The sequence below is a fragment of the Stenotrophomonas sp. Marseille-Q5258 genome, assembly GCF_946900935.1.
GTDB classification, from domain to species: domain Bacteria; phylum Pseudomonadota; class Gammaproteobacteria; order Xanthomonadales; family Xanthomonadaceae; genus Stenotrophomonas; species Stenotrophomonas nematodicola.
Map to the genome: position 1 here is coordinate 1 of NZ_CAMPPN010000001.1, position 224362 is coordinate 224362.

Here is a 224362-nt window from a genome sequence, read left to right on the forward strand (position 1 = left end):
GTACGCACGCCACCCGGACGCTCCTCGCATGGTACCGTTGCAGCCTCCAATTTATGTAACATGATTCGTAACATAAAAACGGATCGATGGCCGAACAACCCGATGAAAGTAGCTCTGTTATCAGTAAGATAGACGTGCACGTCCTTGCGAAGCTCCGTGTTTACGTCTATATATTCGTAACATAATCAGTCCGGATGTCCGCCAGCATGGCCCGTCCCACCCGCCACACCGTGCAGGATCTGCTCGACCGCCTTCCGGCCGGTGAGGTGGTAGCGGCCGCCGCGCTCGCCGAGCGTCTGGGCGCCACCCGGATGACGTTGAGCCGACTGGTGGCCGACGCCGGCGACCGCGTGGCCCGCCTGGGCCGGGGCCGCGCTACTGCCTACGCCGCCCGCCGAGCCACTGCCGCAGGCAGCGAATGGCCGCTGTTCCGCCTCCGCCCCGATGCCAGCCTGGAAGAGCTGGGCACGCTCATCGCCCTCAGCGGTGATGCCTTCCACCTGGACGTCGGCACCGCCCGGCCCAACCTCAACCGCGCCCCGGACGGTGCCATCGACGGCTGGTTCCCCGATATCCCGTGGTTCCTGGATGACCTGCGCCCGCAGGGGTTTCTCGGCCGCACCTTCGCCCATCGCCGCGCACGCGATCTCCGCGTGCCGGACGATCTCAACCGCTGGCAGCAGGGCGACATTCTGCAGGCGCTGGTGCGCGCCGGGGGTACCGGCATCGGCGACCTGCTGCTGGGGGGCGACGCCGTCGCCGCAGCCCTGGCCGAACTGGATGCGCCGCCGGACGGTGTCCAGGCCGACCAGCGTGTCCGCGACTATCCTGCGCGCGCTGCGGCCGTCCTGGAGGGCGAGGATGTCGGTTCATCACCCGGCGGGGAGCAGCCCAAGTTCACCGCCACCGTGACGCACAACGGTCATCGCCAGGCAGTGCTGGTGAAGTTCGCGCAGCCCACCGCCGGTGAGGCTGCCGAGCGCTGGGCCGACCTGCTCGTGTGCGAGCACCTCGCGCTGCAGTGCCTGCGCGATGCAGGCGTGGATGCGGCCGTTTCCGAGCTGCTCCAGACCAGCACGCATGCCTTCCTCGAGGTGCAGCGCTTCGACCGCACGCCGGACGTGCTTGGCCGCCGCGGCTTCGTGTCACTGATGTCGCTGACTGCGGCGTTCGTGGGAGACGTCACGCTGGACTGGGCGCGCGCGGGCGAGCAGCTGCACGCGCAGGGCTGGCTGACGGCCGCCACCGCCACGCACATGGCCCGGCTGCATGCCTTCGGCCGCCTCATCGGCAACAGCGACATGCACCACGGCAATCTCGGCTTCCATCTGGTCGATCACGGTCCGTTGCCGCTGGCGCCGGTCTACGACATGCTGCCGATGTCGCTGGCCCCCTCGCGAACCGGGGTGCTGCGCGCGGCAGCGCCGCTCGGGCCGGTTGCGCCAGAGCGCAGCGGCCAGCTCGCCCACCTGCAATGGGCCGCGCCGGTGGCGCTCGACTACTGGCAGCGGGTGGCGGGCTCGTCCCTGCTGCGCTCGCCCGCCTTGCGCGCGTTGGCGGCGGACAATGCACGGCAGGTCGATGCGATGCGCCACCGGTTCGGATGAGGGGTGCGTGGCATGCCCGCAGGCAGTGGCAGGGCCGGGCGCGGCTCTACTACACTGTGCGGCCGCAAGGGCCTATAGCTCAACGGTTAGAGCAGAGGACTCATAATCCTTTGGTTCCAGGTTCGAATCCTGGTGGGCCCACCATTTGATGATCCGATGTAGTCCAGCAAAGGCTGAATTCTCCACAAAAATAGGGGTTTTGGCCTTGAGGCGGCGGCTTGGAGGCCGATGACAGTCCGACCAGGATGACCGGGCATGGGCTACTTCCAGACACCGCGGTCTTTCGCTTCCTTCACGATGTCCAGCATGATTTCTGGCTCTCCAAGCTGGGCCAGGAGCATGAGGTGTTCGACGGCCTTGACCTTCTTCAAATGATCGAGGCGACACGGCCCGCCCGCCCTCAAAGCCGGAGTGAAGGCATACATCTCATCGGGAGCCAAGTGCCCGAGCTGGTTCACTGCTCTTTCAAACAGAGGCTGTCCAGCTTCGTCTTCCTCATCTAGATCGACCTTATCAAGGCGCTCCACCCAGCTGGACGCTAAAGCGTCGCCTTTGCCTTGGCTCATCCACTTCGAATTGTCTTTTGGGAAGATCATTGACGTCATCGACAGGATGGTCATGCACGGGCCCGTTCGGGTTCCCCACACCATCAGTCGCCCGAATGCCGTCCGACCGATAACGTGGAAATCGTCGGTCCCGTACAGCGGCGTGCCGTAGATCCAGGCATTGAGGACTTCAGAATACTCACTTGGATCAGTCATCCAAAACAAGCCGCCTCCGTAGCCGGAAAAGCCATAGGCCTTCCAGTACTCAAGCAGCTTTTCAGGTAGCTTCCCGCGATAGAGCGTCAGCGTAGATTCCCCTGCGGGTCGGGTATCCACTGCAGGTCCAAATCCCGAGTTTCGATGGAAGTACTTAAAATCTTCATCAATCATGCGGGTCATTTGCAACGCTCCAGTCCGCCCTTCATTTTTGTCTTGCTTCTTTCGCTCAAAGGAACGTTGGCTGCGGCCTCGTCCAACTCATCGATACGCGATGTTCGCCCTTTCTTTGCACGCTTCCACTGCCGCCACTGGTCGAGGTGACCTGGCCATCGCCGACGTCGGTAATCTTGTCGTTGCCCCCAGCCACGAAGTCTGGATTGTGAAGCGCGTGCATGACCTTCATTGTTTCATCTGCGTGCTCGGCTCCCATTCTCCTGCGCGTCTCTCTATCGATCCCAAGATCTTTTCGCTCGTTCTCCTTCTGTTCCAAAAAAAGAGCTTGTACTGCCTTCCAGCCGCTTCGGCGACCGTTCTATCCCGATTCTTCGGATCAAATGCCTTCCGCGCCTCAAGGTACTCATCAACACTCATATCATTGAGCGCCTGCTCCTGCCGCTTCAACTGCCGGTCCCCACCAAGAAAATCACGCACCTGGAGTATCCCCGAAGTACCTGATAAGAGCTTGCGGAACACTGGCCGGAACAATCAGCGCCCTCGCGGAGGTTTCACGGCGGGCAGATCGGGATGGCAATGCCCGGTCGTCGCCGGCGATTGATGGCCGGCGGCGTCCTGCTTGTCGCCCCCGTTCCCGACGGCAGCTGTGACGCCGCGATGCTTCAATCCGTGCAGGGGGAAACGATCCTGCTGCTCGAGCACGCCCAGGCGGTTATCCGCCTGCGGCGAACGTGACGCGCAGGTGGCAGGGGCGGTCACGCCCCGGAGCGGCAGCCGGCAAACAGATCAAGATCGCGCTGGTAGACACTGCTCCTGACATCGAACAGGCCCAGGACGGCGTGGTAGATGTTGTCATGGCTGTACGGGGTTCCCTCGGCATGGTAACGAAGGCAGGCCAGGTTGAGGTTGGCGTGAAGTGCGAATGCCGGCGAGAACCACATCAACATGGGCACGCGCGTCTGCTCCGGCGGCGCAATGACGTACGGCGTGCCGTGCAGATACATGCCGCGCTCGCCGAGCGACTCGCCATGATCGGAAACGTAGATCATGGCCACGTCCCGCTGGTCCGAATAGCTTTCGAGCATCTCGATGGTCCTGCCCAGCATGCGGTCGGTGTAGCGCAGCGTATTGTCGTACGTGTTGATCAGCGCCTCGTTGGTGCACTTCTGGATCTGATTGCTGTTGCAGGTCGGGGTGAAGACGGCCGCGTCCGGCGGGTAGCGTTCAAAGTAGGTGGGGCCGTGGCTGCCCAGCTGGTGAAGCACGATCAGGGCATCGCCCTGCATGGCATCGATGCGCGCATTGAGCTGATGCAGCAGCACCTCGTCGTAGCAGGTGCCGTCCCTGTTGACACAGTGTTCGGCCACCTTGAGCGTGGGCATGTCATCGGTGGGCACGCGTGTGCACACCCCTTTGCAGCCACCGTTGTTGTTGTTGCGCCAGAGGATGTTCACGCCGGTGCGCTGCAGGATATCCAGCAGATTCTCCTCGGTTGCGGCGCGCACGTCGTCGTACTGGCTGCGTGCCATCCGGGAAAACATGCAGGGCACGGAAATGGCGGTGGCGGTGCCGCAGGATGAGACGTTCCTGAAGGCGATGATATCCCCTCGCTCCGACAGCACCGGATTGGTTTCGCGCGGGTAGCCAGTGAGCTGGACGTTCTGTGCGCGCGCGGTCTCGCCCACGACGGCAATCACCAGTCTCGGCCGCCTGCCGGCGACCATCGCCGGCCGGGTGGCGTCCTCGGCAACGGCCTGCAGCGGTCGTGACACCGTGAGATATCTGCGTTTGAGGTAACCATTGGCATTGCGTACGACGTTGACCGGCAACACCTGGTCCCTGAGCTCACGATTGTTGCGCAGCAGGGAGGCGTAGTCCTTGTAGAACAACATGGACACTACGGTCAGGATCACCAGTGTTGCCACTGCATTGATCAGCATCCAGCCGGCTGTCTTTCCCGCCGATGCGCTGCCGATGCGCAGCGACACCATTGCCGCAGCCGGAAGGACACCGAGCACCACGATGGTGAGCAGCAGGGGAACGGAGAAGTAGGACCCGAGCTCGGCCTGGTTGGTCTCGAAGACGTTCTGCACCATGCTGCGGTCGATCAGCACGTTGTAGTGCAGCATGAAGTACGTGCAGGCGGCGCTGATGATCACCAGCAGCGCCAGCAGGGGCTTGCGCAGATACGGAAGCGCGAGCACCGGCATGAGCAGCAGGTTGAACAGGCAGAAGAAGAACACCGGCAGGCTCAGGGCGAACAGCACGCCGCGCAGGCCATCCAGCTCCAGGTGGGTCCATAGCGTCTGCCACAGTGCGATGTTGCCGAGGGTGGTGAAGAACAGTGCGGCTACCCATGTCAGTTGTACCGGGTTGAGCCGCACAGAGGTCAGGCGTTGAAGCACGCGCATTCGTCCAATGAATGAAGAGTGCGCGCAGTATCAAAATGCTCGTATCAGGAAGTTGTCAGGAATGACGCGGTGCGTCCCGGTGGTCCGTGTGGATCAAAGCGCCGTGGCGTCCTGTCCCAGCAGGATGGCCATCCACACGGCACCCACCATCATCAGTGCGACGGTTTGTGCTGCACTGCCCATGTCCTTGGCATTCTTGGACAAGGGATGGCGCTCAAGCGAGATGCGGTCAACGACGGCTTCGATGGCCGAGTTGAGAAGCTCCACGATCAGGCTGATGAAGCTGGCGGCCAGCATCAGCGCACGCTCCACCGGGGTGACATCAAGCAGCAGCGTGCCTGCCATCAGTGCGCCATGCAGAGCCAGGAGCTGCCGAAAGGCGGCCTCGCCGCGCACGGTTGCCAGGAAGCCATCCCGCGAATGAATCAACGTGTGGAGTATCCGGTTGAATCCGGTTCTGCCGTGGCGATACTTGCCGGTTCCGACGGGGTCTGGCGCTTGCATCTGCTTCTCATCAAGGACGTGATCGAGGCAGATCATTGAGAAGGCGGCGTCAGGAAGCTGTCAGGACCGGCGCGGCATGGCGCGCTTTCCTGGCCGCGCGTGGACGCGCGGCTATCGGCTCTGCGCTGCTCCGTGCCCGGTGCCGGACATGTCCACGGTAAATCGACAGCCGGTCTGCGAGCTTTCGACCGCCATGTGCCATCCCAGGTGGTCCACGATCCGCTGCACGATCGACAGGCCAAGCCCTTCGCCACTCTCGCGCAGGCTGGGCGCGAAACGCTGGAACTGCTGCGGGTCGATGCTGGGTGGCAGGCCCGGGCCGGTGTCGGCAATGGCCAGTGTGGCACCCTCGACGGCGATGCGTATTTCGCCCTGATCGGTGTACTGGCATGCATTGCGCAGCAGGTTCCAGACCACGCTGCGCGCCAGTTCGGCATTGGTATGGATGGACGGCGCCTGTGGCGCATCCAGCCGCACGGTCACCGGCTTTCCCGCCAGCCAGGGGTGGCAGCGCGTCATGCATTCTTCGATCAGCGGGCGTAGTGGCACGTCTTCCTTGGCAAGGCGCTGCGGGTCGCGCGAGAGCAGCAGCAGGCAGGTGAGCTGGCGCTGCATCTCCTGCGTGGTGCGCACGATGCGCTCGCCACTCGCTTTCAGGTGGCTGTCGTCGGGCAGCTGGTGAACGATGGTCTCCGCTGCCCCGGAGATGACGGCCAGTGGGGTGCGCAGTTCATGGCTCGCATCGCCCACGAAGCAGCGTTCGCGCTGCAGAAACTGCTCCGCCTCGTCGCTGTGCTGGGCAAAGGCGCGTGCCAGCACCCCGATCTCATCGCGCGCATCCTGGAACGGGAAGGGGGTCTGCTTGCGTTGCACCGCATCGGCCAGAAGGGTGATCGGGGCGATGACCCGCGCCGCGGTCAGCCGTCCGATCCAGAACGCGCACAGGATGCACAGCAGAATGACCACCAGCGCATAGCCGTCAATCACGTGCTCCAGGTACTGGTAGCGCTCTGCATCCTGGCGGAGGTAGTAGCGCTGGCCATCGCCGTCGAACACCAGCAGGTGCCAGACGTCGGGCGGGTCGGCGCTGTAGTAGCCCGGTGCAAACCTGCGCAGGTCATCGGGTACGCTGCGGCTGTCATAGAGCTGGCTGCCGGGGGAGAGGGTTGGCGTCGTGCCGTTGGCGAGCTCCGACTGCAGCCGATGCATCTCGTCGTGCAGGCTTCTGGAGATGACGTATGCGCGCAGCTCGTCATAGTCCAGCTGCTCGGCGGCGACCACAAACCCCATGACGGCGACCATCAGCAGCACGAACGACACGATGATGCGCACTCTGAGCGTCATCTGGCGGTAGATCGCTTTCATGGTGGCAACGGGCCTCCCTGCATGGTCATTCCGGGGCGGGCGTCCGGGGCGCGTTCAGACGCCAGCCGATGCCATGCACCGTTTCGATGAGCGGATTCGCAAACTGCTTGTCGGTGTGCTGGCGGAGCTCGTGGATGTGCGTCCGCAACGCACCGCTTTCCGGCGGATGGTCGCCCCAGAGCAGGTATTCCATCTCCTGCTTTCTCACCACGTCAGGCGCGGCACGCATCAGGCACAGCAACAGCTTGTGGGTGCTCGGAGTCAGCGTGATGGTCTGGCCCTGCCGCCACGCCTGAGGCGCCCGGGTGTCCACGCGCAGGTCCTGCCAGGTGAGCGTGCCTTGGACGTTGCGGCCCTGGGCACGGCGGACGAGCGCCTGGATGCGCGCATCGAGCTCCTTCAATGAGAAGGGCTTGACCAGGTAGTCGTCCGCACCCTGCGCCAGGCCCTGCACCCGGTCGTCCACCGGGTCGCGGGCGGTCAGCATGATCACCGGCACGGGATTCTGGAATTCCTCGCGAAGCTTCTGGCACAGCGTCATGCCGTCCAGTCGTGGCAGCATCAGGTCCAGCAGGATGGCATCGTAGTCATTCTGCGTGGCCAGGCGCAGGCCGGTGGCGCCATCCCGTGCATCGTCCAGCACATAGCCCAGTGGCTCCAGGAAGCCGTACAGGTTGGCCACCAGCTCGGGGTTGTCCTCGATGATGAGCAGGCGTGTCATGGGGCATCGGCATCCTGGGGCAGAGGGGAACTGTGCGGGATCGGCGCAGGGTTGCCAAGCGTCGCCGGACTCTGCCGCTGGGGGGACGTCGAACGCGTACCTGTCGACAGGGCGCGCACCGCCGTGGACGTCGTTCGGATCAGCGCAGGTAGCCGGATCGTTCGATCACTGCGTCCACTGCCTGCACATCGTCATAGCGCAGCTCCAGCAACGTCGCGATCGCTGTGGCCTTGTCCGGCTGCGCGGCGTAGTACGCGCTCGCGATGCGGTATCCCACGTAGTACCCCAGGTCGCTCACCCCGAACCGGTTGTTGCTGCTGTTGTACAGCCAGTCGCGGTAGTCGTTCCCGCGCCGGTCGGCCTGGAACCGTGCCTTCAACTCGGCCTCGTGTGCCGGCCCGTACACGTACAGCGGCAGATCGGGCTTCTTCCCGGTGACCAGCTCGGCCACCAGCTCCGCGACGCCTTCGCGCAGTGCGTACTGGGCGAGGGTATCGCCGGCCTCGGCCTGCTGGGTGTGGATGTACTCGTGGATGTTGTTCTGCCCGTTGTTGTGGAACGGCTGAGATGCATAGAAGGTGCGCAGCCGGGTCTGCAGAGGCTCGGGAAGCTCCGAGACATCGACGCTGTCGTCGCCCAGGGCGAGTTCGGCGCCAATCAGCACCTTGTCGTCAAGCGTAGTGCCGCCGGTGCGCAGCACGCCGATGGCGTAGGTGATGCCCGCTGGGCGCAGGGCGGGGTACAGGCGGCTGAGTGTGGCCAGATCGGCCTCGAGTGGGGCGGTGGCGGCGAAGGCGCGACCGGTCAGCGGGCGTACCGACGCCCAGTAACGCGGCCAGGCATCAATCGCCGCGACGTACTGGTCGTCGGTGTAGCCGCGCGCCCGCATCAGGGCATGCAGGCCGGGCGTGCCCTTGCCGATGTAGAGCGTGTTGATCAGCGCCTTCCTGCGCACCGGATCGGTTTCGGCACGGATGGCGTCGTACGCGATCCAGAAATTCGCGATGTCGCGTGTCTCCACCTGCGGCGCGGCGGCCGTGGCTGCCGGCACCGTGCCTGCAGCCAAAAGAGCCACGAGCATCCACATCCATGCCTTCATATCGGTCGCCTTGTGGTGATATCCAAGGTTGGATGCAGAAGGCGGTGAGAAGGTTTACACGTCGGCCCCGGTAACGCCGACCCGCAGCGGGCATTCCCGTGAATGCCCGCCCGGCCGTGCGGTTACTTGGGCATCAGCACGCTGTCCACGACGTGGATGACGCCGTTGGACTGGGTAACGTCGGCGATGCTGATCGCCGCCTTGCCGCCCTTGGCATCCACCACCCAGAGCTTGCCATCATGCAGCTTGATGGTCAGCGGCTCGCCTTGAACGGTCTTGAGCGTTGCCGTGCCGCCGTGCTTTCTGGCGTCGGCGGTGAGCTGCATGGAGGTGTAGGTGCCGGTGACGACGTGATAGGTGAGGATCCTGGTCAGGTCGGCCTTGTGCTCGGGTTTGACCAGGGTATCGACGGTGCCCGCCGGCAGTTTGTCGAAGGCAGCGTTGGTGGGCGCAAAGACGGTGAAGGGGCCTTTACCGTTGAGGGTGTCGACCAGACCGGCGGCCTTCACGGCGGCGACCAGGGTGGTGTGATCCTTGGAGTTGATGGCGTTCTCAACGATGGTCTTCGTCGGGTACATCGCCGCGCCGCCGACCATGACGGTGTCGGCGGCAATGCTGAGCAGAGGGGTGGTGCCGAGTACGGCGAAGCTGGCGGCGACGGCGATGCGTTGAAGAAGAGCGTGCATGGTGCTTCTCCTGATCTGGTGTGCCCTCGGGATGAGGGGTACTGAAGGTACGCAGCGGGCAGGCAAGCGGATGCACGTGGGAGCGACTGTTTCCAGCGGACCGGTGCCATGTACCCGTTATGCGTATTCAGATTCCTTGGTCGTGGCGACGCTCTAGAATGGACGAACCGCCCGGTGGCGGGATCAGCCGCATAGGGAGCGTGCGATGCGTGTGGGCAGACGTTCATTGACGCAGTTGCGTGCAGACCGCGATGCGCTTCAGTACGCGATCGATGTGGAGGCGGCGCGGTTGGCGGCGCAGCAGGCACCGGCCGACCGTTGCGCGGAGGCCTTGATGCCGCTCACGTCGCGACTGGTCGAGATCCGCCATCAGATTCTGCTGAAGACGCCCGCGCGCGAATTGATGGCCCGCTGCCGCGAACTGGAGCGGCTCACGTCGGCGCCCGGAAGGCGCTCGGCGACCGGACACTACGCGCTGGAATCGGAGCTGCGCGACCTGCACCTGCATTTCAGCCATCCCCGGCGCCGGCCGCTGACGCTGAAGGTACTGATGATCTTCGTGGCCGTTGTCGCCGCGATGGTCCTTCTGCCGCGCCTGATCGTGGACTGGCTGGTGGGTTAGTCCCCGGCGACGGCGCGCGCGTCGGCGGGCCGCTCCCGCAGCGCCCGGCGCAGCACGTCGAAGATGCGCGGGTCCTGCGCCTGGGCGGCATTGAAGCGCAGCAGCCCACCCGCGCTCAGCGATGGACTGAACGCATTGCCCGGCGCAAGCACCACGCCGTCGGCCAGGCAGGTGCGCGCCAGGGTGGCCGCATCACGGCCGTCGGGCAGGTGGCACCACAGCAGCATCCCCGCCTGCGGCACCAGCCAAGGGCGGATGCCCAGCGCGGCCAGCCGCGCCAGGGTGTGCTCGCGTGCTACGGCCAGGCGGGTACGGATGGACTCCACATGGCGGCGGTAGCCGCTGTCGGTCAGCGCGGTGTGCAGGATGTCGGCGGCCAGGCGCCCGCCGCCGAAGCTGGTGGCGATCTTCAGGTCGGCCAGCCGCTCGATCCAGTCGCCGCGTGCGGCGATGAAGCCGCAGCGCACCGCCGCCGACAGCGTCTTGGAGAAGCTGCCCACCTGGATCACCCGTGACAGCCCATCAAATGCGGCCAGGCGCGGTGCGGGCGTGTGCTCGAAGTCCGCGAACAGATCGTCCTCGACGATCACCAGGTCGCTGTGCTCGGCCAACGACAGCAGGCGGTGCGCGGTGGCCGGCGACAACACCGCACCGGTCGGGTTGTGGATGCCCGAATTGGTGATGTACAGCCGTGGCGAATGTGCTTCCAGTGCGGCGGCGAAGGCAGCCACGTCCGGCCCGTTGGCGGTATAGGGCACGCCCACCACCTGCACCCGGTGCGCCTTGAGCAGTGCCAGGAAGTTGAAATAGCACGGGTCATCGATGAGCACGGTGTCGCCGGGTTCCAGCAGGAAACGGCAGATCAGGTCGATCGCGTGCGATCCCGATTCGGTCAGCATGATCTGCTCGGGTGCGGCATCGATGCCGTGGCCGGCAAGGCGCCGCGCCAGCAGCTGCCGCAACGGCGGCAGCCCAAGCGGGGTGGCGTAACCGGCCAGTGCCGATGCGCTGCTGCGCGCGGCATGGCGCAGGCCACGGCGGATCCCGTCCACGTACATCCAGTCGTCGGGCAGCCAGCCGCAGCCCGGTTTGAGCACGCTGGCGTCCTGCTCCAGCGACTGCCGCGCCAACCACAGCGGGTCCACTTGGCGATCGCGCGGCGGCCCCATCTCGGCCAGCGCCAGCGGTGCCACCGGCCCGATGACGTAGAAGCCCGAGCCGGGCCGGGCCACGATGAGCCCTTCGGCCGCCAACCGCTCGTAGGCCTCCACGATGGTGGACACCGACAACTGCAGTGCCCGGGCCTGGGCACGCACCGAGGGCAGGCGCATGCCGGGCAGATAGGTGCGCGCGGTGATCTTCGCGCGCACGGCGGTCATCACCGCATCGATGCGGGTGGCGGGCGGCGTCATCGGTGTGTGCATTCCGTAGGGGAGGTCAGGGCATAACAGTTACGTCGAAGTGTACTGGACTGTCTCTGGGGGAAGGCCGGGTCGGCGTGATCCACTGGCCGTCCCCTACAAGGATTGGACGATGGACAACGCGACACGCGGCTGGATGAACGGGTTGATTGGCGTGGTGATCTTTGCCGGCTCGCTGCCGGCCACCCGTGTGGCAGTGGCGGATCTGGACCCGCTGTTCCTGACCGCCGCGCGCGCCAGCGTCGCCGCCGTGCTCGGGTGGGCGCTGCTGCACGCGCTGGGCCAGCGGCGACCGGCCGCAGCGGTGTTGCCTGCACTGGCGGTCGTAGCGCTGGGGGTGGTGGTCGGGTTTCCGCTGCTCACCGCCTTGGCGCTGCAGCATGTCTCGTCGGCGCACTCGATCGTGTTCCTCGGGCTGCTGCCCCTGAGCACGGCGGTATTCGGCGTGCTGCGCGGCGGCGAGCGGCTGCGCCCCGCGTTCTGGGGGTTCTCGCTGCTCGGCAGCGTGGTGGTGGTTGGCTACGCGCTCGGCAACGGTATCGAGGCTTCGCTGCAGGGCGATCTGCTGATGCTGGCAGCGGTGGTGGTATGCGGGCTGGGGTACGCCGAAGGGGCGCGGTTGGCGCGCACGCTGGGTGGCTGGCAGGTGATCAGCTGGGCGCTGGTGGTGTCGCTGCCGGTGATGCTGCCGCTGATGCTGCTGCGCTGGCCGGCATCGTGGGCACAGGTGGGCGCGCCCGCCTGGTGGGGGCTGGGCTACGTGTCGGTGTTCAGCATGTTGATCGGTTTCATGTTCTGGTACCGCGGCCTGGCCCAGGGCGGGATCGCCGCCGTCGGCCAGCTGCAGTTGCTGCAGCCGTTCTTCGGCCTTGCCCTGGCCGCGCTGCTGCTGCACGAAACCGTGAGCCCGATGATGCTGGTGGTCACGCTGTGTGCGGTGGCCTGCGTGGCGGGCGCCCGGCGGTTCGCACGCTGAGGCGTCAGCCGCTGACCAGGCCGTGCCCGCCCACCGGGGCGGTCTCGAAGCGCTCGCCGAAGCCGGTGATCATCGGGCGCGCCTGGGCGATGGCCGCCTGTACGGCCGGCAGGGCGAGGGAGGCGCGGTGCAGGTCGGCGCTCTCCCATGCCTCGGTGATCCAGATCGCGTCCGGATCGGCCGGGTCGGTGGCAACCACGTAGCTCAGGCAGCCGGGCATGGCGCCGGTACCGTCGAGAAGAATCGCGATCACCCGATCGCGCTCGCCGGCCGCAGTCTTCATCTTGCCGATCAATCCGTACATGGTGCACTCCTGAACAGGTCCGGCGCCCATGCTGGGCATGCGGGCGGCACAGGTCAACGCCCGCCGCATTGAGGGGCTGGCGGCGCTGCGGTATCCTGCGCGCCGCTTTCGCCTCCGGGCCGGACCTGCTGTGATGACGCCACCCTGACAACGCGCTGACGACGCGCCCGTGCCAGTGCCGGGTCCAGGGAGTGCCTTGTTTCCATCACACAACGCGCCGCGCGCCGCGCCGGTGCGTGGAGTTTTTTCATGTCCGTTTCCTATCCGCTGCGCCAGCAATGGCTCGGCAATATCCGTGGCGACCTGCTGTCCGGCGCCGTCGTGGCACTGGCGCTGATCCCCGAAGCGATCGCCTTCTCGATCATCGCCGGCGTCGACCCCAAGGTCGGTTTGTACGCGTCGTTCTGCATCGCGGTGGTCACCGCCATCGCCGGCGGCCGCCCCGGCATGATTTCGGCGGCCACCGGCGCGATGGCCCTGGTGATGGTCGACCTCGTCCGCGACCACGGCCTGCAGTACCTGCTGGCTGCGACGATCCTGGCCGGCCTGCTGCAGGTGGTGGCCGGCGCATTGAAGCTGGGGGCCCTCATGCGCTTCGTGTCGCGTTCGGTGATCACCGGTTTCGTCAACGCCCTGGCCATCCTGATCTTCCTGGCGCAGATGCCCGAGCTGATCGGACGGTCCTGGCAGGTATGGGCGGTGTGCGCGGCCGGGCTGGCGATCATCTACCTGCTGCCGCGGCTGACCCGTGCGGTGCCGTCGCCGCTGGTGGCGATCGTGGTGCTGACCGCGCTGTCGATCGGATTTGGCTGGGAGGTGCGCACGGTCGGCGACATGGGCGCACTGCCGGACAGCCTGCCGACGTTCCTGTTCCCGGATGTCCCGTTGACCTGGGACACGCTGCGCCTGCTGCTGCCGGTGTCGGCGACGCTGGCGGTCGTGGGTCTGCTGGAGTCGATGATGACCGCGCAGATCGTCGAGGACATGACCGACACCCCCAGCCAGCGCAACCGCGAATGCGCCGGACAGGGCCTGGCCAACATCACCGCCGGGCTGTTCGGCGGCATGGGCGGCTGCGCGATGATCGGGCAGTCGGTGATCAACGTGTCCTCGGGCGGGCGCGGGCGGCTGTCGTGCCTGGTCGCCGGTGTGCTGTTGCTGCTGCTGGTGGTCTATGGCGCCCACTGGGTGCGGCAGATTCCGATGGCCGCGCTGGTGGCGGTGATGATCATGGTCAGCATCGGCACCTTCCATTGGCGCTCGTTCCAGGAACTGCGGCTGCACCCGAAGAGCTCGTCGCTGGTGATGGTGGCCACCGTGGTGGTCACCGTGATCACCCACGACCTGGCCAAGGGCGTGTTGACCGGGGTGCTGCTGTCGGCGCTGTTCTTCGCCCGCAAGGTGGGGCGCATGCTCGATGTCCACGCCGTCGCGCAGGCCGATGGCAGCTGCACCTACACCGTCGCCGGGCAGGTGTTCTTCGCGTCGGCCGGGCAGTTCGCTGCCAGCTTTGATCTGCAGCATGTTCCCGCGCGCGTGGTGATCGACCTGTCGAACGCGCACTTCTGGGACCTCAGCGCGGTGGCTGCGCTGGAACGGGTGGTGGCCAGGCTGCGTGCGCATGGCGCGCAGGTCGAGGTCCGCGGGCTCAATGCGGCCAGCCAGACCCTGGTCGAGCGCCTGGCGCGGACACCGGGCGTGGATGGGCTGCCACCGGGCGGACACTGAACCCGGTCAGGAAACGCGGCTAAACATCGGCGCGGCAAGGCCGTTATCCAGCTCAATGCCCGGTGCGTGAGTGTCACCGTCCCGGGCTGGACCGCAATGGACTGCGCGATGCCGTAGTGGCGCTCGATGGCGTCCGCTGACCCTGTACCCTATTTCCGGAACCGCCCCCATGCCTGCGTCCCGCTCGACCGCTTCCAAGCGCCCCGGCAGCATCGCCAACCGGCTGATGCTCGGTACCGCACTGATTGCCATGCTCTGCTTCGGCGTCACCGCGGCCATCAGCTACCGCGAAGCCAGCCAGGCGCTGGTGGAGTCCTCGCGGCGGACCATGCAGAGCCAGGCCGAGGCCGAGGCGCGCCGGGTCAATACCGACCTGTCCGCTGCGTTCGCCACCAGCCAGGCACTGGCCGACAGCCTGGTGGTGCAGCATGCCGCCGGCACGCTGTCGCGCGGCACCGCCGCACAGATCCTGCAGCAGCAGCTGCGCTCGCACCCGGAGTGGGTGGGCCTGGGCACGCTGTGGGAACCGCAGGCGTTCGACGGCAAGGATGCCGATTTCGTCGATGCCGAGGCCCACGATGCCACCGGCCGCTTCATGAGCTACTGGGCCTGGCAGGACGGCAACCCGGTGCAGGACGTGCTCAAGGGCTACGACGTGCCTGGCGACGGCGACTGGTACCTGCGCCCGCGCGAGCTCAAGCGCCCCACCGTGGCCGAGCCGTACCGCTATGAGATCGGCGGCAAGCCGGTGCTGATGACCACGCTGTCCACGCCGGTGCTGGACAACGGCACCTTCCTCGGTGCGGTGACCGTGGACTTCGGCCTGGCCGCACTGCAGGAGCGCCTGGCCGCGCTGCGTCCGATGGGCGAGGGCCATGTGGAGCTGATTTCGCCGGCCGGCATCGTGCTGGCCGCCGCCGACGCCAAGGAGATCGGCACGCGCCGCGAGGACGCGGCGACCCGCCGCCTGCTGGCGCAGATCGCGGCGGACAAGCCGTACGAGGATTTCCACCAAGACGCCGCCGGCAACGTCAAGGCGTACGTGCCGCTGCGCATCGGCGGCAGCCAGGAGCGCTTCGCGCTCGGCGTGATCGTGCCGCACGACCTGATCACCGCGCAGGCCCGCGCGCTGCTCTGGATCATCCTGGCCGTGGGCCTGGGCGCGGCGCTGGTGCTCAGCGGCAGCGTCTATGTGCTGCTGCGCCGCCAGGCGATCCGTCCGCTGGCCGATGCGGTGCGGCTGTCGGCCGAGGTCGCCGACGGTCGCCTGGATACGCCGTTGCCGGCGGTGCGCGATGACGAAGTGGGCCGCCTGCTGCAGTCGATGCAGCGCATGCGCGACCAGCTGCAGGCGGTGATGACCGCCCAGGCCGAGATGGCACGGCGCCACGAAGCCGGCGAGCTGAGCTACCGCATGGATGCCGAGGGGTTCCCCGGCGCGTACGGCCGCATGGTGCACGACACCAACCACCTGGTGGGTGCCAACATCGGCGTGACCCGGCGCCTGGTCGAGGTGATGCAGCGCTATGCGGTCGGCGACCTCACCCCGGACATGGACCGCCTGCCCGGTGAGCAGGCCGCGTTCACCGCGGCGATGGATACCACCAAGGGCAACCTGCGCGCGATCAACACCCAGATCCAGGATCTGGCCGGCGCGGCGGCCATCGGCGACTTCAGCCAGCGCGGCGACGTGGTGCGGTTCGACCACGACTTCCGCCTGATGGTGGAGAACCTCAACACCATGATGCAGGTGAGCGACGACAACCTGCAGCAGATTTCCGACCTGCTGCAGGCGATCGCGGCGGGCGACCTGACCGCGCGCATGCACGGTGAGTTCCACGGCGTGTTCGCCCGCATGCGCGACGATGCCGATACCACCGTGAGCCAGCTCACCGACATCGTCGGCCGTATCCAGCAGGCCACCGACAGCATCAACCTGGCCGCCGGCGAGATCGCCTCGGGCAACAGCGATCTGTCGCGCCGCACCGAGCAGCAGGCCGCCAGTCTGGAGGAAACCGCGGCATCGATGGAAGAGCTGACCTCCACCGTGCGTCAGAATGCCGACCATGCGGTGCAGGCCAACCAGCTGGCCGCCGGCGCTGCCGAGGTAGCGTCGCAGGGTGGCCTGGTGGTGGGCCAGGTGGTGACGACGATGGCCGGTATCGAAGCGTCGTCCAAGCGCATCGCCGAGATCATCACGGTCATCGACGGGATCGCGTTCCAGACCAACATCCTGGCCCTGAACGCAGCGGTGGAAGCGGCGCGCGCGGGTGAGCAGGGCCGTGGTTTCGCGGTGGTCGCCTCTGAAGTGCGCGCCTTGGCGCAGCGCTCGGCCGGCGCGGCCAAGGAGATCAAGACGCTGATCGACGATTCGGTCGAGCAGGTCAGCCAGGGCTCGGCGCTGGTGCAGACCGCCGGCCGAACGATGGAGGACATCGTCAGCGGCGTGCGCCGGGTCAACGACATCATGGCCGAGATCTCGGCGGCCTCGAAGGAACAGTCGGCCGGCATCGAGCAGGTCAACCAGACCATCACCCAGATGGACGAAACCACGCAGCAGAACGCAGCGCTGGTCGAAGAAGCGACGGCAGCGGCACGTGCGATGGAAGAGCAGGCACAGCAGCTGGGCACCGCAGTGTCGATCTTCCGCCTGCAGGCGCCGGCCGCACCGGTGCAGCGTGCGGGCGGACGCGCACCGGCAACGGTGTGAGCCAGGCGTCCGGCATGCGCGTCGATGCATGCCGGCACCGGCGCGCTTCACCCTGGAATCATCGGGCGGTCCTAGACTTGCGGGCGTTCCCCTGACCGCGCAGGCACCGTCATGACAGCGTCCTCCGACCGCCTCGGTCTTTCCGCACTGACCGCATTGGTGGTCGGCTCGATGATCGGGGCCGGCATCTTCTCGCTGCCGCAGAACATCGCGCGCAGCGCCGGCCCCGGGGCCGCGTTGATCGGCTGGGCGATCAGCGGGCTGGGCATGCTGATGCTGGCGTTCGTGTTCCAGAACCTGGCCAACCGCAAGCCCGGGTTGGACACCGGCATCTACGCCTACGCCAAGGCTGGATTCGGCGACTACATCGGGTTCTCATCGGCCTGGGGCTACTGGGTCTGCTCGCTGCTGGGCAATGTCAGCTACTTCGTGCTGATCTTCAGCGGCCTGGGCTACTTTGTGCCTGCCTTCGGCGAAGGCAACACCTGGCAGGCGGTGGCATGTGCATCGGTGCTGCTGTGGTCGATGCACGCGATGATCCTGCGCGGCATCCGCGAGGCGGCGCTGGTCAACGCGGTGGTGACGGTGGCCAAGATCGTGCCGATCGTGGTGTTTCTGATCATCGCCGCGATCGGTTTCAGGGCCGACATCTTCACTGGCGATTTCTGGGGTACCGCCACGCTGGGCAGCCTGGGCGAGCAGCTGCGCGGGATGATGCTGATCACCGTCTGGGTGTTCATCGGCATCGAGGGCGCCAGTATCTACTCGCGGCGTGCAGGAAAGCGCGCCGACGTGGGGCGCGCCACCGTGATCGGCTTCCTGTGCGTGCTGGCGTTGCTGATGCTGGTGAATCTGCTGTCGATGGGCGTGCTCGGCCACGAGAAGCTGGCGCACCTGCACAACCCCTCGATGGCGTTCGTGCTGGAGGCCATTGTTGGCCCGTGGGGAGCCACCCTGATCATCATCGGCATGATCGTGTCGGTGCTGGGCGCGCTGCTGGCCTGGGTGCTGCTGTGTGCCGAAGTGCTGTACGCCGCGGCCGGGGACGGCACGATGCCCGCTTTCCTGGCCCGCCAGAACGCCAACGACGTGCCCGCCAACGCGCTGTGGCTCACCAACGGATTGATCCAGCTGTTCCTGGTGATCACCCTGTTCAATGCCGGCACTTACACCAGTCTGGTGTTGCTGGGCGCCTCGATGGCGCTGGTGCCGTACCTGTTCTCGGCCGGTTACGGGCTGCTGATCGCGTGGCGTGGCGAAGGCTACACCGACCCCGCCGCGCCGCGCCGGCGCGACCTGTTCGTGGCGTTGCTGGCCACCGTGTATGCGGTGTGGCTGGTGTATGCCGGCGGCGTGGCGCAGGTGATGCTGTCGGCGCTGCTGTACGCACCGGGCATGCTCATGTTCGCTTTGGCCAAGCGGCAGCACGGGCAGCCGGTGTTCACTCCGGTGGAGTGGGGGATCGCCGGGGGCGTGCTGGGCGTGGCGCTGTGCGGGGTATGGGGGCTGTGGCACGGCAGCCTGACGCTGGCCTGAGCTGCGGCAGCGGTTGCCGGCCCGGTCCGGTCGTCCCGTTCATGCCGCGCTGTCGACGCGGCTGCCGGCAGGGGCGAATCCACGGCGCCCCAGCCACAGCGCCAGGTGGACCAGCAGGATCAGCACCGGTACCTCCACCAGCGGCCCGATCACCGCCGCGAACGCCACCGGCGAGGCCAGGCCGAACGAGGCGATGGCCACCGCGATCGCCAGTTCGAAGTTGTTGCCGGTGGCGGTGAAGGCGATGGCCGTGGTGCGTGGGTAGTCCTTGGCGATCCACCGGCCCATGAAGAAGCTGATCAGGAACTGCAGCAGGAAGTAGAGCGTCAGGGGGAGCGCGATGCGGATCGCATCCAGGGGCAGGCGCAGCACATCACTGCCTTTGAGGCTGAACATCAGCACGATGGTGAACAACAGCGCGGCCAGCGTCAGCGGGCTGATTGCGGGCAGGAAGCGCGTTTCGTACCAGTCCGCACCGCGCATGCGGGTCAGCAGCACCCGCCCCAGCCATGCGGCTGCAAACGGAATGCCCAGATACACCAGCACGGCGCTGGCGATGGTCCAGGGACTGACGTCGATCACGCTGCGCTCCAGGCCGAACAGCGGTGGCAGCACCGACAGGAACAGCCAGGCGTACAGGCTGAAGAACGCGATCTGGAACAGCGAATTGAACGCGACCAGGCCGGCGACATACCGGTTGTCGCCACGCGCGAGCTGATTCCAGACCAGCACCATTGCGATACAGCGCGCCAGCCCGATCAGGATCAGGCCGGTCATGTAATCGGGATGGTCGCGCAGCAGCAGGGCGGCCAGCGCGAACATCAGCACCGGCCCGACCACCCAGTTCTGCACCAGCGACAGCAGCAGCACGCGCTTGTCGGCAAACACGGTGGGCAGGGTATCCATGCGCACTTTCGCCAGCGGGGGATACATCATCAGGATCAGGCCGATCGCGATGGGGATGTTGGTGCTGCCGATACTGAGGGCATCCAGGGCGGCGGGCAGGCCCTCGAACCAGGCGCCCAAGGCAATGCCGAGCGCCATCGCCGCGAAGATCCACAGCGTCAGCCAACGGTCCAGGAAGGACAGGCGGGGGGCGGCGGGAGACGTCATGGCGTCGGCATGCAGCGGGCATCCGGTCCGCAGGCGGCGTCGCCGGCGCAGCAGTTCTCGGTCAGGTAGCCGATCAGTCCGTTCATCGCGTCGAACTCGGCGCGGTAGCAGATGCTGCGGCCCCGCGCTTCGGCCGTCACCAGCCCGGCAGCCGCCAGTTCCTTGAGGTGGAAGGAGAGGGTGGCCCCGGGCAACGACAGTTCAGCGGCGATCTCGCCGGCGAGGCGGCCGCTGTGGCCCGCCTGGACCAGCAGGCGGAATACGCTCAGGCGGGTGGCGTGGCCCAGCGCGGCGAGGGCGGTGGTTGCGGTTTTGTGTTCCATGTTTCTAGAATAGTGGAACAATAGCGCCGGAGCAACGCCCTCATGTCCCGCCTTCCCCACCTGACCCCGGCGGCGGCCCCGTCGCCCGATCTGGACGCATTGCGCCAGGAGGGCGGCGACCACCCGCCGCGGATCCTGATTCTGTACGGATCGCTGCGCCCACAGTCCTACAGCCGGCTGCTCGCACGCGAAGTAGAGCACCTGCTGCAGCACTTCGGCGCCGAGGTACGGGTCTTCGATCCGCACGCGCTGCCGATGTGCGATGCCGTCGGGGCCGACCATCCGCAGGTGCAGCAGCTGCGTGCCTGGTCACAGTGGTCCGAAGGGCAGGTCTGGATCAGCCCGGAGCGCCACGGCAGCATGAGCGCGGTGTTCAAGAACCAGATCGACTGGCTGCCGCTGTCCGAGGGCAGCGTGCGCCCGACGCAGGGTCGCACGCTGGCGGTCATGCAGGTCTGTGGCGGCTCGCAGTCGTTCAATGTGGTCAACGCGCTGCGCGTGCTGGGCCGCTGGATGCGCATGGTCACCATCCCGAACCAGTCGTCGGTGCCCAAGGTCTGGCAGGAATTCGACGACGCGGGCCGGATGCGTGCCTCGCCGTACTACGACCGCGTGGTCGATGTGGTGGAGGAGCTGGTCAAGTTCACACTGCTCGTGCGGGGGCGCACCGACTACCTCACCAGCCGTTACAGCGAACGCAAGGACGTCGCGGCGATGCACGCGCTGGCGGTGGCCGCCGGTGCCGTTGCAGCACCATCGCCGACGGCCGGGAGCGCGCCATGAAGGCAACAATTCTCCACAACCCTGCGTGCGCCACCTCGCGCAACGTTCTTGCCTTGATCCGCCATGTCGGCATCGAGCCGGAGGTGATCGAGTACCTGGTGACGCCGCCGACGCGCGAGCGGCTGGTCTCGCTGATCCGGCGCGCGGGCCTGGAGGTGCGCCAGGCGCTGCGGCAGAACGTGCCGCCCTACGCCGCGCTGGGTCTGGATGACCTGCGGCTGGATGACGACCACCTGCTCGATGCGATGCTGGCGCACCCGATCCTGATCAACCGTCCCTTCGTCGAGACGGAGCGTGGTGTCTGCCTGGCGCGGCCATCCGAAGCGGTCCTGGCGCTGTTGCCGCCGCTGCGCACCGATTTCACCAAGGAAGACGGCCAGGTGGTGCCGGCCGTGTCCGTGGCCGATTCGGCCGACGGCGATGTCACCCGACCGCCGCGCTGATCGCCTGCAGACCCGGCGTGCCGGAAAGCCGCATCCTGTTCGGCGCGCGTCGGGCCGCGATGCGGGAGGTGAACCGCAAAAAAAAGCCCGATCGATGACCGGGCCCGAAGGGCAGTGCAGGGCGCCGATTACCAGCGCAGACCTTCAAAGGGGTTCCAGCTGGTGTTGCCCTTCACGCGATCCAGGTAATACGCGTAGTTGGTCGTGATCGCGACCAGCAGCGACCACACCACCAGCAACGTACGGCCGATGAAGCCCGGCAGGATCATCGCCACCACATACAGCGCCACGGTCACGGCGAGGACCACGATCGCCTTGCGCCACAGGCCGAGGATGAACAGGTAGATCCAGGTGAAGAACAGGGCGAAGAAGTTGAAGTTGACCTTCACTTTTTCGCCGAACGGCAGCTTCTGCAGGGCTTCCTTGAAGCCCGGGGCGTTGGGCGCGCCATGCTTCTCGAAGAAGTTGAAACGGAACTGCCACTTGGGGCTGTACTGCGAGGTGTTGAAGGAGTCCATATCCATTTTCTAGGTTGTAAACGATTTCATCATAGCTTTCGTATATGCCAGTACGCCAGTGTATCGACGCGGACGTGTCGAAAAACCGGCGCGACCGGGCCGTCACACATTGCGGTGAATTTTCGGATAGGGTGCGCACTCCCCACGGCGGATGCCGTTGGGAACGACCGCAGGACACAGGACACGGAGACCATGTCGAGTACTTCCTCGCGCCACGGCGCGGGCCCCGCCAATCGCCCGATCGCACCGTGCCCGGTCGCGACCCAGGCCCAGCAGTTGCTGGCCCAGCAGCAGTTGACCCAGGCCGCCTCGCGCGCGCTGGCGATCGCCGCTGCCGCGCTGGTCACGCCCGAGCCCGAGCTGCGCTGATACCCCCCGCTGCCCACGCGCTGCCCGATCGGGACAGCGCACGTCGGGCGTGGCCGTCAGGAAGCGCTTGGACATGCCACGGCGCCCGGTCCCGCGCTTGGCCGGGGCAGACGAGGCGCGCGCGGGCTGCGCACGGAACGACCCGGCCCCGGTGGATGGCGCTGCGATGGTCATCGACCGTTCGGGTGATGCGAATGACGCCCGTTTACAAGATGAATGGGGAAAACCCCGTGGCACAAGGGCTGCGACCTCATGTCGCGATCAGCCACCCCGGTGTCGGGGCCGGTTGGCTGAATGGGGAGAAATCACGGGGATTGGCCTTCGCACCCGGCTTACATTTGGCCCCATAGACTGAGCCGCATTTTTCGCCTCAAGCCTGTTGGAGAGTTCGTGGGTTCCGGTAGTGACAGACATCAGCTGCGTACCGGTTGCCGGTCCACGCAGGCAGGACGCAATCGTGCCGCTGGGCGCGCCGGGATCGGGATGATCCACCTGGTACCGGGTTCGCCCGGCTTGGCACGCCCCACCACGGGACGCCGCGCATGACCACGCAGACCCTCAACGCCGTTGTGGACGCCGGGCGGGCAGTGCTGCCGGTCGAAACGCCGATGGCCATGCCCGAACAGTCGTTCCGCGAAGGGCGCCTGCAGGTGCCGCGCCAGCGTACCGCGCCGCGGTTGATGGCGCTGCGCCGCTTCTACATCCTCGGCGGCACCGCAGCGATGACCATCGCCGCCACCACCATGATGTGGAAGGTGCTCGCGGTGAACGGCGTCAGCGTGCTGGAGGCCTGCCTGCTGTGCCTGTTCGTGGCCCTGTTCGCCTGGATCGCGCTGTCCTTTGCCGGGGCCGTCGCCGGCTTTCTGACCGCCGTGTTCGATCGCGGCTACAAGCTGGGCATCGATCCGGATGAGCCGCTGCCGCAGGTGCATACCCGCACCGCGCTGCTGATGCCCACCTACAACGAAGATCCGCGCCGCCTGCTGGCTGGCCTGCAGGCGATCTACGAGTCGGTTGCCGCGACCGGGCAACTGGCGCAGTTCGATTTCTACGTGCTCAGCGACACCCGCCGCGACGACATCGGTGCGGCCGAAGAACAGGCGTTTGAAGCACTGCGCGATGCCGTGCAGGGGCACGACCGGCTGTTCTACCGTCGCCGCGGCGACAACAGCGGACGCAAGGCCGGCAACATCGCCGACTGGGTGCGCCGCTTCGGTGGCGGCTACCCGCAGATGCTGATCCTGGATGCCGACAGCCTGATGACCGGCGACACCATCGTGCGCCTGGTGGCCGGCATGGAACACAATCCGGACGTCGGCCTGATCCAGACACTGCCGGCGGTGATCGGCGGGCGCACCCTGTTCGCACGCATGCAGCAGTTCGGCGGGCGCGTGTACGGGCCGGTGATCGGGCGCGGCGTGGCCTGGTGGCATGGTGCGGAAAGCAACTACTGGGGCCACAACGCGATCATCCGCACCGAGGCCTTTGCCGAGAACGCCGGCCTGCCGCCGCTGCCGGGACGCCAGCCGTTCGGCGGGCACGTGCTCAGCCACGATTTCGTCGAGGCCGCGCTGATGCGCCGTGGCGGCTGGGCCACCCACATGGTGCCCTACCTCAAGGGCAGCTACGAGGAAGGCCCGCCCACGCTGACCGACATGCTCGTGCGCGACCGTCGCTGGTGCCAGGGCAACCTGCAGCACGCCAAGGTGGTCGGCTCCAAGGGCCTGCACTGGGTCAGCCGCATGCACATGATGATCGGCATCGGCCACTATTTCACCGCGCCGATGTGGGCGATGCTGATGCTGATCGGCATCGCGATCCCGCTGTTCCAGGGCGGCATCGATTTCAATGCGCTGCTGCATCTGTCGCCCGGCCAGTACTGGCGGCACCAGGACGAAGAAAAAGTGGTGCGCATGTTCGCCCTCACGATGGTCGTGCTGCTGTCGCCCAAGGTGCTGGGGTACTTGGCCATGCTGCTGGACCCGGTGGAGCGGCGCGGATGCGGCGGTGCCTTCCGTGCGCTGATCTCGATGCTGCTGGAAACCGTGCTGGCCGCGCTGATGGCACCGGTGGTGATGTACGTGCAGTCGCGTGGCGTGGCCGAAGTGCTGGCCGGCAAGGACTCGGGCTGGGATGCACAGCAGCGTGACGACGGTGGGATCTCCTGGCCGGCGCTGATCCGCGGCTACGGTGGCCTGAGCGTCTTCGGGCTGTTCATGGGCGCGCTCGCCTACGCGGTGTCGCCGTCACTGGCGGCATGGATGGCGCCGGTAGTGGTCGGCATGGTGCTGGCCGTGCCGGTAGTGGCCCTGACCTCCGGGCGCCGCGCCGGCGACCTGCTGCACCGCTGGGGCCTGATGGACATTCCCGAGGAACTGGCCCCGCCGCCGGTGCTGGTGCGCGCCGCGCAACTGCGTCGGGCCGCGCTGGAGAACGCTGCGCCGCAGTGAGTTGTGCGCATAATGCGGCGCCCCTGTTCTGGAGTCACCGCATGCAGCACCGCTTGGAAACCGTCATCAACGAAACCGGCACCGACCCGCAGTGGGCGGTGCTGTGGCTGCATGGACTGGGCGCTGACGGCCATGATTTCGCTCCGATCGTCCCCGAACTGCTGCGTCCGCACTGGCCGGCGATCCGCTTCGTGTTTCCGCATGCACCGGTGCAGCCGATCACGATCAACAACGGCGTGCCGATGCGCGCCTGGTACGACATCGTCAGCATGGACTTCCGCTCGCGTGCCGACGCCGCCGGCGTGGACGCCTCGGTGCTGGCCCTGGACGGCCTGATCGAGGACGAAATCGCCCGCGGCATTCCGGCCGAACGGATCCTGTTGGCCGGCTTCTCGCAGGGCGGCGCCATCATCCTCAGCGCCGCCTTGCGCCGGACCCGCCCGCTGGCCGGCCTGATCGCGCTGTCGACCTACCTGCCGGATCCGGAGACGGCCGCCGCGCAGCGTGCGCCGGACGGCATCCGGCCCCCGGTGTTCATGGCGCACGGCGCGCAGGACCCGGTCATTCCGCAGCCCATCGCCGCGCATACCGCACAGACGCTCACCGCGCTGGGCTTCCCGCTGGAATGGCATTCCTATCCGATGGCCCACCAGGTCTGTGGCGACGAGCTGCAGGCGCTGGGCGATTGGCTGGACGCGCGGTTCCAGGCCGCCTGAGCCGATGAGCGACCCGCGCCAGCTGCCGTGGCTGCCCGACCTGTGCCGCCTGCCGCGGCTGGCGGCGATGCTGGGGCTGGCCGAGCTGGTGGTGCTGGTGGTGGCCCTGGCGCCGGATGGCAGCCGGCAATGGTTGGTGTCGGACTTTCTCAGCGCCAGTGGCTTTGCCCTGTGGCTGGCGTTGGCTACCACGGTCTGCCTGTGCAGCGCCCGGCAGCAGTTGTCGCGGCTTCCCGAGTTACCCGGCACGCTGCTGGCGGTGGCGATGACTGCGGTGATCGCCAGTGCCTGCGCCGGCATCGTGCATGGGCTTTACAGCGCGCTGGGCGGAAGCAGTTTTGCCAGCGGCGTAGGCTTCTGGCGCTTCACCCTGGGCAGCGCGGCGATCACCGCGCTGATGGTGGCGCTGGCCCTGCGCTATTTCTATGTCAGCGACCGCTGGAGCGCGCAGGTGATGGCCAACGCACGCGCGCAGGCCGATGCGTTGCAGGCGCGGATCCGTCCGCACTTTCTCTTCAACAGCATGAACCTCATCGCCGGCCTGCTGCGCCGCGATCCGGCGGTGGCCGAACGCGCGGTGCTGGATCTGTCCGATCTGTTCCGGGCCGCGCTTGGGGCGGGCGAGGGCGATGCCACCCTGCGCGAGGAATGCGAGCTGGCCGAGCGCTATCTCTCGATTGAATCGCTGCGCCTTGGCGAGCGCCTGCAGGTGCAATGGCAGCGCGAGGAACCGCTGCCGTGGGACCTGCCGATGCCGCGCCTGGTGCTGCAGCCTCTGGTGGAGAACGCGGTGCTGCACGGCATCTCGCGGCTGCCGGCGGGGGGCACGATCGTCATCGGGCTGGGCGTAAAGGACCAGCAGCTGCACATCCGCGTGCACAACCCGGCTCCCGATCCCAGCGCGCGCAGCCTGCCGCTGGCGCACGGTGCCGGCCACGCCCAGCGCAGCATCGCGCACCGCCTGGCCTGGCGTTTCGGGCCGGGCGCGCGGATGACGGGAGGATGGAGCGACGGCTACTATGCTTGCGACATCACGGTCCCGATTCCATGAGGATGCTGTCTTGAAAGTGGTCATCGCCGACGACGAACCGCTGGCCCGCGATCGGCTGCGGTCACTGCTGGCCGACCAGGCCGGGGTCGAGGTCGTGGCCGAGGCGGAGAACGGCGAACAGGCGCTGCACGCCTGCGCCGATCTGCAACCGGACCTGGTGCTGCTGGACATCGCCATGCCGGGCCTGGACGGGCTGGAGGCCGCCCGTCACCTGGCCACCTTCGATCCGCGTCCGGCGGTAGTCTTTTGCACCGCCTACGACGCGCACGCGTTGTCCGCGTTCGAGGCGGCCGCCATTGATTACCTGATGAAGCCGGTGCGTCCCGAGCGGCTGGCCGCCGCGCTGGAGCGCGCGCGGACCTTCCTGGCGGGCCGCGGTGGCCAACCCGTTGCCGCCAGCCAGCAGGCACGCACCCTGCTGTGCGCGCGCCTGCGCGGCAGCCTGCGGCTGATCCCGATCGACGACATCCACTACCTGCAGGCCGAGGAAAAGTACGTGGTGGTCCACCACGCACGCGGCGAGGACCTGATCGAGGAGTCGCTGAAGTCGCTGGAGGAGGAGTTCACCGCGCGGTTCGTGCGCATCCACCGCAACTGCCTGGTTGCCCGGCACGAACTGATGGAGCTGCGGCGCAACAGCGCCGGCCAGGTGCAGGCCGTGCTTCGCCACGGCAAGCAGCCGCTGGAGGTGAGCCGGCGCTGCGTGGCCAGCATCAAGCAGGACCTCAAGCACCTGTGAGGGAGCAGCGGCGTACCGGCCGTGGGTCGGTACGCGTGGCCGGCTTTGACATAATGGCGGCATGAAGACCCTGCGCATCGCCACCCGAAAGAGCCCGCTTGCCCTGTGGCAGAGCGAACATGTCGCCGATCGCCTGCGCCAGGCGCATCCTGGCCTGGACGTGGTGCTGGTGCCGATGAGCACGCGTGGCGACGAGGTGCTCGACCGCTCGCTGGCCGCCATCGGCGGCAAGGGCCTGTTCCTCAAGGAGCTGGAACTGGCGATGCTGCGCGGTGAGGCCGACTGCGCGGTGCATTCGCTCAAGGACGTACCGATGGAGCTGGACGCACCGTTCGCGCTGCCGGCGATGCTGACCCGCCACGATCCGGCCGACGGCTTCATTTCCAATCTGTACGCCTCGCTCGATGCGCTGCCGATCGGTGCGCGCGTGGGGACCTCCTCGCTGCGCCGCCAGGCGCAGCTGCGCGCGCTGCGTCCGGACCTGGAGCTGCTGGACCTGCGCGGCAACGTCAATACCCGGCTGGCCAAGCTCGACAACGGCGGTTACGACGCGATCGTGCTGGCCGTGGCCGGGCTGGAGCGGTTGGGCCTGGGCGAGCGGATCGTGTCCCGGCTGGCCGCGCCGGCATGGCTGCCGGCCCCGGCGCAGGGCGCGGTCACGGTGGAATGCAATGGCGAGGATGCGCAGGTGATGGCGCTGTTCGCCGCACTGGATGATGCCCGCACCCGCGCCTGCGTGGAGGCCGAGCGCGCGATGAACCGTGCGCTGCACGGCAGCTGCCATGTGCCGGTGGCCGGCTTCGCGCAGTGGGAGGGAGAAGACCTGTTCCTGCAGGGGCTGGTCGGTGGCGTGGCCGACGGCCGCCTGATCCGCGCCGAGGCGCGGGGGTCCGGAGCGGACCCGGATGCCTTGGGAAAAGCAGTGGCGCAGGGGCTGCTCGACGGGGGCGCCGGCGAATTGCTCGCCGTCTGAGGTGCAGGCCGACCACTCCTCCGGTGTGGAGCCCCCTGACTCAGGGGGCGGCCGCGAAGCCGTGGGGGTCCGGGGGGGAAGGGGCCCACGATTCGCGCAGCGAACCGTGGAGCGTCAGCGCGAATGCGACGGCGCGTACCCTTACTTGAACTTGTAGACCACGTTCATGGTGGTCAACGTGTCGGTCTTGCGCTTGTCTTCGGCGACGTCGCTGTTGTAACGGGCCTGCCAGCCGGCTTTCAACGCCAGGTGCTCGTTCATGCTGACCGACACGCCGAAATCGTTCTGGCCGAAGGTGTTGTACGAGCCCGATTCGACCAGCAGCGTGTTGACCAGGTCGGTATTGGGGGTCAGCGTGTACTTGACGTCGAACAGGCCGCGGCCGATCAGGCCGGTGCGGGTCTCATCGTCCTCGGTATTGTGCGTGCGGCGCACACCGGGGCCGATCTGCGCGTCGATGTAGAAGCGGTCGCTGTCCACCACCCGGGTACCGTAACCGAGACCGAACGAGCTCTGGCGGTCGTAGGTGGCGAAATCGTCGCGCTCGTAACGCACGGTGGCGGTGAGCTGGCGGTGTTCGCCCAGCTGCAGCGCGCTGCCGGCGCTGCCGGTATAGCGGTTCGCGGTGGTGTTGCGGCGGCGCACGGTGCTGCCGTCATCGTTGGTTTCGGTGTACTCCGAGCGCGAGCGCAGGCCGAACAGGTCCATGCTGTGCACCCAGTCGTCATCGGTGTAACGCAGGCGCAGGCGACCGTTGGCGCTCTCGGTGTTGCTGTTGCCGCGGGCCGAGGCAAAGCCCAGTTCGCCGCCGCTGCCGCTCCAGGGCGAGGTCATCGCGGCCAGCTCGGAAACGTCTTCCGCCCAGGCCACCGGGGCGCAGAGCAGCAGGGGAACAAGCAACGAGACGCGCAGGGACATCAACGGTTCTCCGGATCGGACAGGGGGGAGGGACAGGCCGGTGATGATACTTGAAGCGTTCAGCGCGACATCCGCGCCTGTGCCCCGGCTTTAGCAGACGTTCGGCCTTTCCGCCTGTTCAGGGTAGATCGACGCGCAGCGTCGGATCGTCGAAGCGCGCGTACGACACCGTGATGTCGAAGGCCTGTCCCTGGGTCTGTCCCTGCCGACGGATGCGCACGGGCAGCCCCTGCGCGTTGATCCAGTACAGCATGCCGTCCGGCGCCGCGGTGGCATGGCGGACGCGGAACCTGCGCGCGACCTGACCGTCGATGCGGTCGCTGCCCAGCGCTTCCACCTGCAGTTGCGCCGGTGCCAGATCGGGCGGCAGCGGATTGCGCCACTGTGCCAGCAGCCCCGGCGGCACCGGAACCTGGCGGACCTCGCCATCGCGCTGCAGGAAGAAGGTGTCGCCAATGATGGTCTGCGCGCCCTCCCCGGTGGTCAGCCGGTAACGGTCCGGTGCGACGAAGTCCATCCGCGCCTCGAGCGGACGCGGCCCCTGCATCTGCATGTGGGCCTGGAAGCTGCGCAGCTGGCCGAACCGGCGGCTGGCGGCAAGCACCTCACCGGCCGGATCGGCGGCCGGCACCGGCGCGGCCAGTGATGGGCCCGGGGTGGCCGGCTCGGCGCTGCGCTCGCATGCCCCCAGCAGCATGACGAGCAGGGCGGCGGGGAACAGGCGCACGAGGGGCGAGGACATGGCGGGGACGGCCGGGCAGGGGGCACCACGATAGCCGAAGATGCCGCCGATGCCGCCACAACGACGGCGACTCGGACATAATCGGCTCATGGACCGATATGAACGCATCAATGCCCTGCATCGCCTGCTCAAGTCCGCCCGCTACCCGGTGACGGTGGCGACGCTGCAGGAGAAACTGGCGTGTTCCCGCGCCACGGTGTATCGCGACCTGGCCTTCCTGCGCGACGCGCTGATGGCCCCGGTGGAGGGCGACGGCGAGGCCGGCTTCCGCTACCAGGCCGATGAAAGCGACCGCTTCGAGCTGCCGGGGCTGTGGCTCAGCTCGGAGGAGCTGCACGCGCTGCTGGCCTCCCAGCACTTGTTGGCGCGTACTGGCGGTGGCGTGTTGTCCTCCGTGCTTGCGCCGCTGCAGCAACGCATCGAAGGCCTGCTGGCTGCCCAGGCCGGGGTCTCGACCTGGCCGGTGGACCGGGTGCGGGTGATTCCGCACCGCGGCCGTAAATTCGACGAGGCCAGCTTCCGTGCGGTGGCGTCGGCGGTGCTGGAGCGCAAGCAGCTGGCGTTCGAGTACCGTGCCCGCTCCACTGACGAGGCCACCAAGCGCACCGTCTCCCCGCAGCGCATGACCCACTATCGCGACAACTGGTACCTGGATGCCTGGGACCACGGGCGCGAGGGACTGCGCAGTTTTGCGGTGGACCGCATCTACAAGGCGCGGGTGGTCGACACCGTGGCCCGCGACGTGGACGACAGCGAGCTGGACGAACAGCTCGGCGCGAGCTACGGCATCTTTTCCGGCGCGCCCAAGGGCTGGGCCACCATCGTGTTCAGCGCCAAGGCGGCGCGCTGGGTGGCCGACGAACACTGGCATTCCAGGCAGCAGGGCCGGTTCCTGCCGGACGGCCGCTATGAACTGAAGGTGCCGTACAGCGTTTCCCGCGAGCTGCTGATGGACGTGCTCCACTACGGGTCGGATGCCGAGATCATTGAGCCGACCGTGCTGCGCGAACAGGCCAAGGCGCTGCTGGCGCTGGCGCTGAGCAACTACGAGTAGCAACGCCTGCGGTCGCCGCACCCGCCTGCTGCGGCCGCCGCTCATGCCCCACCGTCATGTGGCCCCGGTACCCGGGGGGGCGGTGCCTGCGGTATCGTTGAAGGCTGTCGCAGCCCCCCCGGATTGTCCCCCCATGAAAAAGTACCTGTTGCTCCCGCTGCTGGCCGCGTCGCTGGCCCTGGTCGCCTGCGGTAAGTCCGGCAACGACACGAAGAAGCTGGTGGTCGCCGCCACGGCCGTTCCGCATGCCGAGATCCTGGCCCAGGTCAAGCCGATCCTGGCCAAGGAAGGGCTGGAACTGGACGTGCGCGTGTTCAACGATTACGTGCAGCCCAACGACCAGCTCGTGCAGAAGCAGGTGGACGTCAACTACTTCCAGACCGAGCCGTATCTGGATGCCTACAACCGCGACCGCAAGACCGATCTGGTCAAAGTGATCGGCGTGCACATCGAGCCGTTCGGCGCCTACTCGCGCCGCTTCAAGACGCTCGATGAGGTGCCCACCGGTGCGGACGTGGTGATTCCCAATGACCCGAGCAACAACAGCCGCGCGCTGATCCTGCTGCACAAGGCCGGCCTGATCACCCTCAAGGACCCGACCAATGCGCTGGCCACCCAGCGTGACATCATCGCCAACCCCAAGCAGCTCAAGTTCCGCGAGCTGGATTCGGCGATGCTGCCGCGCGTGCTCGACCAGGTCGATCTGGCCCTGATCAACACCAATTACGCGCTGGATGCCGGGCTCAATCCGACCGAGGACGCGCTGGCCATCGAGAGCCGGGATTCGCCGTACGTGAACTTCCTGGTCGCGCGCCCGGACAACAAGGACGATGCCCGCGTGCAGCAGTTGGCCAAGGCGCTGACCAGCCCCGAAGTGAAGGCCTTCATCGCCGAGAAATACAAGGGCGCGGTGCTGCCGGCGTTCTGATGGCGATGGGGACGCAATGCCGGCCGGCGGCCGGCATTACGCCGGTGATGTGACCCGGAAGCCCATCGTCGCTTCCACGGCCTGCTGCCAGCCGGCATACAGCGCCTCGCGGCGCGCCGCCGCCATCTGCGGTTGGAAACGGCGGTCCACGGCCCATTGTTCGGCGATCTGCGCGCGGCTGGTCCAGAAGCCGGTCGCCAGCCCGGCCAGATAGGCCGCGCCCAGCGCGGTGGTTTCGGCCACCTGCGGGCGAAGCACCGGCACGCCAAGCAGGTCGCTCTGGAACTGCGCCATGAAGTCGTTGGCGATCGCACCGCCGTCGGCGCGCAGCTCCTTCAGCTCGATGCCGGCATCGGCCTGCATCGCGGCCAGCACGTCGCGGGTCTGGTAGGCCATCGACTCCACCGCCGCGCGGATGAAATGTTCCTTGGTGGTGCCACGGGTCAGCCCGAACATCGCCCCGCGCACATCGCTGCGCCAGTACGGCGCGCCCAGCCCGACAAAGGCCGGCACCAGGTACACGCCGCCGTTGTCCTCGGCGCGCTCTGCATACGCCTGGCAGTCGCTGGACTTGCCGAACATGCGCAATCCGTCGCGCAGCCACTGCACCACCGACCCGGCGACGAAGATCGAGCCTTCCAGGGCGTACTCCACCCGGCCGTCGATGCCCCAGGCCAACGTGGTCAGCAGGCCATTGTGCGATTCCACGGCCTTGTCGCCGGTGTTCATCAGCATGAAACAGCCGGTGCCATAGGTGTTCTTGGCCATGCCCGGCTCGAAGCATGCCTGGCCGAACAGCGCGGCCTGCTGGTCGCCGGCGATGCCGGCAATGGGAATGTGCTGATCGAAGAAGAACTGCGACCGCGTGGTCGCGTAGACCTCGCTGGAGCTGCGGACCTCGGGCAGCATCGCGCGTGGAATGTTGAACAGCGCCAGCAGTGCATCATCCCAGCGCCGCGCGTGGATATCGAACAGCAGGGTGCGTGCGGCATTGCTCGGATCAGTGACATGCGCCTGACCGCCGCTGAGGTTCCAGACCAGCCAGGTGTCGATGGTGCCGAACAGCAGTTCGCCGCGCTCGGCCCGCGCCTGCGCACCGGGAACATGGTCGAGGATCCAGCGGATCTTGGTGGCCGAGAAATACGCGTCGATCACCAGACCGGTGCGCTGCCGGATCAACGGCTCATGGCCGTCGGCTTTGAGTCGTTCGCACAGCGGGTGGCTCTGCCGCGACTGCCACACGACCGCATTGTGGATCGGTTGCCCGGTGGCCTTGTCCCACACCACGGTGGTTTCGCGCTGGTTGGTGATGCCGATGGCGGCGATGTGGCGCGGCTCGACCTGCTGGCGGTTCAACAGCTCGGTGATCGTGGTGTAGACGCTGGTGAGTATCTCGCGCGGATCGTGCTCCACCCAGCCCGGTTCGGGGAACAGCTGGGTGAACTCGCGTTGGGCGCTCCCGGCCATGCGGCCGTCGCGGTCGAACAGGATCGCGCGCGAACTGGTGGTGCCCTGGTCGATCGCGAGCACGTACTGCTTGTCCATCACTGACTCCCTGGCAACCCTGCGCATGTCGCAGCGACCCGCCCAGCCTACGCCATCGCCGCGCGGGCCTGCAGGTGCGCGGCCAATGCCTCGCACTGGGCTGGCTGCATGCGGAGCCCGAGGTGCGTGCGTCGCCACAACACATCATCGGCGGTCCGCGCCCACTCGTGCGCGACCAGATAGTCCAGCTCGCGCTGATACAGCCCGCCGCCGTGGTCGTGGCCCAGCGCATCCAGCGACTGCGCACCGCCCAGCAGGCGTGTGGCGCGGGTGCCATAACTGCTGGCCAGACGCTGCAGCAGGGCCGCCGGCAGCTGCGGATGGGACTGCTGCAGGCATGCGGCGACCGCCGCGCCATCACCGCCATCGCCGCCGGGCAAGACCGCGCCGTGTGCGGTCCACGCCGGCCCGGCGTGGGGCAGGTGGGGGCCGAGCCGGTCCAGCGCTTCCTCGGCCAGGGCGCGATAGGTGGTGAGCTTGCCGCCCAGGACGCTGAGCAGCGGCGCCCCGCCGGTATCCAGGTCCAGCCGATAGTCGCGGGTCACCTTGGACGCATCGCGGTGATGGTCCGCCAGCAGCGGGCGCACCCCGCTGAAGCGCCACACGATGTCCGCGTCCCGCACCGGGGCGCGCAGGTAACGGTTGACCGCCGCCAGCAGATAGGCCTGTTCGTCATCGCGTGGACGCACTTGGGCGGGGTCGTCGTCGTAGTCGGTGTCGGTGGTGCCGATCAGCGTGAAGTCGTCCTCGTACGGGATGGCGAACACGATGCGCTGATCCGGTTGCTGGAACACATAGGCGCTGTCGTGCGCGAACAGGCGTGGCACGACCAGGTGGCTGCCCTGCACCAGGCGCAGGCCGATCGGTGCATCCAGGCCGGCACGCTCCAGCAGCTGGCCTGCCCACGGCCCGGCGGCATTGACCACGCACTGCGTGCGCACGCGCTGCACATCGCCGTTGGCGTCGCGCAGCACTGCCCACCAGTGGTCGCGGTGGCGGATCAGCTGCTCGCAACGCGTGCGTACCCGGATCCGGGCGCCGCGTTCGTGCGCATCCACCGCATTGAGGACCACCAATCGCGCATCGTCCACGCGCGCATCGGCGTAGCTGAAACCGGTACGGTACTGCGGCTGCAGCGCTGCGCCGGCCGGATCGGTGGCCAGCCGCAGGCGTCGCGACGTCGGGAAATGGGCGTTGGCCTGGCCAAGGTGGTCGTAGAGCCACAAGCCGGCGCGCAGCACCCAGGCCGGTCGCAGCAGCGAGGCATGCGGCAGCACGAACGTGGTGGGGCGGACCAGATGCGGCGCCAGCCGGCGGACGGTTTCGCGTTCGTTGAGCGCCTTGCGCACCAGGGCGAACTCGCCGTTGCGCAGGTAGCGCAGGCCGCCGTGGACGAGCTTGGTACTGGCGCTGGAGGTATGCGCGGCGAGATCGTCCTGCTCGCACAGGCAGACCGACAGCCCGCGCCCGGCGGCATCGCGGGCGATACCGGCGCCGTTGATGCCGCCGCCCACCACCAGTACGTCGAAGGTATCGCTCATCGCTTCCCCGGGGTGGACCCGGATGGGTCCGTGCCGGCAGTGTCGATCACGCGCGGACAAGACCCGATGAAAGTGCACGGTCCGGAAACGACAACGGGCCCCGTTGAGGGGCCCGTCGCGAACGTACCTGGATGCGGGGTGGCGCTTAGAAGCGGGCGCCGATGCCGAAGCCCACGGTCCACGGGTCCAGCTTGGCCTTGTCGCCGGTGCCGTTGCCGTTGACGGTCAGTTCCGGACGCGAATGCATGTAGCGGGCATCGGCGCGGGCAAACCAGGTGCTGTTGATGTTCATGTCCACGCCGACGGTGCCGATGGCGCCCTTGGCGGTTTCCAGGCCGATGTGGCCGACATCGCTGGCCAGCTTCTCATTGCTGAAATTGGACTCGTAGTAGCCCACGCCCACGAACGGACGGAACACGTTGTCGGCCTGGCCGAAGTGATACTGGCCGCTCAGCGCGATCGGCTGCTGCTCGACGGTGCCCAGACGCGCGCCATCGGTACCGCGCACGCGGTGGTCGAACTTGTCGGCGGCGCCCCACAGTTCCACGGCCCAGTTGTCGTTGATGTAGTAGCTGAAGCTCAGCGTGGGGGCCGGGCCGCCATCCACCTTGCGCACGCCGTCGAGCGGGTCGTTCTTCGGCTGCAGCAGCGAGACGCCGCCGACCACGGCAAAATGCTTGCCCGAAGCGGTGTCAGTGGTGGTGGTGGTGTCCTGCGCGAATGCGGCCGGTGCGAAGGCCAGCGCGGTCAGGGTTGCCAGGGTCAGGGTGCGGATGGAGCGCATGGGGGAATCTCCTCGGTGTTTTTTTGTTCTGGACCCCTTGTTCCGGGGTGGGCCAAACGTAGTCCCCGAAACATGAATCGCATCCGACGCGCGTTAAAAATTGGTTTGTTCCGTTCAGCGAACAGCGCGGAACCGCTGCGCAGACGGGTGATCATGCGACGCTGGACATTCATGCAGTTGGACGTGGAGTGATGAACACCATGCAGTGCCAAGGGCTTCCTGCGCAGGTCGATGCGCATGCGCGCGTGCTGGTGCTCGGTTCCATGCCCGGCATCGCCTCGTTGCAGGCGGCGCAGTACTACGCTCATCCGCGCAACCGGTTCTGGCCGCTGATGGCGGCGTTGTGCGATGTCGATGCGATGCTGCCCTACGCCGCGCGCATGGAGGCGCTGCTGGCCGCAGGCGTGGGCGTGTGGGACGTGATCGGCCGCTGCGAGCGCGCCGGCAGCCTGGATGCGTCGATCGTGCGCGGCAGTGAAGTGGCCAATGCACTGCCGGCCCTGATTGACACGCTGCCGGCCCTGCGCGCGATCTGCTGCAACGGTGGCACGGCGCACCGTGCGTTCCTGCGGCATATCGCCCCGTCGCTGTCGGCGCGGGCGCAGGCATTGCCGGTGTGGTCGCTGCCGTCGACCAGCCCGGCCAACGCGGCCTGGCCGCTGCCGCGCCTGCAGGTGGCGTGGGCGCCGTTGGCCGCGGCGTTGACCGGTTGAGGGCGGCCTCTGCCGGCAGGGACGCGGGGGACAAGGCGGACAATACGGCACCGACTGGTCACGCGGCCACGGGCGGCGGCCGTGCATGTAACGCGCGCTGAAACAGCCTGTCCCGGGACAGGGGCATTGAAATTGGCACAAGCAGGTTGGCGCTAGCGCCTCCTGCCCCCACAATAGAGGATTCCCTACACCAGATTGCCGGAGTTATCCCCATGGCCGAAATCAAGGAAGCACTTGTCCCCGATATCGGTGACTACAGCGATATCCCGGTAATCGAGGTGCTTGTCGCCGTTGGTGATACCGTCAAGAAGGACCAGGGTCTGGTGACGCTGGAGTCGGACAAGGCCACGATGGAAGTGCCGTCCTCGGTGGCTGGCGTGGTCAAGGAAATCAAGGTCAAGGTCGGCGACAACCTCTCCGAGGGCAAGGTCGTGGCCCTGATCGAAGTGGCCGAAGGCGAGGCCGAGGCCAAGCCGGCCGCTGCTGCTGCCGCACCGGCCGCTGCCGAGACCGCGACCAAGGTCGAGCCGGTCGCCGCCCCGGCGCAGCCGGACAAGCTGGCCGCGCGCGAGATCGAGCAGGCCGCGTCCAAGCCGACCCAGCCCGCCCCGGCCGCCGCCGCGCCGTCGGCCGGCGCCCCGAGCAGCCCGCCGGTGCAGTTCAGCGCCGACAGCGTGCTGCCGCAGAAGGTCCCGTACGCCTCCCCGGCAGTGCGCGTGTTCGCCCGTGAGCTGGGCGTCGATCTGAACCAGCTGACCGGTACCGAGAAGGGTGGCCGCATCACCAAGGGCGACGTGCAGAAGTTCGTCAAGTCCGCGCTGACCGGCGGCGTGCCGGCGGCCGGCGGCACCGTTGCCGCCGGCGGCGGGCTGAACCTGCTGCCCTGGCCGAAGGTCGACTTTGCCAAGTTTGGTGAGGTCGAGGTCCAGCCGCTGTCGCGCATCAAGAAGATTTCCGGCGCCAACCTGGCGCGCAACTGGGCGATGATTCCGCACGTCACCCAGTTCGAGCAGGCCGACATCACCGAGCTGGAAGCCCTGCGCGTGGCGCTGAACAAGGAAAACGAGAAGGCCGGCATCAAGCTGACCATGCTCGCCTTCCTGGTCAAGGCCAGCGCCGCGGCACTGAAGAAGTTCCCCGAGTTCAACGCCTCGCTGGATGCCAGCGGCGAGAATCTGACCCTGAAGAAGTACTTCAACATCGGTTTCGCCGCCGACACCCCGAGCGGGTTGGTGGTGCCGGTGATCCGCGATGTGGACAAGAAGGGTGTGGTGCAGATCGCGCAGGAATCCGGCGAACTGGCCAAGAAGGCTCGCGACGGCAAGCTGGGCCCGGCCGACATGAGCGGTGGCTGCTTCTCGATCAGCTCGCTGGGCGGTATCGGCGGCACGGCGTTCACCCCGATCGTCAATGCGCCGGAAGTGGCCATCCTGGGCGTGTCCAAGTCGTCGATCCAGCCGGTCTGGAACGGCAAGGAATTCGCGCCGAAGCTGATGCTGCCGCTGTCGCTGAGCTATGACCACCGCGTCATCGACGGTGCGCTGGCGGCACGCTTCACCACCTACCTGTCGCAGGTGCTGGCCGACATGCGGCGCGTGCTGCTGTGAGGCAAGGCCTGGCATCGCAGCCGGGCAGAGTCCGGCTCCATGCGATGGCGCTGCTGGCGCTCCTGCCGGCGGCACAGGCAGGCGCTGCCGGCTGCAGCATCGACCTCGGTCGTGGCTGGCCGCCGGCCGTAGGCAACTACGGCCAGGCGGTGGAAACCCTGTTCGATGGCAAGGCGCAGCCCGCGCTGTCGCTGGTGACCCTGCCCAAGAGCGGTGTCGAGACTGGCGTGGCGCTGCTGCCCGGCACCGATGAGCAGGAATGGACCCTGCGCTTCAGCCGCGCCGACAAGCGCGTGTACAACTGGAACAACAGTGCGCGCCAGGGGGGCCTGGAGCTGCGCGTGGACCAGGAGCCGGACCAGTACCAGGTGCGGATCCCGGCGGCGCTGGCGCAGCGCCTGATGCGCAGCTGGAAGGCCGCGCTCGACGCCGGCGTCCCCGCCGACCGCAAGGCGCCCGTGCTGGATGGCGAAGTGCTGTCCTTCATGGTCGATGGCGAACGTTACAGCGGCACGCGGCCGGAGTGCGGCGCCGGCAAAGTGATCATGAAACAGGTGGCGCTGCTGATCGAAGCCAGCGACACCAAGGAAAAGAAGCTCGACCGTCGCTGGCAGGATCTGGACGAGTCGCTCGACGAACTGCAGCAACTGCTCGGCGGCAACGCCGGCTGAGCACCAGGAGAACACGAATGGCCGCTATTGAAATCAAGGTTCCCGACATCGGCGATTACAGCGATGTGCCGGTAATCGAACTGCTGGTCGCGGTGGGCGACACAGTGAAGAAGGACCAGGGCCTGGTCACGCTGGAATCGGACAAGGCCACGCTGGAAGTGCCGTCCTCGGCCGCTGGCGTGGTCAAGGAAATCAAGGTCAAGCTGGGTGACTCGCTGTCCGAAGGCGACGTGGTGGTCGTGCTGGAGGCCGAAGGCGCGGCTGCCCCGGCTGCCGCTGCGGCACCCGCCCCGGCTGCACCGGCCAGCAAGCCGCCGGTGACCCCCTCGCACCGCGCCCCGGCCGAACCGGCCGCGCCGCAGCCGGCGCTGTCCTCGGGCAAGCCGGCCGACATCGAGTGCAGGATGGTGGTGCTGGGCGCAGGCCCGGGCGGTTACACCGCAGCCTTCCGTTCGGCCGACCTAGGTGTGGACACCGTGCTGGTCGAGCGTTACGCCAGCCTCGGTGGCGTCTGCCTCAACGTGGGCTGCATTCCCTCCAAGGCGCTGCTGCATGCCGCCGCAGTGATCGATGAAGTCGCCCATGCCGGTGATTTCGGCGTTGAATTCGGCAAGCCGACCATCACCCTGGACAAGCTGCGCGGCTACAAGGAAAAAGTGGTCACGCAGCTGACCAAGGGCCTGGCCGGCATGGCCAAGCAGCGCAAGGTGCGCACGGTGCAGGGCCTGGCGAAGTTCGTGTCGGCCAATGAGCTGGAGATCGTCGGCGACGACGGCAAGACCCAGCTGCTGCGCTTCGAGCAGTGCATCATCGCCGCCGGCTCGCAGGCAGTGAAGCTGCCGAACTTCCCGTGGGACGACAAGCGCGTCATGGACTCCACCGATGCGCTGGAACTGGCCGAGGTGCCGGGCAAGCTGCTGGTGGTCGGTGGCGGCATCATCGGCCTGGAAATGGCCACCGTATACGGTGCGCTGGGCAGCGAAGTGACCGTGGTCGAGTTCATGGACCAGCTGATGCCGGGCGCCGACAAGGACCTGGTCAAGCCGCTGGCCGACCGCCTGAAGAAGCAGGGCATCATGGTGCACCTGAAGACCAAGGCGACCGACGTCAAGGCGGACAAGGCCGGCATCACCGTGTCCTTCGAGGCCGCCGTGGAAGGCGAAAAGCCGGGCCTGGAGGCCACCACCTTCGACCGCGTGCTGGTGGCGGTGGGCCGCTCCCCGAACGGAAAGAAGATCGATGCCGAGAAGGCCGGCGTGCAGGTGACCGAGCGCGGTTTCATTCCCGCCGACCGTCAGATGCGCACCAACGTGCCGCACATCTTCGCCATCGGCGACATCGTGGGCAACCCGATGCTGGCCCACAAGGCCACGCACGAAGGCAAACTGGCGGCGGAAGTGGCCGCAGGCGAGAAGAAGGAGTGGGTGGCGCGGGTGATTCCGTCGGTGGCCTACACCAATCCGGAAATCGCGTGGGTCGGCGTGACCGAGACCGAGGCGAAGGCCAAGGGGTTGAAGGTCGGCGTGGCCAAGTTCCCGTGGGCCGCCAGCGGCCGCGCGATCGGCATCGGCCGTACCGAAGGCTTCACCAAGCTGATCTTCGACGAAGAGACCCACCGCATCATCGGCGGCGCGATCGTCGGTGTGCACGCCGGTGACCTGCTGGCCGAAATCGGTCTGGCGATCGAGATGGGTGCGGAGGCCGAAGACATCGGCCACACCATCCACGCGCATCCGACGCTGAGCGAATCGGTGGCGATGGCCGCGGAAATCTACGACGGCACGATCACCGATCTGTACATGCCCAAGAAGAAGTAAGCGCCCGCCATCTGTTGGTGGTGATGCGTGTTCAATGGAAAAACCCGGCGAAAGCCGGGTTTTTCTGTTCAACAGCAACGTCAACTTCAACTGCGTGGCGCCTCCGTTGTCACGTGGACGCGCGCCGGGCGGCCCATGCCAGGACCGTTGGCGGCATGGATGCCGCCATCGAGCCCCCACGGACGGGTTTACGGCGTGTCCTGGCATGGGCTGCCCTCCCCCGGTACGCCGTGGGCGCCGTGCCTTTGACGTCGCGCGCTTTTGCCGCGCCCAAACGAAAACGCGACAACAGGTCACCCTGTTGCCGCGTTTGGAGAGCCGTTGTTGCAGGTCAGAAGGTGACGCTGATACCGGCCACCGGGCCCTTGAATTCCTGCTTCAGCCCGATGGTGCCGTCGCTGCCCTTCTTGTCGGCGTCGAGCTTGAACCAGTCGTAGCCGGCGAAGAGGCCGAAGTTCTGGGTGAGGCGGTAATCGACGATGGCATTGGCGCGGCTCAGGTCGCCCTTGTAGTCGTCGAAGTTGCCCCAGTCGGTGTTCAGGTACTGGCCCTGGAAGGTGATCATCCACTTTTCCGACGGGGTGAAGCTCAGGCGTGCGCCGACCACCGGGGCCACGCCGTCGGTCTTCTCATCCAGGAAGCGGCCCTGGTACAGATCGCCCACGTCGGCGTAGGCCTTGGTGCTGACCTTGGCGTATTCGGCACCGATCTGCAGGCCCAGGTCGAACGTGTCGGTGTCCACGACCGAATAGTCGTACACCAGGCTGGCCACCTGATACTTCAGCTCGCCCTTGACGAAGCTGCCTGCCGGGACATTGACGCCGCCGAAGCTGATGCCGTCATCCAGCGTTTCGCGGCGATCCTTGTCGTACTTGAAGTAGTTGAACAGCAGGCGCTGGCGGTCGCTGATGCGGAACATCCCGTCCACGCGCGGTTCCCATTCCTTGCCGCCAAGCTTGAAGTCCTCATCGAAGCCCACGTCCTGGCCCGCCACCGTGGTACTGCCGCGGAGCGTGTTGTCCGAATCGATGTTCATCGCGCCCAGGCGCAGCGCGAAGCGGTCGTCGCCCTCGGCGGCACTGGCGGTCTCGGCATGGGTGATCGCAGCCACGGCCAGTGGCAGGGCGAGGAGGGAAAGCATCAGGCGCATCGGTGTGTGTCCTTGCAGTGATTCATTGATGTGACATCACTCTGCCCAGACCGGCGTCCACCATTCGTGAACGTATGGTGGACGCTGTGTGTACCGTTCATGCGCGCGGAATGACCCCCGGTCCGGCGCGGTGGCCGGTACCGTGGTCCAATGGCGTTATGGCGCGGGTCAGGGCAGGACAAGAGGCGGGCGCCGGCGCCACCGCCGCAAAAAAAAGGGTGACCCCGAGAGGGCTTCGGGGTCACCCGGTACTGGCCTGCTCGCGGGACGCCGACGAGGATTCAGGAGCAGGCTGATCGATCAGACCGTGAGGTGCGACCAAAGTTCAATATGCTGCATCGCGTCATCGTCCACCCCTGTCCTGACGGGATTGGACCGTCGGTGGAACAGGCCTCTGGGCGCGTCCAACGGGTTGCTCACATCCGGGATGAACAGGGACCGGTTGTCTCTCAAATTGTCCCATTGCTATAATTTGGCGGCTCGACGAGGCGGTTGCTTGCGGCCTCGGCCTTTCCTACTCACAACCATGCAGGACATTCACGTGCTGAACTCCGTTGACGCGGGTCGGCGACTGATGCTGCGCGCAGCGGTTTACCCGCTCGCTGCAGTGGCTGTCCTGGCTCTGGCCCTGCTTCTGTGGGGTGGCCCGAAGGCAGCCCTGGGGGCGCTGGTCTCCGGCGTGGCGGTCTCGGCGGCCGGTTGGGTGGCGGCGCGGATGGCGCTGGGTGGCGGCGTGCAGGCGGCAGGCTCGGCGATGACCCGCCTGATCCTGGCAGTCGTGGCAAAGTGGGTGCTCGTATTCGGCGTCCTGATGGTGGGGTTCCTGGTCTTCAAGCTGCCTGCATTGGCGCTGTTGGCCGGTATCGCCGTCGGGTTGATGTTCCAGGTCCTGGCTCTGGCCAGGCGCTGATCCAATTTATTTAACTCAAGGTTCCGGACACATGGCAGGCGAGGCGCTAACTCCCACCTCCTACATCCAACATCACCTGCAGAATCTTGTGGTGATGCGTGACAGCCCGTGGGCGTTGCATCTGGATACTCTCGCCACCTCGCTCCTGATGGGCCTGGTCATGGTGTTCGGCTTCTGGCTGGCCACGCGCAAGGCGACCGCCGGCGTTCCGGGCAAGTGGCAGGCGTTCGTCGAGATCTGCCTGGAGTTCGTTGACCGCCAGGCCAAGGACACCTACCACGGCACCAGCAAGCTGGTGACCCCGATCGCGATCACGATCTTCTTCTGGATCCTCCTGATGAACCTCATCAAGATGATCCCGGCCGACTTCATCGGTTTCCCGATGAACGCCTTCACCGAGTGGGCGGCAGGCCAGATGGGCGCTGCCCATCCGCATGATTACGCCTTCTGGAAGCCGGTCCCGACCGCCGACGTCAATGCCACCCTCGGCATGTCGATCAGCGTGTTCTTCCTGATGCTGTTCTTCGGCCTGCGCTCCAAGGGTCTGGGCGGCTTCACCAAGGAATTCCTGACCGCGCCGTTCGGCAAGTGGATGCTGCCGTTCAACCTGATCCTCAACATCGTCGAGTGGCTGAGCAAGCCGATTTCGCTGGCGATGCGACTGTTCGGCAACATGTTCGGCGGCGAGATCGTCTTCCTGCTGATCTGGGTGCTGGGCGGTGCCGGTATCGCCGGTGCCATCGCGGGCGGTGCATTCGGCCTGGGCTGGATGCTGTTCCACCTGCTGGTGATTCCGCTGCAGGCGTTCATCTTCATGATGTTGTCCATCGTGTACCTGAGCCTGTCGGAAGACGCTCACTGAGTTCCGCTTCACCCTTCATCCGTTTGTTTCTAAACCCTTAGCTATTCAAAGTTCCAGGAGAAAACCATGTACTTCGCCGTCCTGACCAACCTCGCCCAAGTCCAGAGCTCCACCGTCCTCGCCGTCGGCATCATGATCGGCCTGGCCGCGCTGGGTGCCGGTCTCGGTCTGGCCATCATGGCCGGTAAGTTCCTGGAATCGGCTGCCCGTCAGCCGGAACTGATTCCGGTTCTGCAGGTCCGCATGTTCATCACCGCCGGCCTGATCGACGCCGCGTTCATCATCTCGGTCGCCGTCGGCCTGCTGCTGGCCTTCGCCAACCCGATGATCGGCGAGTTCGTTGCACGCCTGCCGCAGGTTGCTGGTTAATCCAGCAACAGCGAAACGATCAGGCGCCTTGTGCGCCTGATCGCGGATGAAGGATCGGATGCGCCGCCCAGGCGGCCCATCCACCCCGTCACCCCCGATTGAGCGAACCCCATGGATATCGGTTTTACCCTCGTTGCCCAGGGACTGGCGTTTGCCGGTCTGATCTGGATCATCGCGACCAAGATCTGGCCGCCGTTGATGAACGCCATCGAAGAGCGTCAGCAGAAGATCGCTGAAGGCCTCGCCGCTGCCGACCGCAGCCAGAAAGATCTGGCCCAGGCGCAGGAAAAGGTCAACGATGCCCTGAAGGATGCGCGCACCAAGGCCAACGAGATCATCGATCAGGCCCATGCCCGCGCCAACCAGATCGTTGATGCTGCCAAGAACGAAGCCATCGTCGAAGCCAACCGCCAGAAAGAACTGGCCCACGCCGAGATCGAAGCTGCCGCCAACCGTGCCCGTGAAGATCTGCGCAAGCAGGTGTCCGCGCTGGCCGTGAGCGGTGCCGAAAAGCTGCTCAAGCGCGAAATCGACGCCAACGCCCACAAGGCGCTGCTCGACGAGCTGGCATCGGAGATCTGATCGATGAGCCAGGCCCTCACGCTTGCACGCCCGTATGCCCGCGCCGCGTTCGCGACCGCGCGCGACGAAGGCACGTTCGCGCCGTGGTCGGACGCGCTTGCGTTCTCCGCCCACGTAGCTGCCGACCCGCGCGTGGCGGCCCTGCTGTCGAACCCGGAGCTGGAGCGCGACGACGCCGTCGCGTTGCTGGCGCCGGAATCGGCCGGCGAGACCTTCGGTCGCTTCCTCGCCATCCTGGCCGAGGCGCATCGCCTGCCGCTGCTGCCGGAAATCGCCGGCATGTACGACCAGCTGCGCGCCGAAGCGGAACACGTGGTCAAGGCCACGGTGACGTCCGCCACTGAACTGTCCGCATCGGAACTGGACGCCATCAAGGCCGCGCTGCGCAAGCGCTTCGGCCGCGAAGTGGAGGTGTCGACCGCCGTCGATGCGTCGCTGATCGGTGGTGCCGTGATCGATGCCGGCGACGTGGTGATCGATGGCTCGCTCAAGGGCAAGCTGTCGCGCCTGCAGACCGCGCTCGCTAACTGAATTCATTTAACGTCCGGCGTGACCGCCGGCACTAGGACTTGACGATGGCAACCACGCTCAACCCCTCCGAAATCAGCGAACTGATCAAGAACCGCATCGAGAAGGTCAAGCTGGCCGCGGAATCGCGCAACGAAGGCACCGTGACCAGCGTGTCCGACGGCATCGTGCGCATCTTCGGTCTGGCCGACGTGATGCAGGGCGAAATGATCGAACTGCCGAACAACACCTTCGCCCTGGCCCTGAACCTGGAGCGCGACTCGGTCGGCGCCGTGGTGCTGGGCGGCTACGAGCATCTGCGCGAAGGCGATGTCGCCAAGACCACCGGCCGCATCCTGGAAGTGCCGGTCGGTCCGGAACTGCTGGGCCGCGTCGTGAACGCGCTCGGTGAGCCGATCGACGGCAAGGGTCCGATCGCCGCGCAGGCCACCGCACCGGTGGAACGCGTCGCCCCGGGCGTGATCTGGCGCAAGTCGGTCGACCAGCCGGTGCAGACCGGTTACAAGTCCGTCGACTCGATGATCCCGATCGGCCGCGGCCAGCGCGAGCTGGTCATCGGTGACCGCCAGACCGGCAAGACCGCCCTGGCCATCGATGCGGTGATCAACCAGAAGGACACCGGCATCAAGTGCGTGTACGTCGCGATCGGCCAGAAGGCCTCGACCGTGGCCAACATCGTGCGCAAGCTGGAAGAGAACGGCGCCCTGGCCCACACCGTGGTCGTGGCCGCCACCGCGTCCGAATCGGCTGCCATGCAGTACATCAGCGCCTACTCGGGCTGCACCATGGGTGAGTACTTCATGGACCGCGGCGAAGATGCGCTGATCGTGTACGACGATCTGTCCAAGCAGGCCGTGGCCTACCGCCAGATCTCGCTGCTGCTGAAGCGTCCGCCGGGCCGTGAAGCCTACCCGGGCGACGTGTTCTACCTGCACTCCCGCCTGCTCGAGCGCGCCGCCCGCGTCTCCGAAGAGTACGTGGAGAAGTTCACCAACGGTGCCGTCAAGGGCAAGACCGGCTCGCTGACCGCGCTGCCGATCATTGAAACCCAGGCGGGTGACGTGTCGGCGTTCGTGCCGACCAACGTGATCTCGATCACCGACGGCCAGATCTTCCTGGAAACCGATCTGTTCAACTCCGGCATCCGCCCGGCCGTGAACGCCGGTATCTCGGTGTCGCGCGTCGGTGGTGCGGCCCAGACCAAGATCATCAAGAAGCTGTCCGGCGGCATCCGTATCTCGCTGGCCCAGTACCGTGAGCTCGCAGCCTTCGCGCAGTTCGCCTCGGACCTGGACGAAGCCACCCGCAAGCAGCTGGAGCGCGGTCAGCGCGTCACCGAGCTGATGAAGCAGAAGCAGTACGCCCCGATGTCGATCGCCAACCAGGCGCTGTCGATCTACGCCGTCAACGAGGGTTACCTCGACGACGTGCCGGTCAACAAGCTGCTGGCGTTCGAAGAAGGCCTGCATGCGCACTTCGCCAACACCCAGGGCGAGCTGGTCGGCAAGGTCAACGCCACCGGCGGTTGGGACAATGACATCGAAGCGGCCTTCAAGAAGGGCATCGCCGAGTTCAAGACCACCGGCAGCTGGTAAGACGCACGTGCGGCGGGGCTCTGCCCCGCCTCACCGTTGAATGCAGCGGGGCTGAGCCCCGCTCTACGGGAATCAAAGATGGCAAGCGGACGCGAAATCAAAACCAAGATCAAGAGCGTGCAGAACACCCGCAAGGTGACGCGCGCGCTCGAAATGGTCTCGGCTTCCAAAATCCGCAAGGCGCAGGAGCGGATGAAGACGTCGCGTCCGTACGCGCAGGCGATGAAGCAGGTGATCGGCCACCTGGCGCAGGCCAGCACCGACTACCAGCATCCGTTCCTGGTCCAGCGCGATGACGTGAAGCGCGTTGGCTACATCGTGGTCTCTTCCGACCGCGGCCTGGCCGGCGGCCTGAACAACAACCTGTTCCGCAAAATGCTCGGCGAAGTCCGCGAGTGGCAGGACAAGGGCGCCGAGATCGACGTGGTGACCATCGGCCAGAAGGCATCCACCTTCTTCCGCCGGGTCAAGGTCAACATGGTGGGTACCGTCACCCACATGGGCGACGTGCCGCACCTGGAACAGCTGATCGGCGTGATCAAGGTGATGCTTGATGCATTCACCGAGGGCAAGGTCGACCGCGTGTACCTGGTCTACAACCGCTTCATCAACACGATGACCCAGAAGGCCAGCTTCGACCAGCTGCTGCCGTTGCCGGCCGCTGAAAAGCAGGTCGCGCACCACGACTGGGACTACCTGTACGAACCCGACGCCGCGACCGTGCTGGAGCACGTGATGACGCGTTACGTCGAATCGCTGGTGTACCAGGCTGTACTGGAAAACGTGGCCTCCGAGCATGCGGCACGCATGGTCGCGATGAAGTCGGCCAGCGACAACGCGAACAAGCTGATCGGAACCCTGCAGCTCGTCTACAACAAGGCGCGCCAGGCAGCGATCACCCAGGAAATTTCGGAAATCGTCGGCGGCGCGGCAGCAGTCTGACGCGCGCAGTCAAAGCATTTAATTTAGAGGATGCAGCAATGAGTCAGGGCAAGATCGTTCAGATCATCGGCGCCGTCGTCGACGTGGAATTCCCCCGCGAGTCGGTGCCGAAGGTGTACCACGCGCTGAAGGTGGACAACACCGAAATCACGCTGGAAGTGCAGCAGCAGCTGGGTGACGGCGTGGTCCGCTGCATCGCGCTGGGCTCCACCGACGGCCTGAAGCGCAACCTGGTGGCCACCAACACCGAACGCGCCATCTCGGTGCCGGTCGGTGCAGGCACCCTGGGCCGCATCATGGACGTGCTGGGCCGTCCGATCGACGAAGCCGGCCCGGTGGCCGCCAGCGACAGCTGGGAAATCCACCGCGAGGCCCCGTCGTACGAAGACCAGTCCCCGGCCACCGAGCTGCTGGAAACCGGCATCAAGGTCATCGACCTGATGTGCCCGTTCGCCAAGGGCGGCAAGGTCGGCCTGTTCGGCGGCGCCGGCGTCGGCAAGACCGTCAACATGATGGAACTGATCAACAACATCGCCAAGGCGCACAGCGGTCTGTCCGTGTTTGCCGGCGTGGGCGAGCGTACCCGTGAGGGCAACGACTTCTACCACGAGATGAAGGACTCCAACGTCCTGGACAAGGTCGCGATGGTGTACGGCCAGATGAACGAGCCGCCGGGCAACCGTCTGCGCGTTGCGCTGACCGGCCTGACGATGGCCGAGTACTTCCGCGACGAGAAGGACGAAAACGGCAAGGGCAAGGACGTGCTGCTGTTCGTCGACAACATCTACCGCTACACCCTGGCCGGTACCGAAGTGTCGGCACTGCTGGGTCGTATGCCGTCGGCCGTGGGCTACCAGCCGACCCTGGCCGAGGAAATGGGCGTCCTGCAGGAGCGCATCACCTCGACCAAGAACGGTTCGATCACCTCGATCCAGGCCGTGTACGTGCCCGCGGATGACTTGACCGACCCGTCGCCGGCGACCACCTTCGCCCACCTGGACTCGACCGTGACCCTGTCGCGTTCGATCGCCTCGCTGGGTATCTACCCGGCCGTCGATCCGCTGGACTCCACCAGCCGCCAGATGGACCCGCTGGTCATCGGCCACGAGCACTACGACACCGCCCAGCGCGTCCAGCAGACCCTGCAGAAGTACAAGGAACTGAAGGACATCATCGCGATCCTGGGCATGGACGAACTGTCCGAAGAAGACAAGCAGGCCGTGTCGCGCGCCCGCAAGATCGAGCGCTTCTTCAGCCAGCCGTTCCACGTGGCCGAAGTGTTCACCGGTTCGCCGGGCAAGTACGTGTCGCTGAAGGACACCATCCGTGGCTTCAAGGCCATCGTCGATGGCGAATACGACCACCTGCCGGAACAGGCGTTCTACATGGTCGGCAGCATCGAAGAAGCGGTCGAGAAGGCCAAGAAGATGGCCGAGAAGGCCTGATGCGGCAGGAACGGGCATGGCCCGTTCCGACCGTGACACGGGGTGGGCCCAGGCCCACCGCTGCGGAAAACCTGCGGTGGGTTCAACCCGCCCCCTAGCGAAGAGAGTTTCATGAGCACCATCCGTTGCGACATCGTCAGCGCCGAGCAGGAAATCTTCCGTGGCGAGGCTACCCTGGTCGTGGCCACCGGTGAGCTGGGCGAACTGGGCATCGCGCCCAAGCACGCCCCGCTGATCACGCGCCTCAAGCCGGGCAAGGTGGTGGTGACCACGCCGAGCGGCGAGCAGCTGGATTTCGCCATCTCCGGCGGCATCCTCGAAGTGCAGCCGCAGGTGGTGACCGTGCTGGCCGACACCGCGATCCGCGCACAGGACATCGACGAAGCCTCGGTCCGCAAGGCCAAGGAAGAAGCCGAGCGCATCCTTGCCAACCGTGGCGAAGCGATGGAAGTGGCCGAAGCCCAGCAGCGTCTGGCCGAAGTCACCGCCCAGCTGCAGGCCCTCGAGCGCCTGCGCAAGAATCTGAAGCACTAAGCGGTAGGGCGCGACGGCGCCCGCTGCGAAGGGAGAACGCCGGCTTGCCGGCGTTTTTTTTTGTCAGCGGTAGACCACGTGCCGCAGCAGCACGAAGGACACCGCCGCCAGTGCCGCTTCGACCAGCGGCTTGGCCAGCCACGCGTTGCGCAGGCCCAGGTGGGTGGCCACCAGCGCCACCAGCACCGTACTGATCGCCGTCAGCAGCAGCCAGACGGCCAGGAAGCGCGCGAAGCGGCGCCAGCCGAGCCGCTGGCGACCCTGCTCGGCAAAGGTGTAGCGGCCATTGAGCCAGAAGCCGAGCAGCATCCCGCCGACGCGGCCGATCAGATTGCCCGGTACCGCGGGCACGCCCAGCGCGGTGGCGCCCACGAACAGCGCCCAGTCCAGTGCCAGCTGGAGCAGGCCGATGGCGAGATAGCTGCTGCCCTGGCGGATCAGGCTCACGGAGTGTTCCGCGCGGAAGGAGTCCACATGTTAACGAGCGTGGCACTAGAATTCGCTTCTACGATTCCCTGGAACGCGATCGACCATGACCCAGCCCCTGCACGTGATCATCCTGGCCGCCGGTGCCGGCAAGCGCATGAAGTCGGCGCTGCCCAAAGTGCTGCAGCCGATTGCCGGGCAACCGATGCTCGCCCACGTGATCGAGGCGGCGCGTGACCTGCAGCCGGCCGCCATCCATGTCGTCTACGGGCACGGCGGTGAGGCCGTGCAGCGTGCATTCGCCGACCAGCCCGACCTGCGCTGGGCCGAGCAGTCCCGACAACTCGGTACCGGACATGCGGTGTTGCAGGCGATGCCCGACGTGCCTGACGCCGCCACGGTGCTGGTGCTGTACGGCGACGTGCCGCTGATCCGCGCCGACACCCTGCGCCATCTGCTGTCCCAGCCTGGACGGCTGGCGGTGCTGGTGGCTGAAGTCGCCAATCCCACCGGGTATGGCCGCATCGTGCGCAACGCCGAAGGCAAGGTCGCCGCGATCGTCGAACAGAAGGACGCCAACGACGAGCAGCGCGCCATCCGCACCATCAATACCGGCATCATCACCGCCGAGTCGACCGCGCTGCGTCGGTGGCTGTCCCAGCTCTCCAACGCCAACGCGCAGGGCGAGTACTACCTCACCGACGTGTTCGCAGCGGCCGCCGGCGACTACACCCCGGCGGAGATGGCGTTCGTGCACGACGCGCAGGAGGCCGAAGGCGCCAACGACCCGTGGCAGCTGTCCCAGCTCGAACGTGCCTGGCAGCTGCGCGCGGTGCGTGCGCTGTGCGCGCAGGGCGCACGCGTGCTGGACCCGGCGCGCCTGGACATCCGTGGCACGGTGCGCGTGGGCAGCGATGTGCAGATCGACGTCAACGTGATCCTGGAAGGCGACGTGGTGCTGGGTGACGGCGTCAGCATCGGCGCGTTCACCCGGCTCAAGGACGTCACGCTCGCAGCCGGCACCGTGGTCAAACCGCATTGCGACCTGGACGGGGTGGTCAGCGAGGGCGCGGCCGACATCGGCCCGTTCGCGCGCCTGCGTCCCGGCACGGTGCTCGCCGAAGGCACGCACGTGGGCAATTTCGTGGAGACCAAGAAGGTGGTGCTGGGCGCGGGCAGCAAGGCCAACCACCTCACCTATCTGGGCGATGCGGTGATCGGCAGCAAGGTCAACATCGGTGCCGGCACCATCACCTGCAACTACGATGGGGTGAACAAGTCGCAGACCACCATCGGCGACCACGCCTTCATCGGCTCCAACAGTTCGCTGGTGGCGCCGGTGGAGATCGGACAGGGCGCGACCATCGCGGCCGGTTCGGTGATCACCCGGACCGCGCCCGAGGGCAAGCTGACCGTGGCGCGTGCGCGCCAGGAGACCATTGATGGGTGGAAGCGGCCGGTGAAGCGGTAAGGCGCGACGCCCAACGCGCGTCTCCGCCTGCCGGCGATTACACCGGCAGGAAAACCGCCACGCACAGACCGCCTTCGCGCCGGTTCTGCAGCGAGATGCGGCCGCCGTGTGCCTCGACGATCTCGCGCGTGAGCGCCAGGCCCAGGCCGGTGCCGTTGCGCTTGGTCGAGTAGAACGGCATCAGCGCGTTCTGCAGCACCGCCTCGTTCATGCCCTTGCCGCGGTCCAGGACTTCCAGCCGCACCCACTGCGGCAGGCGGGTCAGCCGCAGCTCGACATCATCGTTGGGCGGTTCGGCTTCGCTGCAGGCTTCGTGCGCGTTCTTGAGCAGGTTGAGCAGCGCCTGGCCCAACTGGGCGATGTCCACCCGGCTGTGCAGATCGTCGGCAATGGCCTCCATGCGGAACGGAATCTGGTGTTGTAGGCTGGTCAGGAACTGCAGCCACTGCACGTTCTGCAACTGCGGTTGCGGCAGCTTGGCGAAGCGTGCGTAGCCCCGGATGAACCCCTCCAGATGCCGGGCGCGCTCTTCGATGGTGGCGAACACTTCTTCCAGCCGTTCGGTCTTGCCACGCCGGACCAGTTCGCCGCCGGAGTGCGCCAACGAGGCGATCGGTGCCAGCGAGTTGTTGAGCTCGTGGCTGATGACGCGGATCACCTTCTTCCAGGTCTGCACTTCCTGCCGGCGCAGCTCGGCGGTGAGCAGGCGGATCAGCAGAAGATCGTGCGGACGGCCGTTGAGATGGAAGTTGCGCCGCGACAGGTGATAGACCTGCTCGTCGTCCTCGTCGCCTTCCTCTTCGCGGACCGCAAACAGGCTGTCGCCGCCACGCTGGATGGCGTCGCGCAGTTCCACCGGCATGGTCTCCAGCACGTCCTGCATGCGCTGGCCTTCCAGTTTCCAGCCGTGGTGCAGCAGCTTGCGTGCGGCCAGGTTGGAGAACACCACGCGCTGCACGCCGTCGCCGCCATTGGCCAGCAGCAGCATCGATACGGGGGTGTTCTGCACCATCGTGTCCAGCAGCAGCTCGCGCTGGACCAGGCCCTGGCGCTGCTCACGCAGCACGTCGCCCAGGTCGCGGTGCGCCTGCACCAGGTCCCCCAGCTCGTCGTTGCCGGGCCAGTACACGCTGAAGTTGTACTCGCCGTCGCGGTAGCTGCTGGTGGTGCCGGACAGCGCGCGCAGCAGCGAACGCACCGGTGCGGTCGCGCGGCGCAGGCTCCACCACATCAGCGACAACAGCACCACGATGGAAATCGCGGTGACCGCCCAGCCGTGGTCCAGCCAGAACGCCAGGTACCACGGGAATGCGGCAGCCAGGGCAAGCACCGGCAGCAGGCGCAGGAACAGCCGTAAGGTGAATGAGCGCCGCTTCATTCGCGCGGGATGCCGTAACGGTCCATGCGCCGGTACAGCGCCTGGCGGCTGAGCCCGAGTTCGGCAGCGGTCTGGGCGATGATGCCGTGGTTGTGGGCCAATGCCGCTTCGATCCGGCTGCGATCCGGATCCACCGTTGGACTGGCGGCGCGGGGCGCTGCGGCGCGTGGCAGATTGAGATCACCCACCTCGATACGTGGGCCCATTGCCAGCAGGCCGGCGCGTTGCAGCACGTTGCGCAGCTCACGCACGTTGCCCGGCCAGCCGTGCCGCTGCAGCGCGGTGGCTGCCGCCGTGGACAACGGCTTGCCACTGTCCAGGAAACGCTCGGCCAGGGGCAGGATGTCGCCGGGCCGCTCGGCCAACGGCGGCAGCGCCAGCTCGACGGTATTGAGGCGGTAGTACAGATCCTCGCGGAACTGGCCGTCGCGGATCATGGCCGGCAGGTCGGCGTTGGTGGCGCTGATCACACGCACCTTGACCTGGCGTTCGCGGTTGGAGCCCAGTCGCTCGAAGCGCCCGGTCTCAAGCACGCGCAGCAGCTTCATCTGCCCGCCCAGTGACAGGTTGCCGATCTCGTCCAGGAACAACGTGCCGCCGTCGGCGGCCTCGAACTTGCCTTCACGCGCTTTGTTGGCGCCGGTGTAGGCACCCGCTTCGGCACCGAACAGTTCGGCCTCGATCAGCTCGGACGGAATCGCGCCGCAGTTGAGCGCGACGAACGGGCCCTTGGCGACCAGCGAATTGGCCTGGATGATCTCGGCAATCTTCTCTTTGCCGGCGCCGTTCGGGCCGGTGATCAGCACCGGCAGTGCCGAGCGGGCCACCTGGCAGGCCAGATTGACCACGCGCTCGCTGGCCGGGTCGGCTACCACCGCTCCGCGCAGGTCATAACGGGCTTCCAGCGCCGAGCGGTCGCGCAGTTCACGCTCGCGGCGGCGGTCCAGCTCGCGCCGGGTCTCGGACAGCTCCAGCAGATTGTTGACCGTGGTCAGCAGCTTGCGGTCGTCCCACGGCTTGGCCAGGTAGTCGGCCGCGCCGGCCTTGACCAGGTCCACCGCACTGCTGAGGTGCGTCCAGGCAGTGAGCAGGATCACCGGCAGATCCGGATGGCGGGCGCGTATCTGCTCGAACAGCGCTTCGCCTTCCTCACCGGAGGTGGTGTCCTCGGTGAAGTTCATGTCCTGGATCACCAGGTCGACCGGCTGCTGTTCCAGCAGGGCCAACCCGGCCTCGGGCGACAGCGCATGCAGCGCATCGATGTCGTGCAGGGAGAACAGCACCTCCAGCGCGGTGCCGACGCTGGCGTTGTCGTCAATGATCAGAATCGAAGGCATGCGTCATCGGGGGCCGGTAAGTGGGATCAAGAGTACCGGAGCGCCGGGCCAACGTGCAGACGGCCCGGCGCGGGCCACCTCAGCCGCGCGGGCTGGGCGGCGGAGGCGGTGCCGGCGGTGCCGGCGCATCGACAGGCACCACGTTGCGCCACGCGGCGGTATTGACCTCCACGGTGGCCTCGCTGCCGCGGCGCAGCACCGTCACCGGCAACCGGGTGCGGCTGCTGCGGGCCAGCACCTCGCTCACATCGTCGATCCGCCGCACCGGCCTGCCGTCCACACGCAGAATCCGGTCGCCGCTGCGGACGCCGAAGTAGCCATCCGGTTCGGTGGTGGTGACGCGCACGATGCCGTTGCTGGCATCCACCACCAGATGGTGGTCGGTATCGCGCCACTCCAGGCGCGCGGTCTCGGTCTGGGCGGCGGCCACCGCCGGGGCGCTGGCCAGCAGAAGGCTCAGCAGCAGGGGCGCGATTCGGGTCTGGCGCATCTCAGGCACTCCGGGTGGCAACGGCAGGGGGAACGGCGGCGGCGCGGCGTGCCGGGCCGAAGACGGCGATCTGGCCCAGCAGCCACAGCAGCACCGCGCCGATCGGCAGGTAGCTGAGGGGCATGCGCGGCAGCTCGTAGTTGTTCATCAGGTACAGATTGATCGTGTAGGCCATCAGCATGCCGAGCACGATGCCCACCGTGGCCAGCAGGAAGTTCTCCGTCTGGAAGTAGCGCAGGATCTGGCTGCGGGTCGCGCCCAGGGCACGACGGATGCCGATCTGCTTGGTGCGCTGCTGCACCCAGAAGCTGGCCAGACCGACGATGCCCAGGGCGGTCACCACCAGCAGCGCGACGCACACGGTGATGAGCAGGCCCACCATCGCACGGTCGTTGGCGAAATACTTTTCGCGCTGCTCCTGATAGGTGACCTTGGCCCGCACCAGTCGGCTCGAATCGACCCGTTCCAGTGCGGCGACGGCAGCCTTGATCACTTCGTCGCGTCGTGCCGGGTCGGTGACGCGGATCAGGTAGAAGCCCATGTCGTAGGACATGCGCACCGGCAGCAGCATCGAGTCATGCGTATCGCCGTTGACCCGGGTCGGGCGGCCCAGCTCCTTGACCACGCCGGTAACGCGCAGCGGGGAGCGGCCGCTGTAGATCGTCTTGCCGAGCGCATCGCCATCCGGATACAGCTTGTCGGCGGCAGACTTGGTCAGAATCACCGAGCTGCCCGTGGTTTCTGTGGTCGGATCGCTGACCACGTCCTGGTACTCGCGATACTCGCCGGGCTGGAAATCGGTGCCGGCGATCAGTTCCAGGCCGAGCGTGTCGACCGTCCCTTCCCGGGCAAAGTACTGCGACGCGTTGAGCGTGGGGCGCTCCTGGTCGGGAACGCGCGACAGGCTGGTGTTCCAGGAGTTGTTCCGGAACGGCAGCTGGTTGATGGCCACTACGCTCTTGACGCCCGGCACGCTCTGCAGCGCGGCCAGGTCTTCGCGGGTACGCGCCTCGACGTTGACCTGCTTGCCGATGCCGCCGAGGCGCACTTCCACCAGTTCATCCTCGGCGATGCCGCTGGGTTGGTTGATGGTCTCGATGCGTTGCCCGATCAGGAACAGCGCGTTGCAGACAATCGCGCAGGTCAGCGCGATCTCCAGCACGATCAGGGCGGCGGCGGTCTTGTGCCGGCGCAGTGTGGTGAGAATGGGGCGGATATCCATCATGTGCTCCGGATCCTTACTGCGTTTTGAGTTGGATGGCGGGGGCGACCTGCATGGCGCGCAGCGCAGGCAGGAAGCCGGCCAGCAGGCTGGCCACCAGGGTCAGCGCGAAGGTCAGCAGCAGCATCTGTCCATCCAGCGTGGCCAGCTTGGCGTACTCCACCGGCTGCTGGCGTACCGCATACAGGCCGAGCGCGGCCAGCCCGAGGCCGAGCACACCGCCGGCCAGGCCAACCGTGCCGGCTTCGACCAGCGACTGCAGGAAGATCTGCGCGCGGCTGGCACCCAGAGCACGGCGCACGCCGATCTCGCCGCTGCGACGCAGGAACTTGGCCAGCAGCAGGCCGACGGTATTGATCAGGCAGACCAGCAGGAAGCCCATCGCAAGCCAAAGCTGCAGCCGCACATCGCTGGGGACCACCTGATTGTAGTCCAGCCATTCCATGACGTTGCGCAGGCGGACGTTCGGCGGGCGCTGGAAGCGACCGGCGGCCTTCTGCTGCGCGGAATAGTTGTTCAGGTAGGCCCGGTAGTCATCGGCATCACCGGCCGAGGGCAGCTCGACCCAGTACTGCAGCCACGTGCACGGCGCATTGATCCCGGTCTCATCGCCATTGGAGTTGCCCCAGCAGTTCATGTTGCCGTTGCGACCGAGCTTGAGATCCATCGCCGTGGAGAACGGCAGATAGACGTCTTCGCTGCCGCCATACCGGCCGGTCTCCAGATCGTAGAAATGCGGGTTCGGATTCCATTCGTCGAGCACGCCGACCACGGTGAAGGCCGTGGCATCCATGCGGATGGTCCTGCCGATGCTGTCGGCCCCGTCGAACAGCTTCTGGTTGAGCGTGCGGGAAATCACCGCCACGCGGCCACGGCCCTCATCCTCATTGGCCGACCATGCGCGGCCATACAGGAAGGGCGTGTCAAACATCGCAAAGAAGTCGTTGGAGGTGTAGCGCGCATCGGTATCGAAGGGACGCAGCGCGGCCTTGTCCGGTTCGATCGTGACCCCGCCGCCGGTCATCACCGCCTGGTGCTTGGCCTGGCGTTCGCGCAGCAGTGCTTCGGCATCGAAGCGCGTCATCTGGTCTTCGGGCTCTTCGCCGGGCTGGTAGCCCAGCATCGTCCGCGGATCGACCTGCACCGAGAACAGGCGGTCGCTCTTGTGCGGAATCGGGTCGCCGGACAGGACATGGAACACCGTCAACGTGGTCATCGAGGCGCCGATGCCGAGCGCGATGGCGAGCACCATGAGCGCGGTCAGCACGCGGTTGCGCCGGAAGCTGCGCAGTGCCAGTCGGAAGTAGTAGGCGAGCATGGTGGCCTCAGTCGTTGGCGGTAGCGACGGCGACGCGCGGGGTGGCCAGCACCGGATCGCGCAGCAGATCGGTGGCCTGGCCGTCCACGATGTGCACGTTGCGCTGCGCGCGCGCGGCCAGCTCGGGGTCGTGGGTCACCATGACGATGGTGGTGCCGGCTGCATTGATCTCTTCCAGCAGCTCCATCACGCCGCGTGCCATCTGGCTGTCGAGGTTGCCGGTCGGTTCGTCGGCCAGCAGCAGGCGGGGGCTGCCGGCCAGCGCGCGCGCGATGGCCGCACGCTGCTGCTGGCCGCCGGACAGTTCGGCCGGGTAGTGCTTCATGCGCGAGCCCAGACCCACCTGCGTCAGGGCATGCTCGATGCGCTGCCTGCGCTCGGCGGCCGGCATGCCGCGGTAGCGCAGCGGCACGTCCACGTTGTCGAACAGGTTGAGGTCGGAGATCAGGTTGAAGCCCTGGAAGATGAAGCCGATCTTCTGGTTGCGCAGGCGGCTGCGCGCGTCATCGCCCAGCGTGCTCACGTCCTGGCCGTCGAGCAGGTAGGTGCCGCTGGTGAAGGTCTCCAGCAGGCCGGCGATGTTGAGGAACGTGGTCTTGCCCGACCCAGAGGGCCCGGTCACGGCGACAAACTCGCCTTCGCGGACGTGCAGGTCCAGCGACCGCAGGGCATGGGTTTCCACCTGTTCGGTGCGGAACACTTTGGCGACCGAGCGCATCTCGAGCATGACTGTTTTCCTTTGCGGTTCGTTGAGGGTGGCGTGTGTTGGGGAATCAGTTGATGGAGACCTTTTCGGCATCGCCGAACAGATCGCTGCCGGACACCACGACGCGATCGCCGGGCTGCAGGCCAGAGAGGACTTCCACTTCACCCAGGCTGCTCACACCGAGCTTGACCGGGCGGCGGACGGCGGTGCTGCCGTCCATGACGTAGGCATTGCCGTTGCCCTGTTCGACGAACGGGCCGCGTTCCACCTTGACCACGTTGCGGCGGGTATCGAGCATCACCCGCGCCTGCATCCGCTGGCTCTGGCGCAGGCCCTGCGGCTGCTTGTCGGAGAAACGGATGCGGGCGTTGACTTCGCCGGCCACCACCTCCGGCGACACCGCGCTGATCTCGCCCGGGAACGGCTGGCCGTTGCCGCTGGTCAGCTGCGCCGGGATGCCGATCGCCAGGTCGCGGGCGAAGCTCTCCGGCACCTTGATCTCGATCTCGAAGCGCGACAGGTCGACCACGCCCAGGATCGGGGCATTGGCAATCACATTGGTGTGCTGGGTCGCCTGGACCTGGCCGACCTGGCCATCGAACGGTGCGCGCAGGGTCAGGGCATCGACCTGCCGCTGGACTTCGGCCACCACCGCCTTCTGGCGTTCGGCCAGCAGGTGCTTGTTGCGGGCGTCGAGGTCGGCGCCCTGGCTCTGCAGGCGCGCATCGGTCTGCGCGTTGGCCAGCTGGATGTCGGCCTTCTTGAGGCTGTCGTTGGCCTTGGCCAGGTCGATCTGCGGCACCGCGCCGCCGTCAAAACCGCGCTGGTAGCGCTGCAGGTCGCGGTCGGCGGCCTGGCGCTCGATGGCGGCCTGGTCGGTTTCCTTGCGCGCCTTGGCGCGGGCCAGGGTGGCGTCGAGCGTGGCGCGGCTGGCTTCGGCTTCCAGGCCGGCCAGCGTGGCCTGTTCCTGGGCCAGTTTGCTGCGCAGTTCGGGGCTGTCGATCACGGCCAGTTCCTGGCCCTTCCTGACCACGTCGCCGGCGACCACCTTCAGATTCACCGTACCGGCCGAGATCGCGTACAGCACCGGGCTGTTGGCGGCGATCACACGGCCGTCGGCGGCGATGTCACGGACCAGGTCGCCGCGCTTGACCTCGGCGATGCGCACCCGCGCGCTGTCGAAGGAGCGGCTGGCACCCAGCCAGGCCCGTGCGGCAAAGCCGATGGCCAGCAGCACCACCAGTGCGGCCAGCCCCGGCCACAGCCAGCGCTTCCAGGGGGCAGGGGTGCCGGCAACGGAGAGAGTCTGGTCCTGGGCGGAAGTGTCGCGGATCATCGGGCTCGTTCGCGGTTGGGTTGCCCAAGAGAGAGCAGACTCCGTGCCAACTTTTAACCCAATAAAAACAATGGCTTGAAATTCTGGTCGGGCTGTCCGCCTGTCCGCGGACACCGGCGCGGACACTTTCGTTAAGCGGACAGCGGCGTGGCGGACACGGACGCCACGCTAGAATGCGAAGCTCAACGGCAGGGATCAGAATCATATGTGCGGCATTGTGGGAGCGATCGCCAATCGCGACGTGGTACCGGTACTCATCGAGGGACTGAAGCGGCTGGAGTACCGCGGCTACGATTCCTCCGGCATTGCCGTCATCGACGGTCGTGGCGCCCAGCCGGACGTACGCCGCGTGCGCCGCACCGGGCGCGTGGCGGAGATGGAGAAGGCCGCAGCCAGCGAGGGCTTCGATGCCATGCTGGGCATCGGCCACACCCGGTGGGCCACGCACGGCGGGGTGACCGAAGCCAACGCGCATCCGCACATCAGCCACGGGGTGGCGCTGGTCCACAACGGCATCATCGAAAATCATGAAGCACAGCGCGAGAAACTGATCGCGCTGGGCTACACCTTCGAGTCGCAGACCGATACCGAAGTCATCGCGCACCTGATGCACCATCACCTCAAGGACGGCGACACCCTGCTGTCGGCGTTGCAGCGCACGGTCAAGGAACTGACCGGTGCCTACGCGCTGGCGGTGATGAGCCGCGCCGAGCCGGAGCACTTCGTATGTGCACGCATGGGCTGCCCGCTGCTGGTTGGCCTGGGGGAGGACGAGAACTTCGTCGCCTCCGACGTGTCGGCGGTCATCTCGGCCACGCGCCGGGTGATCTTCCTGGAAGAAGGTGACACCGCCGATATCCGCCGCGATGGCGTGCAGGTGTACGACGACCGCGACCAGCCGGTCGTGCGCGAGGTGCACCTGTCGGATGTGTCGCTGGCCTCGCTGGAGCTCGGCCCGTACCGTCACTTCATGCAGAAGGAAATCCACGAGCAGCCGCGTGCATTGGGCGACACCATCGAGGCGGCGATCGACGCCGGTGGTTTCCCGGCCGAGCTGTTCGGCAAGAACGCCGAGGCCGTGCTGTCGGGCATCGAAGGCGTGCAGATCATCGCCTGCGGCACCAGCTACTACGCCGGCCTGACGGCGCGCTACTGGATCGAGGCCATCTCCGGCCTGCCGTGCAGCGTGGAGATCGCCAGTGAGTACCGTTACCGCGCCGCGTACGCCAATCCCAAGCACCTGATCGTCACCATTTCCCAGTCCGGCGAAACGCTGGACACGATGGAGGCGCTCAAGTACGCCAAGTCGCTGGGGCACCTGCATACGCTGTCGATCTGCAACGTGCCGGAAAGCGCGATTCCGCGTGCCAGCGAACTGGTCTGCTATACCCGCGCCGGCGCCGAGATCGGCGTGGCCTCGACCAAGGCCTTCACCACCCAGTTGGCGGCGCTGTTCCAGCTGACCGTGGTGCTGGGCAAGCTGCACGGTCGCGTGGATGCCGCGCAGGAAGCGGACTACCTCGAACAGCTGCGTTTCCTGCCGGGCAGCGTGCAGCATGCGTTGAACCTGGAGCCGCAGATCGCGGCCTGGGCCGAGCGCTTCGCGCGCAAGCCCAATGCGCTGTTCCTGGGCCGTGGCCTGCACTATCCGATCGCGCTCGAAGGCGCGCTCAAGCTCAAGGAAATCTCCTACATCCACGCCGAGGCCTATCCGGCGGGCGAGCTCAAGCACGGGCCGCTGGCGCTGGTGGACGAAGACATGCCGGTGGTGGTGATCGCGCCGAACGACAGCCTGCTGGAGAAGGTCAAATCCAACATGCAGGAAGTGCGCGCCCGCGGTGGCGAGTTGTTCGTGTTCGCCGACCAGGACAGCAACTTCGTCGAGTCCGAAGGCGTGCACGTGATCCGCACGCCGCGCCATGCCGGTGTGCTCAGCCCGATCGTGCATACCCTGCCGGTGCAGTTGCTGGCGTACCACACCGCGCTGGCGCGCGGCACCGACGTGGACAAGCCGCGCAATCTGGCCAAGAGCGTGACGGTGGAATAAGCGGTCGACTGTGGTGGCCCGCCGACGACGCGCCTCAGCGGCGCAGCCACTGCTCGCCGTCGCGCGGCGGCGCCGCCAGCAGCTGCGTCGCCTGATCGTCGGCCAGTACCCGGGACTGCAGGAACGCGGTGCCGAGGGCGCGGGCACGAAGCACCTGGGTGCCGTCCTGTGCGCCGATCAGATTGTGGTCGCCGCCTGACAGCACCAGCGCGGTCTTGTCGCCCGCCGGTGCGGTCTGCACCGGATACAGGTGATCCACCGGATCGGTGACGAAGCCCGGCACCCGGTCCTGGTCGCCGGTGATCAGCAGCAGTGGCACCGCCAGTGTGGCATAGGCATCCGGGCCGATCAGGCCCGGAATACGGCCCGGCGAGGAGTAGCCCAGCACCGCCACCACGGTGGGATCGCGCAGGGGGCCAAGGTCGGCGAGCGCGCCCCCGAGTATCGCCGAAATCAACGTCCCCAGGCTGTGGCCGGCAGCCACCACCGGCACCTGCGGCCAGCGCGCCGCGGCATAGGCGCTGGCCGCATGCATGTCCACGAGGCGTTCGCTGAAGCCCTGCTGCAGGGAGAACTGCGCCCGGTCCGGGTGCCTGACCGAATCGACGTGCAGCGGTGCCACCACGGCAAAGCCTGCGTCCGACCAGGATTGCAGCAACGCGTCATAGCGTGCCGGCCATGCGCCGTGGCCGCTGGAGAACAGCACCACGCCGCGGACCTCTGCCGGGACCCAGACATCCATCGTGGTGGCGCGCTCGGCGGACACCTGCAACGGCAGTGTGGCGGAAGGAGCCGCCGAGGCGCTGGCCAGGCACGTCAGTGACAGCAGGGCGGCGATCAGGCCGCGGAAGAACAGGGAGCGGGTCATGCCGGGCATCCATCTGAAGAAGACAGCGCCACTGTAGAAAGCGGGCCCAACCGGGGCAGGTGCCGGCGGTCACCGGATCGACATGCCGGAAGTCACTTTGCCCGCCGGCCCACCCATCCCCCCGGTCGCGGTGAGGTGAACTTTAGCGGTGGCCGACGATGGCATTCAGCGACGGTTTTCCCGGCGGTGCCATTCTCGGGTCGTCAGTCGTTTTCAGCGACGAACTGTCCCGGATATGCAAACTCCCGGGCCAACGTGCGGCCGTAGAATCGAATGACCGAGGACCGGGCGCACACGCCGCCTCCCTCGCTGCAACCAGGCGCATCTCTCGACTTCAGTAACCTGCAACAGGAAACAAGAATGAACGTCCGCGAACTCCTGCAGTCCAAGAAACAGACCATCGTCACCATCGACGTGGACGACACCATCGGTGCCGCCGCACACAAGATGAGCGCGCACAAGATCGCCGCCCTGGTGGTGATGAAGGACGATGCACCGGTAAGGATCATTTCCGAGAAGGACATCGTGCGCTGCCTGGCCGATGACGGCCCGCAGGCGGGGCGCCGGGTCATCGCGACGTTGCCGTCGGCAGGTCTGGAAGGCATCGCGCCGGATGCAACGCTGAAGCAGGCGATGGCGTTGATGACCTACTCGCGGCACCGCCATCTGATGGTGACCGAAGACGCCAGGCTGGTCGGCATCCTGAGCCTGGGCGACATCGTCAAGAACCTGCTCAGCGAACTGGAGCTGGAGAAGGCGGTGCTGCAGGACATCTACATGGCGGCGCACTGACGCCAGCGGGCAGCCACGCGGGAAGGTGCCGACCGCTGGCCGGCATCGCTCCGGGCGCGTCACCGGGCGGGATGGTCGTCGACCAACCCTTGCAGGTCCTCCAGCAACAGTCGATAGGCCGCCTCCCGCGCCTCTCCCTCGCCCTGTCGCAGTACCCACGCCGGGTGCACCGTGGCGAAGGCGCGCGTGCCATCGTCCAATGAATGCCAGCGGCCGCGGTGCTTCTTCAGTGTGAAGCCGGCACCGAATACGGCGCTTGCCGCGGTCGCGCCCAGGCACACGATCACCTGGGGGCGGACGTTCTCGATCTCGCCCATCAGCCAGTCGCGGCAGGCGGTGATGTGCGTGACCTGCGGAGGGGTGTGGATGCGCCGCTTGCCGCGCCGCTCGAAACGGAAATGCTTGACCGCGTTGGTCAGGTACAGCGTGCGGCGGTCGATGCCCACCTCGCGCAGCGCGCGGTCGAGCAGCTGACCGGCCGGCCCCACGAACGGATGCCCGCTCAGGTCTTCGGCGTCCCCCGGCTGCTCGCCCACCAGCATGATCCGGGCGTCCGCGGGGCCCTGGCCGAACACGGTCCGGGTGGCCGGCTCCCATAGCGGGCAGCGTCGACAATGCGTGGCCGCCTCGCGCAGCCCCTCCAGGCCGGTTGGCGCGGAGGGTGCCGTCGGGGCCCGCTGCGGGATGCGGCGTGTCGGCGCCTGCGCCTGGCGGTCATGCATTTCCTGCACCCGGTCGCCGGCGTCGCGCACCAGGCCGGGCAGCAGCGCCGCTTCGGGCAGATGCTTCCAGTACCGCGCCGGCATCTCCTGCTGCATCATCCGCGTGTTGAGCCGGGCCGGGTTGAAGATGTTGGCGTAGTAGGTGCGCCACAGCGCTTCGCGCGCATCCTCGCGCGGTGCATCCTGCTGCCGTGCGCCGGGGCCGAAGGCGAGTACGTGGCCATCCCACTGCACGCTGCGTGCCGGGGTCAGGATCGCCCAGCGCATACCGGCGAAGCGTCGCGCGAAAAACGGCGCAACGCGGTCCACGATGTGGTGCTCCGGTTCGAACCAGGCAATGAACGCATTGTCTTCGCCCGGCACTTCGCGAAAGCGCACGAAGGCCTTCATCTTGTGGCTGTCGCGGCGCACCGCCTGGGCCAGCGCCATCGCGCGGAGCACATCCGGGTCGGCCGGGTTGGTGAGCAGCCCGCGCTCGCCGTGCACGATGCGCCACAGCATGCGGTACAGCAGCGGGAGCCGCTGCGGGTCGCGGTGGCACAGGCAGGTGGACGCCAGGTCGACGAACGCCTGCGGCACGGCAATGGCGGCGCTGTCGGCGGCCGGCGCGGGCAGGCTGGCCACCGCCGGCGCATCCAGCAGCGAGGCCTCGCCGGCCTCCAGCCAGTCGAGCTGTGCCGGTGCAACGCGGTGCTGCAGTGCCCGCCGCGCGGTGTCGCGCCAGGCCGGCAGCGACCACACCGGATCCACCCGCGCACTCCAGCGCGTCATCTCACTGCGTGGCCGCGTCGGGGAACAGCGACGCCTGCCGCGGCGGCGGTGCCAGGCGCGCGCGCAGGGCGGCCGGGTTGTCCAATGCGCGTCGCGGGTGATGGTCGGCCAGTTGAACGAACGGCAGCAGCGTGCGCATCGGCGCGCGCAGACGCGCCACGTCGGCCACACGCAGGCGGCCGTGACGCCGTGCCATCAGCACCCGTTTCACGTTGCGTACGCCCAGCCCGGGCACGCGCAGCAGCATGTCCTTGGAGGCCACGTTGAGATCGACCGGGAAGCGCTCGGGGTGGCGGATCGCCCAGGCCATCTTGGGGTCGATATCCAGATCCAGCATGCCGCCCTGGGTGGTGTCGGTGATCTCCTCCACCGCGTAGCCGTAGAAGCGCAGCAGCCAGTCGGCCTGGTACAGGCGGTGTTCGCGGGCCAGTGGTGGTGCCTGCAGCGGCAGCAGGCGGCTGGCATCGGGAATCGGGCTGAAGGCGGAGTAGTACACCCGGCGCATCCGGTAGTTGCCATACAGGTTGTCGGCAGCGCTGAGAATCTGCTGGTCGCTGGCACCGTCGGCACCGACGATCATCTGCGTGCTCTGCCCGGCCGGGGCGAAGCGCGGTGGGGGGGCGCGCCTGGCCCCGGCACGCTTGAGCGGCGTGGCCGCAAGCGGCGACGACACCGTGGCGCTGCCGGCATCGCTGTCGGCCTTGGCCTGCTTGGCTTCGTCGATGCGCCAGCGCAGTTCGCCCATTGCCCCGCGGATGGACGGGAGTGATTTTTCCGGGGCGAAACTGGCCAGTCCGGTTTCGGTCGGCAGCTCGATGTTGATCGACAGGCGGTCGGCATGCCGGCCGGCCGCGGCCAGCAGTTCCGGCGACGCCTCGGGAATGGTCTTGAGATGGATGTAGCCGGCAAAGCGGTGCTCCTCGCGCAGCACGCGTGCCACCTCCACCATCCGTTCCATCGTGTAGTCGGCATTGCGGATGATGCCGCTGGAGAGGAACAGGCCTTCGATGTAGTTGCGCTTGTAGAAGTCCATCGTCAACGCCACCACTTCAGCCACGCTGAAGCGTGCGCGCGGCACGTTGCTGGACACACGGTTCACGCAGTACGCGCAGTCGTAGATGCAGAAGTTGGTGAGCAGGATCTTCAGCAGCGAGACGCAGCGGCCATCCGGCGTGTAGCTGTGGCAGATGCCGGCACCTTCGGTGCTGCCGATGCCGCCGGACGTGCGCGAGTCGCGCCTGCCTGCGCCACTGGAGGCACAGGAGGCGTCGTACTTGGCGGCATCGGCCAGGATCGCCAGCTTGCGTATCGTTTCCATGCCGACACGGTAGGCAGCACCAGTCTCATCCCATGAGACGCGGCCGCTCCGACGCTGAAGCGTTCAGGGCGGCAGCGGGCGCGCAGGTCAGAAGGTGACTTTCACCGAATCGGCGCTGTAGGTCGCTTCGCCGTGGTACACGACTTCGATGTTGTTGCCATCCGGATCGATCACGAACGCGCCGTAGTAGCCCGGGTGGTACGGCCGTTCGCCGGGCGCGCCGTTGTCCTTGCCGCCGGCCGCCAGCGCGGCGACGTGGAAGGCATCCACGGTGGCGCGATCGCGTGCCTGGAAGGCCAGGTGGTGGCGGCCGGTCAGTTCACCGGCCGCGGCTTCGCTGTCGGCGGTGGAGATGAACAGTTCGTCGGCCCAGAAATACGTGTCGCCTTCGCCGGCGATGGGAATGCCGATCGTGTCGAACACCGCCTGGTAAAAGCGCCGGCTGGCGGCGAGGTCGCGGACCACCAGCTGTAGATGATCGATCAGGCGGCCGCGATGCAGTTGCATGGTTTCCATGCCGACTCCCTTTGGATGGACAGGCCGGCAGATATACCACCGGGGACGGCTGGCTGCACTACCGTGGCGCGCACGCTTCCGCCCGCGCCCGCGCTGCCCTAGGCTGCGCACTGGCGCCATCGTGGCATGGCGGGGAGAAATGACGATGCTGTGGTGGATGCTGCTGGCCCAGGCGGCCGTGGGAACCGGATACGACCAGGTGCGCGCGTTGGCGCACAGCGATGAGGGCAGTCTGGAGCCGGTGGCCTATGCCGCCATGATCGATGGCTTGAGCCGGGTGGGGGGCGATGGCTTCGCACGCTGCCTGCCTACGCCCGCACCGGAGACGCTGGCTGCATTCACCGTGGTGCTGCAGTTGGACGCGCAGGGCAGGGTGGTGCGGACCTGGCGCGAGGGCGACGGTGCAGTCGCGCGCTGCATCGAGGCCGGATTCGCCGGCACCACCGTCTTCGTGCCGCCCAAGGCGCCGTTCCACGCGGCCTTTGAATTCCAGGGCCAGCCCTAGGCGGTGCCACGCACGCGCCGGGGTGGCCGGCGCGTGCGTGAATCGCGGCTGGATCAGGCGACCGGGGTGTTGGAGATGATCTCCACCCAGTAGCCGTCCGGGTCCTTGATGAAGGCCAGGTGCTTCATGCGGCCGTCCTCCAGGCGCTTCTGGTACGGCACCTGCAGGTCGTCGAAGCGCTTGCACGCGGCCTGGATGTCCGGCACCGACACGCAGATGTGGCCGAAGCCGCGCGGGTCGCTGTTGCCGTCGTGGTAGACCGGGCCGTCCTGGATTTCCGTGCCGTGGTTGTGGGTCAGTTCCAGCACGCCGGGAATGCCGGCCATCCACAGGCGGCGGGCAGCGTCACCTTCGGGAATCTGCGTGCCCGCCGGCAGCAGGGCCAGGAAGTACAGGCTGAACGCGGCCTCGGCGAAGTCGCGCTGGTCGATCAGGCGGAAGCCGAGCACGCGGGTGTAGAAGTCCAGCGACGCGGTGATGTCCTTCACGCGCAGCATGGTGTGGTTGAACACGAAACCGCTGGTTTCGACCGGCGGCTGGGCGGCAACGCCGGGCGGGGACGGCAACGGGGCAAGGGTCATGGGGTTTCCTCTGCGGGAGGCCGCGCGCGGCGGCGAGACCGCCCATTCTAACGGCGCCCGCGTGGTCGGGCCGCGACGGTAGAATGGGGCGTCTCCTTGTGCAGCTTTCGTCATGTCGCAGCGTGAATGGGTGGCCGCCGCCATCCGCAAGATCGAAGCCGATTTCAACCGGTCGGCCGATACCCATCTGATTCCGATGGACCTGCCCGGGTACGCCGGCATCGACCTGTACTTCAAGGACGAATCCAGCCACCCCACCGGCAGCCTGAAGCACCGGCTGGCACGCTCGCTGTTCCTGTACGCGCTGACCAACGGCTGGCTGCGCGAGGGCCGCCCGGTGATCGAGGCGTCCAGCGGCTCCACCGCTGTGTCCGAGGCCTACTTTGCCCGTCTGCTGGGTCTGCCCTTCATCGCGGTGATTCCGGCCACGACCTCGCCGGAGAAGATTGCCGCGATCGAGTTCCAGGGTGGCAGCTGCCACCTGGTGGAACGCGCCTGCGACCTGAACTGCGATTCGGAAAAGCTCGCCCGCGACACCGGCGGCCATTTCATGGACCAGTTCACCTACGCCGAGCGCGCCACCGACTGGCGCGCCAACAACAACATCGCCGAATCCATTTTCAAGCAGATGGCCGAAGAGCCGCATCCGGTTCCGGAGTGGATCGTGTGCAGCCCCGGTACGGGCGGCACCGCCGCCACGCTGGGACGCTACGTGAGCTACCGTCGCCATGACACCCGCATCCTCTGTGCGGACCCGGAAGTGTCGGTGTTCTACGACGGCTACTGCGCGGCTCTGGCCGGGCAGCCGTGGCGCGAGCTGACCTGCAGCGGGGGCTCGCGGGTGGAGGGGATCGGCCGGCCACGGGTGGAGTCCAGCTTCATTCCGACCAGCGTGGATGCGATGGTGAAGGTGCCCGATGCGCTGAGCCTGGCCGCGATGCGGCATGTCAGCCGGCAGTTGGGCCGCCGTGTCGGCGGCTCGACCGGCACCAACTTCATCGGCGTTCTGCAGGCTGCCGAATGGATGCGCCAGGCTGGCCGCAGCGGATCGATCGTGACCATTCTGTGCGACAGCGGCGAACGTTATGCGCACAGCTACTACAACCCCGAGTGGTATCCGCGTCAGGGCATCGAGGTGGATGAGCCCGATGCGTGGGTTGCGGCCGCCGTGAACGGCCAGGGGTTGGCGCCCCTGCCGCACGCCGCGCTGGAAACGCTGTACTGATCCAGCCACCGGGCGGCAGCGCCGGCCAGGCAGGAACGTTGGCCAGCGCCCCTTGTGCGCGGAGCGGAGCAGTGCCATATCGAGGGTGATGCCGCGCGTGCGGCCCTGTTGTCTGGAGATGCCCGTGACCCCCACCAATCCCCTGCTCGATTTTTCCGGCCTGCCGCGCTTCGACGCGATCCAGCCCGACCATGTCGGTCCGGCCGTCGAGGCGCTGCTGGCCGAGGCCGAGGCTGCCGTGAAGGTGGCCGAGACCGTCACCCCCGTGACCTGGGCAACGTTCGTGGAGCCGCTTGACGACGCCACCGATCGGCTGTGGCGCGCCTGGGGCCAGGTGACCCACCTGCAGGGGGTGGTCAATACCCCGGCGCTGCGTGAGGCCTACAACGCCAACCTGCCCAAGGTGACGCGTTTTGGCAGCGCGATGAGCCAGAACCTGGCGCTGTATGCGCAGTACCGCGCGTTGGCCGAGGCACCGGAAGCGGCGCAGTACGCGCCGGCCCGGCGCAAGGTGCTGGACAACGCGCTGCGTGATTTCCGCCTCGGTGGCGCAGAGCTGGACGACGCCGGCAAGTCGCGTTTCAGCGCGATCCAGGAGGAACTGGCGGCCTTGTCGGCGACCTTCTCGCAGAATGTGCTGGATGCCACCGACGCGTGGTCGCTGCACGTGGAAGACCGCATCGCACTGGCGGGTCTGCCCGCCGACGTGGTGTCCGCCGCGCGCGAAGCGGCGGAGAAGGTCGGGCTGTCCGGGTGGAAGTTGACGCTGCAGATGCCGTGCTACCTGCCGGTGCAGACCTACGCCGATCATCGTCCACTGCGTGAAACGCTGTACCGCGCCAATGCCGAACGGGCCTCCGAATTCGGCGATGCCGCGCTCGACAACAGCGCCAACATCGCACGCATCCTGGCGCTTCGCGCCGAGCTGGCCGCGCTGCTTGGCTTCCCCAATTACGCCGAGTACTCCATCGCCACCAAGATGGCGCAGGATGCCCCGCAGGTACTGGGCTTCCTGCGTGACCTGGCTGCCCGTGCCAAGCCCTACGCGCAGCGCGACCGCGCCGAGCTGGAGGCCTTTGCACGCGACGAACTGCAGCTGGACACGCTGCAGGCGTGGGACCTCGCCTACGTCGGCGAGAAGCTCAAACAGGCGCGCTACAGCTACTCCGAGCAGGAGGTGAAACCGTACTTCACCGAGCCGACCGTGCTGGAGGGGTTGTTCAACCTCATCCACGAGCTGTATGGCCTGCAGGTGCTGCCCGACAGCGCGCCGGTATGGCACCCGGATGTGCGCTTCTTCCGCCTGGTGGATGCGCAGGGCGCACTCGTCGGGCAGTTCTACCTGGACCTGTACGCCCGCGAAGGCAAGCGGGGTGGGGCGTGGATGGACGACTGCCGCAACCGGCGCGCGACCGCGGCCGGGGTGCAGACACCGCTGGTGTACCTGGTCTGCAACTTCGGCCGTGGCAGTGATGGCCGCCCGGCGACCTTCACCCACAGCGATGTCACCACGCTGTTCCACGAAATGGGCCACGGGCTGCACCAGTTGCTGACCCGCGTCGATGAGCTTGCCGTGGCCGGCATCAACGGCGTGGAGTGGGACGCGGTGGAACTGCCCAGCCAGTTCATGGAGAACTTCTGCTGGGAATGGAACCGGGTGAAGGCGATGACCGCGCACGTCGACACGGGCGAGCCGCTGCCGCGCGCGTTGTTCGACCGCATGCTGGCCGCGCGCAATTTCCAGAGCGGCATGTTCACTGTGCGCCAGTTGGAATTCGCGCTGTTCGACATGCAGCTGCACAGCGAGTTCGATCCCACCCAGGACAGCGTCATCGCGCTGCTGGAGCGGGTACGCGACGAAGTGGCCGTCAACCGGCCGCCCGCATGGAGCCGCTTCCCGCATCAGTTCAGCCACATCTTCGCCGGCGGGTATGCGGCCGGCTATTACAGTTACAAGTGGGCCGAAGTGCTCAGCGCCGATGCGTATGCCGCCTTCGAGGAAGCGCCGGACCGGACCGCCGAAACCGGCCGGCGGTTCCTTGAGGAAGTGCTGTCGCGCGGTGGCAGCCGCAGCGCGGCGGAGAATTTCGCCGCCTTCCGCGGGCGCGCGCCGGATGTGGCGGCGTTGCTGCGGCACAACGGCATGGCGTAACCGTGATGTGCCGGGCCTTACGTGTAAAGCATGGTCCGGGTCATGCCGCCATCGACGATGTGGTCCTGTCCGGTGATGAAGCCGGACAGTGATGACAGCAGAAACACGGCCAACGCACCGATGTCATCGGGTTGGCCGACGCGGCCGACCGCGTGCTGGGCATGGTCCCGGCGCGACAGCTTGGGCGCACGGCGTCGGGCCGGTGCCTGCCACGCTTCGGTGGTGATCCAGCCGGGGCTGATGCTGTTCACGCGCACCTGCGGGCCTTCACTGATGGCCAGCGCATGGGTGAAGGCGACCAGCCCACCTTTGGCGGCCGCATAGGCCTCGCTGTCCGCCTCGGACTGCCAGGCGCGGGTGGACGCAATGTTGATGATGGCGCCGGTCTGCGTATCCGTCGACGACGCGCGCAGCGCGGGCAGCGCATGCTTGCTGCACAGGAACGCGCCATGCAGGCTGGATAGCCGGCGCTGCCACTCGGTGAGCGTCATCGCGTCCAACGGCGTGCCATGCGCGCTGGCGATGCCGGCATTGTTGACCAGCCCGTCGAGGCGGCCGAAGCGTTTGAGCGTGGCGTTGATCAGCGCCTGCACGCTGCGCTCGCGGGCAACGTCGGTGCGTTGGAACGCGGCGCGTCCGGGCAGCGCCCATTCCTTCAGGCAGGCCTTGCCGGCGTCGGCGTCGAGGTCGGCGATCATCACGCTGCCGCCAGCCCCGAGCACGGCCTGCGCGATGCCGCGGCCTACCCCCTGCGCGCCACCGGTCACCACCACCACGCGGTCGCGCAGCGGCAGTGCAGGCCAATCGGCAATTGCCGGGGTCAGTGGCACGGCGGAGTGTCCTTGCGCCCGAGCAGGCGGGTCCAGCCTTCCACGCCGAGCTTGTCGAGGGTCTCGATGTTGCGCTCGACGATCACGTCCGGATCGGGGAACGCCGCCACTGCACGCTCCACGCTGTCCTCGCGGAGCAGGTGCAGGGTCGGGTAGGGCGCGCGGTTGGTGTAGTTGCTCACATCGTCCGGGGCGACACCGGCGAACTGGTACTGCGGATGGAAACTGGCCACCTGCAGGATGCCCTGCAGATCGAGCGCCTCGATGGCCGCATCGGCGTTGTCGAGGAAGTCGTTGTAGTCCAGGAAGTCGGTGAGGACGTCCGGGTGCACGATCAGCGTGGTGTCGATCTGCTCGGCGGGCGTATCGCGCAGCAGCACCAGTTCCTCGGCCAGCTGCTCGACCAGCGCCTCGGGCGTGGTCGCGTCGCTGAGCACGAAGCGCACCTGGTTCTTCACGTACACGGCCTTGGCGAAGGGGCACAGGTTCAGGCCGATGACGATCTGCTCCAGCCAGGTGCGGGTTTCGGCGATCACGTCGGGGCCGTCCGGGGCGGTGGCGTCGGTGAAGGAGTCATCGTTCATGGCGGGCGGTGTCGCTGGCTGGGCAGGCGATTGTACGGCCCCGGCCCGGTGGGGGGCGTGTGGTGCGCGCGTCGGCAACGACACCACTGTCCATTGACTGGACAGTGTGCATGCTGGAAATCCCTTTGCAGGCAGTGGGTTGCCGATTTCCCGCCGATGGCCGATAGGCAGTATGCGATGGCGGGTATCCAATGCCTGGGTGAACCATGTGCAGAAGGCGGCCCTGGGGTCGTTCTTCGTCAAAAGGAGTCAACAGATGAGCGATACACCGCAGTTCCTGCCCACCTCCCTGTGGTCCCGCACGCTGTTCGACGGCACCTGGCGTGCCGGTGCCAGCACCCAGGACGTGATCGAACCGGCCACCGGAGCCCCCCTGGGATCGATCGGAATGACCGACCCGGCCGGCATTGCCGCCGCCGCCGCCACCGCGGCCCAGGCGCAGCGTGACTGGGCCAGCGCCCCGTATGAGACGCGTGCGCAGGTCCTGCGGCGCGCCGCGCAGCTGGCCGAGCAGCACACCGACGCGATTGTGGACTGGCTGGTCCGCGAAAGCGGATCGACCCGGCTGAAAGCCGGCTTCGAGGCCAAGGTCAACGTCAAGGCGCTGCACGAAGCGGCCGCGCTGCCCTCGCGCAGCATCGGCGAGGTGCTGCCGTCCGAACCGGGCCGGCTGAACCTGGCCCGCCGCCGCCCGCTCGGCGTGGTGGGCGTGATCGCGCCGTTCAATTTTCCGTTGTACCTGGCGATGCGCGCGGTGGCGCCGGCCCTCGCGCTGGGCAATGCGGTGGTCCTCAAACCCGACCCGCGCACGGCGGTCTGCGGCGGCTTCGTGATTGCGCGGCTGTTCGAACTGGCCGGATTGCCGGCGGGCCTGCTGCATGTACTGCCCGGGGATGGTGCGGCCGGTGCGGCGCTGACCCGCGATCCCAACATCGCCATGATCCAGTTCACCGGGTCCACCGGCGCCGGGCGCAAGGTCGGCGAAGCGGCCGGCCGGCATCTGAAGAAAGTGTCGCTGGAGCTGGGCGGCAAGAACTCGCTGATCGTGCTCGACGATGCCGACATCGACCTGGCCATCGCCAACACCGCCTGGGGCGTGTACCTGCACCAGGGACAGATCTGCATGGCCACCGGACGGGTGCTGGTCCAGCGCAGCATCCATGCCCGGTTCCTGGAAAAGCTGGTGGCCAAGGCACGCTCGCTGAAGGTGGGCGATCCGGCCACCGGCGACGTGGCGATCGGGCCGCTGATCAGCGCGCAGCAGCGCGACCATGCCGCGCGCGTGGTCGCCGAGGCGCAGGCGGCCGGCGCCACGCTGGCCACCGGTGGCGGTTACCGCGACCTGTTCTTCGAACCGACTGTCCTCAGCGATGTGGGCCGCGACAACCCGGCGTTCCACGAGGAGATCTTCGCGCCGGTGGCGGTGGTGGTGCCGTTCGATACCGACGAGGAAGCGGTGGAGCTGGCCAACGACAGCGAGTACGGCCTGTCGATGGCGGTTCTGTCGAGCAACGTCGGCCGCGCGCTGAAGCTGGGCGAGCGGCTGCGTACCGGCCTGCTGCACATCAACGACCAGACCGTGAACGATGAGGTGATCAATCCGTTCGGTGGCGTCGGTGCGTCCGGCAACGGCACCAGCATCGGCGGGCCGTCCAACATCGACGAGTTCACCCAGTGGCAGTGGCTGACCGTCAAGGGCGAAGCGCCCGCCTATCCGATCTGAACGAGGACAATGTCATGACCGCAACAGCAGAACTGCGCGACATCACCGTGGCCGTGGTGCGCGAAAAAGAACAGCCTTTCACGATCGAGAAGGCGCGCATCCGCGGGCCGCAGGACGACGAGGTGCTGGTCCGCGTGGTCGCCACCGGCCTGTGTCATACCGACCTGATCGTGCGGGACCAGTACTACCCGGTACCGCTGCCGGCCGTGCTCGGCCATGAAGGAGCGGGCGTGGTCGAAGCGCTGGGCCCCGGGGTCAAGGAGCTCAAGGTTGGCGACCACGTGGTGCTGACCTACGGCGCATGTGGCCACTGCAATCCGTGCAGTGGCGGCCACGGCGCCTACTGCCGCGACTTCTTCGGCCTGAACTTCGGCGGCGGTGCGCTGGATGGCAGCACCGCGATCCAGGACCCCGACGGCAACCCGCTGCACGACCACTTCTTCGCGCAGTCCTCGTTTGCCACCTATGCATTGAGCCGCGAGAACAATGCGATCAAGGTGCCCGACGATGCACCGATCGAACTGCTCGGGCCGCTGGGCTGCGGCATCCAGACCGGTGCCGGCGCGGTGATCAATTCGCTCCGGGTCGGCGCGGGCAGCAGCTTCGCCAGCTTCGGTGCCGGGGCGGTGGGCCTGAGTGCGGTGATGGCCGCGCGCGTTGCCGGCGCGACCACCATCATCGCCATCGATGTGGTGCCTTCGCGGCTGGCGCTGGCCACGGAACTGGGCGCCACCCATGTCATCAACAGCCGCGAGGTGGACGTGGTCGAGGCCGTGCGTGCGATCACCGGCGGTGGCGCCGACTTCGCGCTCGAATCCACCGGCCGTCCCGAGGTGCTCGCGCAGGGCATCGAGGCACTCGGCAGCCTCGGCGTGATCGGGGTGGTGGGCGCGCCTAAGCTGGGCACCAAGGCCGAGTTCGACGTCAACAATCTGCTGCTCGGCGGCCGCAGCATCCGCGGCATCGTGGAGGGCGACAGCGTGCCGAAGGTGTTCATCCCGCAACTGGTGCAGTTGTACCAGCAGGGGCGGTTTCCGTTCGACAGGCTGGTGAGGTTCTATCCCCTGGATCAGATCAATCAGGCCGCCGAAGACAGCACCCGCGGCATCACGCTCAAGCCGATCCTGACCCTCGGTGGATGAAACGGTCCGTCGCGGCCGCCAGGGGCCGCGACGGCGGTGTCAGTCAGCGTGGCGGGTGTACGCTCACGGTCCGGGTAGGAGATCGACCGATGGGCGGCATGCAGCGGGAACAGCAACAGGCATTGGCGGCGGCGCGCCAGCGCTTCGCAGACGGCGGTGCACTGGCCGGCGCCCTGCTGGCACCGCCGCTCCAGCGTTCCTGGGAGCGCTCGCGGCTGGCAGGCGTACAGCCGCGGCAGGAACCGCATTACGCGCCGCTGGCCCGCCACGCCGGGCGCCTGGATGCCCCGGCCGATCGCCGCCTGGCGCGCTGCGTGCGCGAGGAGCTGGATCGTCTCTGGGCCGCGTTCGGCGGACGGCAGTGGACACTGTTCTGCGTCAATGCCGAGGGCAGGGTGATCGCCCAGCGCGAGCATGGCCTGGCCGACGTGCCGGTCCTGCGGCCCATCCAGGTGGGGCGCCAGCTTCGCGAGTGCGACATCGGCACCACCGCGCCGTCATGCAGCTTGGCCGAGGATGCGCCGGCGCTGGTGCGCGGCAATGAACACTATCTGGACCGCTTTGCCGCCGTGTTCTGTCTGAGCGTGCCGTTGCACGGACTCGACGGCGAAGTGCTGGGCGCGCTGGACATCACCGGGACCGGCGAGCGCGACGCGGAGCTGCTGCATGGTTACTTCCGCCAGGCAGCGTTGTCGGCCGAGAACCGGCTGATGCAGGCACAGCGCGCCTGCCATCTGCTGGCCGTGCAGCACGACGCACGCTGGTTGCATTCGCCGCTGCAGGGGCTGTTGGCCGTACAGGAGGATGGACGGATCCGGGCCGCCAACCGCGTGGCACGGCGTCTGTTCGGGCTGCCCCGGCGCGGCCCGTTGCCGCTGCTGACGCTGGAGGGTCTGTTTGCCGGCGCCAGCGTGCACCAGCGGCGTCGTCTGCTGCAGGCGGGCGCGCCGTACCGGGTACGCCTGGACGAGGACACTGCGGTGCATGTGCAGTACCTGCGCGCGCCGCTGGCGGCACGCGCCAGCCTGCGCGTGGAGGCAGACATCCATCCGGCGGGCGACCGCACGCTGCGCGCCCACAGCATCCAGGCCATGCGCGAGGCGGTGGCGATCCACCACGGCAACGTCAGCGCGGCGGCGCGCCAGTTGGGCGTATCGCGCACCACCCTCTACAAACACCTGCGACCGTAGCGCCGGGGTCTGCCCGGGCGGGTGTCAGGGTGCATGCATCCGGGCGAACGGCAGCCGGGTAGAACCCGGCTCTACGGGGCTCCCGGCGCGCACGGGCGTTGCAGCTTGGCAGCGCCGGGCTCTGCCGGGCGGGTGTCAGGGGCGCGCCCGGCGGCCGGGGATCAGTCGCGGAAGTTGTCGAACTGCAGCGGCACTTCGAAGGTTTCCTTCTTCAGCAGCGCGATGGCGTCCTGCAGGTCGTCGCGCTTCTTGCCGTTGACGCGCAGCTTGTCGCCATTGATCTGGCTGTCGACCTTGAGCTTGGCTTCCTTGAGCTTGGCCGCGATCTGCTTGGCCACCTTCTGCTCGATGCCCTGCTTGACGGTGATCTTCTGGCGCGCGCCGGCCAGGTTGGTTTCGATGTCGCCGAACTCCAGGCAGCGGGTGTCGATGCTGCGGGCGATCAGGCGTGCGCGCAGGATGTCGGTCATCTGCTGGAGCTGGAAGTCGCTGGGAGCCGACTGGCTGATCACGCTGTCTTCGAGCACGAACTTCGCGTCCACGCCCTTGAAATCGAAGCGGGTGGACAGCTCGCGGTTGGCCTGGTCGACCGCGTTGGTCAGCTCGTGGGTGTTGACTTCGGACACAACGTCGAAGGAGGGCATGGGAATACTCCAGCAGGTGAAGCCCCCATTCTAACCAACCGGACGTGGACGGCCCGGCCGTGGCGGCGATAATGGGCCATGAACATGCAACGCTCTCCCTCCCGCGCGGTCGCCTGGATGCTCCTGGCGGTCGCCTGTTTCTCGCTGATGGATGCGGGCATGAAGCAGCTCTCGGCCAGCTATCCGACCCTGCAGGTGACCTTCCTGCGCGGTGCCGCCTCGCTGCCGTTCGTGCTGGTCTGGGTGCTGGTCACGGCCGGTCCGCGCTCTCTGGTGCCGGTGCGCTGGGGTCTGCACCTGCTGCGCGGCCTGCTGGGCATGGCCATGATCGGCTGCTTCGTGTTCGCCCTGCGCAGCCTGCCGCTGTCCACCGCCTACACCATCTATTTCGTCGCGCCGCTGCTGATTGCCGCGCTGTCGGTGCCGCTGTTGGGCGAGCACGTTGGCCCGCGCCGCTGGATCGCCATCGGCATCGGCCTGGTCGGCGTGCTGGTGGTACTGCGGCCGGGCGGGGATGGCTTCATCTCGATCCCCGGGTTGATGGTGCTGCTGGCAGCGACCGCCTACGCCGTGGCCGCGATCACGGTCAGCATGCTGACCCGCACCGACACCCCGCAGTCGATGGTGGTCTGGTTCCTGGTGATCATGGCGGTGGGCGCCGGCCTGCTGGCGCTGCCGGATTGGCAGCCGCTGCAGTGGGGGCATGCGGCCCTGATCGGCGGCATGGGCCTGGCCGGGGCCGCCGGGCAGGTTGCGCTGACCCGCGCTTTCCAGCTCGGCGAAGCCTCGCTGATCGCCCCGCTGGAGTACACCGGACTGGTGTGGGTGATCGGCTGGGATCTGCTGTTCTGGAGCGTGCTGCCCGACCAGGTGACCTGGCTGGGCGCGGCGATCATCGTCGCCTCGGGCCTGTACCTGCTGCACCGCGAGCGGGTCCGCCAGGTCCAGCCGCCGGCGCCGCTGGACCACCCCTGACCGGCCCCGGGCGCCTGTGGCGCCCGATCACGCCGGCTTAGAACCAAACGGAATATCATTCCGCGCATCCGCACGGGCGAGGGCCGTCCCGCGCTGGTAGGCTGCACGCCCCCTCCCGTCGATGCCCCGGTTGACCGCGAACGTGATCGAGTTCCAGCGCCTGCACAAATCCTATGCCGTCGGCGGCCGCGCGATCGCCGCGCTGCAGCCGCTGGACCTGACCATCGAGGCCGGCGAGGTGTTCGGCATCATCGGGCACTCCGGTGCGGGCAAATCGACCCTGATCCGGCTGATCAACCGCCTGGAGGAGCCCACCGGTGGGCGCCTGCTGATCAATGGTGAAGACGTCACCGCGCTGGACGCCGATGGCCTGCGCACGCTGCGCCGGCGCATCGGCATGATCTTCCAGCACTTCAACCTGCTGTCCTCGCGCACGGTGGCGGCCAATGTCGCCTTCCCGCTGGAGCTGGCCGGCACGCCGCGGGCGGAGATCGATGCGCGGGTTGATGAGCTGCTGCACACGGTGGGCCTGGAGGCGCACGCCACCAAGTACCCGGCGCAGTTGTCCGGCGGCCAGAAGCAGCGCGTCGGCATCGCCCGCGCGCTCGCCACGCGCCCGCAGATCCTGCTGTGCGACGAGGCCACCAGTGCGCTGGACCCGCAGACCACCGCGTCCGTGCTGAAGCTGCTGGGCAGGATCAACCGCGAACTGGGCCTGACCATCGTGCTGATCACGCACGAGATGGATGTGATCCGCCGCGTCTGCGACCGCGTGGCCGTGCTCGATGCCGGCGCACTGGTTGAAACCGGGCCGGTCACCGAGGTCTTCCTGCACCCGCAGCACCCGACCACACGCCGCTTCGTGACCGAATCGGAGCAGGTGGACGAGGGCGAGCTGCACAAGGATTTCGACGCGGTCGCCGGGCGCATCGTCCGCCTGACCTTCCTCGGCGCGGACACCTACGAGCCATTGCTCGGGCGCATCGCGCGCGACACCGGCGTGGACTACAACATCCTGTCCGGCCGCATCGACCGGATCAAGGACACCCCTTATGGCCAGCTGACGGTGTCGCTGGTCGGAGGCGACGTACAGGCCGCGCAGGCGGGCTTTGTCGCTGCCGGTGTCCACCTTGAGGAGCTGCGCCGATGATGTTCGCCACCGCCGGCGGATTCTTCCGCCATCTCGATGCCGGAAAGTGGGCCGACATCGGCCAGGCGACCGTCGACACCCTGCTGATGCTGGGCGGCTCGCTGCCGCTGACGCTGGCCATCGGCCTGCCTCTGGGTGTCCTCCTGTTCCTGACCGGCTCGCCGCAGCTGCACCGCAAGCCGGTGGTGTATGGCGCGCTGGCGCTGCTGGTGAACCTGCTGCGCTCGGTGCCCTTCATCATCCTGATGATCGTGCTGATTCCGCTCACGCTGTGGATGATGGGCACATCGCTGGGGGTGCGCGGTGCCATCGTGCCGCTGGTGATCGGCGCGGCGCCGTTCTACGCGCGTCTGGTCGAAACCGCGCTGCGTGAAGTGGATCGCGGCGTGATCGAAGCCACCCAGGCGATGGGTGCGACCACGTGGCAGCTGGTGACGCGGGTGTTGTTGCCCGAAGCACGGCCCGGTCTGATTGCCGGTGCGACGGTCACCGTCATCGCCCTGATCGGCTTCACCGCGATGGGCGGTGCGATCGGTTCCGGCGGCCTGGGCGACCTCGCCTTCCGCGACGGCTACCAGCGCTCGCACACCGATGTGGCCCTGGTCACCGTGGTGCTGCTGCTGATCCTGGTCCAGGTGCTGCAGATGCTCGGCGATCGCCTCGTCGCGCATTACAGCCGCCGATAGCGCCATTCCGGCGCCATAGACCCGTCGCGGTCATGCGTACGTAGAGCCGCCCTCTGGTCGGCTGCTCTCCGATCCGGTGCCGATATCCCCGCGCTGCGCGCGACAGCCGACGTAGAGCCGCCCTCTGGTCGGCTGCTCTCCGTTCCGATGCCGATACCCCCGCGCTGCGCGCGACAGCCGACGTAGAGCCGCCCTCTGGTCGGCTGCTCTCCGATCCGGTGCCGATACCCCGCGCTGCGCGCGATAGCCGATGTAGAGCCGCCCTCTGGTCGGCTGCTCTCCGTTCCGATGCCGATACCCCGCGCTGCGCGCGATAGCCGACCAGAGGTCGGCTCTACGGTGCGGTGCCAATACCCCCGCGCTGCGCGCGACAGCCGACGTAGAGCCGCCCTCTGGTCGGCTGCTCTCCGATCCGATGCCGATACCCCCGCGCTGCGCGCGACAGCCGACGTAGAGCCGCCCTCTGGTCGGCTGCTCTCCGATCCGGTGCCGATACCCCCGCGCTGCGCGCGACAGCCGACCAGAGGTCGGCTCTACGATCCGATGCCGATACCCCCGCGCTGCGCGCGATAGCCGACCAGAGGTCGGCTCTACGGGTGCGGTGCCGATACCCCGCGCTGCGCGCGATAGCCGACCAGAGGTCGGCTCTACGGGTGCGGTGCAGATATCCCCGCGCTGTGCGCTACAGCCGACCAGAGGTCGGCTCTACGGGTGCGATGCCGATACCCCGCGTTGCGCGCGACAGCCGACCAGAGGTCGGCGCTACGGGTTCACGCTCAGCGGACGTTCGGGACTTCGTAGCCCAGGCGGTCCACCTGTTCGCGGTGCTGCGGCACGCGCTTGAGCTTGTCGGTGTTGACGCCGTACTCGTCGCGCAGGCGCGTGGCCAGCTCTTTGTACAGGTCCTTGTCCATGTCCGGCTGGCGCGCGAAGATCCACGCCATTTCACGGCCTGGATAGCCCACCAGCGCCCACGAATAGTCCGGTGCCACTTCCAGCACGCGGGTGTGGGTGGGCACGATCTTGTAGAACCAGGTACGCCAATTGTGGTTGCCGCTGTCCTCGTCCACCGACGCGCGCACCGTGAGTTCTTCCTGCGGTTCGGAGAAACCGTTGCGGTAGCGATAGGTGATGGCGACCTTCTGGTCGCCGCGCAGGCGGTACTCGTTGACGCTGGCCACATGGCCGCGCTCGACCGGATTCGGAACGCGTCCGATCACATACCAGGTGCCCATGAAACGCTGCAGATCGATCGCCGGACCTGCACGCTCGGCCGTCGTCGGCGCCGGCGACGGCTTGGCCTCATGGCGGAAGGCGCAGGCCGGCAACAGCGACAGCGTGGACAGCAACAGGACAGCGCGAAGCGGGCGGTTCACAGACATGCGGCGGGTGGCTCCAGGGGCTGGCAGGGGCATGGTGGGTGGGACGGCGAAGAACGTCAATGGTGGCGCACCGGCGGCGTGACCGGTTCACGCTGCGGCACGAGGTCGCAGCCGGTGAGATGGTGGCACGGCAAGGTGACGCCTCACTTTCGCATGGAGCGGTGTCATGTCCCTGTCTTCTTCGCATCGTTCGTCCCGTTCCGCCGAGCTACCCGACCCGCGGGTGTTGCGTTGCGTCAGGCAGGCGGCCCTTGCCGGGCTGGCGCTGGTGCTGGTCTGGCCGGCGGCACGCGGTTACAGCAGCTGGTTGGGGTGGGGGCCGTTGTGGCTGGTCGGGATGCCCTGGCTGGCCTGGTGGGCGCTGTACCGCTTCCGGCTGCCGTTGCGCTGGTGGGCCCAGCGCCGGGCCGGCGCCCGCCGGCGCGCACCGCAGGCCCGCCGGCGTCGGCCGGCGCGGCGCCTGCGCGCGGCCTGACCTTCGACACGGGAGGGGCAGCGGTCGCCTGTGATAGCGTCCGGGGTCTATGACTGCCTGGAGCTGCAATGTCCCGAATCGCTTCCGCCTGCCTGATGGCAGGCTTGATGTCCGCCGCCACGGCCGCCACCGCCGTGGCCGCTGAAACGCCGGCCGATCCGTACGCGTGGCTGGAGGACGTGACCGGCGACAAGCCGCTGTCCTGGGTCAAGGAACAGAACGCCAAGTCCGAGGGACGCTTGGCGCAGACCCCGGCCTTCAAGGCGATGGAAGCGAGCATCCGCGAGGTGCTCGATTCGGACGCCAAGATTCCCGGCGTGCAGAAGATCGGCGACTACTACTACAACTTCTGGAAGGACAAGCAGCACGAGCGCGGCGTGTGGCGCCGCACTACGCTGGAGGAGTACCGCAAGGCCTCGCCGCGCTGGGAAACCGTGTTGGATCTGGATGCACTGAACAAGGCCGAAGGCGAGAACTGGGTCTGGCACGGCGCCGACTGCCTGCGCCCGGACTACGCCCGCTGCCTTGTCGCGCTCTCGCGCGGTGGCGCCGATGCCGACGTCACCCGTGAGTTCGACCTGGCCAACAAGACCTGGATCAAGGACGGTTTCTTCCGTCCCGAGTCCAAGGGCGGCCTGAACTGGATCGATCGTGACACCGTGTTCGTCTACACCGACTTCGGCGCCGGCACGATGACCACCTCGGGTTATCCGCGCGTGGCCAAGCTGTGGAAGCGCGGTACGCCGATGACCTCGGCCAGCGTGGTGTACGAAGGCAAGCCGGATGACATGTACATTTCGGCGATGCACGACGACACCCCGGGATACGAGCGCAACCTGGTCAGCCGTACGCTGGCCTTCTACAACAACGAGCTCTACCTGCGCGCCAACGACGGCACGCTGACCCGGATCGACGCGCCCAACTCGGCCGAGAAGGGCCTGCGCAAGCAGTGGCTGACCCTGGAACTGCGCGAGCCGTGGACCGTAGGCGGCAAGACCTACGCAGCCGGTTCGCTGCTGGCCACCAAGCTGGACGATTACCTGGCCGGCAAGCGTGAGTTCGAGGTGCTGTTCGCGCCGACCGAGACCACCTCGCTGGCAGGCGCCAGCTGGACCCGCTCGCACCTGGTCCTCAACGTGCTCGACGACGTGAAGAGCCGCCTGAGCGTGCTGACCCCGACCGACAGCGGCTGGAAGAAGAGCGCGTTCACCGGGGCGCCGTCATTCGGCACCGTGGCCGTGAGTGCGGTCGATGCCGACGAAAGCGACGCGGTGTGGATGACCGTCACCGACTACCTGACCCCGACCACGCTGGCCCTGGCCGAGATCGGCAAGCAGCCGGAAGTGCTCAAGACCATGCCGGCGTTCTTCAATGCCGACGGCAAGGTGATCGAGCAGCACTTCGCCACCAGCAAGGACGGTACCCGTGTGCCGTACTTCGTCGTGCATGGCAAGGACATGAAGCTGGACGGGTCCAACCCGACGCTGCTGTACGGCTACGGCGGCTTTGAAATCTCGCTGACCCCGTCGTACTCCGGTGCGATGGGCCGTGCATGGCTGGACAAGGGCGGCGTGTACGTGGTCGCCAACATCCGCGGCGGTGGCGAGTATGGCCCGCGCTGGCACCAGGCGGCGCTCAAGCAGAACCGTCACAAGGCATACGAAGACATGGCCGCGGTCGCCCGCGACCTGGTCAGCCGCAAGATCACCTCGGCCAAGCACCTGGGCGTGCAGGGCGGCAGCAACGGTGGCCTGCTCACCGGCAACATGCTGACCCAGTACCCCGAGCTGTTCGGTGCCGTGGTCGTGCAGGTTCCGCTGCTGGACATGAAGCGCTACAACCACCTGCTGGCCGGTGCGTCCTGGATGGCTGAATACGGCAACCCGGACACGGCCGACTGGTCGTTCATCAAGACCTTCTCGCCGTACCACCTGTTCGACGCCAGCAAGACCTACCCGCCGGTGCTGTTCACCACCTCCACCCGCGACGACCGCGTCCATCCGGCCCATGCCCGCAAGATGGCGGCCAAGATGATCGAGGCCGGCAAGGACGTGACCTACTACGAGAACATCGAGGGCGGACACGGCGGTGCGGCCAACAACGCGCAGGCCGCGCACATGTCGGCACTGGCCTACAGCTTCCTCTGGGAGCAGCTGAGCAAGTAAGGTCGGGTATGCTCGACGGCCAGGGGCGGTCGAGCATCCCGCGGGGCATCGGCCCGATGCGGACCCATCGCCCCGTGAACTCCGGGTGGTGGGGCGTCAGGTTGGCTCCACCCCAGCTTCAGCGCCACGCAGCGATGCGTGGCGTTTTTTTTGGAGTCGTTCCGCGCCGCGCGGCGGGGTCAACGCACCCACGTTTCCAGGCCGCGGCGGATACGCGCCACGGCTTCTTCCAGCCGCGGCACCTGCTGGGTGTACGCCAGCCGCACGTGCTGGCTGGCCCGGTGGTGACCGAAATCCAGACCCGGGGTGAACCCCACGTGCTGGGTCTCCAGGAAATGCGCGCAGAACGCCTGCGCGTCATCGGTGAAGGCGCTCACATCGCAGTACAGGTAGAACGCGCCTTCCGGCTCGACGTCGATGCGGAAGCCGAGCGCGCGCAGCGCCGGCAGCAGGTAGTCGCGGCGTTCGCGGAAGGCGGCGCGGCGCTGTTGGAAGATGGCCAGGGCCTCCGGTTCGAAGCAGGCCAGCGCGGCGTGCTGGGCGATGCTGGACGCGCTGATGTACAGGTTCTGCGCCAGCTTTTCCAGGTCAGGTACGGCCTTCGGGGGGGCCACCAGCCAGCCGAGACGCCAGCCGGTCATGCCGAAATACTTGGAGAAGCTGTTCAGCACGAACGCATCGTCGTCCACCTGCAGCACGCTCTGCGCGTCCATGCCGTAGGTCAGGCCGTGGTAGATCTCATCGACCACCAGGTGACCGCCACGCGCCTTCAGCGCCTGAGACAGCGCCGCCAGGTCCGCGGCCGACAGCACCGTGCCGGTGGGATTGGCCGGCGAGGCCACCAGCGCGCCGACGCTGTCCGCGTTCCAGTGCTGTTCCACCAGGGACGGCGTCAGCTGGTAGGCGGTCTCCGGCCCGACCGGCACCAGCTGCGCGGCCCCTTCGACCAGGCGCAGGAAATGCCGGTTGCACGGATAGCCCGGGTCGGCCAGCAGCCAATGCCGGCCTGGATCGACCAGCAGGCTGCTGGCCAGCAGCAGCGCGCCGGAACCGCCGGGGGTGATCAGGATCCGCTCGGGATCGACCTGCACCTGGTAGCGGTCCCGGTAGAAACCGGCGATGGCCTGGCGCAAGGCCGGCAGGCCGCGCGCGGCGGTGTACCGGGTATGCCCGGCCGCCAGGGCCGCCTGGCCGGCCTGCACGATCGGGGCGGCGGTAGTGAAGTCCGGCTCGCCGATCTCCAGGTGGATGACGTCGTGGCCGGCCTGTTCCAGCGCCTGCGCGCGGGCCAGCAGCGACATGACGTGGAAGGGGGCGATGTCCTGGCTGCGGCGGCTGTAGCCGGCCGCGGAGGGAGTGGGGGGCGTGATCATGTCCCGATGATAGGCGCAGTGACCAACGACACGCTTGCCGCCGGCCCAACGACCGCCGCAGACTGCATGGACACGGACGCCATTGCATTCCCCCGCCAGGAGCCTTATCTCGTGAAACCCGTCCTTTGTTTACTGGTTGCCAGCCTGATGACCACTTCCGCGCATGCCGCTCCCGCGCCCACCGCGCCTGATGCCGAAAAGCACCCGCATACGGTCAAGGCCCCGTTCGGCGCCACCCGCAGCGACGATTACTACTGGCTGCGCGACGACAAGCGCGAGAACCCGGCGATGCTGGCGTACCTGAACGCGGAAAATGCGTACACCGATACGGTGATGGCGCCGCTCAAGCCGCTGGAGGACACCCTCTACAAGGAGATCGTGGCGCGCATCAAGCAGGACGACGCCAGCGTGCCCGCGCGCGAGCGCGGCTACTGGTACTACACCCGCTTCGAGACCGGCAAGGATTACCCGATCCAGGCCCGGCGCAAGGGCAGCATGGAATCGCCCGAAGAGATCCTGCTGGACATCAACGCGATGGCTGCCGGCAAGGGCTACTTCAGCGTCGGCGATATGGACGTCAGCCAGGACAACCACCTGCTGGCCTGGGCCGAGGACGACGTCGGCCGCCGCCAGTACGTGATCCGCTTCAAGGACCTGCGCACCGGTGAGGTGCTGCCGGACCGGATCGAGAACGTGTCGCCGAACGTGGTCTGGGCCGATGACAACCGCACCCTGTTCTACGTCGAGAACGATCCGGAAACGCTGCTCACGGTGCGGGTGAAGAAGCACGTGCTGGGCACGCCGGTCGCCAGCGACGTGCTGGTCTACGAAGAGAAGGACGACAGCTTCTACATGGGCGTCGGCCGCAGCCGCGACGACCGGTTCCTGACCATCGACCTGCACAGCACGGTCAGTTCGGAAACGCGCTACGCGCCGGCCGCCGATCCGCAGGCCTTCACCGTGCTCGCCCCGCGGGCGCGCGACGTCGAGTACGACGCCGACCACTTCAATGGCCGCTGGGTGATCCGTACCAATGACGCCGGTGCGACCAACTTCAAGATCGTCACCGCGCCCTCGGATGCCACCACACGCAGCCAGTGGAAGGACTGGGTGGCGCACGACGAGGCGGTGCTGATCGAAGGCGTCGAGCTGTTCGACGGCTACAGCGCCATCGCCGAGCGCTCCAACGGGCTGGAGCGCATCCGCCTGCTGTTCGCCGACGGTCGCCAGGAGTACGTCAAGGCCGATGAACCGGCCTACTCGATGGGGCTGGCCGCCAATCCGGAACACGACACCCCGTGGCTGCGCTACGCCTACACCTCGCTGACCACGCCCACCACCACCTATGAACTGAACACCGTCACCGGCGAACGCCGCCAGCTCAAGCAGCAGCCGGTGATCGGCTACGACCCGGCCAACTACACCACCGAGCGGGTGTGGGTCACCGCCCGCGATGGCGTCAAGGTGCCGGTCTCGCTGGTGTACCGCAATGGCTTCAGGAAGGACGGCACCGGTGCGCTGTACCAGTACGCGTACGGCAGCTACGGCATGTCGATGGACCCGGGCTTCAATCAGACCGTGGTCAGCCTGCTCGACCGCGGCGTGGTCTATGCCATCGCGCACATCCGCGGTGGCCAGGAAATGGGCCGGGCCTGGTACGAGAACGGCAAGCTGCTGCACAAGCAGAACACCTTCAACGACTTCGTCGATGTCACCCGCGAGCTGGTCCGCCAGGGCTACGCCGCCAAGGACCGCGTGGCCGCGTCCGGCGGCAGCGCCGGTGGTCTGCTGATGGGGGCGGTGGCCAACCAGGCACCGCAGGACTACCGCGTGATGGTGGCGCAGGTGCCGTTCGTGGACGTGGTCACCACCATGCTCGATGCCAGCATCCCGTTGACCACCAACGAGTACGACGAGTGGGGCAATCCCGAGCAGCGCGAGTACTACGACTACATGCTCACCTACTCGCCGTATGACAACGTGCGCCGGCAGGCGTACCCGGCGTTGTTTGTCGGCACCGGGCTGTGGGATTCGCAGGTGCAGTACTGGGAGCCGGCCAAGTGGGTGGCCAAGCTGCGCGACGACAACACCGGCACCCATCCGATCGTGTTCCGTACCAACATGGAAGCCGGCCACGGTGGCAAGTCCGGGCGCTTCCAGCGCTACCGCGAGCTGGCCGAGTCCTACGCGTTCGTGCTGGATCAGCTCGGCGTCACGCCCGCAACGAACTGATCCACGGCCAGGCGGAAGGCGACCATCGCGGTCGCCTTCCCGGCTCGTTATGCTGGCTGCATGAGCCTGCCAGAACGCCCTGACGTTGCCGATGCCGCACCCGCACCCGTGCGGCGGCCGGTACGTTTCCGCTGGGCGTGGTGGCTGCTGGCGTATGTCAGCCTGGGTACCGGCATCGTCGGCATCTTCGTGCCGGGCCTGCCGACCACCGTGTTCATCCTCATTTCGGCCTGGGCCGCCTCGCGCGGCTCCGAGCGCCTGCACAACCGGTTGATGCAGCATCCGCGGTTCGGTCCGGCCATACGCAACTGGCAGGCGCACGGCGCGGTCAGCCGTTACGCGAAGTGGATGGCCACGCTGACCATGACGGTCTGCGCCGGGATCATGCTGTGGTGCGTGCCCATCGCCTGGGTCAAATGGCTGTCGATCGGCTGCATGACCGCCGTCGCGCTGTGGCTGTGGAGCCGGCCGCTGCCGCCGCGGTCATCCTGAGGCGCTGCTGAGGTGGCCGGCCAGCGGTCGGCACTACTGTGGAGGGCATGGCTATACTTGGGGCATGAAGACATCCCCCCGTACCCTCATCTCCCTGACGCTGGCCGCCTCGGCGCTGCTGGTGCTGTCGGCCTGTGGCAACAAGGGCCCTCTGGTCATGCCGCAGAAGCCTGTTCCGGTCGAAGAAGTGGTCGAGCCGGCCGCCGAACCGGCCGTCACCCCGCCGGCGTCCGATGCCGACGTCGGTGCCACCCCGGTCGCGCCCGATCCGGTCGACGCGCCGGCACTCAAGGCCGATGACGGGAATGAATAAGGCGGCACCCCGGGCACTGCGCTTCAGCAAGATGCACGGTGCCGGCAACGACTTCATCGTGCTGGATCTGCGCGACGGCAGCCCGCCGCCGGATCCGGCGCTGGCGGCCCGCCTGGCCGATCGCCATACCGGCGTCGGTTGCGACCAGATCCTGACCATCGAGCCGCCCAGGGCCGACGGATCGGTCGCCTCGTACCGGATCTGGAACGCCGACGGCTCCAGTTCACAGCAGTGCGGCAACGGCGCGCGCTGCGTGGCGGCCTGGCTGGTCCGCGACGGTGCCGCCAGCGGCGATGCCTTTGCGATCGACAGCCCGGTCACCACCCACGCGGTGGAGCGCCTGGGCGAGCATGAGTACGCCGTGGCAATGGGCGTGCCGCGCTTCGAGCCCGACCAGGTCCCGTTGATCGGTTTCGCACACGCCCGCGAGGAGTATCTGCTGCCGCTGCAGGGGGACACCGTGCGCTTCGGCGCGGTCTCGATGGGCAACCCGCACGCCGTGATTGAAGTCGGGCTGGTGGATGCAGCACCGGTCGAGCGCCTCGGCCCGCTGCTGCAGCAGCACGCCACCTTCCCGCAGTCGGTGAACGTCGGCTTCGTGCAGGTCATGGACCCACGCCACGCCCGCCTGCGCGTCTACGAGCGCGGCGTTGGCGAGACCCTGGCGTGCGGTAGCGGTGCCTGTGCGGCGGCGGTGGTGATGATGCACCGCGGCCGGCTGGAACGTGACGCCATCATGTCGCTGCCCGGTGGCGACCTGCGCATCCGCTGGCCGGACCCGACCGCCCAGATCGTGATGTCCGGGCCGGCTGCCTTCGTCTTCGAGGGGGAATGGAACGCATGAGCGAGACCGTCGAGAAAATCGGAGCGCACGAAGTCGCCGCCTGGCTGCGGCGTCACCCGACCTTCCTGAAGCAGTTCCCGGACCTGGCCCTGACCCTGGTGGTGCCGCGCGATGACGGCCCGACCGCGTCGCTGGCCAGCTACCAGCTGGAGGTGCTGCGCGACAAGAACCGCGAGCTGCAGCGTCGGCTGGCCGACCTGGCCGCCAACGCGCAGATCAACGAGCGCCTGGCCGTGCGCACGCACCAGCTCACCTTGGCGCTGATGAAGCAGTCCAGCGCCGGTGACACGCTGCGCGCGATGGCGGCCTCGCTGGAAGAGGATTTCGCCGGCGACCTGGTCCGCCTGGTGCTGCTGAAGCCGGTCGCCGGACTGGAACAGGCGCCGTGGTTGCAGGTGGTGGCCGCCGACAGCCCGGCGCTGTCGTCGTTCCGCGATTGCCTTGGCGACGGCGAGCCCATCTGCGGGCGGCTGCAGCCGGAAAAGAACGCGCTGCTGTACGGCGACCGCGTGGATGATGTGCAGTCCAGCGCGCTGCTGCCGCTGCCGGGCGTGGGCCTGATCGCGGTCGGCAGCCGCGACGGCAACCGCTTCTATCCCGGCATGGGCACGCTGTTCCTGCGCATGATGGGGGAAGCGCTGGTGGTCGCGCTGGCGCGCTTCGACCCGGCCTGACCCGCCACGGCGCCGTGCCCATGACCGCCGTCGCCGCGTTTCTCGCCCACCTGCAGGTGGAGCGCCGCATGTCGGCGCACACGCTGGATGCCTACCGCCGTGACCTGGAGGCGGTATCGGCATGGGCGCAGGCGCAGGGCGCGGCGATCGAGACCCTGGACAGCGAGCAGCTGCGCCAGTTCATTGCTGCCGAGCACCGTCGCGGCCTGTCGCCGACCTCACTGCAGCGCCGGCTGTCGGCTTGCCGCAGTTTCTATGGCTGGCTGCTGCGGCACCGTCGCATCGAGGTCAGCCCTGCCGCCACCCTGAAGGCGCCCAAGGCGCCACGCAAACTGCCACAGGTGCTGGACGCCGACGAAGCGGTGCGTCTGGTCGAACTGCCGACCGATGCGCCCCTCGGCATGCGCGATCGCGCACTGCTGGAATTGTTCTATTCCTCGGGCCTGCGCCTGAGCGAGCTGTGCGCGCTGATCTGGCGCGACCTGGATTTCGCGACCGGCCTGGTCAACGTGCTGGGCAAGGGCAACCGCCAGCGACGCGTCCCGTTCGGTTCGCACGCACGCGCTGCCCTGCAGGCGTGGCACGCCGAATGTGGTGGCGCTGCCGACGCACCGGTGTTTCCGGGGCGCAACGGCGGTCCGATCACCCAGCGTGCGGTGCAGATCCGCATCCGCCAGCTCGCCCAGCGCCAAGGCCTGTTCAAGCACGTGCATCCGCACATGCTGCGGCACAGCTTTGCCAGCCACATTCTGGAATCGTCCGGTGACCTGCGCGGCGTGCAGGAGCTGCTTGGCCATGCCGATATCGCCACGACGCAGATCTACACCCATCTGGATTTCCAGCACCTGGCCAAGGTCTATGACGCGGCCCACCCGCGCGCGAAACGGCGGCGAAGCAGCAACGAAAGCTGAATCGATCCGGTGCGTCAGCGGGGCGCAGGGCAGGGTGGCTTGAAGCCCGGGGCAACGACCCCACCTCAGTCTCTGTCACCCCGGAGGCCACATGGACCCCAGTCAGAACCCCAACGTTTTTCACGCCACCACCATCATTTCGGTGCGCCGCAATGGTCACGTCGCCGTCGCCGGCGATGGCCAGGTCACGCTCGGCCACACGGTGATGAAGGGCAACGCCCGCAAGGTGCGCCGTCTGGGCCGTGAGGGCCAGGTACTGGCCGGTTTCGCCGGTGCCGCCGCCGATGCCTTCACCCTGTTCGAGCTGTTCGAAGCCAAGCTGGAAAAACACGGGCAGCTGCAGCGCGCCGCCGTCGAGCTGGCCAAGGATTGGCGCACCGAGCGCCGCCTTGGCAAGCTGGAGGCCCTGCTCGCGGTAGCCGACAAGGACACCTCGCTGATCATCAGCGGCACCGGTGACGTGATCGAGCCGGAGGACGGCATCATCGCCATCGGCTCGGGCGGCTCCTACGCGTTGTCGGCCGCGCGCGCGCTGCTGGCGCACACCGAACTGGACGCCCGCACCATCGCCACCGAATCGATCAACATCGCCGGCGACATCTGTATCTACACCAATCGCAATGTGGTGGTTGAAGAGCTGTAACGGAGCGCCGGCCAGCGGCCGGCACTGCCACGGCGCCGACCCGATACATGGCGTAGTGCCGGCCGCTGGCCGGCAATCTCGATCAACCACATTCACTCGTGAGCACACCCATGCCGCACAAGATTGAAGTTTCTTCCGCCACCATGACCCCGCGCGAGATCGTGCAGGAACTGGATCGGCACATCGTCGGCCAGCATGATGCCAAGCGCGCGGTCGCCATCGCGCTGCGCAACCGCTGGCGCCGCATGCAGTTGCCGGCCGAGCTGCGCAACGAAGTCATGCCCAAGAACATCCTGATGATCGGCCCGACCGGCGTCGGCAAGACCGAAATCGCGCGCCGCCTGGCCACGCTGGCCAATGCGCCGTTCGTAAAGGTCGAAGCGACCCGCTTCACCGAGGTCGGCTACGTCGGCAAGGATGTGGAGCAGATCATCCGCGACCTCGCCGACACGGCGGTCAAGCTGTATCGCGAGCAGGCCAAGGTGCGCGTGCGCAATCAGGCCGAAGAGCGCGCCGAGGACCGCATCCTCGATGCGCTGCTGCCGCGCCGCAGCACCGGTATCGGCTTCGATGCCGAGGCCGCACGCAATGAGCCGTCCGCGCAGGACAATGAAACGCGGATCAAGTTCCGCCGCATGCTGCGCAATGGCGAACTGGACGAGCGCGAGATCGAGCTGGAAGTCTCGGCCAATGTTGGCGTGGACATCATGACCCCGCCGGGCATGGAGGAAATGGGCCAGCAGCTGCGCCAGATGTTCTCCAGCATGGGCGGCGCCAAGGCGCAGAAGCGCACGCTGAGCATCAAGGCCGCGCGCCCGCTGCTGATCGAGGAAGAGGCCGGCAAGCTGGTCAACGAAGACGACATCCGCAGCGCGGCGATCGAAGCGTGCGAGCAGCACGGCATCGTGTTCATCGACGAGATCGACAAAGTCGCCAAGCGCGGCGAAGCCGGTGCGTCCGGTGGCGACGTGTCGCGCGAAGGCGTGCAGCGCGACCTGCTGCCGCTGGTGGAAGGCTCCAACGTGTCCACCAAGTACGGCACGGTCAAGACCGACCACATCCTGTTCATCGCCTCCGGTGCGTTCCACCTGGCCAAGCCCAGCGACCTGATCCCCGAGCTGCAGGGCCGCTTCCCGATCCGGGTGGAACTGGGCGCGCTCAGCAAGAACGATTTCGTGCGCATCCTCACCGAGCCGAAGGCCGCGCTGACCAAGCAGTACGAAGCGCTGCTGCTCACCGAGGGCGTGTCGGTGGCGTTCACCGCCGATGCGGTCGACCGCTTGGCCGAGATCGCGTTCCAGGTCAACGAGCGGCAGGAAAACATCGGTGCCCGCCGCCTCCACACGGTGCTCGAGCGACTGCTCGATTCGCTCAGCTACGAGGCCCCGGACCGCGACGGCGAGACGATCAGCATCGACCACGCCTACGTGGACGCCCATCTTGGCGAGCTGGTGCAGGATCCGGATCTGAGCCGCTACATCCTGTAAGGGGAGGGTGGCATGAATTGAAAGGGCGGCACTTCGGTGCCGCCTTTTTTTCGTTGGCTCGGCTTTGGCGGGACGGTGCGGGTTTGCGGGGGCAAGGTCAACGGCGTATTCGATTGGGGGCCATGCGTTGAACGGGCGATTGGGGTAATCGGCAGTCGTCGCGCGACCGACGCTACCTACGTTCGTCCGGCATCCACGGAATCGCCCCGTGCCCTTCATGCGACCCGTCTCGGCGGATCCATGCGCTGCGCACCATGCGCCACGGCGATCAGAAAACTCTGACATCGGTGCAGGGAAACCGCGCGTCGCGCTCCCGGTTTGCCATTTTGCCAAATTTGGCAACTCCAACCCATTGGCGCGCCTCTCACGTTTCATTACCTCCGGCGATGAGCAGCTGATCGCCGACGGCTGGAACATGACGCCCATCTACCGGGATGCCATGTCGCTGGTCACCAAGACCATCAGTGGCCCGGGCATGCCCACCGCGCAATGGACATACCAGTACACCAACCTGGGGTGGGAATACGACCGGAACCTGACTCAGCAAGGGTGGCCCATGATTCCTGCAGGTCAGTCGGAACCCAAGATAACGATCGAAACCTTACCCGATGGCGTGATCAAGACCTACGAGTTCGGCAAGGAAGTCGCCTACAACGACGGCCTGCTGCTGGGCACTACCACCACCAGCGGCGGCAACGTGGTTCGCGTGGACCGGAACAGCTACTACCCCAACGCGCAGTTGCCCAGCGCGCCGTTCCCGCAGGCCGCCGGCCGCAACCTGAAGTATGGAGCCACCGAACTGGGCGAGCACCTCAATCGCCCGGTACAGAGCACCACCGTGCAGCAGGACGGCGTGTTGTTCACCCGTCAGGTGCAGACGTTTGATGCGTCCATCCGCGAAGTCGCCGTGGTGGAATCCAACACCGCCGGCTTCAGCCGCAGCAGCACGGAGTACTACGACAATGCGCAGCTGTGGGTGCGCGGGCAGACTGCCCGCGGCATCGTCAACGGCATCGAGCAGTCGCGTACCGAGTTCGACGGCAACACCGCCCAGCCGCTGCGCGCCCAAACTAGCCCAGCAATCTCACAGCGCGAGGCGTAAGAGCAGGCGGAAGCCCCGCTGAAATTGCAAACCTGAAGAACTGGAAGGTAAAAATAGACACTACGGCCGCCGCAGCTCCATCCACGGGTGCCGCAGGTGAAACGACAGCTAGACTCGTAGACGGTAAAGTGGATCAAGTTCAGACTACGCTAAGCAATATGATTCAGGCTCTAGAGTCACCGGGCGAACTGAAAATGAACGGTGGCTTGGTTGCCCAGGGCGGAGACACTGCCAAGGCCGCATTTGGCGTCCATGAATTCGCTGGTCATGGAAACGCAGAAAACCTTAGGATGGACTTTGCCGCAGGTGCCGAGAACATGGCAAGTGATCGTGCCGTAGAGATACTTTCCAAAGGTGAAGAACTGCTGGTCAAGCCCAGGATTGAAAGATGACATTTCCTACAGTGCTCGCAACCCTCTTCGCGGTGGCTAACGCCCAGTCCGCTCTTCCACAGTATGGTGGGGACGCAGGACAGTATCGCTATGAAAGCGTCTCAGATCTATCCTTCGAAACCTCCGCGATCACAATTGATCTGGACAAGAAGACGCTTGTTTACCCTGCGACAGTGACCGAAATTGAAGCGTGCCCTGCCAATCGCAGCCGGTGCTTCAAGACAACGCGGATGAGCTTCTGCGCACCGACCGATCCGGAGATGCGCGCGAAGGAATGGGAATGTGGAGATGGGGATCTCATTTTCAAGCTAGAGGGCGAGCGCACGTTGCGCATACTCGGCGACGAGATCCACACCTTCGTGATTTCACGTCATGGGACCGAGTACTTCTACAGCCCTGAACGTGGGCTCGTGATGTTCAGGTTCGTCAACCAGCCTATCTCCGAGGTGTACTGGTCTGTAGATGGGCGAGGATTTGGAACTGACGAATCCGCGGCCTCGAGGTAGGTGTCTTGATCGGGGTCGATTGCAGACCGGGCACAAACGGCAGCCACGCGACTCTGATCCAGTACTCCAATATTCGCTCGGGGAGCACGAGCCAACAACGTACCCGTAGCTCGACTACCGCGCGCCGGCCAGTAGTTCGGCCGGCTGCACGGGCTACAGCGCCACCGCCACCACCGCCGTGACATACCCGCTGACGGCCGCCCCCAGTCCAAGTGCCCCCGCCCGTGTGGGTCCGGGCAGCATCGGCATTGGCTGGAACCCCGTCGCCGGCGCGACCCGCTACACCCTGCAGGAAAGCGCCAACGGTGCGGGCTGGGTCACGCTGTTGTCTGATGGCCCCACGTCGGTCGGGGTCAGCCGAGGCAATGGCAGCTATGCCTACCGGGTGCAGGCTTGCAACTTCGTCAATTGTGGGGCTTGGTCGGGGTTTGCCACGGTCAATGTGGCACTGCCGCCCCCGGCCACTTCCCAGGGCAGCAACCTACAAGGACGGCTACACTGACGATCACGTCATGGCGAATCGCTCGGGCACTAGGCTTCGAGCTTCCAATGAAAATGGAATCACTCGCAACGACACTACACAGAAGCTTAAGCTCAGCGACTTCAAGGGCGTGTTCCGAGCGGAAGGAAGGCTGGACGCAAAACGATTGGATCGACAATTCTCCTGAAAGTGATGGCAGGAGCACCAAACGTGACCGCGCACAACTCGCTACGAATTTCAGGCATCACTGTGGTTGTCGTTGCAGCTTTGAGCGCAACGTCATGCAGCAGCCCGCAAGGCTGCAACTATTCCGTGATCAACCACGAATCCCATAGCAGTCTCGCACAGCACTACGAAGTTAATGTGCAAGGTGCATTGGCAAAGGATAGCGTCCCTGAAGGACCAGCCATTGAACTACAGCTGATAACTGTACAGGTAGAGTTTCCGAAGCCGGGCACAAGAGCGTGGAGAGTATTCTACGCGCTGACCGATTCTGGGGGGCGCTATTTGTCGTCTCGGACTTGCGCACTTGGCCTGCAGGAATGCAGCAAGATGATGATTGATGCAGCACGCGCCGCGTGCCATGTAAAATGAACGTAGTGACATACCGCGCGTTGGCGCTCACGTTGATTGGCGGCTTGATGCAGGGATGCGGAAGCGAGGAGGCCGTTTCGGAGAAATCCATCAACGATCAACCAGACAGTTCTTTAGCTGCTGAATACATGTCGGCGATAGCTGGAGTGGCCGAGGGACGCCTTTCGCCGCTTTCAAAGCTGAACTGCAGCGCTCGAGTTGTTTCGGCCGTAAGTGGATATGACATCGGCACTGGAGAGCGTGTGCGCACGCGTGTCTACTACGTACTTTTGCGAGAAGATGGAAAGCTGTTGCACGCTGACAGCTGTGGAGGATCACCATCTGAATGCACAAGCATAATCGAGGCACGTGCGCGCTCGACTTGTCCTGTTCAGTAGAGGGAAGTGTCGTGAGAGGCCTTCACAACTACAGCGCGGTACTTCCGAGTGTTACCGCTTGAGGCCCGGGAGCGGATCGAATCCGGGAGTATGGACAGCATCTGGAAGCCCCTTGGGCGATCCATGCTTTCGCGGAAGCGGTCAGGGTTCAGCACGACCACATCGCCTTTGTTGAACCATTGCAGGACGTCAAAGTGCTTGGAGCTCTCCGCCCAGCCACACGCGTGTAGAAGACTGTTTCGCATACGGCGCATGTCGGAGAACGGTGGGGAGCGCACAGCGTTCAAATCCAGGCCCAACGCCCTGGCAATCTCTCCCCGGGTTCTATGCTCCCAGTGAGCATGGATCGACACAATGTCCAGCGATGACGGGGTTCGGATGTTGAACCCATCCGGCGCAGGCCTGGAGACGAGCGCCCAGAGTGGACACATGCCGCCCGGGCAGTGACGTTACCTGTTGGTCGGCGAGAAGTTCTGAGCCCCGCGCGTCTTTCGCTACTGGATGCACGCGATCGCGGCAACGAAGAAGACGCTGCACAGGTAACTGCCTTCCGGCCCTTGCGCGCCACCGGTCAGGGTGTCGAGGCCTTGCGGGCGCAGCGCCACCAGCAGCGCCGGCAAGTGCGCATCGATGCCGGTGACGGGCAGTTCGAAGCCGGTCGCGAGCAACCAGTTCCACCCCGTGTGCCAGCCCATCACGCCCCAGATACTACCGGTCCGCAACGTCCAGGCGCAGGCGAGCAGCGAGAACAGGAACGTGCTGAGTATGACCAGGGGCGGCTGGTGCGGACTGAAATGCAGGAAGCAGAAAACGAGCGACACCAGCAGCACGGCCACCGCGACATTGGTCTTGCGCGCCACCGCCGACAGCATCCAGCCGCGGAAGATGACTTCCTCCACGCTCGCCTGGAACATGAAGCTCAGTAGCAGCAAACCGATGTGCAGCAGACTGAGAACGCTGTTTGGCACAACTACGCCAGCATCCGCTACCGCTGCAATGCGGTGCCTTTGATCTTCGGTGGTCATCGGCCACCTGCCGAAGGCCGGCCGGGGCGGGTTTGTGGGACCGTCTAGATCAGGGGTGTGTTTGACGAGCCTCCAGGGAGGGATTCACGGGGTGTCCCGCAAACCCTCGCCGGACGGCCAAACCCACGGAGCCGATGCCCACCGGCTGTTCGCCTGACTGCATGAGGCCGCCCGGCGGAGCCGGCACCCAGGGAACCCAATCCGAGGAGCCGGCCAGCGGCCGGCACTACGCCTCGTCGTCGGTCGGCAGCGCCGTCGGCGCGGCACCCGGGGTGAACACACCCGGCTTCACGAACGCGCTGAGGATCGCGTCCAGGGTCTCCGCCCCGTCGCGTTTGATCTCGAACAGCTCCGGTTCCAGCATCGCGCTGTACAGCACGCCGGTCAGGCTGGTGCTGACGATGCGGGCCACCGTGTCCACGTCCACGCCGTCACGCAGCTGCCCGAGGTCGCGTGCGCGCTGGAAGGCGGCCGCGAAGATGGCCAGCTCCTCGCGCGAGGCCTCCAGCTGCAGCTGCTGCATTGCCTGGCTCTCCACCGACAGATCGTTGCGCAGCATGATCTCCATCATGTTGCGCAGGCGTTCGTCGTCGGCCAGTTCCTGGAAGGACACCAGCAGCGCCGAGCGCAGGTCCAGTACGGGTGTGGAGCGCTTGGAGGAGGTCGTGCGGCGCAGGCGTTCGATGAACGGGATGCGCTCGCGGTCGATCATGGCCGTCAGTACTTCGGTCTTGTTCTTGAAGTGCCAGTACACCGCACCGCGGGTAAAGCCCGCCCGCGCGCCGATCATCGCCAGGCTGGTGCCGGCGACCCCGTATTCATGGAAACAGGCCTGGGCGGCATCAAGGATGCCTTCGCGGGTGGCCTGCGCCTCTTCTTTGGTTTTTCTGGCCATTGCGCTACGCAGGTGCTGGATGAAACCGGCCTGAATTGTACCGCTTTACAAACAAACATGCATGTATGTATATTTGCGCCCCACTGATCCTCGCCAAGCACCGCCTGCCTTGCGCCGGCAGGCACTCAGCCAGGTTTTGTCTGCATTTGTCGCCCTGTTGGCCGTGATTCGCTGCTTTATTGGCGGAGTTCGTGGCGGGGTGCCCCTTATTCGTACCTGTGAGCCCACGCTGCCATGTCCCGATCCCCCTATCGCTTCCTCGCGCTGTCCCTCGCGATCGCCCTGACCGTGTCCGCCTGCGGCGGCGGTGCCCCGGAGGGGCCGCAGGGCGGTCCCGGCCAGGTCACCGTGGCCACCCTGAAAGCCGAGCAGGTCGGGCTGACCCGTGAACTGCCGGGCCGCACCACTGCCTTCCTGGTGGCCGAAGTGCGCCCGCAGGTCAGCGGCATCGTGGCCAAGCGCCTGTTCACCGAAGGTGGGCTGGTCAACGCCGGGCAGGCGCTGTACCAGATCGACGACGCCAGCTACCGCGCCCAGGCCAACAGCGCCCGCGCCCAGCTGGCCCGCGCCGAAGCCACCGCCAATGCGGCCCGCCTGAGCGCGCGGCGCATTGCCGAGCTGGCCAAGGTCGATGCGGTCAGCACCCAGGACAACGAAAACGCGATCGCGGCGCTGAAGCAGGCCGAGGCCGACGTCGGCGCCGCCCGCGCCGCGCTGGATGCGGCCAATGTCACCCTCGGCTATGCGCGCATCACCGCGCCGATCAGCGGCCGCATCGGCAAGTCCTCGGTCACCCAGGGCGCGCTGGTCAGCGCCGGCCAGGCCGAGGCGCTGGCCACCGTGCAGCAGCTCGACCCGATCTACGTCGACCTGACCCAGTCGGCCAGCGAACTGCTGCAGATGCGTCGCGAACTGGCCACCGGCCGCCTGCAGGACAACCAGAGCCTGCCGGTGACCATCCTGCTCGATGACGGCACCGAGTTCGCCCACAAGGGCACGCTGGAATTCTCCGAAGTCAGCGTCGATCCCACCACCGGCAGCTACGCGATGCGGGTCAAGGTCGACAACCCCGACCAGATCCTGATGCCGGGCATGTACGTGCGTGCGCAGGTCGGCAGCGGCGTGCGCGAGAACGGCCTGCTGGTGCCGATGCAGGGCGTGGCGCGCGATCCCAAGGGCGATACCACCGCGATGGTGGTCGGCAAGGACAACAAGGTCGAAGTGCGGCCGGTCAAGGTCAGCCGTGCGGTCGGCAGCAAGTGGCTGGTCGAGGACGGCCTGAAGGCCGGCGACAAGGTCATTGTCGAAGGGCTGCAGAAGATCCAGCCGGGCATGCCCGTGCAGGCCACCGAGATGGGCGCTGCGCCGGCCAAGCCGGCCGCTGCGCCGGCGGCTCCGGCCGACAAGCAGTAAGCGGAGAATCCAATGGCACGTTATTTCATTGATCGCCCCATCTTTGCATGGGTGATCGCGATCATCATCATGCTTGCCGGTGCGCTGGCCGTGGTGAAGCTGCCGGTCTCGATGTACCCGGAAGTGGCACCGCCGGCCGTCGAGATCAGCGCCACCTACCCGGGTGCATCGGCCAAGGTGGTCGAGGACTCGGTGACCCAGATCATCGAACAGAACATGAAAGGCATCGATGGCCTGATCTACTTCTCGTCCAACAGCTCGGCCAACGGCCAGGCGACCATCACCCTGACCTTCGAGAGCGGGACCAACCCGGACATCGCGCAGGTGCAGGTGCAGAACAAGCTGCAGCTGGCCATGCCGCTGCTGCCGCAGGAAGTGCAGCGGCAGGGCATCAACGTGGCCAAGTCGAGCAGCGGCTTCCTGCAGGTGATCGGCTTTGTGTCCAACGACGGCAGCATGGATGCCAACGACATCTCCGACTACGTCGGCTCCAATGTCGTCGATCCGCTCAGCCGCGTGCCGGGCGTGGGCAACATCCAGGTGTTCGGCGGCAAGTACGCCATGCGCATCTGGCTGGACCCCAACAAGCTGCACACCTACAAGCTGTCGGTGGATGAAGTCACTGCGGCGATCACCGCGCAGAACGCACAGGTGGCCATCGGCCAGCTTGGCGGTGCGCCCTCGGTGAAGGGCCAGCAGCTCAACGCCACCATCAACGCGCAGGACCGCCTGCAGACCCCGGAGCAGTTCCGCAACATCCTGGTCCGCGGTGGCACCGACGGCAGCGAGCTGCGCCTGGGCGATGTGGCCCGGGTCGAACTCGGTGCGGAAAGCTACGACTTCGTCACCCGCTACAACGGAAAGCCCTCTACCGGTATCGCCATCACCCTGGCCACCGGCGCCAACGCGCTGGACACCGCCAACGGCGTCCGCGCGGCGCTGGAGGACATGAAGGCCAACTTCCCGGCGGGCCTGGAATCGGTGGTGCCCTACGACACCACGCCGTTCGTACAGGTCTCGATCAAGGGCGTGATCAAGACCCTGATCGAAGCGATCGTGCTGGTATTCGTGGTGATGTATCTGTTCCTGCAGAACTTCCGTGCCACCCTGATCCCCACCATCGCCGTGCCGGTGGTGCTGCTGGGTACGTTCGGCATCCTGGCCGCGCTGGGCTTCTCGATCAACATGCTCACCATGTTCGCGATGGTGCTGGCGATCGGCCTGCTGGTCGATGACGCCATCGTGGTGGTGGAGAACGTCGAGCGCATCATGTCCGAAGAGGGCCTGTCACCGCTGGAGGCCACCCGCAAGTCGATGGGCCAGATCACCGGCGCGCTGGTCGGCATCGGCCTGGTGCTGTCGGCGGTGTTCGTGCCGATGGCCTTCATGAGCGGCTCCACGGGCGTGATCTACCGGCAGTTCTCGGCGACGATCGTCTCGGCGATGGCGCTGTCGGTGCTGGTCGCCATCGTGCTGACCCCGGCGCTGTGCGCCACCATGCTCAAGCCGCTGAAGAAGGGCGAGCACCACGTGGCGCACCGTGGCTTGGCCGGTCGGTTCTTCAACGGCTTCAACCGTGGCTTCGACCGTTCCAGCGAAACCTACCAGCGTGGCGTCAAGGGCATCCTGGCGCGGCCGTGGCGCTTCATGTCCATCTTCGCCGCGCTGGCGGTGGTGATGGGCCTGCTGTTCGCGCGCCTGCCCAGCTCGTTCCTGCCCAATGAAGACCAGGGCATCCTGATGGCGCTGGTGCAGACCCCGGTCGGCGCCACCCAGGAGCGCACCCTGGAGGCGATGTACAAGCTGGAAGACCACTTCCTGAAGAACGAGTCCGAGGCGGTCGAATCGGTGTTCATGGTGCAGGGCTTCAGCTTCGCCGGCATGGGCCAGAACGCGGGCATGGCCTTCATCAAGCTCAAGGACTGGAAGGACCGGAATGCCGACCAGGGCGTCGGCCCGATCACCGGCCGCGCGATGGGCGCGCTGGGCCAGATCAAGGACGCCTTCATCTTCGCCTTCCCGCCGCCGGCGATGCCGGAGCTGGGCATCGGCTCGGGCTACACCTTCTTCCTGAAGGACAACAGCGGCCAGGGCCACGAGGCCCTGCTCAACGCGCGCAACCAGCTGCTGGGCGGTGCCGGTGAGAGCAAGCTGCTGGCCAACGTGCGCCCGAACGGGCAGGAAGACACCCCGCAGCTGCGCATCGACGTGGATGTGGAGAAGGCCAACGCGCTGGGCCTGTCGGTGGCCTCGATCAACAACACGCTGGCCACCGCGTGGGGCAGCAGCTACATCGACGACTTCATCGACCGTGGCCGGGTCAAGCGCGTGTACGTGCAGTCCGATGCGGACTTCCGCATGAATCCGGACGACTTCAACGTCTGGTCGGTGAAGAACGCCAAGGGCGAGATGGTGCCGTTCAGTGCCTTCGCAACCAAGCGCTGGGACTACGGTTCGCCGCGCCTGGAACGCTACAACGGCGTATCGGCGATGGAGATCCAGGGCGAACCCGCCCCGGGCGTGGCCTCGGGCGATGCAATGGCCGAGATCGAGCGCATCGCCAAGGACCTGCCGCCGGGCTTCGAGATCGAGTGGACCGCGTTGTCCTACCAGGAACGCCAGGCCGGTTCGCAGACGCCGCTGCTGTACACGCTGTCGCTGCTGATCGTGTTCCTGTGCCTGGCCGCGCTGTACGAGAGCTGGAGCGTGCCGACCTCGGTGCTGCTGGTGGCGCCGCTGGGCATTCTCGGTGCCGTGCTGGCCAATACCATGCGCGGCATGGAACGCGACATCTACTTCCAGGTCGCGATGCTGACCACCGTCGGCCTGACCAGCAAGAACGCGATCCTGATCGTGGAGTTCGCCAAGGAGAACCTCGAGAAGGGCGCCGGGTTGATCGAAGCCACCATGCATGCCGTGCGCGACCGTCTGCGCCCGATCATCATGACCTCGCTGGCCTTCGGCCTGGGCGTGCTGCCGCTGGCGATCGCCTCCGGTGCCGGTTCCGGCGCGCAGCGTGCGATCGGTACCGGCGTGCTCGGCGGCATGGTGGTAGGCACGCTGCTGGGCGTGTTCTTCATCCCGCTGTTCTTCGTGGTGGTGCAGCGCGTGTTCAACCGCAAAACGCGCAGGACCGGCGATGCCTGATGCGCTCGATCCATGCTCTGCTTGGCGCCGGCCGTCGGCCGGCACTACCCGGGAAATCGTTATGAAACACGCTTCTTTGATTCTCTCCGTCGCAGTTGCGCTCTCGCTTGCCGGCTGTGCCACCCTTGAACCACGGAGCACCGAGGTCGCCCCTGCGATTCCCGCGCAGTGGCCCGTCAGCACGGTGGCCGATGCGTCGGCCACCCCGGTCGCCGATATCGGCTGGCGCGACTTCTTCGTCGACCCGCGCCTGCAGGCGGTGATCGGCCAGTCGCTGGACAACAACCGCGACCTGCGCGTGGCCGTGCTCAACGTCGAGCGCGCCCGTGCGCAGTACCGCATCCAGCGCGCCGACCGCGTGCCGGCGATCGCCGCCCAGGGCCAGATGACCCGCAGCGGCGGCGACGCGCCGGTGACCGAGCAGTTCAGCGCCAATCTGGGCGTGGTCGAGTTCGAGCTGGATCTGTTCGGCCGCGTGCGCAATCTCAGCCAGGCGGCGCTGCAGCAGTATTTCGCCGAGGCGGCCAACCGCCGCAGCGCGCAGTTGTCGCTGGTGGCCGAGGTTGCCAATGCCTGGCTGACACTCGGCGCCGATGCCGAGCAGCTGCGCATCGCCCAGGCCACGCTGGCCACCTATGAAGACTCGCTGCGCCTGACCGAAGCGCGGCACCGTCTGGGCGGTGCCTCGGCGCTGGAGCTGAGCCAGACCCGCACGCTGGTGGAAACCGCCCGCACCGATGTCGCGCGCTTCGGAGGACAGGTCGCGCAGGACCGCAATGCGCTGGTGCTGCTCGCAGGCGGTCCGATCGACGAGGCACTGCTGCCGCAGGGTGAAATCACCGAGGTCGCGGCCGTGCAGCCGCTGCCGGCCGGCGTACCGGGTGATGTGCTGCTGCGGCGCCCGGATGTGATGGCCGCCGAGCACACGTTGATGTCGGCCAATGCCAACATCGGCGCGGCGCGCGCGGCGTTCTTCCCGTCGATCAGCCTGACCGGCAGTGTCGGTTCGGCCTCGTCGGAACTGTCCGGCCTGTTCGACAGTGGTACGCGTGTGTGGAGCTTCATTCCGAAGCTGAACCTGCCGATCTTCCAGGGGGGCAAGCTGCGCGCGAACCTGGGCATGGCCACTGCCGATCGCGATATCGCGTTGGCGCAGTATGAAAAGGCCATCCAGTCCGGCTTCCGCGAGGCAGCCGACGGACTGGCGTTGAACCGCAGCCTGGCCGAGCAGCTGCAGTCCCAGCAGGCACTGGTGGCAGCGGCCGATCAGGCGCAGCAGCTGTCGCAGGCCCGCTACGATGCCGGCCTGGACAGCTTCCTGACCCTGCTCGATGCGCGCCGCACCGCCTACAGTGCGCGCCAGTCGCTGGTCACCACGCAGCTGGCGCAGCAGTCCAATCAGGTGGCGCTGTACAAGGTGCTGGGCGGCGGCTGGCACGAGCGCGGCTGAGCACGCCGGTACGACGGGGCGGTTACACCGCCTCGTCGTCCCGCCGCATCGGATGGCCGGATGCGCGCACGCGCTCCAGCGCATCGCCGGCTTCGCGCGCCATGCGCTCGTATTCGCGGCGGATCTCTTCCAGCCGTTCCTCGTCCAGTTCTTCCAGATCGAGAAGTTCGTTGTTCGCCTCGGCGTTGGCGCGGATCAGCTCATCGAGCTTGATCTGGATCGCGGCGGTGTCCGCGTTCTGGCTGTGCTGGATCAGGAACACCATCAGGAAGGTGATGATCGTGGTGCCGGTGTTGATCACCAGCTGCCAGGTGTCGTTGAACTTGAAGATCGGGCCGCTGGCGCCCCAGATCACCACAATGGCCAGCGCGCCGAGGAACGTCCACGGCGTTCCTGCGGCATAGGCCGCCTTTTTGGCGACCAGGTTGAACACGCGTCGGAGTGTCATGCGGCACGGCAGGGTGGTTGCGGTGCCCCATCATGGCCAGGCGCGCTGTGCAGGCGGCGTGCAGCGCACGCGACGTGTTCGCGCGACGTGGATCAGGCGCGCGCGCCCAGGCGCGGTCGCGAGGCCAGGTCCTGGCGACCTGCACGGTAGACGTGTTCCCAGCACTGCTCGACGAAGTCGCGGGCCTGGTCTTCGCTAAGGCGCGGCATGATCTGCAGTGCGTAGTGGGTCTGGAAGGATTCGTCGCGCTGTTCGTCGCTGGCCCGGGGCTGGGTGATCAACGAATCGCAGGCGAATTTGATCCACGGTACGTAGTGCCCGAAGGAACCGGAGCCCAGCGTGCCGTCGGCGTGGCGCTGACGCCAATGGCCGACTTCGGCGTCGACGTCGATCACGGCGGGGATGGAAAGCGAGGCGGATGACATGGTTGCGTCGATATGGAAGGAGGGAGTCAAGAGTGCGTAATACCGGGTGCATGCGACGTCATGGCGATGTCGAGCCGGTGTGGCGGCCATCGCTGAAAGATTCAGGGCACGCGCTGCCGAGCAGTTGCGCGTGGGCAACGACGCCAAGGCGCTCGGCCAGCGTGGCGAGCTGGTTGCATACGTCGATGCAGCGCTTGGGGTGGGAAAGCATCAGCTCGTTCTGGATGGCCTGGTAGGCACTCCAGAAGGGCGCGGAGTTGCGGTGGCGGGTGTAGGACGCCTGCAGTTGTTCCCAGGCGAGTGTCATGTCCGGTTCGACGGCGGCGGTGCGGGATATTCGGGCGTTCATGGCGTCTCCTCGACGATGCAGCCCCCTGTGCATCCACCATAGGCGGTCAACGATGCCCATTTGTTACTGCCGCGTGTTCAGGGGGGGCGGCACATGTGCGCACCGTGTCGCGTTCTGCCGCGCAGACGCTGCTGGCACAACGCGTTTGCCCCGCCGCCGGCAACTGAAGCGTTCATAACGCCGTTCCGCAGCGGGGCGCCGACGGAGCACGGGCGCGCCCGAATGCCGCAGCGCGCCGTGGATCGGACGCTGTTACTCGCCGATGTCTTCGTTCCAGACCTCGGGATGGGCCGAGATGAATCCGCCGAGCAGGTCGATGCAGGTCTGGCTCTGCATGTCGATCACCTTCACGCCATTCTCGCGCAGCCACTCGATGCCGCCCTGGAAGGTGACCGATTCGCCCACCACCACGGTGCCGATGTTGAACTGGCGCACCAGGCCGCTGCAGTACCAGCAGGGGGCCAGGGTGGTGACCATGATGGTGTCCTGGTAGCGGCGCTGGCGGCCGGCCTTGCGGAACGCGTCGGTTTCGCCGTGAACCGAGGGGTCGCCTTCCTGCACCCGTCGGTTGTGGCCGCAGCCGAGCAGGCGGCCGTCGTTGTGGTACAGGGCCGCGCCGATCGGGATGCCGCCTTCGGCCAGGCCCTGGCGGGCTTCGGCGATGGCGGTTTCGAGCAGGGCGGCGTAGTCGGGGGTGGTGATCATGGTCGGTCCGGTAAACAGGAGTGGCCATGATAGGCGGTGGGTGCCGCAGCGTGGCCAGCGGTGCGATAATCGGGGCCATGAGCGAATCCCCCTACAAGACCGGTACCACCCATTTCGGCTTCCGCGATGTCGCCGCCAAGGACAAGCAGAAGCTGGTGGGCGAAGTGTTCACCTCGGTCGCGCGCAGCTACGACCTGATGAACGACCTGATGAGCCTGGGCATCCACCGGGCCTGGAAGCGCTACTACGTGGCCACCGCGCAGGTGAAACCGGGCGACCGGGTGCTCGACCTGGCCGGGGGCACTGGCGACATCGCCGCGCTGATCAAGGAGCGCGTGGGTGAGGACGGTGAAGTGGTGCTCGGCGACATCAACGCCGGCATGCTCTCGGTGGGCCGCGACCGGCTGACCAACCGGGGCCTGGTGTCGGGCCTGCAGTACGTCCAGTGCAACGCCGAGGCGCTGCCGTTCCCGGATGCCAGCTTCGATCTGGTCACCATCGCCTTCGGGCTGCGCAACGTGACCGACAAGGACGCCGGCCTGCGCGAGATGTACCGCGTGCTCAAGGTCGGCGGTCAGGCGCGGGTGCTGGAGTTCTCCGAGGTCACTGCCGACTGGTTCAAGCCGATCTACGACTTCCACTCGTTCAAGATCCTGCCCAAGCTGGGCCAGCTGTTCGCGCGCGACGGCGACAGCTACCAGTACCTGGCGGAGAGCATCCGCAAGCACCCGCCGCAGGAACAGCTCAAGACCATGATGGGCGAGGCGGGTTTCGCACGCTGCCACTACAAGAACCTGACCGGCGGCATCGTCTCGATCCACTCCGGCTACAAGGTTTGAGACCCAGTTCCGGTTCCCGCTGAGGGAGCTCGGCGACACTGCGGGCAGGCTGTCGGAGAGGGCCTGCCATGCGTCTTTACCGCGGGCTGACCCGCGTGTTCCGCCGTTCGTTCAGCGCCAAGCTGATGGCGGTGGTGTTCGTTGGCGTACACGTGCCATTGCTGGTGCTGCTGCTGTGGATGGCCGTCAGCGGCCACGACGCGCACGCCACCCTGTGGCCGGTGGTGGGGGTGGTGCTGGGCGCCACCGTGGTCGGTACGGCGATGGCGATGCTGGCGCTGTACCGGCTGATGGCGCCGCTGCGCCAGGCAGCGGACGCGCTGGAGGCCTACTACGACGAGCAGCGCCTGCCGCACCTGCCCGACCTGGGCCACGATGAGATCGGTCGCCTCCTGCGCAGCATCAACCGCAACCTGCACGGCGTCGATGCCGGCCTGCGCGATCTTCGCCGCAACGTGCTGCTGGACCCGCTGACCCTTGCCTTCAACCGCCGCGGCTGCGAGCAGGCGCTGGCCGATGCGGCGCGGTTGGCGCAGTCGCGGAGGCAGCCGTTGACGCTGTTCGTGGTCGATCTGGACAACCTCAAGCCGATCAACGATGCGCACGGCCACCTGGCCGGCGACCAGGTGCTGGTGCGGCTGGTGGACTCGGCGCGGGCCTGGTTGCAGCCCGGCGAGTGGATCGGCCGCTGGGGCGGCGACGAGTTCCTGCTGGCGGTGCAGGGCCAGCACGAGGCGGCATGCGGACGGCTGCGGCAGTGGCTGGCCGGGCTGGCGGCCGAGGGCGCGGCGATGCCGCTGCGGGCCAGCGCGGGCGGAGCGGCCTACCGGCCGGGCGAGGATCTGCGCGAGCTGTACCGGCGCGCCGATGCGGCAATGTACCGGGCCAAGTACGCAGGCGGAGCACGGCTGCTCTGCGAGGGCGACTGAATAGGGGAGGTGGGGGGTAAACTGGTGGTTTCACCCCGATCGGTCCCGTACATGCGATCTCCGTTCCTGCTGATTCCCCTGGCCGTCGCGCTCGCCGCCGGCTGTTCCAAAGAGCCTGCCGCGCCCACCGCCGACCCCGCCGCCCAGACGCCGAGCGCCACCGCCGTGAAAGCCGACAACCGCAGCCACGACGAAAGCTCCTACGCCGAGCCGGACAAGGTCGTCATCAAGGACCTGGCGCTGGATCTGAAGCTGGATTTCGACAGCAGGCAGATTGGCGGCACCGCCACCTACACCTTGGAGTGGAAAGACAAGGCGGCCAAGCAGCTGGTGCTGGATACCCGCGAGCTGACCGTGGAAAAGGTCGAGGCGCTGGGTGCCGACGGCAAGGCGTCGCCGCTGGCCTTCGTGCTGGCGCCGGCAGACAAGGTGTTCGGCAGCAAGCTGAGCATCGAGGCGCCGGAGCAGCCGGCCAAGGTGCAGATCACCTACCACACCGCGCCGACCGCCTCGGGCCTGCAGTGGTTGGAGCCGTCGATGACCGAGGGCAAGCAGCTGCCCTTCATGTTCAGCCAGTCGCAGGCCATCCACGCGCGTTCGTGGGTGCCGCTGCAGGACACCCCGAGCGTGCGTTTCACCTACGCCGCGCACGTGGTGTCGCGCCCGGACGTGATGGTGCTGATGAGCGCCGACAACGATCCCAAGGCCGCGCGTGACGGTGATTACACCTTCAAGATGCCGCAGCCGATCCCGTCCTACCTGCTGGCCATCGCCGCCGGTGACCTGGTGTTCGAGCCGATTTCCGGCCGCTCCGGCGTCTGGGCCGAACCGACGATGGTCGGCAAGGCGGTCAAGGAGTTCGAGGACACCGAGAAGATGATCGGTGCCGCCGAGAAGCTGTACGGCGAGTACCGTTGGGGCCGCTACGACATGCTCGTGCTGCCGCCGTCGTTCCCGTTCGGCGGCATGGAGAACCCGCGTCTGACCTTCGCCACCCCGACGGTGATCGTGGGCGACAAGTCGCTGGTGTCGCTGGTGGCCCATGAGCTGGCGCACAGCTGGTCCGGCAACCTGGTGACCAATGCGAGCTGGAAGGACATCTGGCTCAATGAAGGTTTCACCACCTACGTGCAGGGCCGCATCACCGAAGCGCTGTATGGCCAGGAAATGGCCGAAATGGAGCGTGAGATCGACCAGAACGACCTGCTCGCCGAGGTCAAGGACATGAGTCCGGCCGACCAGGCGCTGGCGCTGCCGCCGCTGACCGAACGCGATCCGGACGAAGCGCTGAGCAACGTGGCCTACGTCAAGGGCTCGTGGTTCCTGCAGTTCCTGGAGCAGCGCTTCGGCCGCGAAACCTTCGATCCGTTCCTGCGTGGCTGGTTCGATGACCATGCCTTCCAGAGTGCGAACACGGACCAGTTCGTTGCGTACCTGAAGAAGAACCTGCTGCCGAAGAAGCCGGGCGCCGTCACCGACGCCGAACTGAAGGCGTGGCTGGACGAGCCGGGCATCCCGTCGTTCGCGACCAAGGCCCGCTCGCGCAACTTCTCCATCGTCGACACCGCGCGCATTGCCTGGGATGGCAGTGGCACGCTGCCGACCCAGCAGATCACCGGCGAGTGGGGTACCCAGGAATGGGTCCACTTCATCGACGGCCTTGGCAAGACCCTGCCGGTGGAAAAGCTGGCCGCGCTGGACAAGGCCTACCACTTCACCGGCACGGCCAATGGCGAAATCGCCATGCGCTGGTACCCGCTGGCGATCCGCAGCGGGTATGCCGAGGCCAATGAGGCCGCCGCAGCGTTCATCGAGCGCGTCGGCCGTCGCAAGCTGATCCTGCCGATCTACGCCGAACTGGTGAAGACCCCCGAAGGCCTGGTGCTGGCCAAGGCCGCCTTCGAGAAGGCCAAGCCGGGCTACCACCCGATCACCACCGCCTCGGTGCAGGACATGCTGGACAAGGCAGGCAAGTAATCCCGATGGCCGGCCGGCGAGGTCGGCCCATCGGCGTCACGCGATGCAATGCCTGAAAACGACGGGGAAACCCGTCGTTTTCGTTTGTTCGGCAGCGGTGGGCGCAACCTCGGTAAACTCGGGGAAAACTCCCGAACCGGACGTCTGCAATGAAACGACTGATCCTCATCGCGGCCTGCACGCTGGCCCTGGCTGCCTGCAGCAATCCCGAAGAAGAGCGCAAGGCACAGGCCGCCGCCGCTGCCGCTGCCAAGGCGCAGCAGGAAGCGAAGGCCGAAGGCGTGGCCAAGCAGTACGACATGGCGGTGGCCGCGCAGGACTGGGAGCGGGCACGCATCCACGGCGGATCGCTGCTGGACCAGTACAAGGACACCGACGTGGCGGCACGGATCGAACCGGGCTATGCCGAGGTGAAGGCCAAGGCCGAGGCCGCGCGCGAGCTGCGCCGCATGCAGGCCCTGTGGCAGTACAACCAGATTCCGGTGGGCAAGGGCACGCAGTTCTCGGCGCAGATCTACAGCAAGGAGCGCGTGGACGTGGACGGCAGCGGCGCCAAGACGGTGCAGCTGGTGTTCCGCGACCACCCCAAGTGGGAACGGCATGCCTACCTGGTGCTGCAGGCCGGCGACTTCCGCTGCCCGCAATGCAAGGTGCAGGTCAGCGTGGACGGCGGCAAGCCGATCGCGATGGCGGCCTGGCGCCCGCGGACCGACGAGGCCATTGCGATGTTCATCACCGATCAGAAGGCGCTGTGGAAGCTGGCGCGCAAGGCCAAGGTGATCAGCATCGAGTTCCCGGTCAAGGCCGGCGGCACCCGCACGGCGGTGTTCGAAACCGGCGGGCTGGATACCGCCCGCATGCCCAAATGGTGGGAGTGACCGTGGGCGATGCCACGCGGCCGGTAGCGGCGCCCCTGTCGGCGATCCGCCATTGGGTGTTCGATATGGACGGCACTCTGACCGTGGCGATGCACGACTTCGACCGGATCAAGCGCGCGCTGGGCATTCCGATCGAGGAGGACATCCTGGTCCACCTGGCCGGGCTGCCGGCCGAGCAGGCCACCGCCCGGCATGCCTGGCTGCTGGAGCACGAGCGGGCGCTGGCCGAGGTCGCGCAGCCCGCCCCGGGCGCGGTGGCACTGGTGCGTGCGCTGCAGTCACAGGGCTGCCGGCTCGGCATCCTGACCCGCAATGCGCGCGCGCTGGCCGAGGTGACGCTGCAGGCGATCGGGCTGGGCGACGCGTTCGGTGTGGACGACATCATCGGCCGCGACGAGGCCGAGCCGAAGCCGTCGCCGGCCGGACTGCTGCACTTCGTGCGGCGGTGGCAGGTGGACCCCGCGCAGGTGGTGATGGTGGGTGACTACCGCTTCGACCTCGAATGCGGTCGCGCGGCGGGCACCCGCACCCTGCTGGTCAATGCCCCCGACAACCCGTGGCCAGGCATGGCCTGCTGGCACCTGGCCGATTGCCGCCAGGTACTGGAAACCTGGCAACGCCCGTAGAGCCGGGGTCTACCCGGCTGCCGTCGGTGCGATGGCCGCTCCACCCGGTGCCGCGCAGCGCACGGCCATCGGGCGGATGCGGCGTCTGCCGTTACGCGTTCAGCGCGTAACCGAACTGCTGCTTGAACTGCTCGTTGAACTCATCGAAGGTGAAACGCTGGTTCTGCGTGCCCGGGTGTTCGACCTTCAGCGCGCCCATCAGGTTGCCCATGCGGCCGATGGTCAGCCAGTCGTAGCCCTTCTCGATGCCGTAGATCAGGCCGGCGCGGAAGGCGTCGCCACAACCGGTCGGGTCGACCACGCGGCGCTCGTGCGCCGGCGGGATGTCGTAGGTCTTCTCCGGGGTGTGGATGACCGCACCCTTCGGGCCGCGGGTGGTGATGTAGGCCTTGACCCGGCTCACGATCTGCTTTTCATCCCAGCCGGTGCGCTCCTGCAGCAGGTTGGACTCGTAGTCGTTGACCACCACGTAGTCGGCCTGCTCGATGAACGTGCGCAGTTCCGGGCCGTTGAACAGCGGCATGGCCTGGCCCGGGTCGAAGATGAACGGAACGCCACCGTCGAAGAATTCCTGCGAATTCTGGATCATGCCTTCGCGGCCGTCCGGGCCGACCAGGCCCAGGGTCACGCCCGGCACGTCCTTCACGTGGTTCTCGTAGGACCGCATCATCGCGCCCGGGTGGAAGGCGGTGATCTGGTTGTTGTCGTGGTCGGTGGTGATGAACGCCTGCGGGGTGAACAGCTCGTCGATCACCTTGACCCGGCTCAGGTCGATGCCCAGGCCCTGGAAATATTCGCGGTAGGGGCCGAAGTCCGAGCCCACGGTGCCCATCGGGATCGGCTCGCCGCCCAGCAGGTGCAGGTTGTAGGCGATGTTGCCGGCGCAGCCGCCGAACTCGCGGCGCATGCGCGGGACCAGGAACGACACGTTCAGGATGTGGACCTTGTCCGGCAGGATGTGATTCTTGAACTGGTCCGGGAACACCATGATGGTGTCGAAGGCAAGAGAACCACAGATCAAAGCGGACATCGATTAAGGCCTATGCGGAAAGGGTGTTGAGGCCCGTCGGGCGGGCAACGAAACGGCGCCCTCGGGCGCCCTGCGGCGCAAAGGTTAACGGGTGAGACGCCACAGGGCCAGAACCCGGGCTGTCCGGATTGGGCTGAATGGCCGTGAAGGCTGGCTTTGCACCAGATTTGTCCTTGCTCGCGCACAGGGGGATTGCTAGGCTTGTCGGCCTCGAATTCTGCCCATTTTTTCGCCATCCCGCGTTGGGCGCGACACCCCTCAGGATCAACTCCCAGATGTTCAAGAAACTGCGTGGCATGTTCTCCAATGACCTGTCCATCGACCTGGGCACGGCCAACACCCTCATTTACGTACGTGGGCAGGGGATCGTGCTGAACGAGCCGTCGGTCGTGGCCGTGCGCCAGGACCGCGCCATCGGTGGCACCCGTTCGGTTGCCGCGGTCGGCGCCGAGGCCAAGCAGATGCTGGGCCGTACCCCGGGCCATATCACCACCATCCGCCCGATGAAGGACGGCGTCATCGCCGACTTCACCTACACCGAGGCGATGCTCAAGCACTTCATCAAGAAAGTGCACAAGTCGCGCTTCCTGCGCCCGAGCCCGCGCGTGCTGGTCTGCGTCCCGGCCGGTTCGACCCAGGTCGAGCGCCGCGCGATCAAGGAATCGGCTGAAGAGGCCGGGGCGCGCGACGTGTTCCTGATCGAGGAGCCGATGGCCGCCGCGATCGGTGCCGGCATGCCGGTGACCGAGGCGCGCGGTTCGATGGTCATCGACATCGGCGGCGGCACCACCGAGGTGGCCGTGATCTCGCTGAACGGCATCGTCTATTCGGCGTCGGTGCGCATCGGCGGCGACCGTTTCGACGAGTCGATCACCAACTACGTGCGCCGCAACCACGGCATGCTGATCGGTGAAGCCACCGCTGAGCGCATCAAGGTCGAGCTGGGCTGCGCCTACCCGCAGGCCGAAGTGATCGAAATGGAGATCTCCGGGCGCAACCTCGCCGAGGGTGTGCCGAAGATGATCAAGATCAGCTCCAACGAGGTGCTCGAAGCCCTGCACGAGCCGCTCTCGGGCATCGTCAGCGCGGTCAAGCTGGCGCTGGAGCAGACCCCGCCGGAACTGTGCGCCGACGTCGCCGAGCGCGGCATCGTGCTGACCGGTGGTGGCGCCCTGCTGCGCGACCTGGACCGTCTGATCTCCGAGGAAACCGGCCTGCACGTGCAGGTGGCCGACGACCCGCTGACCTGCGTGGCCCGGGGTGGCGGCCGTGCGCTGGAGCTGGTGGACATGCACGGCAACGAGTTCTTTGCGCCGGAATAAGCCGTACCGGCCCTGTTCCAAGGACGCGCCCCTGCGGCGTGATGCCGGTGGCGTGCGCGCCACGCCGGGCATCGCAGCGCTGGGGCGTTGTCGCATCCCCAACACCTTTTCCAGTCGAAGCCTGTCGTGCCGCCCTATGCCGGTCCTCCCGTAGCCTCCCGCCAGGGTGATGCCAGCAGCCCCCTGCGGCTGCTTGCCTACCTGGCCCTGGCCATTGTCCTGATCGTGCTCGACGACCAGGCCGGCTGGCTGGCGCGCCTGCGCGCGCAGGCCAATGTGCTGGTGCAGCCGGTGTGGGCCCTGGCCGGATTGCCGGGCAGGCTTGGCACCCAGGTCAAGGACAACGCGGCCAGCCACGGCCAACTGGTGGCCGAGAACCGCGAACTGCGCAACCAGCTGCTGATCGCCAATGCGCGCCTGACCCGCCTGCAGACCGCCGCGCTGGACAACGCCCAGCTGCGCGAGCTGCTGAACGTGGCCGAGCGAAGCGGCCTGGACGTGCAGCTGGCGCCGATTCTGGACATCGACCTGGATCCGGTGCGCCAGCGCCTGGTGCTGGCCGCAGGCACCCGCGACGGGGTGCACGTGGGCCAGGCGGTGATCGACGCAGGGGGCCTGATGGGACAGGTGATCGCCACCACCGGCAACAGCGCCACGGTGCTGCTGCTGACCGATCCTGACCACGCCGTGCCGGTCACCGTCGCGCGCAATGGCGTGCGCCTGATCGTCTACGGGCGTGGCGATACGCTGGAACTGCGCGACATCCCGCTCAGCGCCGGTGTCGAAGTAGGCGACGAGATCGTCACCTCGGGCCTCGGCGGTCGGTTCCCGGCCGGTTTCCCGGTGGGCAGCATTACCGCGCTGCGCCCGGACGACACCCATGCCTTCCTGGTCGGCGAACTCAAACCGGCCGCCCAGCTCGACCGGGGCCGCGACGTGCTGCTGCTCAGGCCCGGTGCTGCCATCCACGTTCCGCCGAACCTGCCGCTCTCCGAAGCCGCCGGCGGCCCGGCGGCCGCACCGGCCACCCTCCCGGCCTCGGCCCCGCCGGCCGCCACCCCGGCCGTGCCGGCCGCTGGCCGGCAACCGCAGCCCTCTGTCCCAGCCCCGGCCCCGGCCCCGGCATCGCCGGCCGTCGCGCCCCGCGAAACGGACGCAACGCCGCCGGAGGAACAGCGATGAGCCGCCTGCGCGACAAACCCTGGGTGCTGCCGGTCAGCCTGGTGCTGGCCCTGTTGCTGGGCCTGCTGCCGCTGCCGGCGCTGCTGCAGCCGCTGCGGCCCTACTGGCTGGCGCTGGTGCTCGCCTACTGGGTGATCGAGGCGCCCGACCGGGTCGGCCTGGGTATCGCGTTCGCCAGCGGCGTGGTGGCCGACCTGCTGTACGGCGGGGTGCTGGGCGAGCAGTCGCTGCGCCTGGTCATGCTGACCTTCATCCTGCAGCGCTTCCGCGCGCGGATCCGTTTCTTCCCGATGTCCCAGCAGATGCTGGCCATCGGCGGGCTGCTGTTCAACGACCGCATCGTCAGCGCGGTCGTGCACATCGTGGTGGGCGAGCCGACCCTGCCGTGGTCGTACTGGTGGGCGCCGCTGCTGGGCATGGGGCTGTGGCCGCTGGTGTTCGTGCTGCTGGACGCCGTGCGTTTCGGACGTCGCGGGCGCTGACATGCACATGCGTCGCCAGGCCAAGAACCCCCATGCCGAGGCCGAGCAGTTCCGGCGCCGCGCCGCGCTGGGCTTCCTCGGCGTGCTGGTGTGCCTGATCGGGCTGGGGGCCTGGTACTTCAAGCTGCAGGTGCTCGACCACGACATCTACGCCACGCGCTCGGAAGCCAACCGGATCAAGCCACGTCCGGTGGTGCCGGGGCGCGGAATGATCTACGACCGCAACGGCCGGCTGCTGGCCGAGAACGTGCCTGCGTTCCGGCTCGACATCACCCCGGACAAGGTCAAGGACATGGACGCCACCCTGGCCGGGCTGGCGACGATCCTGGACCTGAGCCCGGAAGACATCGAGACCTTCAACAAGTCGCGCAAGGCGCGCCGCAGCTTCCTGCCGGTGACGCTGAAGCTGCGTGTCACCGACGAGGAGATGGCGCGCTTCGCGGTGGACCGCTGGCGGTTCCCGGGGGTGGAGCTGGAGCCGTACCTGACCCGGCGCTATCCCTACGGTGACCTGTTCGCGCACATCATCGGCTACGTCGGCCGCGTGGACGACAAGGATCTGGAAATGCTGGGCGAGGGCAACGCCGCGCTGACCCACATCGGCAAGTCCGGGCTGGAGCGCTATTACGAGGCGCAGCTGCGCGGCAAGGTGGGCTACGAGCAGGTCGAAACCAACGTGCAGGGTCGTGCGATCCGCACCATCGGCCGGGTCGCCGCCCAGTCCGGCAGCGACCTGCGACTGTCGATCGACGCCGATCTGCAGCGCGCGATGGTGGCCGCCTTCGGCGACTTCGAAGGCGCAGCGGTGGCAATGGACCCGCGGACCGGTGAAGTCCTGGCGATGGTCAGCCTGCCGTCCTACGACCCCAACCTGTTCGTCAACGGCATCTCCCATGCCGACTTCAAAGCGCTCAACGACAACCCCTCGCGGCCGCAGTTCAACCGTCTGGTGCTGGGTGGCGTGGCGCCGGGTTCGACCATCAAGCCGCTGATCGGTTTGGCCGGCCTGGACAGCGGCGTGCGCAAGCCCGAGGACAAGATCCTCTCCACCGGTATGTTCTACCTGCCCGGCACCTCGCGCGGCTGGGGCGACGCCAACCGTGGCGGGCATGGCTGGACCGACCTGCGCAAGTCGATCACCCAGTCGGTCAACACGTACTACTACAGGCTGGCGCTGGACATGGGCATCGAGCGCTTCGACCAGTACATGGGCTACTACGGCTTCGGTGCGCCCACCGGTATCGACCTGACCGGCGAGATCGGCGGCATCCTGCCCTCGCCGCAGAACAAGTACAAGGCGCGCAAGGAGCGCTGGTACCCGGGCGACACGGTCAACGTCAGCATCGGACAGGGCGACTGGAAGGTCACCCCGCTGCAGCTGGTGCATGGGGTGGGGGGCATCGGCAACGGCCAGCTGCGCACGCCGCACCTGGTGATGCAGGAGCGCGCCGGATTCGACGCCGAGTGGACCGCCGTGGAAGCCGGTCCGACCAAGCCGATCAGCCCCAACGCCAGCAACCTGCAGGCAGTGCGCGAAGGCATGATGGGCACCATGCGCCCAGGCGGCAGCGGTGCGCGCGCGGCGGCCGGCGCGCCGTACACCATCGCCGGCAAGACCGGTACCGCGCAGGTGATCAGCCGCCGCGGTACCGCCGCCGTCAATCCCAAGAGCCTGCCGCTGCACCTGCGCCACCGCTCTCTGTTCGTCGGCTTCGCGCCGGCGGAAAACCCGGTGATCGCGCTGGCGATCGCGGTCGAAGGCGGCGGCTACGGCGGCTCGGCGGCCGCGCCGATCGCCCGCAAGCTGTTCGACGCCTGGCTGCTCGGCAAGATGCCCGACGGCCTGGAGCCGCTGGACAGCGAGCGCGGCACCACCGCGATCGGCATCACCGCCGTTGACGGCGGCGATGTCAACGTGCGCCAGGCCGGCGACGCGGCGGCGGCCGCGCTGGCGCTGCTGCCGGTGCAGGTGGGGGTGCCTGCCGCGCCCGAGCCTGCGCCGCTGCCCACGCCGCTGCCGGGTGCACCGCTTCCGCCTGCGGCCGCCCCGCCCACCGCGCCGGAGCGCAGCCGATGAACGTGTTCCTGCGCTGGGCCACCGACATGGCGGTGCGCTTTGTCAGCACCCTGGACTGGGTGCTGTGCCTGGCCTTGGGCGCGCTGATGCTGATCGGCCTGGCGGTGCTCAAGAGTGCCGGCGGCGATGGGCTGGTGTTCGCGCAGGGCGCGCGCTTCGTGGTGGGTCTGGCGGCGATGTGGGCGATCTCGCGGGTGCCGATCCTGCGCATCCGCTCGGCCACGCCGCTGATCTATGCCGTGTCGATGATCCCGCTGCTGGCGGTGTTCGTGCTCGGCACCGGCAAGTACGGTCGCCAGTGGCTCGACCTGAAACTGTTCTACCTGCAGCCGGCCGAACTGCTCAAGGTCAGCCTGCCGATGATGGTGGCCTGGTACCTGCACAAGATGCCGCTGCCGCCGCGTTTCTCCACGGTGATGGTCAGCGCGGTCATCATCGGCGTGCCAACCGGGCTGGTGATGCTGCAGCCGGACTTCGGTACCGGCGTGCTGATCGCCGCCAGCGGCGCGTTCGTGCTGCTGCTGGCCGGGCTGCCGTGGTGGTGGGTGGGCGTAGCCGTCGGCGGCGTTGCCGCTGCCGCGCCGGTGGCCTGGATCTGGCTGCTGCGGCCGTATCAGAAGGACCGCATCATGATGTTCCTGGACCCGGAGATGGACGCGCTCGGCGCGGGCTGGAACATCATCCAGTCCAAGATCGCGATCGGCTCGGGGGGCTTCGATGGCAAAGGCTGGGGGCAGGGGTCGCAGTCGCACCTGAACTTCATTCCCGAGCAGACGACCGACTTCGCCTTCTCCGTGCTCAGCGAAGAATTCGGCTGGATCGGCGTGGCCGTCGTGCTGGCGCTCTACCTGGTGGTGATCGGGCGCTGCCTGTGGATCGCCAGCCAGTCACGCGACTCCTATTCGCGGCTGCTGGCCGGTGCCACCGGCCTGGCGTTCTTTGTCTACGTGCTGGTCAACGGCGGGATGATCTCCGGCCTGCTGCCCGTGGTCGGCGTACCGATGCCGCTGATCAGCTACGGCGGCACCTCGGCGGTATCGCTGCTGGCCGGCTTTGGTCTGGTGATGGCCGCGCGCACCTACAACCCGGTGCACGGCGGCTACGGCTGAGCGTGACGGCGTCCGCGCCATCGCTTCCTGTGCCCGCCACGGCCAGGGGGGTCGTCATGTGCACGTTTCACGACGAATGACGGTGGTGACGTTTTTCACCTTTCGCGTCCGCCTGGCGAACGCCCTGTTGCCCTGATCCGGCTGGAGAGCCCTGTCCTGCAATGAGCCGTTGCCGGGACACACGCAGCGGGTTGCCGCGGCTCGTATCAATCTTTCCGGCGCTGACGCCTGTGGCGGGTTGCTGCGCGGTGAACGGCTGTCGCAGGCTCCGCCACCACGAAGTCCTCCAGGATGGCGATGCGCAGGCAATGGATGGTGATGGGTGACCTGACCAGCCGCAGCGGACGGGTGATTACCGGTTCCCCGTTCACCGACATCGAGGGCCTGGCCGTCGCACGTGTGGGCGACCGCGCCACCTGCCCGCTGCACGATGGGATTTTCCCGATCGTTCAAGGCGATCCGACCCTCCTCATTGACGGGCAGCCAGTGGCGCTGCACGGTCACCGCATCGCGTGCGGATGCCAGCTCCTGTCCACCCGGCAAACGCTGGTGTATGTGGAGGACGACCTGGGCGAGTCCAGGTCGGCTGCGCCAGCGGTACCGCCAGTGGCAGCCCCGTTCGACAAGCCTGCGGTCTGTCTGCCGTGCCTGTTGGCGGCCGCCTTCAACGGTTCGCCATTGCTGGCGCGCGCATGAGCAGCCCGGCAGCGTTCGCGCTGGTGGATAGTGCGGCCGCGCCGTGGCTGATCGTGTTGCCGGCAGGGAGTATCCAACGTCCTGTCCACCACTGGATGAACAGCCTGGGACAGAGTGCGGCCGGCGTCACCACGCTGACCGCGAGCGTTCCGTTCGGGGTGCTGTTCCAACATCTGCAGGCGCAGCTGGATATCGCGCTGCCCGATGGCAGCCTGGCCCTGATGCGCTTCTATGATCCCCGCGCATGGTTGCGCTACTGCGATGTCCTGACCACGCTGCAGCGGCTGACCCTGCTTGGTCCGGTACAGGAATGGCAGGTGACCGTGCAGGGCCAGTTCTGGCGCGTCAGCCGCGCCGACCTGGAGCGAACACAGGAGGCCGTCGATGCTGCAGCTGAGCGCTGAGCAGTACGCCGCGTTGTGCCTGCCCGACGCGGGCGGCTTCGCGGCGCCGCTGGCGGCAGAAACCCGGCGCGATTTCCCTGCAGAGACCGCCGGGCGCAGCGATGCCGACCTGCAGCTCGAAGTGGGCACCAGCTACCGGTACGCGGTCTCGGCGCTGCGCATCACCCACCTGCCCGTGCTGGTGCGCTGGGTGAAAGCCGATGTTGCCTGGGCGCGCGGCCTGCGCGACCAGGCGATCACCGCAGTGTGGTTCAACGAAACCGGCACCCCCCAACGCCACCGCCGCCGATCTGCTGGCATTGCTGGCGGCCGCACCGCTGGCCGACTGAAAGGAGCTGTGGATGAGCGCACTTCCGTTCCCGATACCCCCGCCACCGGTGATCCCGCCCGGCGGTTGGGACCCTACCCGCGAGGCTCCAGGCCGATTGCCCGGCGAGAGTCCCGGCAGAGCGTCGGATGGCCCAACCTTGGGCGAGGTCTGGAAACGGATCAAGGAAAGCGTCGGGGTGAAGCCCGAGGCCAAGGTGGAACCACGCGTGGAAGCCCAGCCGGCCGATTGCTCCCAGGCCCGCAACCAGAATGAGTGCAACGCCTGCAAGCTGACGCAGGGCAGTCTTGTCGTCCAGCCCCACACCATTCCAAACAGCCAACACCGCAGCTATGCGTACCAGCTGCGTATCGCCAATCACCTGGCCGGGCCGGAGCAGTTTGCCATCGTCGCTGGCGGGACGGTCACGGAGCGGGCGTTGGCGAAGCTGCAGCGCGAGAAGTACACCATCTACGTCTCCGAATGGATGCACGGTGGCATCCGGTTCGATGGCTTCTGGAGGGGGCCATGCACTGCTGTTGAGGCGAAGGCGTATTACAGGCAGTTCTTCAACAGTGATGGCGAGCTGCAGTTCTGGGCAGCCTTCGATCCGAAGACAGAGACCATCGAGGAGAGCTGGATCAGGCAGTTCAACTCGCACCACGCGCATGTCACCACGCTGGGGCCGCCTGCCAGGCTTGAATGGCATTTTCTGGAAAGTGGAGCTGCGCATGGCCAATGCCGGCTTGCTGGACATCATCGATCCGCCGCTGTTGTAGCAACGGGCCGCTCTCCTGCGGTTCCACGCCTGTCGACAGGTCACCGGTTTTCGGGCGTACCTGGGCATTGGTCGGGCCGACGACACCCGTGGCGCAGGCGATGCCGGGCGACCGGCCAGCGCATGGCGAGGGGCGCCAGTGGACGCATCGTCAACGAATCCCACAAAAAGTGAGAAGTGGCGCACAGATACGATGCTACTTGATCCTGATCAATGGACTTGTCGCAATCGGCCTGCACAATGACGGCCCGCCAGCAACGACGCGTCGAGCCAAGCGATGCGCAGGGGAGTTTGGCGGGGAGCAGTTGACCTCATGGGCACATGGGGCGAGGCGCGCGCTGGGGAGATGCGCGCCGCGCCGGTGCCGACCTGGTCGGTTTGGCCGGTTGCGTCTGCGGGGATGGGGACGCAACCGGCAAGACCTTACGGCCGCCATCGGTCCAGATGAATGGGGCACCCTCGAACCGGCAATCCAGTTGACGCCGCAATTCGTTGTGATTCATGGTGTTAGGGGTTTTAATTCATCCATGACCTGCTAACCTGCCTCGATGATTCGACGCACTCTGGCCTGCATGCTCACGCTCGGTTTGGTCGCCTGCGCGACCCAGCCGCCTTCTCCCGCTCCGTCGCCGCAGGCCTCGGATGCCCCGAACAAGCCCGCCCACGGGCACAAGGGACCGGCCGAAGCCGCGCCGGAAGCGGCGGCTGCCACGGCGCCACCGGTCGACCTGACCCCGGTGCCGTTCGAGGTCGCACGCGCCCGTTTCGTCCGTGATACCGCCGCGCGCTACGGCATTCCTGCCGCGCACATCGAGGCCACCCTGGCGCAGGCGCAGATCCGCGATCCGATCATCGCCGCGATGTCGCGCCCGGCCGAACGGGTCAAGCCGTGGAACGAGTACCGGCCGATGTTCATCAGCCAGGCGCGTATCGACGGCGGCCGGGCCTTCCTTGCCGAACACCGCGGCGAACTGATGCGGGTGCAGGAACGCACCGGCGTGCCGGCCGAGGTGATCGTGGCGATCATCGGCGTGGAAACCAGCTATGGCCGCAACACCGGCAGCTACCGCGTGCTCGACGCGCTGTACACGCTGGCCTTCAAGTATCCGCGCAGCGGCGACCCGGCCAAGCTGGAGCGCGAGGTGCGCCGCGAGCTGTTCTTCCGCGATGAGCTGGCGCGTCTGTTCGCGCTGACCCGCGATGAAAAGCTGGACATTCTCTCGATCAAGGGCAGCTACGCCGGCGCGATGGGCATGGGCCAGTTCATGCCGTCCAGCTACCTGGACTACGCGGTGGACGGCAACGGCGATGGCCGCCGCGACCTGTTCACCAGCTACGACGACGTGTTCTCCTCGATCGCCAATTACTTCGTCAGGAAGGGCGGCTGGGTGCGCGGCGGTCCGGTCGCGGTACCGGCCACCCTGCAGGCCGGTCGCGAGCCGTTCGATCCCACCGACTGGACCCCCACCTGGACCCTGTCCGATCTGGCCCAGCGTGGCTACCAGCCCGGCATGCCGGTCGCCGCCGGCCTGACCGCAACGCCGATCACGCTGGAAGCCAGCACTGGCAAGCAGTACTGGCTGGGCTTCCAGAACTACTACGCGATCACCCGTTACAACCTCTCGAAAATGTATGCGATGGCCGTGTACCAGCTTTCCCAGGCCATCGCCGGACAGGAGCTGCCGCCGGCATGAACGCAACCGCACGCTTCAGATGGCTGATCCCGGGGATGTTGATACTGGCGCTGGCCGCCTGCAGCAGTGCGCCGAAGAAACCGGCCGCCGGCATCGGGGGCAGCAAGCCCGCCGGGACGGTGGTGCAGGGCAAGGGCAAGGGCGGGCGTCCGGCGCATTGCCCCGACGGCTCGCCGTACGCGGCCGCCGCCGAGGACCCGTCCACGCGCGGCGATTACCGCGCCGGCGGCCTGTACAAGCCCGGCGTCAATGACAGCACGCCTACCTATATTCCCAATGTGGCCTGCATTCCCGAGCCGGAGGTGGTCGACCTGCCGCGCTCGCCGGTGGGCAACAAGTCGCCGTACGTGGTGCTGGGCAAGCAGTACGAGGTGATGGACAGAACCGCTGGCTATGCCGAGAAGGGGACCGCGTCGTACTACGGTGCCAAGTTCCACGGGCGCCTGACCTCCAACCGCGAGGTGTACGACATGTACGCGTTCACCGCCGCGCACAAGACGCTGCCGCTGCCGAGCTTCGCGCGGGTCACCAACCTGGACAACGGCGAGTCGGTGATCGTGCGGGTCAACGACCGTGGCCCGTTCCACGACGGCCGGGTGATCGACCTCAGTTATGCCGCCGCCGTGCGCCTGGGCATCACCCAGCGCGGCACCGGCAATGTGGAGGTGCGCGCGCTGAGTCCGGGCCAGGACAACCTGCTGGCGTCGGCCGACAAGCCGTCGCGGCGTGAGCGCCGCGAGGCCGCCACGGCGGCCAGGGCGAGCGAGATGGACGCGCTGGTCGGCAAGCTGCCGGCCGCGGCAGCGGCCACCGCCCGCACGCCCCCCAAGGCCGGGGCCGAGGCCTACCGGTACCGCGTGGCCGACAGCGCCAAGCCGGGCAACGCGGACAACTTCGATGCCTGGATGCGCGACAACGGCGTGCGCGTGGCGACCGGCAAGCCGGCGGCGACCCAGGCTGCACCGACCGACAGTGCGCCGGTGAGCGTGGCCGCGTTGCCCGCCGCCGCGCCCCGGGCACCGATGCCGGTGGCTGCCGCGCCGGCACGTCCGGCCGCCGGCGCCAGCCTGCCACAGCAGGTGCTGGGCAGCGTGCTGTTGCAGGTGGCCAGCTTCGCCAGCCGCGACAACGCCACGCGCGCGCTGGGCCAGCTGTCCTCGGCAGGCATCGCCGGGGCCAGCCTCAGCGACATCGTCAGCGGCGGTCGCACGCTGTGGCGCCTGCGGGTGCCGGCGCCCGACCATGCCAGTGCCTCGGAACTTGCCGGCCGCATTGCCGGTCTGGGCTTCGGGGCGCCGCAGATCGTCAAGGACTGACCTTCACGCCGGCATGCGGTCTGCACCGCGTGCCAACGCTCCGTGGGCCTACAATGGCCGTTCTCCTTCCCTCTCCCCTTGGCGCCCTCCAGGAGCTTGCTGTCCGATGAAATTCCGCTTTGCCGCCGTTGCCATGACCACGACCCTGTTCGTGGGCCTGGTTTCCGCCCAGACTCCCCTGCCGACCCCGGCGCCGACGCCCGCACCTGCGGCCGCCCCGGCGACGGTAGCCACGCCGCCGGCTCCCGTGCCGAGCGTTTCCAAGGCCTGGGTGCTGATGGATTACGCCACCGGGCAGGTGCTGGCCGGTGAGAACGCGAACGTGCAGTTGGCCCCGGCCAGCATCACCAAGGTGATGACCTCGTACGTCATTGCCGCAGAGGTCAAGAACGGCAAGGTCCGTCCCGACGACCAGGTGATGATGACCGAGCGCGCCTGGCGCGAAGGTGGCGCCGGCACCGACGGCAGCTACAGCGGCTTCCCGGTCAACCAGACCGCGCGTCTGGAAGACATGGAAAAGGGCATGGCGATCCAGTCCGGCAACGATGCCGCGATCGCGCTGGCCGAGCACGTGGCTGGCAGCGAAGAAGCCTTCGCATCGCTGATGAACAGCTACGCCGCCAAGATCGGGATGAAGGACTCGCACTTCGTCAACGCGCACGGCCTGAGCGCGCCGGGCCACCACAGCACCGCCTACGACCTGGCCCTGCTGGGCCGTGCGATGGTGCGCGACTACCCGGAGACCTACGCCTACAACAAGGTGAAGGAATTCACCGTCGGCAACATCACCCAGCCCAACCGCAACCTGCTGCTGTGGCGCGACCAGAGCGTGGACGGGATCAAGACCGGCCACACCTCCGAAGCGGGTTACTGCCTGATGAGTTCGGCGCAGCGTGGCGACCAGCGTCTGATCGCCGTGGTGCTGGGCGGCAGCTCGGAGAAGCAGCGCGCCGACGACAGCCTGGCGCTGTTGAACTGGGGCTTCCGCTTCTTCGAGACGCACCGCATGTACGAGCCCGGCAAGGTCGTGGCCGAGCACAAGGTGTGGAAGGGCAAGGCCGACAACGTGCAGCTGGGCGTGGCGCAGCCGCTGCTGGTGAGCGTGCCGCGCGGCCGTTACAACGACCTGAAGCCGAGCATTGACGTGCCCAAGACGCTGGAGGCGCCGTTCACCGCGGGCCAGCAGATCGGCACGCTGAAGGTGATGCTGGACGGCAAGGTGGTCGCGCAGGCCCCGCTGGTCGCCGTGGCGGCAGTGGAAGAGGCCGGCTTCTTCAAGCGCCTGTGGGACAGCTTCTGGATGTGGTGGGAATCGGAATGACGCGGTAGAGCCGACCGTGGGTCGGCTGCCCGGTGTGCCGGCGGCATGAACGCCGGCGACAGGCAAAAAAAGACCGGCCGATGCCGGTCTTTTTTTGTGCCGGCCAGCGGTCGGCATCGGCTGGTGTGGCGTGCCTCAGAGCGAGCGGCTGATGGTGAAGCTGCCAAACACCGGCGCTTCCTTCTGGCCGTCGAACTCGCGGGTGCTGTGATAGCGGGCGAGGGCGAATTTCCAGCGGCCGCGCATGACCGCCAGACCGTAGCCGAGCTGGCCCACGACGTGGCGCTTGTCCACGCTGTGGCTGTTGCGGAACGTATTGCCGTCCAGAGTGATGTCGCGGATCACCCAAGCCACATCGCTGGTGCCGAACAGGTGCCAGGACCAGCCGCCGGGCTTGCCGCCGCGGGTGGGGGCGGTGTTCTCGCCGGCCGGGCGCAGCGGGGTGCTGCCGAAGTCGTCGGGGAGCTTCCAGCCGAAGCGCACTTCGGCACCGCCGTTGAGGTGCGTGGCGAGGTTGCCCACCGCGCCGCCGTAGTGGCTGATGGCATCCCAACCCCAGCCGCCGGCGTTCATGCCCGCATCACCGGGCCAGCGGCGCATGCGCTCGTGGGTCAGCATGAAGACCGGTTCGTTGTGCAGCTGGTTGTCCCAGCCCTGGAACTTCTCGTCGCCGAGCAGCTCGTGAACCGCGTTCTGCACCTGTTCGCCCTGCGCCCACGGCCCGACCACGCCCAGCGAGAGCTGGGTGGTCTGCAGGCGGTCGCCGCGGCGGGCGTTGTAGCCGAAGCTGGCGATCAGCACACCGGCATAGGGACGGTCGTCTTCGATCAGATCCTTCCGGGTGAAATCGGTCGGAGTAAAGATGCCCTGGGCGAGGCTGAAGATCATGTTCTGCTGCTCGAACTCACCGGGATGCAGCGATTCGAGGTGCTGGTTCACCCAGCGCGCCATGCGCGGCAGGCAGGGGTCGTCGGTGTAGTCGACCAGGTTCGGCGAGACCAGGGTCAGCTGGGCGCCGTTGGTATAGCCCTGGTCCTGGTCCTTGCCGCCGAACAGATCGTTGTCGACGCGGAAATTGACCTGGGGCGGATGCTCGCGCATCGCGTCGGGGCCGCACGTGGGGGCGGCATGGGCGGCAACGCAGAGGGTGGAGGCCAGAAGGCCGGACAAGGTACGTGCTGCGGCGGTGCGCTTGGGGTGTGCGGGCATGGGCAAGCTGCTTTTTCTGTCGTCTTTTGCGGACATACGGTACAGCCAGCGGTGGACCGGATCGACTACGCGATCGTCACCGGTCTGTTGCGAAACGCAGGGTTTTCCGGCCGTGGCCGCTTCTGCGGCCCGCCGCCATCGGCGCGGACTCCCGTGCCGACGCCGGCGAGTCAGCTCCCGTTGTGGTTGGAGGGCCTTTGCCATATCCTCCGCCGTGGCGTCAGGGGACGCCGCAAAAGGATTCGAGTCTGCGCAGGCAGGCCCTTCTCAACCCACGGATCGCGCTTGGCCTTCAATGGCAGCGCTGGATGACACACATGATCAAATCGCATTCGTTCGCCCACCTGCTGGCGTGCGCCACGTTGGGCGCGGGCCTGATGACCGTCAGCACGCCGGCGTCGGCCGGCCTGCGCGACGCCTTTGGCAGCCGCGCCTCCGCGCAGGAGCAGAGCAAGGCCGGCCAGGCCGAGATTCCCGTATGCAGCAAGCCGCTGGGCACCATCGCGGTGATCGAGCCGGAGGATGTGGTGAACTGGTGGACAGGCCAGCAGTTGCCGGCACCGTCGCGCCTGATCAAGGTGTTCGTCAGCAAATCCAAGTGCTTCACGCTGGTGGACCGGGGCGTGGGTCTGGCTGCCTCCCAGGCCGAGCGTGCCCTGGCCGCCGACGGTGAGCTGCGCGGCCGCTCCAATGTCGGCAAGGGTCAGATGCGTGCCGCCGACTACGTGCTGATTCCGGACCTGATCTCGCAGAACAGCGATGCCGGCGGCAGTGCCATCGGCGGCCTGATCAGTGGCCTGGTGGGGAGCAAGGCGGGTTCGGTGGCCAGTGGCCTCAACCTGCGCAGCAAGACCGCCGATGTGACCTTGAGCCTGACCGATGTGCGGTCCTCCGAACAGGTGGCCGTGGTGGAGGGCAATTCCAAGAAGACCGACCTGTCCTGGGGGGCTCGCGGCAGCCTGTTCGGCGGTGGCGGCCTGGGCGGCATGGGCGTGGGCGGCTATGCCAACACCGAAATCGGCCAGGTGATCACGCTGGCCTATCTGCAGGCCTACACCAATCTGGTGGCCGAGCTCGGCGGCCTGTCCGGCAACCCGGCCGCGTCCAATGTCAGCCAGGCCGTGACCATGCTCAAGCCGGGCCGCCTGCTGGCCAATGCCAAGGGCACCGGTGCGGCCGTGCGCTCGCTGGAGCCGGGCATGCTGCTGTATCCCACCGGCGTCAAGGAAGGCGCGATGTGGGAAGTGGAAGACGAAATGGGCAACAAGGGCTGGGTCAACTCCACCCTGATGGAACTGGCCCGTTGATCCGGCAGGGAGGTGGCGGCTGACCGGCCGTCACCTTCACGCAGCCTCTTGGGTTTGGTGCCCGGCGACCCGATAATGGGCGCATGGAGATCAAGTCTGACAACCCCGACCACGGCTTCCAGTTCCCCGGCCAGTTTGAACTCAGCGCCATGGGCGCGGCTGGCAAGGAGCTGGAACGCGAACTGCCGCGCCTGCTTGAGCTGGCCGGTCTTGAAGTACTGACCGAGCGGGTCAGCTGGAAACACTCGTCCAACGGCAAGTATGTGTCGGTGCGGCTGGTGTTCAAGGCCGACAACCGCGAACAGTACGACGCTGCCCACACCGCCCTGCGCGATCACCCGGAAGTGAAGTGGACGCTGTAGGCGCCTGCTCCACCGCATCTGCCCCGGGCACCCGGGCGGCGCAGCCGGCATGGGTGCGCGACCTCGGCCGCCAGCCCTACGCGCCGGTCTGGCATGCAATGCAGCGTTTCACCGATGCCCGTACCGACGACACGCCCGACGAGCTCTGGGTGGTCGAGCACGACCCGGTGTTCACCCTGGGCCAGGCCGGCAAGGACGAGCACGTGCTGGCCCCCGGCGATATCCCGGTGCTGCATGTGGACCGCGGCGGCCAGGTGACCTATCACGGTCCCGGGCAGCTGGTGGTGTACCCGCTGCTGCAGCTGCGGCGGCTGGGCATCGGTGTGCGTGACTACGTCTGCCGGATCGAGCAGGCGATCATCGACACGCTGGACGAATGGAATATCGGCGCTGAACGGCTGGACGGTGCGCCGGGCGTCTATGTGGGCGGGGCCAAGGTGGCCGCGCTGGGCATCCGGGTCCGCCGTGGCTGCACCTTCCACGGGCTGTCCTTCAACGTGGCGATGGACCTGGAGCCGTTCCGCCGCATCAACCCCTGCGGCTATCAAGGGCTGCAGGTGACCTCGGTGCTAGACTTGGGGGGACCGTCCGGCATGGCGGCCGTCACGCCGGTACTGCTGGGCCATCTGGCCCGCCAGTTCGGCCTGGACCTCCAGCCCGCCACCGAATTGCCCGATCTGACAGACGCGGCCTGAACGCCGCCGACCAAGGCCATGACTGAAACCACCGCTCGCATCATTCCCCTGCAGGTCGTGCAGGGCGACACGCCGTCCGCCGCGCCGTTGCAGGCCGGGGTCAAACAGCTGGGCGGTGACAAGATCGGCCGCTCGCCGGTGCAGTTCGCCGACGCGCCGGTGCTGCGCAAGCCGTCGTGGATCCGTGTACGGATTCCGTCGGGCAACGCCGTGCAGACGCTGAAGGCCAAGCTGCGCGAGAACCGTCTGGTGACGGTCTGCGAGGAGGCCAGCTGCCCGAACATCCACGAGTGCTTCAGTCACGGCACGGCAACGTTCATGATCCTGGGCGAAGTCTGCACACGCCGCTGCTCGTTCTGCGACGTGGCCCACGGCCGGCCCAAGCCGCCGGATGCCAACGAGCCGGCCAGCCTGGCGCAGACCGTGGCCGACATGGGCCTGAAGTACGTGGTGGTGACCAGCGTGGACCGCGACGACCTGCGCGACGGCGGTGCCCAGCACTTCGCCGACTGCATCGGGGCGATCCGGGCGACGTCGCCGAACACGCGCATCGAGGTGCTGACCCCGGACTTCCGCGGCAAGGGCCGCATGGAGCGGGCGCTGGATATCCTGGCCACCAATCCGCCGGATGTGTTCAACCACAACATCGAAACGGTGCCGGACCTGTATCGCAACGTGCGCCCGGGTGCGGATTACCAGTGGTCGCTGACGCTGCTGAAGAACTTCAAGGCGCAGCATCCGTCGATCGCCACCAAGTCCGGCATCATGCTGGGCCTGGGCGAGGACCTGGACCAGGTGCGCGCGACGATGCGCGATCTGCGTGCACACGACGTGGACATGATCACGATCGGCCAGTACCTGCAGCCGACCGCGCACCACCACCCGGTGCTGCGCTACTGGACGCCGGAGGACTACAAGGCGCTGGAGGTCTACGGCTACGAGCTGGGCTTCAGCCATGTGGCGTCCGGCCCGATGGTACGTTCGTCCTACCACGCCGACGTGCAGGCCAAGGGCGCCGGCGTCGCCTGACCGCCGACGCCACGGCGCCTCGCGGCCATCGGCCGGCCGGGCACGGCTGGCCCGGGCCAGGACACGCCGTGACCCCCATCCCCGGGGGCTCGATCGCGGCATCCCTGCCGCCAGCGGTGCTGATCCGGGGCAGCCGCCCCCGGCGTCCAGAACGCGCCGTTGCAGGCCGAACCGGCCGCGACCCCGTCAGCGTCCTGCCCCGATGTGTCTTCTCCGCGCCATTCACAATTTGCTACAGGGCCCGGTTTAGGCTGGAAATCCCTGTTGCGCCGGGTGGATGACAAACCTCGCAACTTTCGGCACTGTCGTGTGGTCTGATCCGCACGCAGTCTTCTCCCTGGCAAGGTGCCACGAGCTCGTCCATGAAATTCAAAGCCCCCGCATTCCTGTTGGCCCTGGCGCTCACCGCGCCGCTGGCGCTGGCCGCATACGCCGACTCGCCGGCGCTGCCGTCGGCGGCCACCGCCGACCAGGCGACCACCTCCAAGCTGGTCTATGGCCTGTTGTCGGACAGCCGTTACGCCTATCGGCCGCGGGCACTGGATACGGCCACCTCCAAGGACGTGTTCAAGCGCTATCTGGAAGCGCTGGATGGCAGCAAGCAGTTCTTCACCCAGGCCGACGTCACCCGCTTCGCGCCGTTCGAAGCGAACATCGCCACGGCGATCCGCGGCGGCGAGCTGGAGCCGGCGTTCCAGGTGTTTGCCGTGTACAAGCAGCGCGTCGGCGAACGCGTGGCGTATGCGCGCAAGCTGCTCAAGCAGGAGTTCGACTTCAGCACCCAGGACCGCTTCGAGTACGACCGCAAGGACGTGCCGTGGGCGGCCAGCGATGCCGAACTGGACGAGCTGTGGCGCAAGTCGGTCAAGAACGACTGGCTGCGCCTGAAGCTGGCCGGCAAGCCCGCCGCCGAGATCCGCAAGACGCTGGACAAGCGCTACGCCACGCTGGAAAAGTCGGTCAATGAGTTGAAGGGCGAGGACGTGTTCCAGTTCTTCCTCAATTCCTACACCAGTGCCGTCGATCCGCACACCGATTACTTCACCCCGCGCACGGCCGAGAACTTCAACCAGGCCATGTCGCTGTCGCTGGAAGGCATCGGCGCGCAGCTGCAGCGCCAGGACGACATGGTGGTGATCCGCGAGATCATTGCCGGCGGTCCGGCTGCGGTGAACGGCACGCTCAAGCCGGGTGACCGCATCGTCGGTGTCGGCCAGGGCAAGTCCGGTCCGCTGGAGGATGTGATCGGCTGGCGCATCGATGACGTGGTGGCCAAGATCCGCGGCAAGAAGGACACACAGGTACGCCTGGAATTCATCCCGGCCGAAGAGGGTGTGGACGGCAAGCATCACACGCTGGTGCTGACCCGCCAGAAGGTGCGCCTGGCCGAACAGGCCGCCAAGGGCGAGACCCTGACCATTCCCGGCAAGGACGGCGAGCCCGCGCGCAAGGTCGGCGTGATCAAGCTGCCGACCTTCTACCAGGACTTCGAAGGCCGTCGCCGCAACGCGGCCGACTATGCCTCGGCGACCCGCGACGTGGCCAAGCTGCTGGCCGGCTTCAAGGCCGACAAGCTCGACGGCGTGGTGCTGGACCTGCGCAACAACGGTGGCGGTTCGCTGGACGAGGCGATCGAACTGACCGGCCTGTTCATCGAACAGGGCCCGGTGGTGCAGGTGCGCGAATCCGGCGGCCGCGTCACCGTCAACAGCGACCGCAGCGCAGCGGTGGCCTGGGACGGTCCGATGGCGGTGCTGATCAACCGCGGGTCGGCCTCGGCCTCGGAGATCTTCGCCGGCGCCATCCAGGACTATGGGCGTGGCCTGGTGATCGGTGAAACCACCTTCGGCAAGGGCACGGTGCAGAACATCGTGGACCTGGACCGCTGGCCGAGCGGAGAAACCCAGCGCTTCGGCCAGGTCAAGCTGACCATCGCGCAGTTCTTCCGCGTCAGCGGCAGCAGCACCCAGCACAAGGGCGTGGTCCCGGATCTGGCCTTCCCGGCCAGCGTGGATGCCAGCGAGTACGGCGAGAGCACCTACGACAACGCCCTGCCGTGGACCCGCATCGCCGCCGTGCCGCACACCCAATACGGCAATTTCGGCCCGCTGCTGCCCAAACTGGAAACCCGCCATGCCGCGCGCATCGCCGCCGACAAGGAATTCCAGTGGTGGAATGAAGACGTGGCACAGTTCCGCGCCGAGGCGGCCAAGAAGTACGTGTCGCTCAATGAAGGCGAGCGCCGTGCCGAACGCGAGAAGCAGGACGCCCAGCGCAAGCAGCGCCAGGCCATCCGCAAGGAACTGGGCCTGGATCTGGACCCGCTGGCCGACGACAGCAACGATGACGGTCTGACCGGCAACGAGCGCGACATCGTCAAGGATGCCGCGCGCGAGAAGGCTGCCGAGAAGCGTCCGGACCCGCTGCTGCGCGAATCGGCCTCGATCCTCGCCGACGCGGTGAACCTGCTGGAAGCCGACCGCCCGCTGTCGGCGCAGGTGCTGCCGCAGTCCACGGCCGTGGGCCGCTGGGCCGATTGACGACGAAGGGGAGCGCCCGGCGGTGGCCGGCTGCTCTCCGTCCCGTCACAGACACCCCGCGCGCGAGCCGACCAACGGTCGGCTCCACTGCGGGCTGCGCCGGTGAATGGGGGCGCAACGCGGGGAACGGGATGCGTGCCGTGTAAACCTGGCGCTTACGCGGGCAGGACTATGCTGGGCGGGTCTGATCCTGCAGGAGCGTCCATGCGGCTGTACCACGCACTTCCGGCCGGCCTGCTGGCCGCGTCCGTCCTGACCGCCTGCGGTGGTCGCGCCGCCGACAGCACGCTGCTCCGCGAATCCTTCGATTCCGGGGATACCTATTCGCGCAGCGTACCCGGTGATGCGGCGCATGCCTGTGAGGCGGCGCGGCGCACGCTGCTGAGCCAGGGCTATGCCATTGCCCGCGCCGGCAGCGATGCCGTGGAAGGCAACAAGAACTTCCAGCCGCGCGAAGACGAACACGAGCAGCTGGTGCTGCGCATTTCCTGTGCGCCGCGCGACGACCAGGCGCTGGTATTCGTCAGCGCGGTGCAGGACCGTTATGCGCTGAAAAAGAGCCCGACCTCGGCGAGCGTCGGCGTCGGCGCCATCGGCTCGGTGTCGCTGCCGTTCGGCAGCAACGACGACTCGCTGGTGAAGGTGGCCAGCAGCACCGTGCAGGACGCCGATTTCTACAAGCGCTTCTTCGACCGCCTGCAGCAGTACCTGCCTGCGGCAGCGGCCGCGCCCCCGCCGGCCCCGGTCGAGCCGGTGCCGGCACCGCGCCCTGCGGCGCCCCCCACCCCCGAACCGGCGCCATCGCCGGTGCCGGCAGCGGAGAGTCCGGCGGACGCGGGCTGAGCGGGCGCATCGGATGAACGTGCGGATGCCCAGGTGCGCGCTGCTGCGGGCCCTGCTGCTGGCAGGTCTGCTCGGGCCGTCCTTGGCCTCGGGCCAGTCTGGCGGGTGCGCGCAGGCGCTGCTGACCGAACTGGGGTGGCGCATCGACGTGGCCGATATTGCCGAGCCCGTCGTGCACGGTGGCCCGGTCTGCGAGCGCGCCGACCTCGCCCAGGCGCAGGCCGCCGGCGACCTGCGCGTGCAGATCCCCGCGCGCTGGAGCGAGGCCCAGCGTGACAGCGTGCTGCAGGACCTGTTCGAGGACCCGGCCACGGTCTGCGCCTATGCGTTTCCGCTGGGCCAGGCCGCGAGACGTGCCGCCACCCGCCTGGAGGCGAACGACGGCTTCCGCTTTTCCGCGCTGCAGCTCGGCTGGATCGGCTTCGGCGCGCGTGGCGCGCAGGCGCAGGGATGGGCGGGTTTCCGCAGCTTCGGCCGCGGCTACCAGCCGGCGGCCGGCAACAGCGCGGCGCTGGACGCGTTCTACACCGGCCGCGTACGCGCCGAATGCGGGGTAGGGCGCCAGGTGGCCCAATTGGCGACCCAGCGCGAGCTGTACGGCGATGCCGCCTTCGATGCGGAGTTCGCTCCGGGTGAGCTGTCGATCGGGACCTTCCTGACCCTGCACCAGACCGACAGCATCCTGCTGGGCCGGCATGCCGGCCGGTTCTTCGCCGACGGCAAGGCGCGACGGACCGCGCAGCGCGGGCGGCAGGCATTCGTTGGCGCACCGGGATTCATCGAACACGTGTTCGACCGCCAGTATCTGGACGACATCAACAACCAGGCCGAGAACTTCATGGTGGTGGACGTCGGCGATGCGGCGGCGCGCGCGCTGCGCACGCACGGCGGCTTTGCCCACTACGACGCGGTCAACCGACGCATCTGGACGCTGGCCACGCAGTTGCCCGGTCCTGGCCCACGCCGCTTCGAGCGGCTGCTGATCGAGCGTGACCCGATCGCGCGGCGGGAGGTGCCGGAGGAGAAGCGGGCGCTGCTGGCTGAACTGGACGCCCTGCTGGACGATCCGTTCTACCGGGAGTTCCTGATTTATGTGCACCCACGCGGTATACGTCCCATCGGGTATCACGTGGCCCGCCTGCTCGACCGCAATCCGCGCACACCGTTCGCGATCGAGCTGGGGCTGCACAACCTGCATACCACGCTGTACCGGCGCTGGATCGACGCACGCCTGCGGCAGTGCGCGGCCGGGGTGCCGGCTCCCCACACGAATTCGCAAGCTGAGCAAAGGTGATCGATGGACATTGCAATGATTGGACTGGGGCGCATGGGCGCCAACATGGCCGAACGGCTGCAGCGCGGTGGGCACCGCGTGATCGGCGTGGACCCCGGTGAAGGCGCGCGTGCCAGCGCGGCCGCACGCGGGATCGAGGTCACCGCGGCGGTCGCCGATGCGCTGGCCGCCTTGCCGGTGCCGCGCGTGGTGTGGCTGATGGTGCCGGCCGGCGAGGTGGTGGACCAGACGCTGGCGTCGCTCGCCCCGCACCTGGCCGAGGGCGATGTAGTCATCGACGGCGGCAATTCGTACTACAAGGATTCCATGCGCCGCGCCACGCAGCTGCTGGCCGACGGTGTGACCTACCTGGACTGCGGGACCAGCGGGGGGGTGTGGGGCCTGCAGGAGGGCTACAGCCTGATGATCGGCGGCGATGCGGCGGCCGTGGAGCGCGTCGGCGCGATCTTCCGCACGCTCGCGCCGGCGGCCGACCGCGGCTGGGCGCATGTGGGTCCCAGCGGTGCCGGCCACTTCTGCAAGATGGTCCACAACGGCATCGAGTACGGCATGATGCAGGCCTACGCCGAAGGCTTCGCGCTGATGCAGCACAAGTCCGAGTTCAACCTGGATCTGGCCGAGGTCGCCAGGGCCTGGCAGCACGGCAGCGTGGTGCGCTCCTGGCTGCTCGACCTGAGCGCCGATGCCTTGGGCCGCAACCCGCAGCTGGACGGCATCGCGCCGTACGTGGAGGACTCCGGTGAAGGCCGCTGGACCGTGGCCGAGGCGATCGACCTGGACGTGCCGGCGCCGGTGATCACGCTGTCGCTGCTGGAGCGCCTGCGTTCGCGTGACAAGAACTCCTTCAGCGACCGCCTGCTGGCGGCGATGCGCAACGAGTTCGGTGGCCACGCCATCCACCCGAAGGGGTGAGCCGGCGGTTCACTCCAGGGCGATGCGCGCGCCGTGCGCGGCGCTGCGCTGGCCGGCATCGAGCAGGCGCATCACCTTCATCACCTGCGCGGCGGTGACCGGCGGTTCGCCCTGGCCCAGCATCGCGTCGCGGAAGGCGGCGTAGCAGGCGCGGTAGTCGCCCGGCAGGTTGTCCACGCTGCTGCGGTGCGCGTGCCCTTCGGCATCGACCACCACCCGGTGTCCATGCACCGGGTCGATGCCCCAGCCCGGGGCACCGGGCGCGATGCCGCGGCGCAACTGGTCTTCCTGCACATCGCGCCCTTCCTTGACCCAGCTGCCGGCGCTGCCATGCACGGCAAAGCGCGGCGTGCCGGCGGCCACCAGCGAGCCGGCGTGCAGAATCGCGCGGTGTCGCGGGTAATGCAGCACGGCATGGACGTAGTCGTCGCTGCGCGCGTGCGCGCGCTGCGCCAGCAGATCCACGCTGATCGCCTGCGGCCAGCCGAACAGCTGCAGCATCTGGTCGAGCAGGTGCGGGCCCAGGTCCATCCACAACCCGGCACCGGGGCCGTCGCCTTCGCGCCAGCGGTCGCGTACCTGCGGCCGGTATCGGTCGAAATGCGAGTGGCACTCGGCGATCTCGCCCAGACAGCCTTCGGCCACCTGCTGGCGCAGGGTCAGGAAATCGGCGTCGTAGCGGCGGTTGTGGAATACGGTGATGACGCGCTCGGCGGCGAGCCCCGCCTGCAGCAGGGCGTCGGCCTCGGCCACCGACAGCGCGAACGGCTTGTCCACCAGTACATGCTTGCCTGCGGCCAGCGCGGCATGGGCCAGCGGCGCGTGGGTGTCGTTCGGCGTGGCGATCACCACGCCATCCACCGCGGGATCATCGAACAGCTGCTGCGGATCGGCGCAGATGCGCACGTCGGTGAACTCGCGCAGCAGTTGGTCGCGCCGCGAACTGGCAATGCCGTGCAGCACCAGGCCGGGCGTGTGCCGGATCAACGGTGCATGGAACACACGTCCGGCCAGTCCGTAGCCGATCAGCCCGATATTCAACGCGGTGGCCATGTCGCACTCCACGAAGCAGGGGGAATGCAGAGCGTACCGGCTGCGCATGACGCACGGAAATCTGAACGGCGGTGCAGGAAGCTGAGCGGTTCACAGCAGCGTTATGCCGCGGCGACGTGCTGCACACGGCGCTGCATCGACACTGGGCCCACCAACCCGCAGGAGACATCCGAGATGACCCTTACTACCCGTAATCTGCTTGCTGCTTCGCTGGCCTTCGGTATGGTGCTGGGCACGTCCTCGGTCATGGCCAAGACCCCACCCAAGAGCACCGACGCGGCGGCGATGACCCATGCCGACACCCATGACTCCGCCGAACCGGTGACCGACAGCTGGATCACCACCAAGGTCAAGGCCGACCTGCTGACCAGCAAGAACGTCCCCGGCACCGAAGTGAAGGTGGAGACCGTCAACGGTGTTGTCACCCTCAGTGGCACCGTGGCCAGCCAGGCAGAGCATGACAAGGCCGTCCGCGTGACCCAGGGCATCAAAGGCGTCAAGCGCGTCGATGCCAGCGCACTGAAGGTGGCCGCTGCCCGCTGATTGGCCGGTACATCCCCGCACCCGAGGGGGCGCGCCATCCGGCGCGCCCTTTTTTATGCGTTCATCAGCCCGGTCCACCACCGTATTCACACATGGGCTGCGGTATATTGGCCATTCCGCCACCGCAGGTGTGGCGCGCTTGACGGCCTGCCGCGGGTGCGCATGGCCAGTCACGGCACAGTGAGCTGACGAGGGACTATGGCACTGGTTTTCAGTGATGAAATCTGGGATCGCTGGCGCTTGCCAGCACTGGGACTGGCGGCGATCGCCATCATCGTGGTGCCGTGGCTGACGCAGCGCAAGCTGCAACAGGAAAACGCCAATGCGATGGAGTGGGTGAGTCATACCCAGCAGGTGGGCGTTGCGCTGTACCAGCTGCAGGCCGACGTCCGCGACGTGGAATCGGCCGCGCTGACGATGTCCAAGGGCATCGACGCGCCCGGGCTGCGCGAGCGCATGGCCCAGACCAACGACATCCCCACCCGGTTGTCCAAGTTGGCGATGCTGACCCAGGACAACCCCGACCAGCTGGTGCGCATCGGCCGCATCGAGTCCATGCTGGAACGGCGCATGGAGCTGGCCAAACAGTTGGCGCGCTCCTCGCCGACCTCCGACCAGCGCCAGCTGGTTCAGGACATGACCACCCGCTACCCGATCCGCAACCTGGTCGAAGACCTGCAGAAGCACGAGGAGAATCTGCTCGCCCAGCGGACCGCGAACCTCGTCAAGCAACAGCGGCAGAGCGACATTATCTCGTGGAGCGCGCTGATCGTGCAGCTGCTGCTGCTGGGCCTGGTGCTGTGGCTGCTGCACCGGCAGATCGGCCACCGCCTCAATGCCGAACGGCAGTCGCTGCGCTCGGCCGCACGCGCGGCCTCGGTGCTGCATACGGTGCGCGAACCCATCGTGCTGCTGGATCGCCAGCTGCGCGTGCAGATGCACAACCCGGCCTTTGCCGAGCTGTACGGTCTGGATGAGGCCGATTCGCCCGACGGCATGGCGCTGGACACCGTCGGCGATGGCGCCTGGAAGGACGCGGTGGTGCGCCAGCGCCTGACCGATGTGCTGGTGCGTGGCCGCGAACTGTGGGACTACGAACACGAGCAGCGCACGGCGGACGACGTGTCGCGCACGATGCTGATCAACGCGCGGCGCATGCCGCTGCCGGACAAGGACGACGAAGTCGTCCTGATGACCGTCAGCGATGTCACCGTGCAGCGTGCGGTACAGCAGCGCGTGGAGGAACTGAACCGCCAGCTGGAAGGCAAGGTCGAGCAGGTGTCGGAGGTCAATCGCGAACTGGAAGCATTCAGCTATTCGGTCTCGCATGATCTGCGCGCGCCGTTGCGGCATGTCGCCGGCTTCTCGGACAAGCTCACCCGCCACCTGGGCGAGGAGGCCGACGAGAAGACCCAGCATTACCTCGGGGTGATTTCCAACTCGGCGCGGCGCATGGCCGCGCTGATCGACGACCTGCTGGTCTACTCGCGCCTGGGTCGGGCGGCGATGCGCCTGCAGGCGGTGGACATGCAGTCGCTGGTTGCCGACACCCGCTCGATGCTGGACGCCAACCTGCAGAGCGAAGCCGAGGCCAGCGGCGTCCAGCGGCAGGTTGAGTGGTCGATCGCCCCGCTGCCGATCATCGTTTCCGACGAGAACATGATGCGGCAGGTCTGGCTGAACCTGTTGGGCAACGCAATCAAGTATTCTTCCACCCGGGATCCGGCGCGGATCGAGATCGACTACAAGCTGCAGCCCGATGGCAGCCACCTGTTCTCGGTACGCGACAACGGCGCCGGCTTCGACATGGCCTACGCCGGCAAGCTGTTTGGCGTGTTCCAGCGGCTCCACAAGGCCAGCGACTACCCAGGTACGGGCATCGGCCTGGCCAGCGTGCGCCGCGTGCTGACCCGGCACGGTGGCCGCATCTGGGCCGAGTCGGTGGTCGACCAGGGCGCCACGTTCCACTTCCTCCTTCCTCCTGCACTCGACGCAATCAACAAGGGCTCTGCCGCATGACCGCACTCCGTACCATCCTCCTTGCCGAGGACAGCCCTGCCGACGCCGAGATGGCGGTCGACGCGCTGAAAGAAGCCCGCCTGGCCAATCCGATCGTGCACGTCGAAGACGGCGTCGAAGCGATGGACTACCTGCTGCGTCGTGGCGCCTTCGCCAACCGCGAGGAAGGTCTGCCGGCGGTGCTGCTGCTGGACATCAAGATGCCGCGCATGGACGGCCTGGAAGTGCTGCGCGAAATCCGCAGCACCGACGAGCTCAAGCGCCTGCCGGTGGTGATCCTGTCCTCCTCGCGCGAGGAGAGCGATCTGGCCCGCAGCTGGGACATGGGCGTGAACGCCTACGTCGTCAAGCCGGTGGACGTGGATCAGTTCTTCGGCGCAGTGCAGACCCTGGGCAAGTTCTGGGCCGTCATCAACCAGGCTCCGGAACTCGAGTAATCCCATGCCGCTGACCGGCCCTGCGTTGGGTGCACTGCGTGTCCTGCTGATCGAAGACTCGCCGGAAGACGCTGAACTGATGTGCGAGCAGATGCTCGATGCCGGCCTTGAGGCCAGTTTCGAGCGGGTCGAGAGCGCCGATGAACTGCGCGAGGCGCTGGAGCGCTTCCTGCCGGACATCGTGCTCTCGGACCTGAGCATGCCCGGCTTCTCCGGCAACGAGGCCCTGCAGATCGTGCGCGCCACCTGCCCGGATGTACCGTTCATCTTCGTGTCCGGCACGATGGGTGAGGAAAACGCGGTGGCGGCCCTGCACCAGGGCGCCAACGACTACATCATCAAGCACCATCCGGCGCGACTGCCGTCGGCGGTGGCCCGCGCCGTGCGCGAGGCGCGCAGCGGCATCGAACGCCAGCGCGTGGAAGCCGAGCTGATGCGCGCCCAGCGGCTGGAAAGCCTGTCGCTGCTGGCGGCCGGGCTGAGCCACGACCTGCGCAACATCCTGCAGCCGCTGCTGATCATGCCGGACCTGCTCAAGGCCCGCACCGAGGACCCGCAGCTGCACCACCTGGCCGACGTGATCGCCGAGTGCGGCCGGCGCGGCCACGAGATGGCCGAGTCGATGCTCTCCTTCGTACGTGGCTCGCGCAAGCCGAGCGAGCACATCTGCATCGCCCATCTGTTCGAGGCGGTCGAGCTGCTGCTGCGCAGCAACCTCCCCGACAAGGTGACCCTGCAGCTGGACGTGGCCGAGGAAGGCCTGGCGGTGGATGCCAACTACACCGAACTGCAGCAGGTGCTGTTGAACCTGTCGTTGAACGCGATCCAGGCCATGCCCGGCGGCGGACGCCTGACCCTGCGCGCGGCAGCGGACCTGGACGGGAAGGGCGAGGACTGGCTGCGCATCTCGGTGACCGACGAAGGCACCGGTATGGACGCCGACACCCTGTCGCACCTGTTCAATCCGTTCTTCACCACCAAGGCCAACGGCACCGGTCTGGGCCTGATTTCGTGCAAGCGCATCGTCGAAGGCGCGCACGGCAGCATCCATGTGGACAGCGTCCCCGGCGTGGGTACCCGCTTCGACCTGCTGCTGCCGATGCAGGAGCTGGCGGCCCCCCACGAGGCCATCGACGGGCCGATCGCTGCCGGTGCCGGCCAGTCGATTCTGGTGGTGGACGGCGAGGCCACGCGCCTGTCCCTGCTCGGCAACGCATTGTCCAGCCAGGGCTACCACCTGCAGTTGGCCTCCGACGGTGCGGCCGCGCTGCGCTGGATGCAGCAGGAGGCGATGCCGGCGCTGGTGATCGCCGATGCCGGCTCCAAGCTGCTCTCGGCCAGCCATCTGCTCGGCGAGATGGCGTCGCTTGGCTATCGAGGGCCGGCGCTGGTGCTGGAAGAAGCCGACGTGACCGTGCCGCTGGCGGTGTTCCCGCCGTCCATCAACGTGCACGTGCTGCGCAAGCCGCTGGAAATGCAGCAGGTGTTCCGCTCGGTGGCCGAGGCGCTGGAGACGGCGTAAGGGCGTCTGCAAGGGCGTACCGGCCAGCGGCCGGTACCTGCATCAGTGTTCCCAGGGAAACGCCGGCAGGCTGGCAACGGCCTGCTCGAGTTTGTGCGACCAGCTGCCGTGGATTTCGGCATACAACGGCGAATCGCCGGCCAGCCGCATGCGCTGGCTGATGCGCAGGTCGCCGTCGCGGATCAGTACCAGGTCCATCGGCAGGCCCACCGACAGGTTTGAGCGGATGGTCGAATCCAGCGACACGATCGCGGTGCGCGCCGCGTCTTCCAGGCGGGTCTGCGGGCGCAGGATGCGGTCCAGAATCGGCTTGCCGTACTTGGACTCGCCGATCTGCAGGAACGGGGTTTCCGGCGAGGCCGCGATGGCGTTGCCCAGCGGGTAGATCATGTACAGGCCCGGGTGCTCGCCGGCGATCTGTCCGCCCAGGATCAGGGTGGCGTGGGTGACGATGCCATCGTGGCCGGCGTCCTGCGAGGTGGCATTGACCTGGCTGTCGACCAGCACGCGGCCAACATACTCGGCGACCTCGAACAGGTGCCGGTACGCCCGCAGGTTTTCCGCGCGCTGCTCCTCCACGTCCCGGCGCAGCCGCGAGATCAGCAGCTGGGTGGTGGCCAGGTTGCCGGCGGCCATGATCACCAGGGCCGCTTCGCCCGGAAACTCGAACTCATGCAGCTTGCGGTGGACGCGGACATCATCCAGCGAGGCGTTGGTGCGGGTATCGGCGGCGAAGACCAGGCCTTCGTTCACCTCGATGCCGACGCAATAGGTCATGTCGGTGTCCTATGATGTGCACCCCGATTCTATGCGGTGGCCGTGACGGCACCATGTGGATTCGCCCCACGCACGCTGAATACCATGACCACTGCGCTCCTGAGCCTGGGCAGCAACCTGCAGCCGCAACAGCATCTTCACGCCGCGGTGGAGGCCCTGCGCGCGCGCTTCGGCGACATCCGCGTCTCCCCGGCCTACCGGACGGCGGCCGTCGGCTTCGACGGTCCGGCATTCCTCAACAACGCGGTGGTGATCGAGACCGACCTGCCGCTGGACGCGCTGGATGCCTGGCTGCACGCGCTGGAAGACGCCCACGGGCGTGATCGCAGCGGCCCCCGTTTCAGCGACCGGACCCTGGACATCGACGTGGTGTTCTATGGCGACCTGATCGTGGAAGGGCCCGGCCACCTGCGCATTCCGCGCCCCGAGCTCAAGCACGCGTTCGTGCTCAAGCCGCTGGCCGACATCGCCCCGGACTTCATCGACCCGGTCAGCGGGCTGGACCTGGCGACGCTGTGGCGGGCACATGGGCAGCACCACGACCGCTTCGAGGAAGTGGCGCTGTAGGGCCGGCCGCTGACCGGCACCCATGTCAGGTGAGCTGGCGGCCGCCATCCACACGCAGGGTGTGGCCGGTGATGAACGGGGCGTCGCTGACCAGCCAGTACACGGCTTCGGCGATCTCCTCCACGGTGCCGGTGCGGGCCAGTGGCGTGCGGGCCAGCAGCGCCTGCTGCGCGAAATCGTCCTTGCCCTGCTCGGGCCAGAGGATCGCGCCGGGCGCCACCGCGTTGACCCGGACCTTGGGGGCCAGTTCCAGCGCCAGTGACCGGGTGACCATTTCCAGTGCCGCCTTGGCCGCGCTGTAGACCGGATGGTCGCGCATCGGCTGGGTACCGTGCAGATCGGTCAGGTTGACGATGCTGCCCTGGTGGCGGCGCAGCTGCGGCGCGGCGGCCTGGGCCAGCAGCAGCGGCGCGCGCGCGTTGACCGCGAACAGGTCGTCCCAGTGCTCGGCGGTGATCTGGCCGAGCAGGGTGGGGTAGAAGTTGGAGGCGTTGTTGACCAGCGCGTCGAGCCGCCCGAACTGCGCCACGGTCTGCTCGACCAGGTCGGGCAGGGCGTCGGCATCGCGCAGGTCGGCCTGCAGGGCCAGCACGCTGCCCGGGCGCAGCATGTCCAGGTCGAAGGCCATCTGCTGCAGCTCGGCGGTGGAGGTATGGGCGTGCAGCACCACCGACCAGCCGCAGGCATGGAACTGGCGGGCGATGGCCGCGCCGATCCGGCGCGCACTGCCGGTGATCAGCGCCACGGGCGCGGTGTCGGTCATCGGGGGTAACTCCCTGCTCGGCTATGCTGTGCATTGTCACCGCAATCGCCCGCGCCATGCATTCCCCACTGCCCCTTCCCGAGTCCGACGCCCTGGCCCACAGCGAGACGCTGGCCGCCGCCCTGCGTGAGGAAATCCTCGCCAATGGCGGTGCCATGCCGTTCGCGCGCTTCATGGAGCTGAGCCTGTACGCCCCCGGGTGGGGCTACTACAGCGCCGGCGCCAGCAAGTTCGGCAGCGCCGGCGATTTCACCACCTCGCCGGAAATCGGCTCGTTGTTCGCCGCCACCGTGGCCAACGCGGTCGCGCCGGTGATGCAGCAGCTTGGCCCGCAGGCGCGGTTCCTGGAACTGGGCGGCGGCAGCGGCGCGTTCGCCGAGATCCTGCTCAAGCGCATGCTGGAGCTGGATGCGCTGCCGGACCGCTACGCGATCCTGGAGCCCAGCGCGGACCTGCGCGAGCGCCAGCGCGAACGCCTGGAAAAGGCGCTGGTACCGCCGCTGTTCGCGCTGGTGGAATGGCTGGACGGGCCGTTCGACGACGACTGGGACGGCATGGTGTTCGCCAACGAGGTGATCGATGCGCTGCCCACGCCGCGCTTCCTGGCCAAGGACGGCATGATTTACGAGGAAACCGTGGAGCTGGACGCGCAGGGCGCCTTCGTGCGCGGTGCGCAGCCGGCCGACGCGCTGCTCGGTGCGGCCGTGCGGCACGTGGAGGCCTACCGCGAAAAGCCCTTCGCCGACGGTTACCGGTCCGAGCTGCTGCCGCAGCTGCCGTACTGGATCCAGGCGGTGGCCGGCGGCCTCAAGCGTGGCGCGATGCTGTTCGTGGATTACGGCTATCCGCGCATCGAGTTCTACCAGGACGAGCGCGACGACGGCACGATGCGCGCGTTCTACCGCCACCACGTCCACAACGATGTCTACCGCTGGCCGGGCCTGCAGGACCTGACCGCGTCGGTGGATTTCACCGCGCTGGCCGAGGCCGGCACCGGGGCGGGGTTCGAGCTTGCCGGCTACTGCACGCAGGCCAGTTTCCTGCTCGGCAACGGCCTGGACGGGCTGCTGGAGAAGGCGGAGGCGCGCACCGACGAGATAGGGCGCGTGCGCCTGCGCGACCAGGTCAAGAAACTCACCCTGCCCACAGAAATGGGTGAGCGCTTCCAGGTGATGGGCTTCCAGCGCGATGTGACGTTCGAGGCCGCATTCCTGCTCGGCGACCTGACCTGGCGCCTGTGAGGTGGCAGGCATCGTCGTGTTGAAGCCATTGCGCTGGCCGCGGGTGTGGCTGGCGCTGTGGTGGCTGGCGATCCTGGTCACGGTCACTGTGTGCCTGATCCCGCCACCGCCGTTGGCGTTGCCGGAGAACAGCGACAAGGTCGAGCACTTCCTGGCGTATTTCCTGCTGGCTTCGGCGGCGGTCCAGATCTACCGGCCACGTGCGCCACTGGCATGGGCAGCGGTGGGCCTGGTTGGCCTGGGCATCGGCATTGAAGTCGCGCAGGGTGCATTGACCCGCGACCGCATGGCCGACCCGATGGATGCGCTGGCCAACAGTCTTGGCGTGTTGGCCGGTATGGCGCTCGCGTTCACCCCGCTGCGCGATCTGCTGGTCCGCCTGCGCGGGTAAGCCACCGCACCCATCGCAGGTCGTGCCGGCCAGCGGCCGGCACGACCCCTTTGGGGTGAACCCTACTTCGGCAGCAGGGTCAGTTCGTCCAGTACCCACATCGTCGGCCGGGTGTCGCCGGTGAAGCGCACGCACAGGTTCTGCGTGCCCTTGAGCGAACGCGGCAGCGCGGCCTCCAGGGTGATGAAGCCGTCCTTGCCCGGTACGGCGGGCAGCGGCACGGTCGCCAGCGGGGCGCCATCGCACTGGCCGTTGAGGATGTCCATCTCGCCGTGCGCGCTGCGCGCAGGGCTGAATCGGCGCTGCGGCTCGTCGTGGGCAAGCTGGAAGTAGTACGGAATCTGGCCGGCACGCACGCGCAGGCGCGCGATGCCGTCCAGGTCCGCGTCCTGCCAGAACCAGCACGGATTGAAGATGTTGACGTTGAAGATCGCCCGCGCGCCGTCGGCCGGGCCGTCGTCTTCCAGCCGCAGCAGCAGCTTGCCTTCGCCCGGGCACAGCGCCAGGTGCTCATCGGTGCGGCTGAGCAGCGAGGCGGCGGTGATATCGAAGCGGCTGGCCGCACGGGCCAGCGCCTTGCCGTCGAAGAAGGCGGCCGCCTGCAGCGCGACCGGCAGCGGCTGCTGCAGGGGCGTGCTGTAGCGCGGCGACTGTGGCGTGACCGCGCTGCCATCGGTGCTGTAGCGGATCTCGTAGCCCAGCGGATTGCGCAGCGTGAGTGTGGCGGTGCCGGCCTTGCGGTCGTCGCGGGTGTCCAGTTCCACCTCGAACGGGGTCTGCGCGTAGGCGATCCCCATCGCCTGCCAGCGTTGCAGCTGGGTCGGCAGACGTGCGAGGAAGTCGCCGTAGTCGCGGCGTTCACGCGGCGACCAGCCGGTTTCGGCCACGGCGGCCAACCGCGGGAACAGGTTGTGCTGCAGGCGCGCGTAGCTGCGCGTGTGCTCGGTGAACATGTTGGCCTGCAGGCCGAGGATGTGCTGCTGCTTGTCGCGCGCCAGCGCGTCGGGGACCGGCTCGAAGCCGTACACGCGCGCCAGCGGCGTGGTCAGCGGGCGGCCCGGCGGTTCGTTGTCCGAGGTGGTCTGCAGGTAGTCCATGTACATGTCGGTGACCGGCGACATGATCACGTCATGCCTTTCGCTGGCGGCCTTCAGGCCCCCCTCGGTGCCGCGCCACGACATCACCGTGGCCTCCGGCGGCAGGCCGCCTTCGAGGATCTCGTCCCAGCCGATCAGGCGGCGGTCGTGCTGTTCCAGGTACTTCTCCAAGCGCTTGATCAGATGGCTCTGCATCTCCATCTCGTCGCCCACGCCAAGCGCGCGCATGCGGGCCTGCACCCGGGCCGAGGCTTTCCACTGGTCCTTGACCGCTTCATCGCCGCCCACATGCACGTACTTGGCGGGGAAAAGCGCGATCACTTCCTCCAGCACGTTCTCCAGGAATCGGAACGTGCTTTCCTCGGTGTTGAACAGGTTCGGGAACACGCCCCATTCGCTCAGTGGCGTGAGCGGGGTATCCAGCGTGCCCAGTTCGGGGTACGCGGCAATCGCGGCGGTGGCATGGCCGGGCACGTCGATTTCCGGAATCACCTGGATGTGGCGCGCGGCCGCATAGGCGATGACCTCGCGGATCTGGTCCTGGGTGTAGAACCCGCAGTACGGGCGCGGCGCGCCGGTGGCCGGATCGCGGCCGCCGTCGCCGGCAGGAATGCGGCAACTGCCGACCCCGGTCAGCTTCGGGTAGCGCTTGATTTCCATGCGCCAGCCCTGGTCGTCGGTGAGATGCCAGTGGAAGGTATTGAGCTTCTGTTCGGCCATCGCGTCGAGCACGCGCTTGATCTCGTCCAGGCTCTGGAAGTGGCGTGCCGAATCGAGCATCAGCCCGCGCCAGCTGAAGCGCGGGGCATCGTCGATGCGCAGCGCCGGCACAGTGCCACCCGCGCCCGTGGTAGCCAGCTGTGACAGGGTCGCCGCACCGTAGAACAGGCCTGCTTCGGTGGCGGCCTGCACGGTCACGCCGGTGCTGCCGGTGCGCAGCTGATAGCCTTCCGCGCCGGTCTTGAGCGCCTTGTCGAGCACGAAGCGCACGCCCTCCTTGCCGCGGCCCGCCTGCACCTGCAGCGCCGGGCCACCGCTGTCGCGCAGCAGGGTGGTGAACTGCCCCGCGACGCGCCGCGCGGCATCGCCCTCGGCATGGACCGGCGTCGTGGCAGTGACGGTGTAACCGGCACCGTCGATGCGTTCGACGCTGGCTGGCACGGGCATCAGCGGCAGCGAACCGGGCAGGGCGCGCGGGCCATCGGGTGCCAGGGCATCGGCGGCCTGGGCCAGCGGTGCGAGGGAAGCAGCCAGCGCGAACGTCAGCAGCGACAGCGAGGTACGACGGGTGCGGGTGAGCATCGGGTCATTCCTTTGTAGCGAATCGGGGTCCACCTGTAAAAACGGGCCCGGAGGTCCGGGCCCGTCGTTCAGGCGTTCAGCGTACTGCGTCGGGAATCAGAACTTGAAGTGCAGGGTGGCCATGTAGCGGCGGCCGCTCTTGTACTTGCCGGCCAGATGCTCCTTGTCGCCCAGGTACTGGAAGTAGGTTTCATCCAGCAGGTTCTGTGCGTCGATGTTGAGCGACCAGTTCTCGTTGAAGGTGTAGCCGACGCTCGCACCCAGTTCGGCGTAGTCGTCCACGCTGGCGGGGGCGGCACCGGCCACGTAGCCGCCGGCCAGGTAATGCGAGCGCCAGTTGTAGGTCAGGCGCGCGTTGATCGGGCCCTTCTCGTAGTACGGGCTGAAGGCCACCGCATTGCGCGACTGGTACGGCAGCGGATCACCGGTGTTGTTCTCACCGTTGGCGTAGGTGTAATTGGCGGTCAGGCCGAAGCCGCTTTCACCGAAGGGCTGCTGGAAGCTGATATTGAAGCCCTTGACGTGGCCGCTGCCGGCGTTGCGCGGACGCTGGATGCTGTAGTCGCAGTAGCCATCAGCCGCGCAGCCGTTGGTGCCCACGATGTTGGCCCAGTTGGCCGGCGAGGTATCGCGGATCGAGTTGTACTGACGCTCGATGGTGGCCGAGGTATCGATGTAGTTGTCGATCTTCTTGTAGAACACCGACCATGCGACCACCGACTGCGGGGCGAAGTAATACTCGGCCGACAGGTTGTAGTTCCACGACTCATACGGCGACAGATTGGCGTTGCCGCCGCTGCCGGTGAGCTGGGTGTCGTTGAGGAAGGTGTTGTTGACCATCTGGTTGTACGGCGCCCAGGCGATCACCTTGGCGGCAGCGAAGCGGAACACCCAGTCGCTGTCGGTATCCCAGGCCAGGCTCAGCGACGGCAGGATGAAGTCTTCGGACTTGGTCCGGGTCTGCCACTTGCTGTCCAGGTCGTCCAGGGTCGGTGTGCCGCCGTAGACGAAGCCGCTGCCCTTGGTCTTGGAATCGACGTAGCGCACGCCGACGTTGCCGCGCAGCGGGCCGTTGGAGAAGTTCAACTGTGCATAGGCGGCGTTGTTGGTCTGCTGCAGGGCCCAGCTGTTGTTGAGGTAGCTGGACGGATCCGGGTTGGCAAAGTCCAGCGGGCTGCCCTTGACCCAGTTCAGCACGTTGTTGCGGCCGGCCTGGATGTGGCGCGACTGGTCGTCGCCGAAGCCCTGGATGTCGGTCAGCCCGATGGTGCCGACGTCGGCCAGGCTGCCCGGACGGACGCCGCCGTAGACGTTGAGCTTGAAGTCTTCGTCATGCTTGCCGTGACGCACGCCGAACTGCAGCTGGTTGAAGATGCTGTCGAACTGGACGTTGAAATCCAGCTGGGCGTAGCTGTCCTTGCTCTCGGTGGAGAAGACGCCGTTGTTGCCGAACCAGCCACCGGCGGAGTTCCACTTGGCCGGATCGCGCGCGTCGGTCGGGTTGTCGAACTTCAGGCCATCGTTGATGTTCCAGCTGTACGCACCGTTGTAGAACGGCTCGATGAAGTACTGGGCCAGATCCTTGTTTTCCGACTTGCTCTGGCCGGCCTGGCCGCTCACGCCCCAGCGCTCGCCCTTCCAGGCGCCACGCAGGTCAAGGCCCTTGGTGGTGACTTCCGATTCGCGCACGTTGTTGTCGTAGATCACCGTGCCGCTGTTGGCGGTGGCGCTGGCGTTGGAGTGGCCGCTGGTGGCCACGCCGTTGCGCACGCCGCCAAGCTGGTCCACCGCACCGACGGTGCCCGGATTCCAGGTCAGGAACGAGTACATCGACTGGTTGTAGTTGTCGAAGCTCTCCTTGATGTACAGGCCGCTCAGATTGAACTCGAGCGCATCGGTCGGCTTGAACTGCAGGTTGACCACGGCGCTGTCGCGCTTGCGTTCCTGCTGGAACCACGCGGCGTTGATCGAGTTGGGCACGTCCACGTCACCGGCCACGCCGGTGGCATTGGTGAAAGTGGAGGCCTTGGCATAACCGAACACTTCGATGCCCTGGCGGTCCACGGCTTCTTCGTAGTGCTGGGCCGACACGGCGATGCCGAAGGTTTCCTCATCGTTCTTCCAGCTGTACAGCGCCGACGCATTCGGCTTGCCTTCGCTGGCCTGCTGGCTGTAGCTGTAGCCGATCGAGGCAGCCACTTCGTTCTGCTTGAGGTCCAGCGGCTTGCGGCTGTGCATCAGCACCGTGCCGCCCAGGCTGCCTTCGGTCAGGCGCGCTTCGGACGACTTGATGATTTCCGCACGGCCCAGGATCTGCGGCGAGAGCAGGGTGTAGTCGAAGCCACGGTTGGGCTGCTCGCCGTACAGCCAGATCGCCTGGGCGACCGGGTGGTTGTCCAGGAAGGTCAGATTGAGGCTGGGATCGGTGCCGTCGATGCTGACGCGCTCACCCTGGCCGAAACGACGGTCGAGGGTGACGCCGGGGATCTGCGACAGCGCCTCGGCGACGTTGGTGCTCGGGAACTTGCCGATGTCCTCGGCGGTGATCGCTTCGGAGACACCGACGTTGTTGCGCTTGGTGTCCAGCGACTTCTCCAGGCTGGCGCGGATGCCCACGACCTGCACGGTGTCCAGGTCCTGGGGCGTCTGCTGCGCGTGGGCGCTGAAGGCAAGACAGCTGAAAATGGCTGCCGAAAGCAGACTCTTGCGGTGGTTCATGATGTCTCTCCTCATCAATCCGATGGTTCGCCAGCGACGGCGTGCGGTTGGTTCGACCTTGCCGGGCGCCCGTTGCCGGTGCGCGTCTTTCTCTGCCACGTACTGCGTGTTGCGTTGTCCGGTGCGCCCGCTCAGGCGTCCTGACGGCCCAGGTACCAGCTGGCAGCGCCGATGACGCCCAGCTGCCCGTGCTCGACCACCTTCACGGGAATGCGTTCCAGCGCTTCGCGCATCGGCCCCTTGTTGAGGTAGCGCTCGACGAAACTGCTGTTCAACAGGAATTCGCGGATCTGCGGCAGGATGCCGCCGGCCAGGTACACCCCACCGGTGACGCCGTATTGCAGGGCCATGTCGCCGATCGTGCTGCCGAGCAGCCCGCAGAACACCTCCAGCGCCTGGCGCGCCTGCGCGTCCTGGCCGGCCATCGCCGCAGCGGTGATCGCATCCGGACTGGCCAGCGTGGGTGCCTGGCCGTTGATCGCGCACAGCGCGCGGTACAGATTCATCAGACCCGGGCCGGACAGTGCCTGCTCGACCGACACGTGCGACCGGTCGCGCAGCATCTGCCGCACGATCGCCATTTCCAGTTCGGTGGTGGTGGCCAGGGTCGGTTGGCCGGCTTCGGTCGCCAGCACCACTGCCCCGTGCGGGGTGGGAATCCACACGGCCGCGCCGAGTCCCGTGCCGGGGCCGACCACCAGGGTCGGGCCGCGCGGCGCCGTGGCCGGTCCGGTCAGCTGCAGCACACCGCTGGCATCGACCTGTGCGGCGGCATAGGCCACGGCTTCGAAGTCGTTGACGATGTAGACCTGGTCCAGGCCGACCTCACGTTCGATCTGCCGGGCCGACAGCGGCCACGGCACGTTGGCGGTGATGACCGTGCCGTCGTCGCGCGCATAGCCGGCCGTGGCGACCACGCAGTGGGCCGGGCGCGGGCCGTCGGCCAGGAACTCGGCCAGGATCGCGCTCAGCCCGGGGTAATCGGCGTTGCGGAACTTGCGGTACTCCAGCAGCTGCACCGGATGGTCCGGATCCTGGCTGGCCTGGACCCGGGCCACCCGCACATGCGTCCCGCCCACGTCGGCGGCCAGGAACGGCGGCACCGCCGGGGAGGCGGCATGGGCCTGGACAGAGTGGGCAGCTGCGGTCACACGGACTCCCTTGGGTGCGCACGGCCAGGCTGCTGCCCGGCGATTGAGGCGGAGTCTGTAATCGTTCTGACAACGATGTCAACGATAACCTCCGACTTTCGATGGTGCGCTGCAACGGGCGGTTGCGCGCGAAAACGTTTTCACCGCACTGCCGTCATGTTTTCGCAAACGCGCTGAAAACCGGCGCTGCACGCCGGTGCTGCAGGCCCAGCGCAGCGGTTTGCGCAGGTGCAGCATGACCGGATGGCAGCGCGGGGCCGCAGCAAGTTGTTGACAAAGACAGCGGGCACGTCGAATAAATGTGACAACGTTGTTCCCAGCCATTCGTCCGACGCCGCTCTGCGCGCCGTCGATGCAGGAGCCTTCCAGATGTCTGCAGTGCCTGCTGCTTCCGCGCGTTCCAGCGTGGTCACCTCGATCCTGATCATCGGCGTGCTGTTCTTCCTGATCGGCTTCTTCACCTGGCTCAACGGCCCGCTGATCACCTTCGTCAAACTGGCCTTCGAGCTGGACGAAGTCGGCGCGTTCCTGGTGCTGATGGTGTTCTACCTGTCCTATTTCTTCCTTGCGCTGCCGGCATCGTGGATCCTCAAGCGCACCGGTATGAAGAAGGGCCTCAGCCTGAGCCTGCTGGTGATGGCGGCCGGCGCGGTGGTGTTTGCCCACTACGCGCAGCAGCGCTGGTATCCCGGCGCGCTCAGTGGCCTGTTCGTCATCGGCAGCGGCCTGGCCCTGCTGCAGACGGCCGTCAACCCGTACATCAGCATCCTCGGCCCGATCGAGACGGCCGCGCGGCGCATCGCCCTGATGGGCATCTGCAACAAGATCGCCGGCATGCTGGCCCCGGTACTGATCGGCACCCTGGTGCTGCACGGTATCGGCGACCTGGATGCGCAGGTGAAAGTGGCCGATGCGGCAGCCAAAACGGTGCTGCTCAATGACTTCGCGGCCAAGATCCAGCTGCCGTACATGGCGATGGCCGGGCTGCTGGTGGTGCTGGCGGTGGGTGTGCTGTTCTCGCCGCTGCCGGAGCTGAAGACCGCCGAGGCCAACGCCACCCCGGCACGCGCGGCCGGCGTGGCCGAGCGCACCAGCATCTTCCAGTTCCCGCACCTGTGGCTTGGTGTGCTGTGCCTGTTCGTGTATGTCGGCGTGGAAGTGATGGCCGGCGACGCGATCGGAACCTACGGCCACGGCTTCGGCCTGCCGCTGGACCAGACCAAGATGTTCACCTCGATCACCCTGGGCGCGATGCTGGTGGGCTATCTGGTCGGCTTGGCGCTGATTCCGCACCTGGTTTCGCAGTCGCGCTACCTGAGCATCTCGGCCGTGCTGGGCGTGGTGTTCTGCGCCGGTGCGCTGCTCACCCACGGCTATGTGTCGGTGGGCTTCGTGGCCGCGCTCGGCTTTGCCAACGCGATGATGTGGCCGGCGATCTTCCCGCTGGCCATCCGGGGCCTGGGCCGCTTCACCGAAACCGGCTCGGCGCTGCTGGTGATGGCCATCGCCGGTGGCGCGATCATCCCGCAGGCGTTCGCCGTGCTGAAGCAGCATATCGACTTCCAGTGGGTGTTCGCCGGCCTGATGATCCCGTGCTACCTGTACATCCTGTTCTACTCGGTCCGGGGTCACCGGGTCGGCCTGTCCCGCGACGGCCAGTGATCGGCGATCATGGACGCTCCACGGAACCTGCAGGACAAGAGCATGCGCAGAGCGACCATCAAGGATGTCGCCGAACGGGCCAAGGTGTCGTTGAAGACCGTTTCGCGCGTCATCAACAATGAGCCCTCGGTGATGCAGGCCACGCGGGCACGCGTGCTGCGCGCGATCGCCGAACTGGACTACGAGCCCGATCCCGCCGCGCGCAACCTGCGCACCGGCACCACGCTGGTGGTCGGGCTGGTCTACGACAACCCCAACCCGTACCACATCATCGGCGTGCAGAACGGCGTGCTGGCCGCTTGCCGCGAGACCGGCTTCGGGCTGCAGATCCATCCGTGCGACTCCAGCTCGCCGATGCTGGCCGAGGAACTGGCCGACTGGGTGCAGCGTTCGCGTCTGGCCGGGCTGGTGCTGACCGCGCCGATGTCCGAACGCCGCGACCTGGTCGCGGCGCTGACCGCGCGCGGCATCAAGCTGGTGCGCATCATTGCCGCCACCGCCGACCCGGAAGACGGTGCCTGCGTGTTCGTCGACGATCGCGAGGCCGCCTACGAGATCACCGAGCATCTGATCCAGCTTGGCCACCAGCGCATCGGCTTCCTGTGGGGCGGCAGCTCGCACCGCTCCAGCGGCGAGCGCCATGCCGGTTACGAGGCGGCGCTGCGCGATTACGGCATGACCATCGACAAGCACCTGGTGGTGCAGGGCGACTACACCTTCGATGACGGCTTCCGCGGCGCCCGCCGTCTGCTGGCGCTGCGCGAGCCGCCCACCGCGATCTTCGGCTCCAACGACGAAATTGCTGCCGGCGTGCTGGCGGCGGCCAAGTCGGCCGGCATGAACGTGCCCTACGACCTGTCCATTGCCGGCTTCGAGGACAGCCCGTTCTCGCGCCAGTCGTGGCCGCCGCTGACCACCGCCAAGCAGGCCACCGAAGACATCGCACGGCACGCCGCGCGCCTGTTGATCGCGCAGCTGCGCAGCGATGCCTACGACGATGCGCCGCTGCAGCTGCAGAACCAGGGCTTCGTGCCGCAACTGGTGGTGCGCGGTTCCACTGCCCCGATGCGCCCGCAGGGTGCACGCCCTCCCTCTCCTGAAACGACCTGAGTCCCCATGTCCCTGCCTGCTCCCCACGAGACCCTGATGTACCGCGAAGCTGCGGAAGCCGCCGACGTGATCGCCGCGCAGTTCGCGCGCAACCAGGTCGCGGTGGAAACGCTGGCGGCGAGCCTGCGCGCCGCGCCGCCGCCGTTCGTGGTGACCTGCGCGCGGGGCAGCTCGGACCATGCCGCCACCTATGCCAAGTACCTGCTGGAAACCCGGCTCGGGCTGGTGACCGCGTCGGCGTCGCCGTCGGTGGGCTCGGTCTATGAGGCACCACTGCAGTTGCGCGGGGCGCTGTACATCGTGATTTCGCAGTCCGGCAGGAGTCCTGACCTGCTGCGCAACGCGGAGGCCGCGCGGGCGGCCGGCGCGCGCGTGGTGGCACTGGTCAACGTGGAGGATTCGCCACTGGCGCAGCTGGCCGAGAGCGTGATTGCGCTTGGCGCCGGTGCCGAGCGCAGCGTGGCGGCGACCAAAAGCTATCTCGCCTCGCTGTCGGCGATCCTGCAGCTGGTGGCGTACTGGAGCCAGGACGCGGCACTGATCGCCGCGCTGCGGGTGCTCCCCGACGCGCTCCGCCAGGCCTGGAACAGCGACTGGTCGTCGCTCACCGAGGGTCTGGTGCCGGCGCACAACCTGTTCGTGCTCGGCCGCGGTCTTGGCCTCGGCGCGGCGCAGGAAGCAGCACTGAAGTTCAAGGAAACCTGCGGCCTGCATGCCGAGGCCTACAGCTCGGCCGAGGTCAAGCACGGCCCGATGGCGCTGGTCGGCCCGGGCTTCCCGGTGCTGGCCTTTGCCCAGCCCGACGAAACCGGCGCCGGCACCCGTGCCGTGGTGGAGGAATTTGCCGCGCGTGATGCGCAGGTGTGGCTGGCCGATGTGGGCGGCGACCTGGCGCTGCCGGCTGCGCCGCATCCGGCGTGCGCCCCGCTGCTGGCCGTGCAGGCCTTCTACCGCGCGATCAACGCGCTGGCACTGCGTCGTGGGCACAACCCTGACCTGCCGCCGCATCTGAACAAGGTGACGGAAACCGTCTGATGAAAACCGTGCTGCGCAATGCCCGCGTCCTGGCTGGCGATGACTTCCGCGACGACCTCGCCGTCGTGATCGAAAGTGGCCGCATCACCGCGCTGGTGTCCGATGCCGCGCCCACGCTCGGCCAGGCCGACGAACAGGTGGATCTTGGCGGCGGCTGGCTGCTGCCGGGCTTCATCGATGCGCAGGTCAATGGCGGCGGCGGCGTGCTGTTCAACAACACGCCGGATGTGGCCACGCTGCGCACGCTGGCCCAGGCGCACCGGCGTTTTGGCACCACCGGCCTGCTGCCCACGCTGATCAGCGATGACCTGCAGGTGATGCGCAGCGCCATCGCCGCCACCCGCCAGGCCATCATCGATGGCGTGCCGGGCGTGCTCGGCATCCATCTGGAAGGGCCGTACATCGCGCCGGCGCGCAAGGGCACGCACGATGCCAGCAAGTTCCGCGTGCCCGATGCGGCCGAGATCGCGCTGGCGGCGTCGCTGGACAACGGCGTCACGCTGCTGACGCTGGCCCCGGAACGGGTGCCGCTGGACAGCATCCGCGCGCTGGTCGAGCGGGGCGTGGTGGTGGCCGCCGGCCATACCGCCGCCAGCTACGAAGAGGCCCGTGCCGGCCTGGAGGCGGGCATCCGCGGTTTCACCCACCTGTACAACGCGATGTCGCCCCTGACCGGTCGCGAGCCGGGCGCGGTCGGCGCGGCACTGGAAGACCGCGACAGCTGGGTGGGCATCATCGCCGATGGCGTGCACGTGCATCCGGCCAGCCTGCGCGTGGCGCTGGCGGCCAAGCCGCGCGGCAAGGTCATGCTGGTCACCGATGCGATGCCGCCGGTGGGTGCGGAGGACCCCAGCTACGTGCTGTATGGCGAGGTCATCACTGCGGTGGATGGTGTGGTGCGCAACGCGGCCGGCTCGCTGGCCGGCTCGGCGCTGGACATGGCCACGGCCGTCCGCAACGCGGTGCAGCTGCTGGGGCTGCCGCTGGCCGAGGCGGCGCGCATGGCGTCGACCTATCCGGCGGAGTTCCTCAACCTGGATGATCGCTACGGCCACATTGCCGAAGGCCATCGCGCCGACCTGGTGCTGCTGGACGATGCGTTGCAGGTGCGCAGCACGTGGATCGGCGGCCAGCGCGAAGACGCATGAGCGTCGCTTCATCCCCGCGCATGGGCTCGATCGATGCACTGCGCGGGCTGACCGTTGCGGCGATGCTGCTGGTCAACAATCCGGGCGACTGGGGCCATGTATATGCCCCGTTGCTGCACGCGGACTGGCATGGCTTCACCCCGACCGACCTGATCTTCCCGCTGTTCCTGTTCATCGCCGGCGTGTCGATGGCCTTCAGCCTGGTGCCGCGTGCGCACGACCCGGCGGCGCGGCCGGCGCTGCGTCGCGGGCTGCTGCAGCGCGCGTTGCGCATTCTGGTCGCTGGCGCATTGCTGCACCTGCTGGCGTGGTGGTTGTTCGAGCTGCCGGCGTATCGCCTGTGGGGCGTGCTGCAGCGGATCGCCGTGTGCGTGGCGGTGGTGGGCCTGTTGGCGATCCACACCCGTGCGCGCACGCAATGGGGGGTGATGGGCGTGCTGCTGTCCGGTTACGGCCTCGTGCTGCTGAGCGGCGCATCGCTCGACCCGTGGGTGAATGTGGCCAGCCGCCTGGATACCGCACTGTTCGCCCCGATGCTCTACACGTACACCACCGAAACCGGCCTGGGCCACGATCCGGAAGGACTGCTGAGCACTGCCGGCGCCATTGCGACCACGCTGCTGGGCCTGCGCGCCGGTGCGTGGCTGCGTACCGGACAGCTTGCCCGGCTGGGCGGCCTGGCCCTGGCGTGCGTGGCCCTTGGCGCGCTGGCGACCCTGTTGCTGCCGCTCAACAAGCACCTGTGGACGCCCAGCTTCGTGCTGTGGGCCGGTGGCCTGTCGGTGCTCGCGCTGCTGGCCGCGCATCTGCTGGTGGATCGCTGGGGCGCGCCGGCGCTGGGGCGGCGCTTCGGCGTCAACGCGATTGCGGCCTACCTCGGGTCGTCGGCGATGTCGCTGGTGCTGGTGGCCAGCGGCGTGTGGGCCACGGCATACGCCTGGCTGGCGGACCGGCTGCCGTCGGCATCGCTGGCATCGCTATGCTGCGCGCTGGCCTTCGTGGCGCTGTGGTGGGGCGTGATGTGGGCGCTGGACCGGCGGCGGATCTACCTCAAGATCTGAATCCGTGGCGGCCTGCACGCCGTGCCGGCTATGCTCGGCACGGATCGACACAAGGAACACGTGGATGCAGAACCGGAACGCCCGATCATGACGCCGCTGCAGCACACCGCCGAGGCGCTGCGCCGGCGGGGCAGCCGCACCGACGCCATCGATGCGCACGTGGCCGACCTGTGTGGCGTTGCCTCCGTCGCAGAGGCACAGCGCCTGCTGGCGGTGTTGGAGACTGACGCCGATGCACTGGATTGGCCGCGTGACCGCGACTATGCGGCGCTGGCGTTGCAGGCGGCCGCCCCCACTGCGGTTCCCGAGGTGGCGCGGCTGATGCTGCGCAGCGCGCTCGCGCGGGCGCAATGGTGCGCAGCTTGTGCAACGTCGGGGGCTGAAGGGCTGGCGCGCTCGCAGCATGTGCTCGAACTGCAGGCCGCACTCGACGCGCAGGCCTGAGCGCACGGCTCAGTCCAGCGTGACGTCACCGCGCAGCACGGGATAGGGATTGAGCGACTCGCCCTTCCACCATTGCCGTTCCGCGCCCAGACGGTGGATCTCGAAATGCAGGTGCGGCGCGTCAGGTGACGCATTGCCGGTGCTGCCGACATAGCCGATCACCTCGCCGCGCCGGATCGCTTTTTTCTCCGCAATGCCATCGGCATAACGCTGCAGGTGCGCGTAGTAGTAGCAGTAGCGTCCGCTCGGCTCGAACTGGTACAGCGTGAGTCCGCCGCGTTCGCTGTCGAACAGCTTTTCCACCGTGCCATCGGCCACCGCCAGCACCGGCGTACCGGCGGGGGCAAGGATGTCGATGGCATCGTGCACGCGGCCTTCGCTGCGCGCATCGGTGAAGGTGTCCTGCAGTTGGGTGGCGGCGATGCCCTGCACCGGCAGCAGCAGGCTGCCGGCGGGTGCGGACGCTGCCGGCGCGGAGACGGCAGGCGCGGCAGGCGCGATCGGTGGCGCGGCAGCGGATGCCGTTGCCGCCGCCACGGCCGGTGCGGAAGCGGAATGCGCCACCTCTGCGGGTGAAGTCGATGCCCGTGGGGCGGCCGGCGGCGCCAGCACCCATACGCCGAGCACGCCGGTCACCAGTCCCACCGCCAGCAGCAGTCCGGTCTTCATCGTCTACTCCTGCATCACCACCGGCACCGACGCATCCACCGCGTCGGCAACCTGCAGCGCATCCCAGTTGGTCATGCGCACGCAGCCGTGTGATTCGGTTTTGCCCACGTGGCCCGGCTCGGGCGTGCCGTGCAGGCCGTAGTGCGGTTTGGAGAGGTCGATCCAGACGCGGCCGACCGGATTGTTCGGACCCGGCGGCAGGGTGGCCTTGCCTTCGCCCTTGCGCGCATCCCAGAACAGTTTGGGGTTGTAGTGGAAGGTCGGATCGCGCGAGATGCCGAGGATCTTCCAGGTGCCGATCGGCAGTGGATCGTGCCGGCTGCCTGACGACACCGGGAACTGCGCGTACACCTTGCCCTGCGCGTCGAACAGGCGCAGCGTCGACTCGGATTTGTCGATCACCAGCCTGGCCGCCTTGGGCAGGGTGGACGGCGCGATGTTCGGCACCTGGATCGCCGTGCCGGCCTTGCTGAAATCGACACCGGGATTGAGCGTGCGCAACAGCACCGGATCGGCATGGAAGCGCTCGCCAAGGGCCTCTTCCACGGAGGCGAAGCCCAGGGCTTTCAGCTTGGCCTGCGCGGCCGGGGTGTCCGGTACCGGCTGGAAGGGGCCGGCGACATCCTCGGCGGTCAAGGTGTAGCGCGCCAGCACGTCCACGCGGTCGGCCTGCAGTGCCTGCCACGTGGCGTCATCCAGCTCGCCGGTCACCTTCAGGTCGTGGGCGGCCTGAAAGCCGGACACTGCGCGCTTCTGGTTGGAGCCGGGCAGGCCATCGATCTGGCCGGGGGAAAAGTGCGCGCGGTCGAGCAGCACCTGCGCATGCAGGTCCGACCGCGGCCCGGTCGGCACCGACGCGGTTTCAGCAATCGGCGTGGGCAGGGCGGGGGTCTGCGCGATGGCCGGTGCGGCGCTCGCCAGCGCCGCGCACAGCGCCATCGGAAGCAGGGCAGGCAGGCATCGGATCATCGGCAACTCCAGCGGGAACAGGGTCTCACCATGCTCCACTGCGCTGCGCACCCGGCGTGAAACGGCTGACTGCCGGATGAGCGGTCAGCGTGCCGCGCTGATCGCCTTGATGCGGGCCCGTGCCAGCGCCTCGCCAATGGCGGGGCCGGCGAGCCCCTGTGTATCCAGGTCGCGCGCCTGCACAGCCAGGGCAGCCTGGTGCAGCCGCGTGAGCGTGGCGCCCTGCGGGTAGTCGCTCTCCTCGAAGCCCAGCCGCCCGCGCTTGTCGGCCTCGCAGCACACCGCGATCCGTGCGATGCGCTCGGGGCGGCGGAAGGCGTCGCAGCGCGCCAGCAGCTCGAGCACGGTGGCGTCGCGCAGCTCGTCGATGCGGTGCACGTTGAGATGGTCGCGGCATACCGCTTCGGCGAGCTGGCGGTGCTCCAGCGGGATCTTCAGCCGGTCGCACAGCGCCCGCAGCGGGGCCAGCCCGCGCTGCTCGTGCATGATATGGCGCGGCCATTCCTCCGGTGGCGTCAGGCCTTTGCCGAGGTCGTGGGTCAGCGCGGCAAAGCCGACCAGATCATCTCCCGGCGCCAGCCGTGCGGCCATGTCGCTCACCATCTCCTGGTGCACGCCGGTATCCACCTCGGGATGGAACTCGGCGCGTTGCGGCACCCCGTACAGCGCCTCCAGTTCGGGCAGGATCGGGCCGAGTGCGTGCGCATCGTGCAGGGTGCGCAGGAACGCCGAGGGGCGGTTCGAGGCCAGCACCCGGCGCAGCTCCTGCCAGACCCGCTCGGGCACCAGCATGTCGAGCTCGCCGCTCTCGGCGATCTGCCGCATCAGCGCCATCGTCTCGTCGGCCACGGTGAATCCCAGGGGGGCGAAACGCGCCATGAAGCGTGCCGCGCGCAGCACACGCACAGGGTCTTCGACGAATGCGGGCCCGACGTGGCGCAGCACGCGCTGCTCGATGTCGCGCAGGCCGCCATAGGGATCGACCAGCTCGCCGGTCGCCTCGTTGCAGGCGATCGCGTTGATGGTGAAATCGCGCCGCAGCAGGTCGTCTTCCAGTGTCACCGACGGATCGGCATCCACCACGAAGCCACGATAACCACGACCGGACTTGCGTTCGGTACGCGCCAGCGCATATTCCTCACCTGTGTCCGGGTGCAGGAATACCGGAAAGTCCTTGCCCACGGCCTTGTAACCGAGCGCTTCCATGTCCGGCTGGGTAGCACCGACCACCACCCAGTCGCGGTCGCCGGGCGGACGCTGCAGCAGGCGGTCGCGTACCGCGCCGCCGACAAGATAGATCTTCATGCGGGCAATGATGCCACGGCCTTCCCGGACGCGGTCGCCGCGGCTCAACCCGCGCTCGGCAGGCTCGCCCGCGCGGTCGGCGTCACCTGCGCGGCGAGGATCAGTCGCCGCCCTTGTCGGCGTTGGCCGCGCACGTGAAGCTCTTGCGCCTGGCCTGCAGACGCCCGTTCATGCGGTCGCTGACCGGCAGCGCGTCGCCGTTGAGGCGCCAGTCGTAGATCACGCTGAAGGCCAGGATGCGCGCCACGTACTCGCGGGTTTCCTTGTAGCTGATGGTCTCGATCCAGATGTCCGGATCAAAGCCCGGGCGCTGCGTCTGCCAGCGCGCGGTCGGCGTGGGACCGGCGTTGTAGGCGGCGATGGTGACGTAGGGCAGGCCCTGATACTTGTCCATCAGCTGGCGCAGGTAGGCGGTGCCGATGGCGATGTTGGTGTCCGGGTCGTACAGGCTGGCCGCACCGCCGTAGTTGGCCAGGCCGATCGACTTGGCCACGCTGGCGCCGGTCGCGGGCAGGACCTGCATCAGGCCCATCGCGTTGGCCGGCGAGCGCGCCTTCGGGTTGAAGATGCTCTCCGCGCGGATTTCCGCCGCCACCCAGGCCGGGTCGATGGCGTTGCGCAGCGACTCGCGGCGGATGGTGTCGTCGTGGTGGAGCGGGAAGCGCAGCGCGTACAGGCGCTGCTCGTCCGGGGTCTTGCCGAGCGAGAACACCGCGCGGTCGAACCAGCCGTTGTCGCGCGCCACCTCCACCGCGATGCGGCGCTGGGTGGTGTCGTAGCGGCTCAGCGCATCGTTCCACTCGGCCACGGCCCAGCCGCTGCGTTCGATCTTGAACAGCTCCATCGCGCGCACGATGGCCGGGTCGCGTGCGACCGCCGCCTGCGCCTGCCTGCTGTCGTTGGGCTCCCACGGGCACAGCGTGTAGGGCTGGCCGAGCTGGTCGGCGGCGAGGAAGCCGTGGAAGGTGGCGGCGCGTGCGGCCTCACGGTACACCGCCTGGGCCTCGCTGCGTCTGCCGGTCTTCTCCAGCATGCGCGCTTCGAAATAGCGCCAGCGCGAGTCGTTGCGCTGGGTGCTGCCCATCTTGCGGATCGCGGTGAGCGCCTGCGGCCAGTCACCGCGCGACAGCGCTTCGCGCACGCGCCATTCGTGCAGCCGTTCGTCATACGCCGATTCGGGCACGGCATTCAGGCGTCGGGCGGACTCGGGCCCGTACGACGCCACGGTCCACAGCGCGATCTGGTACAGCACCTGCGCCTGCTGGGCAGCGCTGAGCTGCAGCGCGCTGGCGTACTGCGGCAATTGCTGCTCGGTGGCGCCCGGATCGGCCTTGGCCAGCTTGGCCAGGCCATCGGTGGCGATGCGCTGGCTGCGCGCCGTGCGCGGCCAGTTCAACGCGCTGGCATTGGGCTTGTCGACGAACGCGGCGTAGGTGTTGGCCAGCGCCAGATCGGCGGCCGGCAACCCGCGTGCGGCACTGCGCATCACCGCCGGCTGGCCCTCATCGGCGGCCGCGTCGATGCGCGCCCAGCGCAGTTCGGCACTCAGCCCGCCCTTGGCATCGAGCACGGCAAACACCGCATCGCAGGCGTCGGGCAGGGACTTGCCGGTGCTGCGCCAGATCGCCTGGGCCTCACTGGTCCACTGGGCGTCGGCCTTGCCGGTGGCCTGGCGCGCGTTGAGCTGGGCACAGCGCAGGCCGACGTTCTCGGTGGGCACCCAGTTGGCCAGCAGGGTCGGCCAGTCCTGGCGCCGCGCCACGGCGGGCAGCCATACGCTGCGGAAACTCGATGCCACGGCCTGGCCGTTGTACCGCTTGAGGAAGTCCTGCGCTTGGGCATTGCCCACCGTATCGATGGTGCGGCGCAGATTGGCGTATTCGAGCCAGCCGTACAGCGGGTGGCGGCTCAGTGCGGCGGCCTGGGCCGGGTCGTACTGACCGCGCTCGGCGTTGTCGATGGCGGCCTTGAGCTGCGCGCGCTGGGCATCAAGCGACTGCGCGCCGGCGTCTGCGGCTGCGGCGATGGCAAGCGTGCCGAGGAAAAAGAGGGGGAGTGCATTCATCGTCAAAGCATAACGGCGCGGCGTGAAGGGCGGTGCGCGCCAGCCGACTCGAACATGAACGAACGCCGCCCTTCGGCGCCGCGTCCGATCCACCTGCGCGGGGATGCCGGCCACCTGCACAGGCTGCGCATCGGGACCGGTCCGGTGGGCCCGCAGGGAACGGTGCTGCGCGACGGCGCCTGTTCGGATTTGTCGAAACGACGTGAAAGCGGGGTCGTCGTCACGTCGCGACATTTACAGGTTGTTTACAAAGGAGACACTGCCGTCAGCAGGGGGGGACGGCAGTCCAGCCCAACATTCCTTTGGAGAGAGAGCGAATGAACGACCTGCATCGCCGCCCGTTGGCGGTCGCTGTATCGCTGTGCCTGTTGTTGGCTGCTCCGGCGCTCGTCGCCGCGCAGGATGCACCCCGCGCCACCACGGATCTGGATCGGATCGAAGTCACCGGGACGCGCATCAAACGCGCCGAGGTGGAAGGCCAGGTGCCGGTGCAGACGCTGACCCGCGACGACATCGAACGCACCGGCTTCAACTCGATCGGCGAAGTGCTGCAGCAGCTCACCGGCTCGGGCTCGGCGCTCAACGCCAAGTTCAACTCCTCGGGCAACTTCGGCTTCCCGCCGGACGGCAGCGGTGTCGGTGCCGGCTCGGCGCAGGTCGATCTGCGCCACCTGGGCGCCAAGCGCGTGCTGGTGCTGGTCGACGGCATCCGTTGGGTCAATGAATCCTCCGCCTCCGGCGTGGGCGCGGCCACCGACCTCAACACCATTCCACTGGCGATCGTGGAGCGCATCGAAGTGCTCGAGGATGGCGCATCGTCGCTGTACGGGTCCGACGCCATCGCCGGCGTGGTCAACATCATCACGCGCCGCCAGTTCGATGGCGCGCAGGTGACGATGAACTACGGCGAGTACAGCAAGGGCGACGGCACCCAGAAGGGCGTGGACCTGGCCTGGGGCACCAGCGGTGACCGCTACACATTGTTCCTCGGCGCCAGCTGGACCAAGCAGGACCCCGTGTATGCGATCGACCGCGAGCAGTCTCGCTTCCCGATTCCTGGCACCGGCCTGTCGTTCGGCAGCTCGGCCACGCCGACCGGGCGTTTCCGTTTCATCGATCCAAACACGGGCATTGAACACAATCTCACGCCCAACAACGGCGTTACGTCTCCGGTCTTCAATGGCGCCGGAGGCTGTGATCGTACGGACGACTATCACTGCTTCGGCACGCCGGACCGGTTCAACTTCGCCGAGTACAACATGGTGCTGACGCCGTCCGAGCGCAAAGGCCTCTTCGGCCAGTTCCGCTTCGACATCACCGACAACGTGCAGTGGTACATCAAGGCGCTGGGCAACCGCCGCGAATCGACCAACCAGGCCGCGCCCGAGCCGCTGTTCTTCGGCCCCGACGGCGCTACCGGCAATCCGCTGGCCGACAACATCGTGATCTCGGCGCAGAACCCGTACAACCCGTTCGGGTTCGACCTGGACTCGTCCGACAATCTGCTGGTGATCGGCCGCCGCCCGGTGGAGGGCGGCGCGCGCGTGTTCGAGCAGAAGGTGACGACCCAGTACTTCGCCACCGGCCTGGTCGGCCAGTTCGAGGCGGCCGACCGCAGCTGGTTCTGGGACGTCAACGGCATGTACAGCAAGAACAAGGCCGAGCAGACCAACTACGGCAGCTACAACATCTACAACATCAACCTGGCGCTGGGCGATCCGGCCCTCTGCGCAGCCACCGCCGGCTGCGTGCCGCTGAACATCTTCGGCGGTCCCGGCACCATCACGCCGGACATGCTGCGCTGGATCCAGCCGGTGGTACGCGACCGCAGCCAGAACGAACTGAGCCTGTTCACCGCCAACCTGAGCAGCGACCTGTTCACCCTGCCGGCCGGCCCGGTGTCATTCGCGGCCGGCGTGGAGTACCGCAAGTACGAAGGCTGGTACCAGCCCGATCCGCTGACCGTGGCCGGGTACTACAACGGCGTCCCGTCGCTGCCCACGTCCGGCTCCTATGACGTCAACGAGGCCTACCTGGAGCTGAGCATCCCGATCTTCGCCAAGAGCGCCATCGGCGAGAAGCTCGACCTCAGCCTGGCCGGACGCTACTCGGACTACTCCACCTTCGGTGGCGAGTTCACGCCCAAGTACGGCCTGCGCTGGCAGGTGACCAACGACTTCGTGCTGCGTACCACCTATGCCGAAGGCTTCCGTGCGCCCTCGATCGGTGAGCTGTACGGCTCCGCAGCGCGAGCGGACCTGCAGCTGTTCGACCCGTGCTCGGTTGGCCTGGGCGGTACGCCGCCGCGCGGCAGCGCCGCCAACTGCGCCGCGCTGGGGGTGCCGGCCGGCTTCCAGCAGGCCAACTCGCAGATCTCGGTGACCACCGGCGGCAATCCCGCGCTCGATCCGGAAACCTCGCGCAGCTTCAGTGCCGGTTTCGTGTGGAGCCCGTGGTTCGGCAGCAATGCATCGTGGTCCGAACGCTTCGATGTGGAGGTGACGTTCTACCGCCACACCATCGAAGGGGCGATCCAGGCGATCAACGCCCAGACCCAGCTCGACCTGTGCGTGGACACCCTGGACCCGCTGTACTGCGATGGCATCACCCGCGCTTCCACCGGCGCGGTGAGCGGCTTCAACAACCGCCTCACCAACCTGGGCTCGATCAAGACCGACGGCTGGGACGTGGACCTGTTCTGGACGCTGCCGCAGAGCGACATCGGCCAGTTCAAGCTGGCCTGGAAGAACACCTTCGTCGGCCGCTACGAGGCACTGGGCGCCGCCGGCCAGCGGCAGCCGCAGGAACCGGGCGTGGAAGTGGTGGACAGCTCCATTCCCGAGTGGACCAGCAACGCCAGCCTGCTCTGGTCGCTGGGCCGCTGGAATGCGTCGTGGACGGTGCGCCACATCTCCAAGCTGACCGAGGAATGCGGCGATGCGTCGGCGTTCCCGGTGTGCAGCAACCAGGTGGCCGGCACCAACGAGCTGGCGGCGATCACTTACCACGACCTGCAGCTGGGCTACAAAGTGGACTGGCTGAAGGGCCTGCAGCTGAGCGCCGGGTTGAACAATGCGTTCGACAAGGACCCGCCGATCTGCCTGTCCTGCTCGCTCAACGGCTACGACGCGTCCACCTACGACATCCCGCGTGGCCGCTACTGGTACCTGCGCGCGGACCTGCGGTTCTGATCCAGAGCCGTACCCGGCAATGACCCATCGGGGCGCCGTCAGGGCGCCCCGGTGCGTTTCCGCCACGGGCCAAGCGCATGGCGTATTCCGGCCACGCCGCGCAGGCGGACGACCATCGCCCTATCATGGCGGTGCCGTGCACGCGCGCACTGCACCCCTTTGTCACCGACGGTCGTCATGAGCCTGCATACCTGGTGGATCTTCGCCGTTACCGTGTTCGTGCTGTGCGGCACGCCGGGGCCGAACATGCTGCACGTGATGACCCGCAGCGTGCGCGTCGGCTTCCGCCGCAGCATCGCCGCGATGGCCGGCTGCCTGAGCGCGCTGGTGCTGGCGCTGTCGATTTCCGCAGCGGGCCTGGGCGCGGTCCTCAAGGCCTCGCCGCTGGTCTTTGATGTGCTGCGCTATGCCGGCGTGGCCTATCTGGTCTACCTGGGCATCAACGCCTGGCGCGGCGGCGACGCGCCGCTGGACGTGGGCAACCCGGCCGCGATCGCGCCCACGTCGCGCCGCATCCTGTTCCGCGACGGCTTCATCATTGGCATCAGCAACCCCAAGCTGCTGCTGTTCGCCTCGGCATTCCTGCCGCAGTTCGTCGACCTCGGCCAGCCGCAGCTGCCGCAGTTCGTGGTGCTGGTGAGTACCTTCGCGGTGATGGAGGTGTTCTGGTACGCCGTCTACGCCGCCGGTGGCCACAGCCTGGCCGGCTACCTGGCCCGTCCGGGTCTGCGCAAGGTGTTCGACCGCGTGGTCGGCACGATCTTCATCGGGTTCGGGCTGGCGCTGCTGCGCGCGCGGCCCTGAGCAGGTGCCGGCCAGCGGCCGGTATTACGGCGATGTCGTGGGTCGATCAACGACCGGATCGATCCGGTGCGGTCCACGCCCGCAGCAACGGCAGCGGATCGTAGGCTCCCGTGCTGCCGTAGATGCCCCAGTGCAGGTGAGGCGGGGTGCCTTTGGCGTTGCCGCTGTCGCCGACGTAGCCGAGCACGGTCCCGGCCTCCACCACCTCGCCGCGGGACAGCCCCTCGCGCCAGCCGTCCAGGTGCGCGTAGTAGTAGCGCTCGCGCGCCGGTCCCAGTATCCAGACCTGGCGACCGCCGAGTCCCCCGTCACGGATGTCCGCCACGATGCCCGGCGTGGCGCTGGTCACGGCGGTACCGCGGGGAGCGAAGATGTCGAGCCCGGCATGGGTGCGGTCGCGTCCGCGCGGTGCGCCGAAGGTGTCGGCGATGCGCCGGGCCGCGACACCGTCCACCGGCACCGGCAGCGCCTCCGGTGGCGCCATCCGCGACAGCGCCCACAGCGCGCGTGGGGCTTGTGCCCACGGACTGTTCCACAGCACACCCGCCAGCACGGCAAGGACGGCCAGCACCAGCAGCCGCACCAGCCAGCGGCGCACGCGCCAGGCGGCCGAGCGGTGGGGGCCTGGCGGCGGGGAGGACGGAGCGTGCGGGTCCACGGGCATCGACGTCGGTGTCCGGCGGGAACGGGGAACAGACTAGCAGGCCGCGTGTGCACACAACGCACGCGTGATGCCCCTGTGCAAAGAGCCGGGCAATGCCCGGCTCTCTGTGTGCTGCGTGGCGCATTGCGTGCCCGGTCAGAACGACCAGGTGAACGTGATCGAGCCGTTGCGGCCGTCGCCGTACGCGCCGTAGCCGTTGATCTGCGACAGGTATTTCCTGTCCAGCAGGTTGTCGAGGTTGGCCTGCACACTGAACGCCGGCGAGATGCGGTAGCGCACGAACGCACTGACCAGCGCGTAGGCATCCTGCTCGATGCGACCGTAGGCCGGCACCGGGTAGTAGATGCGGTTCTGCCAGTTCGCGCCGCCGCCGACGGTGAGATCGGTCATCGACTGCGGGGTGTAGCTGGTGAACAGCTTGATCGTGGTCTGCGGCAGGTTGGTGTTGATGTCCGCATCGTTGATGTCCTTGGCCACGTAGCGCGACGCGCCAACGGTGGCATTCCAGCCCGGGGCCAGCTCGCCGTTGAGCTCCAGTTCGACACCCCGGCTCACCGTGCCGCGCGCGGCGATGTAGGCAAACTCGTTGAGGCTGCCGTCCACCGGAAGGGTGGTGGCCTGACCCACGTTGTCCTGTTCGATGCGGAACACCGCCAGCGACGCATTGAGGCGGTTGTCGAACCAGGCACCCTTGACGCCGACTTCGTAGCTCTTGCCGTCGACCGGGTCGAGGTAGCTGCCGTTCTGCTTCTTGAGCGTCTGTGGCTGGAAGATCTCGGTGTAGGCGGCGTAGGTGCTCCAGGTGTCGCTGAGGTCAAAGACCAGACCGGCGTACGGGGTCGTGACCGTGTGCGAACGGTCGGCGTCTTCGCCTTCGCTCTTCCAGTCGGTGTAGCGCGCGCCGAGAATCAGCTTCAGCGGATCGGCCAGCGACAGACGGGTGGCGGCGTAGCCGGCCTTCTGGGTGATGGTGCCTTTGCTGGCCAGCGCCAGCGCGTTCCAGTTGGGTTCGGCGATGTTGCCGGTCCAGTCCAGGTAGCTGGGGAACGGGTCCCAGGGGCGGCCCTCGCCCCCGACCTGGTAGTCGCCATAGTTGGCGTACCTGCGCTTGTTGTAGCTCAGCCCGGCCATGAACTGGTGCTCGCGGCCGAACAGCTGGAACGGGCCCTCCACGAAGCCGTCGATCGCGTCGACCTTGCGCTCGGTGTTGTAGAACCCGGCCGACGGCGAAACCCCCGCACCGGTCACCGGATCCAGCAGCGACGCGCCCGTGGTCCAGTCGTTGTAGGCCGGGTAGAACAGCTTGTCGTCGGCCCGGGTCTCATCGTGGGTGGCGCCGACGCGGACCTTCCAGTCGTTGGCGAAGCCATGCTCCAGCGTGGCGAACGCGCGTTTGCTGGTGGTGTCCCAGTAGGTCCACTTCGCGGCGGCATTGAACGCCTCGTCGTAGCCGGTGGGGCTGCCGTCGGCGAACAGCATCGGGAACCCGCCCCACGTCGCCCCGTTGGCGCGCTTCTGCTGGTAATCGTAGCCCACGCTCAACTGGGTATCCGGGGTCAGGTCGGCATCGATCACCGCATAGCCCAGCGTCTTGTGCTGGTTGTAGCGGTCCATCTGCGATTCGGTGTCCAGGTAGCTGCCGATGACGCGCGCGCGCACCGAGCCGCTGGCGTTGAGCGGAGTGGTCACGTCCACGGTGGAGCGGGTGCGCCCCCAGCTGCCTACGTTCACCGACACGCTGCCGGTCAGCTCGGCGCTGTCGGCGTGCTTGCGGATCAGGTTGACCGAGGCCGACGGGTTGCCTGCGCCGCTCAACAGGCCGGTCGCGCCGCGCACCACTTCCACGCGGTCATACAGCGCCAGGTCCAGGCCGGAATCACCGTAGCTCCAGTTCTGCACCATCTGCGTGGGCAGGTTGTCGAACTGGTAGCTGTCGATATAGAAGCCGCGCGCGTAGAACTCGGTCCGCTCGGTATCGGACTGGGTGCTGCTCACGCCGGTGGTGTTGGCCAGCACGTCGATGATGTCATCGAGGTTCTGGTCCTCGATGCGCTGGTGGCTGATGATGCTGATCGACTGCGGAATCTCGCGGGGAGCCAGGTCGAAGCGGGTGCCGGCGGAGGTCCTGCGGACCGAATAGCCTTCGGCACGCTCGCCCTTGACCACCACCTTGTCCAGCGTGGTGGCATCGGCGGCGACCTGGGCCAGGGCAGGTGCGGTGGACAGCGCGCACAGCGCGGCGAACAGGGCCTGCGACAGGCGGCGCTGGGGCAGGGGGCGGGGCATCACAACGGACGTACGGGGCATCGGCGGTTCCAGGGCGCGGGCACGCGCGGCCGATGTCCTCGAGGGCCAGGCGCTGCCTAGTGGGTGGGGGACGGTGCGACGCTGGCGAGGCCCTGCGGAGCAGGACCGTGGCTGCGCGACCGATGATCGCCGTGCCTCCCTGGCACCGACGGGGTGAGGATATGGTAATGGGAAGCATTACTATTGCCAATTCAGGTACGCCGGGGGCGGTCAGCCACGGCATCGGCTTAACATCGTCCGCCGTAGCGTGGGCGCGGTTCTTCCCGGATGACCGCCATGATTGCGCGCAACACGATCTGCCTGTGGTTCGACGGCACCGCCCTGGACGCTGCCACCTTCTACGCCCGGACCTTTCCGGACAGCGCGGTCACCGCTGTCCACCACGCCCCTGCGGACTTTCCGTCCGGCAGGCAGGGCGACGTGCTGACGGTGGACTTCACGGTGGCCGGCATTCCCTGCATCGGCCTCAACGGCGGGCCGGCATTCCGGCACAGCGAGGCCTTCTCGTTCCAGATCGCCACCGACGACCAGGCCGAGACCGACCGCCTGTGGGAGGCCATCGTCGGCAACGGCGGCGAGGAAAGCGCCTGCGGCTGGTGCCGCGACAAGTGGGGGCTGTCCTGGCAGATCACGCCACGCGTGCTCAGCGAGGCCGTCACCAGCAAGGACCCGGCAGTGGCCAGGCGCGCCTTCGAGGCGATGATGACCATGCGCAGAATCGATGTGGCCCGCATCGAGGCCGCCGTGCGCGGCTAGGCCCAGCGGCCGCACCGCGGCAACGGATCCACCCTGCCCACCCGAGAAGGAGAATCCATGAAGAGGATGTTCATTGCGTGCCTGGCCGCCATCGCGTTGCAGGCCAGTCCCGCGCCGGTCACGGCGGCCACGCCGGCCGTATCGCCGCTGGCCGGCCGCTGGGCGATCGACGTGGCCACGCTGCCGATGCCGGTGGCGCAGCGGCCCCGGCGCGTGGTGCTGGAATTCAAGGACGCCGGCAACGGCCGGTGGTCCACCCGCGCCGAGATCGTCGACCCCAGGGGCGCCACGATGACGGCCGACAGCACGCTGCCGCTGGATGGCACGCCCGGCCCGATCACCGGCAACTACGGCGCGGACGTGGCCTCGCTGAGCATGCCGGCGCCAAACGTGCTGGTGATGCAGCTGGTCGACCACGGTACCCCGGCCTCGACACGCATCTACACTGTGGCCGCGGATCGCGACCGGATGACCGAATCCAAGGCGTTCTTCAGCCAGGATGGCAAGCCGATCCTGATGACCATCCACTTCACGCGGGTACCCTGACGCCGCGGCCGGAGCGGCACGTCCTGCCCTCGCCTGGCACGGAGGATGCCGGTCTCCTGCAGGCGTTTGATGCGGCGCTGCGCGGCCGGGGCGGACAGGTGCACGACGTCGGTGGTCCTGCGCGGCGGCGTGGCGTTGTCGCGCTGCAGGATGGCCGGGATGGCGCGGTCGAAGCCGTCGGGGCGGTGGGCGGCGGTCATGGATGCGCGAAACATGCAGGGAGGCGTCTGCCATCGAGTCCTTGCTTCGGGCCGCGCGCACTATGATGGCGCGATGTCGACCTCACGCCATGCTTCGCTGATTCCCGTCCTGGCCGTCCTCGGTTCGGTCACCGCCCTGTCGGTGGGCACCTCCTTTGCCAAACAGCTGTTTCCGCTGATCGGCGCGCAGGGCACCAGCGCGCTGCGCGTGGGCTTCTCGGCGCTGGTGCTGCTGGCGGTGTTCCGGCCGTGGCGGTGGACCACCACGCGCGCCGATGCCGGCGCGATCGTCCGCTACGGGATCACCCTGGGCGCGATGAACCTGATGTTCTACATGGCGCTGCGCACGATCCCGTTCGGGATCGCAGTGGCCATCGAGTTCTGCGGACCGCTGGCGGTGGCGATGTGGTCGTCGCGCCGGCCGGTGGATTTCGTCTGGGTGGGATGCGCGCTGATCGGGCTGCTGCTGCTTCTGCCGCTGGGGCATGGCGCGCCGCTGGACCCGGTCGGCGTGCTGTTCGCGCTCGGGGCGGCGGCATGCTGGGCGATGTACATCATCTTCGGCAAGCGCGCGGGCCATCTGCATGCCGGGCACACCGTGTCGCTGGGGCTGTGCGTGGCCGCGCTTGTGGTGGTGCCGGTGGGCGTGGCGCATGCCGGCATGGCGCTGCTGGACCCGGCGATCCTGCTGTTCGGGCTGGGCGTGGCGATCGTGTCGAGCGCCATCCCGATGTCGCTGGAGATGATGGCGCTCAAGCGGCTGCCGAAGGAGACCTTCGGCATCCTGATCAGCATGGAGCCGGCGGTGGCCGCGCTGCTGGCGATGGGACTGCTGGCCGAACACCTGACCCCGCTGCAGTGGACCGCGATCGGCTGCACCGTGGTGGCGTCGGTGGGCAGCACGGTGACCGCCCGGCGGCCCTCCCCGCAGGTGCCGGGCGCCCCGGCGTAGCAGCGGCGCGTCAGCGCTGTCGTGCGGGGGTGTCACCTGCGACGTGATAGGGGGCGGTGCTGCGCGGCAGCGGGGCGCGGCCACGGATGCGGTCGGCGATCTTCTCGGCAATCATGATGGTGGTGGCATTGAGGTTGCCGGTGATGATGCGCGGCATGATCGAGGCGTCCACCACGCGCAGGCCCTGCATGCCATGCACGCGGCCCTGGCCATCCACCACACTCATCGCGTCGGTGCCCATCGCGCAGGAGCACGACGGGTGGTATGCGGTTTCGGCGCGGGCGCGCACGAAGGCGTCCAGCTCGGCGTCGGTCCTGCAGTCGGCACTGGGGCTGATCTCGCGCCCGCGGTACGCGTCCAGGGCCGGTTGGGCGATGATCTCGCGCGTGATCCGGATCGCGTCGCGGAACTCCTGCCAGTCCTGGTCGGTGGACTGGTAGTTGAACAGGATCGACGGATGCGCGTGCGGGTCCAGCGAACGCGCGTGCACGCGGCCACGGCTGGGCGTGCGCATCGAGCCTACGTGCGCCTGGAAGCCATGCTCCTTGACGGCATTGGTACCGTTGTAATTGATCGCCACCGGCAGGAAGTGGTACTGGATGTTGGGCCACTCGAAGTCCTCGCGCGTGCGGATGAAGCCGCCCGCCTCGAACTGGTTGCTGGCACCGATGCCGGTCCCGGCAAACAGCCACTCCGCACCGATCGCCGGCTGGTTCCACCACTGCAGGGCGGGGTACAGCGACACCGGCTTTTTGCAGGCGTACTGCATGTACACCTCCAGGTGATCCTGCAGGTTCTCGCCGACCCCGGGCAGATCGTGCACCACCGGCACGCCGAGCGATGCCAGCAGCGCCGGCGCGCCCACGCCGGAACGCTGCAGGATCTGCGGCGAGGCGATCGCACCGGCGCACAGCAGCACTTCACGTCGTGCGTGGGCATCGATCGGCGTGGCGCTGCCGCCGGCCAGGTAGCGCACGCCCACCGCGCGCTTGCCGTCGAACAGGATGCGGTCGGTGGTGGCGTGCACCACGATCTCCAGGCCATCGCGGTCCTTGGCCATGTCCAGGTAGCCGCGTGCGGTGCTGGAACGGCGGCCGCGCGGAGTCACGGTCCGGTCCATCGGGCCGAAGCCCTCCTGCTGGTAGCCGTTGAGGTCGTCGGTGCGCGGATAGCCCGCCTGTACGCCGGCCTCGACCATCGCATGGAACAGTACGTTGTTGCCGTTCTTCGGCGTGGCCACGCTGACCGGGCCGTCGCCGCCGTGATAGTCGTTGGCGCCGATGTCGCGGGTTTCGGCCTTGCGGAAATACGGCAGCACGTCGTGGTAGCTCCAGTCCTCCAGGCCATCGAACGAGGCCCACTGGTCGAAGTCCAGCGCGTTGCCGCGGATGTAGCACATGCCGTTGATCAGCGAGGAGCCGCCCAGCCCCTTGCCGCGCCCGCATTCCATGCGCCGGTTGTCCATGTGCGGCTCCGGCTCGGTTTCATAGGCCCAGTTGTAGCGGCGGCCCTGCAGCGGATAGGCCAGTGCAGCCGGCATCTGGGTGCGGAAATCCAGCCGGTAGTCGGGACCGCCGGCCTCCAGCAGCAGCACGCTGATGCCGGCGTCCTCGGTCAGGCGCGCAGCCAGTGTGTTGCCGGCCGACCCGGCGCCGATGATGATGTAGTCGTACTCGCGCTTCATGGCAGCGTCTCCTTGTCGGGCCGGTTCAGAACACCGACGCGTAGCGGTCCAGCTCGATCTGGATGGATTTGGTGCGGGTGTAGGCGCGCAGCGTCGCCAGCCCGTTCTCGCGGCCGACGCCGGACTGCTTGTAGCCGCCCACCGGCATCTGTGCCGGCGATTCGCCCCAGCAGTTGATCCAGCAGATGCCGGCCTCGAGCTGGTGGATGAGGCGATGGGCGCGCGCGAGGTCGGGGGTCACCACGCCGGCCGCCAGCCCGTAATCGGTGTCGTTGGCGCGGCGCACGGCCTCCTCCTCATCGTCGTAGGCCAGCAGGCTCATGACCGGGCCGAAGATCTCTTCCCGCACGATGCGCATGTCATCGCGGCAGTCGCTGAAGATGGTCGGCGCCACATAGCAGCCCTTGGCCAGCGCACCGTCGGTGAGGCGCTCGCCGCCGCAGACCAGCCGTGCGCCCTCGGCCCTGCCGCTGGCGATGTGCTCGAGCACGCGGTGCATGTGTGCGGCGCTGACGAGCGGGCCGAAGGTGGTGTCGCTGGCCAGCGGATCGCCGATGCGGATGCGCGCGACACGGTCCAGCAGCTTGCCTTCAAAAGCGGCAAGGCGGGTCCTGGGCACGAACACGCGGGTGCCGTTGGTGCACACCTGACCGGCACTGTAGAAGTTCGCCATCATCGCCACGTCGGCAGCCAGGTCCAGATCGGCGTCGGCGCAGACGATCAGCGGCGACTTTCCGCCGAGCTCCATCGTCACCTCCTTGAGCGTGGAGCTGGAGGCGCTGGCCATCACCTTGCGGCCGGTGCTGGTGCCGCCGGTGAAGGAGATCTTCTCGATGCCGGGATGTTCGGTCAGCGCCGAACCCACGCCGGCACCATCGCCGGGCAGTACGTTGAACACACCGTCGGGCAGTCCGGCTTCAGTGAAGATCTCGGCCAGCTTCAGTGCGGTCAGCGGCGTGACTTCGCTGGGCTTGAAGATCATCGCGTTGCCGGCGGCCAGCGCCGGGGCGGCCTTCCACAGGGCGATCTGGATCGGGTAGTTCCACGCGCCGATCGCGCCGACCACGCCCAGCGGTTCCTGCCGGGTGTAGAAGAAGCTGCTGTCGCGCAGCGGCACCTGGCTGCCTTCCAGGCCGTGCATCACGCCGGCGTAGTACTCCAGTACATCTGCGCCGGTGACGATGTCCACGGCGGTGGTTTCGCTCAGTGGCTTGCCGGTGTTGCGGCTCTCCAGCGCGGCCAATGCATCGTTGCGCTCGCGCAGCAGGGCCACCGCGCGCAGCAGGATGCGCGAGCGCTCCACGGTGGTCAGTGCGGCCCATGCTTTCTGGCCGGTCCGTGCACTCGCCACGGCGGCGTCGAGATCGTCGCGGTTGGCGCTGTGCACGTTGGCGAGCACCTCGCCGTTGGCCGGGTCGATGACCTCGAAGGTCGTCCCGCCCTGTGACGGAACGTAGCGGCCGCCGATGTACAGCAGTTGATCGGGGAAGGTGGGCATGTCGATGACTCCTTTGCAGCGGGAGACCAGCCGAGGTCAGCGCGTGAGGTGCAGGAACTGCAGATGGCGCTCGTACTGGTCGATGATGTCGTTGATGATCTGCTGGCGGCTGTAGCCGACCAGCTCGTAGTCCTGTCCCCCCTCATAGAGGTGGACTTCGGCGCGGTAGTAGCGCTGGTTGCGGAAGCGCTGCGCGGCGAAGGACGGGGTGAGGTAGCCGCGCATCACCACCTGGTAGCGGAACACCTGCTGTTCGCCGTGGTCCACCACCAGTTCCATCTGGCCTGGCTCGAAGCTGGTCTGCACATTCAGGCCCTGCTCGCGCAACTGCGCGGCCACCGCTTCGATGGCCGGGCGCACGTCGGTGTCCATGAACCGGTAGACCTCGTCGCGCACCGGGAAATGCACGGCCTGGGTCAGGCGCTGGCGCCAGCCGCGCTGGTGCCGGGACTGCCCGATCAGCGGGGTGGGCGAGTACTGCGAGGCCTTCCTGCGCTGGGATTCCTCGCCCAGCGCGCGGGTCAGGCCCCACAGCATCAGCAGCAGCACCACCGAGAACGGCAGTGAGGCCAGCACCACTGCCGATTTGAGCGCGTCCATGCTGCCGGCCAGCAGCAGCCCGGCGGTGACCAGACCGGTCATCACCCCCCAGAACACCCGCAGCCAGCGCGGGCCATCGTCTTCGGGGGCACCGCCGTGGGAGGACAGGGTGGACAACACCACCGTGCCCGAATCGGCGGAGGTGACGAAGAAGATGAAGCTGACGATCACCGTGACGGTGATGACGGTGCGGCTCCAGGGATAGCTGTCGAGCAGCGCGTAGAGCACGGTCGGCGGGGTGTCCACGGCCATCTGCGCCAGCTGTACCTGGTCGTGGTGCAGGATCTGGTCCAGCGCGCTGTTGCCGAAGATGGACAGCCACGCCAGGGTGAAGCCAAGCGGAATCAGCAGCACGCCGAACACGAACTCGCGGATGGTGCGGCCGCGCGAAATGCGGGCGATGAACAGGCCCACGAACGGCGCCCAGCCGATCCACCACGCCCAGTAGAACACCGTCCAGTTGCCCAGCCAGTCCGGCCGGCCGCCGTAGGCGTAGACATCGAAGCTCTTGCCGACCACGTTGCCCAGGTAGTCGCCCAGATTCTGCATCAGCGCATTGAGCAGGTACTGGGTGGGGCCGGCGAACAGCATGAACAGCAGCAGCCCGATCGCCAGCAGCATGTTGATGTCCGACATCCAGCGCACGCCCTTCTCCACGCCGGAGACTGCCACGGTGATCGCCGCGCCCATCATCAGCACGATCAGCCCGACCTGCACCCAGGCGGCATGCGGCACCGGCAGCAGCGTGTTGAGCCCGGCATTGAGGTGCAGTACGCCGAAGCCCATGTCCGCGCCGAGCCCGAACACGGTGGCCACGATGCCCAGCGCATCCACGGTGTAGCCGATCGGGCCATTGATGCGCTTGCCGATCAGCGGATACAGCGCCGAACGCAAGGCCAGCGGCAGGTTGTGGCGGTAGGCGAAGTAGGCCAGTGCCATCGCGGCGAGCGCGAACACGCCCCAGCCGTGCAGGCCCCAGTGCAGGAACAGCAGCTGCATGGCCTGGCGCGCGCTGGCCTCGCCGCTGCCCACACCGCCCTGCGGCGGGACCAGGTAGTGGGTGAGCGGCTCGGACACGCAGAAAAAGAACAAGGTGATGCTGATGCCGGCGGCGAACAGCATGCCGGCCCAGGACAGATAGCTGAACTCCGGCTCGTCGTGATCGGCACCGAGTTTGACGTTGCCGTAGCCGGACAGGGCCACGCCGACCACGAACACCAGGTACACCGTCATCGCCAGCAGGTAGTACCAGCCGACGTTGCGCGAGGCCCAGGTCTGCGCGTCCAGCAGCGCCACGCCTGCATCGATGGGAAATGCGGCAACCAGAATGGCGAATGCCGCCACGAGGGTGGCGGCAAGCAGGAAAACGGGACGAAGCGTGCGCACCTCGGGCGGATGCGGCTCCAGGGTACTCATGAGGCGGGGGACGCTCCGATGCCTGGACGGCGGAGGGGCGATTTATCGCACACCGGGTGTGGATGCTGCGTCAGCGCATCGGCCCGGCGCGTGGCTGGGCATGAGCGTCAGCGCAGGGCGCTGGTCGGAACCTGCAGGTCCATGCCCACTGCCAGGTGGTCGGAAAACGCGGCCGCCACTGCTTCGGTACGCTGGATGGTCAGGCCATCGCTGACCAGGATGTGGTCGATCGCACGCTCGGGGCGCCAGCTCGGGAAAGTCGGCACCACGCAGCCCGGCGGCTGCAGTCGCGTGTGGCGGTAGAGCGCCTGCATTTCCGGTCGATCGGCCACGCAGTTGAAATCGCCCATCAGCACCGCGTTGGGATGGTCGGACAGCAGTTCGGCGATGAAAGCCAACTGCGCCATGCGCGAGTTGGTGCCCAGCGACAGGTGCGCCACCGCCACCGCGAGGCCGTGAGGGCCATCACCGAATTTCGCCAGCAGCACGCCGCGCCCGCCGATGCGGCCGGGCAGGGCGTGGTCCTGGACTTCCACCGGCTCGAGCCGGCTGAGCAGGCCGTTGGCGCTGGAGGCGACCCCGCCCATGCGGCGGTTCGGCTGGTGGCTCCAGTAGTTGAAGCCGGCGCGCTCGGCCAGATAGTGGGTCTGGTTGGTGAAGCCCGAACGCAGGCTGCCCGGATCGGCCTCCTGCAGGCCCACGATGTCATGGCCGCTGGCGAGCCGGGCGATGGCATCCAGGCTGCTCCGCTTGCGCCCCGCCGGCAGCGCATGCGACCAGCTGCGGGTCACATAGTCGCTGTAGCGGCGGGTGCTGGAGCCGGCCTGGATGTTGGCCGTGAGCAGGCGCAGGGTCCGCGTGTCGGGGGAAGTCACGACGGGTTCGCTGGCAGCCGTGCTCAGTTGCCCTTGGCGGCGCGTTCGCGCGCGACCAGGTGGTCGGCGATGCGCAGCATGTCCGGGAAGCTCTTGCCCTTGACCAGGTACTTGCCGTTGACGATCACCGACGGGGTGCCGGTCACGCCGCTGCGCTGCGCGAACTGCTTGGCGGCATTGGTCTTGGCGTTGACCGCGAAGCTGCTCATGGTGGCGGCGAACTGCTTCGGATCGGCGCCGAAGGTGGAATAGAACTTGGCGATGTCCTCGACCGAATCGCGGCCGCGCTCGCCCTTCAGGGTCTGCTGGGCGTGGATGGCGGCATACAGCGCTTCGTGGGTCTTGTCCTGCAGGCCCATGCTCTGCGCGGCGTAGAACGCACGGCCGTAGTCATCCCAGGTGTTGCCGAACATGGCCGGCACGTAGACGAAGCTCACGTCGCTCGGCAGGCCGGCCTTCCACGGCCCGATCAGCGGCTGGAACGCGGCACAGGCCGGGCACACGTAGCCGAACACTTCGGCCACTTCGATCTTGCCGGTAGCCGGCTGGAACGGCTGGCCGTTCTCGATCACCACGTAGTCGGTCCCGGCAACCGGTTCCGGGCCGGTCGGGCGTGCCGAGGCGGACGGCGACGGCGCCGCTGCGTTCTCGGTGGCCGCGGCCGCCGCGGCAGTCTCGCCGGCGGCAGCCGGGGTGGCCGGCGCGGCCGGTTCGCTGGCCGGGGCCGTCGCCGGGGTGGCCGGCTCGGTCGGGGCGGCGGTGTTGGCGGTGCCATCCTGGGCCTTGCACGCGGCCAGGATCGGCAGCAGGGCCATCAACGTCATAGCGAAACGGGTTTTCATCGAAGCATCTCCAGCGGATGAACAGGATGGGCCGACGCGCAGCGACGGCCAGGGGAACATGATGACATGCGGTGGCCAGGCCCCCGCGTGCACGGTGCGTGACGGTTCAGCGAGCGTCGACTCAGCGCGCTTTTTCGCTACGGGCGCGGGCGATCAGGGCATCGGCATTGCGCAGCATCGATTCGAACGAATCGCCCTTGACGCGGTACTTGCCGTTGACGATCAGGGTCGGGGTGCCCGTCACCTTGGCGCGCAGGGCGAAGGCGCGCGCGCCTTTGACCTTGGCATCCACCGCCTCGCTCTTGAGCGCGGCGATGTAACGGTCCGGGGTCACGCCGTAGCCCTTGTAGAAGCCAGCCAGTTCATCGGCCGAGATGTTCTGCATCGGCAGCGAACGCTGTTCGTGCAGCGCATCGAACATGGCGCGGTGGCTGCGCTTGGCGACGCCGAGCTGGTCGGCGGCGTAATACGCGCGCGCGAACGAATCCCACACGCCACCGAACGCGGCGGGCACCGGGGTGAAGCGCACATCCTTGGGCAGCTTGGCGGCCCAGGCTTCCAGTTGCGGTTCGAAGTGGGCGCAGTGCGGGCAGGTGTAGCCGAACATCTCCACTACTTCGACCTTGCCGGCCAGCGGCGCGAACGGACCGGCGTCCTCGATCAGTTCATAGTCCCGGCCTTCTTCCAGCGGCGCGGCCGGGGCGGCGAGGGCACTCAACGGGCTCAGGGCAAGCAGCAGCAGCATCAGGCGGGGCATCACACTCATCTACATCCATCTCCATCGGGAAAAAACGACGCCGGCCCTATCGCCGGCGTGCTGGTGAACATACCGTGCCGCGTGCGCGCGGCGCATCCGCCATCGGTCCCGGCGGTCGCCCGGGAGCCTCGAGCGGCCGCGACCTGCCGGCGACAGGGCTCAGGGTGCCTGTGCGGCACCGGTGCGCGTGGGGGCCGCCGCGACATCGTCGGCGCGGTTGTGCAGGCCCTGCAGATAACTGCCCAGCGCCTGGATCTCCTGTTCGGTGAGCTGCCGGGCGATGGTGGCCATGATCTGGAAATGCGCCTTGTCGGTTTCGTGGGTGACCCCGGCCTGGTACTCCTGCAACCGGCGTGCGACATACGCCGCGTGCTGGCCACCGATGTGCGGGTAGGCCGGGCCCGGGTTGCCGGCGCCGGTGGGGCCGTGGCAGGCCATGCACGCCGGAATGCCGCGGTCGGCATCGCCACCGCGGTAGAGCTGCTGGCCGATCTCGTAGAACTTTCTGCCGGCGTAGGGACCTTCGCTGACGAGACCGTCGTCGGCAAGCCCGGCACTGGCTTTCTGCGTTGCGAAATACGCACCGATGTCGCGCATGTCCTGCGGGGTGAGGTCCTGCACGAACGGCACCATCGCCGCCGAGGCACCGGAGGTGCGCTGGCCGTTGGCGATCAGGGCCATCTGCTGGGCGACGTAGCGCTCGCTCTGGCCGGCGATGCTGGGGTACATCTCCACCGTGGAATTGCCGTCGGCGGAGTGGCAGGCCGCGCAGGCGGCGGCCTTGGTCTGCCCGGCCTTGGCATCGCCCCAGGTGGTCTTGCTGAAATCGACCTCCAGCGACGCGGTCTTGATCGGCCCGTTGTCGGGCAACGGGGTCAACGAGGTCTGGGCGACCGCAACGGCGGCCAGCAGCGATACAGCGACAGCGGAAACGGCAAGAACGCGAGCGTGGCGCATGCGGAAGCTCCGTGTGGACCGGCCTGGCGGCTGCAGGGTGCAGTCGCGGGGATCGCCCGATTATCCATGCCGTTTCACGCCACGGTCAACGCAGCAGTGCAGCAAAACCGGGCCGCGGCAGCGCGTTGGTGCCCCGGACATGCGATCCTATGCCCATGTCATTGCTCCTCGAACGTGCCCATTACCTGCTTTCGGCCCACAACACCCGGCAATTGCCGGAGGATGTCGGGGCCGAAGTCGCCTTTGCCGGGCGCTCCAACGCCGGCAAATCCAGCGCCCTCAACGCCTTGACCCGCCAGAACAGCCTGGCCCGGGTCTCCAAGACCCCCGGCCGCACCCAGCAGCTGGTGTTCTTCGAGGTCACCCCGGACGCCAAGCTGGTCGATCTGCCCGGGTACGGCTACGCCAAGGTGCCGCTGGATCTCCAGGCGCACTGGCAGGCCTTCATCGACCAGTATTTCCGCACCCGCGAGGCCCTGCGTGGCCTGGTGGTGGTGATGGACATCCGCCACCCGCTGAAGGACTACGACCGGCAGATGCTGGCCTACGCGGTCCAGCGCGGCCTGCCGGCGCACGCGCTGCTGACCAAGGCCGACAAGCTCGGCCGGGGCCAGCAGGGCATCGCCCTGCAGAAGGTGCGCAAGGAACTGCAGTCCTCGTTCGGCGACACTGTCAGCGTGCAGACCTTCTCCGGCCCCGCCCGCCAGGGCGTGGACGAGGCCCGCGGCATCATCGGCGGCTGGCTCGGCCTGAACAAGCCGGCCCCGGAAACCGCCTGACCGGCGCGTGCCGGCCCGACCGCGGGTCGGCGCCACCGACGCGGGGTTACTCCGCGCCGGGCGCGGGCAGGGGGGTGAACTCGCCCGGGACCCAGGCGAATGCGTCGCCTTCGCGGCGTACGTGGCCCAGGCCCGGGAACGGCAGGTGCGCACCGGCGACCCACCAGCCCTGGTCGGCCGCCTCGGCCATCATGCGGCGGCGGCTGGCGATGGCGGCGTCGCGGTCGCTGTCCGCTTCGTACGCGGCCGCTGGCTGTGCGAACTGCACCGCATGGAAATGCACGATGTCGCCCCAGACCAGCAACGCCTGGCCGGGCGCGGCGTCGATCTTCCAGGACACATGTCCGGGGGTATGGCCGTGGCTGTCCAGCGCGCTGACCCCGGCCGGCAGCGCCTGCCCGGCCCGGAAACGACGCAGTTTTCCCGCTGCCTCATACGGTGCTGCCGCCTTGCGTGCCAGTGCGAAGGCGAAGCGGACGCCCTGCGGTGCGCTGGCTTCGCTGGCCGGGTCCAGCCAGTAGCCGGCATCGGCGGCCGACAGCCAGACCGTGGCGTTGGGATAGGCAGTGCCGCCCTGCGCATCCAGCAGGCCGCATAGATGGTCCGGGTGGGCGTGGGTGAGCAGGACGTCGTCCACCTCGGCCGGGTCGTAGCCGGCGGCGCGCAGGTTGCCCAGCACCTGGCCCAGCCCGGGGCCGAAGCACTGCGCGGTGCCGGTGTCGACCAGGGTGAGGTGGTTGCCGCGCTGGACCAGGTAGGCGTTGACCGCCGTCTGCAGGCCCTTGCCATCCTCGGGCACATACCGATGGTCGAGCAGGCGGGTGACCGCGCCGGGGGCGATGCCCACCAGTTCTTCGCGGCCCAGTGCGACAGTGCCGTCGAACAGCGCGGTGACCTGCAGCGTCCCGATCTGCTGGTGATAGACGCCCGGCACCTGGGTGCGCGGCAGGTGGGACGTGGTGGCGAAGGCGGGACCGGCAACGGCGGCCAGCACCAGTGCGGCGACGAGCGGGCGAACGCGGAGGAAGGGCATGCAGGTGTCCAGACAGAGCGGCAGCGCCGCGGGACGTCCATGCTGCGCGCCGGCCGCTCCGCGTTCCGCTCAGAATGCGGCGCGATCCGCTCGCGATCGCTCAGCTGTTGCCGATCGCGGCCGGCTCCAGGCCGTAACGCGCGGCGAAGCGCCTGCTGAAGCTGCCCAGCGAGCGGTAGCCCACGCGTGCGGCCACGGTCTTCAATGGCAGGCGCGTGGTGTAGAGCAGGTTCATCGCGTGGGCCAGGCGTGCGTCGGTGATCAGCTCGCGCACGCTGGCGCGTTCGCTGGCCAGACGCCGGCGCAGTGTGGCGCCGCTCAGTCCAAGCTGCTGCTCGAAATCGCGTGATTGCCAGTCGCGTTCGGGCTGTGCGGCAATCAGGTCGCGGATGCGCTCGCCCAGGCTCGGCTCGGGTGGCACCAGCAGGCTGCCATGTCCGCGGCGGCAGAAGGCCACCACCAGCGATGCCAGGGCCAGCCGCGCCTCGGTGTACCGCCCCTGTTCCAGCGCGTGGCGCCACTGCCGCAGGTGGTCGGCATGCGCGTCGAGCGGCAGGCGCGCCAGCGCGTCGCCGGCCTCCGGCAGCGGCTCGTTCCACAGCACCCGCGCGGCCGACAGCGCTTCACCGCACAGCGGCACGATCGCGCTGAGGTACAGGCCGGACGCCGGATCGGGGATGTTCACCACGTCGATGCGGCAGCGCCGGGTGATCAGGAACAGATCGCCCGGTGCCAGCACCAGCGACTGCTGCGCGGTGGATACCTGTTTGCGCCCCTGCAGCAGAATCGCGAACTGCGGCTGCGGAATGTCCACCGACGAGGCCCCATGTTCGCGGCGCGCGGTGATGCAGGCATAGCCGCCGGCGCGTTGGCAGTCGGCCAGGCTTGCCATCTCGGCCAGCAGGGAAGCGGGGGGCGTGCGGGTGTCCATTACAGGGCAGTATCGAACAACCGGCCGATCGCTGCGGCCGCCGCCATTGCCAGCGCGCCCCAGAACATCACGCGCAGCGCGCCGCGCAGGGGGCGTGCGCCACCAACGCGTGCGGCGATGGCACCGGTCAGGCCCAGGCCGACCAAGGTGACGGCGGTGGTGATCTGGGCCACCAGCGCGTGCGGGGCGAGCAGCGCGGTCACCACCGGCAGCGCGGCGCCAACGGCGAACGCGCCGGCCGATGCCAGTGCCGCCTGTATCGGCCGGGCGCGCAGTTCCTCGGTGATGCCCAGCTCGTCGCGCGCGTGCGCACCCAGTGCGTCGTGCGCGGTGAGCTGCACCGCGACCTCGTGGGCCAGCTCGGCAGTGAGTCCACGATGCCGGTAGATCGCGGCCAGCTCCTGCAGTTCGCTGTGCGGGTCGTCACGCAGTTCGCGCTTCTCCACCAGCAGGTCGGCCTGTTCGGTATCGGCTTGGGACTGCACCGACACATACTCGCCAGCCGCCATCGACATCGCTCCGGCCACGGTGCCGGCGATGCCGGTGGCCAGCACGGTGGTGGCCGATGCGCCGCTGGCGGCGATACCGACCACCAGCCCGGCCACCGAGACGATGCCGTCGTTGGCGCCCAGCACGGCTGCGCGCAGCCAACCGGCGCGGTCGGAGCGGTGAACTTCCTGATGGCGGGCTCTGTTCATGCCCACAGTCTAGGGCGGGCAGGACGGGGATGGCGGAATGACTCGCAGCAGCGTCAAGTCCTTCCCGGTGGGATGCTGAAAACCGTCACGGTGACACGACGGTGGGGAACGCCACGATATAGTGCGCCCTTGCGATGCCGGGGCGTGGTCCCCACATCCCCGCCCTGACCAGAATACTGCGAGCCTCCCCTTGTCGAGCCCCAGCCACGTCGCCGAGACGCCGATTACCGACCGAAATGAACTGGTCGCCACGCTGGCCTCCGGCGAGAAGCCCAAGGCGCAGTGGCGCATCGGCACCGAACACGAGAAGTTCGGCTTCCGCCTGGACGACCTGCGCCCGCCGACCTTTGACGGCGACCGCGGCATCGAGGCCCTGCTCAACGGCTTGACCCGCTTCGGCTGGGCACCGGTGCAGGAAGGCGGCCGCACCATTGCACTGCTGCGCGACAACGCCTCGGTGACGCTGGAACCGGCCGGCCAGCTGGAGTTGTCCGGCGCGGCGCTGGAGACCATCCACCAGACGTGCGTGGAAACCGGCACCCACCTCAACGAAGTGGCCCAGGTGGCCGGCGAGCTGCAGCTGGGTTTCCTGGGCATGGGCTTCCAGCCGAAATGGCGGCGTGACGAGATGCCGTGGATGCCCAAGGGACGCTACCGGATCATGCGCGACTACATGCCCAAGGTCGGCTCGCTCGGCCTGGACATGATGACCCGCACCTGCACGGTGCAGGTCAATCTGGACTACGCCACCGAAGCGGACATGGTGAAGAAGTTCCGCGTGTCGCTGGCACTGCAGCCGATCGCCACCGCCCTGTTCGCCGACTCGCCGTTTACCGAAGGCCAGCCGAACGGCTACCAGAGCTACCGCTCGCACATCTGGACCGATACCGATGCCGACCGCACCGGCATGCTCGACTTCGTATTCGAAGACGGTTTCGGCTACGAGCGGTATGTGGACTACCTGCTCGACGTGCCGATGTACTTCTCCTACCGTGATGGCACGTACCACGACGCCAGCGGCCAGAGCTTCCGCGATTTCATGGTCGGCAAGCTGCCGGTGCTGCCGGGCCAGCTGCCGACGCTGCGCGACTGGTCCGATCACATGACCACCGCTTTCCCGGAAGTGCGCCTGAAGAAGTACCTGGAAATGCGGGGTGCCGATGGCGGCCCGTGGAACCGCCTGTGCGCGCTGCCGGCGTTCTGGGTCGGGCTGCTCTACGACGATGCCGCACTGGATGCAGCCTGGGATCTGGTGCGCGATTTCAGCCTGGCCGAGCGCCACGCGCTGCGCGACGGCGTGCCGCGCCATGCGTTGAAGCTGCCGTTCCGCGGCGGTACCGTGCGCGACCTGGCGCGCGAAGCGGTGAAGATCGCCGTGGCCGGGCTGCAGCGCCGTGCCGCACGCAACGCCGATGGCCAGGACGAAAGCCACTTCCTGGACGTACTGCAGGAAATCGTCGATACCGGCCTGACGCCGGCCGACCGCAAGCTGGCGCTGTTCCACGGCGCGTGGAAGGGCAGCATCGACCCGGTCTTCAAACAGTTCGCTTACTGACCACCGTCAGGGCAGGGGTACCGACCGTGGGTCGGTACGCCTGTCTCAATGGGCGGACGCTTTCGAGAACAGATTGATCACCGCCACGCCGGCCACGATCAGACCCATGCCGATCAGCGCCGGTGCATCCAGTTTCTGCTTGAACACCGCCCAGCCGATCAGCGAGATCAGCACGATGCCCGCACCGGACCAGATCGCGTAGGCGATCCCGGTGGGAATGGATTTGAGCGTGAGTGCGAGCAGATAGAACGCGGCGGCATAGCCGACCACGGTGCCCAGCGAGGGCCACACCCGGGTGAAGCCATCGGAGGCCTTGAGCAGGCTGGTGGCGATCACTTCGAACACAATCGCCAGGCCCAGCAGAACATACACATTCATGGCGCGCGCACCGCTTGGACGATGCGCGCATTGTACGGGCGCGCCCGTGCCGCGCCGGACGCTGCAGGAGCGTCCGGCGCAGACCGTGTTCAGGCGGCCTGTGCGCCAAGCGTGGCCATGTCGATCACGAAGCGGTAGCGCACATCGTTGCGCGCCATGCGCTCCCACGCCTCGTTGACGGTCTTGATGTCGATCACTTCCACGTCGCTGACGATGCCGTGCTCGGCGCAGAAGTCCATCATTTCCTGCGTCTCGGCCATGCCGCCGATCGCCGAGCCGGTGATGTGCTTGCGACCGAACATCATGGACGCGCCCATCAGCGGCGGATCCAGTTCGGTCAGCACGCCGACCAGGCACATGGTCGCATCGCGCTTGAGCAGGGACATGTACGGGTTGGTGTCGTGGCTCACCGGAATGGTGTTGAGCAGGAAGTCGAAGCTGCCGGCATGCGCCTTCATCTGCGCCGGATCGCGCGACACCAGCACCTCATCGGCACCGAGGCGCTTGGCGTCGGCGCCCTTTTCCGGCGTGGTGGTGATCATCACCACGGTGGCGCCCATCGCCTTGGCGAACTTCACGCCCATGTGGCCCAGCCCGCCCAGGCCGATCACGCCGACCTTCTGGCCGGGCCCGACCTTCCAATGGCGCAGCGGCGAATACGTGGTGATACCGGCGCACAGCAGCGGCGCGGCGGCCTTCAGGTCCAGCCTGTCGGACACCTTCACCACGAAGCGCTGCTCGACCACGATGTGATCGGAGTAGCCGCCGAACGTCGGCTGGCCGCTGTCGCGCTCGGTGCTGTTGTAGGTGAACGTGGCACCCTTCTGGCAGTACTGCTCCAGGTCCTGGTCGCAGGCATCGCAGTGGCGGCACGAATCGACCATGCAGCCCACGCCGGCGTGGTCGCCGACCTTGAAGCGGGTGACGTTGGCACCGACCTCGGTGACCCGGCCGATGATCTCGTGGCCCGGCACCATCGGGAAAATCGAGCCACCCCAATCGTCACGCGCCTGGTGCAGGTCGGAGTGGCAGATGCCGCTGTACAGGATCTGGATGCGGACATCGTCCGGGCCGACCGCGCGGCGCTCGAACGAGAACGGGACCAGCGGGGCAGTCTGGTCGTGAACGGCATAACCGTGGGCGAGGGACATGGGGAATCCTTGGCAGGTTTGTAGAAAGGCGCTTTACAATACGCCCCGACGCAGTGCACAGGCAGTCAGGATATCGGCATGATTCATCAAGTCAGACTGGATAATCATGGTCACTGACAACCTCACCCACCTGGCCGCGTTCGCCGCCGTGGCGCGGCACCGCAGCTTCCGCCGTGCGGGGGCCGAACTGGCCCTGTCCACCTCGGCGGTCAGCTATGCGATCCGCGCGCTGGAAGAGCGCCTGGGGGTCGGTCTGTTCCATCGCACGACCCGCAGCGTGGCCCTCACCGAGGCCGGCCAACGCCTGCTCGAGCGCCTGCAGCCCGCGCTCGGTCAGGTTCATGACGCGCTGGAGGAGATGAACCACTTCCGCGCCGCACCGGCGGGCCTGCTGCGCATCAACGCCACCCGCGCTGCCGTGCATACCCAGCTGGGCCCGCGTCTGGCCCGCTTCCTGCGTGGCCATCCGGACGTGCGCATCGAGCTGGCGCAGGACGACGGGCTGGTCGATATCGTCGCCAGCGGCTTCGACGCCGGCGTGCGGCTGCACGAGTTCGTTCCCGAAGACATGGTGGCGGTGCCGCTCGGGCCGCCGCTGCGTGGCCTGATCGTCGGCGCACCCGCGTATCTGCAGGACCGCCCGACGCCGCAGCATCCGCGTGATCTGGCCAACCACGAATGCGTGCGCTTCCGCTTCGCCAGTGGCCATCTGTACAAGTGGCAGTTCGATCGCGATGGCCAGGCGCTGGAGATCGACGTGCCGGGCCGGCTCACGCTCGGTGACCAGCACACGGTGCTGCAGGCGGTGCTGGACGGACTGGGCTTGGCCTACGTGCTAGAAGACGCCGCGCGGCCGTATCTGGACGACGGCCGGCTGGTGGCCGTACTGGAAGACTGGAGCGAGCCGTTTCCCGGCTTCGTGCTGTATTACCCGCGCCAGCGGCAGATGTCCTCGGCGTTGCGCGCGTTCGTGGACATGCTGCGCGAGCCGGTGTGAGGCGCGCGCCGCGCGGCGGCGTGACCTTCTTCATGGCGACTTACGTCACTGGGCCGTGCCCGGCGCGCGGTACTACGCTGCGATCGAACCCCGTGCAGCGTCGCCGTGACGCAGTGCGCCGCATGGATCGGCAACACGCCATGACAAGGAGGATACGATGCAGAACCAGAACCCCGACCAGGACCTTCGCCAGCGTGTGGCGACGTTGGAACGCAACGCCCGCCGCGGACGCATGATGGCCGCGACCATGTTCGCGCTGGGCGCATCACTGGCGCTGATCGGTACCACGGTGGCGCAGCCGGAGGCGCCGATCGTGCCGGAAATCCGCACGCACAAGCTCACCGTGGTGGACAGCGAGGGACGCACCCGCGTGCAGATCGCCGAAGACCCCGCCGACCACAGGCGCAATGCGCGCGCGGCGGGCCTGACCATCTACGACATCACCGGTCACGAGCGCGGCGGCATCGGTACGATGGCCGATGGCAGTGCCGCCGTTGCCCTGGATGCGCCGCATGGCGTAGGCCACAGGATGCGCGATCGTGCGGGCATCAAAGTGGGGCCGGACGGGTCGGCGATGATCGTCACCATCTCCAACGCCGGGCAGTTCTCTGCCGGCCTGTTCTCCAAGGGCGAGGAAGGCCGCCTGGAGCTGTCGCGCAGCGATGCGGCGGCCGACCAGATCACGACGCGGGTGATCACGCAAGGCGGCGATACCTCCAGGGATGGCAAGCTGCAGTAGCGCACCGACGCTCACAAGCTCCACACAGGCGGGTGGCAGCATGGCGACATTCCTGCCCCCGTCGTTGAGGAGAGTGTCATGGCATCGTCTGCCATCCGGCCCCCTGTCTGGTCCATCCATCCGCTCCACGCCGCCGTGCTCGGCGGCGTGCTGCCGCTGTTTCTCGGTGCGCTGCTGGCCGACTACGCCTACTGGAGCACCTACGAGATCCAGTGGAGCAACTTCGCGTCCTGGCTGCTGATCGGCGCGATGGTGATGGCCACCCTCGCACTGTTGTGTGCGGTTGTCGGCGTGGCCCGTGGCCGCCGCCGGCTGGGTTACCTGCTGGTACTGGTCGCCACGTGGATCGTGGGGTTCATCAACGCCCTGCATCACGCACGCGACGCGTGGGCCATCATGCCGACCGCACTGCTGCTGTCGGCCGTGGCGACCGTGCTGGCACTGGTGGCAGCCTGGATCGGGTTTGCCAGCCTGCGCGTGGGAGGTGTGCGATGAACCGTCCTGTCGCCCGCGTCATCGCCGTATCGGTCCTGGCCGCCACGCTGGCCGCCTGCGGCCAGGCACCGCAGATGTACCAGTACGGCAACGCGCCCGAGCTGCCGGCACCGCACCGGGGGCTGATGCCGGACATGACCATCGCCAAGCCGGCGACCTGGGGCGACCGGGTGCCAACCGTGCCGGACGGGTATCGCATCACCGCGATCGCCACCGACCTGGCGATCCCGCGGCAGACCCTGGTCCTGCCCAACGGCGACATTCTGGTGGCCGAGGGACGCGGTGGCAGCGCACCCAATCTCAAGCCCAAGGACGTGATCGCCGGCCGCATCAAGGCCAAGGGCAACACGGCGGTCAAGGGCGGCAACCGCCTGACCCTGCTGCGCGATGCCGATGGCGACGGCATCTATGAACTGAAGACCGTGTTTGCCGACACGCTCAATGCGCCCTACGGGTTGGCGCTGATCGGCAATGCGCTGTACGTGGCCAACCAGGATGCGCTGGTGCGCTTCGACTACCAGCCGGGCCAGACCCGCGCGAGCGGCGCGCCGGTCACGCTGACCACACTGCCGTCGGCGATCAACCATCACTGGACCAAGTCGCTGGCCGCCAGTGCCGACGGCCGTTACCTGTACGTGGGCATCGGCTCCAACAGCAACATCACCGAGCGCGGCATGGCAGTGGAGGTGGACCGTGCCCGCGTCTGGCAGGTGGACGTCGCCACCGGCGCGCATCGCGACTACGCTACCGGCCTGCGCAATCCAACCGCGTTGGCCATCCAGCCTGGTACCGGTGCGCTGTGGGCGGTGGTCAACGAGCGCGACGAGATCGGCCCGAACCTGGTGCCGGACTACCTTACCTCGGTGCGCGATGGCGGCTTCTACGGGTGGCCCTACAGTTACTGGGGCAAACACCCGGATCGGCGGGTGATGCCGCAGGACCCGGCCAAGGTTGCCTCGGCGCTGGTGCCCGATTACGCGCTGGGCTCGCATGTGGCCGCGCTCGGCGTGGCGTTCTCGTCGCCGGCAATGGGCGCGCGCTTCGCCGACGGCGTGTTCGTGGGCGAGCACGGCAGCTGGAACCGCAACCCACCGGTCGGCTACAAGGTGGTGTTCGTGCCGTTCCGCGAGGGTCGTCCGGCAGGCGATCCGATCGACGTTGCGACCGGCTTCCACGGCGACGATGGGCTGACTCGCGGGCGTCCCGTCGGCGTCACACTGGACCCGCGCGGCGCGCTGATCGTGGCCGATGACCTGGCCAACACGATCTGGCGGATCACCCCGGACGCGACCGCTGCAGCACCGGCTGCACCGCCCGTGCCCGCTGCTCCCGCCGCGACCCCATAAGCAGTGCGGTCCGGGCCTGCCGCGCGCCGATGCGCGTGCGGCAGGCCGTGTTGACGTCTCCCGCGGGCACTCGACATGATCCGCCAGGGCGCCCGGGGCCGGGCCAACAGCAGGGCAGGGACGTGATGCGACAGACGCGTGCAGCGCCACGGATGGGCCGCCTCCGGCAACGGCCTGGCAGCGTGCTGGCCGGCGTGCTGATCACCATCGGTCTGCTGGCGGCTGCGGGCTGCTCCGATGGCCCGGGCATCAGCGTGGACGTCAAGGCGCTGGGCGACTCGCCCCTGGCGCGGCACCTGTCGCGGCAGTGGATGAATCCAGAAGCCGCGCTGGCCGGGGATCTCCGGGAATGGCTTCACACCCGGCCGGACAGTACCGCCTGTCTGGCGTCCGACGCCTGTCTGCGTGGGTTGGGCTTCCACCAGTGCACGGCGGCGAGCATCAACTGGACTGCCGTTACCAGGCCACGCTGCACGGCCTGCTGGTCAAGCGCGGTGGCGAGCGCACGCCGCTGCAGGTGCAGCTGCGGATCAGCCTGCAGAGCCGCAACGGCGCGATCACCGCGCTCCACGTTCACCGCATCGGGCTGTAATCACCGCAGCGCGGCGTCAGCCGGTGCTGATCGCGTCGTAACCGTCGCCCAGGAACTGCAGCAGGCAGAAGCCGTGCCCGAAGGGATCGGCCAGCAGCGCGATCCGGCCCCATGCATGCGTGGCCGGTGCCTGCTCGACGCGCGCGCCCGCCTGTACGGCGCGTGTGAGCGCGGCGTCCACGTCATCCACGACCCAGTCCAGGTGCAGCGGCGTCCAGTGCCGGCGATAGTCCCGGCGGTCGCGCACCTGCGGCGTGGACGCGCTGCCGGCGGGCTTGGCCAGCAGGTAGACCGGCGCGGGGCCGCCCAGCAGCTCCACGCCATCGGCGCCGAAGCGGCGGCCCGGGTGCAGGCCGAATGCGCGGGTGTAGAAGGCGATGCCGTGTTCGAGGTTGTCCACGTCGATGTTGACCAGAAAGCGCATGCGGTGTCCTTGGCGGCGAGTGCGGGCGATGCGCCCGGCCTGGACGGAGGTGGTCCGGATCGATTGTGTCACGCGCCAAAGCGCAGCGTGAAACAGGTCGCCGCCGGCCCGGAGGCCACGCACAGGGTGCCGCCGTGGGCCAGCATGATCGCGCGTGTGATCGCCAGCCCAAGCCCGGCGCCATCGGCGTCGCCGCGGGTGCGCGAACGCTCGGCACGGAAGAAGCGTTCGAACAGATGGGGCAGGGCATCGGCCGGAATGGGCGGGCCGGGATTGCGCACGGTCACCTCGGTGGCCCCCGCCGTGTCTGCCACCGTCACCGCGATGGTGGCGCCGCGCGGGGTATGGCGCAGTGCATTGGACAGCAGGTTGCCGAGCGCGCGGCGCAGCATCAGCCGGTCGCCGCGCACCTTGCCCTGGCCGTGCAGCGCCAGCGTGATGCCGCGTTCCTCGGCGAGCGCGTCGTAGAAATCGAACAGTTCGGTCACCTCCCGCTCCAGCACCACCGTGCCGGCCTCGGGCAGCCCGCCGCCGTGCTCGGTGCGCGCCAGGAACAGCATGTCGCCGATCATCCGGCTCAGGCGCTGCAGTTCTTCCGCGTTGGACAGCAGCACATCCTGGTACTCGGCCGCGCTGCGTGGCCGCGCCAGCGCCACTTCGGTCTGGGTGAGCAGGTTGGTGATCGGCGTGCGCAGTTCGTGCGCGATGTCCGAGGACAGCTCGCTCAGGCGCTGGAAGTCGGCCTGCAGACGCGCCAGCATCGCATCGAGATGGGCAGCCAGTTCGGCGATCTCCGGCGGCGCCGGCTGCAGCGGCATGCGCTGGTCCAGGCGCTCGGCGGTGACCTCGCGGGCACGCGCGGCCATCGCGCGCAGGGGCGCCAGGCCACGCCGTGCCGCAAGCCAGCCGAGCAGGCCGATCAGCAGCGCCGAGGCCGCCACGTACAGCGCCAGGCGGCCGGTGAAGTCCTGCAGGAAGCGGGTATGCGGTGCGGTGTCCAGCAGCACGGTGATCTGCAGCGGGCCGTGTGCGGGATCGGCGGTGGTGCGCACATGGCGCAGCCGGTGGTCGCGTCCCTGCGCGTCGCGGTGCCAGGCCCGCGCGACGCTGGTGGGAGCCGGCAGTGCGGCGCCGGCCGAGCGGTACAGCAGGCTGCCATCGCCGCGCAGCACCTCGGCGCTGAAGCCGGCCTGGTGGTCCAGCGCCTCGGCCAGGCGCACCCCGGCCTGGTCGGGCGGGGCATCGGCGACGATGGACGCGATCAGCCGCACCTTGTTGTCCAGGTAACGGTCGTCCTGCTGCACGAAATGCTGCTGCACGGTGGAGAGGATCAGCGCGCCCAGGCCGGCCAGCACCACGGTGGAGACCGCGGCGAACAGCACGGTCAGGCGCGCGGTAAGCGATAGCGGCCTCATGCCGGTGGGTCGGCGTCGCCGGCATCGAGCACATACCCCATGCCGCGCACGGTGACGATCAGCTTGCGTTCGAAACCGTCATCCATCTTGGCGCGCAACCGGCGGATGGCCACGTCGATGACGTTGGTGTCGCTGTCGAAATTCATGTCCCATACCTGCGAGGCGATCAGCGAGCGGGGCAGTACCTCGTTGCGCCGGCGCACCAGCAGTTCCAGCAGGGTGAATTCCTTGTGGGTGAGCACCAGCCGCTGGCCGGCGCGGGTGGCGCGACGGCGCGGCAGGTCGAGCACCAGATCGGCAACCTGCAGGCGGTCCTGCTGCGGGTGCAGGTGGCCACGGCGCAGCAGCGTGCGCAGCCGCGCCAGCAGTTCAACGAAGGCGAACGGTTTGACCAGGTAGTCGTCCGCGCCCAGCTCCAGGCCCTTGACCCGGTCGCCGACGCTGTCGCGCGCGGTCAGGAACAGCACCGGCGTGGTGCGCCCGGCAGCACGCAGCGCCTGCACGATGTGCCAGCCGCTCACGTCCGGCAGCATCACATCGAGCACGATCAGATCGTACGCTCCGGTCATCGCCAGATGATGTCCATCCAGCCCGTTGCGCGCGTGGTCCACCACGAAGCCCGCTTCGCTCAGCCCCTGGCGCAGGTACTCGCCGGTCTTGGGTTCGTCCTCGACCACCAGCAGTTTCATTCGTTGGCCCGCCTGCATCCTTCCTGGGCACGACCGCGTCGTGTACACCTGCGCCGGCTACTGTATGACAGCGACCGCACGGCAGGATGACCCGCGCATTACGAGGATGTAATGCGCGCGTCATCGCCGCGACGGGCGCCGCTTCCTAGATTGCGGAACCGCCGTGGCCCACGGATACCGCAAGGACTCTTCGCATGCAGCACCTCCGCCTTCTTCGTCTTGTTGCCTTCGCTGGCGCCAGCCTGGCCCTGGCCGCATGCGCGCAGCCGCCCGCGCCGACCACCGCAGCACCCGCCGCTGCCGATGCGCAGTCCGCTGCGGCGCCGGTATCCCCGGCGGGGCACATGGTGGTGCACAAGAGTGCCAGTTGCGGGTGCTGCGGCATCTGGGTCGACCATGTGCGGCGCGCCGGCTTCAGCGTGGAGGTGCGCGATACCGACGACCTGATGACGGTCAAGCAGCGCCTGGGCGTGCCGCTGGACAAGGCCGCCTGCCACACCGCGGAAGTGGGGCCCTATATCGTCGAGGGGCATATCCCCGCCACCGATATCCAGCGCCTGCTGCGCGAACGCCTGCTCGCGCGTGGCCTGCTGCTGCCGGGCATGCCGGCCGGATCGCCCGGGATGGAGGTGCCCGGCATGCCGGTGCCCGGCTATACGGTGGAACTGCTGGGCAGGGATGGCCGGACAACCCCGTTCAGCCGGCACGGAAGGGCCCCGGACGAAACCTGAGGAGATCGCTCGTGTATACTCACCCCCACTATAGTTCCGAGGTCGCGTCCATGCCGCATTCGCCACAGGAGAAGAAGCGCGTCCTGGCCCGCGTGCGCCGCATCCGCGGCCAGTGCGATGCGCTGGAGCGCGCGCTGGAGGGCGGCGCGGACTGCAGCCCGGTGCTGCAGCAGATCGCGTCCATCCGCGGCGCCGTCAACGGGCTGATGTCCGAAGTGATGGAGGCGCACCTGCGTGAAGAGTTTGGTCAGCCGGCGCAGTCCGACGCGCAGCGCGAGGCACGCGTGCGCGAAATGAGCGTGCTGATCCGGTCCTACCTGAAGTAAGCGCGGGCGACCGCGCCCTGTCCCGACCCGTTTCCCGTCCTGGAGAGTTCCCGATGAAATCCCGTGCTGCCGTTGCCTTCGCCGCTGGCGAACCGCTCAAGATCGTCGAGATCGATGTCGCTCCGCCGCAGAAGGGCGAAGTGCTGGTGCGGATCACCCACACCGGCGTCTGCCACACTGACGCCTTCACGCTCTCCGGTGATGATCCTGAAGGCCTGTTCCCGGCCGTGCTCGGCCACGAAGGCGCCGGCATCGTGGTGGAAGTGGGCGAGGGCGTCACCAGCGTCAAGCCGGGCGACCACGTGATTCCGCTGTACACCGCCGAGTGCGGCCAGTGCCTGTTCTGCACGTCGGGCAAGACCAATCTGTGCGTCGCCGTGCGCGCCACCCAGGGCAAGGGCGTGATGCCCGACGGCACCACCCGCTTCTCGTACAACGGCGAGCCGATCTATCACTACATGGGCTGCTCGACCTTCAGCGAGTACACCGTGGTGGCCGAAGTCTCGCTGGCCAGGATCAACCCGGACGCCAACCCGGAACATGTTTGCCTGCTCGGGTGCGGCGTCACCACCGGCATCGGCGCGGTGCACAACACCGCCAAGGTCCAGGAAGGCGACAGCGTGGCCGTGTTCGGCCTCGGCGGCATCGGCCTGGCGGTGATCCAGGGGGCGCGCCAGGCCAAGGCCGGTCGCATCTTCGCGATCGACACCAACCCGTCCAAGTTCGCATTGGCGCGGCAGTTTGGTGCCACCGACTGCGTCAACCCGAAGGATCACGACAAGCCGATCCAGCAGGTCATCGTCGAGATGACCACGTGGGGCGTGGACCACACCTTCGAGTGCATCGGCAACGTCAACGTGATGCGCGCCGCGCTGGAATGCGCGCACCGCGGCTGGGGCCAGTCGGTGATCATCGGCGTGGCCGGGTCGGGCCAGGAGATCTCCACCCGTCCGTTCCAGCTGGTCACCGGCCGTTCCTGGAAGGGCACCGCCTTCGGCGGCGTCAAGGGCCGCAGCCAGCTGCCGGGCATGGTCGAGGATGCCATGAAGGGCGACATCGAACTGGCGCCGTTCGTTACCCACACGATGGGCCTGGAGCAGATCAACGAGGCATTCGACCTGATGCACGAAGGCAAGTCGATCCGCTCGGTGGTCCACTACTGATCATGCCGGGCGGCGTGGCAACCGCGCGCCGCCCGCGGGGGAAACATCATGGAACGCATTGAACACCGCGCCGCTTCCGGCGGTTGGCAGGACGTGTACCGGCACCGCTCGCAGGTGCTGGGCTGCGAGATGACATTCGCGGTCTATCTGCCGCCGCAGGCCGCCTCGCGTCGGCTGCCGGTGCTGTACTGGCTGAGCGGATTGACCTGCACCGAGCAGAACTTCATCACCAAGGCCGGTGCGCAGCGCTATGCCGCCGAGCACGGGGTGATCCTGGTGGCGCCGGACACGAGCCCGCGCGGCGATGACGTCCCCGATGCGGACGGCTACGACCTGGGCAAGGGCGCCGGTTTCTACCTCAATGCCACCGAGCAGCCGTGGGCCACGCACTACCGGATGTACGACTACATCGTGGACGAGCTGCCGGCGCTGGTCGAGGCGCACCTGCCAGCGACGGCGGCGCGCGGGATCAGCGGGCATTCGATGGGTGGCCACGGCGCGCTGGTGATCGCGCTGCGCAATCCGGGCCGCTACCGCAGCGTGTCGGCCTTCTCGCCGATCGTCGCGCCCACACGGGTGCCGTGGGGGCAGAAGGCCTTCGCCGCGTACCTGGGCGAAGACCGTGCGGGCTGGGCGGCCTGGGATGCCAGCGAACTGGTGGCCACGGCCAGCGAACGCCTGCCGCTGCTGGTCGACCAGGGCGGCGGCGACGAGTTCCTCGACACCCAGTTGCAGCCGCAGTGGCTGCAGGCGGCCTGCACGGCGGCAGGCCATCCGCTGCAGTTGCGCCTGCAGCCCGGCTACGACCACAGCTACTACTTCATCGCCAGTTTCATCGGCGAGCACATCGCGCATCACGCCCAGGCACTGCACGCCTGAGGATCGGCGGCAGGATCACAGGTCGTCTTCTTCCGCCGCCTCGCGGCCCTGCTGGCGGATCAGGGCTTCCTCGCGCGCATCGTTGATCGCGTGACGGACGCTGTCCAGGTCGATGGTGGATTCGTCGTGGACGAAGGTGCCGGTCAGTTCGCTGTCCGGCAGCAGGTCACCGGCCTCGAACAGCGCCCACATCTCCTCGCCGTACCAAGTATCGAGCAGTTCCGGAGCGAAGCGGCCGAGGTACGCGGTAAGGTTGTTGACGTCACGCAGCAGCATGCTGCGCGCGGCATTGTTGCCACCGGCGTTGACCACCTGCGGGAAGTCGATCACCACCGGGCCATCCGGCCCGACCAGCACGTTGTACGGCGACAGATCGCCGTGGATGAGGCCGCAGCACAGCATCCGCACCACCTGGCGTACCAGCACGCGATGGAACTCGCGGGCCTGGTCGGCTTCCAGTTCCACCTCGCCCAGGCGGGCCGCGGAGAAGCCGTCGGCATCGGTGACCAGTTCCATTACCAGCACGCCGTGGAAATAGCCATGCGGCTCGGGCACGCGCACGCCGGCATCGCGCAGCTGGTAAAGCGCGTCCACCTCGGTGTTCTTCCAGGCGGTTTCCTGCTGCTTGCGGCCGTACCTGCTGGCCTTGCCGACCGCACGGGCCTCGCGGCTGCCGCGCACCTTGCGGCCTTCCTGGTACTGCACGCGCTGCTGGAAACTGCGTTGCGCCATGTCCTTGTAGACCTTCGCGCAGCGCACATCGTCGCCACTGCGGACCACGTACACGGCTGCTTCCTTGCCGCTCTTGAGCGGACGCAGCACTTCATCGATCACGCCGTCGTCGATCAGCGCCTGCAAGCCTTGGGGGGTCTTCACGGAATCTCGCGGATGGGGCCGGCGCCAGTGCGCCCGCCGGGGAGGGCCCGGGATTTTCGCATCTTCGGGCCGGGCCGGCCATCGTGGCGTTCAGCCACGCGCCGAGGGTGTGAGGACGAGGCGGTCGTCGTGCCACTGCGCAGCAGGGTGGTTGAATATGACGTTCAGTGACGTTTTTGGCTGTTTATATTAAGTGGGCTATCGAAAATATAAACTCAATTGATTATTTGATGGATTTGGGTGGAGATAATTCATGCGCTCTCCACGGCGGCGCTTTCTATGGTGGGTGTACGGCCTGAATCCACTGTCGACCAGGTCATCACTCTGCATATTCATGGGGCGTATTGATGTCACTACTCGATGGTCTGATCGACGAAGCCGCGCGTGCAACCGGACTGGGCGGCGACGCGCGGAAACTGGTCGCGGTCGTGGCCGGCTACATATTCACCGTGCCGGGTGGGCTCAAGGGGTTCCGCGACAAGTTTGCCAAGGCCGGTCTGGGGGAGGTGTTCGATTCCTGGATGGGTCATGCGCTGCATCCCCGCAGTGTCAGTGCAGGCCAGGTGCAGCATGTGATCGGCAACCGCGACATGATCGCCCTTGCCGACAAGGCCGGCGTGGGCAGCGGGGCCATCGGCGCGACGCTGGCCACGGTGCTGCCGATGCTGGTACGCAGGGTGACGCCCGACGGTACGCTGCCCACCGCTTTGCCCAGCGACCTGCAGCAGCTCATCAACGGCGTGACCGGTGCGGAGCAGGTCCATCGCGTGGATGCCATCCACCACGCTTCGCCTCCCCGTCGCGCCGGCCCGTGGAAATGGCTGCTGCCCTTGCTGGCCCTGCTTGGGCTGGCGTACTGCGGCTGGCAGGCAAAGAACGGCCGGATGCAGGCGCGTCCGGCGGCCACGCCGGACGCTGCGGCCACGCCAGTGGCGGCGACGCCATCGCGGGCCCAGCCGCAGCTGGATCTGCGCACGGCCGACGGCAAGGTGAACGTGTCCGGCCGGCTGCCCAGCGCAAGTGAGAAGCACCGGCTGCTGGAGGCGCTCGGCACCACCTTCGGCACCGGCAATGTTGTCGGCGACATCCAGGTCGATCCGGCCGCCCAGCCGGCGGGATGGATGGACACGCTGATCAAGCTGCTGCCCCGGCTGAAGGCCAACGGCCTGCGAATGGCCTTCAGCGGTGACAGAATCGATCTGGACACCTCGGCGATGCAGCAGGCGCAACGGTTCGAAGTGAGCCGGCTGTTGCAGGGGGAACTGAGCCGTTTCGAGCTGTCGGGTCTGTTCGATCCGGGAGTGGCGGCGCTCGATGGACTGGCCTCCGGCTACGGCGCCGCGGATCTGACGGCGGCGCTCAACCAGACCACCATGACCTTCGAGTCCAATTCGGCGACCCTCTCGCCCAGCAGCCGGGAGATCCTGCGGATCGCGGCCAAGGCGCTTGCAGGCGCACCGGACGGTACGCACGTTGTCGTGGGCGGGCACACCGACAGCCAGGGTGATCCGGTCGCCAACCTGGCGCTGAGCCGGCAACGTGCCCAGGCCGTCGTGGATGCGCTGGTGGCCCTGGGGGTGCCGGCCGGGCGCCTGAGTGCGCGGGGGCACGGCTCGAACCAGCCGATTGCCGACAACCGTACCGGGGAGGGTCGCGCAGCCAACCGGCGCATCGCCTACACGGTGAAGTAGGCGGCGCGGGCGTCCCTCCCGTCCGTTGCCTGCCGACACCTCCTTGCCGATGCCGGCAGGAGGTGTCTTCACTTTGCATCGGCAATACTGCGGCCAACGGGGATGGCCGGAACAGCCGGGGCGGGCCGGGCGCGCCGGTCGCTGCGCCGCAAAGGGAGAAACAGGCATGGCATGGTGGCTGTCTGCGGCATATGTGGTTGCCCACGGGGTGGCGCTGGTGCTCCTGCCCGCGCATGCCCAGACCCTGTCATATTCGTTCCTGATCGGCGCCCCCCTGCTGGCGGCGGCGGCCTGCGTGCGGCGCAGTCTCGGCAGCGAGGCGGTGGTGGGCTGGGTGGCGCTGGCCGTGGGCATGGTGCTGTGGGCCGGCGGCATGGCGATGAACATGTACCAGGAGGTGGGGCTGGGCAATGCCGACTCCACCCCGGGCATCAGCATGCTGCTGTACGTGCTGTACGGCGTGCCGTTGACCTTCGCGATGGCCCATCCGCGGCACGCGCCGTGGTTTCTCAGCGTGATCGATGGTGCGATGGCCCTGCTCCTGGGCTATCTGTTCTTCGTCTACACCTTCTCCTTTGTCACGATCACCGACGCTTCCGATGCCGGGGTGGACAGCCTGCGGCGGATGTTCGATATCGAGAACCTGTTCATCGCCGGCTTCGCGCTGCTGCGTTGGCTGGCCAGTGAAGACCGTTCGCGCCGCGCCTTTTTCGGCGCGTTGAGTCTGTTTGCCTGCGTCTATCTGGTGGTGGCGGCCTACATCAACCACTTCGGTTCCGAGACCAGTTACGGCAGCCTGGTGGACCTGCTGATCGACGTGCCGTTCCTGGTGCTGGCCGTGGTCGCCTGGCGGCGTTCGCCGGTCCGCCCGGTCGAGGTGTCGCGGCGGCTGGCGTTGGGCGTGCGGGCGGGCAGTCCATTGATTCTGGCGATCTCGCTGCTGGTGATGTCGGCCCTGCTGGTGCGCGCGCACCCGATGCTGGCGGTAGCCGGCTTTGCCTTCGCCACGCTCGGCTCGGGCCTGCGCAGTGTGCTGATGCAGGTGCGCTCGCTGGAGCAGCAGGATCGGCTGGATGTGCTGGCGCGGGTCGATGGCCTGACCGGCGTGGCCAACCGCCGCCAGTTCGATCAGGTGCTGCAGGCCGAATGGAACCGGTCGCGGCGCAGCGGGCAGGGCATAGCGCTGCTGATGGTGGACATCGACCACTTCAAGGTGTTCAACGACCGCTACGGGCATCCGCTCGGCGATGCCTGCCTGCGCGCGGTGGCGGCCGCACTGGCCGGCTGCGCCACGCGCGCGACCGATGTGGTGGCGCGCTACGGCGGCGAGGAGTTCGCGGTGGTGCTGCCGGCGGCATCCCGCGAGGGCGTGCTGGCCTTGGCCGAGACCATGCGCATCGCGGTCGAGCGGCTGCGGCTGAACTCGCCGGCCTCGGTCTGCCAGATCGGGGTGACCATCAGCATCGGGGTGGCGCAGCTGGACAAGGTCACCACGGCGGCCCCGGGCGAGCTGGTGGCCGCCACCGACGCGGCGCTGTACGAAGCCAAGCGACAGGGCCGCAACCGGGTGGTGGAGGGGCAGGTGGCGGCGGGGCTGGACGAGGACCTGGACCGGTAGCGCCGGACGCTGGCCGGCACTCCGCGTGCGGTCACACGCGGGCCTCCGCCGCGGGACTCATCGCACGTCGCGCAGTTCCCAGTGATGCCCGGCGAGCAGGCGCAGGCGCTGTTTGAACACGTCACTGTCGATGCGGGTGGTGGCGACCAGGTTGATCCGCAGGTCGTCCTGCGAGCCGGTCACGGTTGCCGCCGGATCGGTGGCGCCCCATTGCGACTCGACGGCGTCCGGGTCGGGCTGCTTGGCGCGCCACTTCTCGAACAGCGTGGTGCTGCGCAAAGCGTCCTGAAGCTCCTCGGCGAAGCCGGCGGCGCTCTGCGAGTGGAAGGAAAGATCGGGATCGTTGCCGCGGGCCTTGGACGGGTCCGGCAGGCTGATGTGGTACTGCGCTGACATGATTGCCTCCATTGAATGATCCAAGGCTCGCAGATCGCCGGTGGATTCGGTGTGCAGGACTCAGGCGCGGAAGGTATGCGGTTCATCGGCAAAGCCGACCGTGACCGCGCCCTTGCCGACGTTGACCATCCCGGTCAGGCTCATCACCGCCTCGAACAACTGCACCCCGTGCGCCTCGCAGGTCTGGCGCAGCGTGGCGTAGCCGGGCAGGGCCTGCAGGTCGGCCAGCTCGCCGCCGTAGCTGACGCAGACGGTGGGGGTCATCAGCCCGGCCCTGACCCGTTGGCCGACGAAGTCGAACAGCTTCTGCACCGCGTTGTCGAAGCCCTTGATCTTGGCGACCGGGCCGGTTTCGCCGCGGTATCCGTGCAGCACCGGCTTGATGTCCAGCGCGCTGCCCAGCGCAGCGCTCAGCAGGCCCACGCTGCGGTCGCCCTTGTGGCGTGCGCGGGCACGCATGTAGTACAGGTCGCGGGTGACCATGTAGCCGTGCACGTTGTGGGCCAGCAGCTCGAGCCGCTCGCGGATCTGCTGCACGCCGGCACCGCTGTCGCGCAGGCGCACCGCTTCCACCGCGGTTACGCCCTGGGCGGCGAACAGGTTCTGGGTGTCCAGCACGCGCAGCGCGAACGGCGAGTTGTAGCCGGCTGCCTGGCGCACCGGTTTGTAGTCGTTGAGGATCGCGAAGCTGGCCTGCATCGCGTTGTCGTGGATCGGGCTGCGCGTCTTGGTGATCGTCATGCAGAAGACATGGTCGTAGTCGATCACCAGCTTGCCCAGGAACAGGTCGCGGATCTGGTTGACGCTGAACGGAATGGTTTCCGCTTCCGCGCCGTTCTCGGCCACGTGCGCATGCAGGAAACTCAGGGTCGCCTGTTCGTCGCGGTGGTCGGCCAGCACCGCTTCGCCGATACGTACGGTGATGGGCAGCAGCACGATGTTGTGCTGCTGGATGAAGTCTGGTGGCAGGTCGCACGCCGAGTCGACCACGATTCCGATGCGCATCCTGTGCCCCCCTCAAGGCCGGTATTGGTTCGGAACTGTGAAAGCTATCTCAATTTTCGCCGGTTTGCCCGGTCCATCGCGCGGGGGGCGGCTCAGCGGCTGCGTTCCACCGCCACCGGCAGCGAGGCCAGCCGGTCCCATTCACCGCCGCGGACCGTGTCCGGGTCGGCCAGCACGGCCTGCATCAGGTCGTGGGCGTCGTTGCCCCAGTACAGCTCGCCATCGATGGACAGGGTCGGCACGCCAAACACTCCGGCGGCGATGGCCGCGTCAGTGTTGCGGCGCAGCTGTTCCTTCACGTCCAGCGCGCCGATGGCGGCGGCCACGTCCGCCACGTCCAGCATCGCGCCGGGCAGGGCCAGCGCGGCGGCGCTGTCACCGGCATGCCCGTCGCGCCAGATCCAGTTGAACAGGATGTCGATCGACGCCGGGGTGGCGCCTGCGGCCAGGCACAGGCGCAGCGCGGCCAGCGGATTGAACGGGTGGCCGGGCGGGAAGCGCAGCGTCACTTCCTCGCGCCGGGCCTGCCAGAGCAGGTGCCGGTACATGGCACGACGCTTGGCCGGGATCTCCGCCGGGCCCAGATTGCCCAGGTGGTGCAGCACCGCGCCGAAGGCGATCGGTACCGGGGTGATCTTCTCGAACTGCGGCAGGGCTTTCAGCTTCTGCCAGTGCAGGTAAGAGAACGGCGAGACGAAATCGAAGTACCAGCGCAGGGTCATCGGAACATCCTTGCAGGGTCAGCGCGAGTATGCGCGCGGTTCGGTGGTGGGCGGGGCCAGATAGCGGTCGCGCAGCTCGGTCTGCCGCGAGCGCATCGGCATCGCGCGGCCGCCCAGCCAGACCTGTTCGGCGTAGTGGCCCACATCCAGCGGGTCGCCGTCCCACAGCACCAGGTCGGCCAGCTTGCCCGGCTCGAGGGTGCCGATGCGGTCGCCCACGCCCAGCACCTGGGCCGGCACCCGGGTCAGCCCGGCCAGCCCGTCGGCCCACGGCAGGCCGTTGGCGACCGCATTGCCGGCCAGCTGGCGCATTTTGCGGGCGTTGTGCGAGGCGTCGTCGCGCTGCGCAAAGCTCACCGCGACGCCGGCCGCGTGCAGGCGTGCGGCGTTGTCCAGGGTCGCCCCGAGCTGGTCGAAGCTGGTCGGCAGGTTGCCCAGCGCATCGACGAACACCGGCACCCGGGCCTGGGCAAGCTGCGGTGCCAGGCGCCAGGCTTCGGCGCCGCCGGCGATGGCGATCCGGACCTTCTCGCGGGCCGCCCAGCGCAGCAGTTGGCGGATGTCGGCGGCACGGTCCACCTGCACCACGATCCGGCCCTGGCCGGCCAGGTAGCGGGCCAGCGTGGCGCGGCCAGCCGGGGTGAGCAGGGCATGCGGCGAGTCGGCCGGGACCCGCCCGCGCGCCTCGCTGACCATCTGTTCCAGCAGCATCCACTGCGCGGCGCGGGAACTGCCGGTCAGCTCGGCACCGGGGGCGCCCAGGCGGACATACAGGGCCAGCGGGCCGATCGGATCGGCACTGCCATCCAGCCGGACCACGCCTCCCTGGCCGGCGATGAAGCCGCCACCGCTGTTGGCGCCCAGTGCGGTGAAGCCGATGCCGTCCAGGCGCGCCACCGGGATCAGCACCGAGGCCGGGTTGTAGGCCAGGCTGACATCGAACTCCGGCCGCAGCGGCTGGTCGGGCAGCTTGAGCGCACTGTCGACCGTGGTTGACTCGCCGGACACCTCGTCAATGCCGATGTCGGTGATGCCACCGAACAACGCAGGGGTCAGCGGCTTGCCGCCGGCCTCGACAACGGGCACCCCGGCCGGTGCCGACAGCCCGGTGCCGACCGCACGGATCACGCCGCCCTGGACCAGCACGTCGGTGTTGGTCAGGCTGCCGCGCGCAGTGGCGGTGTGCACCGTGGCGTTGCGGATGAGCAGGTCCTGCGCCTGCAGCGGCAACGCTGTCAGCATCAGCAGCGCGGTGGTGCCGAGCCATGCCCGGCAACGCGATCCCAAGGGCTGGGCGGCAACGCGGTTCATGGCGCTCACGGGCGTGCCTCCTGGCCGAGCATGAAGTCCGACAGCGGCTGCCGGCGCGTGTCCTGGCGGTCGTAGACGGCGTGGCCGTCGATGTACACCTTTTCTGCAAGCGCGTAGGAACTGAAGGGGCTGCCGTTCCAGATCACCACGTCGCCCATCTTGCCCGGCTCCAGACTGCCCGTCTGCTTCTCCACGCCCAGCGAGCGCGCGGCATTGAGGGTGAGCCACATCATCGCGCGCTCGGGCGCGATCTCGATGCCTGCGCGACGCGCGTTGGCGATCGCCTTGGCCGCTTCCTGGTTGAGCCGCTGGATGCCCTCGGGAGAATCGGAGTGCACGATCGCGCAACTGTTGGCAGGGCGGTCCACCAGCGCGATGTTGTCCTGGATGCCGTCGAAGGCCTCCATCTTGAAGCCCCACCAGTCGGCCCACAGCGCGCCGCACACGCCTTCGGCGGCGAGCCGGTCGGATAGTTTGTAGGCTTCCACCGCGTGGTGGAATGCCGCGATCCTGAAGCCGAACTCGTGCGACAGATCCAGCATCGTCGCCATCTCGTCGGCGCGGTAGCAGTGGATGTGCACGCGGATGTCACCCTGGATCGCGCCGGCCAGCGTATCCAGTTTCAGGTCGCGCTTGCCGCCGGCATCGCCGGCGCTGTCCCCTTTGTCCCCTCCGCTGAACCAGCGCTTCTTCTTCGGCTTCTTCGGGGTGTTCTTGGCGATGTACTCGCTGGCATCGATGAACGCCGCGCGGTAGCCGGCCACATTGCCCATGCGCGTGCCAGGGGCGACGCCCTTGCCGCCGCCGTACACCCGCTTGGGATTCTCGCCGCAGGCCATCTTCAGTCCCCACGGTGCCCCCGGGAATTTCATCGCCTGGTAGGTAGTGGCTGGAACATTCTTCAGGGTCACGCCGCGCCCGCCGACCAGGTTGGCCGAGCCGGGCAGCACCTGCATCGCGGTCACGCCACCGGCCAGCGCTGCGGCGAATCCGGGGTCCTGCGGCCAGACCGAGTGTTCGGCCCACACATTGGCGGTGACCGGTGCGGTCATCTCGTTGCCGTCACTGTGCGCGCTCACGCCCGGGCTGGGGTACACGCCCAGGTGCGAGTGCACATCGATGATGCCCGGCGTCACCCACTTGCCCTGGCCGTCCACGCGCACGGCGTCGGCCGGCACCGGCAGCGCGGGGCCGACGGCGGCAATGCGGCCATCACGCAGCAGCACGTCGGCATTGTCCAGGCGCGTGCCGGTGCCGGTCAGCACGGTGGCGTTGTGGATCAGCACCGGGGCCGAGGCGATCGGGGCGTAGGTGCTGGGATACGGGTCCTGCACGAAGCGCGAGGCGGCCGGCGCCGACGGCGCGGCCAGTGAGAACAGCGCCAGGCCCAGCCCGGCGGTCAATCGTGTGCGCATGTGGTCCCCGATGCGGCGTGAACGTAGGGGTGACGCTAGCCGTTGGGCGGGGGCGTTGCCAAGTGACCAAACGCATGTTGCTTGCTTATTGGCCGATCTCACCGAGAATTACCGAGTGCACCTCATGCACGACCGGACGCGCTCGATGAAGAACAAGCAGGAAATCGTGGAAAACTGGCTGCCGCGCTACACCGGCGTCCCGCTGGAGCAGTTCGGCCCGCATGTGCTGCTGACCAATTTTGCCGGCTACCTGCACACGTTCTCCCAGCTCACCGGCGCGCCGGTGCAGGGCCTGGACCGGCCGATGGCCAGCGTCACCAGCGACGGCATCACGCTGATCAACTTCGGCATGGGCAGCCCCAATGCCGCGATCATCATGGATCTGCTGTCAGCCGTGATGCCCAAGGCGGTGCTGTTCCTGGGCAAATGCGGCGGGCTCAAACGCAAGAACCAGCTCGGCGACCTGGTCCTGCCGATCGCCGCGATCCGGGGCGAGGGCACGTCCAGCGACTACCTGCCACCGGAAGTGCCGGCGCTGCCGGCCTTCGCCCTGCAGCGTGCGGTATCCACCATGATCCGCGACCTGGGCCACGACTACTGGACCGGGACGGTGTACACCACCAACCGCCGGGTCTGGGAGCACGATGAAGCCTTCAAGGAAAAACTGCGCCTGATGCGCTGCATGGCCATCGACATGGAGACTGCCACCCTGTTCGCGGCCGGCTTCGCCAACCACATCCCGATCGGGGCGCTGCTGCTGGTGTCCGACCAGCCGATGATCCCCGACGGGGTCAAAACCGAGGCCTCCGACGCCAAGGTGAGCTCCCAGTTCGTCGAAAACCATATCCAGATCGGTATCGAGGCGCTTAAGCTTATACGGCGCAACGGCAAGTCGGTCCGCCACCTGCGCTTTGACGAGTGATGGCAATGGCACAGGCGGGCGTCCGGCGGACGCGCCGCCTACAGGGGCAGTAAATGGACGTGGCGGCACAAGTGGTGGAATTCTGGCGCGACGCGGGGCCGCAGCAGTGGTTCGCGCGCGATGACGCGTTCGACGCGCGTTTCCGCCAGGCATTCCTGGAGGAACACTTCGCCGCTGCCCGCCGCGCCCGCGAGCACTGGCTGGGTACCGCCGAGGGCGCGCTGGCACTGATGATCCTGCTCGACCAGTTCCCCCGGAACTGCTTCCGCGACACTGCCCACTCGTACGCCACCGACGGACTGGCCCGCCACTACGCCATGCGCGCGGTGGAGGAGGGCCTGGACCTGCAGCTGGTCCCCAAGCTGCGTGCCTTCATCTACCTGCCGTTCGAGCACTCCGAAGATCCGCAGGACCAGGAGCGCTCGGTGGCCATGTTCGATGCGCTGGGTGACAAGGAGTACCTGCAGTACGCCGAGCTGCATCGCGACATCATCCGCCGCTTCGGCCGGTTCCCGCATCGCAACGCCGTGCTGGGCCGGATGCCGACCGCCGCGGAGCTGGATTACCTCGCCGAAGGCGGCTTCGCCGGCTGAGGGGCCGCTCACGACGCGGTCGGTGCCACGGCCGCGGATAAAAAAAACGCCGGCATTGCCGGCGTTTTTCTTCTGCGTGGATCCGCACCCGATCAGTAGGTCGGCACGCTGTTGTCCACGTCCTTGGACCAGGCGTCGATGCCGCCGGTGATGTTGTACACCGTGGTGAACCCCAGGGCGCGGAACTGCTCGGCGGCCTGGGCACTGCGGCCGCCGTGGTGGCACAGGAAGGCCAGCGCAGTGTCCTTGGGCAGGGCTTCCAGGCGGGCGCGGTTGTCGCCGTCGAAGGTTTCGAACGGCCCGTTGATCGCGGCGATCGCACGCTCGTCGGCCGGACGCACGTCCACCACGGTCACAGTGCCGGCACGCAGCCGGTCGTCGGCGTCGCGCACGCCCAGTTCCTGCACCGGCTTGGGCGCATTGGGGTTGTCGATGGCCAGACCCTGGCCCCGGATGTCGTCGACCCAGTCGATGGTGATGCCGTCGGCACGGCGCGCGCTGGCCAGGTCGAACTGCACGCGCAGGCCGTTGGACTCGGCGGCGATCGCGTTGTCATCGTGCGGGGCCAGCTGGAAGTTCGGCTGGAAGCGCGCGTCGATGCCCAGCTGCAGGGACGCACCCGGGGCGTCGGCCAGCGCACCGCGCAGCATCTCCACCGCCGCCGGGGTGACGGTGATGCGCGGCGGGGTGCGGTCCGGGGCGGCCAGGCCGAGCACGCTGCTCAGCTCGCCGCTGCCGGCCATCTGCAGGATGATGTCGCTGCCGCCGACCAGTTCGCCGTCGATGTACAGCTGCGGGATGGTCGGCCAGTCGCCGTAGGCCTTGATCCCTTCACGGATCTCGGCGTCGGCCAGCACGTTGACGTGGGCGAAGTCCACGCCCAGGTCCTGCAGCGCGCCCACGGCCTTGGCCGAGAAGCCGCACTGCGGCATGGTCGGCTGGCCCTTCATGAACAGCACGACGCGGTTGGCGTTGAGAATGGATTCGATGCGCGAACGCAGGGCGGGATCGAGGGACATGGTGTTCGGGTCCGGATATGCGAACCCCCTATTCTACGCGGCATGGCAGCGTGGGGCATGACCATACCGGAAACGTTGCATCGCATTCCCCACCGGCCCTGGCGCGGGCCGTCCCTGCCGGTGGCCGGTTCAGCCCATCATCAGGCCGGCGATGACCAGCATCCCCATGCCGATCACACTGCCGATCGAGATCACGATCGCCAGGATGCCGAACACCTTCTTGGTGGCCGGCATGAACGCCGCCGCCACGCCCAGTGCCAGTGCGATCAACTGGCCGAAACCGGCGCAGATGATCACCAGGCCGACCATCAGCGACAGCGGAGAGTCCTCGTTCATCTCGACACCGTTGATTGCCGCCACGCTGGCGCCGATCACGCTCAGCAGCATGATCAGGGCGCAGCCCAGCGCGAGGCAGAAGGCGGCGATGCCGAGGCCGGAGTGCTTGAGTTCCATGAGGTCCTTTTCAGTGGTGGAGGGGTATCAGGTGGGCAGTGCCGGAACATGCGCGGCCGGCACGGCGGGCGGGGGGCGTTGCTGCCACCGGTGGTGGGTCCAGACGCCCAGCGTGAGGTAGACGCACAGCACCGCCAGCGAGAGGATCAGCGCCAGCACCCCGAACAGGCGGCGGCGCCGGTGCTGCAGCACGCTGCCCACGCCCAGCAGGCCAGCCAGGCCGTTCAGGCCGATGCTGATCAGCCCCAGCACGCCCAGCGTGGGTGCCAGCGCCAGCCCTTCGACCTCGGCATGGCGTTGCACGAACAGATAGCCCAGCCCAAGGGCGATGGAGAACAACGCCACCCCGCAAAGGCTGGTGATGAACGCCACGATGCCCAGCGCGGAATGCCGGGAAGGCGAGGTCATGGCGGCTCCGTGCCGGGACAGGTCAGGGGCGCGAGTATGCGCGCGCGCGCGCCGAGCGGCCAGCTGGCGGCCACGACCGGGCTCGGCGGACGGCAGGCGCAGCGCCCGGGTCGGGTGCCGGCGCGCGGGACGGGCAGGGCGGTGGTGGCAATGTGGCGGGCCTGTTCCCTGGCCAGTGGCGCGGCGTCCGTGCTCAGTGGGTGCCCTCGTCGGCCAGCTGCACCCGTGCGACCGGGTAGGCACGCTGGTGCCAGAGCGCGTACATCGCCGCCGACGGGTGCAGGCCATCGGCGGCCAGCATCACCGCTTCGCCACCGAAGTCGCGGCTGAGGTCGGTGATGTCGATGAAGGTCACCCCATGCCCGGCGCAGATCGCCGCCGCCGCCGTGTTGTAGGCGTCCAGTTCCTGCCCGATCTGCACGCGGTCGCGGCCGGATGCGACGGCATACGGGGTCACCCCCCAGTCCGGGATCGACAACACCAGCACACGTGACGGGCGGCCGCCGGCAAAGCCCAGCGCGCGCTCCAGCAGCGCGGTGAAGCGCGGGCGATAGTCGTCCACGCTGCGCCCGCGGTACTGGTCGTTGACCCCGATCAGCAGGCTCACCAGGTCGAACGGCCCGCGCGGCGCGTCGGCATCGATGCCGGCATCAAGCTCGTCGGTGGTCCAGCCGGTGGTGGCGATGATGTGTGGGTCGTCCAGCGCGATGCCGCTGTCGCGCAGTGCGGCGGCCAGCTGTACCGGCCAGCGGCCGCTGGCCGCAACGTCTTCGCCGATCGTGTAGGAATCGCCCAGCGCCAGGTAACGCATCGCCATATGTCAGGCCACCGCGCTGCGTGGCTTGAGGGGCACCACTTTGGTGTTGGCCTCTGCGCGGCGCGCCAGTGCACGGTCGATGCGGCCAAAGACGTCACGCATGACCTCCGGCTCGGGCAGCAGGGTCACGCGGAAGTGGTGGCGGTAGGGCACGTTGAAGCTGGAGCCCGGCACCACCAGCACGCCTTCCTCGTTCATCAGTTCCAATGCGAAATCGTGGTCGTCGAAGCTGCGCGCGGCCGGCCCGACCACCGCCGGGAAGGCGTACAGCGCACCGGCCGGGGCCACCAGCGACAGGTGCTCGCTGGCGTGGCAGGCCTCGATCACCGCGCGGCGGGTTTCATACAGGCGGCCGCCCGGCGCGCACAGCGCCGAGATGGTGTCCGGCCCGTTGACCGCCGCGTCGATCGCGTACTGGCCGGGAACATTGGCGCACAGGCGCAGCGCACTGAGCAGGTCCATCGCCGCGCGGAACTCGCCCAGCCGCTCGGCGGCGCCGGACAGCATCGCCCAGCCCACCCGCCAGCCGCAGGCGCGGTGCACCTTGCTCAGGCCACTGAAGGTGATGCACGGATGCTCGCCGGCCAGCGGCGCCACCGCGTGGAACTCGGCGCCGTCGTACAGGATCTGGTCGTAGATCTCATCGACCATCAGCAGCAGGTTGTGTTTGGCCGCGATGGCCACGATGCGTTCCAGCAGCGCCTTGGAGTAGCTGGCACCGCTGGGATTGTTGGGGTTGATCAGCACGATCGCGCGGGTGCGCGAGGACACCAGCGATTCGATCTCCACCGGGTCCGGCTGGAAGCCGTTCTCCGGCGCGCAGCGGTAGTACACCGGGCGGCCGTCGTTGAGGATGGTGGCCGCCGACCACAGCGGGTAGTCGGGCGAGGGCACCAGCACTTCATCGCCGGGATTGAGCAGGGCGCGCAGCGACAGGTCGATCAGCTCGCTGACCCCGTTGCCGACGAACACCCGGTCCGGATGCGCATCGGGCGCGCCCCGCCGGGCGTACGCGGCGGCGATGGCCTCGCGGGCTTCGGGCAGCCCCTGCTGGTGGGTGTAGGGATCGGTACGGCCCATGTCGTCGGCAATGGCCCGCTGCAGGTGCTCGGGCGCGCGGAAACCGAAGTTGCCGGGGTTGCCGATGTTGAGCTTGATCAGCCTGCGGCCCTGTGCCTCCAGCTCCCGCGCTCGCCGCGCCAGTTCGCCCCGGATCTCGTAGCGGACTTCGGACAGGCGCTCGCGGGTGGCGAGCGGCTTCAGCGGAGGTGTGGACATGACTGGGCCGTCGTTCGGGCTTGGAAATCGCATGGTAGCGGAAATGTTGCGTTGCAGGGCGGGCGTTCCAGGGCCGGTTTTCCAATGCTGGCAGGCAGTTGCCGGCCCATGCGACGGCCATGCCGGTGCCGCCCGGGGCCACGGCGGCGACGGCGGCGGGCCGCACCCTCTAGAATGGGCCCGATGACCCACACCACCGATTACCGCGCCCTGCAGACGATGGGCTGGCCCTGGGCCGGCGCCCCCGAGCTGCCCGCCTGGCAGGCCCTGTTCGACCAGCATCCGCAGGCCCGCCCGGGCCGGGTGATCGAGCAGCACCGCACCGGCTACGTCGTTGCCGATGCGCCTGATGCGGCGATCCGCACCGAATCTCCGGCCGAGTGGCAGCGCCCACGCTTCCCCAGCCACGAGCGTGCCGCCGTCGGCGACTGGGTGCTGCTGGAGGGCATCAGGATCGTCGCCCTGCTGCCGCGCCGTACTGCGATCAAGCGCGGTGCGGCGGGCGAGCATTACCACCAGCAGGTGATCGCCGCCAACATCGATACGGTCTTCATCGTCTGCGGCCTGGACGCGGACTTCAATCCACGCCGGATCGAGCGCTATCTGCTGCTCGTCGGCGGTGGCGGTGCGCAGCCGGTGGTGGTGCTGACCAAGGCCGACCAGACCGAGTACAGCGACGATGCGCTGGCCGTGCTGGAGGAACTGGCGGCGCAGGACATTCCGCTGCTGGCGATCAACGGCAAGGACCCGGCCAGTGCGGCGGCGCTGCTGCCGTGGCTTGGCGCTGGCCGCACCGTGGTGCTGGTGGGTTCCTCGGGAGCCGGCAAGTCCACCCTGACCAACACGCTGCTGGGCGAGGAGCGGATGAAGACCGCCGATGTGCGCGTCAACGATTCGCGCGGCCGCCACACCACCACCCACCGCGCGCTCATCCCGCTGCCGGCCGGCGCCTGCCTGATCGACACCCCCGGCATGCGCGAGCTCAAGCCGACCGGCGAAGAAGCGCTCAGCGAAAGCGGTTTCGCCGACGTGGAAGCCCTGGCCGCACAGTGCCGCTTCCGCGATTGCGCGCACCAGCGCGAACCAGGGTGTGCCGTGCGTGCTGCCATCGACGCGGGTGACCTGGACGAAGAGCGCCTGCTCAACTACTTCAAACTGAAGGACGAAGTCGCCGCTGCCGCCGCCAAGCTGGCCGTACGCCAGGCCCAGCAGGCGATCGAGCGCAAGCACGTCGGCAAGGGCGCGCAGTGGCGCCCCCCCGGCAGGAAGCGGTAGAGCCGACCGCCCGTCGGCTGCTTTCCGTGCGGCCATCGAACCCCCCGCGCTGCGCGCGACAGCCGGCTGGAAGCCGGCTCTACAAGGGCCCCGCGCGTTGCATCCCGTAGAGCCGACTTCCAGTCGGCTGCTTTCCATGCGGCCATCGAACCCCCCGCGCTGCGCGCGACAGCCGGCTGGAAGCCGGCTCTACAAGGGCCCCGCGCGTCGCATCCTCGTAGAGCCGACTTCCAGTCGGCTGCTTTCCGTGCGGCCACCGACCCCCCGCGCTGCGCGCGACAGCCGGCTGGAAGCCGGCTCTACAAGGGCCCCGCGCGTTGCATCCCGTAGAGCCGACTTCCAGTCGGCTGCTTTCCATGCGGCCATCGAACCCCCCGCGCTGCGCGCGACAGCCGGCTGGAAGCCGGCTCTACAAGGGCCCCGCGCGTCGCATCCTCGTAGAGCCGACTTCCAGTCGGCTGCTTTCCGTGCGGCCACCGCCCCCCCGCGCTGCGCGCGACAGCCGGCTCCACGTGACCAGCCAACCGGGCCCCCGTTCCGGACCCTGCTAATGTCCGCCTCATGGACACCCCCATGACCGTGGATCGTGATGTGGCCCACCACACGGCGCTCGACGCGCAGCTGGTGGAGGCCGTGGCCGGCATCAAGCTGCTTGGCCTGACCAGTTGGCCGGCGGCGTTGCAGGCGCCGTTCCTGGCCAGCGTGGCGCGTGGGCAGCCGGTGCTGCCGCAGGTGGACTACCCCCGCCTGGATTTCGGCGACACTCGACGCGCGCTCGCCGCGATCAGCGCCCAGTGCGATCCCAGCCACCCCATCGGTCTGTACGTGCAGCGCTCGGCGCACAGCTGGGACCAGGCCGCCGGTCTGCTCGAGTCACTGGGAACCGCAGGCGTCGACCGCTACTCCGTCGAACTGTTCGGCGCGCCCGAGCAGCCGCTGCCCGGTCACGGCCCCAGCACCCGCGAGGCAGCCCGCCACTTCATCCAGATCGCCCAGGAACTGGACCACGAACTGCTCGCCCCGGAAGAACAGGTGCCGGTCTCGGCCACCGCGCTGCAACTGCAGCTGCAGAGCGACCTGGATGCCTTCTTCGAATCGCGCATCATCACCGTGCAGCTCGATCCGGAGCTGATTTCCAAGGCGGCCGCCGGCCCCACCCGCATCCGCCTGCGCACCAGTGCGCGCTTCAGCGCCTACGACCGCGCACAGCTGTTCCACCACGAAGCCCTGGTGCACTCGCTCACCGCGCTCAACGGCCGCGAACAACCGCACCTGCCCAGTCTGGCGCTGTCGTCGCCGCGCGTCACCGCCACCCAGGAAGGCCTGGCCACGTTCGCCGAGCAGATCACCGGCAGCATCGACATCGAACGGCTCAAACGCATCAGCCTGCGCACCGAGGCGATCGCGATGGCGCGCGAGGGCGCCGATTTCATCCAGGTATTCCGCTACTTCTGCGACGCCGGGCAGAACAGCGAAGAGAGCTTCGCCTCGGCCCAGCGCGTGTTCCGCGGCGTGCCGCCCAGCGGCGGTGCGGCCTTCACCAAGGACACCGTGTACCTGCGCGGGCTGGTGTCGGTGCATACCTTCTTCCGCCACATGCTGGCCGAAGACCGCCTGCAGGTGTGCCGCTGGCTGTTCGCCGGCAAGATGTCGCTCACCGACGCCATCGCGTTCGCGCCGTTGTTCGAAGAGGGCATCCTGCGCCCGCCGCGCTGGCTGCCGCACTGGGTCAGCCGCGCCAACGGACTGGCGGGCATGCTGGCTTTCTCGCTGTTCGCCAACCGCATCCGCATGGATCAATTGGCAACCGAATAGCGCGTGCCACGATTTCCCGGATTTCGTCGCACGTCGTCAACCGAGGTGCGCCGCGTAAGAATGCTTTCATCTTCCGCTCGCATGATGGTCGCGCACCTGCACTGCGCAGGTCACCATCCCACATGCTACGGATCACCATGCTTACCCGACCCCTGACGATCGCGGTTGCGATCGCGCTGTGCGCTGCCAATGCCCACGCCGCCGATGTAGACGCCAACACCGACGCCAACGTTGCGCTCAGCGCGCAGACCCTCGACACCGTGTCGGTGATCGGCCAGGGCGAAACCCGCCAGGTGCAGCGCATCACCGCCGTCGACAAGGAAGTGCTGCCGCCGGGCACCAGCGGCCAGAAGATCCTCGACCGCCTGCCCGGCGTATCCGTGCAGTCCAACGATGCCTTCGGCGCCAACGAAGAATCGCAGACGATCAGCCTGCGCGGCTTCGACAAGAGCCGCCTGGGCTACACGCTGGATGGCATTCCGCTGGGCGACAACAGCTACGGCAACTACAACGGCCTGAGCATCGCCCGTGCGCTCATTGCCGAGAACCTGGCCGGTGCCGAGCTGTCGCAGGGCATCGGCTCGCTGGGCGTGGCCTCCACCAGCAACCTGGGCGGCACCATCCAGTACTTCTCGCAGGACCCGTCCACCGAATTCGGCGCCCGCGCCAGCGTGACGGTCGGCGACGACAACCAGCGACGCGGCTACCTGCGCGTGGATACCGGCGACATCAACGGCTTCTCCGCCTACGTGTCCGGCGTCCACCAGGATGCGGACATGTGGGCCGAGCCCAACCAGAATCAGACCACCCGCCAGTTCAATGCCAAGGCGGTGTGGAATGTCGGCGACAACCGCTTCGGCGCCTTCGTCGCCACGTCGCGGGCGAGCCAGGCCAACTACGCCTACCTGTCCAAGAGCATGCTCGCGCGCGGCCTGGGCTGGGACTGGAACATCTACGCACCGGACTGGGACCGCGCGGTGGCCGCAGCGTACTGCGCGCCGGGTACCTACAACGCGCAGAAATGCGCCTTCAGCGGCGGCGTCAACAGCATCGACGACGCGTACTACCAGAGCCGTGCGCTGCGCGATGACAATCTCTACTCGCTTGATGCGGACCTGGCGCTGGGAGACACCGCCCGTCTGAAGCTGCTCGGCTACCACCATGAGAACCGTGGCCAGGGCCACTGGTGGGCACCGGGCCAGCCGTCCAACCCGGGCACACCGCAGGCGCTGCCGATCTCCATCCGCAGCACCAACTACACCATCAACCGCCAGGGCATCACCGCCGCGCTGAACTGGCAGTGGGGTCTGCACGAACTGGAAGCCGGCCTGTGGTACGAACGCAACGACCACAACGTCGAGCGCAACTTCTACTACATCACCGGCCCGTTCCTGGATGACGGCTACCTCAACCATCCCGACCGTCGCCTGTTCGACCAGGATTTCGACATCCGCACGCGCCAGTTCTACGTGCAGGACCGCATGCGCTTCCTGGACAACCGCCTGACCGTGGACGTGGGCGTCAAGAGCCCGAACACGCGCATGACCGCCAATGCGAAGCCCGGCACCGAGGCCAGCTATGCCTCCGGTACGCTGACCGCCAAGGAATCGGTGCTGCCGCAGGCCGGCATCGGCTTCAAGCTCACGCCCAACCAGGAGCTGTTCGCGTCCTACTCGGAGAACATCGCCGCCTTCGTCGGCGGTGGCAGCGGCGGCCCGCTGCAGGTGTCGCCGGAATCCTTCGCGGCCAGCGCCGGGCTGGATCCGGAGAAGTCCAAGACCCTGGAAGCCGGCTTCCGCACCTTCGGCGAGAAGTACCAGGCCTCCATCGCCGCCTACCACGTGATGTTCGACAACCGTCTGCTCTCGCTCAACCCGTGCACCAGCATCGAAGTGGGCACGCGCCCGGAGTGCATCACGCGCTTCATCAACGTCGGGTCGGTCAAGAGCCGTGGCGCCGAGCTGACCTTCATCCTCAAGCCGGTCGATGGCCTGCAGTGGTACAACGCCCTCTCCTGGAACAAGACCACCTACGAAGACAACTACACTTCCGGTGGCGCGATCGTACCGGTGGCCGGCAAGATCACCGTCGATACCCCGCAACGCATGGCGTCCAGTGAGATCAGCTGGAACCGCGACGGCTTCTTCGCCAGCCTGCGCGCCAAGTACACCGGCAAGCGCTACTACACCTACACCAACGACCAGTCGGTGCCGGGTGTGACCACCTTCGATGCCGGCATGGGCTATTCGTTCGGTCCGGGCATGGGCCTGCGCGACGTCAAGGTCTCGCTCAACGCGACCAACCTGACCAACAAGCGCTACGCCGGGCAGCTCAGTTCGTTCGCCCCGGCCGACCCGAACGGCACCCGCTACGCGATCCACGCCAGCGCGCCGCGCCAGGTGTTCCTGACCCTCGGCGCCGAGTTCTGACCGCCGCGCCACACCGGTAGCCGCCGACCCTGGTCGGCGGCCCCGCCAGGGCCGCACGGCATTCCGCCGCGCGGCCCTGCTGCGTTCAGCCGCGCACGCGCCGCGCATGGCGGGCCACACCGCGGCAGCCGCAGGCCAGCCGGTCACCGTCGCGCACCACCGGTGCGCCGTTCATCCGCACCCGCGCGCAGCCTTCCACGAAGGCATGCCGGCCCGGGTGCAGCGCGCAGGTGGCCAGGTCGCCCACCACCGCGATCGTCGCGCCGTCGATGCGCCCGCTGCCCTGGCACTGCACCACCTCGCCACCGCCGCTGGTGGGATCGCCCAGGCAGACAGGGTGCTTCATGCCCGCCGCCGCCTGCGGCCCGCCCGCGTCACCAGTAGCCCTTGGGCGGCGTGCGATAGATCAGCGTCGCGGTCACGGTGTCCCCGTGCAGGATGTGCAGCAGGGCGTCGTCCTCGGCCATCCGGTAGCCGGTGGCCCCGCTCAGCGCAGCGGCGAAGCGGTCGCCCACGTCATCGAACCGCTCCTTGTGGCAGCGCGAGCCGGTGCGTGCCAGCCCGTCCACCGTCAATTGCATGCCCTGCTGGCGGTACAACGCGGTCATCGGCTGGCAGCCGGCATAGCCGATAAGATGCCGGCCGTCGGCTTCGAGAATGATGAAGCCCACGTGCGAATCCGGTGGCACCACGGTTGCGGCCTTATCGGCCGTGGCGGGCAGGTCATGCAGCTTCCACACCGTGCCGAGCAGCGGCTGCGGGGGTTCGGGCGTGGTGGGCCAGGTCTCCCACCCGTTCGTCAGTGCGTAGCGTTCCTGGCAGGCTGTCAGTGCGGCCACCGAGAACAGCAGGAGGGGCAGGGCGAGGCGAGCGGTCATGGGTGCTCCAGATCGGGCTGGCGGGACAGGGCGGACGCGGTGTCCGTGGCATCGGGCTGCGGCGCGGGCACGATGGGCTGCAGCAGCAGACGGCCGTCATCGTCGACGATGACGGCGGTACCGGCCTTGCCGCTGGCCAGCGCCAACGCCAGGGCGGCGGCACCGCTGCCACCGCCAAGCGCACCCACGCGCGTGGCCAGGTCGATGCCCACGCGTGGATCGTCCAGATCGAGCGGGTCGGCGAGCCCGCGCATTGCCATGCGCAGCGCGATGGCGGCGTCCACATCCGCACTACTGTCGTACCAGACGCAGCGCAGGCGGGCGGTCTCGGGCAGCGCGGCGTGCAGTGCCTGCCACGCGTCGGCAATGGCGGCCGCCTGCGCGCGCTGCGACAACGCTTCGCCATCCTCATCGCGCAGGGCGACACAGCGGGGCGGGTACAGCGTACCCAGCACGGGCGCGGCCTCCTGAAGGGCGATCTGCTGCCGGGTCCACGGCACCGGGTACCACGTGTCGTCGCCCAGTCGATGGGCCGGCGCAGCCCCTTCTTCGCGGAGCGCCTGCAACAGCGATGCGGTGAACGCCGCGGCATGCACCTGCGCTTCTGGCTCGTGCGGGGCCAGGGCCGTGTACGCCGCCAGTTCCTCGCGGAACCACGCGTACGGCTGCCGCGCATGCTGCGCCGCCGGCGTGTCCGGTTCCACCGCCTCGCGCCGTATGGCATCGGGCACCCCGGTGCGGGTGATCCACATCAGCACCATGCTCTGGTCCAGCGCGTCCTCGGGCGCGTCATCGCGGGGGCGGTGGTACCGGCCTCGGATCAGCCGGCCCTCCAGGCTCAGCAGCACGGCGTTGCACAATCGCGGTGACGCCGTGAAGCGGGCGAACAACGCCTGCAGCACCGGCGCCAGCGACGGGCCATTGACGTCCAGCTCGCGCAGCAGCAGCGCGCCGGGCGCGTCGGACTGGCTGGCCATCAACCCCGGCCACTCCATTGCGGCGTAACGGCTGTGGCGGGTGAGCGTGGGGGCCAGCGTGAACATCGCCACCGGCGCGGCATCGGGCAGGGCGGCGACCAGCATCTCCATTCCCTGCGCCAACTGCACCTGCATCGCCATGCCGCGCTCGGCCAGGCGCGCGGCCGGGTCCTCGGCGTGCGCAGCCAGTACCGGGCGGGTGGCCTGCGGGTTGTCCAGCAGGGCCACAAGAGCGTCGGGTGCCTGCCGCGCAAGGCGCGCGTAGCACGCGCGGATCTGAAGCACCGGGGCGGTGGGCGCAGCCGCCGCGCCCGTGGCGGGCAGTGGCAGCACCGGCGAACCCGCAGCGCGCAGCGGTGTGATGCCGCGCGCGCCGGCGCGCATCTCCTGAAGCACCTTGATCAGCGCGGCCACCAGCAGGAACAGCGCGCCCAGCGCGATGCTGCCCGCGAGCCACGGGCCCACGGCCTGTGCAGGCGAAGCGAGTTGGTTATCATCGACGGCGTACCAGCCCATCAGCAGCGACCAGAGTGCCCACAGCAGGAAGAAGGCGGGTCGCAGGAACGCGTGCGGGATCATGTGAGACCGTCCTCGTAGCGGAGGCGTTCAGAGGGGTCCACTGTCCTGATGCCGATCCGTGGATGCCCGGTAGTGGTGACGTATGGTCGGAATACCTGACGCCGGCGTAGATAACTCCAGCGCACTTCGCGGCGGGAGACCTTGGCAATGTAATCCAGCACATTCTCCTTGCCATCCATTGCTGACGCGGGTTTGGCATCGGTGAAAATGGGCGTCCTGCCGGCCCGAAAAGTGGCAAGCGCCTTGCGGTCTTCCGCATTGAGTGGATCTTCGGGGATCGCGCGGACGAGAGGGGGTTTTGGCATGGGCGGCCGGGTTTCCCGCCAGCCGGTGGGAACAAAGTGCGTATGGGCCTCCACAGCGCGCTGATATGCCTCTTGTCGGTCCTTGGTGTCCACAGCATGTATACGAAGGCTCTCTCGATACTGCGCGTCACAGGCTTCGAGGTGGGCATGCATGTTCCTGTAGTCACGCTCGCATTGCGGGTCTGTCAGTACGAAGCCAGCACGCGAGTCATGGACGTACTGCATGAGAATGTTTCGCAAGGCGTCGCCGGGCTCTGGAGACGCTCCCCAGTAGCGGTCGTACATCTCCATGCAGGCGTGCTCACGGTGAACAAAGCCAGGTAAGCCAAGCGCGCGCCTGCCATGCACTCGGGCACGCTGCGCCGGATCGTTGAACACGGCGAGATAGACCATCAATTCGGCATTTGCCTGGTCGAGATTGATGTGGTCCTGCGTCTGTGTCTGCTTGCAGTGGGTCATGAATGGCTGTGCGATGAATGTCTCGCGCGGCAGAACTTGTCGCCGCCAGCCCAGGTAGGCGAGATAGTGCGCGTGTAGTAGGCGAAGCAGCGGGGCGCCGGCGCGGTGCTGCTCAAGCGTCTTCTGATAAGCGTCGTAGCTGCGCTGCAACTCCGGTGATATGGCGAAGAATGGGCCGACTTCGGTCTGGTAGAGTTCAGTGAGCGGCCTGAGGGGTACTGCAGCGGCTCGGGCACGTGCATACATATCATTGAGGGAGACCTGCGACAGAAGGTCGCCCTGTTGCTGGCGGATACGCTGCCCGCCCTCCAGGGTACCCTTGCCTTGGGAATGTGGTCCGTAGCCGCCGCCAACGTCGGCATGCACACCGGGGTAGATGATTTCCAGACGATGCGGAGCTTGCTCGCGTGAAGCGGAAATACTCGTCAGTGGGAACGAGTTGCGTGCCTCATGCCCGGCAACCATATGGACGCACTGCTCTACAAATGAAGGAATCACCATGTACCGTGGACTCGCCCATGACAGATGGCCGTCCCCTGTGCGCGGCATGGAATCAGCAATCTCGACCGATGCCACCGTATCGAACAGCCCCATGAAGCGTACCCTCAACGGGATGCCGCAGACCTGTGGTCTATACTCTCCCGCCCACTCGATCAGGTGGTTGAGGAACGCGCGTGCTGCAGTGGCGCCGCGCGAAAAGCCGAACAGGTCCAGCGTGATCGTCGAGATCACGGGGGCAGCTGCTTTCGGGTTGGCCAGCACCTCGTCAAGCGTTCGGCGCACGCGTCTGATCTGATGGTCGCTCTCAACGGCCTTGATGATGGCATCTGCGTTGTCTGAAACCACACGCTTGCCGCAAAGCAGTTCGGAAATCTTGTTGGCCATGAACATGAATGCATACCGCAAGCGTCGATCGCCATACTCGCCGTCCCGCGCGCCATGTTCGTGTGGCTCGTGTTCGCCAATTTCCGGGAAGGGCGTTCCGACGCCCTGTATGTAAAGGCGAAACTCCCCGATCTCAACCTGCTCCGTGCATGCGTCGTAGAGCCTTGCAACGTTGCTGTGAGAGCCAGAGGGACGGTCTTCCGTGCTGTGATTCCGTGTTCCGTCGAAGAAGATCGAGAATCGAACAGGGAGCGAACAGGACGCGCCAGTCTTTCCCGCGCCAGAAGCGCAGGGATTGAAAAGGCGCGTCGCAGGCGCGCATCCTGGAAGCCAGGCGAACTCATTCATCGTGGCCAATACCTCGTTTTTTGTAGAAGTTCTTGTAAGGATGCGGAGCGCCTGCATAGTCCTCGTGGCGCGGACTCATGATTGCGGGAATCACCAGAACCTGGTCGTCGGCAAACAGGTGAACGTTCGTTGAGCTGACGTCGGTATAGGGATGAACGGGTACGTCCTTCTCCACCCAACGGCACGCCTGTTCCTCTGTCTGAGGGTTGTCCGCGTAAAAAGCCTTGCAGCGGCGCCACTTGACACGTACGGTGAGCCCCGGGTGCCAGCGCACCGGCAGGCTGAGGGCACTCAGTACCGTGCTGCCACCGGTGCCCGCGCTATCGCCGCCACCCCCGTCGACATACACCGGCTGCACGAAGGTGTCTGTGGGCTCGTAGTCCATCGCGGTCAGGCTGGTGACGAATCGTGCTGACGTGTGTTTGCCGTCTAGAGCAGCGGGTCGATCACGGCTGGACAGTACAACTACCGTAACGACGAAAAGCAGGACGCCAAACCCGATGCGGGCGCGCTGGGACGTGCGCAGGTCATCGTCAGCGGAGGCACTGTCGCTGTCGGCCTTTGGTTCGTTGGTCATGGGCCGGTGCCACCCCTGTGTCGGCTTTTGCTTGATTGCTTTGCACGGATCAATCCTGTGAGTGGCATCGAGAAACCCGCCTTGAGAGGATGCATTGCGAATCGGGACCCTGTGCGCGACGCGAATTCAGTCATCGTGGCCGATACCCCGTTCTTCGTAGAAGTTCTTGTAAGGAGGCGGAGCTCCCGGGTAGTCCGCGTGACGCGGACCGAGCATCCCCGGAATCACCAGTACCTGGTCGTCGGCAAACAGGTGAACATTCGTTGAGCTGACGTACGTATAGGGATGGACGGGTACGTCCTTCTCCACCCAACGGCACGCCTGTTCCTCTGTCTGAGGCCTGTCTGCATAGAACGCGTTGCACCGCCGCCACTTGACCCGCACGGTCAGCCCCGGGTGCCAGCGAACCGGCAAGGCAAAGGCACTCAGTACCGTGCTGCCACCGGTGCCCGCGCTATCGCCCCCACCCCCGTCCACATACACCGGTTGCACGAAGGTGTCCGTGGGCTCGTAGTCCATCGATGTCAGGCTGGTGCTGAACCGCCTTGATGCGACCTTGTCGTCTACAGCAACGGTACTGGGACGGTCGTACATCGCAGTTGCAGCGATAAGGAGCAGTACGACACCTGTCCAGAGGTAGCCTTGAAGGGATGCGCCACGGCCGTTTGACTGGCTCGCACTGGTTGTTTTCTCCGCCGACGAACCGGGTTCCCCGGACGCGTGCGCGTGCAGATCGGTCTCCTGCTGTGCGGGAATATGCTGGATCGAATCCCGACGTCTCGCGCGTCGGGTCAGCGAGTACCGCTGGAAGGATGGACCGGCTGTCATAGATGACGATACGCGCTGCGCTACCGAGGCATGTGGATCGTCAGATGCCTCGACAGCGATCACGGGTGTCATCCTGACGGCGCGCCGCAGCAGTGCGTCAAGCAACGCATAGAGAAGGCCTGTGCATACCGCCAGCGGGTAGGCAGCGACATAGACAAAAATGGGGACGATCGTGGCGCCCCAACCCGTCGAGTCGACACTCCAGGCGAGCAGGTAGAACATCACAGCGACCCAGAGGGCAACGACGCACTGGACCAGGGGAACGCCCTGGAACGTCATGCGATGGTAGTTGCAAACGACGCGTCGGAAGCCATTGACGAAGAGCAGCAGCATCGGGGGCATGACCACCACGAACCAGGATGGTCCCATGCCGTCGTCCCCCTTCGCATAGCTTGCCTGCCACAGCGCAGCAGTGAACAGCACGGTCACCACGCCGTCGACGACGAACCACAGCAGCGCGCGCAGATTGCCGTTCCCGGCTCCACCCGGCCTATCCGGACCGGCGTCATGCGTCATCGCGAGCCTCCTCGGCAGGTGTCGCTGCCGCAGCACGTTCAGTGCCATCCGGCGACGCAGGCCCAGCGTCGTCCGCGTCGCCGGTCAACGCCTCCCACAGCGCTGCTCCGCGCAGTCCCTGCGCGTGCACCGGGTGTGCGGCGATCCCGCCGGAGCAATGGCCGCGCTGTAGCGCCCAGGCGATCCAACTGCTCTGGTCGGTTGCGTCGGTATAGCCCTGCGCGCCGGCCAGCGCCAGGGTGTGCGCGGCGAGCGCGTGGCGGGCTTCCCGGCCGCGCAGGGTGGGGGCGAGACGGATCACGCCTTTCAGCGGCTGGATCAGCGCGTCGGCCAGGCCGTGCTGCCGCATCGCGTGATGCTGCGCGTCGCTCCAGCCGGGGCGGCCGGCATCGCCGGGTGCGGGCGGCGAGGGGGCAGGCAGGTCCAATGCCAGCGCGCGGCCGTCGCGGTCGGCCAGCCACCAGCCGCGCCACGGCGCGCAGAACGCGGCGCGCTGGGCGGGCGTCCACACGTCCATCGCCGCGCGCAGCACGCGCCCGTCGCCCAGCCGGGTGTAGTGCGGGCTGTTGCGATCGCCCTCACGCATCCAGTCGCGCAGGTGATCGGCGATCTCGTCTGCGGGTGCCTCGCTGACCAGCCAGTTCACGCCCGGCGCACTGCCGTCGATCCCGTGCGCGCCTGCGTCGCTGGCGGGCAACAGCCACGGGCCCATCGACTGGGCATCGGCCGACAGGTCGGCGAACAGGGCGATGGCCTGCGGCGCGCCCCGTGCCAGGCGCCCGGCAAGACCGCGCTGCACCGCACCGTCGATCAGGACGTACGCGTGCAGGGAGGGATTCACGACCAGCGCGTGGCAGGCCGGGGGCAACGGGTTCATGCGGCCTCCGTCAGGTTGACGCGGTAGGTGCCGAGCTGCGCGGCCTGGGCCAGGCAGGGCAGGCAGACCGGCGGAGTTGCCTGGGGCAGGGCGCGCGACCAGTGCTCGGTCTGCGGTCCGTCCCAGTCATGGCGGGCACCGTGGAGGCGGATGGCCCCATCGCTGCCGCCGGTGACGCCGCCGCCGATGCGCAGGAAGCTGCCGTCGGCGGCGACCAGCCGGATGACTGGCGCGGCAATGACGATCTCACCGTTCTCGGCGCTGAGCTGCATGCCCTGCAATGCGTGCGCCTGGATCTGGTCGCCGCGTGACTGCAGCTGCAATGGGCCGGCGTTGGCGACAGCGCTGATGCCACCGTCGCCGGCATACAGGGACAGGCCCTGGCCGGCCTGCAGGTGCATGCGTTCGCCACTGGTCTGCTGCAGATGGGTGCCGGCCACGACATCGTGCTGGCCACGGCTGACATGCAGCTGCGATGCCGGCGTGGCGGTGACCAGCCCGGCAGCGGCGGACACGGCAACAACCGGGGCGTGGCCGCCGTCTCCCTCGCCGGTCCACGCCTTCAGCGCTTCTGCGAGGGCGTGCTGCGGCGTTGCGCTGGCGGTGCCGGCCTGCTGTTCAGCGGCCAGGGTGGCCAGCTGCGCGAACACCTGGCGGCACTCGTCCAGCAGCCCCAGCAGCTCCTGCTGGTCCAGCTGATGGCCGCGCGCCTGCGTGCGGCCGTGGCTGCTCAGCAGCAGGCCGTGCGCCGAACGCAGGGCCAGC

Annotated in this window: 210 protein-coding genes, 1 tRNA gene and 1 pseudogene (1 of these 212 cut by a window edge); 119 read left to right on the forward strand and 93 right to left on the reverse strand. The window is 67.7% G+C overall.

All coding sequences use genetic code 11. The features are described from left to right. Positions 1 to 206 precede the first annotated feature (206 nt). Together yjjJ and OC534_RS00010 are read left to right on the forward strand one after the other, a co-directional pair. Positions 207 to 1607, forward strand: coding sequence for a type II toxin-antitoxin system HipA family toxin YjjJ (yjjJ, locus tag OC534_RS00005; RefSeq protein WP_262071173.1), 1401 nt, complete (start codon positions 207 to 209; stop codon positions 1605 to 1607). 68 nt (positions 1608 to 1675) lie between these two features. Next, positions 1676 to 1751: transfer RNA gene (locus tag OC534_RS00010), tRNA-Ile, on the forward strand. 116 nt (positions 1752 to 1867) lie between these two features. Here OC534_RS00010 and OC534_RS00015 read toward each other — a convergent pair. The 8 genes from OC534_RS00015 to OC534_RS00050 all read right to left on the reverse strand — a co-directional run bounded on the left by OC534_RS00015 (position 1868) and on the right by OC534_RS00050 (position 9331). Beyond that, complete coding sequence (locus tag OC534_RS00015; protein ID WP_262071174.1) at positions 1868 to 2551, reverse strand: GAD-like domain-containing protein; 684 nt, start codon at positions 2549 to 2551, stop codon at positions 1868 to 1870. A gap of 219 nt (positions 2552 to 2770) precedes the next feature. Further along, entirely contained in the window at positions 2771 to 3022 is a 252-nt protein-coding gene (locus OC534_RS00020; RefSeq protein WP_165699789.1) for a polymorphic toxin type 15 domain-containing protein, read from the reverse strand. 278 nt (positions 3023 to 3300) lie between these two features. After that, positions 3301 to 4956 carry a phosphoethanolamine--lipid A transferase gene (locus tag OC534_RS00025; RefSeq protein ID WP_262071175.1) on the reverse strand — a complete coding sequence of 552 codons (1656 nt, stop codon included), beginning with the start codon at positions 4954 to 4956 and terminating at the stop codon, positions 3301 to 3303. A 93-nt stretch (positions 4957 to 5049) separates the two neighbouring features. Beyond that, on the reverse strand, positions 5050 to 5460 hold the full coding sequence (locus tag OC534_RS00030; RefSeq protein ID WP_026070571.1) for a diacylglycerol kinase: 411 nt from the start codon (positions 5458 to 5460) through the stop codon (positions 5050 to 5052). A gap of 111 nt (positions 5461 to 5571) precedes the next feature. Further along, a complete protein-coding gene (locus tag OC534_RS00035; protein WP_153164823.1) occupies positions 5572 to 6825 on the reverse strand; it encodes a HAMP domain-containing sensor histidine kinase in 1254 nt (417 codons plus the stop codon). A gap of 25 nt (positions 6826 to 6850) precedes the next feature. After that, a complete protein-coding gene (locus OC534_RS00040; protein WP_017354813.1) occupies positions 6851 to 7546 on the reverse strand; it encodes a response regulator transcription factor in 696 nt (231 codons plus the stop codon). A 139-nt stretch (positions 7547 to 7685) separates the two neighbouring features. Further along, a complete protein-coding gene (locus OC534_RS00045) occupies positions 7686 to 8633 on the reverse strand; it encodes a hypothetical protein (RefSeq protein WP_153164871.1) in 948 nt (315 codons plus the stop codon). A gap of 134 nt (positions 8634 to 8767) precedes the next feature. Next, positions 8768 to 9331 (reverse strand): fasciclin domain-containing protein, encoded by a 564-nt coding sequence (locus OC534_RS00050; RefSeq protein WP_262071176.1) that lies wholly within the window; start codon positions 9329 to 9331, stop codon positions 8768 to 8770. Positions 9332 to 9665: 334 nt separating this feature from the next. Here OC534_RS00050 and OC534_RS00055 point away from each other — a divergent pair, with 334 nt between their 5' ends. Continuing rightward, positions 9666 to 9953 carry a hypothetical protein gene (locus OC534_RS00055; RefSeq protein WP_262071177.1) on the forward strand — a complete coding sequence of 96 codons (288 nt, stop codon included), beginning with the start codon at positions 9666 to 9668 and terminating at the stop codon, positions 9951 to 9953. Here OC534_RS00055 and OC534_RS00060 read toward each other — a convergent pair. Further along, the gene (locus OC534_RS00060) at positions 9950 to 11365 is read right to left on the reverse strand and encodes a PLP-dependent aminotransferase family protein (RefSeq protein WP_136005284.1); all 1416 of its coding nucleotides are present in this window, start codon (positions 11363 to 11365) and stop codon (positions 9950 to 9952) included. The genes OC534_RS00055 and OC534_RS00060 overlap by 4 nt on opposite strands. A gap of 121 nt (positions 11366 to 11486) precedes the next feature. Here OC534_RS00060 and OC534_RS00065 point away from each other — a divergent pair, with 121 nt between their 5' ends. Then, positions 11487 to 12350 (forward strand): DMT family transporter, encoded by an 864-nt coding sequence (locus OC534_RS00065; RefSeq protein ID WP_136005281.1) that lies wholly within the window; start codon positions 11487 to 11489, stop codon positions 12348 to 12350. A gap of 4 nt (positions 12351 to 12354) precedes the next feature. On the opposite strand, the gene OC534_RS00070 is transcribed toward OC534_RS00065, so the two are convergent. Then, complete coding sequence (locus tag OC534_RS00070; protein ID WP_017354807.1) at positions 12355 to 12654, reverse strand: putative quinol monooxygenase; 300 nt, start codon at positions 12652 to 12654, stop codon at positions 12355 to 12357. Between the two features lie 249 nt (positions 12655 to 12903). Between OC534_RS00070 and OC534_RS00075 the strand changes: the two genes are divergently transcribed. From OC534_RS00075 to arcD, 3 genes are all read left to right on the forward strand, one after another. After that, positions 12904 to 14382: a SulP family inorganic anion transporter gene (locus tag OC534_RS00075; protein ID WP_136005278.1), complete on the forward strand. Its 1479-nt coding sequence runs from the start codon at positions 12904 to 12906 to the stop codon at positions 14380 to 14382. 169 nt (positions 14383 to 14551) lie between these two features. Continuing rightward, a complete protein-coding gene (locus OC534_RS19290; protein ID WP_136005275.1) occupies positions 14552 to 17092 on the forward strand; it encodes a methyl-accepting chemotaxis protein in 2541 nt (846 codons plus the stop codon). A 111-nt stretch (positions 17093 to 17203) separates the two neighbouring features. Further along, positions 17204 to 18628 carry an arginine-ornithine antiporter gene (gene arcD, locus OC534_RS00090; RefSeq protein WP_262071178.1) on the forward strand — a complete coding sequence of 475 codons (1425 nt, stop codon included), beginning with the start codon at positions 17204 to 17206 and terminating at the stop codon, positions 18626 to 18628. A gap of 39 nt (positions 18629 to 18667) precedes the next feature. Here arcD and arsB read toward each other — a convergent pair whose 3' ends face one another. Beyond that, positions 18668 to 19741 carry an ACR3 family arsenite efflux transporter gene (gene arsB / locus OC534_RS00095; RefSeq protein WP_017354803.1) on the reverse strand — a complete coding sequence of 358 codons (1074 nt, stop codon included), beginning with the start codon at positions 19739 to 19741 and terminating at the stop codon, positions 18668 to 18670. Continuing rightward, on the reverse strand, positions 19738 to 20064 hold the full coding sequence (locus OC534_RS00100; protein WP_136005267.1) for a metalloregulator ArsR/SmtB family transcription factor: 327 nt from the start codon (positions 20062 to 20064) through the stop codon (positions 19738 to 19740). The genes arsB and OC534_RS00100 overlap by 4 nt, the downstream gene beginning before the upstream one ends. Before the next feature lie 42 nt (positions 20065 to 20106). Here OC534_RS00100 and arsH point away from each other — a divergent pair, with 42 nt between their 5' ends. After that, entirely contained in the window at positions 20107 to 20847 is a 741-nt protein-coding gene (gene arsH, locus OC534_RS00105) for an arsenical resistance protein ArsH (RefSeq protein ID WP_017354801.1), read from the forward strand. Next, entirely contained in the window at positions 20844 to 21290 is a 447-nt protein-coding gene (gene arsC / locus OC534_RS00110; protein ID WP_136005264.1) for an arsenate reductase (glutaredoxin), read from the forward strand. Before arsH ends, arsC begins: the two co-directional genes overlap by 4 nt. A 128-nt stretch (positions 21291 to 21418) precedes the next feature. Here the strand turns inward: arsC and OC534_RS00115 are convergent, their stop codons facing one another. Then, complete coding sequence (locus tag OC534_RS00115; protein ID WP_017354799.1) at positions 21419 to 21808, reverse strand: DUF2628 domain-containing protein; 390 nt, start codon at positions 21806 to 21808, stop codon at positions 21419 to 21421. Between the two features lie 192 nt (positions 21809 to 22000). Here OC534_RS00115 and OC534_RS00120 point away from each other — a divergent pair, with 192 nt between their 5' ends. The 6 genes from OC534_RS00120 to hemC all read left to right on the forward strand — a co-directional run bounded on the left by OC534_RS00120 (position 22001) and on the right by hemC (position 28106). Further along, the gene (locus OC534_RS00120) at positions 22001 to 22177 is read left to right on the forward strand and encodes a hypothetical protein (RefSeq protein WP_153164817.1); all 177 of its coding nucleotides are present in this window, start codon (positions 22001 to 22003) and stop codon (positions 22175 to 22177) included. 542 nt (positions 22178 to 22719) lie between these two features. Beyond that, entirely contained in the window at positions 22720 to 24627 is a 1908-nt protein-coding gene (mdoH, locus tag OC534_RS00125) for a glucans biosynthesis glucosyltransferase MdoH (RefSeq protein WP_017354797.1), read from the forward strand. 41 nt (positions 24628 to 24668) lie between these two features. Then, the gene (locus tag OC534_RS00130) at positions 24669 to 25343 is read left to right on the forward strand and encodes an alpha/beta hydrolase (RefSeq protein WP_017354796.1); all 675 of its coding nucleotides are present in this window, start codon (positions 24669 to 24671) and stop codon (positions 25341 to 25343) included. Positions 25344 to 25347: 4 nt separating this feature from the next. Continuing rightward, positions 25348 to 26394 (forward strand): sensor histidine kinase, encoded by a 1047-nt coding sequence (locus tag OC534_RS00135; RefSeq protein WP_017354795.1) that lies wholly within the window; start codon positions 25348 to 25350, stop codon positions 26392 to 26394. Continuing rightward, the gene (locus OC534_RS00140) at positions 26363 to 27133 is read left to right on the forward strand and encodes a LytTR family DNA-binding domain-containing protein (RefSeq protein WP_262071179.1); all 771 of its coding nucleotides are present in this window, start codon (positions 26363 to 26365) and stop codon (positions 27131 to 27133) included. The genes OC534_RS00135 and OC534_RS00140 overlap by 32 nt, the downstream gene beginning before the upstream one ends. A 61-nt stretch (positions 27134 to 27194) precedes the next feature. After that, complete coding sequence (gene hemC, locus OC534_RS00145) at positions 27195 to 28106, forward strand: hydroxymethylbilane synthase (protein WP_017354793.1); 912 nt, start codon at positions 27195 to 27197, stop codon at positions 28104 to 28106. A 141-nt stretch (positions 28107 to 28247) separates the two neighbouring features. Here hemC and OC534_RS00150 read toward each other — a convergent pair whose 3' ends face one another. Then, positions 28248 to 29024 carry a DUF481 domain-containing protein gene (locus tag OC534_RS00150; protein ID WP_017354792.1) on the reverse strand — a complete coding sequence of 259 codons (777 nt, stop codon included), beginning with the start codon at positions 29022 to 29024 and terminating at the stop codon, positions 28248 to 28250. A gap of 118 nt (positions 29025 to 29142) precedes the next feature. After that, positions 29143 to 29766, reverse strand: a complete 624-nt coding sequence (locus OC534_RS00155) for a hypothetical protein (RefSeq protein WP_136005252.1) — start codon at positions 29764 to 29766, stop codon at positions 29143 to 29145. 88 nt (positions 29767 to 29854) lie between these two features. Here OC534_RS00155 and OC534_RS00160 point away from each other — a divergent pair, with 88 nt between their 5' ends. After that, positions 29855 to 30820, forward strand: coding sequence for a YafY family protein (locus OC534_RS00160; protein WP_017354790.1), 966 nt, complete (start codon positions 29855 to 29857; stop codon positions 30818 to 30820). Positions 30821 to 30953: 133 nt separating this feature from the next. Further along, positions 30954 to 31748 (forward strand): MetQ/NlpA family ABC transporter substrate-binding protein, encoded by a 795-nt coding sequence (locus OC534_RS00165; RefSeq protein WP_136005250.1) that lies wholly within the window; start codon positions 30954 to 30956, stop codon positions 31746 to 31748. A 36-nt stretch (positions 31749 to 31784) separates the two neighbouring features. Here OC534_RS00165 and glpK read toward each other — a convergent pair whose 3' ends face one another. The 3 genes from glpK to OC534_RS00180 all read right to left on the reverse strand — a co-directional run bounded on the left by glpK (position 31785) and on the right by OC534_RS00180 (position 35618). Then, the gene (gene glpK / locus OC534_RS00170) at positions 31785 to 33293 is read right to left on the reverse strand and encodes a glycerol kinase GlpK (RefSeq protein ID WP_017354788.1); all 1509 of its coding nucleotides are present in this window, start codon (positions 33291 to 33293) and stop codon (positions 31785 to 31787) included. A 47-nt stretch (positions 33294 to 33340) separates the two neighbouring features. Then, positions 33341 to 34834, reverse strand: a complete 1494-nt coding sequence (glpD, locus tag OC534_RS00175) for a glycerol-3-phosphate dehydrogenase (protein WP_262071180.1) — start codon at positions 34832 to 34834, stop codon at positions 33341 to 33343. Between the two features lie 145 nt (positions 34835 to 34979). Beyond that, positions 34980 to 35618 carry an OmpW family outer membrane protein gene (locus tag OC534_RS00180; RefSeq protein WP_262071181.1) on the reverse strand — a complete coding sequence of 213 codons (639 nt, stop codon included), beginning with the start codon at positions 35616 to 35618 and terminating at the stop codon, positions 34980 to 34982. A 191-nt stretch (positions 35619 to 35809) separates the two neighbouring features. On the opposite strand from OC534_RS00180, the gene OC534_RS00185 reads away from it, so the two are divergent. The 4 genes from OC534_RS00185 (at position 35810) to lpdA (ending at position 40426) form a co-directional block, all read left to right on the forward strand. Then, the gene (locus OC534_RS00185; protein ID WP_262071182.1) at positions 35810 to 36331 is read left to right on the forward strand and encodes a DNA-deoxyinosine glycosylase; all 522 of its coding nucleotides are present in this window, start codon (positions 35810 to 35812) and stop codon (positions 36329 to 36331) included. Between the two features lie 212 nt (positions 36332 to 36543). Then, on the forward strand, positions 36544 to 37938 hold the full coding sequence (gene aceF / locus OC534_RS00190) for a dihydrolipoyllysine-residue acetyltransferase (RefSeq protein ID WP_262071183.1): 1395 nt from the start codon (positions 36544 to 36546) through the stop codon (positions 37936 to 37938). 44 nt (positions 37939 to 37982) lie between these two features. Further along, entirely contained in the window at positions 37983 to 38609 is a 627-nt protein-coding gene (locus OC534_RS00195; protein ID WP_136005238.1) for a hypothetical protein, read from the forward strand. Positions 38610 to 38626: 17 nt separating this feature from the next. Further along, positions 38627 to 40426: a dihydrolipoyl dehydrogenase gene (gene lpdA, locus OC534_RS00200; RefSeq protein WP_166473471.1), complete on the forward strand. Its 1800-nt coding sequence runs from the start codon at positions 38627 to 38629 to the stop codon at positions 40424 to 40426. A 331-nt stretch (positions 40427 to 40757) separates the two neighbouring features. Here lpdA and OC534_RS00205 read toward each other — a convergent pair whose 3' ends face one another. After that, positions 40758 to 41567, reverse strand: coding sequence for a hypothetical protein (locus OC534_RS00205; RefSeq protein ID WP_026070584.1), 810 nt, complete (start codon positions 41565 to 41567; stop codon positions 40758 to 40760). A 550-nt stretch (positions 41568 to 42117) separates the two neighbouring features. Here OC534_RS00205 and OC534_RS00210 point away from each other — a divergent pair. The 9 genes from OC534_RS00210 to OC534_RS00250 all read left to right on the forward strand — a co-directional run bounded on the left by OC534_RS00210 (position 42118) and on the right by OC534_RS00250 (position 49343). Continuing rightward, positions 42118 to 42486, forward strand: coding sequence for a hypothetical protein (locus OC534_RS00210; RefSeq protein ID WP_026070583.1), 369 nt, complete (start codon positions 42118 to 42120; stop codon positions 42484 to 42486). 31 nt (positions 42487 to 42517) lie between these two features. Further along, positions 42518 to 43348 (forward strand): F0F1 ATP synthase subunit A, encoded by an 831-nt coding sequence (atpB, locus tag OC534_RS00215; RefSeq protein WP_017354884.1) that lies wholly within the window; start codon positions 42518 to 42520, stop codon positions 43346 to 43348. A 66-nt stretch (positions 43349 to 43414) separates the two neighbouring features. Next, entirely contained in the window at positions 43415 to 43717 is a 303-nt protein-coding gene (atpE, locus tag OC534_RS00220; RefSeq protein WP_017354883.1) for a F0F1 ATP synthase subunit C, read from the forward strand. Between the two features lie 111 nt (positions 43718 to 43828). Then, a complete protein-coding gene (locus OC534_RS00225) occupies positions 43829 to 44299 on the forward strand; it encodes a F0F1 ATP synthase subunit B (protein ID WP_017354882.1) in 471 nt (156 codons plus the stop codon). A gap of 3 nt (positions 44300 to 44302) precedes the next feature. Then, complete coding sequence (locus OC534_RS00230) at positions 44303 to 44830, forward strand: F0F1 ATP synthase subunit delta (RefSeq protein ID WP_017354881.1); 528 nt, start codon at positions 44303 to 44305, stop codon at positions 44828 to 44830. Positions 44831 to 44874: 44 nt separating this feature from the next. Then, complete coding sequence (atpA, locus tag OC534_RS00235; RefSeq protein ID WP_017354880.1) at positions 44875 to 46422, forward strand: F0F1 ATP synthase subunit alpha; 1548 nt, start codon at positions 44875 to 44877, stop codon at positions 46420 to 46422. Between the two features lie 78 nt (positions 46423 to 46500). Next, complete coding sequence (atpG, locus tag OC534_RS00240) at positions 46501 to 47364, forward strand: F0F1 ATP synthase subunit gamma (protein WP_017354879.1); 864 nt, start codon at positions 46501 to 46503, stop codon at positions 47362 to 47364. 38 nt (positions 47365 to 47402) lie between these two features. Then, on the forward strand, positions 47403 to 48809 hold the full coding sequence (gene atpD, locus OC534_RS00245; RefSeq protein WP_017354878.1) for a F0F1 ATP synthase subunit beta: 1407 nt from the start codon (positions 47403 to 47405) through the stop codon (positions 48807 to 48809). A 111-nt stretch (positions 48810 to 48920) separates the two neighbouring features. Further along, on the forward strand, positions 48921 to 49343 hold the full coding sequence (locus OC534_RS00250; RefSeq protein ID WP_017354877.1) for a F0F1 ATP synthase subunit epsilon: 423 nt from the start codon (positions 48921 to 48923) through the stop codon (positions 49341 to 49343). 63 nt (positions 49344 to 49406) lie between these two features. Here the strand turns inward: OC534_RS00250 and OC534_RS00255 are convergent, their stop codons facing one another. After that, the gene (locus OC534_RS00255; RefSeq protein WP_262071184.1) at positions 49407 to 49790 is read right to left on the reverse strand and encodes a GtrA family protein; all 384 of its coding nucleotides are present in this window, start codon (positions 49788 to 49790) and stop codon (positions 49407 to 49409) included. Between the two features lie 85 nt (positions 49791 to 49875). On the opposite strand from OC534_RS00255, the gene glmU reads away from it, so the two are divergent. Then, the gene (gene glmU, locus OC534_RS00260; protein ID WP_017354875.1) at positions 49876 to 51240 is read left to right on the forward strand and encodes a bifunctional UDP-N-acetylglucosamine diphosphorylase/glucosamine-1-phosphate N-acetyltransferase GlmU; all 1365 of its coding nucleotides are present in this window, start codon (positions 49876 to 49878) and stop codon (positions 51238 to 51240) included. A gap of 37 nt (positions 51241 to 51277) precedes the next feature. On the opposite strand, the gene OC534_RS00265 is transcribed toward glmU, so the two are convergent. From OC534_RS00265 to OC534_RS00295, 7 genes are all read right to left on the reverse strand, one after another. Further along, positions 51278 to 52618: a HAMP domain-containing sensor histidine kinase gene (locus OC534_RS00265; RefSeq protein WP_017354874.1), complete on the reverse strand. Its 1341-nt coding sequence runs from the start codon at positions 52616 to 52618 to the stop codon at positions 51278 to 51280. Beyond that, positions 52615 to 53955, reverse strand: coding sequence for a sigma-54 dependent transcriptional regulator (locus tag OC534_RS00270; protein WP_017354873.1), 1341 nt, complete (start codon positions 53953 to 53955; stop codon positions 52615 to 52617). The genes OC534_RS00265 and OC534_RS00270 overlap by 4 nt, the downstream gene beginning before the upstream one ends. 79 nt (positions 53956 to 54034) lie before the next feature. Beyond that, positions 54035 to 54445, reverse strand: a complete 411-nt coding sequence (locus OC534_RS00275) for a PDZ domain-containing protein (protein ID WP_153164809.1) — start codon at positions 54443 to 54445, stop codon at positions 54035 to 54037. Position 54446: 1 nt separating this feature from the next. Then, positions 54447 to 55667, reverse strand: a complete 1221-nt coding sequence (locus OC534_RS00280; RefSeq protein ID WP_026070580.1) for an FtsX-like permease family protein — start codon at positions 55665 to 55667, stop codon at positions 54447 to 54449. A gap of 16 nt (positions 55668 to 55683) precedes the next feature. Further along, positions 55684 to 56985 (reverse strand): ABC transporter permease, encoded by a 1302-nt coding sequence (locus OC534_RS00285; protein WP_262071185.1) that lies wholly within the window; start codon positions 56983 to 56985, stop codon positions 55684 to 55686. A gap of 7 nt (positions 56986 to 56992) precedes the next feature. After that, complete coding sequence (locus OC534_RS00290) at positions 56993 to 57712, reverse strand: ABC transporter ATP-binding protein (protein WP_017354869.1); 720 nt, start codon at positions 57710 to 57712, stop codon at positions 56993 to 56995. 46 nt (positions 57713 to 57758) lie between these two features. Beyond that, positions 57759 to 59027, reverse strand: a complete 1269-nt coding sequence (locus OC534_RS00295) for an efflux RND transporter periplasmic adaptor subunit (RefSeq protein WP_262071186.1) — start codon at positions 59025 to 59027, stop codon at positions 57759 to 57761. A gap of 205 nt (positions 59028 to 59232) precedes the next feature. Between OC534_RS00295 and glmS the strand changes: the two genes are divergently transcribed. After that, a complete protein-coding gene (glmS, locus tag OC534_RS00300; protein ID WP_136005223.1) occupies positions 59233 to 61074 on the forward strand; it encodes a glutamine--fructose-6-phosphate transaminase (isomerizing) in 1842 nt (613 codons plus the stop codon). A 34-nt stretch (positions 61075 to 61108) separates the two neighbouring features. Here glmS and OC534_RS00305 read toward each other — a convergent pair whose 3' ends face one another. Continuing rightward, the gene (locus OC534_RS00305; RefSeq protein ID WP_166473468.1) at positions 61109 to 61942 is read right to left on the reverse strand and encodes an alpha/beta hydrolase; all 834 of its coding nucleotides are present in this window, start codon (positions 61940 to 61942) and stop codon (positions 61109 to 61111) included. A 360-nt stretch (positions 61943 to 62302) separates the two neighbouring features. Between OC534_RS00305 and OC534_RS00310 the strand changes: the two genes are divergently transcribed. Beyond that, a complete protein-coding gene (locus OC534_RS00310; RefSeq protein WP_017354865.1) occupies positions 62303 to 62734 on the forward strand; it encodes a CBS domain-containing protein in 432 nt (143 codons plus the stop codon). Between the two features lie 59 nt (positions 62735 to 62793). On the opposite strand, the gene OC534_RS00315 is transcribed toward OC534_RS00310, so the two are convergent. The 3 genes from OC534_RS00315 to OC534_RS00325 all read right to left on the reverse strand — a co-directional run bounded on the left by OC534_RS00315 (position 62794) and on the right by OC534_RS00325 (position 66061). Next, positions 62794 to 64227, reverse strand: coding sequence for a UdgX family uracil-DNA binding protein (locus OC534_RS00315; protein ID WP_166473467.1), 1434 nt, complete (start codon positions 64225 to 64227; stop codon positions 62794 to 62796). Between the two features lies 1 nt (position 64228). After that, positions 64229 to 65545, reverse strand: a complete 1317-nt coding sequence (locus OC534_RS00320) for a putative DNA modification/repair radical SAM protein (RefSeq protein WP_262071187.1) — start codon at positions 65543 to 65545, stop codon at positions 64229 to 64231. 87 nt (positions 65546 to 65632) lie between these two features. Next, positions 65633 to 66061, reverse strand: coding sequence for a VOC family protein (locus OC534_RS00325; RefSeq protein ID WP_017357231.1), 429 nt, complete (start codon positions 66059 to 66061; stop codon positions 65633 to 65635). A gap of 145 nt (positions 66062 to 66206) precedes the next feature. Here OC534_RS00325 and OC534_RS00330 point away from each other — a divergent pair, with 145 nt between their 5' ends. Next, positions 66207 to 66566, forward strand: coding sequence for a hypothetical protein (locus OC534_RS00330; protein WP_262071188.1), 360 nt, complete (start codon positions 66207 to 66209; stop codon positions 66564 to 66566). A gap of 53 nt (positions 66567 to 66619) precedes the next feature. On the opposite strand, the gene gloA is transcribed toward OC534_RS00330, so the two are convergent. Next, the gene (gloA, locus tag OC534_RS00335) at positions 66620 to 67147 is read right to left on the reverse strand and encodes a lactoylglutathione lyase (RefSeq protein WP_017357233.1); all 528 of its coding nucleotides are present in this window, start codon (positions 67145 to 67147) and stop codon (positions 66620 to 66622) included. 112 nt (positions 67148 to 67259) lie between these two features. Here gloA and OC534_RS00340 point away from each other — a divergent pair, with 112 nt between their 5' ends. Next, positions 67260 to 68372, forward strand: coding sequence for a PLP-dependent cysteine synthase family protein (locus OC534_RS00340; protein ID WP_153164804.1), 1113 nt, complete (start codon positions 67260 to 67262; stop codon positions 68370 to 68372). A gap of 118 nt (positions 68373 to 68490) precedes the next feature. After that, complete coding sequence (locus OC534_RS00345) at positions 68491 to 70524, forward strand: M3 family metallopeptidase (RefSeq protein WP_262071189.1); 2034 nt, start codon at positions 68491 to 68493, stop codon at positions 70522 to 70524. A gap of 17 nt (positions 70525 to 70541) precedes the next feature. On the opposite strand, the gene OC534_RS00350 is transcribed toward OC534_RS00345, so the two are convergent. Both OC534_RS00350 and OC534_RS00355 read right to left on the reverse strand, forming a co-directional pair. After that, entirely contained in the window at positions 70542 to 71354 is an 813-nt protein-coding gene (locus tag OC534_RS00350; protein ID WP_017357236.1) for an SDR family oxidoreductase, read from the reverse strand. Then, positions 71345 to 71938, reverse strand: coding sequence for a DUF1415 domain-containing protein (locus OC534_RS00355; protein ID WP_017357237.1), 594 nt, complete (start codon positions 71936 to 71938; stop codon positions 71345 to 71347). Before OC534_RS00355 ends, OC534_RS00350 begins: the two co-directional genes overlap by 10 nt. A gap of 256 nt (positions 71939 to 72194) precedes the next feature. Between OC534_RS00355 and OC534_RS00360 the strand changes: the two genes are divergently transcribed. The 3 genes from OC534_RS00360 (at position 72195) to OC534_RS00370 (ending at position 75993) form a co-directional block, all read left to right on the forward strand. After that, complete coding sequence (locus OC534_RS00360) at positions 72195 to 73661, forward strand: benzaldehyde dehydrogenase (protein ID WP_262071193.1); 1467 nt, start codon at positions 72195 to 72197, stop codon at positions 73659 to 73661. A 14-nt stretch (positions 73662 to 73675) separates the two neighbouring features. Next, the gene (locus tag OC534_RS00365) at positions 73676 to 74803 is read left to right on the forward strand and encodes an NAD(P)-dependent alcohol dehydrogenase (RefSeq protein ID WP_153164801.1); all 1128 of its coding nucleotides are present in this window, start codon (positions 73676 to 73678) and stop codon (positions 74801 to 74803) included. 89 nt (positions 74804 to 74892) lie between these two features. Then, positions 74893 to 75993, forward strand: a complete 1101-nt coding sequence (locus OC534_RS00370) for a helix-turn-helix domain-containing protein (RefSeq protein WP_262071194.1) — start codon at positions 74893 to 74895, stop codon at positions 75991 to 75993. 161 nt (positions 75994 to 76154) lie between these two features. Here OC534_RS00370 and OC534_RS00375 read toward each other — a convergent pair whose 3' ends face one another. Then, complete coding sequence (locus OC534_RS00375) at positions 76155 to 76637, reverse strand: YajQ family cyclic di-GMP-binding protein (protein WP_017356422.1); 483 nt, start codon at positions 76635 to 76637, stop codon at positions 76155 to 76157. Between the two features lie 78 nt (positions 76638 to 76715). On the opposite strand from OC534_RS00375, the gene OC534_RS00380 reads away from it, so the two are divergent. The 3 genes from OC534_RS00380 (at position 76716) to OC534_RS00390 (ending at position 79448) form a co-directional block, all read left to right on the forward strand. Then, positions 76716 to 77612: a DMT family transporter gene (locus OC534_RS00380; protein ID WP_017356421.1), complete on the forward strand. Its 897-nt coding sequence runs from the start codon at positions 76716 to 76718 to the stop codon at positions 77610 to 77612. 142 nt (positions 77613 to 77754) lie between these two features. Continuing rightward, entirely contained in the window at positions 77755 to 78762 is a 1008-nt protein-coding gene (locus OC534_RS00385) for a methionine ABC transporter ATP-binding protein (protein WP_026070826.1), read from the forward strand. Further along, on the forward strand, positions 78759 to 79448 hold the full coding sequence (locus OC534_RS00390) for a methionine ABC transporter permease (protein ID WP_017356419.1): 690 nt from the start codon (positions 78759 to 78761) through the stop codon (positions 79446 to 79448). The genes OC534_RS00385 and OC534_RS00390 overlap by 4 nt, the downstream gene beginning before the upstream one ends. A gap of 776 nt (positions 79449 to 80224) precedes the next feature. On the opposite strand, the gene OC534_RS00395 is transcribed toward OC534_RS00390, so the two are convergent. Beyond that, on the reverse strand, positions 80225 to 80830 hold the full coding sequence (locus OC534_RS00395) for a lipocalin family protein (protein WP_136005205.1): 606 nt from the start codon (positions 80828 to 80830) through the stop codon (positions 80225 to 80227). A 166-nt stretch (positions 80831 to 80996) separates the two neighbouring features. On the opposite strand from OC534_RS00395, the gene OC534_RS00400 reads away from it, so the two are divergent. After that, positions 80997 to 81305, forward strand: a complete 309-nt coding sequence (locus OC534_RS00400; protein ID WP_136005203.1) for a hypothetical protein — start codon at positions 80997 to 80999, stop codon at positions 81303 to 81305. 68 nt (positions 81306 to 81373) lie between these two features. Further along, on the forward strand, positions 81374 to 83470 hold the full coding sequence (locus OC534_RS00405) for a prolyl oligopeptidase family serine peptidase (RefSeq protein ID WP_017356667.1): 2097 nt from the start codon (positions 81374 to 81376) through the stop codon (positions 83468 to 83470). Positions 83471 to 83649: 179 nt separating this feature from the next. Here the strand turns inward: OC534_RS00405 and OC534_RS00410 are convergent, their stop codons facing one another. Continuing rightward, the gene (locus tag OC534_RS00410) at positions 83650 to 84843 is read right to left on the reverse strand and encodes a pyridoxal phosphate-dependent aminotransferase (protein ID WP_262071195.1); all 1194 of its coding nucleotides are present in this window, start codon (positions 84841 to 84843) and stop codon (positions 83650 to 83652) included. A gap of 111 nt (positions 84844 to 84954) precedes the next feature. Here OC534_RS00410 and OC534_RS00415 point away from each other — a divergent pair, with 111 nt between their 5' ends. The 9 genes from OC534_RS00415 (at position 84955) to OC534_RS00455 (ending at position 93541) form a co-directional block, all read left to right on the forward strand. Continuing rightward, entirely contained in the window at positions 84955 to 87075 is a 2121-nt protein-coding gene (locus OC534_RS00415) for a S9 family peptidase (RefSeq protein WP_262071196.1), read from the forward strand. A gap of 60 nt (positions 87076 to 87135) precedes the next feature. Continuing rightward, positions 87136 to 87567 carry a YbaN family protein gene (locus tag OC534_RS00420; RefSeq protein ID WP_017356664.1) on the forward strand — a complete coding sequence of 144 codons (432 nt, stop codon included), beginning with the start codon at positions 87136 to 87138 and terminating at the stop codon, positions 87565 to 87567. A 64-nt stretch (positions 87568 to 87631) separates the two neighbouring features. Beyond that, entirely contained in the window at positions 87632 to 87880 is a 249-nt protein-coding gene (locus OC534_RS00425) for a lipoprotein (protein WP_017356663.1), read from the forward strand. Continuing rightward, entirely contained in the window at positions 87873 to 88724 is an 852-nt protein-coding gene (gene dapF, locus OC534_RS00430; RefSeq protein ID WP_153164797.1) for a diaminopimelate epimerase, read from the forward strand. The genes OC534_RS00425 and dapF overlap by 8 nt, the downstream gene beginning before the upstream one ends. Then, entirely contained in the window at positions 88721 to 89398 is a 678-nt protein-coding gene (locus OC534_RS00435) for a DUF484 family protein (RefSeq protein ID WP_136005186.1), read from the forward strand. The genes dapF and OC534_RS00435 overlap by 4 nt, the downstream gene beginning before the upstream one ends. Before the next feature lie 20 nt (positions 89399 to 89418). Next, entirely contained in the window at positions 89419 to 90309 is an 891-nt protein-coding gene (xerC, locus tag OC534_RS00440; protein WP_136005182.1) for a tyrosine recombinase XerC, read from the forward strand. A gap of 91 nt (positions 90310 to 90400) precedes the next feature. Then, positions 90401 to 90952, forward strand: a complete 552-nt coding sequence (hslV, locus tag OC534_RS00445; protein ID WP_017356659.1) for an ATP-dependent protease subunit HslV — start codon at positions 90401 to 90403, stop codon at positions 90950 to 90952. A gap of 110 nt (positions 90953 to 91062) precedes the next feature. After that, positions 91063 to 92439: an ATP-dependent protease ATPase subunit HslU gene (gene hslU / locus OC534_RS00450; protein WP_136005180.1), complete on the forward strand. Its 1377-nt coding sequence runs from the start codon at positions 91063 to 91065 to the stop codon at positions 92437 to 92439. Positions 92440 to 92791: 352 nt separating this feature from the next. Next, positions 92792 to 93541, forward strand: coding sequence for a hypothetical protein (locus OC534_RS00455; RefSeq protein WP_262071197.1), 750 nt, complete (start codon positions 92792 to 92794; stop codon positions 93539 to 93541). 176 nt (positions 93542 to 93717) lie between these two features. On the opposite strand, the gene OC534_RS00460 is transcribed toward OC534_RS00455, so the two are convergent. Next, positions 93718 to 93936 (reverse strand): hypothetical protein, encoded by a 219-nt coding sequence (locus OC534_RS00460; protein ID WP_262071198.1) that lies wholly within the window; start codon positions 93934 to 93936, stop codon positions 93718 to 93720. Between OC534_RS00460 and OC534_RS00465 the strand changes: the two genes are divergently transcribed. Together OC534_RS00465 and OC534_RS00470 are read left to right on the forward strand one after the other, a co-directional pair. Next, positions 93930 to 94439, forward strand: coding sequence for a hypothetical protein (locus OC534_RS00465; protein WP_037591463.1), 510 nt, complete (start codon positions 93930 to 93932; stop codon positions 94437 to 94439). The two genes, OC534_RS00460 and OC534_RS00465, sit on opposite strands and share 7 nt — an antisense overlap. A 691-nt stretch (positions 94440 to 95130) precedes the next feature. Next, positions 95131 to 95514 (forward strand): hypothetical protein, encoded by a 384-nt coding sequence (locus OC534_RS00470; RefSeq protein ID WP_262071199.1) that lies wholly within the window; start codon positions 95131 to 95133, stop codon positions 95512 to 95514. 871 nt (positions 95515 to 96385) lie between these two features. On the opposite strand, the gene OC534_RS00475 is transcribed toward OC534_RS00470, so the two are convergent. Beyond that, positions 96386 to 96916: a CPBP family intramembrane glutamic endopeptidase gene (locus tag OC534_RS00475; protein ID WP_262071200.1), complete on the reverse strand. Its 531-nt coding sequence runs from the start codon at positions 96914 to 96916 to the stop codon at positions 96386 to 96388. A gap of 226 nt (positions 96917 to 97142) precedes the next feature. Continuing rightward, entirely contained in the window at positions 97143 to 97811 is a 669-nt protein-coding gene (locus tag OC534_RS00480; protein ID WP_017356653.1) for a TetR family transcriptional regulator, read from the reverse strand. Between the two features lie 234 nt (positions 97812 to 98045). On the opposite strand from OC534_RS00480, the gene smeD reads away from it, so the two are divergent. The 3 genes from smeD (at position 98046) to OC534_RS00495 (ending at position 103821) form a co-directional block, all read left to right on the forward strand. After that, complete coding sequence (gene smeD, locus OC534_RS00485; protein ID WP_017356652.1) at positions 98046 to 99224, forward strand: multidrug efflux RND transporter periplasmic adaptor subunit SmeD; 1179 nt, start codon at positions 98046 to 98048, stop codon at positions 99222 to 99224. 12 nt (positions 99225 to 99236) lie between these two features. Further along, positions 99237 to 102371, forward strand: coding sequence for a multidrug efflux RND transporter permease subunit SmeE (gene smeE / locus OC534_RS00490; RefSeq protein WP_017356651.1), 3135 nt, complete (start codon positions 99237 to 99239; stop codon positions 102369 to 102371). A 61-nt stretch (positions 102372 to 102432) separates the two neighbouring features. Then, positions 102433 to 103821: an efflux transporter outer membrane subunit gene (locus OC534_RS00495; protein ID WP_153164794.1), complete on the forward strand. Its 1389-nt coding sequence runs from the start codon at positions 102433 to 102435 to the stop codon at positions 103819 to 103821. 22 nt (positions 103822 to 103843) lie between these two features. Here OC534_RS00495 and OC534_RS00500 read toward each other — a convergent pair whose 3' ends face one another. The 4 genes from OC534_RS00500 to OC534_RS00515 all read right to left on the reverse strand — a co-directional run bounded on the left by OC534_RS00500 (position 103844) and on the right by OC534_RS00515 (position 105748). After that, the gene (locus OC534_RS00500; RefSeq protein ID WP_017356649.1) at positions 103844 to 104269 is read right to left on the reverse strand and encodes a low affinity iron permease family protein; all 426 of its coding nucleotides are present in this window, start codon (positions 104267 to 104269) and stop codon (positions 103844 to 103846) included. Positions 104270 to 104361: 92 nt separating this feature from the next. Beyond that, complete coding sequence (locus OC534_RS00505; protein WP_017356648.1) at positions 104362 to 104694, reverse strand: hypothetical protein; 333 nt, start codon at positions 104692 to 104694, stop codon at positions 104362 to 104364. 58 nt (positions 104695 to 104752) lie between these two features. Next, on the reverse strand, positions 104753 to 105043 hold the full coding sequence (locus OC534_RS00510) for a hypothetical protein (protein ID WP_017356647.1): 291 nt from the start codon (positions 105041 to 105043) through the stop codon (positions 104753 to 104755). A 252-nt stretch (positions 105044 to 105295) separates the two neighbouring features. Next, on the reverse strand, positions 105296 to 105748 hold the full coding sequence (locus tag OC534_RS00515) for a nucleoside deaminase (protein ID WP_017356646.1): 453 nt from the start codon (positions 105746 to 105748) through the stop codon (positions 105296 to 105298). A gap of 77 nt (positions 105749 to 105825) precedes the next feature. Here OC534_RS00515 and ubiE point away from each other — a divergent pair, with 77 nt between their 5' ends. From ubiE to OC534_RS00540, 5 genes are all read left to right on the forward strand, one after another. After that, positions 105826 to 106587 (forward strand): bifunctional demethylmenaquinone methyltransferase/2-methoxy-6-polyprenyl-1,4-benzoquinol methylase UbiE, encoded by a 762-nt coding sequence (gene ubiE, locus OC534_RS00520; RefSeq protein WP_017356645.1) that lies wholly within the window; start codon positions 105826 to 105828, stop codon positions 106585 to 106587. Between the two features lie 68 nt (positions 106588 to 106655). Next, positions 106656 to 107516, forward strand: a complete 861-nt coding sequence (locus tag OC534_RS00525; protein WP_262071201.1) for a GGDEF domain-containing protein — start codon at positions 106656 to 106658, stop codon at positions 107514 to 107516. A gap of 51 nt (positions 107517 to 107567) precedes the next feature. Next, on the forward strand, positions 107568 to 109493 hold the full coding sequence (locus tag OC534_RS00530; RefSeq protein ID WP_262071202.1) for a M1 family metallopeptidase: 1926 nt from the start codon (positions 107568 to 107570) through the stop codon (positions 109491 to 109493). A 149-nt stretch (positions 109494 to 109642) separates the two neighbouring features. Beyond that, entirely contained in the window at positions 109643 to 110371 is a 729-nt protein-coding gene (locus tag OC534_RS00535; protein ID WP_136005157.1) for a hypothetical protein, read from the forward strand. After that, positions 110359 to 110997, forward strand: coding sequence for an HAD family hydrolase (locus OC534_RS00540; RefSeq protein WP_136005154.1), 639 nt, complete (start codon positions 110359 to 110361; stop codon positions 110995 to 110997). The genes OC534_RS00535 and OC534_RS00540 overlap by 13 nt, the downstream gene beginning before the upstream one ends. 91 nt (positions 110998 to 111088) lie before the next feature. On the opposite strand, the gene OC534_RS00545 is transcribed toward OC534_RS00540, so the two are convergent. Continuing rightward, on the reverse strand, positions 111089 to 112027 hold the full coding sequence (locus tag OC534_RS00545) for a carbohydrate kinase family protein (protein WP_017355499.1): 939 nt from the start codon (positions 112025 to 112027) through the stop codon (positions 111089 to 111091). Between the two features lie 275 nt (positions 112028 to 112302). Between OC534_RS00545 and OC534_RS00550 the strand changes: the two genes are divergently transcribed. The 12 genes from OC534_RS00550 to OC534_RS00605 all read left to right on the forward strand — a co-directional run bounded on the left by OC534_RS00550 (position 112303) and on the right by OC534_RS00605 (position 124715). After that, positions 112303 to 113349 (forward strand): rod shape-determining protein, encoded by a 1047-nt coding sequence (locus OC534_RS00550; protein WP_017355500.1) that lies wholly within the window; start codon positions 112303 to 112305, stop codon positions 113347 to 113349. Positions 113350 to 113475: 126 nt separating this feature from the next. After that, complete coding sequence (gene mreC, locus OC534_RS00555) at positions 113476 to 114531, forward strand: rod shape-determining protein MreC (RefSeq protein WP_262071203.1); 1056 nt, start codon at positions 113476 to 113478, stop codon at positions 114529 to 114531. Further along, on the forward strand, positions 114528 to 115013 hold the full coding sequence (gene mreD, locus OC534_RS00560; protein WP_136005149.1) for a rod shape-determining protein MreD: 486 nt from the start codon (positions 114528 to 114530) through the stop codon (positions 115011 to 115013). Before mreC ends, mreD begins: the two co-directional genes overlap by 4 nt. Before the next feature lies 1 nt (position 115014). Continuing rightward, complete coding sequence (mrdA, locus tag OC534_RS00565; protein WP_153164789.1) at positions 115015 to 117090, forward strand: penicillin-binding protein 2; 2076 nt, start codon at positions 115015 to 115017, stop codon at positions 117088 to 117090. Next, positions 117087 to 118199, forward strand: a complete 1113-nt coding sequence (rodA, locus tag OC534_RS00570; RefSeq protein WP_136005145.1) for a rod shape-determining protein RodA — start codon at positions 117087 to 117089, stop codon at positions 118197 to 118199. The genes mrdA and rodA overlap by 4 nt, the downstream gene beginning before the upstream one ends. A gap of 291 nt (positions 118200 to 118490) precedes the next feature. Further along, positions 118491 to 118895: a PAAR domain-containing protein gene (locus OC534_RS00575; protein WP_262071204.1), complete on the forward strand. Its 405-nt coding sequence runs from the start codon at positions 118491 to 118493 to the stop codon at positions 118893 to 118895. After that, the gene (locus tag OC534_RS00580; protein ID WP_136005142.1) at positions 118892 to 119299 is read left to right on the forward strand and encodes a DUF4123 domain-containing protein; all 408 of its coding nucleotides are present in this window, start codon (positions 118892 to 118894) and stop codon (positions 119297 to 119299) included. The genes OC534_RS00575 and OC534_RS00580 overlap by 4 nt, the downstream gene beginning before the upstream one ends. Then, a complete protein-coding gene (locus OC534_RS00585) occupies positions 119280 to 119882 on the forward strand; it encodes a hypothetical protein (RefSeq protein WP_262071205.1) in 603 nt (200 codons plus the stop codon). The genes OC534_RS00580 and OC534_RS00585 overlap by 20 nt, the downstream gene beginning before the upstream one ends. Then, a complete protein-coding gene (locus tag OC534_RS00590) occupies positions 119836 to 120558 on the forward strand; it encodes a restriction endonuclease fold toxin 5 domain-containing protein (RefSeq protein WP_262071206.1) in 723 nt (240 codons plus the stop codon). The genes OC534_RS00585 and OC534_RS00590 overlap by 47 nt, the downstream gene beginning before the upstream one ends. Positions 120559 to 120932: 374 nt before the next feature. Next, the gene (mltB, locus tag OC534_RS00595) at positions 120933 to 122078 is read left to right on the forward strand and encodes a lytic murein transglycosylase B (protein WP_136005134.1); all 1146 of its coding nucleotides are present in this window, start codon (positions 120933 to 120935) and stop codon (positions 122076 to 122078) included. Continuing rightward, complete coding sequence (locus OC534_RS00600; RefSeq protein WP_136005131.1) at positions 122075 to 123394, forward strand: septal ring lytic transglycosylase RlpA family protein; 1320 nt, start codon at positions 122075 to 122077, stop codon at positions 123392 to 123394. Before mltB ends, OC534_RS00600 begins: the two co-directional genes overlap by 4 nt. A 106-nt stretch (positions 123395 to 123500) precedes the next feature. Next, the gene (locus tag OC534_RS00605) at positions 123501 to 124715 is read left to right on the forward strand and encodes a D-alanyl-D-alanine carboxypeptidase family protein (RefSeq protein ID WP_017354319.1); all 1215 of its coding nucleotides are present in this window, start codon (positions 123501 to 123503) and stop codon (positions 124713 to 124715) included. 135 nt (positions 124716 to 124850) lie between these two features. Here OC534_RS00605 and OC534_RS00610 read toward each other — a convergent pair whose 3' ends face one another. Next, the gene (locus OC534_RS00610; protein WP_017354320.1) at positions 124851 to 125924 is read right to left on the reverse strand and encodes a lipid A deacylase LpxR family protein; all 1074 of its coding nucleotides are present in this window, start codon (positions 125922 to 125924) and stop codon (positions 124851 to 124853) included. A 317-nt stretch (positions 125925 to 126241) separates the two neighbouring features. Between OC534_RS00610 and OC534_RS00615 the strand changes: the two genes are divergently transcribed. The 8 genes from OC534_RS00615 (at position 126242) to gnd (ending at position 134906) form a co-directional block, all read left to right on the forward strand. Next, on the forward strand, positions 126242 to 127231 hold the full coding sequence (locus tag OC534_RS00615) for a CsgG/HfaB family protein (protein ID WP_017354321.1): 990 nt from the start codon (positions 126242 to 126244) through the stop codon (positions 127229 to 127231). An 83-nt stretch (positions 127232 to 127314) separates the two neighbouring features. Further along, positions 127315 to 127593, forward strand: a complete 279-nt coding sequence (locus tag OC534_RS00620; protein ID WP_017354322.1) for a DUF493 family protein — start codon at positions 127315 to 127317, stop codon at positions 127591 to 127593. Then, a complete protein-coding gene (lipB, locus tag OC534_RS00625; RefSeq protein WP_017354323.1) occupies positions 127581 to 128288 on the forward strand; it encodes a lipoyl(octanoyl) transferase LipB in 708 nt (235 codons plus the stop codon). The genes OC534_RS00620 and lipB overlap by 13 nt, the downstream gene beginning before the upstream one ends. An 18-nt stretch (positions 128289 to 128306) precedes the next feature. Beyond that, positions 128307 to 129317, forward strand: coding sequence for a lipoyl synthase (gene lipA, locus OC534_RS00630; protein ID WP_136005127.1), 1011 nt, complete (start codon positions 128307 to 128309; stop codon positions 129315 to 129317). A 362-nt stretch (positions 129318 to 129679) separates the two neighbouring features. Next, complete coding sequence (locus tag OC534_RS00635; protein ID WP_136005123.1) at positions 129680 to 131857, forward strand: carboxy terminal-processing peptidase; 2178 nt, start codon at positions 129680 to 129682, stop codon at positions 131855 to 131857. Positions 131858 to 132061: 204 nt separating this feature from the next. Beyond that, the gene (locus OC534_RS00640) at positions 132062 to 132700 is read left to right on the forward strand and encodes a DUF2242 domain-containing protein (protein WP_136005120.1); all 639 of its coding nucleotides are present in this window, start codon (positions 132062 to 132064) and stop codon (positions 132698 to 132700) included. Between the two features lie 25 nt (positions 132701 to 132725). Further along, complete coding sequence (locus OC534_RS00645) at positions 132726 to 133994, forward strand: hypothetical protein (protein ID WP_229296504.1); 1269 nt, start codon at positions 132726 to 132728, stop codon at positions 133992 to 133994. Positions 133995 to 133997: 3 nt separating this feature from the next. Next, positions 133998 to 134906 (forward strand): phosphogluconate dehydrogenase (NAD(+)-dependent, decarboxylating), encoded by a 909-nt coding sequence (gnd, locus tag OC534_RS00650; RefSeq protein ID WP_153164785.1) that lies wholly within the window; start codon positions 133998 to 134000, stop codon positions 134904 to 134906. Between the two features lie 9 nt (positions 134907 to 134915). Here gnd and OC534_RS00655 read toward each other — a convergent pair whose 3' ends face one another. Further along, a complete protein-coding gene (locus OC534_RS00655) occupies positions 134916 to 135959 on the reverse strand; it encodes an oxidoreductase (protein ID WP_262071207.1) in 1044 nt (347 codons plus the stop codon). Between the two features lie 174 nt (positions 135960 to 136133). Between OC534_RS00655 and OC534_RS00660 the strand changes: the two genes are divergently transcribed. From OC534_RS00660 to OC534_RS00675, 4 genes are all read left to right on the forward strand, one after another. After that, entirely contained in the window at positions 136134 to 136502 is a 369-nt protein-coding gene (locus OC534_RS00660) for a BON domain-containing protein (RefSeq protein WP_017354411.1), read from the forward strand. A 198-nt stretch (positions 136503 to 136700) separates the two neighbouring features. Continuing rightward, positions 136701 to 138521: an ATP-binding protein gene (locus OC534_RS00665; RefSeq protein WP_017354410.1), complete on the forward strand. Its 1821-nt coding sequence runs from the start codon at positions 136701 to 136703 to the stop codon at positions 138519 to 138521. Next, positions 138518 to 138958 carry a response regulator gene (locus OC534_RS00670; protein ID WP_153164784.1) on the forward strand — a complete coding sequence of 147 codons (441 nt, stop codon included), beginning with the start codon at positions 138518 to 138520 and terminating at the stop codon, positions 138956 to 138958. The genes OC534_RS00665 and OC534_RS00670 overlap by 4 nt, the downstream gene beginning before the upstream one ends. Positions 138959 to 138962: 4 nt before the next feature. Next, positions 138963 to 140480, forward strand: coding sequence for an ATP-binding protein (locus OC534_RS00675; RefSeq protein ID WP_017354408.1), 1518 nt, complete (start codon positions 138963 to 138965; stop codon positions 140478 to 140480). Between the two features lie 42 nt (positions 140481 to 140522). On the opposite strand, the gene OC534_RS00680 is transcribed toward OC534_RS00675, so the two are convergent. Next, positions 140523 to 141257 (reverse strand): proteasome-type protease, encoded by a 735-nt coding sequence (locus OC534_RS00680; protein WP_017354407.1) that lies wholly within the window; start codon positions 141255 to 141257, stop codon positions 140523 to 140525. Positions 141258 to 141341: 84 nt separating this feature from the next. On the opposite strand from OC534_RS00680, the gene folK reads away from it, so the two are divergent. Next, positions 141342 to 141824 (forward strand): 2-amino-4-hydroxy-6-hydroxymethyldihydropteridine diphosphokinase, encoded by a 483-nt coding sequence (gene folK / locus OC534_RS00685; RefSeq protein WP_153164783.1) that lies wholly within the window; start codon positions 141342 to 141344, stop codon positions 141822 to 141824. Between the two features lie 25 nt (positions 141825 to 141849). Here folK and OC534_RS00690 read toward each other — a convergent pair whose 3' ends face one another. Further along, a complete protein-coding gene (locus OC534_RS00690; protein WP_017354405.1) occupies positions 141850 to 142587 on the reverse strand; it encodes a pteridine reductase in 738 nt (245 codons plus the stop codon). A gap of 56 nt (positions 142588 to 142643) precedes the next feature. On the opposite strand from OC534_RS00690, the gene OC534_RS00695 reads away from it, so the two are divergent. Beyond that, complete coding sequence (locus tag OC534_RS00695) at positions 142644 to 143828, forward strand: SAM-dependent methyltransferase (protein WP_262071208.1); 1185 nt, start codon at positions 142644 to 142646, stop codon at positions 143826 to 143828. A 10-nt stretch (positions 143829 to 143838) separates the two neighbouring features. Next, positions 143839 to 144219: a VanZ family protein gene (locus OC534_RS00700; protein WP_246864022.1), complete on the forward strand. Its 381-nt coding sequence runs from the start codon at positions 143839 to 143841 to the stop codon at positions 144217 to 144219. Between the two features lie 62 nt (positions 144220 to 144281). Here OC534_RS00700 and OC534_RS00705 read toward each other — a convergent pair whose 3' ends face one another. The 3 genes from OC534_RS00705 to OC534_RS00715 form a co-directional block, all read right to left on the reverse strand. After that, complete coding sequence (locus OC534_RS00705; RefSeq protein WP_262071209.1) at positions 144282 to 146618, reverse strand: family 20 glycosylhydrolase; 2337 nt, start codon at positions 146616 to 146618, stop codon at positions 144282 to 144284. Between the two features lie 96 nt (positions 146619 to 146714). Then, positions 146715 to 149336: a TonB-dependent receptor gene (locus OC534_RS00710; protein ID WP_017354401.1), complete on the reverse strand. Its 2622-nt coding sequence runs from the start codon at positions 149334 to 149336 to the stop codon at positions 146715 to 146717. A gap of 131 nt (positions 149337 to 149467) precedes the next feature. Next, positions 149468 to 150487, reverse strand: a complete 1020-nt coding sequence (locus OC534_RS00715) for a glucokinase family protein (protein WP_262071210.1) — start codon at positions 150485 to 150487, stop codon at positions 149468 to 149470. 369 nt (positions 150488 to 150856) lie between these two features. Between OC534_RS00715 and OC534_RS00720 the strand changes: the two genes are divergently transcribed. Genes OC534_RS00720 through OC534_RS00745 form a run of 6 tightly spaced genes read left to right on the forward strand, consistent with a single transcriptional unit; the run spans position 150857 to position 156947 of the window. Beyond that, positions 150857 to 152149 carry a sugar MFS transporter gene (locus OC534_RS00720; protein WP_262071211.1) on the forward strand — a complete coding sequence of 431 codons (1293 nt, stop codon included), beginning with the start codon at positions 150857 to 150859 and terminating at the stop codon, positions 152147 to 152149. A gap of 42 nt (positions 152150 to 152191) precedes the next feature. Beyond that, positions 152192 to 153259, forward strand: a complete 1068-nt coding sequence (locus OC534_RS00725) for a LacI family DNA-binding transcriptional regulator (protein ID WP_026070492.1) — start codon at positions 152192 to 152194, stop codon at positions 153257 to 153259. Positions 153260 to 153265: 6 nt separating this feature from the next. Continuing rightward, positions 153266 to 154294, forward strand: a complete 1029-nt coding sequence (locus OC534_RS00730) for an SIS domain-containing protein (protein ID WP_262071212.1) — start codon at positions 153266 to 153268, stop codon at positions 154292 to 154294. Beyond that, a complete protein-coding gene (nagA, locus tag OC534_RS00735) occupies positions 154294 to 155442 on the forward strand; it encodes an N-acetylglucosamine-6-phosphate deacetylase (protein ID WP_262071213.1) in 1149 nt (382 codons plus the stop codon). The genes OC534_RS00730 and nagA overlap by 1 nt, the downstream gene beginning before the upstream one ends. Beyond that, positions 155439 to 156503 (forward strand): heparan-alpha-glucosaminide N-acetyltransferase domain-containing protein, encoded by a 1065-nt coding sequence (locus OC534_RS00740; RefSeq protein ID WP_262071214.1) that lies wholly within the window; start codon positions 155439 to 155441, stop codon positions 156501 to 156503. The genes nagA and OC534_RS00740 overlap by 4 nt, the downstream gene beginning before the upstream one ends. A 60-nt stretch (positions 156504 to 156563) precedes the next feature. Further along, complete coding sequence (locus OC534_RS00745) at positions 156564 to 156947, forward strand: hypothetical protein (RefSeq protein ID WP_154081096.1); 384 nt, start codon at positions 156564 to 156566, stop codon at positions 156945 to 156947. Between the two features lie 9 nt (positions 156948 to 156956). Here OC534_RS00745 and OC534_RS00750 read toward each other — a convergent pair whose 3' ends face one another. From OC534_RS00750 to OC534_RS00765, 4 genes are all read right to left on the reverse strand, one after another. Continuing rightward, entirely contained in the window at positions 156957 to 157616 is a 660-nt protein-coding gene (locus OC534_RS00750; protein ID WP_153164776.1) for a M23 family metallopeptidase, read from the reverse strand. Between the two features lie 3 nt (positions 157617 to 157619). Further along, positions 157620 to 158585, reverse strand: coding sequence for a L,D-transpeptidase (locus tag OC534_RS00755; protein ID WP_037590684.1), 966 nt, complete (start codon positions 158583 to 158585; stop codon positions 157620 to 157622). 84 nt (positions 158586 to 158669) lie between these two features. Continuing rightward, a complete protein-coding gene (locus OC534_RS00760) occupies positions 158670 to 159890 on the reverse strand; it encodes a multifunctional CCA addition/repair protein (RefSeq protein WP_136005093.1) in 1221 nt (406 codons plus the stop codon). 100 nt (positions 159891 to 159990) lie between these two features. After that, positions 159991 to 161955, reverse strand: a complete 1965-nt coding sequence (locus tag OC534_RS00765; RefSeq protein WP_153164774.1) for a transglycosylase SLT domain-containing protein — start codon at positions 161953 to 161955, stop codon at positions 159991 to 159993. Between the two features lie 317 nt (positions 161956 to 162272). On the opposite strand from OC534_RS00765, the gene OC534_RS00770 reads away from it, so the two are divergent. Next, positions 162273 to 165146, forward strand: coding sequence for a TonB-dependent receptor (locus OC534_RS00770; protein ID WP_136005087.1), 2874 nt, complete (start codon positions 162273 to 162275; stop codon positions 165144 to 165146). A 177-nt stretch (positions 165147 to 165323) separates the two neighbouring features. Further along, positions 165324 to 165950, forward strand: a complete 627-nt coding sequence (locus OC534_RS00775) for a LysE family translocator (RefSeq protein ID WP_136005085.1) — start codon at positions 165324 to 165326, stop codon at positions 165948 to 165950. A gap of 46 nt (positions 165951 to 165996) precedes the next feature. Here OC534_RS00775 and OC534_RS00780 read toward each other — a convergent pair whose 3' ends face one another. Next, entirely contained in the window at positions 165997 to 166614 is a 618-nt protein-coding gene (locus tag OC534_RS00780; protein ID WP_051008559.1) for a M23 family metallopeptidase, read from the reverse strand. 135 nt (positions 166615 to 166749) lie between these two features. After that, entirely contained in the window at positions 166750 to 168921 is a 2172-nt protein-coding gene (gene fhuE / locus OC534_RS00785) for a ferric-rhodotorulic acid/ferric-coprogen receptor FhuE (RefSeq protein ID WP_262071215.1), read from the reverse strand. A gap of 276 nt (positions 168922 to 169197) precedes the next feature. On the opposite strand from fhuE, the gene OC534_RS00790 reads away from it, so the two are divergent. Together OC534_RS00790 and OC534_RS00795 are read left to right on the forward strand one after the other, a co-directional pair. Further along, positions 169198 to 169677 (forward strand): VOC family protein, encoded by a 480-nt coding sequence (locus OC534_RS00790; protein ID WP_026070565.1) that lies wholly within the window; start codon positions 169198 to 169200, stop codon positions 169675 to 169677. A gap of 57 nt (positions 169678 to 169734) precedes the next feature. Further along, on the forward strand, positions 169735 to 170223 hold the full coding sequence (locus tag OC534_RS00795) for a LuxR family transcriptional regulator (protein WP_136005081.1): 489 nt from the start codon (positions 169735 to 169737) through the stop codon (positions 170221 to 170223). 35 nt (positions 170224 to 170258) lie between these two features. Here OC534_RS00795 and OC534_RS00800 read toward each other — a convergent pair. Further along, positions 170259 to 170423 (reverse strand): annotated as a pseudogene (locus OC534_RS00800) (Lrp/AsnC family transcriptional regulator); the annotation flags it as partial. 73 nt (positions 170424 to 170496) lie between these two features. On the opposite strand from OC534_RS00800, the gene OC534_RS00805 reads away from it, so the two are divergent. Further along, positions 170497 to 171375, forward strand: a complete 879-nt coding sequence (locus OC534_RS00805; protein WP_017354777.1) for an EamA family transporter — start codon at positions 170497 to 170499, stop codon at positions 171373 to 171375. A gap of 10 nt (positions 171376 to 171385) precedes the next feature. Here the strand turns inward: OC534_RS00805 and betA are convergent, their stop codons facing one another. The 7 genes from betA to OC534_RS00840 all read right to left on the reverse strand — a co-directional run bounded on the left by betA (position 171386) and on the right by OC534_RS00840 (position 180004). Continuing rightward, positions 171386 to 173059: a choline dehydrogenase gene (gene betA / locus OC534_RS00810; RefSeq protein ID WP_017354776.1), complete on the reverse strand. Its 1674-nt coding sequence runs from the start codon at positions 173057 to 173059 to the stop codon at positions 171386 to 171388. 25 nt (positions 173060 to 173084) lie between these two features. Beyond that, a complete protein-coding gene (betB, locus tag OC534_RS00815; RefSeq protein WP_153164770.1) occupies positions 173085 to 174557 on the reverse strand; it encodes a betaine-aldehyde dehydrogenase in 1473 nt (490 codons plus the stop codon). 36 nt (positions 174558 to 174593) lie between these two features. Then, positions 174594 to 176573, reverse strand: coding sequence for a choline BCCT transporter BetT (betT, locus tag OC534_RS00820; RefSeq protein ID WP_017354774.1), 1980 nt, complete (start codon positions 176571 to 176573; stop codon positions 174594 to 174596). A 107-nt stretch (positions 176574 to 176680) separates the two neighbouring features. Then, positions 176681 to 177448: an endonuclease/exonuclease/phosphatase family protein gene (locus OC534_RS00825; protein WP_017354773.1), complete on the reverse strand. Its 768-nt coding sequence runs from the start codon at positions 177446 to 177448 to the stop codon at positions 176681 to 176683. A gap of 23 nt (positions 177449 to 177471) precedes the next feature. Further along, a complete protein-coding gene (locus OC534_RS00830; protein ID WP_153164768.1) occupies positions 177472 to 178290 on the reverse strand; it encodes a thiol:disulfide interchange protein DsbA/DsbL in 819 nt (272 codons plus the stop codon). Positions 178291 to 178411: 121 nt separating this feature from the next. Beyond that, the gene (locus OC534_RS00835) at positions 178412 to 179056 is read right to left on the reverse strand and encodes a thiol:disulfide interchange protein DsbA/DsbL (protein ID WP_136005070.1); all 645 of its coding nucleotides are present in this window, start codon (positions 179054 to 179056) and stop codon (positions 178412 to 178414) included. Between the two features lie 150 nt (positions 179057 to 179206). Then, positions 179207 to 180004 carry a c-type cytochrome gene (locus OC534_RS00840; protein ID WP_017354771.1) on the reverse strand — a complete coding sequence of 266 codons (798 nt, stop codon included), beginning with the start codon at positions 180002 to 180004 and terminating at the stop codon, positions 179207 to 179209. A gap of 155 nt (positions 180005 to 180159) precedes the next feature. On the opposite strand from OC534_RS00840, the gene yihA reads away from it, so the two are divergent. Continuing rightward, a complete protein-coding gene (gene yihA / locus OC534_RS00845) occupies positions 180160 to 180783 on the forward strand; it encodes a ribosome biogenesis GTP-binding protein YihA/YsxC (RefSeq protein ID WP_017354770.1) in 624 nt (207 codons plus the stop codon). Positions 180784 to 180829: 46 nt separating this feature from the next. On the opposite strand, the gene OC534_RS00850 is transcribed toward yihA, so the two are convergent. From OC534_RS00850 to OC534_RS00860, 3 genes are all read right to left on the reverse strand, one after another. Beyond that, positions 180830 to 181816, reverse strand: coding sequence for an MBL fold metallo-hydrolase (locus OC534_RS00850; RefSeq protein ID WP_136005064.1), 987 nt, complete (start codon positions 181814 to 181816; stop codon positions 180830 to 180832). A 100-nt stretch (positions 181817 to 181916) separates the two neighbouring features. Then, positions 181917 to 182747, reverse strand: a complete 831-nt coding sequence (locus OC534_RS00855) for a helix-turn-helix transcriptional regulator (protein ID WP_153164767.1) — start codon at positions 182745 to 182747, stop codon at positions 181917 to 181919. Further along, positions 182747 to 183445, reverse strand: a complete 699-nt coding sequence (locus OC534_RS00860; RefSeq protein WP_262071216.1) for a VIT family protein — start codon at positions 183443 to 183445, stop codon at positions 182747 to 182749. The genes OC534_RS00855 and OC534_RS00860 overlap by 1 nt, the downstream gene beginning before the upstream one ends. Before the next feature lie 190 nt (positions 183446 to 183635). Here OC534_RS00860 and OC534_RS00865 point away from each other — a divergent pair, with 190 nt between their 5' ends. Then, positions 183636 to 185000, forward strand: a complete 1365-nt coding sequence (locus tag OC534_RS00865; protein ID WP_136005054.1) for a glutamate--cysteine ligase — start codon at positions 183636 to 183638, stop codon at positions 184998 to 185000. Positions 185001 to 185045: 45 nt separating this feature from the next. On the opposite strand, the gene OC534_RS00870 is transcribed toward OC534_RS00865, so the two are convergent. Then, positions 185046 to 185378, reverse strand: coding sequence for an EmrE family multidrug efflux SMR transporter (locus OC534_RS00870; protein WP_017356679.1), 333 nt, complete (start codon positions 185376 to 185378; stop codon positions 185046 to 185048). Between the two features lie 89 nt (positions 185379 to 185467). Next, a complete protein-coding gene (locus OC534_RS00875) occupies positions 185468 to 186529 on the reverse strand; it encodes an NAD(P)-dependent alcohol dehydrogenase (RefSeq protein WP_017356680.1) in 1062 nt (353 codons plus the stop codon). 106 nt (positions 186530 to 186635) lie between these two features. On the opposite strand from OC534_RS00875, the gene OC534_RS00880 reads away from it, so the two are divergent. From OC534_RS00880 to OC534_RS00900, 5 genes are all read left to right on the forward strand, one after another. Then, positions 186636 to 187526 (forward strand): LysR family transcriptional regulator, encoded by an 891-nt coding sequence (locus OC534_RS00880; RefSeq protein WP_017356681.1) that lies wholly within the window; start codon positions 186636 to 186638, stop codon positions 187524 to 187526. Between the two features lie 157 nt (positions 187527 to 187683). Beyond that, complete coding sequence (locus OC534_RS00885; protein ID WP_017356682.1) at positions 187684 to 188265, forward strand: hypothetical protein; 582 nt, start codon at positions 187684 to 187686, stop codon at positions 188263 to 188265. 78 nt (positions 188266 to 188343) lie between these two features. Continuing rightward, positions 188344 to 188760 (forward strand): DUF2231 domain-containing protein, encoded by a 417-nt coding sequence (locus tag OC534_RS00890; RefSeq protein WP_166473441.1) that lies wholly within the window; start codon positions 188344 to 188346, stop codon positions 188758 to 188760. Then, a complete protein-coding gene (locus OC534_RS00895; RefSeq protein WP_262071217.1) occupies positions 188757 to 190106 on the forward strand; it encodes a sorbosone dehydrogenase family protein in 1350 nt (449 codons plus the stop codon). The genes OC534_RS00890 and OC534_RS00895 overlap by 4 nt, the downstream gene beginning before the upstream one ends. A gap of 424 nt (positions 190107 to 190530) precedes the next feature. Then, the gene (locus OC534_RS00900) at positions 190531 to 190698 is read left to right on the forward strand and encodes a hypothetical protein (RefSeq protein WP_262071218.1); all 168 of its coding nucleotides are present in this window, start codon (positions 190531 to 190533) and stop codon (positions 190696 to 190698) included. 16 nt (positions 190699 to 190714) lie between these two features. On the opposite strand, the gene OC534_RS00905 is transcribed toward OC534_RS00900, so the two are convergent. The 3 genes from OC534_RS00905 to OC534_RS00915 form a co-directional block, all read right to left on the reverse strand. Continuing rightward, positions 190715 to 191122: a VOC family protein gene (locus OC534_RS00905; RefSeq protein WP_153164761.1), complete on the reverse strand. Its 408-nt coding sequence runs from the start codon at positions 191120 to 191122 to the stop codon at positions 190715 to 190717. 68 nt (positions 191123 to 191190) lie between these two features. Further along, positions 191191 to 192537, reverse strand: a complete 1347-nt coding sequence (locus OC534_RS00910) for a heavy metal sensor histidine kinase (protein ID WP_153164760.1) — start codon at positions 192535 to 192537, stop codon at positions 191191 to 191193. After that, complete coding sequence (locus OC534_RS00915) at positions 192534 to 193226, reverse strand: heavy metal response regulator transcription factor (protein WP_153164759.1); 693 nt, start codon at positions 193224 to 193226, stop codon at positions 192534 to 192536. The genes OC534_RS00910 and OC534_RS00915 overlap by 4 nt, the downstream gene beginning before the upstream one ends. A gap of 194 nt (positions 193227 to 193420) precedes the next feature. On the opposite strand from OC534_RS00915, the gene OC534_RS00920 reads away from it, so the two are divergent. Genes OC534_RS00920 through fghA form a run of 4 tightly spaced genes read left to right on the forward strand, consistent with a single transcriptional unit; the run spans position 193421 to position 196325 of the window. Then, positions 193421 to 193957, forward strand: a complete 537-nt coding sequence (locus tag OC534_RS00920) for a DUF411 domain-containing protein (RefSeq protein WP_262071219.1) — start codon at positions 193421 to 193423, stop codon at positions 193955 to 193957. 50 nt (positions 193958 to 194007) lie between these two features. Next, positions 194008 to 194283 (forward strand): metal/formaldehyde-sensitive transcriptional repressor, encoded by a 276-nt coding sequence (locus tag OC534_RS00925; RefSeq protein WP_017356129.1) that lies wholly within the window; start codon positions 194008 to 194010, stop codon positions 194281 to 194283. Between the two features lie 53 nt (positions 194284 to 194336). Further along, entirely contained in the window at positions 194337 to 195446 is a 1110-nt protein-coding gene (locus OC534_RS00930) for an S-(hydroxymethyl)glutathione dehydrogenase/class III alcohol dehydrogenase (protein ID WP_017356130.1), read from the forward strand. Between the two features lie 48 nt (positions 195447 to 195494). After that, complete coding sequence (gene fghA, locus OC534_RS00935) at positions 195495 to 196325, forward strand: S-formylglutathione hydrolase (RefSeq protein WP_017356131.1); 831 nt, start codon at positions 195495 to 195497, stop codon at positions 196323 to 196325. A 15-nt stretch (positions 196326 to 196340) separates the two neighbouring features. Here fghA and OC534_RS00940 read toward each other — a convergent pair whose 3' ends face one another. Then, positions 196341 to 197201, reverse strand: a complete 861-nt coding sequence (locus OC534_RS00940) for a PA4780 family RIO1-like protein kinase (protein WP_026070784.1) — start codon at positions 197199 to 197201, stop codon at positions 196341 to 196343. Positions 197202 to 197545: 344 nt separating this feature from the next. On the opposite strand from OC534_RS00940, the gene OC534_RS00945 reads away from it, so the two are divergent. Both OC534_RS00945 and OC534_RS00950 read left to right on the forward strand, forming a co-directional pair. After that, positions 197546 to 198892, forward strand: coding sequence for an OmpA family protein (locus OC534_RS00945; protein WP_345780448.1), 1347 nt, complete (start codon positions 197546 to 197548; stop codon positions 198890 to 198892). Positions 198893 to 199058: 166 nt separating this feature from the next. Next, positions 199059 to 200510, forward strand: coding sequence for a GGDEF domain-containing protein (locus tag OC534_RS00950; RefSeq protein ID WP_136005033.1), 1452 nt, complete (start codon positions 199059 to 199061; stop codon positions 200508 to 200510). Between the two features lie 57 nt (positions 200511 to 200567). Here the strand turns inward: OC534_RS00950 and OC534_RS00955 are convergent, their stop codons facing one another. The 5 genes from OC534_RS00955 to OC534_RS00975 all read right to left on the reverse strand — a co-directional run bounded on the left by OC534_RS00955 (position 200568) and on the right by OC534_RS00975 (position 205359). Further along, positions 200568 to 200906, reverse strand: coding sequence for a hypothetical protein (locus OC534_RS00955; RefSeq protein ID WP_136005029.1), 339 nt, complete (start codon positions 200904 to 200906; stop codon positions 200568 to 200570). A 60-nt stretch (positions 200907 to 200966) separates the two neighbouring features. After that, positions 200967 to 201911, reverse strand: coding sequence for a DegV family protein (locus OC534_RS00960; RefSeq protein WP_136005026.1), 945 nt, complete (start codon positions 201909 to 201911; stop codon positions 200967 to 200969). Positions 201912 to 202003: 92 nt separating this feature from the next. Further along, positions 202004 to 202633 (reverse strand): DsbA family protein, encoded by a 630-nt coding sequence (locus OC534_RS00965; RefSeq protein ID WP_262071221.1) that lies wholly within the window; start codon positions 202631 to 202633, stop codon positions 202004 to 202006. An 18-nt stretch (positions 202634 to 202651) separates the two neighbouring features. Beyond that, the gene (locus OC534_RS00970) at positions 202652 to 203875 is read right to left on the reverse strand and encodes an amidohydrolase family protein (protein ID WP_229296502.1); all 1224 of its coding nucleotides are present in this window, start codon (positions 203873 to 203875) and stop codon (positions 202652 to 202654) included. Between the two features lie 74 nt (positions 203876 to 203949). Next, on the reverse strand, positions 203950 to 205359 hold the full coding sequence (locus OC534_RS00975; protein ID WP_026070653.1) for an amidohydrolase: 1410 nt from the start codon (positions 205357 to 205359) through the stop codon (positions 203950 to 203952). A gap of 145 nt (positions 205360 to 205504) precedes the next feature. Here OC534_RS00975 and OC534_RS00980 point away from each other — a divergent pair, with 145 nt between their 5' ends. Together OC534_RS00980 and OC534_RS00985 are read left to right on the forward strand one after the other, a co-directional pair. Next, complete coding sequence (locus OC534_RS00980) at positions 205505 to 206281, forward strand: AMP nucleosidase (protein WP_017355288.1); 777 nt, start codon at positions 205505 to 205507, stop codon at positions 206279 to 206281. Positions 206282 to 206334: 53 nt separating this feature from the next. After that, positions 206335 to 206874, forward strand: coding sequence for a DUF924 family protein (locus tag OC534_RS00985; RefSeq protein ID WP_017355289.1), 540 nt, complete (start codon positions 206335 to 206337; stop codon positions 206872 to 206874). Positions 206875 to 206966: 92 nt separating this feature from the next. Here OC534_RS00985 and grxD read toward each other — a convergent pair whose 3' ends face one another. The 5 genes from grxD to OC534_RS01010 form a co-directional block, all read right to left on the reverse strand. Then, on the reverse strand, positions 206967 to 207893 hold the full coding sequence (gene grxD, locus OC534_RS00990; RefSeq protein ID WP_262071222.1) for a Grx4 family monothiol glutaredoxin: 927 nt from the start codon (positions 207891 to 207893) through the stop codon (positions 206967 to 206969). Between the two features lie 129 nt (positions 207894 to 208022). Continuing rightward, entirely contained in the window at positions 208023 to 208346 is a 324-nt protein-coding gene (locus OC534_RS00995) for a hypothetical protein (protein ID WP_017355291.1), read from the reverse strand. A gap of 27 nt (positions 208347 to 208373) precedes the next feature. Further along, positions 208374 to 208754, reverse strand: a complete 381-nt coding sequence (locus OC534_RS01000; protein ID WP_136005017.1) for a hypothetical protein — start codon at positions 208752 to 208754, stop codon at positions 208374 to 208376. 193 nt (positions 208755 to 208947) lie between these two features. After that, a complete protein-coding gene (locus OC534_RS01005) occupies positions 208948 to 209571 on the reverse strand; it encodes an SGNH/GDSL hydrolase family protein (protein ID WP_166473435.1) in 624 nt (207 codons plus the stop codon). Positions 209572 to 209574: 3 nt separating this feature from the next. Further along, entirely contained in the window at positions 209575 to 210849 is a 1275-nt protein-coding gene (locus tag OC534_RS01010) for a pyridoxal phosphate-dependent aminotransferase (protein ID WP_017356954.1), read from the reverse strand. A gap of 183 nt (positions 210850 to 211032) precedes the next feature. Between OC534_RS01010 and rsgA the strand changes: the two genes are divergently transcribed. The 3 genes from rsgA to OC534_RS01025 all read left to right on the forward strand — a co-directional run bounded on the left by rsgA (position 211033) and on the right by OC534_RS01025 (position 216368). Next, positions 211033 to 212124, forward strand: a complete 1092-nt coding sequence (gene rsgA / locus OC534_RS01015) for a ribosome small subunit-dependent GTPase A (RefSeq protein ID WP_017356955.1) — start codon at positions 211033 to 211035, stop codon at positions 212122 to 212124. 561 nt (positions 212125 to 212685) lie between these two features. After that, a complete protein-coding gene (locus tag OC534_RS01020; RefSeq protein ID WP_026070976.1) occupies positions 212686 to 213939 on the forward strand; it encodes a flavohemoglobin expression-modulating QEGLA motif protein in 1254 nt (417 codons plus the stop codon). 137 nt (positions 213940 to 214076) lie between these two features. Continuing rightward, entirely contained in the window at positions 214077 to 216368 is a 2292-nt protein-coding gene (locus OC534_RS01025) for a TonB-dependent receptor (protein WP_262071223.1), read from the forward strand. Between the two features lie 85 nt (positions 216369 to 216453). Here OC534_RS01025 and OC534_RS01030 read toward each other — a convergent pair whose 3' ends face one another. From OC534_RS01030 to OC534_RS01065, 8 genes are all read right to left on the reverse strand, one after another. After that, the gene (locus OC534_RS01030; RefSeq protein ID WP_262071224.1) at positions 216454 to 216714 is read right to left on the reverse strand and encodes a PAAR domain-containing protein; all 261 of its coding nucleotides are present in this window, start codon (positions 216712 to 216714) and stop codon (positions 216454 to 216456) included. 28 nt (positions 216715 to 216742) lie between these two features. Continuing rightward, on the reverse strand, positions 216743 to 217246 hold the full coding sequence (locus OC534_RS01035) for an META domain-containing protein (protein ID WP_017356859.1): 504 nt from the start codon (positions 217244 to 217246) through the stop codon (positions 216743 to 216745). Beyond that, positions 217243 to 218802, reverse strand: coding sequence for a DUF2875 family protein (locus tag OC534_RS01040; RefSeq protein WP_262071225.1), 1560 nt, complete (start codon positions 218800 to 218802; stop codon positions 217243 to 217245). Before OC534_RS01040 ends, OC534_RS01035 begins: the two co-directional genes overlap by 4 nt. After that, positions 218799 to 220799, reverse strand: a complete 2001-nt coding sequence (locus OC534_RS01045) for a DUF2235 domain-containing protein (protein WP_262071226.1) — start codon at positions 220797 to 220799, stop codon at positions 218799 to 218801. Before OC534_RS01045 ends, OC534_RS01040 begins: the two co-directional genes overlap by 4 nt. Beyond that, a complete protein-coding gene (locus tag OC534_RS01050; protein WP_017356856.1) occupies positions 220792 to 221376 on the reverse strand; it encodes a DUF3304 domain-containing protein in 585 nt (194 codons plus the stop codon). The genes OC534_RS01045 and OC534_RS01050 overlap by 8 nt, the downstream gene beginning before the upstream one ends. A 126-nt stretch (positions 221377 to 221502) precedes the next feature. Next, on the reverse strand, positions 221503 to 222720 hold the full coding sequence (locus tag OC534_RS01055; protein ID WP_262071227.1) for a DUF3304 domain-containing protein: 1218 nt from the start codon (positions 222718 to 222720) through the stop codon (positions 221503 to 221505). Further along, complete coding sequence (locus OC534_RS01060) at positions 222710 to 223597, reverse strand: DUF4123 domain-containing protein (protein ID WP_262071228.1); 888 nt, start codon at positions 223595 to 223597, stop codon at positions 222710 to 222712. The genes OC534_RS01055 and OC534_RS01060 overlap by 11 nt, the downstream gene beginning before the upstream one ends. After that, positions 223594 to 224362, reverse strand: the 3' end of a protein-coding gene (locus OC534_RS01065) for a type VI secretion system tip protein VgrG (protein ID WP_262071229.1). 1763 nt of this gene lie beyond the right edge of the window; only the last 769 of its 2532 coding nucleotides appear in the window; the start codon falls outside the window, past its right edge; the stop codon is at positions 223594 to 223596. Before OC534_RS01065 ends, OC534_RS01060 begins: the two co-directional genes overlap by 4 nt.

Bases quoted from the DNA above. Each gene is read 5' to 3' on its own strand.
- yjjJ (WP_262071173.1), top strand. From the start codon at position 207: ATGGCCCGTCCCACCCGCCACACCGTGCAGGATCTGCTCGACCGCCTT.
- OC534_RS00015 (WP_262071174.1), bottom strand. From the start codon at position 2,551: ATGACCCGCATGATTGATGAAGATTTTAAGTACTTCCATCGAAACTCG.
- OC534_RS00025 (WP_262071175.1), bottom strand. From the start codon at position 4,956: ATGCGCGTGCTTCAACGCCTGACCTCTGTGCGGCTCAACCCGGTACAA.
- OC534_RS00030 (WP_026070571.1), bottom strand. From the start codon at position 5,460: ATGCAAGCGCCAGACCCCGTCGGAACCGGCAAGTATCGCCACGGCAGA.
- OC534_RS00035 (WP_153164823.1), bottom strand. From the start codon at position 6,825: ATGAAAGCGATCTACCGCCAGATGACGCTCAGAGTGCGCATCATCGTG.
- OC534_RS00040 (WP_017354813.1), bottom strand. From the start codon at position 7,546: ATGACACGCCTGCTCATCATCGAGGACAACCCCGAGCTGGTGGCCAAC.
- OC534_RS00045 (WP_153164871.1), bottom strand. From the start codon at position 8,633: ATGTGGATGCTCGTGGCTCTTTTGGCTGCAGGCACGGTGCCGGCAGCC.
- OC534_RS00050 (WP_262071176.1), bottom strand. From the start codon at position 9,331: ATGCACGCTCTTCTTCAACGCATCGCCGTCGCCGCCAGCTTCGCCGTA.
- OC534_RS00055 (WP_262071177.1), top strand. From the start codon at position 9,666: ATGCCGCTCACGTCGCGACTGGTCGAGATCCGCCATCAGATTCTGCTG.
- OC534_RS00060 (WP_136005284.1), bottom strand. From the start codon at position 11,365: ATGACGCCGCCCGCCACCCGCATCGATGCGGTGATGACCGCCGTGCGC.
- OC534_RS00065 (WP_136005281.1), top strand. From the start codon at position 11,487: ATGGACAACGCGACACGCGGCTGGATGAACGGGTTGATTGGCGTGGTG.
- OC534_RS00070 (WP_017354807.1), bottom strand. From the start codon at position 12,654: ATGTACGGATTGATCGGCAAGATGAAGACTGCGGCCGGCGAGCGCGAT.
- OC534_RS00075 (WP_136005278.1), top strand. From the start codon at position 12,904: ATGTCCGTTTCCTATCCGCTGCGCCAGCAATGGCTCGGCAATATCCGT.
- OC534_RS19290 (WP_136005275.1), top strand. From the start codon at position 14,552: ATGCCTGCGTCCCGCTCGACCGCTTCCAAGCGCCCCGGCAGCATCGCC.
- arcD (WP_262071178.1), top strand. From the start codon at position 17,204: ATGACAGCGTCCTCCGACCGCCTCGGTCTTTCCGCACTGACCGCATTG.
- arsB (WP_017354803.1), bottom strand. From the start codon at position 19,741: ATGACGTCTCCCGCCGCCCCCCGCCTGTCCTTCCTGGACCGTTGGCTG.
- OC534_RS00100 (WP_136005267.1), bottom strand. From the start codon at position 20,064: ATGGAACACAAAACCGCAACCACCGCCCTCGCCGCGCTGGGCCACGCC.
- arsH (WP_017354801.1), top strand. From the start codon at position 20,107: ATGTCCCGCCTTCCCCACCTGACCCCGGCGGCGGCCCCGTCGCCCGAT.
- arsC (WP_136005264.1), top strand. From the start codon at position 20,844: ATGAAGGCAACAATTCTCCACAACCCTGCGTGCGCCACCTCGCGCAAC.
- OC534_RS00115 (WP_017354799.1), bottom strand. From the start codon at position 21,808: ATGGACTCCTTCAACACCTCGCAGTACAGCCCCAAGTGGCAGTTCCGT.
- OC534_RS00120 (WP_153164817.1), top strand. From the start codon at position 22,001: ATGTCGAGTACTTCCTCGCGCCACGGCGCGGGCCCCGCCAATCGCCCG.
- mdoH (WP_017354797.1), top strand. From the start codon at position 22,720: ATGACCACGCAGACCCTCAACGCCGTTGTGGACGCCGGGCGGGCAGTG.
- OC534_RS00130 (WP_017354796.1), top strand. From the start codon at position 24,669: ATGCAGCACCGCTTGGAAACCGTCATCAACGAAACCGGCACCGACCCG.
- OC534_RS00135 (WP_017354795.1), top strand. From the start codon at position 25,348: ATGAGCGACCCGCGCCAGCTGCCGTGGCTGCCCGACCTGTGCCGCCTG.
- OC534_RS00140 (WP_262071179.1), top strand. From the start codon at position 26,363: ATGCTTGCGACATCACGGTCCCGATTCCATGAGGATGCTGTCTTGAAA.
- hemC (WP_017354793.1), top strand. From the start codon at position 27,195: ATGAAGACCCTGCGCATCGCCACCCGAAAGAGCCCGCTTGCCCTGTGG.
- OC534_RS00150 (WP_017354792.1), bottom strand. From the start codon at position 29,024: ATGTCCCTGCGCGTCTCGTTGCTTGTTCCCCTGCTGCTCTGCGCCCCG.
- OC534_RS00155 (WP_136005252.1), bottom strand. From the start codon at position 29,766: ATGTCCTCGCCCCTCGTGCGCCTGTTCCCCGCCGCCCTGCTCGTCATG.
- OC534_RS00160 (WP_017354790.1), top strand. From the start codon at position 29,855: ATGGACCGATATGAACGCATCAATGCCCTGCATCGCCTGCTCAAGTCC.
- OC534_RS00165 (WP_136005250.1), top strand. From the start codon at position 30,954: ATGAAAAAGTACCTGTTGCTCCCGCTGCTGGCCGCGTCGCTGGCCCTG.
- glpK (WP_017354788.1), bottom strand. From the start codon at position 33,293: ATGGACAAGCAGTACGTGCTCGCGATCGACCAGGGCACCACCAGTTCG.
- glpD (WP_262071180.1), bottom strand. From the start codon at position 34,834: ATGAGCGATACCTTCGACGTACTGGTGGTGGGCGGCGGCATCAACGGC.
- OC534_RS00180 (WP_262071181.1), bottom strand. From the start codon at position 35,618: ATGCGCTCCATCCGCACCCTGACCCTGGCAACCCTGACCGCGCTGGCC.
- OC534_RS00185 (WP_262071182.1), top strand. From the start codon at position 35,810: ATGAACACCATGCAGTGCCAAGGGCTTCCTGCGCAGGTCGATGCGCAT.
- aceF (WP_262071183.1), top strand. From the start codon at position 36,544: ATGGCCGAAATCAAGGAAGCACTTGTCCCCGATATCGGTGACTACAGC.
- OC534_RS00195 (WP_136005238.1), top strand. From the start codon at position 37,983: ATGGCGCTGCTGGCGCTCCTGCCGGCGGCACAGGCAGGCGCTGCCGGC.
- lpdA (WP_166473471.1), top strand. From the start codon at position 38,627: ATGGCCGCTATTGAAATCAAGGTTCCCGACATCGGCGATTACAGCGAT.
- OC534_RS00205 (WP_026070584.1), bottom strand. From the start codon at position 41,567: ATGCTTTCCCTCCTCGCCCTGCCACTGGCCGTGGCTGCGATCACCCAT.
- atpB (WP_017354884.1), top strand. From the start codon at position 42,518: ATGGCAGGCGAGGCGCTAACTCCCACCTCCTACATCCAACATCACCTG.
- atpE (WP_017354883.1), top strand. From the start codon at position 43,415: ATGTACTTCGCCGTCCTGACCAACCTCGCCCAAGTCCAGAGCTCCACC.
- OC534_RS00225 (WP_017354882.1), top strand. From the start codon at position 43,829: ATGGATATCGGTTTTACCCTCGTTGCCCAGGGACTGGCGTTTGCCGGT.
- OC534_RS00230 (WP_017354881.1), top strand. From the start codon at position 44,303: ATGAGCCAGGCCCTCACGCTTGCACGCCCGTATGCCCGCGCCGCGTTC.
- atpA (WP_017354880.1), top strand. From the start codon at position 44,875: ATGGCAACCACGCTCAACCCCTCCGAAATCAGCGAACTGATCAAGAAC.
- atpG (WP_017354879.1), top strand. From the start codon at position 46,501: ATGGCAAGCGGACGCGAAATCAAAACCAAGATCAAGAGCGTGCAGAAC.
- atpD (WP_017354878.1), top strand. From the start codon at position 47,403: ATGAGTCAGGGCAAGATCGTTCAGATCATCGGCGCCGTCGTCGACGTG.
- OC534_RS00250 (WP_017354877.1), top strand. From the start codon at position 48,921: ATGAGCACCATCCGTTGCGACATCGTCAGCGCCGAGCAGGAAATCTTC.
- glmU (WP_017354875.1), top strand. From the start codon at position 49,876: ATGACCCAGCCCCTGCACGTGATCATCCTGGCCGCCGGTGCCGGCAAG.
- OC534_RS00265 (WP_017354874.1), bottom strand. From the start codon at position 52,618: ATGAAGCGGCGCTCATTCACCTTACGGCTGTTCCTGCGCCTGCTGCCG.
- OC534_RS00270 (WP_017354873.1), bottom strand. From the start codon at position 53,955: ATGCCTTCGATTCTGATCATTGACGACAACGCCAGCGTCGGCACCGCG.
- OC534_RS00275 (WP_153164809.1), bottom strand. From the start codon at position 54,445: ATGCGCCAGACCCGAATCGCGCCCCTGCTGCTGAGCCTTCTGCTGGCC.
- OC534_RS00280 (WP_026070580.1), bottom strand. From the start codon at position 55,667: ATGGATATCCGCCCCATTCTCACCACACTGCGCCGGCACAAGACCGCC.
- OC534_RS00285 (WP_262071185.1), bottom strand. From the start codon at position 56,985: ATGCTCGCCTACTACTTCCGACTGGCACTGCGCAGCTTCCGGCGCAAC.
- OC534_RS00290 (WP_017354869.1), bottom strand. From the start codon at position 57,712: ATGCTCGAGATGCGCTCGGTCGCCAAAGTGTTCCGCACCGAACAGGTG.
- OC534_RS00295 (WP_262071186.1), bottom strand. From the start codon at position 59,027: ATGATCCGCGACACTTCCGCCCAGGACCAGACTCTCTCCGTTGCCGGC.
- glmS (WP_136005223.1), top strand. From the start codon at position 59,233: ATGTGCGGCATTGTGGGAGCGATCGCCAATCGCGACGTGGTACCGGTA.
- OC534_RS00305 (WP_166473468.1), bottom strand. From the start codon at position 61,942: ATGACCCGCTCCCTGTTCTTCCGCGGCCTGATCGCCGCCCTGCTGTCA.
- OC534_RS00310 (WP_017354865.1), top strand. From the start codon at position 62,303: ATGAACGTCCGCGAACTCCTGCAGTCCAAGAAACAGACCATCGTCACC.
- OC534_RS00315 (WP_166473467.1), bottom strand. From the start codon at position 64,227: ATGACGCGCTGGAGTGCGCGGGTGGATCCGGTGTGGTCGCTGCCGGCC.
- OC534_RS00320 (WP_262071187.1), bottom strand. From the start codon at position 65,545: ATGGAAACGATACGCAAGCTGGCGATCCTGGCCGATGCCGCCAAGTAC.
- OC534_RS00325 (WP_017357231.1), bottom strand. From the start codon at position 66,061: ATGGAAACCATGCAACTGCATCGCGGCCGCCTGATCGATCATCTACAG.
- OC534_RS00330 (WP_262071188.1), top strand. From the start codon at position 66,207: ATGCTGTGGTGGATGCTGCTGGCCCAGGCGGCCGTGGGAACCGGATAC.
- gloA (WP_017357233.1), bottom strand. From the start codon at position 67,147: ATGACCCTTGCCCCGTTGCCGTCCCCGCCCGGCGTTGCCGCCCAGCCG.
- OC534_RS00340 (WP_153164804.1), top strand. From the start codon at position 67,260: ATGTCGCAGCGTGAATGGGTGGCCGCCGCCATCCGCAAGATCGAAGCC.
- OC534_RS00345 (WP_262071189.1), top strand. From the start codon at position 68,491: ATGCCCGTGACCCCCACCAATCCCCTGCTCGATTTTTCCGGCCTGCCG.
- OC534_RS00355 (WP_017357237.1), bottom strand. From the start codon at position 71,938: ATGAACGATGACTCCTTCACCGACGCCACCGCCCCGGACGGCCCCGAC.
- OC534_RS00360 (WP_262071193.1), top strand. From the start codon at position 72,195: ATGAGCGATACACCGCAGTTCCTGCCCACCTCCCTGTGGTCCCGCACG.
- OC534_RS00365 (WP_153164801.1), top strand. From the start codon at position 73,676: ATGACCGCAACAGCAGAACTGCGCGACATCACCGTGGCCGTGGTGCGC.
- OC534_RS00370 (WP_262071194.1), top strand. From the start codon at position 74,893: ATGGGCGGCATGCAGCGGGAACAGCAACAGGCATTGGCGGCGGCGCGC.
- OC534_RS00375 (WP_017356422.1), bottom strand. From the start codon at position 76,637: ATGCCCTCCTTCGACGTTGTGTCCGAAGTCAACACCCACGAGCTGACC.
- OC534_RS00380 (WP_017356421.1), top strand. From the start codon at position 76,716: ATGAACATGCAACGCTCTCCCTCCCGCGCGGTCGCCTGGATGCTCCTG.
- OC534_RS00390 (WP_017356419.1), top strand. From the start codon at position 78,759: ATGATGTTCGCCACCGCCGGCGGATTCTTCCGCCATCTCGATGCCGGA.
- OC534_RS00395 (WP_136005205.1), bottom strand. From the start codon at position 80,830: ATGTCTGTGAACCGCCCGCTTCGCGCTGTCCTGTTGCTGTCCACGCTG.
- OC534_RS00400 (WP_136005203.1), top strand. From the start codon at position 80,997: ATGTCCCTGTCTTCTTCGCATCGTTCGTCCCGTTCCGCCGAGCTACCC.
- OC534_RS00405 (WP_017356667.1), top strand. From the start codon at position 81,374: ATGTCCCGAATCGCTTCCGCCTGCCTGATGGCAGGCTTGATGTCCGCC.
- OC534_RS00410 (WP_262071195.1), bottom strand. From the start codon at position 84,843: ATGATCACGCCCCCCACTCCCTCCGCGGCCGGCTACAGCCGCCGCAGC.
- OC534_RS00420 (WP_017356664.1), top strand. From the start codon at position 87,136: ATGAGCCTGCCAGAACGCCCTGACGTTGCCGATGCCGCACCCGCACCC.
- OC534_RS00425 (WP_017356663.1), top strand. From the start codon at position 87,632: ATGAAGACATCCCCCCGTACCCTCATCTCCCTGACGCTGGCCGCCTCG.
- dapF (WP_153164797.1), top strand. From the start codon at position 87,873: ATGAATAAGGCGGCACCCCGGGCACTGCGCTTCAGCAAGATGCACGGT.
- OC534_RS00435 (WP_136005186.1), top strand. From the start codon at position 88,721: ATGAGCGAGACCGTCGAGAAAATCGGAGCGCACGAAGTCGCCGCCTGG.
- xerC (WP_136005182.1), top strand. From the start codon at position 89,419: ATGACCGCCGTCGCCGCGTTTCTCGCCCACCTGCAGGTGGAGCGCCGC.
- hslV (WP_017356659.1), top strand. From the start codon at position 90,401: ATGGACCCCAGTCAGAACCCCAACGTTTTTCACGCCACCACCATCATT.
- hslU (WP_136005180.1), top strand. From the start codon at position 91,063: ATGCCGCACAAGATTGAAGTTTCTTCCGCCACCATGACCCCGCGCGAG.
- OC534_RS00465 (WP_037591463.1), top strand. From the start codon at position 93,930: ATGACATTTCCTACAGTGCTCGCAACCCTCTTCGCGGTGGCTAACGCC.
- OC534_RS00460 (WP_262071198.1), bottom strand. From the start codon at position 93,936: ATGTCATCTTTCAATCCTGGGCTTGACCAGCAGTTCTTCACCTTTGGA.
- OC534_RS00475 (WP_262071200.1), bottom strand. From the start codon at position 96,916: ATGACCACCGAAGATCAAAGGCACCGCATTGCAGCGGTAGCGGATGCT.
- OC534_RS00480 (WP_017356653.1), bottom strand. From the start codon at position 97,811: ATGGCCAGAAAAACCAAAGAAGAGGCGCAGGCCACCCGCGAAGGCATC.
- smeD (WP_017356652.1), top strand. From the start codon at position 98,046: ATGTCCCGATCCCCCTATCGCTTCCTCGCGCTGTCCCTCGCGATCGCC.
- smeE (WP_017356651.1), top strand. From the start codon at position 99,237: ATGGCACGTTATTTCATTGATCGCCCCATCTTTGCATGGGTGATCGCG.
- OC534_RS00495 (WP_153164794.1), top strand. From the start codon at position 102,433: ATGAAACACGCTTCTTTGATTCTCTCCGTCGCAGTTGCGCTCTCGCTT.
- OC534_RS00500 (WP_017356649.1), bottom strand. From the start codon at position 104,269: ATGACACTCCGACGCGTGTTCAACCTGGTCGCCAAAAAGGCGGCCTAT.
- OC534_RS00505 (WP_017356648.1), bottom strand. From the start codon at position 104,694: ATGTCATCCGCCTCGCTTTCCATCCCCGCCGTGATCGACGTCGACGCC.
- OC534_RS00510 (WP_017356647.1), bottom strand. From the start codon at position 105,043: ATGAACGCCCGAATATCCCGCACCGCCGCCGTCGAACCGGACATGACA.
- OC534_RS00515 (WP_017356646.1), bottom strand. From the start codon at position 105,748: ATGATCACCACCCCCGACTACGCCGCCCTGCTCGAAACCGCCATCGCC.
- ubiE (WP_017356645.1), top strand. From the start codon at position 105,826: ATGAGCGAATCCCCCTACAAGACCGGTACCACCCATTTCGGCTTCCGC.
- OC534_RS00525 (WP_262071201.1), top strand. From the start codon at position 106,656: ATGCGTCTTTACCGCGGGCTGACCCGCGTGTTCCGCCGTTCGTTCAGC.
- OC534_RS00530 (WP_262071202.1), top strand. From the start codon at position 107,568: ATGCGATCTCCGTTCCTGCTGATTCCCCTGGCCGTCGCGCTCGCCGCC.
- OC534_RS00535 (WP_136005157.1), top strand. From the start codon at position 109,643: ATGAAACGACTGATCCTCATCGCGGCCTGCACGCTGGCCCTGGCTGCC.
- OC534_RS00540 (WP_136005154.1), top strand. From the start codon at position 110,359: ATGGTGGGAGTGACCGTGGGCGATGCCACGCGGCCGGTAGCGGCGCCC.
- OC534_RS00545 (WP_017355499.1), bottom strand. From the start codon at position 112,027: ATGTCCGCTTTGATCTGTGGTTCTCTTGCCTTCGACACCATCATGGTG.
- OC534_RS00550 (WP_017355500.1), top strand. From the start codon at position 112,303: ATGTTCAAGAAACTGCGTGGCATGTTCTCCAATGACCTGTCCATCGAC.
- mreD (WP_136005149.1), top strand. From the start codon at position 114,528: ATGAGCCGCCTGCGCGACAAACCCTGGGTGCTGCCGGTCAGCCTGGTG.
- mrdA (WP_153164789.1), top strand. From the start codon at position 115,015: ATGCACATGCGTCGCCAGGCCAAGAACCCCCATGCCGAGGCCGAGCAG.
- rodA (WP_136005145.1), top strand. From the start codon at position 117,087: ATGAACGTGTTCCTGCGCTGGGCCACCGACATGGCGGTGCGCTTTGTC.
- OC534_RS00575 (WP_262071204.1), top strand. From the start codon at position 118,491: ATGGCGATGCGCAGGCAATGGATGGTGATGGGTGACCTGACCAGCCGC.
- OC534_RS00580 (WP_136005142.1), top strand. From the start codon at position 118,892: ATGAGCAGCCCGGCAGCGTTCGCGCTGGTGGATAGTGCGGCCGCGCCG.
- OC534_RS00585 (WP_262071205.1), top strand. From the start codon at position 119,280: ATGCTGCAGCTGAGCGCTGAGCAGTACGCCGCGTTGTGCCTGCCCGAC.
- mltB (WP_136005134.1), top strand. From the start codon at position 120,933: ATGATTCGACGCACTCTGGCCTGCATGCTCACGCTCGGTTTGGTCGCC.
- OC534_RS00600 (WP_136005131.1), top strand. From the start codon at position 122,075: ATGAACGCAACCGCACGCTTCAGATGGCTGATCCCGGGGATGTTGATA.
- OC534_RS00605 (WP_017354319.1), top strand. From the start codon at position 123,501: ATGAAATTCCGCTTTGCCGCCGTTGCCATGACCACGACCCTGTTCGTG.
- OC534_RS00610 (WP_017354320.1), bottom strand. From the start codon at position 125,924: ATGCCCGCACACCCCAAGCGCACCGCCGCAGCACGTACCTTGTCCGGC.
- OC534_RS00615 (WP_017354321.1), top strand. From the start codon at position 126,242: ATGATCAAATCGCATTCGTTCGCCCACCTGCTGGCGTGCGCCACGTTG.
- OC534_RS00620 (WP_017354322.1), top strand. From the start codon at position 127,315: ATGGAGATCAAGTCTGACAACCCCGACCACGGCTTCCAGTTCCCCGGC.
- lipA (WP_136005127.1), top strand. From the start codon at position 128,307: ATGACTGAAACCACCGCTCGCATCATTCCCCTGCAGGTCGTGCAGGGC.
- OC534_RS00635 (WP_136005123.1), top strand. From the start codon at position 129,680: ATGAAATTCAAAGCCCCCGCATTCCTGTTGGCCCTGGCGCTCACCGCG.
- OC534_RS00640 (WP_136005120.1), top strand. From the start codon at position 132,062: ATGCGGCTGTACCACGCACTTCCGGCCGGCCTGCTGGCCGCGTCCGTC.
- OC534_RS00645 (WP_229296504.1), top strand. From the start codon at position 132,726: ATGCCCAGGTGCGCGCTGCTGCGGGCCCTGCTGCTGGCAGGTCTGCTC.
- gnd (WP_153164785.1), top strand. From the start codon at position 133,998: ATGGACATTGCAATGATTGGACTGGGGCGCATGGGCGCCAACATGGCC.
- OC534_RS00655 (WP_262071207.1), bottom strand. From the start codon at position 135,959: ATGGCCACCGCGTTGAATATCGGGCTGATCGGCTACGGACTGGCCGGA.
- OC534_RS00660 (WP_017354411.1), top strand. From the start codon at position 136,134: ATGACCCTTACTACCCGTAATCTGCTTGCTGCTTCGCTGGCCTTCGGT.
- OC534_RS00665 (WP_017354410.1), top strand. From the start codon at position 136,701: ATGGCACTGGTTTTCAGTGATGAAATCTGGGATCGCTGGCGCTTGCCA.
- OC534_RS00670 (WP_153164784.1), top strand. From the start codon at position 138,518: ATGACCGCACTCCGTACCATCCTCCTTGCCGAGGACAGCCCTGCCGAC.
- OC534_RS00675 (WP_017354408.1), top strand. From the start codon at position 138,963: ATGCCGCTGACCGGCCCTGCGTTGGGTGCACTGCGTGTCCTGCTGATC.
- OC534_RS00680 (WP_017354407.1), bottom strand. From the start codon at position 141,257: ATGACCTATTGCGTCGGCATCGAGGTGAACGAAGGCCTGGTCTTCGCC.
- folK (WP_153164783.1), top strand. From the start codon at position 141,342: ATGACCACTGCGCTCCTGAGCCTGGGCAGCAACCTGCAGCCGCAACAG.
- OC534_RS00690 (WP_017354405.1), bottom strand. From the start codon at position 142,587: ATGACCGACACCGCGCCCGTGGCGCTGATCACCGGCAGTGCGCGCCGG.
- OC534_RS00695 (WP_262071208.1), top strand. From the start codon at position 142,644: ATGCATTCCCCACTGCCCCTTCCCGAGTCCGACGCCCTGGCCCACAGC.
- OC534_RS00705 (WP_262071209.1), bottom strand. From the start codon at position 146,618: ATGCTCACCCGCACCCGTCGTACCTCGCTGTCGCTGCTGACGTTCGCG.
- OC534_RS00710 (WP_017354401.1), bottom strand. From the start codon at position 149,336: ATGAACCACCGCAAGAGTCTGCTTTCGGCAGCCATTTTCAGCTGTCTT.
- OC534_RS00720 (WP_262071211.1), top strand. From the start codon at position 150,857: ATGTCTGCAGTGCCTGCTGCTTCCGCGCGTTCCAGCGTGGTCACCTCG.
- OC534_RS00725 (WP_026070492.1), top strand. From the start codon at position 152,192: ATGCGCAGAGCGACCATCAAGGATGTCGCCGAACGGGCCAAGGTGTCG.
- OC534_RS00730 (WP_262071212.1), top strand. From the start codon at position 153,266: ATGTCCCTGCCTGCTCCCCACGAGACCCTGATGTACCGCGAAGCTGCG.
- nagA (WP_262071213.1), top strand. From the start codon at position 154,294: ATGAAAACCGTGCTGCGCAATGCCCGCGTCCTGGCTGGCGATGACTTC.
- OC534_RS00740 (WP_262071214.1), top strand. From the start codon at position 155,439: ATGAGCGTCGCTTCATCCCCGCGCATGGGCTCGATCGATGCACTGCGC.
- OC534_RS00750 (WP_153164776.1), bottom strand. From the start codon at position 157,616: ATGAAGACCGGACTGCTGCTGGCGGTGGGACTGGTGACCGGCGTGCTC.
- OC534_RS00755 (WP_037590684.1), bottom strand. From the start codon at position 158,585: ATGATCCGATGCCTGCCTGCCCTGCTTCCGATGGCGCTGTGCGCGGCG.
- OC534_RS00760 (WP_136005093.1), bottom strand. From the start codon at position 159,890: ATGAAGATCTATCTTGTCGGCGGCGCGGTACGCGACCGCCTGCTGCAG.
- OC534_RS00765 (WP_153164774.1), bottom strand. From the start codon at position 161,955: ATGAATGCACTCCCCCTCTTTTTCCTCGGCACGCTTGCCATCGCCGCA.
- OC534_RS00770 (WP_136005087.1), top strand. From the start codon at position 162,273: ATGAACGACCTGCATCGCCGCCCGTTGGCGGTCGCTGTATCGCTGTGC.
- OC534_RS00775 (WP_136005085.1), top strand. From the start codon at position 165,324: ATGAGCCTGCATACCTGGTGGATCTTCGCCGTTACCGTGTTCGTGCTG.
- OC534_RS00780 (WP_051008559.1), bottom strand. From the start codon at position 166,614: ATGCCCGTGGACCCGCACGCTCCGTCCTCCCCGCCGCCAGGCCCCCAC.
- fhuE (WP_262071215.1), bottom strand. From the start codon at position 168,921: ATGCCCCGTACGTCCGTTGTGATGCCCCGCCCCCTGCCCCAGCGCCGC.
- OC534_RS00790 (WP_026070565.1), top strand. From the start codon at position 169,198: ATGATTGCGCGCAACACGATCTGCCTGTGGTTCGACGGCACCGCCCTG.
- OC534_RS00795 (WP_136005081.1), top strand. From the start codon at position 169,735: ATGAAGAGGATGTTCATTGCGTGCCTGGCCGCCATCGCGTTGCAGGCC.
- OC534_RS00805 (WP_017354777.1), top strand. From the start codon at position 170,497: ATGTCGACCTCACGCCATGCTTCGCTGATTCCCGTCCTGGCCGTCCTC.
- betA (WP_017354776.1), bottom strand. From the start codon at position 173,059: ATGAAGCGCGAGTACGACTACATCATCATCGGCGCCGGGTCGGCCGGC.
- betB (WP_153164770.1), bottom strand. From the start codon at position 174,557: ATGCCCACCTTCCCCGATCAACTGCTGTACATCGGCGGCCGCTACGTT.
- betT (WP_017354774.1), bottom strand. From the start codon at position 176,573: ATGAGTACCCTGGAGCCGCATCCGCCCGAGGTGCGCACGCTTCGTCCC.
- OC534_RS00830 (WP_153164768.1), bottom strand. From the start codon at position 178,290: ATGAAAACCCGTTTCGCTATGACGTTGATGGCCCTGCTGCCGATCCTG.
- OC534_RS00835 (WP_136005070.1), bottom strand. From the start codon at position 179,056: ATGAGTGTGATGCCCCGCCTGATGCTGCTGCTGCTTGCCCTGAGCCCG.
- OC534_RS00840 (WP_017354771.1), bottom strand. From the start codon at position 180,004: ATGCGCCACGCTCGCGTTCTTGCCGTTTCCGCTGTCGCTGTATCGCTG.
- yihA (WP_017354770.1), top strand. From the start codon at position 180,160: ATGTCATTGCTCCTCGAACGTGCCCATTACCTGCTTTCGGCCCACAAC.
- OC534_RS00850 (WP_136005064.1), bottom strand. From the start codon at position 181,816: ATGCCCTTCCTCCGCGTTCGCCCGCTCGTCGCCGCACTGGTGCTGGCC.
- OC534_RS00855 (WP_153164767.1), bottom strand. From the start codon at position 182,747: ATGGACACCCGCACGCCCCCCGCTTCCCTGCTGGCCGAGATGGCAAGC.
- OC534_RS00860 (WP_262071216.1), bottom strand. From the start codon at position 183,445: ATGAACAGAGCCCGCCATCAGGAAGTTCACCGCTCCGACCGCGCCGGT.
- OC534_RS00870 (WP_017356679.1), bottom strand. From the start codon at position 185,378: ATGAATGTGTATGTTCTGCTGGGCCTGGCGATTGTGTTCGAAGTGATC.
- OC534_RS00875 (WP_017356680.1), bottom strand. From the start codon at position 186,529: ATGTCCCTCGCCCACGGTTATGCCGTTCACGACCAGACTGCCCCGCTG.
- OC534_RS00880 (WP_017356681.1), top strand. From the start codon at position 186,636: ATGGTCACTGACAACCTCACCCACCTGGCCGCGTTCGCCGCCGTGGCG.
- OC534_RS00885 (WP_017356682.1), top strand. From the start codon at position 187,684: ATGCAGAACCAGAACCCCGACCAGGACCTTCGCCAGCGTGTGGCGACG.
- OC534_RS00890 (WP_166473441.1), top strand. From the start codon at position 188,344: ATGGCATCGTCTGCCATCCGGCCCCCTGTCTGGTCCATCCATCCGCTC.
- OC534_RS00895 (WP_262071217.1), top strand. From the start codon at position 188,757: ATGAACCGTCCTGTCGCCCGCGTCATCGCCGTATCGGTCCTGGCCGCC.
- OC534_RS00905 (WP_153164761.1), bottom strand. From the start codon at position 191,122: ATGCGCTTTCTGGTCAACATCGACGTGGACAACCTCGAACACGGCATC.
- OC534_RS00910 (WP_153164760.1), bottom strand. From the start codon at position 192,537: ATGAGGCCGCTATCGCTTACCGCGCGCCTGACCGTGCTGTTCGCCGCG.
- OC534_RS00915 (WP_153164759.1), bottom strand. From the start codon at position 193,226: ATGAAACTGCTGGTGGTCGAGGACGAACCCAAGACCGGCGAGTACCTG.
- OC534_RS00920 (WP_262071219.1), top strand. From the start codon at position 193,421: ATGCAGCACCTCCGCCTTCTTCGTCTTGTTGCCTTCGCTGGCGCCAGC.
- OC534_RS00925 (WP_017356129.1), top strand. From the start codon at position 194,008: ATGCCGCATTCGCCACAGGAGAAGAAGCGCGTCCTGGCCCGCGTGCGC.
- OC534_RS00930 (WP_017356130.1), top strand. From the start codon at position 194,337: ATGAAATCCCGTGCTGCCGTTGCCTTCGCCGCTGGCGAACCGCTCAAG.
- fghA (WP_017356131.1), top strand. From the start codon at position 195,495: ATGGAACGCATTGAACACCGCGCCGCTTCCGGCGGTTGGCAGGACGTG.
- OC534_RS00950 (WP_136005033.1), top strand. From the start codon at position 199,059: ATGGCATGGTGGCTGTCTGCGGCATATGTGGTTGCCCACGGGGTGGCG.
- OC534_RS00955 (WP_136005029.1), bottom strand. From the start codon at position 200,906: ATGTCAGCGCAGTACCACATCAGCCTGCCGGACCCGTCCAAGGCCCGC.
- OC534_RS00960 (WP_136005026.1), bottom strand. From the start codon at position 201,911: ATGCGCATCGGAATCGTGGTCGACTCGGCGTGCGACCTGCCACCAGAC.
- OC534_RS00965 (WP_262071221.1), bottom strand. From the start codon at position 202,633: ATGACCCTGCGCTGGTACTTCGATTTCGTCTCGCCGTTCTCTTACCTG.
- OC534_RS00970 (WP_229296502.1), bottom strand. From the start codon at position 203,875: ATGCTGACAGCGTTGCCGCTGCAGGCGCAGGACCTGCTCATCCGCAAC.
- OC534_RS00975 (WP_026070653.1), bottom strand. From the start codon at position 205,359: ATGCGCACACGATTGACCGCCGGGCTGGGCCTGGCGCTGTTCTCACTG.
- OC534_RS00980 (WP_017355288.1), top strand. From the start codon at position 205,505: ATGAAGAACAAGCAGGAAATCGTGGAAAACTGGCTGCCGCGCTACACC.
- OC534_RS00985 (WP_017355289.1), top strand. From the start codon at position 206,335: ATGGACGTGGCGGCACAAGTGGTGGAATTCTGGCGCGACGCGGGGCCG.
- grxD (WP_262071222.1), bottom strand. From the start codon at position 207,893: ATGTCCCTCGATCCCGCCCTGCGTTCGCGCATCGAATCCATTCTCAAC.
- OC534_RS00995 (WP_017355291.1), bottom strand. From the start codon at position 208,346: ATGGAACTCAAGCACTCCGGCCTCGGCATCGCCGCCTTCTGCCTCGCG.
- OC534_RS01000 (WP_136005017.1), bottom strand. From the start codon at position 208,754: ATGACCTCGCCTTCCCGGCATTCCGCGCTGGGCATCGTGGCGTTCATC.
- OC534_RS01005 (WP_166473435.1), bottom strand. From the start codon at position 209,571: ATGGCGATGCGTTACCTGGCGCTGGGCGATTCCTACACGATCGGCGAA.
- OC534_RS01010 (WP_017356954.1), bottom strand. From the start codon at position 210,849: ATGTCCACACCTCCGCTGAAGCCGCTCGCCACCCGCGAGCGCCTGTCC.
- rsgA (WP_017356955.1), top strand. From the start codon at position 211,033: ATGACCCACACCACCGATTACCGCGCCCTGCAGACGATGGGCTGGCCC.
- OC534_RS01020 (WP_026070976.1), top strand. From the start codon at position 212,686: ATGGACACCCCCATGACCGTGGATCGTGATGTGGCCCACCACACGGCG.
- OC534_RS01025 (WP_262071223.1), top strand. From the start codon at position 214,077: ATGCTTACCCGACCCCTGACGATCGCGGTTGCGATCGCGCTGTGCGCT.
- OC534_RS01030 (WP_262071224.1), bottom strand. From the start codon at position 216,714: ATGAAGCACCCTGTCTGCCTGGGCGATCCCACCAGCGGCGGTGGCGAG.
- OC534_RS01035 (WP_017356859.1), bottom strand. From the start codon at position 217,246: ATGACCGCTCGCCTCGCCCTGCCCCTCCTGCTGTTCTCGGTGGCCGCA.
- OC534_RS01040 (WP_262071225.1), bottom strand. From the start codon at position 218,802: ATGATCCCGCACGCGTTCCTGCGACCCGCCTTCTTCCTGCTGTGGGCA.
- OC534_RS01045 (WP_262071226.1), bottom strand. From the start codon at position 220,799: ATGAATGAGTTCGCCTGGCTTCCAGGATGCGCGCCTGCGACGCGCCTT.
- OC534_RS01050 (WP_017356856.1), bottom strand. From the start codon at position 221,376: ATGACCAACGAACCAAAGGCCGACAGCGACAGTGCCTCCGCTGACGAT.
- OC534_RS01055 (WP_262071227.1), bottom strand. From the start codon at position 222,720: ATGACGCATGACGCCGGTCCGGATAGGCCGGGTGGAGCCGGGAACGGC.
- OC534_RS01060 (WP_262071228.1), bottom strand. From the start codon at position 223,597: ATGAACCCGTTGCCCCCGGCCTGCCACGCGCTGGTCGTGAATCCCTCC.